At 70.7% G+C, this 229,903-nt stretch carries 196 protein-coding genes and 1 tRNA gene (2 of these 197 running past the window's edge); 101 read left to right on the top strand and 96 right to left on the bottom strand.

Going from position 1 to position 229,903, the window contains the following annotated elements:
• The 6 genes in view from ABFY20_RS19585 to ABFY20_RS19560 are tightly spaced (at most 17 nt apart) and all read right to left on the bottom strand, a layout consistent with a single transcriptional unit that may run on beyond the window.
• A protein-coding gene (locus ABFY20_RS19585; protein WP_368497881.1) for a serine/threonine-protein kinase crosses the window boundary here: on the bottom strand, positions 1-318 show its beginning. 1,476 nt of this gene lie to the left of the window's left edge; only the first 318 of its 1,794 coding nucleotides appear in the window; it begins with the start codon at positions 316-318; the stop codon falls past the left edge of the window.
• Positions 315-1,766, bottom strand: coding sequence for a peptidoglycan D,D-transpeptidase FtsI family protein (locus tag ABFY20_RS19580; protein ID WP_368497880.1), 1,452 nt, complete (start codon positions 1,764-1,766; stop codon positions 315-317). Before ABFY20_RS19580 ends, ABFY20_RS19585 begins: the two co-directional genes overlap by 4 nt.
• A 4-nt stretch (positions 1,767-1,770) precedes the next feature.
• Complete coding sequence (locus tag ABFY20_RS19575) at positions 1,771-3,153, bottom strand: FtsW/RodA/SpoVE family cell cycle protein (RefSeq protein ID WP_368499835.1); 1,383 nt, start codon at positions 3,151-3,153, stop codon at positions 1,771-1,773.
• 17 nt (positions 3,154-3,170) lie between these two features.
• Entirely contained in the window at positions 3,171-4,514 is a 1,344-nt protein-coding gene (locus tag ABFY20_RS19570; protein WP_368497879.1) for a PP2C family serine/threonine-protein phosphatase, read from the bottom strand.
• A 3-nt stretch (positions 4,515-4,517) separates the two neighbouring features.
• Complete coding sequence (locus ABFY20_RS19565; RefSeq protein WP_368497878.1) at positions 4,518-5,105, bottom strand: FHA domain-containing protein; 588 nt, start codon at positions 5,103-5,105, stop codon at positions 4,518-4,520.
• Positions 5,106-5,112: 7 nt separating this feature from the next.
• Positions 5,113-5,880: an FhaA domain-containing protein gene (locus tag ABFY20_RS19560; RefSeq protein WP_368499834.1), complete on the bottom strand. Its 768-nt coding sequence runs from the start codon at positions 5,878-5,880 to the stop codon at positions 5,113-5,115.
• A gap of 207 nt (positions 5,881-6,087) precedes the next feature.
• Here ABFY20_RS19560 and ABFY20_RS19555 point away from each other — a divergent pair.
• A tRNA-Leu gene (locus ABFY20_RS19555) sits at positions 6,088-6,171 on the top strand.
• Positions 6,172-6,248: 77 nt separating this feature from the next.
• Here ABFY20_RS19555 and ABFY20_RS19550 read toward each other — a convergent pair.
• The gene (locus ABFY20_RS19550; RefSeq protein ID WP_368497877.1) at positions 6,249-7,532 is read right to left on the bottom strand and encodes a hypothetical protein; all 1,284 of its coding nucleotides are present in this window, start codon (positions 7,530-7,532) and stop codon (positions 6,249-6,251) included.
• Between the two features lie 108 nt (positions 7,533-7,640).
• Between ABFY20_RS19550 and ABFY20_RS19545 the strand changes: the two genes are divergently transcribed.
• The gene (locus ABFY20_RS19545) at positions 7,641-8,795 is read left to right on the top strand and encodes a choice-of-anchor D domain-containing protein (protein ID WP_368497876.1); all 1,155 of its coding nucleotides are present in this window, start codon (positions 7,641-7,643) and stop codon (positions 8,793-8,795) included.
• 10 nt (positions 8,796-8,805) lie between these two features.
• On the opposite strand, the gene ABFY20_RS19540 is transcribed toward ABFY20_RS19545, so the two are convergent.
• Genes ABFY20_RS19540 through ABFY20_RS19530 form a run of 3 tightly spaced genes read right to left on the bottom strand, consistent with a single transcriptional unit; the run spans position 8,806 to position 10,933 of the window.
• Positions 8,806-9,606, bottom strand: a complete 801-nt coding sequence (locus ABFY20_RS19540; RefSeq protein WP_368497875.1) for an alpha/beta hydrolase — start codon at positions 9,604-9,606, stop codon at positions 8,806-8,808.
• Positions 9,599-10,234 carry a hypothetical protein gene (locus ABFY20_RS19535; protein ID WP_368497874.1) on the bottom strand — a complete coding sequence of 212 codons (636 nt, stop codon included), beginning with the start codon at positions 10,232-10,234 and terminating at the stop codon, positions 9,599-9,601. Before ABFY20_RS19535 ends, ABFY20_RS19540 begins: the two co-directional genes overlap by 8 nt.
• Before the next feature lie 18 nt (positions 10,235-10,252).
• The gene (locus tag ABFY20_RS19530) at positions 10,253-10,933 is read right to left on the bottom strand and encodes an HAD hydrolase-like protein (protein ID WP_368497873.1); all 681 of its coding nucleotides are present in this window, start codon (positions 10,931-10,933) and stop codon (positions 10,253-10,255) included.
• Between the two features lie 100 nt (positions 10,934-11,033).
• On the opposite strand from ABFY20_RS19530, the gene ABFY20_RS19525 reads away from it, so the two are divergent.
• Positions 11,034-12,206 (top strand): SLC13 family permease, encoded by a 1,173-nt coding sequence (locus tag ABFY20_RS19525; protein WP_368497872.1) that lies wholly within the window; start codon positions 11,034-11,036, stop codon positions 12,204-12,206.
• A gap of 209 nt (positions 12,207-12,415) precedes the next feature.
• Here ABFY20_RS19525 and ABFY20_RS19520 read toward each other — a convergent pair whose 3' ends face one another.
• Genes ABFY20_RS19520 through ABFY20_RS19510 form a run of 3 tightly spaced genes read right to left on the bottom strand, consistent with a single transcriptional unit; the run spans position 12,416 to position 14,951 of the window.
• Positions 12,416-12,817 carry an SseB family protein gene (locus tag ABFY20_RS19520; protein WP_368497871.1) on the bottom strand — a complete coding sequence of 134 codons (402 nt, stop codon included), beginning with the start codon at positions 12,815-12,817 and terminating at the stop codon, positions 12,416-12,418.
• Between the two features lie 47 nt (positions 12,818-12,864).
• Complete coding sequence (nucS, locus tag ABFY20_RS19515; RefSeq protein ID WP_368497870.1) at positions 12,865-13,560, bottom strand: endonuclease NucS; 696 nt, start codon at positions 13,558-13,560, stop codon at positions 12,865-12,867.
• A gap of 32 nt (positions 13,561-13,592) precedes the next feature.
• On the bottom strand, positions 13,593-14,951 hold the full coding sequence (locus ABFY20_RS19510) for an MFS transporter (RefSeq protein ID WP_368499833.1): 1,359 nt from the start codon (positions 14,949-14,951) through the stop codon (positions 13,593-13,595).
• A 32-nt stretch (positions 14,952-14,983) separates the two neighbouring features.
• On the opposite strand from ABFY20_RS19510, the gene ABFY20_RS19505 reads away from it, so the two are divergent.
• A complete protein-coding gene (locus ABFY20_RS19505) occupies positions 14,984-16,081 on the top strand; it encodes a LacI family DNA-binding transcriptional regulator (RefSeq protein WP_368497869.1) in 1,098 nt (365 codons plus the stop codon).
• A complete protein-coding gene (locus ABFY20_RS19500) occupies positions 16,078-16,872 on the top strand; it encodes an MBL fold metallo-hydrolase (protein ID WP_368497868.1) in 795 nt (264 codons plus the stop codon). Before ABFY20_RS19505 ends, ABFY20_RS19500 begins: the two co-directional genes overlap by 4 nt.
• A gap of 4 nt (positions 16,873-16,876) precedes the next feature.
• Here the strand turns inward: ABFY20_RS19500 and ABFY20_RS19495 are convergent, their stop codons facing one another.
• Positions 16,877-18,196 carry an MATE family efflux transporter gene (locus ABFY20_RS19495; protein WP_368497867.1) on the bottom strand — a complete coding sequence of 440 codons (1,320 nt, stop codon included), beginning with the start codon at positions 18,194-18,196 and terminating at the stop codon, positions 16,877-16,879.
• 114 nt (positions 18,197-18,310) lie between these two features.
• On the opposite strand from ABFY20_RS19495, the gene ABFY20_RS19490 reads away from it, so the two are divergent.
• The 4 genes from ABFY20_RS19490 to ABFY20_RS19475 all read left to right on the top strand — a co-directional run bounded on the left by ABFY20_RS19490 (position 18,311) and on the right by ABFY20_RS19475 (position 22,266).
• Positions 18,311-18,736 (top strand): DUF6325 family protein, encoded by a 426-nt coding sequence (locus ABFY20_RS19490; RefSeq protein WP_368497866.1) that lies wholly within the window; start codon positions 18,311-18,313, stop codon positions 18,734-18,736.
• 90 nt (positions 18,737-18,826) lie between these two features.
• On the top strand, positions 18,827-19,189 hold the full coding sequence (locus ABFY20_RS19485) for an SHOCT domain-containing protein (RefSeq protein WP_368497865.1): 363 nt from the start codon (positions 18,827-18,829) through the stop codon (positions 19,187-19,189).
• Positions 19,190-19,238: 49 nt separating this feature from the next.
• Positions 19,239-21,227 carry a M13 family metallopeptidase gene (locus ABFY20_RS19480; protein ID WP_368497864.1) on the top strand — a complete coding sequence of 663 codons (1,989 nt, stop codon included), beginning with the start codon at positions 19,239-19,241 and terminating at the stop codon, positions 21,225-21,227.
• Positions 21,228-21,267: 40 nt separating this feature from the next.
• Positions 21,268-22,266: a serine hydrolase gene (locus ABFY20_RS19475; RefSeq protein ID WP_368497863.1), complete on the top strand. Its 999-nt coding sequence runs from the start codon at positions 21,268-21,270 to the stop codon at positions 22,264-22,266.
• Here the strand turns inward: ABFY20_RS19475 and ABFY20_RS19470 are convergent.
• Positions 22,263-23,264: a LysR family transcriptional regulator gene (locus tag ABFY20_RS19470; RefSeq protein WP_368497862.1), complete on the bottom strand. Its 1,002-nt coding sequence runs from the start codon at positions 23,262-23,264 to the stop codon at positions 22,263-22,265. The genes ABFY20_RS19475 and ABFY20_RS19470 overlap by 4 nt on opposite strands.
• A 93-nt stretch (positions 23,265-23,357) precedes the next feature.
• On the opposite strand from ABFY20_RS19470, the gene ABFY20_RS19465 reads away from it, so the two are divergent.
• The gene (locus tag ABFY20_RS19465; protein ID WP_368497861.1) at positions 23,358-24,416 is read left to right on the top strand and encodes an aminotransferase class V-fold PLP-dependent enzyme; all 1,059 of its coding nucleotides are present in this window, start codon (positions 23,358-23,360) and stop codon (positions 24,414-24,416) included.
• Between the two features lie 37 nt (positions 24,417-24,453).
• Here ABFY20_RS19465 and ABFY20_RS19460 read toward each other — a convergent pair whose 3' ends face one another.
• Positions 24,454-25,812: a glutamyl-tRNA reductase gene (locus tag ABFY20_RS19460; protein ID WP_368497860.1), complete on the bottom strand. Its 1,359-nt coding sequence runs from the start codon at positions 25,810-25,812 to the stop codon at positions 24,454-24,456.
• Between the two features lie 38 nt (positions 25,813-25,850).
• Here ABFY20_RS19460 and hemE point away from each other — a divergent pair, with 38 nt between their 5' ends.
• The 9 genes from hemE to ABFY20_RS19415 all read left to right on the top strand — a co-directional run bounded on the left by hemE (position 25,851) and on the right by ABFY20_RS19415 (position 33,648).
• On the top strand, positions 25,851-26,933 hold the full coding sequence (gene hemE, locus ABFY20_RS19455; protein WP_368497859.1) for a uroporphyrinogen decarboxylase: 1,083 nt from the start codon (positions 25,851-25,853) through the stop codon (positions 26,931-26,933).
• Entirely contained in the window at positions 26,930-28,489 is a 1,560-nt protein-coding gene (locus tag ABFY20_RS19450; RefSeq protein ID WP_368497858.1) for an NAD(P)/FAD-dependent oxidoreductase, read from the top strand. The genes hemE and ABFY20_RS19450 overlap by 4 nt, the downstream gene beginning before the upstream one ends.
• Positions 28,490-28,585: 96 nt before the next feature.
• Positions 28,586-29,032 (top strand): YtxH domain-containing protein, encoded by a 447-nt coding sequence (locus ABFY20_RS19445; protein WP_368497857.1) that lies wholly within the window; start codon positions 28,586-28,588, stop codon positions 29,030-29,032.
• Between the two features lie 18 nt (positions 29,033-29,050).
• On the top strand, positions 29,051-29,455 hold the full coding sequence (locus tag ABFY20_RS19440; protein WP_368497856.1) for a phage holin family protein: 405 nt from the start codon (positions 29,051-29,053) through the stop codon (positions 29,453-29,455).
• The gene (locus ABFY20_RS19435; protein ID WP_368497855.1) at positions 29,455-29,754 is read left to right on the top strand and encodes a DUF3618 domain-containing protein; all 300 of its coding nucleotides are present in this window, start codon (positions 29,455-29,457) and stop codon (positions 29,752-29,754) included. The genes ABFY20_RS19440 and ABFY20_RS19435 overlap by 1 nt, the downstream gene beginning before the upstream one ends.
• A gap of 146 nt (positions 29,755-29,900) precedes the next feature.
• Positions 29,901-30,647: a hydrogen peroxide-dependent heme synthase gene (gene hemQ, locus ABFY20_RS19430; RefSeq protein WP_368497854.1), complete on the top strand. Its 747-nt coding sequence runs from the start codon at positions 29,901-29,903 to the stop codon at positions 30,645-30,647.
• Positions 30,644-31,834, top strand: coding sequence for a ferrochelatase (locus ABFY20_RS19425; RefSeq protein ID WP_368497853.1), 1,191 nt, complete (start codon positions 30,644-30,646; stop codon positions 31,832-31,834). The genes hemQ and ABFY20_RS19425 overlap by 4 nt, the downstream gene beginning before the upstream one ends.
• 108 nt (positions 31,835-31,942) lie before the next feature.
• Complete coding sequence (gene hemC, locus ABFY20_RS19420; protein ID WP_368497852.1) at positions 31,943-32,872, top strand: hydroxymethylbilane synthase; 930 nt, start codon at positions 31,943-31,945, stop codon at positions 32,870-32,872.
• Positions 32,869-33,648 (top strand): uroporphyrinogen-III synthase, encoded by a 780-nt coding sequence (locus ABFY20_RS19415; RefSeq protein ID WP_368497851.1) that lies wholly within the window; start codon positions 32,869-32,871, stop codon positions 33,646-33,648. The genes hemC and ABFY20_RS19415 overlap by 4 nt, the downstream gene beginning before the upstream one ends.
• Before the next feature lie 13 nt (positions 33,649-33,661).
• Here the strand turns inward: ABFY20_RS19415 and ABFY20_RS19410 are convergent, their stop codons facing one another.
• A complete protein-coding gene (locus tag ABFY20_RS19410; protein WP_368497850.1) occupies positions 33,662-34,294 on the bottom strand; it encodes an alpha-ketoglutarate-dependent dioxygenase AlkB in 633 nt (210 codons plus the stop codon).
• 79 nt (positions 34,295-34,373) lie between these two features.
• Between ABFY20_RS19410 and hemB the strand changes: the two genes are divergently transcribed.
• The 3 genes from hemB to ABFY20_RS19395 all read left to right on the top strand — a co-directional run bounded on the left by hemB (position 34,374) and on the right by ABFY20_RS19395 (position 37,224).
• Positions 34,374-35,369, top strand: coding sequence for a porphobilinogen synthase (gene hemB, locus ABFY20_RS19405; protein WP_368497849.1), 996 nt, complete (start codon positions 34,374-34,376; stop codon positions 35,367-35,369).
• A complete protein-coding gene (locus ABFY20_RS19400) occupies positions 35,369-36,751 on the top strand; it encodes a glutamate-1-semialdehyde 2,1-aminomutase (RefSeq protein WP_368497848.1) in 1,383 nt (460 codons plus the stop codon). The genes hemB and ABFY20_RS19400 overlap by 1 nt, the downstream gene beginning before the upstream one ends.
• Positions 36,752-36,846: 95 nt before the next feature.
• Positions 36,847-37,224, top strand: a complete 378-nt coding sequence (locus ABFY20_RS19395; RefSeq protein ID WP_368497846.1) for a hypothetical protein — start codon at positions 36,847-36,849, stop codon at positions 37,222-37,224.
• Between the two features lie 25 nt (positions 37,225-37,249).
• Here ABFY20_RS19395 and ABFY20_RS19390 read toward each other — a convergent pair whose 3' ends face one another.
• From ABFY20_RS19390 to ABFY20_RS19380, 3 genes are all read right to left on the bottom strand, one after another.
• Positions 37,250-38,245, bottom strand: a complete 996-nt coding sequence (locus ABFY20_RS19390; RefSeq protein ID WP_368497845.1) for an MDR family oxidoreductase — start codon at positions 38,243-38,245, stop codon at positions 37,250-37,252.
• Between the two features lie 180 nt (positions 38,246-38,425).
• Entirely contained in the window at positions 38,426-39,229 is an 804-nt protein-coding gene (locus ABFY20_RS19385) for an ABC transporter permease (RefSeq protein ID WP_368497844.1), read from the bottom strand.
• A complete protein-coding gene (locus tag ABFY20_RS19380) occupies positions 39,226-40,128 on the bottom strand; it encodes an ATP-binding cassette domain-containing protein (protein WP_368497843.1) in 903 nt (300 codons plus the stop codon). Before ABFY20_RS19380 ends, ABFY20_RS19385 begins: the two co-directional genes overlap by 4 nt.
• A 133-nt stretch (positions 40,129-40,261) precedes the next feature.
• On the opposite strand from ABFY20_RS19380, the gene ABFY20_RS19375 reads away from it, so the two are divergent.
• Positions 40,262-41,710 carry an LssY C-terminal domain-containing protein gene (locus tag ABFY20_RS19375; protein WP_368497842.1) on the top strand — a complete coding sequence of 483 codons (1,449 nt, stop codon included), beginning with the start codon at positions 40,262-40,264 and terminating at the stop codon, positions 41,708-41,710.
• 14 nt (positions 41,711-41,724) lie between these two features.
• Here the strand turns inward: ABFY20_RS19375 and ABFY20_RS19370 are convergent, their stop codons facing one another.
• A complete protein-coding gene (locus tag ABFY20_RS19370) occupies positions 41,725-42,594 on the bottom strand; it encodes an isocitrate lyase/phosphoenolpyruvate mutase family protein (RefSeq protein WP_368497841.1) in 870 nt (289 codons plus the stop codon).
• A gap of 9 nt (positions 42,595-42,603) precedes the next feature.
• Positions 42,604-43,542, bottom strand: coding sequence for a rhodanese-related sulfurtransferase (locus tag ABFY20_RS19365; RefSeq protein ID WP_368497840.1), 939 nt, complete (start codon positions 43,540-43,542; stop codon positions 42,604-42,606).
• A 111-nt stretch (positions 43,543-43,653) separates the two neighbouring features.
• On the opposite strand from ABFY20_RS19365, the gene ABFY20_RS19360 reads away from it, so the two are divergent.
• Entirely contained in the window at positions 43,654-44,202 is a 549-nt protein-coding gene (locus ABFY20_RS19360) for an acyl-CoA thioesterase (RefSeq protein WP_368497839.1), read from the top strand.
• 30 nt (positions 44,203-44,232) lie between these two features.
• Here the strand turns inward: ABFY20_RS19360 and ABFY20_RS19355 are convergent, their stop codons facing one another.
• Complete coding sequence (locus ABFY20_RS19355) at positions 44,233-45,858, bottom strand: phytoene desaturase family protein (RefSeq protein ID WP_368497838.1); 1,626 nt, start codon at positions 45,856-45,858, stop codon at positions 44,233-44,235.
• Between the two features lie 41 nt (positions 45,859-45,899).
• On the opposite strand from ABFY20_RS19355, the gene ABFY20_RS19350 reads away from it, so the two are divergent.
• Positions 45,900-49,514, top strand: coding sequence for a bifunctional proline dehydrogenase/L-glutamate gamma-semialdehyde dehydrogenase (locus tag ABFY20_RS19350; RefSeq protein WP_368497837.1), 3,615 nt, complete (start codon positions 45,900-45,902; stop codon positions 49,512-49,514).
• A gap of 102 nt (positions 49,515-49,616) precedes the next feature.
• Here the strand turns inward: ABFY20_RS19350 and ABFY20_RS19345 are convergent, their stop codons facing one another.
• Together ABFY20_RS19345 and ABFY20_RS19340 are read right to left on the bottom strand one after the other, a co-directional pair.
• Positions 49,617-50,075, bottom strand: coding sequence for a GntR family transcriptional regulator (locus ABFY20_RS19345; RefSeq protein ID WP_368497836.1), 459 nt, complete (start codon positions 50,073-50,075; stop codon positions 49,617-49,619).
• Positions 50,075-50,503 carry an Lrp/AsnC family transcriptional regulator gene (locus ABFY20_RS19340; RefSeq protein WP_368497835.1) on the bottom strand — a complete coding sequence of 143 codons (429 nt, stop codon included), beginning with the start codon at positions 50,501-50,503 and terminating at the stop codon, positions 50,075-50,077. The genes ABFY20_RS19345 and ABFY20_RS19340 overlap by 1 nt, the downstream gene beginning before the upstream one ends.
• A 101-nt stretch (positions 50,504-50,604) precedes the next feature.
• Here ABFY20_RS19340 and ABFY20_RS19335 point away from each other — a divergent pair, with 101 nt between their 5' ends.
• Positions 50,605-51,282, top strand: a complete 678-nt coding sequence (locus ABFY20_RS19335) for a GntR family transcriptional regulator (protein WP_368497834.1) — start codon at positions 50,605-50,607, stop codon at positions 51,280-51,282.
• Between the two features lie 7 nt (positions 51,283-51,289).
• On the opposite strand, the gene ABFY20_RS19330 is transcribed toward ABFY20_RS19335, so the two are convergent.
• Positions 51,290-52,171, bottom strand: coding sequence for a DUF3097 domain-containing protein (locus ABFY20_RS19330; RefSeq protein WP_368497833.1), 882 nt, complete (start codon positions 52,169-52,171; stop codon positions 51,290-51,292).
• 101 nt (positions 52,172-52,272) lie between these two features.
• On the opposite strand from ABFY20_RS19330, the gene ABFY20_RS19325 reads away from it, so the two are divergent.
• Positions 52,273-53,214: a carbohydrate kinase gene (locus ABFY20_RS19325; RefSeq protein WP_368497832.1), complete on the top strand. Its 942-nt coding sequence runs from the start codon at positions 52,273-52,275 to the stop codon at positions 53,212-53,214.
• Positions 53,215-53,260: 46 nt separating this feature from the next.
• Here ABFY20_RS19325 and ABFY20_RS19320 read toward each other — a convergent pair whose 3' ends face one another.
• Complete coding sequence (locus ABFY20_RS19320) at positions 53,261-54,133, bottom strand: LysR substrate-binding domain-containing protein (protein WP_368497831.1); 873 nt, start codon at positions 54,131-54,133, stop codon at positions 53,261-53,263.
• Positions 54,134-54,247: 114 nt separating this feature from the next.
• Between ABFY20_RS19320 and ABFY20_RS19315 the strand changes: the two genes are divergently transcribed.
• Positions 54,248-55,522: an MFS transporter gene (locus ABFY20_RS19315; RefSeq protein ID WP_368497830.1), complete on the top strand. Its 1,275-nt coding sequence runs from the start codon at positions 54,248-54,250 to the stop codon at positions 55,520-55,522.
• A 74-nt stretch (positions 55,523-55,596) separates the two neighbouring features.
• Positions 55,597-56,148 (top strand): DUF1707 domain-containing protein, encoded by a 552-nt coding sequence (locus tag ABFY20_RS19310; RefSeq protein ID WP_368497829.1) that lies wholly within the window; start codon positions 55,597-55,599, stop codon positions 56,146-56,148.
• 51 nt (positions 56,149-56,199) lie between these two features.
• Here ABFY20_RS19310 and ABFY20_RS19305 read toward each other — a convergent pair whose 3' ends face one another.
• The 7 genes from ABFY20_RS19305 to ABFY20_RS19275 all read right to left on the bottom strand — a co-directional run bounded on the left by ABFY20_RS19305 (position 56,200) and on the right by ABFY20_RS19275 (position 64,604).
• Positions 56,200-56,883 (bottom strand): endonuclease/exonuclease/phosphatase family protein, encoded by a 684-nt coding sequence (locus ABFY20_RS19305; RefSeq protein ID WP_368497828.1) that lies wholly within the window; start codon positions 56,881-56,883, stop codon positions 56,200-56,202.
• A gap of 259 nt (positions 56,884-57,142) precedes the next feature.
• Positions 57,143-58,027 carry a DMT family transporter gene (locus tag ABFY20_RS19300; RefSeq protein WP_368497827.1) on the bottom strand — a complete coding sequence of 295 codons (885 nt, stop codon included), beginning with the start codon at positions 58,025-58,027 and terminating at the stop codon, positions 57,143-57,145.
• 53 nt (positions 58,028-58,080) lie between these two features.
• Complete coding sequence (locus tag ABFY20_RS19295; RefSeq protein WP_368497826.1) at positions 58,081-58,938, bottom strand: DUF4097 family beta strand repeat-containing protein; 858 nt, start codon at positions 58,936-58,938, stop codon at positions 58,081-58,083.
• A 40-nt stretch (positions 58,939-58,978) separates the two neighbouring features.
• Positions 58,979-59,641, bottom strand: a complete 663-nt coding sequence (locus tag ABFY20_RS19290; protein ID WP_368497825.1) for a response regulator — start codon at positions 59,639-59,641, stop codon at positions 58,979-58,981.
• Positions 59,629-60,837, bottom strand: coding sequence for a histidine kinase (locus ABFY20_RS19285; RefSeq protein ID WP_368497824.1), 1,209 nt, complete (start codon positions 60,835-60,837; stop codon positions 59,629-59,631). The genes ABFY20_RS19290 and ABFY20_RS19285 overlap by 13 nt, the downstream gene beginning before the upstream one ends.
• A gap of 155 nt (positions 60,838-60,992) precedes the next feature.
• Entirely contained in the window at positions 60,993-63,179 is a 2,187-nt protein-coding gene (locus tag ABFY20_RS19280; protein WP_368497823.1) for a putative Ig domain-containing protein, read from the bottom strand.
• A gap of 78 nt (positions 63,180-63,257) precedes the next feature.
• The gene (locus ABFY20_RS19275; RefSeq protein WP_368497822.1) at positions 63,258-64,604 is read right to left on the bottom strand and encodes a putative Ig domain-containing protein; all 1,347 of its coding nucleotides are present in this window, start codon (positions 64,602-64,604) and stop codon (positions 63,258-63,260) included.
• Between the two features lie 104 nt (positions 64,605-64,708).
• Between ABFY20_RS19275 and ABFY20_RS19270 the strand changes: the two genes are divergently transcribed.
• The 6 genes from ABFY20_RS19270 (at position 64,709) to ABFY20_RS19245 (ending at position 70,991) form a co-directional block, all read left to right on the top strand.
• The gene (locus ABFY20_RS19270; RefSeq protein ID WP_368497821.1) at positions 64,709-66,424 is read left to right on the top strand and encodes a circularly permuted type 2 ATP-grasp protein; all 1,716 of its coding nucleotides are present in this window, start codon (positions 64,709-64,711) and stop codon (positions 66,422-66,424) included.
• Positions 66,425-66,429: 5 nt separating this feature from the next.
• The gene (locus ABFY20_RS19265) at positions 66,430-67,362 is read left to right on the top strand and encodes an alpha-E domain-containing protein (protein ID WP_368499832.1); all 933 of its coding nucleotides are present in this window, start codon (positions 66,430-66,432) and stop codon (positions 67,360-67,362) included.
• A complete protein-coding gene (locus ABFY20_RS19260; RefSeq protein ID WP_368497820.1) occupies positions 67,359-68,204 on the top strand; it encodes a transglutaminase N-terminal domain-containing protein in 846 nt (281 codons plus the stop codon). Before ABFY20_RS19265 ends, ABFY20_RS19260 begins: the two co-directional genes overlap by 4 nt.
• A 131-nt stretch (positions 68,205-68,335) precedes the next feature.
• Positions 68,336-68,617, top strand: a complete 282-nt coding sequence (locus ABFY20_RS19255; protein WP_368497819.1) for a hypothetical protein — start codon at positions 68,336-68,338, stop codon at positions 68,615-68,617.
• A 140-nt stretch (positions 68,618-68,757) separates the two neighbouring features.
• Positions 68,758-69,684, top strand: a complete 927-nt coding sequence (locus ABFY20_RS19250; RefSeq protein ID WP_368497818.1) for an alpha/beta hydrolase — start codon at positions 68,758-68,760, stop codon at positions 69,682-69,684.
• Positions 69,684-70,991: an alpha/beta hydrolase gene (locus ABFY20_RS19245; RefSeq protein ID WP_368497817.1), complete on the top strand. Its 1,308-nt coding sequence runs from the start codon at positions 69,684-69,686 to the stop codon at positions 70,989-70,991. Before ABFY20_RS19250 ends, ABFY20_RS19245 begins: the two co-directional genes overlap by 1 nt.
• A gap of 18 nt (positions 70,992-71,009) precedes the next feature.
• Here ABFY20_RS19245 and ABFY20_RS19240 read toward each other — a convergent pair whose 3' ends face one another.
• The 3 genes from ABFY20_RS19240 to ABFY20_RS19230 form a co-directional block, all read right to left on the bottom strand.
• A complete protein-coding gene (locus ABFY20_RS19240; RefSeq protein ID WP_368497816.1) occupies positions 71,010-73,640 on the bottom strand; it encodes a glycoside hydrolase family 65 protein in 2,631 nt (876 codons plus the stop codon).
• A gap of 133 nt (positions 73,641-73,773) precedes the next feature.
• Positions 73,774-74,520 carry an HAD family hydrolase gene (locus tag ABFY20_RS19235; protein WP_368497815.1) on the bottom strand — a complete coding sequence of 249 codons (747 nt, stop codon included), beginning with the start codon at positions 74,518-74,520 and terminating at the stop codon, positions 73,774-73,776.
• 135 nt (positions 74,521-74,655) lie between these two features.
• The gene (locus tag ABFY20_RS19230; protein ID WP_368497814.1) at positions 74,656-76,218 is read right to left on the bottom strand and encodes a CitMHS family transporter; all 1,563 of its coding nucleotides are present in this window, start codon (positions 76,216-76,218) and stop codon (positions 74,656-74,658) included.
• A 172-nt stretch (positions 76,219-76,390) separates the two neighbouring features.
• Here ABFY20_RS19230 and ABFY20_RS19225 point away from each other — a divergent pair, with 172 nt between their 5' ends.
• The 4 genes from ABFY20_RS19225 (at position 76,391) to ABFY20_RS19210 (ending at position 80,408) form a co-directional block, all read left to right on the top strand.
• A complete protein-coding gene (locus ABFY20_RS19225; RefSeq protein ID WP_368497813.1) occupies positions 76,391-78,142 on the top strand; it encodes an ATP-binding protein in 1,752 nt (583 codons plus the stop codon).
• On the top strand, positions 78,139-78,804 hold the full coding sequence (locus tag ABFY20_RS19220) for a response regulator (protein WP_368497812.1): 666 nt from the start codon (positions 78,139-78,141) through the stop codon (positions 78,802-78,804). Before ABFY20_RS19225 ends, ABFY20_RS19220 begins: the two co-directional genes overlap by 4 nt.
• A 63-nt stretch (positions 78,805-78,867) precedes the next feature.
• A complete protein-coding gene (locus ABFY20_RS19215; protein WP_368497811.1) occupies positions 78,868-79,917 on the top strand; it encodes a biotin/lipoate A/B protein ligase family protein in 1,050 nt (349 codons plus the stop codon).
• The gene (locus tag ABFY20_RS19210; RefSeq protein ID WP_368497810.1) at positions 79,914-80,408 is read left to right on the top strand and encodes a heme-binding protein; all 495 of its coding nucleotides are present in this window, start codon (positions 79,914-79,916) and stop codon (positions 80,406-80,408) included. Before ABFY20_RS19215 ends, ABFY20_RS19210 begins: the two co-directional genes overlap by 4 nt.
• Positions 80,409-80,423: 15 nt before the next feature.
• On the opposite strand, the gene ABFY20_RS19205 is transcribed toward ABFY20_RS19210, so the two are convergent.
• From ABFY20_RS19205 to ABFY20_RS19195, 3 genes are all read right to left on the bottom strand, one after another.
• Positions 80,424-82,691: a cell wall-binding repeat-containing protein gene (locus ABFY20_RS19205; protein WP_368497809.1), complete on the bottom strand. Its 2,268-nt coding sequence runs from the start codon at positions 82,689-82,691 to the stop codon at positions 80,424-80,426.
• Between the two features lie 63 nt (positions 82,692-82,754).
• A complete protein-coding gene (locus ABFY20_RS19200) occupies positions 82,755-83,903 on the bottom strand; it encodes a TIGR03617 family F420-dependent LLM class oxidoreductase (protein WP_368497808.1) in 1,149 nt (382 codons plus the stop codon).
• 58 nt (positions 83,904-83,961) lie between these two features.
• Entirely contained in the window at positions 83,962-84,252 is a 291-nt protein-coding gene (locus tag ABFY20_RS19195) for a GNAT family N-acetyltransferase (RefSeq protein ID WP_368497807.1), read from the bottom strand.
• A gap of 103 nt (positions 84,253-84,355) precedes the next feature.
• On the opposite strand from ABFY20_RS19195, the gene ABFY20_RS19190 reads away from it, so the two are divergent.
• The 3 genes from ABFY20_RS19190 (at position 84,356) to ABFY20_RS19180 (ending at position 86,996) form a co-directional block, all read left to right on the top strand.
• On the top strand, positions 84,356-85,240 hold the full coding sequence (locus ABFY20_RS19190) for a site-specific DNA-methyltransferase (protein ID WP_368499831.1): 885 nt from the start codon (positions 84,356-84,358) through the stop codon (positions 85,238-85,240).
• A 184-nt stretch (positions 85,241-85,424) separates the two neighbouring features.
• Positions 85,425-86,300, top strand: coding sequence for an aldo/keto reductase (locus tag ABFY20_RS19185; RefSeq protein ID WP_368497806.1), 876 nt, complete (start codon positions 85,425-85,427; stop codon positions 86,298-86,300).
• A gap of 165 nt (positions 86,301-86,465) precedes the next feature.
• A complete protein-coding gene (locus tag ABFY20_RS19180) occupies positions 86,466-86,996 on the top strand; it encodes a MarR family winged helix-turn-helix transcriptional regulator (RefSeq protein WP_368497805.1) in 531 nt (176 codons plus the stop codon).
• Positions 86,997-87,051: 55 nt separating this feature from the next.
• Here ABFY20_RS19180 and ABFY20_RS19175 read toward each other — a convergent pair whose 3' ends face one another.
• The 3 genes from ABFY20_RS19175 to ABFY20_RS19165 all read right to left on the bottom strand — a co-directional run bounded on the left by ABFY20_RS19175 (position 87,052) and on the right by ABFY20_RS19165 (position 90,044).
• Positions 87,052-87,408, bottom strand: a complete 357-nt coding sequence (locus ABFY20_RS19175) for a nuclear transport factor 2 family protein (RefSeq protein WP_368497804.1) — start codon at positions 87,406-87,408, stop codon at positions 87,052-87,054.
• Between the two features lie 92 nt (positions 87,409-87,500).
• Complete coding sequence (locus tag ABFY20_RS19170; RefSeq protein ID WP_368497803.1) at positions 87,501-88,529, bottom strand: LacI family DNA-binding transcriptional regulator; 1,029 nt, start codon at positions 88,527-88,529, stop codon at positions 87,501-87,503.
• 57 nt (positions 88,530-88,586) lie between these two features.
• On the bottom strand, positions 88,587-90,044 hold the full coding sequence (locus ABFY20_RS19165; protein WP_368497802.1) for a glycoside hydrolase family 1 protein: 1,458 nt from the start codon (positions 90,042-90,044) through the stop codon (positions 88,587-88,589).
• Positions 90,045-90,208: 164 nt separating this feature from the next.
• Between ABFY20_RS19165 and ABFY20_RS19160 the strand changes: the two genes are divergently transcribed.
• The gene (locus ABFY20_RS19160) at positions 90,209-91,720 is read left to right on the top strand and encodes an O-acetylhomoserine aminocarboxypropyltransferase/cysteine synthase family protein (protein ID WP_368497801.1); all 1,512 of its coding nucleotides are present in this window, start codon (positions 90,209-90,211) and stop codon (positions 91,718-91,720) included.
• 1 nt (position 91,721) lies between these two features.
• A complete protein-coding gene (locus tag ABFY20_RS19155) occupies positions 91,722-93,062 on the top strand; it encodes an LLM class flavin-dependent oxidoreductase (RefSeq protein WP_368497800.1) in 1,341 nt (446 codons plus the stop codon).
• Between the two features lie 204 nt (positions 93,063-93,266).
• Here ABFY20_RS19155 and ABFY20_RS19150 read toward each other — a convergent pair whose 3' ends face one another.
• The 15 genes from ABFY20_RS19150 to ABFY20_RS19080 form a co-directional block, all read right to left on the bottom strand.
• On the bottom strand, positions 93,267-95,060 hold the full coding sequence (locus ABFY20_RS19150) for an MDR family MFS transporter (protein ID WP_368499830.1): 1,794 nt from the start codon (positions 95,058-95,060) through the stop codon (positions 93,267-93,269).
• A 250-nt stretch (positions 95,061-95,310) separates the two neighbouring features.
• Entirely contained in the window at positions 95,311-95,805 is a 495-nt protein-coding gene (locus ABFY20_RS19145) for a hypothetical protein (RefSeq protein ID WP_368497799.1), read from the bottom strand.
• Between the two features lie 14 nt (positions 95,806-95,819).
• A complete protein-coding gene (locus tag ABFY20_RS19140; RefSeq protein ID WP_368497798.1) occupies positions 95,820-96,311 on the bottom strand; it encodes an LpqN/LpqT family lipoprotein in 492 nt (163 codons plus the stop codon).
• An 80-nt stretch (positions 96,312-96,391) separates the two neighbouring features.
• On the bottom strand, positions 96,392-97,447 hold the full coding sequence (locus ABFY20_RS19135) for a WXG100 family type VII secretion target (RefSeq protein ID WP_368497797.1): 1,056 nt from the start codon (positions 97,445-97,447) through the stop codon (positions 96,392-96,394).
• A gap of 72 nt (positions 97,448-97,519) precedes the next feature.
• Complete coding sequence (locus ABFY20_RS19130; RefSeq protein WP_368497796.1) at positions 97,520-97,786, bottom strand: WXG100 family type VII secretion target; 267 nt, start codon at positions 97,784-97,786, stop codon at positions 97,520-97,522.
• A 163-nt stretch (positions 97,787-97,949) separates the two neighbouring features.
• A complete protein-coding gene (locus ABFY20_RS19125; RefSeq protein ID WP_368497795.1) occupies positions 97,950-102,452 on the bottom strand; it encodes an FtsK/SpoIIIE domain-containing protein in 4,503 nt (1,500 codons plus the stop codon).
• Between the two features lie 116 nt (positions 102,453-102,568).
• Positions 102,569-103,357, bottom strand: coding sequence for a hypothetical protein (locus ABFY20_RS19120; protein ID WP_368497794.1), 789 nt, complete (start codon positions 103,355-103,357; stop codon positions 102,569-102,571).
• On the bottom strand, positions 103,354-105,060 hold the full coding sequence (locus tag ABFY20_RS19115) for a serine/threonine-protein kinase (protein ID WP_368497793.1): 1,707 nt from the start codon (positions 105,058-105,060) through the stop codon (positions 103,354-103,356). The genes ABFY20_RS19120 and ABFY20_RS19115 overlap by 4 nt, the downstream gene beginning before the upstream one ends.
• Positions 105,057-106,820, bottom strand: a complete 1,764-nt coding sequence (locus ABFY20_RS19110) for an FHA domain-containing protein (protein ID WP_368497792.1) — start codon at positions 106,818-106,820, stop codon at positions 105,057-105,059. The genes ABFY20_RS19115 and ABFY20_RS19110 overlap by 4 nt, the downstream gene beginning before the upstream one ends.
• Before the next feature lies 1 nt (position 106,821).
• Positions 106,822-107,763 carry a PP2C family serine/threonine-protein phosphatase gene (locus ABFY20_RS19105; RefSeq protein ID WP_368497791.1) on the bottom strand — a complete coding sequence of 314 codons (942 nt, stop codon included), beginning with the start codon at positions 107,761-107,763 and terminating at the stop codon, positions 106,822-106,824.
• The gene (locus tag ABFY20_RS19100; protein ID WP_368497790.1) at positions 107,760-109,265 is read right to left on the bottom strand and encodes an RDD family protein; all 1,506 of its coding nucleotides are present in this window, start codon (positions 109,263-109,265) and stop codon (positions 107,760-107,762) included. The genes ABFY20_RS19105 and ABFY20_RS19100 overlap by 4 nt, the downstream gene beginning before the upstream one ends.
• 2 nt (positions 109,266-109,267) lie before the next feature.
• A complete protein-coding gene (locus ABFY20_RS19095) occupies positions 109,268-111,760 on the bottom strand; it encodes a transglutaminaseTgpA domain-containing protein (protein ID WP_368497789.1) in 2,493 nt (830 codons plus the stop codon).
• A complete protein-coding gene (locus ABFY20_RS19090) occupies positions 111,760-113,028 on the bottom strand; it encodes a DUF58 domain-containing protein (RefSeq protein ID WP_368497788.1) in 1,269 nt (422 codons plus the stop codon). Before ABFY20_RS19090 ends, ABFY20_RS19095 begins: the two co-directional genes overlap by 1 nt.
• Positions 113,025-113,999, bottom strand: coding sequence for an AAA family ATPase (locus ABFY20_RS19085; RefSeq protein WP_368497787.1), 975 nt, complete (start codon positions 113,997-113,999; stop codon positions 113,025-113,027). The genes ABFY20_RS19090 and ABFY20_RS19085 overlap by 4 nt, the downstream gene beginning before the upstream one ends.
• A gap of 76 nt (positions 114,000-114,075) precedes the next feature.
• Positions 114,076-120,153: an Ig-like domain-containing protein gene (locus ABFY20_RS19080; protein WP_368497786.1), complete on the bottom strand. Its 6,078-nt coding sequence runs from the start codon at positions 120,151-120,153 to the stop codon at positions 114,076-114,078.
• A gap of 347 nt (positions 120,154-120,500) precedes the next feature.
• Here ABFY20_RS19080 and ABFY20_RS19075 point away from each other — a divergent pair, with 347 nt between their 5' ends.
• Positions 120,501-121,451, top strand: coding sequence for a D-alanyl-D-alanine carboxypeptidase family protein (locus ABFY20_RS19075; RefSeq protein ID WP_368497785.1), 951 nt, complete (start codon positions 120,501-120,503; stop codon positions 121,449-121,451).
• Positions 121,452-121,596: 145 nt separating this feature from the next.
• Here ABFY20_RS19075 and ABFY20_RS19070 read toward each other — a convergent pair whose 3' ends face one another.
• Positions 121,597-122,214 (bottom strand): hypothetical protein, encoded by a 618-nt coding sequence (locus ABFY20_RS19070; protein ID WP_368497784.1) that lies wholly within the window; start codon positions 122,212-122,214, stop codon positions 121,597-121,599.
• A gap of 145 nt (positions 122,215-122,359) precedes the next feature.
• Between ABFY20_RS19070 and ABFY20_RS19065 the strand changes: the two genes are divergently transcribed.
• A complete protein-coding gene (locus ABFY20_RS19065) occupies positions 122,360-123,262 on the top strand; it encodes an amidase domain-containing protein (protein ID WP_368497783.1) in 903 nt (300 codons plus the stop codon).
• Positions 123,263-123,389: 127 nt separating this feature from the next.
• Here the strand turns inward: ABFY20_RS19065 and ABFY20_RS19060 are convergent, their stop codons facing one another.
• From ABFY20_RS19060 to ABFY20_RS19035, 6 genes are all read right to left on the bottom strand, one after another.
• Positions 123,390-124,400 carry an ABC transporter substrate-binding protein gene (locus tag ABFY20_RS19060; protein ID WP_368497782.1) on the bottom strand — a complete coding sequence of 337 codons (1,011 nt, stop codon included), beginning with the start codon at positions 124,398-124,400 and terminating at the stop codon, positions 123,390-123,392.
• Positions 124,401-124,425: 25 nt separating this feature from the next.
• Positions 124,426-125,337 (bottom strand): ABC transporter ATP-binding protein, encoded by a 912-nt coding sequence (locus ABFY20_RS19055; RefSeq protein WP_368497781.1) that lies wholly within the window; start codon positions 125,335-125,337, stop codon positions 124,426-124,428.
• Positions 125,334-126,365: a FecCD family ABC transporter permease gene (locus tag ABFY20_RS19050; protein ID WP_368497780.1), complete on the bottom strand. Its 1,032-nt coding sequence runs from the start codon at positions 126,363-126,365 to the stop codon at positions 125,334-125,336. Before ABFY20_RS19050 ends, ABFY20_RS19055 begins: the two co-directional genes overlap by 4 nt.
• Entirely contained in the window at positions 126,362-127,423 is a 1,062-nt protein-coding gene (locus ABFY20_RS19045; RefSeq protein ID WP_368497779.1) for a FecCD family ABC transporter permease, read from the bottom strand. The genes ABFY20_RS19050 and ABFY20_RS19045 overlap by 4 nt, the downstream gene beginning before the upstream one ends.
• A gap of 573 nt (positions 127,424-127,996) precedes the next feature.
• Complete coding sequence (locus ABFY20_RS19040) at positions 127,997-128,752, bottom strand: SDR family NAD(P)-dependent oxidoreductase (protein WP_368497778.1); 756 nt, start codon at positions 128,750-128,752, stop codon at positions 127,997-127,999.
• Positions 128,753-128,783: 31 nt separating this feature from the next.
• On the bottom strand, positions 128,784-129,629 hold the full coding sequence (locus ABFY20_RS19035) for a fumarylacetoacetate hydrolase family protein (RefSeq protein WP_368497777.1): 846 nt from the start codon (positions 129,627-129,629) through the stop codon (positions 128,784-128,786).
• 151 nt (positions 129,630-129,780) lie between these two features.
• Here ABFY20_RS19035 and ABFY20_RS19030 point away from each other — a divergent pair, with 151 nt between their 5' ends.
• The 3 genes from ABFY20_RS19030 to ABFY20_RS19020 all read left to right on the top strand — a co-directional run bounded on the left by ABFY20_RS19030 (position 129,781) and on the right by ABFY20_RS19020 (position 132,254).
• Positions 129,781-131,070 (top strand): enolase C-terminal domain-like protein, encoded by a 1,290-nt coding sequence (locus tag ABFY20_RS19030; protein ID WP_368497776.1) that lies wholly within the window; start codon positions 129,781-129,783, stop codon positions 131,068-131,070.
• 2 nt (positions 131,071-131,072) lie between these two features.
• Positions 131,073-131,924, top strand: a complete 852-nt coding sequence (locus ABFY20_RS19025) for an amidohydrolase (RefSeq protein WP_368497775.1) — start codon at positions 131,073-131,075, stop codon at positions 131,922-131,924.
• 156 nt (positions 131,925-132,080) lie between these two features.
• On the top strand, positions 132,081-132,254 hold the full coding sequence (locus tag ABFY20_RS19020) for a CsbD family protein (protein ID WP_368497774.1): 174 nt from the start codon (positions 132,081-132,083) through the stop codon (positions 132,252-132,254).
• A gap of 105 nt (positions 132,255-132,359) precedes the next feature.
• Here the strand turns inward: ABFY20_RS19020 and ABFY20_RS19015 are convergent, their stop codons facing one another.
• From ABFY20_RS19015 to ABFY20_RS19000, 4 genes are read right to left on the bottom strand one after another with little or no spacing between them, the layout of a single operon-like run.
• A complete protein-coding gene (locus ABFY20_RS19015; protein WP_368497773.1) occupies positions 132,360-132,998 on the bottom strand; it encodes a response regulator in 639 nt (212 codons plus the stop codon).
• Positions 132,995-134,878, bottom strand: coding sequence for an ATP-binding protein (locus ABFY20_RS19010; RefSeq protein ID WP_368497772.1), 1,884 nt, complete (start codon positions 134,876-134,878; stop codon positions 132,995-132,997). Before ABFY20_RS19010 ends, ABFY20_RS19015 begins: the two co-directional genes overlap by 4 nt.
• A gap of 52 nt (positions 134,879-134,930) precedes the next feature.
• Positions 134,931-136,751: a hydantoinase B/oxoprolinase family protein gene (locus ABFY20_RS19005; protein WP_368497771.1), complete on the bottom strand. Its 1,821-nt coding sequence runs from the start codon at positions 136,749-136,751 to the stop codon at positions 134,931-134,933.
• Positions 136,748-138,871, bottom strand: coding sequence for a hydantoinase/oxoprolinase family protein (locus tag ABFY20_RS19000; RefSeq protein ID WP_368497770.1), 2,124 nt, complete (start codon positions 138,869-138,871; stop codon positions 136,748-136,750). The genes ABFY20_RS19005 and ABFY20_RS19000 overlap by 4 nt, the downstream gene beginning before the upstream one ends.
• Before the next feature lie 240 nt (positions 138,872-139,111).
• Between ABFY20_RS19000 and ABFY20_RS18995 the strand changes: the two genes are divergently transcribed.
• The 3 genes from ABFY20_RS18995 to ABFY20_RS18985 are packed head-to-tail and all read left to right on the top strand — an operon-like array spanning position 139,112 to position 142,775.
• Positions 139,112-140,245 carry a sugar ABC transporter substrate-binding protein gene (locus tag ABFY20_RS18995; RefSeq protein WP_368497769.1) on the top strand — a complete coding sequence of 378 codons (1,134 nt, stop codon included), beginning with the start codon at positions 139,112-139,114 and terminating at the stop codon, positions 140,243-140,245.
• Between the two features lie 14 nt (positions 140,246-140,259).
• Positions 140,260-141,231, top strand: a complete 972-nt coding sequence (locus ABFY20_RS18990) for an ABC transporter permease (RefSeq protein WP_368497768.1) — start codon at positions 140,260-140,262, stop codon at positions 141,229-141,231.
• A complete protein-coding gene (locus ABFY20_RS18985; protein WP_368497767.1) occupies positions 141,228-142,775 on the top strand; it encodes a sugar ABC transporter ATP-binding protein in 1,548 nt (515 codons plus the stop codon). Before ABFY20_RS18990 ends, ABFY20_RS18985 begins: the two co-directional genes overlap by 4 nt.
• Before the next feature lie 47 nt (positions 142,776-142,822).
• On the opposite strand, the gene ABFY20_RS18980 is transcribed toward ABFY20_RS18985, so the two are convergent.
• Positions 142,823-143,524, bottom strand: coding sequence for a FadR/GntR family transcriptional regulator (locus ABFY20_RS18980; RefSeq protein WP_368497766.1), 702 nt, complete (start codon positions 143,522-143,524; stop codon positions 142,823-142,825).
• Between the two features lie 104 nt (positions 143,525-143,628).
• Positions 143,629-143,775 (bottom strand): hypothetical protein, encoded by a 147-nt coding sequence (locus tag ABFY20_RS18975; protein ID WP_368497765.1) that lies wholly within the window; start codon positions 143,773-143,775, stop codon positions 143,629-143,631.
• Between the two features lie 74 nt (positions 143,776-143,849).
• On the opposite strand from ABFY20_RS18975, the gene ABFY20_RS18970 reads away from it, so the two are divergent.
• Together ABFY20_RS18970 and ABFY20_RS18965 are read left to right on the top strand one after the other, a co-directional pair.
• The gene (locus tag ABFY20_RS18970) at positions 143,850-145,445 is read left to right on the top strand and encodes a hypothetical protein (protein ID WP_368497764.1); all 1,596 of its coding nucleotides are present in this window, start codon (positions 143,850-143,852) and stop codon (positions 145,443-145,445) included.
• Positions 145,446-145,537: 92 nt separating this feature from the next.
• Positions 145,538-146,383: a MerR family transcriptional regulator gene (locus tag ABFY20_RS18965; RefSeq protein ID WP_368497763.1), complete on the top strand. Its 846-nt coding sequence runs from the start codon at positions 145,538-145,540 to the stop codon at positions 146,381-146,383.
• Positions 146,384-146,437: 54 nt separating this feature from the next.
• Here the strand turns inward: ABFY20_RS18965 and ABFY20_RS18960 are convergent, their stop codons facing one another.
• Positions 146,438-147,229: an SDR family NAD(P)-dependent oxidoreductase gene (locus tag ABFY20_RS18960; RefSeq protein WP_368497762.1), complete on the bottom strand. Its 792-nt coding sequence runs from the start codon at positions 147,227-147,229 to the stop codon at positions 146,438-146,440.
• A gap of 102 nt (positions 147,230-147,331) precedes the next feature.
• Between ABFY20_RS18960 and ABFY20_RS18955 the strand changes: the two genes are divergently transcribed.
• Positions 147,332-147,826, top strand: coding sequence for a MarR family winged helix-turn-helix transcriptional regulator (locus tag ABFY20_RS18955; protein WP_368497761.1), 495 nt, complete (start codon positions 147,332-147,334; stop codon positions 147,824-147,826).
• A gap of 48 nt (positions 147,827-147,874) precedes the next feature.
• Positions 147,875-148,492, top strand: coding sequence for a cytochrome C5 (locus ABFY20_RS18950; protein ID WP_368497760.1), 618 nt, complete (start codon positions 147,875-147,877; stop codon positions 148,490-148,492).
• A 48-nt stretch (positions 148,493-148,540) separates the two neighbouring features.
• On the opposite strand, the gene ABFY20_RS18945 is transcribed toward ABFY20_RS18950, so the two are convergent.
• Positions 148,541-149,962 (bottom strand): response regulator transcription factor, encoded by a 1,422-nt coding sequence (locus ABFY20_RS18945; protein ID WP_368497759.1) that lies wholly within the window; start codon positions 149,960-149,962, stop codon positions 148,541-148,543.
• Between the two features lie 171 nt (positions 149,963-150,133).
• Between ABFY20_RS18945 and ABFY20_RS18940 the strand changes: the two genes are divergently transcribed.
• The 7 genes from ABFY20_RS18940 (at position 150,134) to ABFY20_RS18910 (ending at position 160,115) form a co-directional block, all read left to right on the top strand.
• The gene (locus tag ABFY20_RS18940) at positions 150,134-151,153 is read left to right on the top strand and encodes a ketopantoate reductase family protein (protein WP_368497758.1); all 1,020 of its coding nucleotides are present in this window, start codon (positions 150,134-150,136) and stop codon (positions 151,151-151,153) included.
• 93 nt (positions 151,154-151,246) lie between these two features.
• The gene (locus ABFY20_RS18935) at positions 151,247-152,755 is read left to right on the top strand and encodes an amidohydrolase family protein (RefSeq protein ID WP_368497757.1); all 1,509 of its coding nucleotides are present in this window, start codon (positions 151,247-151,249) and stop codon (positions 152,753-152,755) included.
• A gap of 89 nt (positions 152,756-152,844) precedes the next feature.
• On the top strand, positions 152,845-154,233 hold the full coding sequence (locus ABFY20_RS18930; protein WP_368497756.1) for an amidohydrolase family protein: 1,389 nt from the start codon (positions 152,845-152,847) through the stop codon (positions 154,231-154,233).
• Positions 154,230-155,291: an ABC transporter permease gene (locus tag ABFY20_RS18925; RefSeq protein WP_368497755.1), complete on the top strand. Its 1,062-nt coding sequence runs from the start codon at positions 154,230-154,232 to the stop codon at positions 155,289-155,291. Before ABFY20_RS18930 ends, ABFY20_RS18925 begins: the two co-directional genes overlap by 4 nt.
• Before the next feature lie 116 nt (positions 155,292-155,407).
• Positions 155,408-156,595: a substrate-binding domain-containing protein gene (locus ABFY20_RS18920; RefSeq protein ID WP_368497754.1), complete on the top strand. Its 1,188-nt coding sequence runs from the start codon at positions 155,408-155,410 to the stop codon at positions 156,593-156,595.
• 2 nt (positions 156,596-156,597) lie between these two features.
• Positions 156,598-159,246, top strand: a complete 2,649-nt coding sequence (locus ABFY20_RS18915; RefSeq protein WP_368497753.1) for an ATP-binding cassette domain-containing protein — start codon at positions 156,598-156,600, stop codon at positions 159,244-159,246.
• A gap of 65 nt (positions 159,247-159,311) precedes the next feature.
• A complete protein-coding gene (locus tag ABFY20_RS18910; protein WP_368497752.1) occupies positions 159,312-160,115 on the top strand; it encodes a helix-turn-helix domain-containing protein in 804 nt (267 codons plus the stop codon).
• A gap of 100 nt (positions 160,116-160,215) precedes the next feature.
• On the opposite strand, the gene ABFY20_RS18905 is transcribed toward ABFY20_RS18910, so the two are convergent.
• The 3 genes from ABFY20_RS18905 to ABFY20_RS18895 are packed head-to-tail and all read right to left on the bottom strand — an operon-like array spanning position 160,216 to position 162,910.
• Positions 160,216-161,055, bottom strand: coding sequence for a Nif3-like dinuclear metal center hexameric protein (locus ABFY20_RS18905; RefSeq protein WP_368497751.1), 840 nt, complete (start codon positions 161,053-161,055; stop codon positions 160,216-160,218).
• Positions 161,052-162,008, bottom strand: coding sequence for a Nif3-like dinuclear metal center hexameric protein (locus ABFY20_RS18900; protein WP_368497750.1), 957 nt, complete (start codon positions 162,006-162,008; stop codon positions 161,052-161,054). Before ABFY20_RS18900 ends, ABFY20_RS18905 begins: the two co-directional genes overlap by 4 nt.
• Positions 162,005-162,910 carry a sugar phosphate isomerase/epimerase family protein gene (locus tag ABFY20_RS18895; protein WP_368497749.1) on the bottom strand — a complete coding sequence of 302 codons (906 nt, stop codon included), beginning with the start codon at positions 162,908-162,910 and terminating at the stop codon, positions 162,005-162,007. Before ABFY20_RS18895 ends, ABFY20_RS18900 begins: the two co-directional genes overlap by 4 nt.
• 91 nt (positions 162,911-163,001) lie before the next feature.
• Between ABFY20_RS18895 and ABFY20_RS18890 the strand changes: the two genes are divergently transcribed.
• Positions 163,002-164,150, top strand: coding sequence for an ROK family protein (locus tag ABFY20_RS18890; RefSeq protein WP_368497748.1), 1,149 nt, complete (start codon positions 163,002-163,004; stop codon positions 164,148-164,150).
• On the opposite strand, the gene ABFY20_RS18885 is transcribed toward ABFY20_RS18890, so the two are convergent.
• Positions 164,151-165,023: a LacI family DNA-binding transcriptional regulator gene (locus ABFY20_RS18885; RefSeq protein WP_368497747.1), complete on the bottom strand. Its 873-nt coding sequence runs from the start codon at positions 165,021-165,023 to the stop codon at positions 164,151-164,153.
• A 106-nt stretch (positions 165,024-165,129) separates the two neighbouring features.
• Here ABFY20_RS18885 and ABFY20_RS18880 point away from each other — a divergent pair, with 106 nt between their 5' ends.
• The 4 genes from ABFY20_RS18880 (at position 165,130) to ABFY20_RS18865 (ending at position 169,501) form a co-directional block, all read left to right on the top strand.
• A complete protein-coding gene (locus tag ABFY20_RS18880) occupies positions 165,130-166,293 on the top strand; it encodes a serine hydrolase domain-containing protein (protein ID WP_368497746.1) in 1,164 nt (387 codons plus the stop codon).
• A gap of 61 nt (positions 166,294-166,354) precedes the next feature.
• Complete coding sequence (locus ABFY20_RS18875; protein WP_368497745.1) at positions 166,355-167,683, top strand: ABC transporter substrate-binding protein; 1,329 nt, start codon at positions 166,355-166,357, stop codon at positions 167,681-167,683.
• Positions 167,684-167,690: 7 nt separating this feature from the next.
• Positions 167,691-168,623 carry a carbohydrate ABC transporter permease gene (locus ABFY20_RS18870; protein ID WP_368497744.1) on the top strand — a complete coding sequence of 311 codons (933 nt, stop codon included), beginning with the start codon at positions 167,691-167,693 and terminating at the stop codon, positions 168,621-168,623.
• Positions 168,620-169,501: a carbohydrate ABC transporter permease gene (locus tag ABFY20_RS18865; RefSeq protein WP_368497743.1), complete on the top strand. Its 882-nt coding sequence runs from the start codon at positions 168,620-168,622 to the stop codon at positions 169,499-169,501. The genes ABFY20_RS18870 and ABFY20_RS18865 overlap by 4 nt, the downstream gene beginning before the upstream one ends.
• A gap of 3 nt (positions 169,502-169,504) precedes the next feature.
• Here ABFY20_RS18865 and ABFY20_RS18860 read toward each other — a convergent pair whose 3' ends face one another.
• The gene (locus ABFY20_RS18860) at positions 169,505-170,905 is read right to left on the bottom strand and encodes an MFS transporter (protein WP_368497742.1); all 1,401 of its coding nucleotides are present in this window, start codon (positions 170,903-170,905) and stop codon (positions 169,505-169,507) included.
• 137 nt (positions 170,906-171,042) lie between these two features.
• Between ABFY20_RS18860 and ABFY20_RS18855 the strand changes: the two genes are divergently transcribed.
• Genes ABFY20_RS18855 through iolG form a run of 7 tightly spaced genes read left to right on the top strand, consistent with a single transcriptional unit; the run spans position 171,043 to position 179,075 of the window.
• Entirely contained in the window at positions 171,043-172,431 is a 1,389-nt protein-coding gene (locus ABFY20_RS18855; RefSeq protein WP_368497741.1) for a GH1 family beta-glucosidase, read from the top strand.
• Positions 172,421-173,371, top strand: a complete 951-nt coding sequence (gene iolC, locus ABFY20_RS18850) for a 5-dehydro-2-deoxygluconokinase (protein WP_368497739.1) — start codon at positions 172,421-172,423, stop codon at positions 173,369-173,371. Before ABFY20_RS18855 ends, iolC begins: the two co-directional genes overlap by 11 nt.
• Positions 173,368-174,297 (top strand): deoxyribose-phosphate aldolase, encoded by a 930-nt coding sequence (locus ABFY20_RS18845; protein ID WP_368497737.1) that lies wholly within the window; start codon positions 173,368-173,370, stop codon positions 174,295-174,297. The genes iolC and ABFY20_RS18845 overlap by 4 nt, the downstream gene beginning before the upstream one ends.
• Positions 174,294-175,220, top strand: a complete 927-nt coding sequence (gene iolB, locus ABFY20_RS18840; protein WP_368497736.1) for a 5-deoxy-glucuronate isomerase — start codon at positions 174,294-174,296, stop codon at positions 175,218-175,220. The genes ABFY20_RS18845 and iolB overlap by 4 nt, the downstream gene beginning before the upstream one ends.
• Positions 175,217-177,139, top strand: a complete 1,923-nt coding sequence (gene iolD / locus ABFY20_RS18835; RefSeq protein ID WP_368497735.1) for a 3D-(3,5/4)-trihydroxycyclohexane-1,2-dione acylhydrolase (decyclizing) — start codon at positions 175,217-175,219, stop codon at positions 177,137-177,139. Before iolB ends, iolD begins: the two co-directional genes overlap by 4 nt.
• 5 nt (positions 177,140-177,144) lie before the next feature.
• Positions 177,145-178,053: a sugar phosphate isomerase/epimerase family protein gene (locus ABFY20_RS18830; protein ID WP_368499829.1), complete on the top strand. Its 909-nt coding sequence runs from the start codon at positions 177,145-177,147 to the stop codon at positions 178,051-178,053.
• Positions 178,054-178,070: 17 nt separating this feature from the next.
• Positions 178,071-179,075 carry an inositol 2-dehydrogenase gene (iolG, locus tag ABFY20_RS18825; protein WP_368497734.1) on the top strand — a complete coding sequence of 335 codons (1,005 nt, stop codon included), beginning with the start codon at positions 178,071-178,073 and terminating at the stop codon, positions 179,073-179,075.
• Positions 179,076-179,393: 318 nt separating this feature from the next.
• Here iolG and ABFY20_RS18820 read toward each other — a convergent pair whose 3' ends face one another.
• Complete coding sequence (locus ABFY20_RS18820) at positions 179,394-180,449, bottom strand: LacI family DNA-binding transcriptional regulator (protein ID WP_368497733.1); 1,056 nt, start codon at positions 180,447-180,449, stop codon at positions 179,394-179,396.
• Complete coding sequence (locus ABFY20_RS18815) at positions 180,442-181,941, bottom strand: family 43 glycosylhydrolase (protein WP_368497732.1); 1,500 nt, start codon at positions 181,939-181,941, stop codon at positions 180,442-180,444. The genes ABFY20_RS18820 and ABFY20_RS18815 overlap by 8 nt, the downstream gene beginning before the upstream one ends.
• A 170-nt stretch (positions 181,942-182,111) precedes the next feature.
• On the opposite strand from ABFY20_RS18815, the gene ABFY20_RS18810 reads away from it, so the two are divergent.
• From ABFY20_RS18810 to ABFY20_RS18775, 8 genes are all read left to right on the top strand, one after another.
• A complete protein-coding gene (locus ABFY20_RS18810) occupies positions 182,112-183,833 on the top strand; it encodes an ABC transporter substrate-binding protein (protein ID WP_368497731.1) in 1,722 nt (573 codons plus the stop codon).
• Positions 183,834-183,889: 56 nt separating this feature from the next.
• Positions 183,890-184,867 (top strand): ABC transporter permease, encoded by a 978-nt coding sequence (locus ABFY20_RS18805; protein WP_368497730.1) that lies wholly within the window; start codon positions 183,890-183,892, stop codon positions 184,865-184,867.
• On the top strand, positions 184,864-185,817 hold the full coding sequence (locus ABFY20_RS18800; RefSeq protein WP_368497729.1) for an ABC transporter permease: 954 nt from the start codon (positions 184,864-184,866) through the stop codon (positions 185,815-185,817). Before ABFY20_RS18805 ends, ABFY20_RS18800 begins: the two co-directional genes overlap by 4 nt.
• Positions 185,810-186,769 (top strand): ABC transporter ATP-binding protein, encoded by a 960-nt coding sequence (locus tag ABFY20_RS18795; RefSeq protein ID WP_368497728.1) that lies wholly within the window; start codon positions 185,810-185,812, stop codon positions 186,767-186,769. The genes ABFY20_RS18800 and ABFY20_RS18795 overlap by 8 nt, the downstream gene beginning before the upstream one ends.
• Positions 186,766-187,797 carry an ABC transporter ATP-binding protein gene (locus tag ABFY20_RS18790; protein ID WP_368497727.1) on the top strand — a complete coding sequence of 344 codons (1,032 nt, stop codon included), beginning with the start codon at positions 186,766-186,768 and terminating at the stop codon, positions 187,795-187,797. Before ABFY20_RS18795 ends, ABFY20_RS18790 begins: the two co-directional genes overlap by 4 nt.
• Entirely contained in the window at positions 187,794-189,341 is a 1,548-nt protein-coding gene (locus ABFY20_RS18785) for a GH32 C-terminal domain-containing protein (protein WP_368497726.1), read from the top strand. The genes ABFY20_RS18790 and ABFY20_RS18785 overlap by 4 nt, the downstream gene beginning before the upstream one ends.
• 17 nt (positions 189,342-189,358) lie before the next feature.
• Positions 189,359-190,276, top strand: coding sequence for a phosphotransferase family protein (locus tag ABFY20_RS18780; RefSeq protein ID WP_368497725.1), 918 nt, complete (start codon positions 189,359-189,361; stop codon positions 190,274-190,276).
• A 97-nt stretch (positions 190,277-190,373) separates the two neighbouring features.
• Positions 190,374-191,771 carry a glycoside hydrolase family 32 protein gene (locus tag ABFY20_RS18775; protein WP_368497724.1) on the top strand — a complete coding sequence of 466 codons (1,398 nt, stop codon included), beginning with the start codon at positions 190,374-190,376 and terminating at the stop codon, positions 191,769-191,771.
• A 9-nt stretch (positions 191,772-191,780) separates the two neighbouring features.
• Here ABFY20_RS18775 and ABFY20_RS18770 read toward each other — a convergent pair whose 3' ends face one another.
• The 5 genes from ABFY20_RS18770 to ABFY20_RS18750 all read right to left on the bottom strand — a co-directional run bounded on the left by ABFY20_RS18770 (position 191,781) and on the right by ABFY20_RS18750 (position 197,236).
• A complete protein-coding gene (locus ABFY20_RS18770; RefSeq protein WP_368497722.1) occupies positions 191,781-193,025 on the bottom strand; it encodes a hypothetical protein in 1,245 nt (414 codons plus the stop codon).
• Positions 193,022-194,221, bottom strand: coding sequence for a hypothetical protein (locus ABFY20_RS18765; protein ID WP_368497721.1), 1,200 nt, complete (start codon positions 194,219-194,221; stop codon positions 193,022-193,024). Before ABFY20_RS18765 ends, ABFY20_RS18770 begins: the two co-directional genes overlap by 4 nt.
• The gene (locus ABFY20_RS18760) at positions 194,218-195,024 is read right to left on the bottom strand and encodes a heme ABC transporter ATP-binding protein (protein ID WP_368497720.1); all 807 of its coding nucleotides are present in this window, start codon (positions 195,022-195,024) and stop codon (positions 194,218-194,220) included. Before ABFY20_RS18760 ends, ABFY20_RS18765 begins: the two co-directional genes overlap by 4 nt.
• Positions 195,021-196,070 (bottom strand): FecCD family ABC transporter permease, encoded by a 1,050-nt coding sequence (locus tag ABFY20_RS18755; RefSeq protein ID WP_368499828.1) that lies wholly within the window; start codon positions 196,068-196,070, stop codon positions 195,021-195,023. Before ABFY20_RS18755 ends, ABFY20_RS18760 begins: the two co-directional genes overlap by 4 nt.
• Positions 196,071-196,144: 74 nt before the next feature.
• Positions 196,145-197,236: a hemin ABC transporter substrate-binding protein gene (locus ABFY20_RS18750; protein ID WP_368497719.1), complete on the bottom strand. Its 1,092-nt coding sequence runs from the start codon at positions 197,234-197,236 to the stop codon at positions 196,145-196,147.
• A 152-nt stretch (positions 197,237-197,388) separates the two neighbouring features.
• On the opposite strand from ABFY20_RS18750, the gene ABFY20_RS18745 reads away from it, so the two are divergent.
• Both ABFY20_RS18745 and ABFY20_RS18740 read left to right on the top strand, forming a co-directional pair.
• The gene (locus ABFY20_RS18745; RefSeq protein WP_368497718.1) at positions 197,389-199,200 is read left to right on the top strand and encodes a hypothetical protein; all 1,812 of its coding nucleotides are present in this window, start codon (positions 197,389-197,391) and stop codon (positions 199,198-199,200) included.
• A 67-nt stretch (positions 199,201-199,267) separates the two neighbouring features.
• Positions 199,268-200,293, top strand: coding sequence for a DUF916 domain-containing protein (locus ABFY20_RS18740; RefSeq protein ID WP_368497716.1), 1,026 nt, complete (start codon positions 199,268-199,270; stop codon positions 200,291-200,293).
• Here the strand turns inward: ABFY20_RS18740 and ABFY20_RS18735 are convergent.
• Positions 200,232-201,083, bottom strand: coding sequence for a serine hydrolase domain-containing protein (locus ABFY20_RS18735; RefSeq protein WP_368497715.1), 852 nt, complete (start codon positions 201,081-201,083; stop codon positions 200,232-200,234). The two genes, ABFY20_RS18740 and ABFY20_RS18735, sit on opposite strands and share 62 nt — an antisense overlap.
• A gap of 40 nt (positions 201,084-201,123) precedes the next feature.
• Between ABFY20_RS18735 and ABFY20_RS18730 the strand changes: the two genes are divergently transcribed.
• Both ABFY20_RS18730 and ABFY20_RS18725 read left to right on the top strand, forming a co-directional pair.
• A complete protein-coding gene (locus ABFY20_RS18730) occupies positions 201,124-201,420 on the top strand; it encodes a hypothetical protein (RefSeq protein WP_368497714.1) in 297 nt (98 codons plus the stop codon).
• Positions 201,417-202,505: a hypothetical protein gene (locus ABFY20_RS18725; RefSeq protein ID WP_368497713.1), complete on the top strand. Its 1,089-nt coding sequence runs from the start codon at positions 201,417-201,419 to the stop codon at positions 202,503-202,505. Before ABFY20_RS18730 ends, ABFY20_RS18725 begins: the two co-directional genes overlap by 4 nt.
• A gap of 6 nt (positions 202,506-202,511) precedes the next feature.
• Here the strand turns inward: ABFY20_RS18725 and ABFY20_RS18720 are convergent, their stop codons facing one another.
• On the bottom strand, positions 202,512-203,705 hold the full coding sequence (locus ABFY20_RS18720) for a DUF4185 domain-containing protein (protein WP_368497712.1): 1,194 nt from the start codon (positions 203,703-203,705) through the stop codon (positions 202,512-202,514).
• Between the two features lie 178 nt (positions 203,706-203,883).
• Between ABFY20_RS18720 and ABFY20_RS18715 the strand changes: the two genes are divergently transcribed.
• From ABFY20_RS18715 to ABFY20_RS18665, 11 genes are all read left to right on the top strand, one after another.
• On the top strand, positions 203,884-204,897 hold the full coding sequence (locus ABFY20_RS18715) for a LacI family DNA-binding transcriptional regulator (protein ID WP_368497711.1): 1,014 nt from the start codon (positions 203,884-203,886) through the stop codon (positions 204,895-204,897).
• A gap of 143 nt (positions 204,898-205,040) precedes the next feature.
• Positions 205,041-206,120: an ROK family protein gene (locus ABFY20_RS18710; protein ID WP_368497710.1), complete on the top strand. Its 1,080-nt coding sequence runs from the start codon at positions 205,041-205,043 to the stop codon at positions 206,118-206,120.
• Complete coding sequence (locus ABFY20_RS18705) at positions 206,120-207,967, top strand: class I mannose-6-phosphate isomerase (RefSeq protein ID WP_368497709.1); 1,848 nt, start codon at positions 206,120-206,122, stop codon at positions 207,965-207,967. The genes ABFY20_RS18710 and ABFY20_RS18705 overlap by 1 nt, the downstream gene beginning before the upstream one ends.
• Positions 207,964-209,244: an ABC transporter substrate-binding protein gene (locus ABFY20_RS18700; RefSeq protein ID WP_368497708.1), complete on the top strand. Its 1,281-nt coding sequence runs from the start codon at positions 207,964-207,966 to the stop codon at positions 209,242-209,244. Before ABFY20_RS18705 ends, ABFY20_RS18700 begins: the two co-directional genes overlap by 4 nt.
• 14 nt (positions 209,245-209,258) lie before the next feature.
• Entirely contained in the window at positions 209,259-210,140 is an 882-nt protein-coding gene (locus ABFY20_RS18695; protein WP_368497707.1) for a carbohydrate ABC transporter permease, read from the top strand.
• 9 nt (positions 210,141-210,149) lie between these two features.
• Entirely contained in the window at positions 210,150-210,962 is an 813-nt protein-coding gene (locus ABFY20_RS18690) for a carbohydrate ABC transporter permease (protein ID WP_368497706.1), read from the top strand.
• Positions 210,963-210,972: 10 nt separating this feature from the next.
• Complete coding sequence (locus tag ABFY20_RS18685; protein ID WP_368497705.1) at positions 210,973-213,141, top strand: hypothetical protein; 2,169 nt, start codon at positions 210,973-210,975, stop codon at positions 213,139-213,141.
• Positions 213,142-213,195: 54 nt separating this feature from the next.
• Positions 213,196-213,633, top strand: a complete 438-nt coding sequence (locus ABFY20_RS18680; protein ID WP_368497704.1) for a hypothetical protein — start codon at positions 213,196-213,198, stop codon at positions 213,631-213,633.
• Between the two features lie 30 nt (positions 213,634-213,663).
• Positions 213,664-214,353: a GntR family transcriptional regulator gene (locus ABFY20_RS18675; protein ID WP_368497703.1), complete on the top strand. Its 690-nt coding sequence runs from the start codon at positions 213,664-213,666 to the stop codon at positions 214,351-214,353.
• 60 nt (positions 214,354-214,413) lie between these two features.
• Positions 214,414-216,546, top strand: coding sequence for an LPXTG cell wall anchor domain-containing protein (locus tag ABFY20_RS18670; RefSeq protein WP_368497702.1), 2,133 nt, complete (start codon positions 214,414-214,416; stop codon positions 216,544-216,546).
• 90 nt (positions 216,547-216,636) lie between these two features.
• A complete protein-coding gene (locus ABFY20_RS18665) occupies positions 216,637-216,870 on the top strand; it encodes a hypothetical protein (RefSeq protein ID WP_368497701.1) in 234 nt (77 codons plus the stop codon).
• A 42-nt stretch (positions 216,871-216,912) separates the two neighbouring features.
• Here the strand turns inward: ABFY20_RS18665 and ABFY20_RS18660 are convergent, their stop codons facing one another.
• The 4 genes from ABFY20_RS18660 to ABFY20_RS18645 form a co-directional block, all read right to left on the bottom strand.
• A complete protein-coding gene (locus ABFY20_RS18660) occupies positions 216,913-217,395 on the bottom strand; it encodes a VOC family protein (RefSeq protein ID WP_368497700.1) in 483 nt (160 codons plus the stop codon).
• Positions 217,396-217,663: 268 nt separating this feature from the next.
• On the bottom strand, positions 217,664-218,218 hold the full coding sequence (locus tag ABFY20_RS18655) for an HPP family protein (protein ID WP_368497699.1): 555 nt from the start codon (positions 218,216-218,218) through the stop codon (positions 217,664-217,666).
• Complete coding sequence (locus ABFY20_RS18650; protein ID WP_368497698.1) at positions 218,215-218,676, bottom strand: hypothetical protein; 462 nt, start codon at positions 218,674-218,676, stop codon at positions 218,215-218,217. The genes ABFY20_RS18655 and ABFY20_RS18650 overlap by 4 nt, the downstream gene beginning before the upstream one ends.
• On the bottom strand, positions 218,676-221,186 hold the full coding sequence (locus ABFY20_RS18645) for a molybdopterin oxidoreductase family protein (protein WP_368497697.1): 2,511 nt from the start codon (positions 221,184-221,186) through the stop codon (positions 218,676-218,678). The genes ABFY20_RS18650 and ABFY20_RS18645 overlap by 1 nt, the downstream gene beginning before the upstream one ends.
• 234 nt (positions 221,187-221,420) lie before the next feature.
• On the opposite strand from ABFY20_RS18645, the gene ABFY20_RS18640 reads away from it, so the two are divergent.
• Positions 221,421-223,106, top strand: a complete 1,686-nt coding sequence (locus ABFY20_RS18640) for an endo-1,4-beta-xylanase (RefSeq protein ID WP_368497696.1) — start codon at positions 221,421-221,423, stop codon at positions 223,104-223,106.
• A gap of 87 nt (positions 223,107-223,193) precedes the next feature.
• Here the strand turns inward: ABFY20_RS18640 and ABFY20_RS18635 are convergent, their stop codons facing one another.
• Positions 223,194-223,766, bottom strand: a complete 573-nt coding sequence (locus ABFY20_RS18635) for a CGNR zinc finger domain-containing protein (protein WP_368497695.1) — start codon at positions 223,764-223,766, stop codon at positions 223,194-223,196.
• Positions 223,767-223,823: 57 nt separating this feature from the next.
• Here ABFY20_RS18635 and ABFY20_RS18630 point away from each other — a divergent pair, with 57 nt between their 5' ends.
• On the top strand, positions 223,824-225,116 hold the full coding sequence (locus ABFY20_RS18630) for an MFS transporter (protein WP_368497694.1): 1,293 nt from the start codon (positions 223,824-223,826) through the stop codon (positions 225,114-225,116).
• An 18-nt stretch (positions 225,117-225,134) separates the two neighbouring features.
• On the opposite strand, the gene ABFY20_RS18625 is transcribed toward ABFY20_RS18630, so the two are convergent.
• From ABFY20_RS18625 to ABFY20_RS18610, 4 genes are read right to left on the bottom strand one after another with little or no spacing between them, the layout of a single operon-like run.
• Positions 225,135-226,484 (bottom strand): L-serine ammonia-lyase, encoded by a 1,350-nt coding sequence (locus ABFY20_RS18625; protein ID WP_368499827.1) that lies wholly within the window; start codon positions 226,482-226,484, stop codon positions 225,135-225,137.
• A gap of 4 nt (positions 226,485-226,488) precedes the next feature.
• Positions 226,489-227,637, bottom strand: coding sequence for an N-acetylglucosamine-6-phosphate deacetylase (locus ABFY20_RS18620; RefSeq protein WP_368497693.1), 1,149 nt, complete (start codon positions 227,635-227,637; stop codon positions 226,489-226,491).
• Positions 227,634-228,404 carry an SIS domain-containing protein gene (locus tag ABFY20_RS18615; protein ID WP_368497692.1) on the bottom strand — a complete coding sequence of 257 codons (771 nt, stop codon included), beginning with the start codon at positions 228,402-228,404 and terminating at the stop codon, positions 227,634-227,636. Before ABFY20_RS18615 ends, ABFY20_RS18620 begins: the two co-directional genes overlap by 4 nt.
• Positions 228,401-229,150: a 6-phosphogluconolactonase gene (locus ABFY20_RS18610; RefSeq protein ID WP_368497691.1), complete on the bottom strand. Its 750-nt coding sequence runs from the start codon at positions 229,148-229,150 to the stop codon at positions 228,401-228,403. The genes ABFY20_RS18615 and ABFY20_RS18610 overlap by 4 nt, the downstream gene beginning before the upstream one ends.
• A gap of 78 nt (positions 229,151-229,228) precedes the next feature.
• Here ABFY20_RS18610 and ABFY20_RS18605 point away from each other — a divergent pair, with 78 nt between their 5' ends.
• A protein-coding gene (locus ABFY20_RS18605; protein WP_368497690.1) for a hypothetical protein crosses the window boundary here: on the top strand, positions 229,229-229,903 show its 5' portion. 168 nt of this gene lie beyond the right edge of the window; 675 of the gene's 843 nt are visible here — the first part of the coding sequence; it begins with the start codon at positions 229,229-229,231; its stop codon lies off the right edge, out of view.

Here is a 229,903-nt window from a genome sequence, read left to right as displayed (position 1 = left end):
GTGCTCGCGCTCGAGGATGGTGGAGAGCGCCTCGCCGGGAACGAGTTCCATGACGAGGTAGGCGCTGCCCTCCTCCTCGCCGTAGTCGAAGACGTTGGCGATGCCCTCGTGGTTGACGAGGGCGGCGTGACGGGCCTCGGCGCGGAAGCGCTCGAGGAAGCCCGGGTCGCCGAGGTACTCGTCTTTCAGGATCTTGATGGCGACGGTGCGCCCGATCACGAGATCGGTGGCCTGCCAGACCTCGCCCATGCCCCCGATCGCGATGCGATTGGACAGCTCGTACCGGCCCCCGAAGGTCACCCCTGCTGTGGGTCTCATTTACTCAAGCCCGCCTCTAGTACTCGTTTCGCGATCGGTGCGGCTAGTTCGTTCCCCGTACCGTCCTGGCCCATCCCGCCGCCGTCTTCGACGACGACTGCGACGGCGATCCGAGGATTGTCTGCAGGAGCGAATCCGGTGAACCACAGGGTGTAGGGATCGCCCTCCCCGTTCTCCGCGGTCCCGGTCTTACCGGCCACACTGACCCCGTCTATTCTTGCATTAGTCGCCGCGCCGCTCTCGACGGCCTCGACCATGAGCCCGGAAAGTGTCGAAGCTGTTACCGAAGTCAGCGGGGTGCCGAACTCCTTCGCCTCGAAGCCCTGGAGAAGACTGAGATCAGGCGCCCTGATCTCGTCGACGAGAGTCGGTGTCATCAGCTTTCCTCCGTTCGCCACCGCTGCCGAGAGCATCGCCACCTGGATGGGCGTAGCCACATCGCTGCCCTGCCCGAACGAGGCCAGCGCGAGCTGCGCGTCGTCGAGACCGCGCGGGAACACGCTGGTCGAGACATCCATCGGCACCGACAGCTCCGAGCCGAAGCCGAAGGCCTTCGCCATGTCGGCCAGGGCCGGCTCGCCCATCTCCATGCCGAGCTCGGCCACGGGGATGTTGCAGGAGAGCACGAAGGCGGTCTGGATGGTCACAGTGTCGCCCCCGCCGCAGGTGCCGCCGCCGGCGTTGGCGACGGTCGAGTCGGAGCCGGGCAGCTGCAGGCGCGCGAGGTTCGGCTCGGTGTGGTTCACGTCGAGGCCGGCGGTCTGCACGGCCGCCGAGGTGGTGACGATCTTGAACGTCGACCCGGGCGGGTTCAGGTCGTTGATGGTCTTGTTGATGAGCGGGTCGCCGGGGGCGGCGAGCAGCTGGTCGTAGGTGTCGAGCACCTGCTGGCTGTCGTGCACGGCGAGGGTGTTGGGGTCGTAGTCGGGCTTGGAGACCATCGCGAGGATGCGCCCGGTGGCCGGCTCGATCGCCACCACGGCGCCCTGGTAGCTGCCGAGCGCGTCGTAGGCGGCCTGCTGCAGCACGGGGTCGATGGTGAGCTCGACCGAGGCGCCCTGGGGGTTCTGGCCGGTGACCAGGCGGTTGAGGTAGTCGAGGAACTGCGAGTCGCTGGTTCCCGAGAGGTAGTCGTTCAGCGCCTGCTCGATCTGGCTCGACCCCTGGCCGAGCGTGTAGTAGCCCGTGACGGCGCTGTAGAGCGGGCCGTTCGGGTAGGTGCGCTGGTACTTGAACTCGTCGGTGGTGGGCACCGAGACGGCGATCGGCTGCCCGTCGACGAGGATGGGGCCGCGCTCGGTGTCGTAGCTGGCGTAGATGGTGCGGGCGTTCCTGGCGTCGCTCGAGAGATTGTCGGCTTGGAAGAACTGGATGATCGTCGTCGACACGAACAGGGTCGCGAACATGAGGAAGACGACCACGCTCACGCGTTTGAGTTCACGGGTCACGTCTCTAGATCACCAGCCTCGGCTGATTGCGCACTGTGTCCGACAGGCGCAGCAGCAGTCCGACGATGATCCAGTTCGCCACGAGCGAGGAGCCGCCCGCCGCCATGAACGGCGTGGTGAGACCGGTGAGGGGGATGACCCTCGTGACACCGCCGATGACGATGAAGCACTGCAGCGCGACCGTGAACGACAGCCCCACGCCGAGCAGACGGCCGAAGTCGTCCTGCCCGGCGAAGCTGATGCGGAAGCCGCGCGAGACGAACAGCAGCAGCAGCGCGAAGATCGCGAACAGGCCGGCGAGCCCGAGCTCCTCACCGAGCGAGGCGACGATGTAGTCGCTCTGCGCGAGCGGGGTGATGTCGGGCCGCCCCCGGCCGAGACCGGTGCCGATGAGTCCGCCGTTCGCGAGGCCGAACAGACCCTGCACCAACTGGTAGCTGCCCCCGACCTCGTCGTAGATGGCGGGGTTGAAGGCGTCGAGCCAGTTGGTGAACCTGTCGTTGACGTACACCAGCACCTGGCCGGCGACGACGGCTCCGACGAGGAACAGCCCGACGCCCAGCACGACCCAGCTGGCGCGCCCGGTGGCGACGTAGATCATCACGACGAACAGGCCGAAGTACAGGAGCGCCGTGCCGAGGTCGCGCTGGAAGATGATGATCGCCATCGACATCGCCCAGAGCACCAGGATGGGGCCGAGGTCGCGGGCGCGCGGGAAGCGCATGCCGAGCACCTTCGTGCCGACCATCGACAGGCTGTCGCGGCGCGAGACGAGGTAGCCGGCGAAGAACACCGCGAGGGCGATCTTCGCCACCTCACCGGGCTGGAACGAGAACGCACCGATGTGGATCCACACCCGCGCCCCGTAGATCTCCTGGCCGATCACCGGCAGCATCGGCAGCAGCAGGAGCACCGCGGCCACGAGCATCGCGAGGTAGGTGTAGCGCTGCAGCACCCGGTGGTTGCGGATGACGACGATGACGAGGAGCGCCAGCACGATCGCGATGCCGCTCCACACCACCTGGCGCACCGCGGTGCTCTCCCAGCCGGTGAGGTTCTCGGCGATGTCGATGCGGTAGATCATCGCGATGCCGACACCGTTCAGCAGCGTCGCGATGGGCAGGATGAACGGATCGGCGTTCGTCGCCACGAATCGCAGCGCGATGTGCAGCCCGAACACGAGCAGCGACAGCCCGGCACCCAGGGTCACCACGGTGCCGTCGGCGGCGCCGAGCGCACCGAACTGCACCAGCACGATGGCGAAGGCGTTGACCGCGCAGACGAACACGAGCAGGAACAGCTCGAGGTTGCGCAGCTTCTGCGGCACCCGGATGCGTCGCACCCCCTTGGTGGGAGGAGCGGCCGGGGCGGCGGGTGCCGTGCCCACCGGAGCTGTGGCGTCTGTCACGGTGCGGGGCTCCCGCTCGGGCTCGGGGTCGGCGTCGGCGTCGGCGTCGGCGTACCGCCGTCGGTCGACCCGCCCTCGCCCGATCCACTCTCGGAGCCCTCGGCCGCGGTGTCGCTCAGGCGCTTCACGATGTCGAGCGCCGCGGTGACCGAGTCGGCGCTGATGGTGTTCTCGACCTGGCGTTGCGTGTAACCGGGGAGAGCATCCGTCGGGATGTCGGTCTCCTGGAACACGTGCGAGAGCTGGATGGGGCCGACCCCTTGCTGCACACCCTGGAAGACGGCGACGTTGCCGTTCGACTCGCCCACGTAGTAGCGGGTCTGCGTCCAGCGGTAGCCGGCGTAGAGACCCAGGGCGATGAGCGCCACGGCGAGGAGTGCCGCGATCAGCCAGGTGATCTTGCGGCGACGGCTGCGCCGCCGGTCTTCTTCGATGAGCTCGTCGAGGTAATCCTCCGAGCCCGGTTCGAAGTGGCTCGGCTCGGTGGAGGCGGGGCCCCTCGGGTGCAGCCTGAGGCCAGGGATGCGCGAGGTGCGCCGACCCGACGACTGCTCGAACGCGATCGGCCGTGCCGCCGAGCCCACCAGAACCGGCTCCACCTCGGGGGTGTCGAGCGACTGGTGCACGTCGACCACGACGACGGTGACGTTGTCGGGGGCGCCGTGGTCCAGGCTCGACTTCACCAGCGCATCCGCGGCGTCTGCCGGGGCGATGGAGTCTTTCAGGATCGCCTCGATCTCGTCGTGCTCGACCACGCCGGAGAGGCCGTCGGAGCAGAGCATCCAGCGGTCGCCGGGCCGGGTGTCCATCACTTGCAGGTCGACCTCGGGCGCCGCGTCGACGTCGCCGAGCACGCGCATGAGCACCGAGCGCCTCGGGTGCGTCTTCGCCTCCTCGGGCGTGATGCGCCCGGAGTCGACGAGCCGCTGCACGAAGGTGTGGTCGACGGTGATCTGCGTGAGGGTGTCGTCGCGCAGGCGGTAGACCCGGGAGTCGCCGATGTGGGCGAGGGCGACACTGTGCCCGACGCGCACGAGTGCCGACAGCGTCGTGCCCATGCCGGTGAGCTCCGGATGCTCGTACACGGTCTCGGTGAGCACCGCGTTGGCCGCGACGATGGCTTCCTGCAGCGCGAACTCGGCATCGACGGCGGAGCTGTATTCGCCGTCGATCTCGGCGAGGCGCTTGAGCGCCAGGGCGCTCGCGACGTCTCCGCCGGCGTGCCCGCCCATGCCGTCGGCGACGGCGAAGAGGGTCTCGCCGGCGAAGCCGGAGTCCTGGTTGTTCGAGCGGATCTTGCCCACGTGGGACACGGCCGCGCTCACGGTCACGATGGCCATGGGCTACCGCCGGAGCTCGAAGCTCGTGGCACCGATGCGGATCGGCGTGTTCAGGGGCACGTGGACGGGAGCGGTCACCCGCACGCCGTCGAGGAAGGTGCCGTTCGTGGAATCGAGGTCTTGGATGACCCACTCGTCGCCCCAGATCATGAGGCGAGCGTGGTGGGTGGAGGTGTAGTCGTCGCGGATGACGACGCTGGAGTCGGAGGAGCGGCCGATGGTGAGCGGCTCCGACCCGAGGGCGATCTCGCTGCCCGACTTGGGGCCCGAGGTGATGACGAGTCGGCCGGCGTTGGTGGTGGTGGCGCGCGGCGGACCGCTCAGCTCGGTGCCGGCGACGGGCACGAAGGTGGGCACCTTCGGCGCGGGCGGGGGCGGTGCGGCGGGGGCTGCCGGGGCTGCCGCGGCTGCGTTCGCCGGGTTCGGTGCGGGGGGGTTCACGGGGGCACCTGCTGCGGCAGGAGCATCCTTCAGCTTGCGCACCCGCTGACCGAACAGGTCGGAGCGCATCGCGTAGACCACGATGAAGATGAACACCCACAGCAGCGCCAGGAACGCCAGCTGCAGGATGAGGAGGGTGAGTTCGCTCATGAGCCGCCTACCGCCAGAATCCGCCGGGATCGAGCGGGGGGCGGCCGGCGTCGTGGGAGGCGCGGCCCTCGGCGGGCCGGGCTCCCCTGCCCGCATCGGCACCGCGCACGGAGGTCTGCGGCACCACCCGGAAGACGATGTCGGTTCGGCCGATGCGGATGACCGAGTCGGGCTCGAGGTTGGCGCGCTGGAACGGCCGACCGTTCAGCTCGGAACCGTTCGTGGAGCCGAGGTCGCGGGCCTGGGCGTTCTGGCCGTCCCACACGATCTCGACGTGCTTGCGCGAGGTGCCGGTGTCGTCGACGGTGATGTCGGCGTCGCTGCCCCGGCCGACGATGGTGCGGGAGCGGGTGATGGGGTGGCGCACCCCGGCGACGTCGAGCACGGGAACCCAGCTCACCTCACCCTGCAGGTTCGCCGAGTCGATCTGCACGACACCCGTGGTGAGCTTCTCGTCGGGCACCAGTTCGATCATCACCGGGCCGGCGAACTGGAAGCCCTGCTGGGCGGCGTGCTGAACGACGATCTGGTCGAGGTCGTCGAGCAGGGCCTGGCCGATGCCCGCCATGCGCTGGTGGTCGGAGGAGGACAACCGCACCTGGAAGCTGTTCGGCACCAGGATGCGGTCGCGCGAGACCACCGCCGCCTTGGTGTCGAGTTCGCGCTTCAGCGCCGAGGAGATCTCGACCGGCTGGAGCCCCGAGCGGAAGGTCTTCGCGAAGGCGCCGTTCACGGCGCGCTCGAGACCCCTCTCGAAGTTGTCCAGTATTCCCACGTCTCTCCCGATCTTGTTTCCGCGTCTCCGTCGGCCCACCAGTCCGGTGGGATTCTCGGTGTCGGTGGCTGCCGCGCGCAGGAGGCGCACTGTCAAAGGCGTGAATGCTACGTCGATGTTACTTGTCTTGGGTGTTAATGCACTCTCAGGCCCCGTCAGGGCCCCGGTTCGCTCGCGCCGCCGCGGCGTGCTAACCTCTCCTAGTTCGCGCGAGTGGCGGAATTGGCAGACGCGCTGGCTTCAGGTGCCAGTGCCCGCAAGGGCGTGGGGGTTCAAGTCCCCCCTCGCGCACGGACATCGGGTGCCGGTCTTGTGACCGGCATTCGTGCTTTAAGGGGTAGCCCGCTCTGGGGGATGCCCGCTGGGGCTCAGCCGTGCAGGGCGTCGTAGTGGGCCAGGGCGTCGGCATCGGTGGCGAGGGTCGCTGCGCGGCGCGCCCCGTCGAGCGCGGCGATCGGGTCGGCCTCGAGGCGTGCCAGACCGAGTTCGCGTTCGGCCGAGGCCAGGCGGGTGCGCGCATCCGGCCCCACCCGGCCGCGGTTCGAGGCGATCGAGCGGCGGGCCGTGTCGAGGTGGCTCTCGGCGATCTGCAGGGCACCGGCGAGAGCCTCGCGGGCGGCGTCGAGCCGGCGCTGGGCGCTCCGCGCCGTGGCCACCGCCGTCTCGAGGGGGGCGCTCGCCGCGGCGAGGAGGTCGAGGTCGGCACTCGGATGCGGTGGTCGTCTCCGCGAGGCGGTGCCGACGGCGTCGGTGAGCCCGGTGAGGGCCACGGCGATCTCGGTCGCCGCCGACTGGTCGTCGACCTCGTCGCGCAGCCGCGCCGCCTCGACGAGGAGGTCGCGGGCGGCGGCGAGTGCCGCCTCGCGGGCTGCGGTGGCGCGGTCGAGAGCGGCGGGGAGCTCGCGCACGTCGGAGAGGATGTCGCGCGCGTCGGCGAGCTCCTCTCCTGCAGTGCGGACAAGACCCGCCACGGCGGCCAGCGGGTCGGACTCCAGGAGCGCCGCCGCCTCGTCGAGGCGCGAGGAGGCGCTGGCGAAGAGTCTCTCGGCACGGTCGGGCGCACTCGTGAGGCTGCCGAGCGCTTCGGGATCGAACGAGGCGGAGACGCGTTCGAGGGTGCGGCGCGCTTCCGGGACGTCGGCGCGCGCCTCGGCGAGACGGGCACGCACGAGGCGCAGTGACTCGGCGGCGGAGCTCTCGGCGCGGCGGCGGTCGTCGAACCCGCGGGTCTGCTCGTCGACCAGGGCGACGGCGGTGTCGCCGAGGGCCAGGATGCGCTTGTTCCAATCGCGCTGCTCCTGCTCGGTGTCGGGAACGCTGTCGTCGAGACGCTGCTTCAGGGCGAACGCCTCCGAGGCGCGGCGCTTCGCCGTGGCGACTGCGTCGGCGAAGGCCGTGGTGGCGGCGTCGCCGAACTCGGCGCGGGCGAACTCGAGCTCCTGCTCGGCGGAGCGCACGGCGTCGTCCATGCGCACGAGGGCGATGCCGGCGCGGCGGGAGAGGTCGGCGACGCTCTCGCGGGCCGGCGCGCGAGAGATGGCGGGTGCGGGGGAGCGCCGGGCCCGGCGCCGCAGCAGCACGACCGCCGAGACCACCGCCACGCCGACGGTGCCGAACACGATCACGCTCGGGAGGAGTGAGAGGGCGTCCATGTGCCCATCGTAGGGAGGCCCGGTGGGTGAGTACTGATTGCTCATAACGGGGTGGGGCGGTCGTCACGCACGCTGATTCCCACGTCTGAGAAGAAAGCGGGTACCCCCATGCCATCGAACTCCGTTCTGAAGCGCGCGTTGACGACGCTCGTCGTCGCGGGCATCGCTCTAGCGGGTGCGGCCTTCGCGCCGGGTCCGGCGATGGCGGCTCCGAGCGACCCCCTGTCGGTGATCATCGAGGGCAAGGACGGCAATTTCGGTCCCGTCAAGACAGGAACCGTCATCACCCGCACGATCACCATCCTCAACGAGGGTATGGACTCGGTCACGATCGACCCGGCGCCCCTCGGCACCCTGACCGCCCCGTTCGTTCTCACCGGCACGACGATCAAGGCCGGTGATGTGATCGCGACGGGGCAGCGGCGTACGCTCACCGTGCAGTACACAGCGCCGGCCGCCGGCACGGTCTCCAGCCAGACGGTGGCACTCACCGCCCTCGACGTCTCGGGTATTGGCTCGTTCACTCTCCCCGTCCGTTTCGACGCCCAGTCCCTCACCACCGATCGTGCCTCCTTCACGGCCACCCAGCCGGATGGCAGGGCTGCACTGGCCTTCGGCAGCGTGAAAACGGGGAGTCAGGCGACGGTGCGCCTCACGATCACGGTGGCGGGCATCGACCCCCTCCGTTTCACTGAGGGCGACGTCGTGGTGCGCGACAGTGCCGGCGCTGCGCTGTCGACCGTGAAGATCGCGTCGTCGTCGTTCGGTGCGGGCGCGACCCTCATGCCGCGCGACACGGGAACCGTCGATCTTCGATTCAGCCCCACGAAGGCGGGGAGTGTCACCGGCACGGTGACGATCGTCGGCCGCGTCATGAACGGCAATCCCGAGGCGCCGAGCGTCACGGTCATCCTGCCGCTGACCGCCGAGGCAGTGTCGGGGGTCGGGCCGACGCCCACTCCCACACCGACTCGGACTCCGACGCCCACCTCGACGGCGACGCCGAACCCGACGGCGACTCCCACTCCGAGCGCGACGGCGACCGCGGCGCCCGGTGGGTCGGGAACGGGTGGCGGTGCTTCGGGTAGCGGCGGTGCGGGTGCGGGCGAGGCCGCCGGCACCGCCGGCACGCGCGGCGCCGGGTCGTTGGCGCAGACCGGTGCCGAGGTGATTCCCGGTGTGGCCTTCGTGGCGCTCGCGCTCCTCGGCGGAACGCTCGCCGTCGTTCGGGTGAGGCAGGCAGGACGCCGGCAGGCACGCTGACGAATCGGTGTCAGCCGCCGCCCTCGGTGACGAAAGGAACCAGGGCGGCGGCGATGGCGGCGCGCACCTCGGGGTCGGTGGTGGTGGTGTCGCCGTCGCCGGGCTGGAGACCGTAGTCGCCGAACTGGGCGTGGGTGGCGCCCTCGAGCTCGACGAACTCGGTGCCCGCGGGCAGCTGGGCGCGGCTCGCCTCGATGTCGGTGGGCGTGCTCAGCCCGTCGTTCGAACCCCAGAGCGACAGCACGGGCACGTCGAGCGACGACTCATCGCCCGCGCAGTACGAGCCGAACAGCACCAGGCCCGCCACCCCGCCCCCGCTCGCGTACTGGCAGGCCTTCACACCGCCGAGCGAGTGCCCTCCCACGAACCAGGTGTCGACACCCGGAGCCGCCGAGGTGAACGCCTCGAGCGGCCGCGCGTCGAGGATGGCGAAGTTGAGCAGCGGCCGGGGGATCACTACGGTCACCCCCGCCTCGGCCAGCGGCGCGAGCTTGTAGATGTAGGCGAGCGGGTCGACCTTCGCCCCGGGAATGAACATCAGACCGGTCGTGCTCCCACCGGCGCTCGGCGTGAGCACCACCTGGTCGTAGCTCCACCGCACGTCGACCGCGCTGTCGGCGGCGACCTCCTGCACCGGCTCGAGCTCGGCGGCGAAGGTGGTCTTCGCCGAGATGACGAAGGCGACGACCAGTACCGCGAGCACCGCCAGCGCTGCGACGACGACGCCCGCGAACCGCCTCAGCACCGGGTGCCGTCTTGCTTCGACGACGCCGCCACCGTGACCGCCGACGCCGCCGTTGCGCTCAGCCATGCGGCCTCGGCGGGCTGTATCGCGTCGCGCCCCGCGACGACGAGACGGCCGACACCTTCGTGTCGGTGAACCCGCGCTCGCGCAGCGCCAGCCGCACCTCGTCGGCCCGGATCGCCGTCGTCGCACCCTTGCCGTGCACCACCCAGAGCGGCAGAGGCGTGGGGAGGGCTGCCCACTCAATGAGGGCCTGCTCCAGCTCGTCGCGGGTGTCGACCTCGGCGAGGGCGACGACCGCCGACGGCTGCGGCCCCTCGACTCTGCACCCGTCGAGTGCGGCGAGCAGCACCTCGTCGCCCGGGGCCCGCCCGAGAACGACGGCGGGATGCTCGGGCGAGACCCCGAGCTTCGAGGCGAGTGTGGGCGGCGGCGCCGAGGCCTTGGCAGCCCACCGCACCGCTGCCGTCTCCGACTCGAAGCGGAGGGCGAAGCGGTGCTCGTGGTCGTGGAACCGCAGCTCGGGCCCCGCTGTCTCCACCCCGTCGAGGGAGGTGAGCACGAAGGTGCGGCGCACCGGGGCGCGGAGGACGAGCTCGCCCGACTCCAGCACCGCCTTCACGCCGTCGGCGGTGAGGAGCACTTGGCCACGCGCATCCGTCACCGTCACCGTGACGAGCGCTTCAGACCCCATGAAGGGAGTATGGACCTGTCAGAGCAGCTTGTCGCGCAATTGCTCGACCGAGTGCACCACCGCGATGGCACCCACCGCCTCGGCGGGCGAGCCGTAGCCCCACTCGACCATGACCACGGGAACCCCGTGATGCCCGGCGCCCTCCACGTCGTGCTCGCGGTCGCCCACCATGACGAGGTTCGACAGGTCGACCCCCTGCTCCCTCAGGCGGCGCAACGCCTCTTCGACCACGTCCTTCTTGGCGCTCCTGGTCTCGTCTTCCGACGAGCCGCAGACGACGTCGAAGCAGTCGGCGATGCCGAGGTGCTCCAGCACGCGCTGCGCCTGCACCTCCGACTTCGAGGTGGCCAGCGCGAGCGGCACACCGGCCTCGTGGATGGCCTTCACCAGCCCGAGCATGCCGGGGTAGACGGTGGCGTCGCCCTGAGGGCCGTCGGTCGCCGCGAGCCCGCGGTACACCTGAAGCGCCTCGGCGGCCTCCTGCGGGTTCATGTCGGCGACGTCGCGGAACCCGTCGAGGATGGGCGGGCCGACGAAGGCGACCAGCTCGGCGGGCAGCGGCACCGGCCGGCCGAGGGCTTCGAGCGTGCGCGACAGACGGCCGATGATGCCGGGGGCGGAATCGGTGATGGTGCCGTCGAGGTCGAACAGGATGCACGACCAGGGTTTGGTGGGAGTCTGTCGAGTCACCCGAGACATCCTAGGTGGAGGGCGCTCAGGCCCCCCCAACCGAGCGGGCGCCGGGAGGTGTCCCCGACCGTCACCGGCGGCGACCCGAAGCGGAATAGACTCGCCGATCATGCTCGCCGCTGCAGGGCGCAGGATCGGAACGATCCTCACCGTCGCCCTCCTCCTCGCCGCCGCCCTCGTCGTCGCCGCCGGGTTCCTGCCCTGGAGCGACTTCGTCGCGCTCCTTGCGCGGGTGGCCCCGGTGCTCGCCTTCGTCGTCGGCATCACGATCGTCGCCGAACTCGCGAGCGAGGCGGGCGTGTTCACGGCGCTCGCCGAACGCCTCGCCGGCTGGGGTCGCGGGCGGGTGTGGCTGCTCTGGGCGCTCGTCATCGCGCTCGCCGTGGTGAGCACCGCCTTCCTCTCGCTCGACACCACCGCCGTGCTGGTGACACCGGTGGTGGTCGTTCTGGCGCAGCACGTCGGCATCCCGCCCCTGCCCTTCGCGCTGGCGACCGTGTGGCTCGCCAACACGGCGTCGCTGTTCCTGCCGGTCTCGAACCTCACCAACCTGCTCGCCGCCGACCGTCTCGGTGAGAGCCCCGCCTCCTTCCTCGCGGTGTCGTGGGCGCCCGGGCTGGTGGGCGTGGCGGCGACCGTGGCCATCCTCTCGCTCGTGCACCGCCGCAGCCTCCGCGGGTCGTTCACGCTGCCCGAGCGCACGCCGGTCGACGACCGCGTGCTGCTCGTGTTCAGCGCCGTCGTCGTGGCGGTGCTGCTGCCGATGCTCGTCTCGGGCATCGAGGTCGCGCTGGTGGCCGGGGCGGGCGCGGTGCTGCTGCTCGGCATGTTCCTCGTGCGGCGACGCTCGGCGATCAGGCCCTCGCTCATCCCGTGGCAGGCGCTCGGCATCGCCCTCGGGTTGTTCGTGCTGGTCGAAGCCGCTCAGGTGCGCGGACTCGAATCCGTTCTGACCCAGGTGACCGGCTCGGGCGACGACCCGCTCAGCCTGCTGCACCTCGCGGCGGTGGGCGCCCTCAGCGCGAACGTGCTGAACAACCTCCCCGCCTACCTCGTGCTCGAGCCGCACGCCGACAGCTCGGCGCGCATCATGGCGCTGCTCATCGGCACCAACCTCGGCCCGCTGGTCACCCCGTGGGCCTCGCTCGCGACCCTGCTCTGGCACCAGCGCCTGACGTCGCTCGGGGTGACCATCTCGTGGCCGCGCTTCATGGGGCTGGGGCTCATCGCGGTCGTGGTCATCGTGCCGCTCGCGACCGTGGTGCTCGCTCTCGTGGCCTAGGGTGTGTCTCTCAACCCGGCGGGCGCTGCGGCGCACCCGGGCGGCGCGCTCGCGGCGTTGTCTTCGGAGTCGATAGCGCCGCTATCGACTCCTCATCCGCCTTGCGATCACACCACCCGGGCACGTCCTCGCCGCCCCCCGGGTTGAGAGACACACCTAGGGGCTCCGTCGTTCGGCGCAGAGACTCCGGATGCGCGGCGCGCCCCCGCTCAGCCCGTGACGTAGTCGCGCTTGATGACCTGCCCGATGCTCCCCGGGTCGAACTGCACGGCGACGAAGTCGGCAGTCTCCACCAGCGCGAGCGCTTCGCGCGCGGGCAGGATCATCGCCTGAGCCTCGGCCCGAGCCTCCTCGGGAACAGCGAGCCTCAGCTCGGCGATCGAGGTGAACAGCGGAAGCACCGGCTCACCCTCGGTCGACAGCAGGGTGCGCAGCTGCGGGTCGGCAGCATCCGTCGTTCCGGTGATGTCGACGACGAGGCCTCCGGTGCGCATCGCAGCGAGCAGGGCGTCGAGCGTGGTGCGGTTGGGCAGGGCCGCGAACGTCTCGAGCGCCTTGCGGAGCTGCCGGTTCGAGTACGACTTCGGGAAGGCGGGAGCGCGACGTGCCACCCGCCCACCCTATCCGGGGCGCGGGGCGCGAACGGGTCGCGCGCCGCTCAGAACAGGCGGGAGTCGGCGTCGTCGAGTCCGCGCATGGCGTCGTAGTCGAGCACGAGGGTGCGGATGCCACGGTCGTGAGCGAGGGTGCGGGCCTGCGGCTTGATCTCCTGCGCGGCGAAGACGCCCTGCACGGGCGAGAGGTGCGGGTCGCGGTTCATCAGCTCGAGGTAGCGGGTGAGCTGCTCCACGCCGTCGATGTCGCCGCGGCGCTTGATCTCGACGGCGACGGCAGCACCGGCCGAGTCGCGGGCGAGGATGTCGACCGGGCCGATCGCCGTCATGTACTCCCGGCGCACCAGGGTGTGGCCGTCGCCGAGCAGCTCGATCTGCTCGGCGAGGAGCTTCTGCAGGTGCGCCTCGACGCCGTCTTTCACGAGCCCGGGGTCGATGCCGAGCTCGTGCGCCGAGTCGTGCTCCACCTCGTGGATCGACACGACCAGCACGTCGTCGGTCTTCTTCTGGGTGACCTTCCAGAGCTCGGTGATTCCCGCATCCGCCTGGTCGGCGTCGGGCTCGAGTACGGTGACGGTGCAGGGCGGGCTCATCCAGTTCAGCGGCTTGTAGGAGCCGCCGTCGGAGTGCACGAGCAGGCTCCCGTCGCTCTTCAGCATGAGCAGGCGCTTGGCGAGCGGCAGGTGCGCGCTGAGACGGCCCGCGTAGTCGACGGAACAGGTGGCAATGACGAGACGCACCCGACGAGCGTAACGCGGATGCGCGCGGCGGCTCAGGCCGAAGCGGCCGGCTTCACGGCGGGGCGGGGGTGGCGCTCGCGGGCGGCGGGCGAGGCGAGGCCGGCGAGCACCACGAGGGCGAGCACGAGCAGCAGGCCGTTGAGGATGCCGAACTCGTGACCGAGCAGGCCGATGACGGGCGGGCCCACCAGGAACGCCACGTACCCGATGATCGCCACGGCGCTCACCCGCGCCGCCGACACACGCGGGTCGTCGTTGTCGGCGGCGGCCGACATGCCGACCGGGAAGCCGAGCGAGCAGCCGAGGGCCCAGAACACGGTGCCGGCGTAGCCGATCCAGGGGGCCATCGGCGCGAGGGCGGGCGCGAAGATGAACACGGCCAGCCCGAGCGCGCCGAGCAGGGCGCTCACCCTCAGCACGGGAACGCGCCCGAAGCGGTCGAGCACCGGCCCCCCGAGCACGCGCCCCGCCGTCATCGACACGGTGAACAGGCCGAACACGACGGCGCCGGTGGTGTTCGACTGGTCGTAGCCGTCGACGACGGCAAGCGTCAGCCAGTCGTTTGCCGAGCCCTCGGCGAAGGCCATGCCGAGCATGATCACGCCGATGGCGAGCAGTCGCAGGTCTTTCCACACGACGAGGCTGCCGAGCAGACGCTCGCGGAAGCCCGCCCGGGGTGCTGCGGCGGCGGACGAGCCCGCTGCGTCGGCTTCGGTCGCGCCAGACGCTTCTGACGCCTCGGCCCCGCGCGGCACGAAGCGGATGGCCACGAGCGCCGCGACGGCGATGACCGCCGCGATCACGCTGAGGTGCACAGCGACGGGCACCGCGAACAGCGAGGCGAGGGCACCGAGGCCGGCGCCCGCCACCGTGCCGAAGCTGTAGAAGGCGTGCATGAGGGGCATGAGCGTCTTGCCGATGGCGCGCTCGGCTGCGGCGCCTTCGACGTTCATCATCACGTCGACGGCGCCGTTGCCGAAGCCGAACAGGGCGAGGCCCACCGCCACGACCGCGGCGGTGAAGAAGACGGAGGTGCCGAGCCCTATGAGCACGCAGCCGAGGGCGACGAGGCAGAGCGCCACCACCATGCCCGTGCGGGCACCGAGACGCAGCATGATGGGCGGCGCGGCCACGAGGCCGATCACGGAGCCTGCCGACATCGCGAAGATGAGGATGCCCACCTGCGCGGTGTCGAGGCCGAGGTTGTCGCGCACGGTGGGCAGCCGGGCGACCCAGCTGGCGAGCGAGATGCCCGACAGCGCGAAGACCACGAAGATCGCGTTGCGCCAGGCGGTGAGTTGCGGGCGCGAGAGCGTGGCGGTGGTCATGGTGCTCCTGGTCGGTGGTGCGCTGGTCGTGGAGGGTTCCGATGGGTGGGGGGTCGAAACGATTCGATCGAAACGATTCGACTAGGCTAGCAAGCATGTCGAGCGCCGAGCAACCACGGGTCACGCTCTCCCTCGTGGCCGAGCACGCGGGGGTGTCGGTGTCGACCGCATCCCTCGCCTTCAGCGGCGCGGGCCCGGTCTCCGACGCCACACGTGAGCGGGTGCTCGCCGCCGCTCGGGAGCTCGGCTACTCAGGGCCCGATCCGCGGGCGAGGTCGCTGCGTCAGGGGCGTTCCGGGGTCGTCGGCATCGTCTTCGACGAGAGTCTGCTCAACGCCTTCCGCGACCCGGTGAACGTCTCGACCCTCGACGGCATCGCCACGGGGCTCGGCTCCGACAGCAACGGCCTGCTGCTCATGACCGAATCGGGGGCGGTCGAGGGCGGCATCCGCGAGGCGGCGGTCGACGCGGCGGTCATCATGGGATGCAGCCCCGTCTTCGGCTCGGTGATCCCGGCCCTGCAGGCCCGCGGTGTGCCGGTGGTCACGATCGAGGGTGGAGCACAGAGCTACGCTGCCGGGGTCACCGACATCGGTCTCGACAACGCCGACGCGGCCGAGACGCTGGCGCGGCATCTCGCCGAACTCGGCCACCGGAAGGTCGCCGTCATCACCCTCGGCACCGACGAGCACCGCGAGACCGGCCCGCTCACGCCCGAGCGCCGACAGGCGATGACCACCGCCGTCGCCGCCGACCGGCTCGAGGGGGTGCTGCGCGTCTTCCCCGACGCGCCCGCCTGGTCGGCCGGGCACAACCTCGTCGAGGAGGGCGCCCTCGCCGCCCGCGCCCTGCTCGAGGTGCCCGAGCGCGAGCGGCCCACCGCGGTGCTCGCGCAGAGCGACCTGCTGGCCGTCGGCGTGCTGCAGGCGGCCCGCGACCTCGGCCTCGAGGTGCCTCGCGACCTCAGCGTCACGGGCTTCGACGGCGTGCGCATCGACGGGCTCGGCGACCGCGACCTCACCACCATGCGGCAGCCGGTGGCCGAGAAGGGGAAGGCGGCGGGAACCGCCGTGGTCGAGCTGCTCGCGGGCAGGCCGGCGGCCTCGGGTGTCTTCGTCTGCACCTTCCACCGCGGTGCCACCACGGCACCGCCCCATGACGGCGTGTCAGCGCCCGAGAGGAGGCCTGAGTGATCGTCACCGTGCTCGGCACAGCAACCCCCTACCCGCGGCCCGGCGACCCGTGCTCGGGCTACCTGCTGCAGGCGACCGACGACCCCGCCGGCACCGACTCCGCCGGCACCGACTCCGCGCGCCGCCCCACGAACGTCTGGGTCGACGCCGGCACCGGCACCCTCGCCGAGCTCCAGCGCCACATCGGTCTCGATGAGCTCGACGCCGTCTTCGTCTCGCACCGGCACGCCGATCACTCCGCCGACCTGCTGGTGGCCTACTACGCCCTGCGCTTCTCCGAACTCCGCCCCGCGCATCCGATTCCCCTCATCGCCCCCGACGGCCTCGTCGAGCGGCTCGTCGACTTCCTGGGGCCGAACGCCGTGCACGAGCTGCCGCGCGTGTTCACCCCGGTGACGATGAGTGGATGGGGGGAGCACCGCCTCGGCGACCTCACCCTGGAGTGGGGCCCGGTGCAGCACGGCGTTCCCGCCTTCGGGCTCGCGGCCAAGCACCGGGGCCGTCGCCTGGCGTACTCGGGCGACAGCGCACCCTGCACCTCCCTCGTCGAGCTCGGCGAAGGGGCTCATCTCCTGATCGTCGAGGCGGGCTACGACGGCGCACCCGCGGGCCCGCCCGTGCACCACACCCCCGACGACGCGGGTCGCACCGCGGCGGCCGCGGGTGCCGAGCGACTACTGCTCACGCACCTCGCCGAGACCGTTGCCGACGACGATGCGGTGCGCCGCGCATCCGCTGAGTTCGCGGGCGATGTTCGGGTCGCTCGGGTGGGCGACCGCATCGAGGTCTGACGCCTCAGGCGGGCGCGCCCGTGACGATCCACCGCGAGCCGCGTGCCCGGAGCCCCAGGGTGACGGCGCGCGCACCGATGTAGCCGAGGCCGAAGGCGAGCCACAACCACACCAGCCCTGCTGTGCCTTCCGGATGCACGACGACCAGGGCGGCGACCATCGGTGCGAAGACGGCGAGGTTCACCAGACCCGTCCAGGCGAGGTACCTGGCGTCGCCGGCGCCGATGAGCACCCCGTCGAGCACGAAGACGAAGCCGGCCAGCGGGATGCCGACGGCCATCGTGAGGAGGGCGGCGGTGACCGCCGAATGCACCTCGGGCAGCGGGCTGAACACCGGCCCGGCGAACGGGGCGAGCGCCGCGGTCAGCGCGCCGAGCCCCACCCCGGTGAGCACCCCCCAGCGCACCAGGCGTCTGGTGACGAGGTGCACCCGGTCGACCTCGGCGGCGCCGAGCCCGTGCCCGATCAGCGCCTGCCCGGCGATGGCCAGCGCGTCGAGGATGAACGCGAGCGTGGTGAAGATCGTCATCGCGATCTGGAAGGCGGCGAGCTCGGTGACGCCGAGGCCGGCGGCGACGGTGACGGCGGCGAGGATCGCGACCCGCAGGCTCGCCGTGCGCAGGAGCAGCCAGCCGCCCGAGAGCGCCGCTCCGCCCACGCCGTCCCGACCAGGGCGGAGCGCCACCCGATCGCGGCGCGCGGCTCGCACCGCGATCACCACGTAGACCGTGGCCATGGCCCACTGCGCCAGCACGGTGCCCGCCGCCGAGCCCGCGATGCCCCAGCCGAGCCCGTAGATGAGGAGGGCGTTCAGCCCGGCGTTCGCCGCGAAGCCGGCGACGGCGACGACGAGCGGGGTGCGGGTGTCTTGCAGGCCGCGCAGCAGCCCGGTGGCAGCGATGACGACGAGCATGCCCGGGATGCCGAGCAGCGAGACGGTGAGGTAGGTGACCGCGGCATCGCCCACCGCGGGCGTCGAGCCGAACAGGTCGACGACGGGCCGGGCCAGCGGCCACCCCGCCAGCGCCAGCACGACACCCACCCCGAGCGCGAGCCACATGCCGTCGATGCCCGCCTTGACCGCACCCGGGCGGTCGCCGGCTCCGAGCCGTCGCGCGACAGCGGGGGTGGTGGCGTAGGCGAGGAAGATGGTGAGCCCGACCACCGTCTGCAGCACCGCGCTCGCCACGCCGAGCCCGGCCAGCGGCACCTCGCCGAGGTGGCCCACCAGCGCGGTGTCGGTGAGCAGGAACAGGGGCTCGGCGACGAGGGCGCCGAGTGCCGGAACCGCAAGACGCAGGATGTCGCGGTCGATGGTGAGCACCTGTTCAGCCTAGATCGGTGGTGGCGCGCTCATCGGGGCTGGTAACGTGCCGAGGGTCGGGCCGACGGGCAGCAGCGCGCGCCGGCCACCGACCCCGACGACGAGAGGCCGACGATGGCTGAATTCACCTACGGTCCGGTCGAGCTCATCCTGGTGGGCTTCGAGGGCGAGCGCCCCGGCCCCGAGATCGTCTCCGCGTTCGAGGAGGTCGTCGACGCCGGCGCCGTGCGCCTGCTCGACCTGCTCTTCGTCACGAAGTCGCTCGAGGGCGACCTCACGGTGCTCGAGCTCGACGAGGCCGGAGACGAGATCGGCTTCGGCGACCTCGTGCTCGAGGCCACCGGGCTCGCCTCCATCGACGACGTGGAGGAGCTCGCCGCCGAGATCCCCGCCGGCTCCTCGGCGGCGCTGCTCGTCATCGAGCTGCTCTGGGCCAAGAACCTGGCCTCGAAGCTGGCCGGCAACGGCGGCACCGTCGTGTCGAGCGAGCGCATCCCGGCGCCCGTCGTCAACGAGGTCATGGCGGCGATCGCCGAGTAGCGGCGCGCCCTTCGTTCCGTCCCGGTTCGCCCGGGCCCCGCATCCGCAGCACCCCCGCACCCCGAACCAGCTCTCGACAGGAGACATGACATGCCCGGATTCAGAAGGATGGGCCGCCCCGGCCTCCTCGGCCTCGCCGCCCGCACCGCCGTCGTGGCGGGAACCGCCACCGCGGTCAGCGGCGGCATGCAGCGCCGCGCCCAGGCCAGGGCGCAAGACCAGCAGCAGCAGGCAGCCTGGCAGGCCCAGCAGCAGCAGGAGCAGATCGACGCCGCCGCGGCAGCCGCAGTGGCGGCCCAGCAGCCGGCCGCTCCGGCGGCGGCGCCCGCGCCCGCGCCCGCCGCGGGTGGTGTCGACCTGGTCGCCGAGCTGCAGAAGCTCGCCGCCCTGAAAGACGCCGGCATCCTCTCCGACGAGGAGTTCGCGGCCGCGAAGGCGAAGCTGCTGGCCTGACCCGAGGTCGACCCGGCATCCGGAAGCGCGTCATGCGTAGAGTTGTCGCGTGACTGCATCCGGAATCGACATCGACAGCCTCGACCCCACGGTCCGCGCGCAAGACGACCTCTTCCGCCACGTCAACGGCAGGTGGATCGAGCGCACCGAGATCCCCGACGACAAGGCGCGCTACGGCTCCTTCTACGTGCTCGCCGAAGAGGCCGAGAAGGCCGTGCGCGAGATCATCGAGGAGTCTCAGGGCGCCCCCGAGGGCACCGAGGCCCGCAAGATCGGCGACCTGTTCACCAGCTTCATGGACGAGGAGCGCATCGACGCCCTCGGGGCGACGCCGATCGCACCCCAGCTGGCGCTGGTCGACACCGTCGCCGACGTGCCGGGCCTCGTCACCACACTCGGCCGTCTCGAGCGCCAGGGCGTGTCCGGCCTGTTCAGGCTCTTCGTCGACAACGACCCCGGCAACCCCGAGCGCTACCTCGTCTTCGTGGAGCAGGGCGGCATCTCGCTGCCCGACGAGAGCTACTTCCGCGACGAGAAGTTCGCCTCGGTGCGGGAGGCGTACCTCGGCCACATCCAGCGCATGTTCGAGCTCGCCGGCATCGACGACGCTCCGCGTCGCGCGCAGCGGGTGTTCGACCTCGAGACGGCGATCGCCGCCACCCACTGGGACAACGTGCGCACCCGCGACGCCCAGGCCACCTACAACCTGCTCAGCTGGGCCGAGCTCGTCGACCTGGCCGGCACCGCCGGTGTCGTCGACGGCACCACCCTGCTCGAGCTCTGGCGTGACGCCCTCGGCGCCCCCCAGGGCGTGTTCGACGAGCTCGTGGTGCGTGAGCCCGGTTTCGTCGACGGCGTCGTGGCGGCCCTCACCGCCCAGCCGCTGGAGAGCTGGAAGGACTGGCTGCTCTGGAAGATCGTGCACGGCTGGGCGCCCTATCTCTCGGGCGACTTCGTCGAGGAGAACTTCGACTTCTACGCCCGCATCCTCACCGGCACCCCGAGCATGCGGGCGCGCTGGAAGCGGGGCGTCTCGTTCGTCGAGGGCGCGATGGGCGAGGCGGTCGGCAAGATCTACGTCGAGAAGCACTTCCCGCCCACCGCGAAGGCGGCGATGGACGTGCTCGTCGCCAACCTCATCGAGGCCTACCGCGAATCGATCTCGACACTGGAATGGATGAGCCCGGCCACCCGGGAGCGCGCGCTCGACAAGCTCGCCAAGTTCACCCCGAAGATCGGCTTCCCCGCCCGCTGGCGCGACTACTCGGGGCTCGAGGTCGACCCCACCGATCTCATCGCGAACGTGCGCGCCACCAGTGAGTTCGAGTTCCAGCGCGAGCTCGGCAAGATCGGCAAGCCGCTCGACCGCGACGAGTGGTTCATGACGCCGCAGACCATCAACGCCTACTACAACCCGGGTTTCAACGAGATCGTCTTCCCCGCCGCCATCCTGCAGTTCCCGTTCTTCGACGAGTCGAGGGACGCCGCGGCGAACTACGGGGCCATCGGCGCGGTGATCGGGCACGAGATCGGCCACGGCTTCGACGACCAGGGCTCGCGCTTCGACGGCGACGGCAGGCTCACCGACTGGTGGACGGAGGCCGACCGCGAGGCGTTCGAGAAGCGCACCTCCTCGCTCATCGCGCAGTACGACGCCCTCGCCCCCGCCCAGGTTCCCGACCACCACGTGAACGGCGCGCTCACCATCGGCGAGAACATCGGCGACCTCGGCGGTCTCGGCATCGCCTGGAAGGCCTATCTGCTGAGCCTCCGCGACGAGAACGGGCAGCAGGTCGAGCCGCCCGTTGTCGACGGGCTCTCGGGCGCGGAGCGCTTCTTCCTCTCCTGGGCTCAGGCCTGGCAGCAGAAGTCACGCGACGAGGAGGTCATCCGCCTGCTCTCGATCGACCCGCACTCCCCGAACGAGTTCCGGTGCAACCAGATCGTGCGCAACATCGACGAGTTCTACGAGGCCTTCGACGTCGATTCACACGATCGTCTCTGGTTGGACCCAGCTGAGCGTGTGACCATCTGGTAGGAGGCCGCGCGCGAGCGCGGGGCAGGGGAGGCGCCACAGCATGCCGGATTCGATCCGCCGTCGGGCACGTGCCGAGCGGGAGGAACAGGCTCCGCGCGGCCGCCGGTCGGATGCGGTCGACGACGGCATCGTCTTCCGCAAGGGGTTCGCCTCCCTCACCGAGCTCGCGCTCTCGGGCGTGCAGGTCACCGCCTGCGCGATCGACCTCGCCGACGGCACCGTGCTGTTCTCGGTCGACGACCACCTGTCGGTGCCCACCGCCTCCATCGGCAAGGTGCTCCTGCTCATCGAGGTCGCCGCGCGCATCTCGGCGCGCGACGGAGGGCGCGGCGGGCGCGATCCCTTGGGCGGCGTGGAGGCCGCAGGGCACGCGAACGCCCCTCGTTCGGCGCGCCCCGCTCCCGGGCCGGAGGCACTCAGCATCCTCAACCGCACGCCTCACGACTCGGTCGCCGACTCGGGCCTGTGGCGGCACCTCCAGGTTCCCGCCCTGCCCATCGCCGACCTGGCTGCGCTCGTCGGCGCCACGAGCGACAACCTCGCCACGAACGTGCTGCTGCGGCGCATCGGTCTCGACGCGGTGCGCACCCGCGCCGAGTCGCTCGGCCTCAAGCGCACCCTCCTCCTCGACATCGTGCGCGACGAGCGCGGCCCCGACGACGCTCCCCAGCTCTCCGTCGGCTCGGCGCGCGAGCTCGCGAGCCTGTTCCGTCGCCTCGAACGCGGTGAGATCGTCGACGAGGCCACCTCCCGGCTCGTGGTCGGCTGGCTCGGTCTCAACAGCGACCTCTCGATGGTGGCGGGAGCCTTCGGTCTCGACCCGCTCGCGCACCTCGACGCCGACCACGGGGTCGCCCTGTTCAACAAGACCGGCACCGACTCCGGTGTGCGCAGCGAAGCCGGGGTCGTCACCGGTCCCCGGGCCGGCGTCTCCTATGCCGTGACCATGCGCTTCAACGACAGCAGCATCTCGGCGCGCCTCGCCGTGCTCGACGCCATGCGCACCCTCGGCACCGACGTGCTGGAGTACATCTTCTAGCGCGCCGATCCGCGCGCGGTGGTCGACGGATGCGCGCGCAGCAGGCGGAGCGCCTCACCCACCGCGGGAACGTGGTCGGCACCCGGCCTCGTGACGGCGACGATCATCCGGTGGTCTCCTCCCGAGGTGGGGCGTGCCACGATGCCGGCGGGGAGAGGAGAGGCGGCGAGGGCGAGCGCGGGCAGCAGCGCGACGCCGAGGCCGGCCGCCACCATGCTCATCACCGCGACGGCGTTGTCGGTCTCGACCGAGACGGTGGGGGAGAAACCGCTGCGGGCGCAGCTGCCGATGAGGTGGGCGCGGCAGCGCGGGCATCCGGCGATCCACGACTCCTGCCTGAGGCGTGCGAGGTCGACGGGGGTGCCGTGGTCGACGGACGTGCCGGGGTCGGCGTCGAGTGCGGGGTGACCGTCGGGAACCAGCACCAGGATCTCGTCGCGGGCGAGCTCGTGCACCACGAGGGTCTCGACGGAGTCGAGGAACGGGTCGTCGCGGTCGGCGGGGTAGTGGAACGCGACGGCGAGATCGGTGTGGCCGTCGCGCACGGAGGCGACGGCCTCGGGCGGTTCGGCCTCGAGGTAGCTGAACTGCACTCCGGCGTGCTCGGCGGCCATGGTGCCGATGAGCTGCGGCACGATGGTGGAGGAGGCCGAGGGGAACGCGGTGAGGCGCACCCGGCCCGAGCGCAGCCCGGAGAGGTCGGAGAGCTCGCTCGCCGCGGAGTCGAGGGCCGCGAGCACGACGGCGGCGTGCCTCGCCACGACACCTCCGGCTTCGGTGAGTCGGATGCCGCGGCCCGAGCGCGTGACGAGGGGCATGCCGAGACGCGACTCCACCCGCTTGAGGTGCTGGCTCACGGCCGGCTGGCTGAACCCGAGCACCGAGGCTGCCCGGGTGATCGACCCGAACTCGGCGATCGCGGCGACGACCCGGAGGGTCTGGGAGTCGAGGTCGTACGCGCCCGAGGGGGGCGTCACCGGAATGCTCGAGAGCGTCATGGCGGCCAGGCTACCGCATGCATAATGCTCGGTTATCGATGGCATCCGACACTGGCGGTGGTGTGATGGAACCGGCTCCGGAACCATGGGGGCATGGCCGCACTCACCCTCGACGAACTCCGGTCGCACTTCTCGGTGCGACCCGGCTACCTCTCGGCGTGCATGGTGGGTGCGCCGCCTCGCGAGACCGTCGAGGCCCTGACCGGCGACCTCGGCGCCTGGGGCGAGGGCCACCGCGACCCCGCCCGGTACGGCGCGGCCGTCGAGCGGGCTCGCGGGGCCTTCGCGCGCCTGAACTCGGTGGAGACCGACCGGGTTGCCGTCGGATCGCAGGTCTCGGTGTTCGCCTCGGTCGTCGCCGGCTCGCTGCCCGAGGGTTCTGAGGTGCTGCTGGTGGAGGGCGACTTCAGCTCGATGGTGTTCCCGTTCCTGGTGCAGCAGCAACTCGGCCGGCTCACGGTTCGGTGCGTGCCGCTCGAGCGGCTCGCCGAAGCCGTCACACCCTCGACGACGCTGGTCTCGTTCTCACTCGTGCAGTCGGCGACCGGGCGCCTCGCCGATGCCGAGGCCGTCGTCGAGGCCGCGCAGCGGCACGGCGCGGCGACCTTCGTCGACACCACTCAGGCGGTGGGCTGGATGCCCGTCGACGCGAGCCGGTTCGACGCGACGGTGTGTCACGCCTACAAATGGCTCTGTGCGCCCCGAGGCACGACGTTCTTCACCGTCTCGGAGGAGTTCGCCGAACGCCTGCACCCGTTCACGGCGAACTGGTACTCGGGTGACGACGTGTGGGGCTCGTGCTACGGGCCCGAGATGCGGCTCGCATCGAGTGCGCGCCGTTTCGACGTGTCGCCGGCCTGGCAGGCGTGGTACGGAACAGCTCCGGCGGTCGAACTGTTCGCCTCGGCCGACATCGCCGCCGTGCAGCGGCACTGCGTTGGCCTCGCGAACGCGCTGCGGCGGCACCTCGGCGAGCCCGAGTCGGAGAGCGCGATCGTCACCTGGCCCGACCCCGACGGCAGCGTCATCGCGGCGCTCGCCGCAGCCGACATCGCCGGCTCGTCGCGCGCGGGGCGCGCCCGGGTGGCCTTCCACCTGTGGAACGACGAAGCCGACATCGATCGGGTGTGCGGGGCGCTCGGGCTCGCCTGAGGCACTCGGGCGCTCCGTGCGGCTCCTGTGCCGCGGCTCAGGCGCCGTGGCGGCGGTAGGCGTCGAGGGCGACCGGGGAGTCGGTGTCAGTATCGGATGCTGCGGCTGCGGCGTCGACAGAACGCTCCGCAGCCGCGCCCCCGAGCCCGAACAGCGTCTCGACCGCCGCGAACACCTCGTCGGCACGACCCTCTCGGGCGAGTTCGCGTGCCCGCACGGAGGGGGAGTGCAGAATGACTCCCACGAGGTGCCGGAGTGCCCGTTCGGTCTGCTCGCCGGGCGAGGAGGTCGCTGAAGCGCCGTGCGAGCGGGAGCGCTCGATCTCGGCGTCGAGCAGGTCGAACAGGTGCGAACGCAGAGCGACGACGGCGGGGGTGACCGCCGCCTCGGCCTTGCCCGCGCGGTACTCGGCGGCGGCCTGGTCGACGAGGGCCCGCGCATCCGATTCGGCGTTCAGCTCGTCGAGCGGGGCGTGCAGGCTGATGGTCTCGAGGTCGAGCAGCTCGGTGCCCCCGATGCCCGCCACTCCCGGGTCGACGTTGCGCGGCAGGCCGAGGTCGATGACGAGCCGGCGGGCCAGAGCGCCCGGCAGCGCGGAGGCGGCGACGAGGTGCGAGGCGTCGAGCACGACGGTCTCGGCGGTGCTGCAGGTGATGACGATGTCGGAGGCCGCGACGGCGGCGAGGTAGCCCTCGGCGGGCACGGGCACGAGGCCCTGCTTGGCAGCGAACACGGCGGCACGGCCGGAGGGCGAGTAGACGCTGATGTCGGTGACGCCACGCTCGCGCAGGTTGGCGAGCGTGACGCGGGCGTACTGGCCCGTGCCGACCAGCAGCACCCGGGTCGCCGCCCAGTCGGTGACGCGGCTCTCGGCGAGGTCGAGCGCGAGACGGGCGAGGGAGCGGCCGGCGCCGCCGAGGCCCGTCTTCGTCTTCACCCCGCGGGAGGTGTGCGAGGCGCGTTGGAAGAGGCGTTCGAGGTCTGACGAGGTGGTGCCGTCGATGCGGGCGGTGCTGAGTGCGCGCTTGACCTGCCCCGCGATCTCGTCTTCTCCGACGACGACGGACTCGAGGCCGGAGGAGACGGCGAAGAGGTGGTCGGCGACTCCGTCGCCGCAGAGCACGGTGAGACTGTCGCGCAGCTCGGCGACGTCGGTGCCGGAGGCCGAGCCGAAGGTCTCGGCGGCTTCCTCGACCGCCAGCGAGATGCCCGCGGTGAGCGGTTCGTCGATGTCGAGGTAGGCCTCGAAGCGGTTGCAGGTGGCCAGAACGACGGCCCCCTGCACGAAGTCGCTCTCGCTCACGAGCGTCTTGGCGACCTCCGCCGTGCCCACCGAGAGCTTCTCCAACATGTCGAAACTCGCGTTCCGGTGGTTGGCGGTGAGACAGATGAGCACCGACCAAGTCTAATCCAGCCGACGCGTAGGATGTTTCGGTGACTCTGCCCGCCTCGCATCCGCTCCTCGACGGCCGTAAGGGAGACTCCGCCCTGGTCTCCGCCTACACCGGAACGCGCGGCTCCACCGCCCCGGTCTGGTTCATGCGTCAGGCGGGCCGTTCGCTGCCCGAGTACCGCGAACTCCGGGTGGGAACACGGATGCTCGACGCCTGCCTCGACCCGTCGATGGCGAGCGAGATCACCCTCCAGCCGATCCGTCGCCACGGCGTCGACGCCGGCATCTTCTTCAGCGACATCGTCATACCGTTGCGGCTCGCCGGCGTCGACGTCGAGATCGTGCCGGGGCGCGGGCCCGTGCTGGCGGAGCCCGTGCGCACCGCCGCCGATGTCGTCGCCCTGCCCGACCCCGCCGGTGCCGACTTCTCGGCCATCGAGCAGGGTGTGGCACTCACCGTCGGCGAGCTCGGCAGCACGCCGCTCATCGGCTTCGCGGGCGCCCCGTTCACCCTCGCCGCCTATCTCGTCGAGGGCGGGCCGTCGAAAGACCACATCCGCGCCCGCACGCTCATGCACGCCGACCCGGGGGCCTGGGCGGGCCTGCTGAGCTGGGCGGCGGAGGTCACCGGCCGCTTCCTCCGTGCCCAGATCGTCGCCGGGGCGAGCGCCGGCCAGCTGTTCGACTCCTGGGTCGGCTCCCTCTCGAAGGCCGACTACGTCAGCCGGGTCGCACCGTTCTCGGCGGAGGCCCTCGAGCACGTGCGCGACCTGCCCGTGCCGCTCGTGCACTTCGGCGTCGGCAGCGGCGAGGTGCTGAAGCCGATGCACGAGATCGGAGTCGACACCGTGGGCGTCGACTGGAGGCTGCCGCTCGACGTGGCGTCGGAGCGGCTCGGCGGTGGTGTGCCCGTGCAGGGCAACATCGACCCGGCGCTGCTCGCCGCGCCCTGGCCCGTGCTCGAGGCCCACGTGCTCGACGTGCTGCGCCGTGGCCTCAGCGCTCCCGCGCACGTGGTGAACCTCGGCCACGGGGTTCCACCCGAGACCGACCCCGGCGTGCTCACCCGCATCGTCGAGCTCGTGCACGGCACCCCCCTCGACTCGCTGCGGGCCGAGCCGTGACCGAGGCGCCACCGCCCGCAGCCGGCACGGATGCCCGCCCCGAGCATCCGCCGACCGCCACCGATGTCGTCGTGGTCGGGGGAGGCGTCGCCGGCCTCGTCGTCGCGCGTCGGCTCGCCCGTCTGGGCAACAACGTCGTGCTGCTCGAGGAGCGCGCCGAGCTCGGCGGCTTCGTGGGAACCCACGACGTGGCAGGAGTCGAGCTCGACTCGGGCGCCGAGAGCTTCGCCACCCGCAAGGGCACCGTCGCCGCACTGGTCGGCGAACTGGGTCTCGGCGACGACATCGTCGTGCCCGACCGCAAGGGCGCGTGGGTGGCCTGGAGCGGGGGAGCGGCGCCGCTGCCCGCGGCAGGCGTGCTCGGCATCCCCGGCGTGCCGCTCGCCGACGACGTGCGCCGGGTGATCGGCTGGCGCGGCTCGCTGCGCGCCTACCTCGACCGGCTGATGCCGCTGCTTCGGGTGCGCACCGAGACCGACCTCGGCGACATCGTGCGCCGCCGCATGGGGCGCCTCGTGCTCGAGCGACTGGTCACGCCCGTGGTCGCGGGCGTGCACTCCGCCGACCCCTCCGTCGTCGACGTGCACACCGTCGCCCCCGGCCTCACCCAGGCCATGACCGTGCAGGGTTCGCTCTCGGGTGCCGTGATGGCCCTGCGCGAGCAGGCGCCGGCGGGATCGCAGGTGCAAGGCATCGTGGGTGGCATGTACCGGCTCATCGAGGCGCTGGAGGCCGACTGCCGGTTCTTCGGCGTCGAGATCCGTCGTGGTGCGCGCGTCTCGGGGCTCGACCGCCGCGACGACCCGGCGCACCGCTGGTGCGTGAGGGTCGAGGGCGAGGGCGGGGAGCAGGCCTTCTCCGCCCGCGCCGTCGTCGTCGCGACGGGGTTCCGCCCCGGCCTCGGCCTCCTCGACGAGGCCGGAGCCGGCCGGGCGTCACTCGGCGCGACCGCCGCTTTGCCGGGCATCGGCGACTGGCCGGCCCCCGCATCCGTCACCCTCGCCACGCTCGTCGTCGACGAACCCGCGCTCGACGTCGCACCCCGCGGCACGGGGGTGCTCGTCGCCGAGGGCACGCCGGGTGTCGGCGCGAAGGCGCTCACGCACTCGACGGCGAAGTGGCGCTGGCTCGCCGATGCGCTGCCGGCGCACCGCCACGTGCTGCGCCTGTCCTACGGGCGACGGGGCGCGCCGACGGATGCTCGTGCCGTGGGAGCGACCGATGCGCGAACCGGCATCGCGCCCGACGCATCCGCCGGGACAGCTCCCGAGCAGTCCGCGGTGCTCTCCGACGCCTCGACCCTCCTGGGGGTTCGGCTCGACCCGGCAGTGGTGCGGGGGTTCTCCGTCGTGCGGTGGGACGACTCGCTCGCATTCGCCACCGTGGGCCACAAGGCGCGCGTGCGGCAGACCCTCGCCGCCGTCAAGGAGGTGCCGGGGCTCGACGTGGTGGGCGCCTGGGTGTCGGGCACCGGCCTCGCCGCCACCGTCCAGCACGCGAACGAGACGGCGTCGGCGCTCGCCGCCGAACTGAGGGGCGATCGCAGGCTCGACTGACCGGCAGCTGCCGGGCTGCGATCGGGGGCCATGCGGGTGCGGTGCTTCCGGACTACTCTGAACGGGACCCCGCACTCACGATCGATCGGAGTTCACATGCGCGGAAAGATCATCTTCGTCGTCGGGCTGGCCACCGGCTACGTACTCGGCACACGGGCCGGCCGTGAGCGGTACGAGCAGATCAAGGCGGGTGCGGAGAAGGTCTGGAACACCCCGACCGTGCAGGCCGGGGTGCACACCGTGCAGGACTTCGCCGGCGCCCGCGTCGACGAGGTGAAGGCCACCCTCTCCCGCAAGGCCCGCAACGCGCTCGGCGCCCTCATCGGGCGCGAACCGCTGTCGTCGCCCCAGCGCGGCAGCTCGTCGGGGCCCGTCGCCCGCTCGGGAGGCGCTTCGGCTTCCGGCTCCCCGGCATCGGCCTCCTCCGCCTCCGGCGCACCGAAGCCCTCTGCCGCCGCGAAGACCACCGCCGCCAAGAAGCCCGCTCCCAAGCGGAGCGCGAACTCGTCGTCGGCCGCATCCGCATCCACCTCCGACGAGTGACCGAAAGGATTCACCGACGTGACTGAAGAGCGCGACAAGAAGGCACGCCGCTCGCTCGTGTCGCTGTTCGCCGAGCTGCCCACGCTGATCATCCAGCTGCTCAAAGACGAACTCGAGAACCTCAAGCGCGAACTCACCGGGCGGCTGGCGAAGCTCGGCATCGGCATCGGCCTGTTCGTGGCGGCGGGGCTGTTCGCCTTCTTCGCCCTCGCGGTGCTGATCGCAGCGGCCGTGCTCGGCATCGCCACGGTGCTGCCCGCGTGGCTCGCGGCGCTCATCGTCGCCGGCGGTCTTCTTCTGCTCGTCGCGATCCTGGTGCTCGTCGGGGTCGCATCGATCAAGAAGGGCGTTCCTCCGGTGCCCGAAGACGCCATCACGAGCATCAAGAAAGACATCAACGTCGTCAAGGGATTGGGCCAGTGATGAGTGACGCCAACGCCGTGAAGCCCGGTGCCGCCGACGCCTCGACCCCCCAACGGTCGAAGGCCGAGCTGCACGCCGACATCGAGAAGACCCGCGCGGAGCTCCGCGCCACGCTCGACGCCATCGAGTTCAAGCTGAACGTGCCGAAGCAGGCCCGTCACGCCGCGCACCGCCTGAAGAGCTCGCTCGCCCGCTATCGGCGCGACAACCCCATCGGCTTCGCCGCAGGTGTCGGTGCCGCCGTGGTGGCGGTCGGGGCCGCAGCCGTTCTCGGCTTCCGGTTCGCAGGGCGTCGCTGAGTCGACGAATCTCCCATCCAGGTCGCGTACCGTGGAGGTAGGGCGTGTTCCGGCAGGCCGACCACTCCGTCGACTCCGTGGAACGGCCCGCACCCGCGGTGGGCCTGCGTCGCCCCACCGGCCTCCTCGACAACGAAAGAGCTAGCATGACCGACCCGACAGCCGCCGTCGACCCTCACCCCGTCGCGCCCCGAGACGTCGAGGACTCGGAGGCGGTGCCCGTGGTGGGCTACACCCTCTGGGCGGTGTTCCGCCGCAACCCCGACGCCCCGCTCGCTGTCGACGGCTTCGACGTGCCCGCGGCGCTCGCCGAGCTCGACGAGGCCATCGCCTCCGTCATCGACGAAGACGTCATGCTGCGCGGTGTCTACGACGTGTCGGGCCTGCGCGCCGACGCCGACATCATGGTGTGGCTGCACGGCAGCGTTCCCGAGACGCTGCAGTGGGCGCTCCGCCAGATCCGCCGCACCCGCCTGTTCGCTCCGCTCCTGCCGACCTGGAACGCGATGGGCGTGCACCGTGACGCGGAGTTCTCGGCCAACCACCTGCCCGCCTTCATGCGCGGCAAGGAGCCAGCCGCCTGGCTCACGGTCTACCCGTTCGTGCGCTCGTACGAGTGGTACATCCTCCCCGAGGAGGAGCGCCGCGCCATGCTCGCCGACCACGGCCGCAAGGGTGCCGAGTACCGCTCCGTGCTCGCGAACACCGTCGCCTCGTTCGCGCTCGGCGACTACGAGTGGATCCTCGCTCTCGAAGACGACGAGCTGCTCAACCTGGTCGACCTCATGCGCCACCTCAGGGCGACGGATGCGCGCCTGCACGTGCGCGAAGAGGTTCCGTTCTTCACCGGCCGGCGCATCGACATCGCCGAGATCGTCGAGGTGCTCCAGTGAGCGACGCCGTCGCATCCGATCCCGCCGTCGTGCCCGGTGCCAGCGCCGCTGCCGCGAGCGGACCGGAGCACGTCGAGCAGCCGGTCGCCTACGACGCGATCCTGCTCGCCAGCTTCGGCGGGCCGGAGGGGCAGGACGACGTCATCCCCTTCCTCCGCAACGTCACGAGGGGCCGCGGCATCCCCGACGAGCGACTCGAGGAGGTGGCCCACCACTACCGGGCGTTCGGCGGCGTGAGCCCCATCAACGCCCAGAACCGCGCCCTCAAGGCGGCCCTCGAGGCCGAGCTCGCCACCCGCGGCATCGAGCTGCCCGTGCTCTGGGGCAACCGCAACTGGGATCCGTACCTGCGCGAAGCCCTCACCGAGGCGCACGAGCGCGGCTTCCGCTCGCTCATCGCCGTCGCCACGAGCGCCTACAGCTCGTACTCGAGCTGCCGTCAGTACCGCGAAGACTTCGCCATCGCCCTCGACGAGACCGGGCTCGCCGGTGAGATCACCATCGACAAGGTGCGGCAGTTCTTCGACCACCCCGGTTTCGTGCAGCCCTTCATCGACGGCGTCGCGGCGGCGATCGCGGGCATCCGGGAGCAGTTCCCCGACCTCGACCCCGCCCGCGAGATCGAGGTGCTGTTCAGCACGCACTCCATCCCGAGCGCCGACGCCGAGCGCTCCGGCCCGGCCGCGCGCGGGTTCGGCCCCGGTGGCGCCTATGCGGCCCAGCACCTCGCCGTGGCCGAGGCCGTGATGGCGACGGCGGCGGGGGCCGACGGCCTGCCCTGGCAGCTCGTCTACCAGTCCCGCTCGGGCCCGCCCAGCCAGCCCTGGCTCGAGCCCGACATCAACGACGCCATCGCCGAGCTGCCCGCCAAGGGCGTGAAGGCCGTCGTCATCGTGCCGCTCGGCTTCGTGAGCGACCACATGGAGGTCATGTGGGACCTCGACAACGAGGCGCTCGAGACCTGCGCCGAGCACGGGCTGCACGGCGTGCGCACCCCCACCCCCGGTGTCGACCCCGCGTACGTCTCGGGGCTCGTCGACCTCGTGCTCGAGCGCGTGTCGGGCACTCCGGCGAGCGAGCGGCCGGCGCGTACCGCGCTCGGTCCCTGGTACGACGTGTGCCGGCCCGGCTGTTGCGAGAACGTGCGTCTGGGCTTCAAGCCCGCACTGGCCGGTATCGCACCGTGACCTTGAATTCGACCAACTCCCGTGCGGGATGCGACAGAATCGAATGAGACCCCTCGTGCCCACCACCACGGCACGAGACCCGCAGCATCCTGGAACGACGAGCGCACCGTGACGAGAACACTCCGAGCCGCAACCCGAGGCAGTGCGCTGGCGCGCGCCCAGACGGGTCACGTCGTCGCTGCCCTCGAGGAGGCCTCCGGGGTGTCGATCGAGACCATCTTCATCACCTCGGAGGGCGACCGCTCGAAGGAGTCGCTGTCGAGCCTCGGGGGCACCGGTGTGTTCGCCAGCGCCCTGCGGGAGGCTCTCCTCGCCGGCGAGTGCGACTTCATCGTGCACTCCCTGAAAGACCTTCCCACCGCCAAGCACGACGGGCTCGTGCTCGGCGCCATACCGGTGCGCGAAGACGCTCGCGACGCCCTGTGCAGCCGAGACGGACTCACCCTCGACGAACTGCCTGAGGGCGCCAGGGTGGGCACGGGGTCACCGCGTCGCGTCGCCCAGCTGCTGAGCCTCCGACCCGATCTCGAGGTCGTCGACATCAGGGGCAACGTCGACACCAGACTGGCACGAGTCGCCGACGGCGATCTCGACGCCGTCGTGCTGGCGTCGGCAGGCCTGTCGCGGCTGGGTAGGCTAGAGGCAGCATCCGAACTCTTCGCACTCGAGCTGTGGCCCACCGCGCCCGGCCAGGGCGCGCTCGCGATCGAGACCCGAGAGGGAGACAGCATTCCCGAGCTCCTCACCATCGAGCACCCCCCGACGCGTACGGCCGTGCTGGCCGAACGCGCGGTGCTGGCCGCCCTCGAAGCCGGATGCGCGGCTCCCGTCGGTGCCACGGCCAGCGTGCGCGACGACGAGCTCACGCTCTCGGCGACCGTCTACGGCCCCGCCGGTGACGTCGAGCTCGGCTGCGAGCGATCGGCCCGCCTGCTCGGAGACGATCAATACGTCGCCGCCCTGCTCGGCGAAGCGGTAGCCACCCAGCTGCTCGACGACGGAGTCGCCGAGTTCGCCCCGGTCGGAGGTGACCGATGACCGCGTGGTCGCAGCGCCCGCTCGGCGGGTGGCGCATCCTCGTTCCCCGTGGCGGGCCCTGGGGCCACGGCGTCGCCGCCGATCTGCGCGCCGTCGGCGCCCAGCCCATCGTCGCGCCCATGATCAACTTCGCGCCCACCGAAGACGCCGAGACGCTCGACCGGGCGCTCGAGGCACTCGCCCAGGGCGCCTTCGACTGGCTCACCATGACGAGCGCGACCACTGTCGACGTGCTCGCCGCGCACCAGGCCGTGGTGCCTCCCGAGACGCACATCGCCGCGGTCGGCGAGACCACCGCCGCCGCCCTCACGGCGGCGGGCTACAAGGTCGACCTGGTGCCGCCGGAAGACAACTCGGCCAAGGGCCTGTTGCGCGAGCTCAAGCGCTTCGAGCAGTTCGGCCCCGAGCTCCGCGTTCTCACGCTGCGCAGCGACATCGCGAAGCCCGTGCTCACCGAGGGCCTCATCAAGAGGGGCCACACGGTGGAGTCGGTCGTCGCGTACCGCACCATCGGGGTCGAGGTCGACCCGCAGATCAGGGCCGATCTCGCCGCGGGGGCCATCGACGCCGTGTTCGTGACCTCGGGTTCGGTGGCGGAGCAGGTGCAGAAGCAGCTCGGGCCGGTGCCCGAATCGACGCTCGTCGCGGCCATCGGCCCGCGTACGGCCGAAGACGCGACGGCCTACGGGCTGCGCGTCGACGTGATCGCGAAGGGGCGTTCGGCCGAGTCGCTCATCAACGCGGTGATCGAGGTCGCGAACTCCCGACGGGGCTGAGACCGCGCCTTCGTCACCTCGGCCAGACGGGGCGGAACTGGACGCTGATGCGCGGGCCGACCGCCGTCTTGGTCTTCAGCACCGCGTGCTCGTAGGTGCGCTGACAGCTGCCGCCCATGACGATGAGATCGCCGTGGCCGACGGGGAACCTCAAGGTCTCGCCGCCTCCCTTCGGCCGCACCGACAGCGTGCGCGCCGCCCCCACCGAGAGGATGGCGACCATCGTGTCGCTGTGGATGGCGCGGCCGACGCGGTCGCCGTGCCAGGCGACGCTGTCGTCTCCGGTGCGGTAGAAGCACAGCCCGGCGGTCTCGAAGACCTGGCCGGGCGGCCTGCCGTAGTGGTCGTTCAGCGCGTCCTGCGCGCGGGCGAGGGTGAGATCAGGGTAGACGTCACCCGCGGCGAAGTGCGAGACCAGGCGCGGCACCTCGACGACCTTGTCGTACATCTCGCGGCGGTCGGCACGCCACGGCACGTCGAGGGCGAGCCGTTCGAAGAGCGCGTCGGAGTTCGACACCCAGCCCGGGCGGAGGTCGACCCAGGCGCCCTCCTCGAGCTGCGTGCGCACCACCGCGTCGCCGAGCGGCTCGAGGCCGGGCTCGGCGTCGAGGTCGTCGAAGAGCGAGGTCTGGAAGTCGAGGTTCATGTGCTCCACCGTACAGACTTTCGAATGAATGTTCGAGGGATCCGGCGCTTTCCGAGACAGCGGATCTAAGCTGGAGGCCATGACCTCAGGCTCCTTCCCCGCGGTACTGCCCCGCCGGCTGCGCTCCACCCCGGCGATGCGCCGGCTGGTCGCCGAGACCCGTCTCGACCCGGCGCAACTGGTGCTCCCGCTCTTCGTGCGCGACGACATCGTCGAGCCCGCGCCCCTGCAGTCGATGCCCGGGGTGGTGCAGCACACCTTCGACTCGCTGCGCGCTGCGGTCGCCGAAGCCGCCGAGGCCGGCCTCGGCGGGGTCATGCTGTTCGGCGTGCCGGCCGACTCCGCCAAAGACGCCTCGGGCAGCGCCGCCACCGACCCCGAGGGTGTGCTCAACGCGGCGACGCGGGTCGTCGCCGCCGAGGTGGGCGACGCGCTCGTGGTGCAGACCGATCTGTGTCTCGACGAGTTCACCGATCACGGGCACTGCGGAGTACTCGCCGCCGACGGCACGGTCGACAACGACGCCACGCTCGTGCGCTACCGCGACATGGCGGTCGAGCAGGCCAGAGCCGGCTCGCAGCTGCTCGGGCTCTCCGGCATGATGGACGGCCAGGTCGCCGCAGTGCGCGCCGCCCTCGACGCCGACGGCTTCGAGCAGGTCGCTGTGCTGGCCTACGCCGCGAAGTACGCCTCCGCGTTCTACGGCCCGTTCCGCGAGGCGGTGGGGTCGACGCTGCGCGGCGACCGCAAGACCTACCAGCTCGACCCGGCGAACCGGCGCGAGGGGCTCCGCGAGGCGGTCATCGACGTCGAGGAGGGGGCCGACATCGTCATGGTCAAGCCCGCCCTCAGCTACCTCGACCTCGTCGCCGACGTCTCCGCCGCGGTTCCGGTGCCGGTCTGGGCCTATCAGGTCTCCGGCGAGTACGCGATGATCGAGGCGGCCTCCGCCCAGGGGTGGATCGACCGCGACCGGGCCATCCTCGAGTCGCTCACGAGCATCCGTCGTGCCGGTGCCGAGGCCGTGCTCACCTACTGGGCGGTCGAGGTCGCCCGCACCCTGAGAGGACTGTGATGCCCGCCACCACCAACGCCACGGAGTTCGAGCGGGCACAGCAGTCGATGCCGGGCGGGGTCAACTCGCCGGTGCGCGCCTTTCGATCGGTGGGCGGCACCCCGCGCTTCCTGGTGTCGGCACGCGGCCCCTACGTCACCGACTCGGAGGGGGTCGAGTACGTCGACCTGGTGAGCTCGTGGGGGCCTGCAATCCTCGGCCACGCGCATCCCGAGGTGGTGGCCGCCGTGCAGCAGGCGGCGGCGCGCGGGCTCTCCTTCGGCGCCACGACACCGGCCGAGACCGACCTCGCCGAGCTTGTGCGTGAGCGGGTGACCGCGGGCGGGGTGAACCCGGTCGAGAAGCTCAGGCTGGTCTCCACCGGCACCGAGGCGACCATGACCGCCATCCGGCTCGCCCGCGGTTTCACCGGTCGTGAGCTGCTGGTGAAGTTCGCGGGGCACTACCACGGCCACTCCGACTCGCTCCTCGCCGAGGCGGGCTCGGGGCTCGCCACCTTGGCGCTGCCGGCGTCGGCGGGCGTGCCCGAGGCGGTCGCGGCCCTCACGGTCGTGCTCCCGTACAACGATCTCGACGCGGTGCGGCGACTCTTCGCTGAGCGCGGCCGAGAGATCGCCGCCGTCATCGTCGAGGCGGCGCCCGCGAACATGGGCGTGGTACCACCCGCGCCCGGCTTCAACGCTGCGCTCGCCGACATCGCCCACGCGAACGGGTCGCTCCTCATCCTCGACGAGGTGCTCACCGGCTTCCGGGTCGGCGCCGCCGGGTGGTGGGGGCTCGAGAACGGGGGCCGGCCCGTGGCCGAGGTGCATCAGGATGCCCCCGACGCCCACCACGTGCCGGCCTACGTTCCCGACCTGGTCACCTTCGGCAAGGTCGTCGGCGGTGGCATGCCCCTCGCCGCCCTCGGCGGGCGGGCCGAGGTCATGGACTCCCTGGCTCCGCTCGGGCCGGTCTACCAGGCCGGCACCCTGTCGGGGAACCCGGTCGCGGTGGCCGCGGGCATCACCACGCTGCGACTCGCCGACGGCTCGGTGTACGAGGCGCTCGACGCCACGGCGGCGACGATCTCCTCCGCGGTGTCGGAGGCGCTCGCCGACGCCGGGGTGGCCCACAGCGTGCAGCGCGCGGGCAACCTGTTCAGCTTCACCTTCGGCTCCGCCGTGCCCCCTCGCGACTACGCCGAGGTGCAGCGTCAGGAGGGGTACCGCTACGGCCCCTTCTTCCACGCGATGCTCGACGCCGGTGTCTCGCTCCCGCCCTCGGTGTACGAGGCCTGGTTCGTCTCGGCTGCGCACGACGAGGCGGCGGTCACCCGCATCCTCGACGCGCTCCCAGCCGCGGCGGCCGCAGCAGCGACGGCGACCCGGCCGCGGCAGTGACAGGTCATCGCCGGCACCGAGCGGGTTCACAATCGTTATGCAGCATCCCTGAGGAATCGTGCTGATCTTCAGGCAAGCCACGGCAGGATAGATCCATGGCCGTTCTCTTCGTCCACACCGATCGCCTCGAGATCAGGCTCACGCGTGCCGAGAAGATGCTGTCGTTCCGGCGCACCGACATCGTGGTGCCGCTCGAGAGCATCAAGTCGGCGGCCCTCACCGACGACCCATGGGTGTGGGTGCGCGGCATCAGAGCGCCAGGTGCCGCCATCCCGCTCACCCTGGCCGTCGGCACCTGGAAGTTCCACGACGGCAAAGACTTCCTCCTCGTGAAGGGCACCCGCACCTCTGTGGTCATCGACCTCGACGAGCAGGAGTTCTCCCGCATCATCGTCACCACCTCCCACTCCGTGCAGCTGCTCCGCGCCCTCCGCCTCCCGCCCGTCGAAGGCACCACCCGCATCACCGACTGAAGCGGGCGCGCTGCTGTGGGCGCGGCTACGAGGCGACGTCGACGACGGTGCGGCCGCGCACCTGGCCGGCGAGGATGCGTTCGGCGGTGTCGGCGACGGCGTCGAGACCGATGGTGGTGGTCATCGAGTCGAGGAGACCGAGGTCGAGCTCGTTCGCGAGGTCGGTCCAGGCGCGCTCGCGGAGCGCACGAGGGGCCTCGACCGAGTTCGCGCCGGTGAGCGTCACCCCGCGGAGGATGAACGGCATCACCGTGGTGGGCAGCTCGCTTCCCGCCGCGAGGCCGCAGGCCACGACGGTGCCGCCGTAGTTCGTCTGCGCGAGCACGTTCGCGAGGGTGGTGCTTCCGACGGAGTCGACGGCTCCCGCCCACTGCTGGGTCTGCAGCGGCTTGCCCGGCTCGCCCAGGGGCGAGCGGTCGACGACCCGGGCGGCACCCAAGGACCGCAGGTAGTCGCCCTGCGCCTCCACGCGGCCCGACGACGCGACGACGGTGTAGCCGCGGCCGGCCAGGAGGGAGATCGCCACCGAGCCGACACCGCCTGCCGCGCCCGTGACGAGCACCTCGCCGTCGTCGGGCGTGACCCCGGCGTCTTGCAGCGCCAGCACGGCCAGCATCGAGGTGAAGCCCGCGGTGCCGATCGCGGCTGCCCGCTCGGGTGAGATCGCCTCGGGGAGGTGCAGCAGCGCATCCGGTCGCACCCGCGCCTTCGTGGCGAAGCCGCCGTGACGGTTCTCGCCGATGCCGTCTCCGTTCAGCACCACGAGGTCGCCCGGTGCGAAGCGCGACGATCGGGAGCGCGTGACGCGGCCCACGATGTCGATGCCCGGGATGAGCGGCCATGCGCGCAGCACGCCCGGCCGGCCGGTGATCGCGAGGCCGTCCTTGAAGTTCACGCTCGAGAACAGCACGTCGAGGTCGACGGCCTCGTCGCCACCCGACCCCTCGAAGAACTCCTCGTCGTCGATCTCGAGCAGCCGCGCGGCCGCGCCCTTCTCCGTCGCCATCATCGCTCGGGCCATCGCTTCGCCTTCCGCTCGCCTCCCTCCACCCTGCCACGCACATCCTCCCGGCGGCGACCCACGTTCTCACGGACAAAGTCCGTCCGAACCGCAGTTTTCACGGACTTTGTCCGCGAAAAGTGGCTCGGGTGGGGAGGTGGAGCGGGTCGAAGGCGGATGCGCGGGGCGGCCAGGGCGGCGCTACGAGACGTCGCGGCGCCAAGAGGTGAAGAAGCCGATGACCGTGGCGACGGCGGCGTAGGCGGCGAGCACGAGCCCGCCCTGCCACCACTCGAGGCCGGCGCCGCCCCCGGACATGGCGGCGTAGACGCTCGCACCCACCAGGGAGTCGCTGGCCGCGCCCGGCAGGAACTGGGCCACCTGCGCCGACCAGTCGGTGAACCCCGCAGCCACCCTCAGCAGCGGCTCGACGAACTGGGTGAAGGCGAGCACGATGACGATGGCGGCGACCTGGCTGGGCACGAGGGCTCCGAGCCCCACCCCGAGCGCCGACCACAGCGCCATGGCGAGGATGCTGCGCCCCACGAACGCCCAGATCTCGGGTGTCGACAGCAGCGGGTCGACGCCGAACGCGGCGAGCAGACCCGCACCGACGCCCATCGACGCGATCAGTGCCAATACCCCGAACACGGCGCCGGCGAGCAGCAGCGCGATGACCTTGCCCGCCAGCACGAACCCGCGCCGCGGCACCGCGAGGAACGTCGGGGTGAGTGACTGGAACCGGAACTCGCTCGTCACCGCGAGCGCTCCGAACAGCACGGGGAACACGTAGCCCACCGAGGTCGCGAAGCTGTACACCAGCGAGGGCAGCTGGGCCGAGGGGATGGCGGGCCCGTTCGCCTGCGACCCCAGGCCGCCGAGGATGACGGCCATCCCGCCCGCGCACAGCGCGACGTAGCCCACCATGATGAGCGAGAGCACCCACCACAGGCGGGTGCTGGTGATCTTCGTGATCTCGGAGCGCACAGCGGAGAGGAGGTTCACAGCGCACCCTCCTCGCCCACGAGCGCGAGGAACGACTCCTCGAGACCGGTGCGCTTCTGCGACAACCCGGTGAGCGGTATTCCCGCGTCGAAGGCGAGCCGGCCGATCACCCCCGCCTCGGCGTTCTCGACGAGAACTCCCGAGCGCAGCTTCGACACCTCGTAGCCGGCGGCACGGATGATCTCGGCGAGCCGGTCGCGGTCGTCGGCGTTCACCTGCACCTGTTTCGAGTCGGAGGTGTCGAGGCTCGACAGCTCGCCGCGGTGCACGAGCGCTCCGTGCGAGATGATGACGACCTCGTCGACGGTCTGCTGCACTTCGCTCAGCAGGTGCGAGCTGATGAGCACGGTGCGCCCCTCGGCGGCCATGCCGCGCAGCAACAGGCGGATCCACTTGATGCCCTCCGGGTCGAGCCCGTTGATGGGCTCGTCGAGCACCAGCACTCCCGGGTCGCCGAGCAGTGCGAATGCGAGCCCGAGCCGCTGGCGCATGCCGAGCGAGTACCCGCCCACCCGCCGGTTGCCGTAGCCGGAGAGGCCCACCTTCTCGAGTGCCGCATCCGGAGCCGTCTTCGGGAGGCCCGCCGCCTGCGCGTAGACCGCGAGGTGGTTGCGGGCGGATCGGCCCGGGTGGAAGCTCGCCGCCTCGAGCGAGGCCCCGACGGTCGCGAGCGGGGAGTGCAGCTCGGCGTAGCGCGAGCCGCCGAACGTGGCAGCGCCGGAAGTCGGGCGCACGAGGCCGAGGAGCATGCGGAGGGTGGTCGTCTTGCCCGCTCCGTTCGGCCCGAGGAACCCCGTGACCTGCCCGGGTTCGACGGTGAGGGTGAGGTCGGAGACGGCGTTCACGGTGCCGAACGACTTCGTCAGATGTGCGAACTCGATGGGTACGCCGGTGGGCATCGATGGTTTCCTGTCGGTGTCCGGGGAAAGAACGCGCGGCGACGCCGCCATTCCAGCCTAGGGTGGCGGTCGGGCGTTGTCACAGCATTCCCACGAAGCTGGCACAATCGCACGGAACGAAAGGATGCTCCCGATGGCCGATCCGAGCGCCGAGGAGCTCGAAGACGCCGGTCTGGTCGAGCACATCAGACGCCGCACCCTGCGCGGATCGGTGGGGCTCGTCGTCGACAGCGCCTTCTTCCTGTTCGGAACGCTGGCGACGGCCTGGCTCGCCTTCCTGGTCGCCACCGAGTCGTTCGCCAGGGGCTGGCAGCAGCTGTGGTTCCTCGTCGTGTTCTGGCTCGTCGTGGCGTACCTGCTGCTGCCCCGGGTGCACAGCATCCTCACTCTGTTCTACGTTCCCGACTACTTCATCGGCCGCGCGAAGACCCGCGAGGGCTTGCTCGGCGACCCCGTGAACGTCGCCCTGCGGGGCACCGAGCAGCAGGTGCACGAGGCCATGGTGCGGGCTGGCTGGCACCAGGCCGACGACATGGGCCTCACCTCGGCGCTGCGCACGGTGCGGGCGACCCTGCTGCGGCGCAGCTACCCGGGTGCGCCGGTCTCGCGCCTGTTCCTGTTCGGCCAGCTGCAGGACTTCACCTACCAGCAGGAGGTGGAGGGCAATCCGGCCAAACGTCACCACGTGCGGTTCTGGCGCTGCCCCCCTGGGTGGCTGCTGCCCGGCGGGCACGAGGCCGACTGGATGGCCGCCGGCACCTACGACCGCAGCATCGGCCTGTCGTTCTTCACGCTGCAGATCACCCACCGCATCGACAAGGACACCGACCGCGAGCGCGACCACATCGTGAGCACCCTGGTGGAAGGGAATCCGGATGCGTCGGTGCAGCTGATCAAGAACTTCTCGACCGGCTACCACCACGTCAACGGCGGGGGTGACGCCATCGTCACCGACGGCGATCTGCCCGTCATCGACCTGCGCGAGGTGGCGGTGGGCGAGGATGCCGGAGGTGGCGGCACCGCAACCGCCGGCGCCTCCGAACGACCGGTCGCACCCACCCCGGCCGCCGTGTTCACGGAATCGCCGATCGCGAGCACTCGGCGACCCGCAGCGATCTATCTGGGTGTGCTGCTGATGGTGGCGCGCATCCTGTCGGCCCTCGGCGCCGTGGTGGTGGTCGCCTTCTCGCTCGGCGACGGTGAGATCGACTTCAGAACGCTGACCGGTGCGCTGACGCCCGCCGATGCGCGCTACCTGGCCTCGGTGGTGGCCGCGGTCTTCGTCACCGTCGCGCTGCTCGTCATTGCGCTGTACACGGTGCTGGCGTTCCTGATCTATCACGGGCACAACTGGGCCCGGTTCACGGGGATGGGCATCAGTGCCGCCGCCGTGGTGGTGACGGCGATCGACTTCGTGAAGGGTGGGCCGCAGATCACCCTGCAGACGAACCTGGTGGGGTTGTCGTTCGACGTGCTCGTGCTGCTCGCCCTGTCGGGAACGGAGGCCAGGCGGTTCTCGCACCGGCGGGCCGTGGAGCGGCGCCAGGCGCGCGCGGAGCGACGGCTCGACGGGGGGCGCTGACGCGTCTCAGGGGCCTAGGTGAGCACCGGGGTGTCGGCCGGCAGCACGCCGCCGGCGTAGAGCGAGCGCGCCGACTGCCGCAGGGCGGCCAGCGCGACCCGTTGCGGCCACGGGCCGTAGGAGATGCGGGCGATGCCGAGCTCCTGGTAGCGCTCGGGGGAGAGCGCGCCCGGTACGCCGATGACGCTCACCTTGAGGTGCCCGATGCCGTCGACCAGCCGCTCGGCGATCGCCTCGTCGACGAGCCCGGGCACGAACACGCACGCCGCACCCGCGTCGAGGTAGGCGCGACCGCGTTCGATGGCGTCGTCGATCGCCTCGTCGAGCGGGCGGTCGCCGCGCCGCAGCAGCGCGTCGGTGCGCGCGTTCAGCACGAACCGCACGCCCTCGGCCTCGGCGGCCTTCATCACCTCGGCGACGTTCTCGACGGACTCGATGTGGGGGCGCATCCGGTCTTCGATGTTGGCGCCGACCACGCCCACGCCGATGGCGCGCCTGACCGTCTCGCCCGTGTCGCCGTAGCCGCCCTCGAGGTCGGCCGAGACCGGCAACGAGGTCGAGAGCGCGATGCGCCCGACCGCTTCGATCATGAGATCGACCGGGATCTTCTCGCCGTCCTCGAAGCCGTAGGCGGCCGCGATGCCGTGGCTGGCCGTGGCGAGGGCCTTGGTCTCAGGCAGGTCGGCGATGACGGTGGCGCTGGCGACGTCCCAGACGTTCACCACGGTGAGGATCTCGGGAGCGTGATGCAGCGCGAGCAGAGCGTCGGCACGATCGTGGATGAGCTCGTGGCTCGGGTGGGCGAGCTGCGGGTCGTAGGAGTCGCGCGGAGCGCTCGAGCGGTGTGGGTCGGCGGCTGCGCTATGGGGGGAGGGAGAGCTCATGGGGCGAGCCTATTCCTGCGCTGCGTGCTCCCGGCAGCTCATGTCGTGGGCCGCGCTGCAGGCCTCGCACACCACGAGCCGTGAGCGGCAGGCGGGGTCGGAGCAGTTCTGCAGCCGCGCCGTGGGGGTGCCGCATCCGGCGCAGTGCGAGATCACCTCGACCTGGGGTGAGAAGGCGATCGACTCGCGGCCGTCGAAGACGGCGAGCGAACCGTGCCAGAGCCCCCCGTCGCCGTAGGCCTCGCCGTAGCGCACGATGCCGCCGTCGAGCTGGAAGACCCGCTCGAAACCCCGCGCGACCATGAGCGACGAGAGCACCTCGCATCGTATGCCGCCGGTGCAATACGTCACGACCGGGGATGACTTGAGGTGGTCGTACCGGCCGCTGTCGAGTTCGGCGACGAAGTCGCGGGTGGAGGCGACCTCGGGCACGACGGCGTTCTCGAACCGCCCGATCTCGGCCTCGAACGGGTTCCGGCCGTCGAAGAACACGACCTCCTCGCCGGCAGCGCGGCGCTCGTCGACGAGTTCGTGCACCTGCCCGGGCGTCAGCCGCACGCCGCCCCCCACCACCCCGTGCTCGTCGACCCGCAGCTCGTCCGGAGCACCGAAGCTCACGATCTCGTCGCGCACCTTCACGCTGAGACGCGGGAAGTCGGTGATCGCTCGGTAGGGGGTGTGCGGGCTCGCCGGGGCGTCTTCGAGCGCCGTGCCCTCGCTCCACTTCGCGTCGAGCTCGCGGAACGGGGCGAACTCGCGGGTCTTGCGGAGGTAGCGCTTCACCGCGTCGAGCTCGCCGCCCACGGTGCCGTTGATGCCGTGCGCGGAGATGAGGATGCGCCCACGCAGCCCGAGAGACTCGCCGAGGTCGCGCTGCCAGAGCCGTACCGCCTCCGGGTCGGCCACCGGTGCGAAGACGTAGTACAGGAGGATCTTCGGGATGGGCACCCGGCGATCCTAGTCGCCGGACTTCCAGCACGGGCCGCCCCGACCGGCTCGCGATTGTCGGAAACCTCAGTTGCTTTCGCGCATCCGCACCCCGAACCCTACGATCGGGCCGTGCACTTCCTGCTGCGAACCCTGCTCCAGTCCCTGCGCTCCCGCTTCAGGTCGCGGCTCGGCGTCTGGGAGGTCTCGAGCACGCCGTTCCGTGTGATCCCGACCGACCTCGACGTGCTGCGCCATATGAACAACGGCGTCTACCTGTCGCTACTCGACATCGCCCGCCTCGATCTCATGCAGCGCAGCGGCACCTGGTCGAAGCTCAGCGAGAGGGGCTGGTACCCGGTCGTCGTGGCCGAGACCATCAGCTTCCGGCGCTCGCTGCAGCTGTGGCAGCGATTCGAGGTGGAGAGCAGGGTGCTCGGCTTCGACGACCGGTCGGTGCTGATGGAGCAGCGGTTCGTCGTGCGCGGGGAGATCTATGCCCGTGCCTTCATCCGTGCCCGCTTCCTCAAGCGGTCAGGCGGCATCGTGCCGGTCGACGATCTGAAGGCCATCGTCGGGCCCGCCCCTGCGGGCGACCGCTTCCCCGAGTGGGCGGCGTCGTGGGCCGAGGCGACGAAGCTGCCGTCGACGAAGGCGCCGGCGGCGAGCGTCTGGGAGTAGGGCGGGCCCCAGCGTGCCGCGCGGAGCCCTTCAGGCGCCGTCGATGCCGTCTTCGAGCACGGCCATGGCGGCGCTGTAGCCGCCGAGGCCCGACACGGCGCCGCCTCGGCGCGACCCCGATCCGCAGAGCAGGATGCGCGGATGCCCGGTCGCCACGCCCCACCGCTCCGCCGCAGTGGTGAGGGGCGCGTCGTCGTCGACGAACGGCCAGCTGAGCGAGCCGTGGAAGATGTTGCCACCCGGCATGCCGAGAGCCGCCTCGAGGTCGGCCGTCGTCTTCACCTCGATGCAGGGCTCACCGTGGGCGTCGCGCAGGAGCAGCGGCTCGATCGGCTCGGCCAGCACGCTGTCGAGCGAGCTCAGCACCGCGGCGCCGAGCTCACGCGCATTCGTCACCCCGTCGGCGAGGAGCCGGTGCGGGGTGTGCAGGGCGAACACCGTGAGGGTCTGCGCACCCGCCTGCTGCAGCTCGGGCGACAGGATGCTCGGGTCGGTCAGCGAATGGCAGTAGATCTCGGCGGGCACCACGCGGGGCACGGCGCCCCCCTCCGCCTCGGCATGGGCGGCCTCGAGCTGGCTCAGCAGTTCGTTGATGTGGAAGGTGCCGCCGAAGGCCGCCTCGGGCGATACCTGGGCGTCGCGGAGGCGAGGAAGTCGGGAGAGGAGGAGGTTGACCTTCACCTGGGCGCCCTCGGGGGCGGGGGTGCCGGCTGCGGGGGTACCGGGTGTGGGGTCGCCGGGCGCGGGGACGCCGGGCGCGGGGTCGATCCCGAGCAGACGGTCGAGCAGCGCAGGCGCGACGTTCGCGAGCACCCGGCCGGCCTGCACCCGCCGAGTGGCGCCCGTCGACGCGTCAAGGTAGTCGACGGCTCCCTCCGGCGAGACGCTCACCACCTCGGCTCCGGTGCGCAGCTCGGCTCCGGCGGCGCGGGCCGCCCGCTCGAGCTCGCCCGTCACGGCGCCCATGCCGCCGACGGGGACGTCCCAGTCGCCGGTGCCGCCGCCGACGACGTGGTAGAGGAAGCACACGTTCTGGGCGAGGGTGGCCTCGTGAACCGAGGCGAAGGTGCCGATGAGCGCGTCGGTGGCGACGACGCCCCGCACCAGGTCTGAGGCGAACCTGCGCTCGATCTCGACGCCCACAGGCTCTTCGACGAAAGCGCGCCAGAGTTCATCATCGCCGAGGAGGGCGCGCAGCTCGCTGCGGGTGGGAAGCGGTTCGGTGAGGGTGGGCCAGACGGCCGCGGCGAGCCGGGCGAGATCGGCGCCGAAGCGCTCGAAGGCGTCGGCGTCGGCGGCCGCGCCCACCGATGCGAACGAGTCGCGGGTGGCGACCGGGTCGTCGTTGTCGATGAGGAGGCCGCGGTCGGTTCCGGGCTCCGGCGTGTAGGAGGAGTAGCGGCGACGTCGCAGCGTGACGTCGAGGCGGAGGTCGTCGACGATCTTCTGCGGGAGGAGGCTGACCAGGTAGGAGTAGCGGGAGAGGCGGGCATCCATTCCCTCGAAGGCATACGAGGAGACCGCCGCGCCGCCGAGGTGGTCGTCCCGCTCGAGCACGCAGACAGTCTGCCCGGCGGCGGCGAGATAGGCGGCGGCGACGAGGCCGTTGTGTCCTCCACCGACAACCACGACATCGAAGTTCTCCACAGCCTGCATGCCCTGAGCCTAATGGCGGGGCCACGACCTATCCTCGAAGAATGGCCGAGCCGCACACCCCCCAGCAGCCCCACGCCGACGTCGATCCGTCGCCCGGTGAGCCGGCTCATGGTGAGCCGGCACCCTCGGAGACGGTCGACGAGGTCGTGCCGGCCGAATCGCTCGGGCCGCTCGGGCTGGGGGAGAAGGCGGTGGCCCTGGCTCGGCACTGGCTCGATGCGAGCCGCGATGCTCCCGTCGACCCCGGGGCCGCGCGGCTCGCCGGAGTGCTGAAAGACCCCGACGGGCTCGATTTCACCCTCGGCTTCGTCGACGGGGTCGCCCGCCCGGAAGACGTCTTCGTCGCCGGAAAGCATCTTTCGGCGCTCGCCAAGCGCACTCCGCAGTTCCTCCCGCCTCATCTCCGCGCGGCCGTCACGGCCGGCGGCATGCTCGGCGAGGTCGTTCCGGGAGTCGTCGTGCCGATCGCCCGCAAGGTGCTGCGCGAGATGGTCGGCCACCTCGTCGTCGACGCCCGGCCCTCGAAGATCGGTGCCGCAGTGCAGGTGCTGCGCGCCAGGGAGAACGGCGGTGCCACCGCGGTGCGCCTCAACGTCAACCTGCTCGGCGAAGCCGTGCTGGGCGACTCCGAGGCCTCGAAGCGGCTCGAGGGCACGAAGGCCCTCATCCAGCGCCCCGACATCGACTACGTCTCGGTGAAGGTGTCCTCGGTGGCCGCCGGGGTCTCGATGTGGGCCTTCGACGCCACCGTCGAGCGCGTCGCGCAGAGCCTCATCCCCCTCTACCGGCTCGCGTCGAAGAAGGGCCTCGTCGGTTCGGAGTCGGGCGAGGGGCGCACGTTCATCAACCTCGACATGGAGGAGTACCGCGACCTCGATCTCACCATCGCCGTCTTCCAGCGTGTGCTCGACGAGCCCGACTTCCTCGACGTCGAGGCGGGAATCGTGCTGCAGGCCTACCTCCCCGATGCGCTGCCCGCGTTCCAGCGTCTGCATCACTGGGCCGCCGAGCGGCGTGCACGCGGCGGGGCCCCCGTGAAGGTGCGGGTCGTGAAGGGGGCGAACCTGGCGATGGAGCGCGTCGACGCGGTGCTCCACGACTGGCCGTCGGCCACCTTCGACCAGAAGCAGGAGACCGACACCAACTACAAGCGGGTGCTGGAATGGGCGCTGCGCCCCGAGAACGTCGACGCGGTCACCATCGGGGTGGCCGGCCACAACCTCTTCGACATCGCCTGGGCCTGGCTCCTCGCCGAGGAACGTGGGGTGACGGCATCCGTCGACATCGAGATGCTGCTCGGCATGGCGACGGCGCAGGCCGAAGAGGTGCGCAAGACGGTCGGCGGCCTGCTCCTCTACACCCCGGTCGTCGCTCCGGAGGAGTTCGACGTCGCAATCGGCTACCTTGTTCGTCGACTCGAGGAGAATGCCGACGAAGCCAACTTCATGTCGTCGGTCTTCGATCTGGCCACCGACACCGCGGCCTTCGAGCGGGAACGCGACCGCTTCCTCCGAGCGCTCGAAGCGCTCGACCCCGAGGCGGCGCCGCCCACGCCGCGGCGCACCCAGAACAGGCACGACGCCCAGCTCGAGCCGTCGCGCGAGGGGTTCCACAACACTCCCGACACCGACCCGTCGCTGCCGGCGAACCGGGCGTGGGGGTCGCGCATCCTGGGCAGGGTGGCCGGGTCGAATCTCGGCACCGACACCATCGCCGATGCGATGATCGCCGACGACGTGGCGCTCGAGGGGGTTATCAGGGCCGCGGTGGCCGCGGGCGAGAAGTGGGGCGCCCGCAGCGCAGAAGACCGGGCGGGCTTCGTGAGGCGGGCCGGTTACGCCCTGGAGGCCAACCGCGACAGGCTCATCGAGGTGATGGCGAGCGAGACCGGCAAGACCATCGACCAGGCCGACCCCGAGGTGAGCGAGGCCGTCGACTTCGCCGCCTATTACGCCCGCACCGCCCTCGAACTCGATCAGGTCGACGGGGCGGTCTTCGAACCTGTCGCTCTCACCGTCGTGGCACCGCCGTGGAACTTCCCGGTGGCCATCCCGGCAGGCTCGGTGCTGGCGGCGCTCGCCGCGGGCAGCGCCGTCGTCATCAAACCCGCTCCGCAGGCGAGACGGAGCGCCGCGGTGCTGGTGGAGGCGCTCTGGGAGTCGGGCATCCCCCACGAGGTGCTCTCCCTGGTCGACGTCGACGAAGGCGAGCTCGGGCGTCAGCTCATGTCAGACCCCCGCGTGGGCAGGCTCATCCTCACCGGGTCGTACGAGACGGCAGAGCTGTTCCGCGGGTGGCGGCACGATCTCCCGCTGCTGGCCGAGACCAGTGGCAAGAACGCGATCGTCGTCACCCCGAGCGCCGACCTCGATCTCGCGGTCGCCGACATCGTGAGGAGCGCCTTCGGCCACGCCGGCCAGAAGTGCTCGGCCGCGAGCCTCGTCATCCTCGTCGGCTCGACCGGGCGCTCCAAGCGCTTCGCGCGTCAGCTCGTCGACGCCGTGTCGTCGCTACGGGTGGGCTACCCGTCCGATCCCTCCGCTCAGATGGGCCCCCTGGTCGAACCCGCATCGGGCAAGCTCGCCGACGCGCTCACCACGCTCGGCCCGGGCGAGAAGTGGCTCGTCGCCCCGCAGAAGCTCGACGACACGGGGCGCCTGTGGTCGCCGGGCGTGAAAGACGGGGTGCTGCCCGGCACGCCCTTCCACCTCACGGAGTACTTCGGGCCCGTGCTCGGCATCATGCGCGCCGCCACCCTCGAGAAGGCGATCGAGCTGCAGAACGCCGTGCCCTTCGGGCTCACGGCGGGCATCCACTCGCTCGACCCCGCCGAGGTCGACACCTGGATGCACGCGGTGCAAGCCGGCAACCTCTACGTCAACCGCGGCATCACGGGGGCCATCGTGCGCCGCCAGCCGTTCGGCGGGTGGAAGCGATCGTCGGTGGGGGCAGGGGCCAAGGCGGGCGGCCCGAACTACCTCGTGCAGCTCGGCACGTGGCGCAACGATCCCGGGGCGCCGAGCGAGGGGCTCAACCTCGCGGGGCTCGACGAGCGGGTGGTCAGGCTCCTGGAGTCGTCGACAGCGGGGCTTGACTGGAGCGAGTTCGACGTAGCCCGTCGCGGTGCCCGCAGCGATCAGGAGGCGCTCGCAGCGCACTTCACGGCCCGCGACGTGTCGGGCCTCGGGGTCGAGGCGAACGTCTTGCGCTACCACCCGGTTCCGGTGGCAATCAGGCTCTCCGAAGGGCGCCCGCTGCACGAGCTCGTGCGCGTGCTGGCCGCTGCGACACTCGCCCGCTCGGCCGTCACCGTGAGCTCGGCGGCGAAACTGCCGAAGCCGCTGCGCCTGCACCTCAAGGAGCGGGGCATCCGGGTCGTCATCGAGAACGACGCCACCTGGCTGGCGCGAGCGGGCGACTACCTCGCCCAAGGCGACGTGCCGCGCGTCCGGCTCATCGGAGGCGACCCCGCGGCGCTCGCCGACGCCCTCGAGGGGTCGTGCGAGATCGCGGTGTACCCCGGCGAGGTCACGCGGGCGGGCCGCATCGAGCTGCTGCCCTTCCTCGTCGAACAGGCGGTCAGCGTCACCAACCACCGCTTCGGCAACCCCTCCTCGATGGCGCACGACGTGCTCGCGGGAGTGGAGGGCCTCTGAGGAGCCCGAGCTGGTCGCAGAAAGTGCTCACTCCCGCGCCTGTGTGCACCTTTTGCGCGACCAGCACTTGGCATCCTGTACCAAGGGCGCAGTGGCGACCTTTCAGTCGCGCGGGGCGTCGAGCGCCGCGGTCACCACGCTGAGGGCATCAGCCCGCGAGATGCCGAGTGCGGCGGCGCGGGCCGCATAGCCGCGGGCGGCCTGCTCCAGCTCGCGCCGGGCCGGGTCGTCGCTGAACGAGACGAACGACCCCGATCGTCCGCGGGTCTCGATGAGCTTGTCGGCCTCGAGCTCCTTGTAGGTGCGGGCGACCGTGTTCGCCGCGAGGCCGAGTTCGGAGGCGAGAGCCCGCACGGTGGGCAGGCGGGCGCCCGCGCTCAGTGTCCCCTCGGCGATCGCGTCGCGGATCTCCACCCGCAGCTGCTCGAACGGCGCCACGCCGCTCCGGGCGTCGATCTCCACGACGAAGCCGAGACCGCCGCCGACGCCGCCCCGCGCATCCGCACCGCCACCCGCAGCAGCACCGCCACCACCTGCGGCACCCCCACCTCTCCCCGCCATCAGCGACGGATGAGGTTCGACAGCACGATCGCGCTGCGTGTGTGGTCGACGTTCGGGGCGATGCGCACTCGCTCGAGAGCATCCTCGAGGCCCGGGATGTCGCGCGACCTGATGTGCACGATGGCGTCGGCGCTTCCGGTGACGGTTCCCGCGTCCACCACCTCCGGCACTCCCGAGAGGATGCGCTTCAGCTCGGCAGGCGCCACCGTGCCCCGGCAGAACAGTTCGACGTAGGCCTCGGTGACCGTGCCGTCGAGAGCGGGGTTGACCTGGATCGTGAACCCGGTGATCACGTTGTCGGCGACCAGCCTGTCGATGCGGCGCTTCACCGCCGAAGCCGAGAGCCCGATCACCTGGCCGATGTCGCCGTAGCCGCTGCGGGAATTGATCTTCAGCAGGTCGATGATGCGGTGATCCAAAGCGTCCATCTTCGGATTCTCGCAGCTTTCGTGCACCGATCCGCGGAGGACCCGACTCATACCAGCTTGTATTCAGCGCTGTGTAGACTTGAGGTGGAGGGCAGGTGATGATGGCGGTTTCATCTGAAGCAGGGAGTCGCGTCGACGACGCGTACGAGTGGTTGCTCGCCGAGATCACCGGTTTCCGGCTCAGGTCGGGGTCGCCGCTGTCGGAGAACCGACTGGCGAGCCAGCTCGGCATCTCCCGCACCCCGGTGCGCGAAGCGCTGCAGCGCCTCGAGAAGGAGGGGCTCGTCAAGCGCACCGACAATGCGCGATTCACGGTGTCGCAGCTCACCGCCACAGAGGTGAACGACGCCTGCGACCTGCTCGAACTCCTCGACACCTACATCTGCCGCAAGGCCTCCTCGACCCTCACCGACTCCGAGGCCAGGAAGCTCAAGGGCTACGTCGACGACATGTACGCGGCGGCCGCGAACGACGACCGTGCCGCCTGGGCGCTCGCCGACCAGCTCTTCCACCGCTACGCGAACGCGCTCTCGGGCAACGTGCTGGTCGCCGAGACCGTGCGCGAGACCCGCCGTCGCATCCAGCGGTTCTGGCTGCGCGCGGCATCGATGCAGAGCCGGCTGCGCTCCTGCGCCGAGGAGTACGACGAGCTGTACCAGGCGATGGTCGCGGGCGATGCCGCCGCCATCGAACCCGCCGTGAAGAAGCACATCGGGCACATGCGCGAGCGCATGCTCGAGATGATCGCCGCTGCCGCCATACTGCTCGGCGACGACTGACCCGCCCCTAGACAGGCTCCGTCACGAAGTCGATCAGCTGCTCCACCCGACCCAGCAGCACCGGTTCGAGATCGGTGTAGCTGTTGGCCCGCGACAGGATGCGCTTCCAGGCCCTGGCGATGTCGGCCTGGTCGGCGTGCGGCCAGCCGAAGGCCTCGCAGATGCCGTGCTTCCACTCCATCGTGCGCGGCACGGTGGGCCACGCCCTGATGCCGAGCGCCTTCGGCGTCACCGACTGCCAGATGTCGACGAACGGATGCCCCACCACGAGCACGTGGGCCCCGTACGGCCCGCGCGCCACGGCCTCGGCGATGCGGCTCTCCTTCGAGCCGGCGACGAGGTGGTCGACGAGCACGCCGATGCGCCGCTCGCGGCTCGGCGCGAACTCGCGCACGACCGCGTCGAGGTCGTCGACACCTTCGAGGTACTCGACGACGACGCCCTCGCCGCGCAGGTCGTCGCCCCAGATCTTCTCAACCAGCTCGGCGTCGTGCCGGCCCTCCACGTAGATGCGGCTCGCACGGGCGACCCGCGCCGGCTGCTCGGGCCCCGCGATCGACCCCGACGCCGTGCGCACGAGCTTGCCGGCCGCTGCCGCCTTCGCCGCGGCGGACTTCGGTGCCACGAGCTTCACCGGGGTGCCCTCGAACAGGTAACCCGCGCCGAGCGGGAAGGTACGGCGCTTGCCTCTCCGGTCTTCGAGCTCCACCAGGCGCCCGTCGACGCTCACGACGCTGCCGCAGAAGTCGCTCGCCACCTCCTCGACGACGAGGTCGAACTCGGCCTCCACCTCGGGAAGAGCGACGGGGGCCGGGCGGCGCTTGTAGTCGGCGAGCACATCCGCTCCGTAGCGGTCTGCGCCGAAACGAGCGGAGGGGTCTGAAGGCACCGATCAAGGCTAAGCCACCGTGCGGTCGATGGCCCGGCACCGCCGGGCCGCGCCACGAAATACACTGGGGCTGCCTTGTCTGCGCATCACGGAGGATACGGATGACCACCACCCTGCTGGCCATCGGCGAGTCGCTCGTCGACGTCGTCGAGCATCCCGATGACCGCGGCACAGCGGAGCACCCCGGTGGCTCCCCGCTCAACATCGCTTTCGGCGCCGCCCGTCTCGGCCTGCCCTCGACGCTCCTCACCGAGATCGGATCGGACGCGCGGGGTCGCGCCATCGTCGACCACCTCGCCACGGCGGGGGTGACCCTCGACCCGAGTTCACTGCGCGACGAGCCGACCTCCTCGGCCACCGCCGTGCTGCAGGCCGACGGGTCGGCCCGTTACGTGTTCGACCTGCGCTGGTCGCTGCCGGAGGGCGCTGCACTCCCGCCCGCCTCGATCGTGCACACCGGGTCGATCGCGGCGTTCCTCGAACCAGGGGGCTCGCAGATCGCCGAGCGGCTGCGAGTCGCGACCGCAGCGGCGACCTCGGCCGAACCCCCGGTCATCACCTTCGATCCGAACATGCGCCCGTCGATCATCACCGACCACGCTGCCGCGCTCGCCCGCTTCGGTGAGATCGCCGGGCTCGCAACTCTGGTGAAGCTCTCCGACGAAGACGCCGCGTGGCTGTACCCCGACGCCTCGTCTCTCGACGACGCGATCGACAGCATCCTCGCCCTCGGCCCCGCACTCGTGGTCGTCACCCGGGGTGGCGAGGGGGCGGTGCTCGCCACCGCCGCCGAACGCGTCGCCGTGCCGGGCCGACCGGTCGCTGTGGTCGACACGATCGGTGCCGGCGACTCGTTCATGAGCGCGCTCATCGTGCAGCTGGCCCGGATGCTCGACGCCGGCACCTCGCCGGGCCGCCTCCGCGACGGCTCGGCCTTCGACGCCGCGGCGCTCGTCGAACTCGGTGACTTCGCCGCCCGCTGCGCCGCCATCACGGTCTCGCGCGCCGGCGCCAACCCGCCCACCACCGCCGACCTGGCCTGAGGCGAGGGTGGGCGCAGCCGACGTCGCCCTCGGCGAACCACCACGCTCATGTCGTGCGGTTGAGCGCCCGCGCCATGATCGCCGACTTCAGCGCCTCCACCGCCTCCACCGGCGCCGAAGGGTTCGACAGAAGCGTGAAGTCGACCTCCCCGAGATCGGGCAGTGAGAAGCGGTTGCTCACCTTCACCAGGTCGTCGGGAATGAGCGTGTGCGGGTGCGGGGCGATGCCGATACCCGCACGCACCGCGGCCAGCAGCCCGTTCACCTCGCGGGTGTTGCAGGTGATGCGCCAGGTGCGCCCGGCGGCCTCCAGCGCCTCGATGGCGAGCGTGCGACTGATCGACGGCGCCTGGTAGGCGATGAGCGGCACCGGCTCGCCGGGCTCGAGCAAGGTGCGCTCCTCCGCCATCCACACGAGCGTGTCGCGGCGCACGATGGTGCCGGTCTCGGGAATGGCGCCGTCGTGCGCATCCGGGATCTGCTTGATGAAGATGAGATCGAGGTGCCCCGATTTCAGCCGCCGGTACAGCGGCACGCTCTGATTCACCGTGAGTTCGAGGTTAATCTGCGGGTGCAGCTGCCGGAAATGACGCAGGATGCGCGGGAGCTGCGTGGCCGCCAGGTCGTCGGCGGCGCCGAAGCGGAGCTTGCCGCGCATCGCCGAACCGGTGAAGTAGCTCGACGCCGCGGCGTTCGCGGCCAGGATGGTGCGCGCGAAACCAGCCATCGCGTCTCCGTTGTCGGTGAGCACCAGGTCGCGGGTGTCGCGACTGATGAGGATGCGCCCGGCTGCCGCCTCGAGCTTGCGCACCTGCTGACTCACGGTGGGCTGGCTGAGGCCGAGCTGCTCGGCGGCGCGGGTGAAGCTGTGCGTCTCGGCGACGGCGAGGAAGGTCGCGAGGAGCGTGGGGTCGAACATCCGCCTGCCTGACTATTCGATAATCCAATGGCACTTATAGCGACGATTACGTCACTCAATGCCCCGGAAAAGGTTAACGTCGAAGAAGAACTTCGACAACAGGACTTTTCATACGTGACCGCCATAGCCGCTCCCTCGCCCGCCACCGAACCCATCACCGTCCTCAGTGCCCCGCCACCCTGGAAGCACACGCTCCTCTCGCTCGGCGTCCGCAACTACCGCATCTTCGCCGGCACCTCGCTCGTCGCCCTCACCGCCCTGTGGATGCAGCGCATCGCCCAGGACTGGCTCGTGCTGCAGCTCTCGGGCAGCGTCGTCGCCGTCGGCATCACGACGGCCCTGCAGTTCGCGCCGATGCTCGTGCTCGGCCTCGTGGGCGGCCTGATCGTCGACCGCTACCCGAAGCGCACGCTGCTCATCATCACGCAGAGCGCCTCAGTGCTCACGAGCGGCGTGCTCGCGGTGCTCGCGCTCACCGGCACGATCGAGGTGTGGCACGTCTACCTGGTGGCGGTGGTGCTCGGGCTCATCACTGTCGTCGACAACCCGGCACGCCAGGTGTTCACGAACGAGCTCGTGGGGCCGAGCCTGCTGCGCAACGCGATCAGCCTGAACTCCTCCACCTTCCAGCTCGGCGCCCTCGTCGGGCCGGCCCTGAGCGGTGCACTGCTGGTCGCCGTCGGCGCGGGCTGGGCCTTCGGCATCAACGCCATCGCCTGTGCCCTCGTGGTCGTCGCACTCACCCGCCTGAACACGGCGGAGCTGCACCGCGCACCGCGGGCGGCGAGGGCGAAGGGGCAACTGCGCGAGGGCATCCGCTACGCCGTGCGCAAGCCCGCCATCCTGTGGACCCTCGTGCTCCTCGCTGTGCTCGCCGTCTTCGCGCAGAACCTCCCCGTGCTTCTCGCCGCCTACGCCGACACCGTGTTCGGCACGGGCGCCGGCGGATACGGCGTGTTCAACTCGCTGGTGGCGGTGGGTGCGCTCACCGGGGCGCTGCTGTCGACCCGGCGTCGCTCGGTGAGCCTCCGCACCGTCGTCGTCGCCACGGCCGCCTACGGAGCATTGCAGGCCATCGCCGGGCTGCTGCCCGGGCAGCTCGCGTTCTCGGCGTCGCTCGTGCTGGTGGGGTTCAGTTGGCTGCTGTTCATCACCGCCGCCAACACCCTGGTGCAGATGTCGACCAACATGGGGGTGCGCGGGCGCGTGATGGCGCTCTACATGCTGGTGCTGCTCGGCGGCCAGGCCATCGGAGGACCGCTGATGGGCGCCTTCGTCGAGCATGCGGGTGCGCAGCTCGGCATGGTGGTGTCGGGCGGGGTGCCCGTGCTGGTGGCCGGAGTCGTCGCCGCGGTGCTGTGGCGCAGGGGGCTGCTCCGCGCACCGTGAGCGGTCGCGTCGCCGCACGAACATCCTCCGATCTGCGGATGCGCGCGAGGCTCCGGATGCGGCAGAGTTAGAGCATGTCAGCCTACGACGATCCCGCCTCCGCCTCGATCCGCCTCAGCAACGCCGATCGCGACGCGGCGGTCGCCGCGCTCTCCGCAGCACAGGCCGATGGTCGCATCACCCCCGACGAGTACGGCGAGCGTTCGGCGGCGGCGCAGCGCGCGGTCACCCGGGGCGACCTCGCCCCGCTGTTCACCGACCTGCCGGAGTCGGCCCATCCGTCGACGGGAGCCGGCACGGCAGCACCCTCGGGGCCCCCGGCCTTCGCCCCCAGCGCCGCTCCCGCCGCCGGCTACGGCCAGGGTGGCTACGGCCAGGGAGGCTACGGCGGCGACCCGCAATCCGGCTACGCCGACGCTGCGCGTCGTCGGCAGCCGCTCGGCGGCACCGCCGGGGTGGTAGCGGTGAGCGTCATGCCCTTCATCGCCCTCGGCCTGTTCTTCGTCTGCGGCTACCTCATCCCCGACGGGTTCCGCTGGTCGTGGGTGTTCTTCGCCCTCATCCCCATCGCGGGCATCGTCGTCTACGGCGGCGGTGGCCGCCGCGGCTACTACGACCGCGACTAGCCCCAGCCTCCAGCGCTCGCTTCAGCCCCGGGCCGTCTGCGCGCCCGCGGCTCAGTCTTCGACGCCCGCGCGCACCAGGATGGGCAGGTGATCGCTCTCGCCCTGCGGGAGGGTGTCGATCGACTCGATGCGGGTGTGGGCGCTCGTGACGAAGTCGAAGTGCCCCTTGAAGTACTTGTAGCGGGCGTAGGTGGGCTTGTCGCTGAACGAGAGCAGGTAACCCGACTCCTCCATGCGCTCGCTGAGGTTGTTGCGGAACCACGGGTAGTTGTAGTCGCCGACCATCACCGTCGGCAGCCCGGGCCCCATGATGCGCAGAGCGCTGTGAGCCGCGGCGATCTGCTTGCGCCGCAGCGAGTTCGAGGCGGTGAGCGGCGCGGCGTGGAACGACCCCACCAGGATCTCCTTGCCGATCTCCTTGTCGAAGAGCTTCGCGGCGAGCAGGCGCTCGTGCGCAGGTGCCATCACACGGTCGTGCATCGACTTGCGCAGAGCGAAGACGCGGGTGGCGTGCAGCTCGAAGCGCGAGGTGCGGTAGTAGATGGCGAGGCCCAGGCGGTTCGTCTTCGTGGAGTCGGCGAGCTCCAGGTGCTTGATTTGCTGAGGCATGTCGCCGGTGTCGCACTCCTGGAGGCAGAGCACGTCGATGTCGTAGAGGGAACTCAGGTCGGCGAGCTCGCCGCTCGCGTGATGCTTGCGCAGGTTGTAGCTGACGATGTTCAGTTCTCGTCGCATGGTCGTCGGGACTCGTACCTTCTGTCGCGGGGCTGTGGGACGGTGTCGCAGAGCTCGTGTGTGGCTTCGCCATTGTGACATGACTCCGGCGCGTGCATCCTGAATCGTCCACCTGCGTTCACCCGGTGTTCGATGCCCGTGCTGGGGAGAACCGTCCCGCTCTTCGCCTGTGGATAACTCTGTGGGCAGGGCGCGGACATCCCCCGGATCCGTGTGCACAAGCTGTGCACTCGGCTGTGGAGAACATGGGGAGAAGGAATCACACCTGTGTGGTTCGGCGATCGCGCTGGGTCGCGATCGCCGTTCCGGCGGCGGTGCACACCAGCACGATGGCGATCACCTCGAGCACTGTGAAGCTCTCGTTCAGGATGAGCCAGCCGAACACCGCTGCCACCACCGGCCCGAACGCCGTGATGATGGCATAGAGCCGGGGGGTGATGCGTCGCAGGATGAACGTGTCGAGGCTGTAGGGGATCGCCGACGAGAGCAGACCCACCCCCACGAGGAGGGCAACGACCCGAAGGTCGACGACGGCCGTGTCGAAGGTGGCGACGGCGAACGGGAGCAGCAGTGCGAGGCTCACGATACCCGCGACGCTCAAGCCCTCGAGGCCGGGCAGTCGCGTGGCGACGCTCCTCGTGAGCACGATGTAGGCCGCCCACGCGGCTGCGGCGGTGAGGGCGAGTGCGACACCCAGCACGTCGACGTCGCCGCCCGGCCCGGTGAGAAGCACGACGCCTGCCCCGGCGGCGACGGCGCAGAGAACGTCGAGCAGGCGACGGCTCGCGACGAGGGCGAGGGTGAGCGGGCCGAGGAACTCGATGGTCGCGGCGATCCCCAGCCCCAGCAGGTGCACCGACTGGTAGAAGGCGAGGTTCATCACCGCGAGCGTGAACCCGAGGGCCACCGCCGGCCAGAGCCTCCGCCAGCGGAGCCCGGCGAGGGTGGGGCGGTAGAACGGGAGCACGACGGCGGCCATCACCACCTGCCGGGCGGCGACCACCACGAACGAGCCGACGATCGGGATGACGAGGCCGGCCAGCGCGGAACCGAGGTTGATCGTCACCTCGGTTCCGAGCTGCGTGGCCGCCCCGACGGTGCGGCGGCGGGCCGCGGTGGGGTCGTGCATCCGTTCGTTCGTCACCCCACGACACTACGGGTCGGGCGGTCGCCCGGCCTGCGGCCCGCGGGCCGCGCTCAGCGGGAGGCCTGCTCGAGCACCACGTCGCCCGCGCTGGTCTCGAAGCTGTAGACGCGCGAGGCGCCGGGAGTGCTGCGGAGACCCTGCGCGACCGAGCCCACGGCGGTGTCGGTGCGGATCTCGTACTCCCCGTCGGGCAGCGCCACTCGCACGTCTCCGGCCGCGGCTTCGACGTGCATCGACGAAGGGAGCGAGACGAAGCCGAGCGTCATGGTGCCCGCGGAGGTCTCGCTCGTGACGGGCCCGGTGACGTCGAGGTCGGTGCCGGTGATGGAACCGGCCGAGCTGCTGAGGTCGAGCGAGTCGGCGGAGCCGCTCAGGGTGACCGCACCGGCCGAACTGTCGACCCGCACGGCGGCGAAGTCGCCCGCCAGGTCGACCTCTCCGGCCGAGGTGCCGACCTCGAGCGCGACGGGCTCGAGCGACCCGGGGAGCACGACCTCGAGCCGCGGATGCGCGTTCAAGCCGATGACGCCTCCGAAGGGCCACCAGCCGCGCGACCTCACCGACACCTCGAGACGCTCGGCGTTCACGCGGTGCTCGAAGCGCAGCGGACTGCCGTCGGAGTCGAAATCGACGAGAGCGGTGTCGCGGGAGTCGTCGTAGCGCACCGACACGGTGACGGCGCTGGTGTCGACGACCACGGTGTCGAACGGGTCGGCGACGGTGAATGCGCCCGACTCGTCGTCTCCGGTGGAGGCCTGCGCGAACTGCACGACGCCGAGCACCAGCACCGCGGCGACGAGCGCCGAGCCGACCGCGAGGAGCGCGGTGCGGAGAGTGCGGTCGGGGCGGCCCTGCGGTGCGTTCACCGGCTGGGCCGCGACGGGGGGAGGAGTGGTGGGGACGGTCATGGTGTCCAACTTCCGGTAGGGCGATCAGTCAGGGTGCGGGTCAGGACGGGTTCGTGCCCGGCCCGCCGAGGTACTTCAGCACGGCGAGCACGCGCCGGTTGTCGCTGTCTTCGGGAGCGAGACCGAACTTCGTGAAGACGGCGGAGACGAACTTCTCGACGGAGCCCTCGGTCACGTGCATCCGCTCGGCGATGGAGCTGTTCGAACGCCCCTCCGCCATGAGCTGCAGGGCCTCGCGCTCGCGCGCGGTGAGCGCATCGAGCTCGCGGGCATGACGGGAACGGATGACGATCTGCGCCACCACCTCGGGGTCGAGCACGGTGCCTCCCGATCCCACGTCGGCGACGGCCGCGAGGAACTCCTCGACGTCGGCGACGCGGTCTTTGAGCAGGTAGCCGAGCCGGCCGGTGTTTCCGGCGATGAGCTCGGCGGCGTAACGCTCCTCCACGTACTGCGAGAGCACCAGCACCGCGAGTTCGGGCAGCTGCGCCCGCAGCAGGACGGCGGCTCGGATGCCCTCGTCGGTGAAGGTGGGAGGCATGCGCACGTCCACCACCACGAGCTCGGGCGACGCGGTGTGCGCCTCGCGCAGCAGGCCCTCCGCGGTGTCGACGGCACCCACCACCTCGTGCCCGGCGTCGGCGAGCAGGCGCTCGAGCCCGGCGCGCAGCAGCACGGAGTCTTCGGCGATCAGAATGCGCACGGTGCCTCCACGGTCAGAATGGTCGGCCCGCCAGCCGGCGAGTCGAGGGTGAGGGTGCCGCCTGCCGCTCGCACGCGGTCGGCGAGACCGGTGAGGCCCACACCGCCGCCGCGGCCGAGGGCGGCGCCGCCCACACCGTTGTCGAAGACGACGGCGCGCACGCCGGTGGGCGACTGGGTGACGCTCACCGAGCATCCGGATGCGCGCGAGTGCTTGCTCACGTTCGTGAGGGCCTCCGAGACGGCGAAGTAGAGCATGGCCTCGGTCTCCTTGGAGGGACGGGTGGGGAGGTCGACCCGCACACTCGTGGGCACGGAGCAGTGGGAGGCGACGGCCGAGAGGGCGGCGTCGAGGCCCCGGTCGGTGAGCACGGCGGGGTGGATGCCGCGGGCCAGGTGGCGGAGGTCGGTGATCGACTCCTTGGTCTCCTGGTGGGCCTCGTCGAGGAGCGCCTTCGCGCCGGCCGGATCGGACTCGAACTTCGAGCGGGCGAGCCCGAGGGTCATCGCCACCGACACCAGGCGCGGCTGCACGCCGTCGTGGAGGTCGCGTTCGATGCGCTGGCGTTCGGCCGCCGCGGCATCGACGGCGCCCTGGCGGGCGTCTTGCAGCACGTCGACCCGCTCTTCGAGGGCGGTGGTGCGGCTCGTGCCGAGGAGGGCCGCGGCAAGGCGGCGGTCGAGGAGTCCGGCGCCGACGACGTAGGCGACGACGACGGCGAGGGCGGCGAGTGCGATGAGGGCGGCGGCACCGGGGCCCTCGAACCCGCGAACCAGCTCGCCGCGGGAGACCAGGGCGGCGAGGTCGACGCCCTGGGTGAGCAGGAACCAGAACACGGAACCGAGCACCATCGTGGTGAAGTGGTGCAGCAGCCCCTTCCACGTCGCCGCCGAGAAGGTGTCGAGGAAGATCTGAGCGATCCAGCCGCCGAAGCCGCGCGCCGTGGTGCGGCGGCGCGGTGGGGGCGTGACGGTGATGCCGTACATCGCCTCTGCTCGTCGCCGCTCGACGAAGCGCAGGGCGCGCCCGACCGCCGCGGTCACCCACAGCACCGCGACGCCGATGCCGAGCGCCGGGATCGCCGAGATGCCCGTCGCCAGCAGCGACACCATCACGGTGAACCACACGGTGCCGAGGATGCCGTCGAGCGCCAGGTCGACCGTCGCCGCCCAGAGGAACGTCAGTTTCTGTCTCACGCCTCCACCGTAGAGCGCGCCCCCTCGCCCCCACGATGAGGCGAACCGCCCGATCGGTGTGGGGGATAACCCCCGCATGCGTGCGCTGTCGCCTCCGTTCCGACGGCGAAGGCCGACGCCGGCCTCGCGATGACGAGAGCCGGCGTCGGGGCGGGTCACTCCAGCCGGCGCCCGCGCACGAGTGATCCCGACGCGACGGCGAGGCCGCCGATCAGCACAGCGGCGAGCCCGAGAGTCACCGCAGCTGTCGCATCGGCGCCGGTGCTCGCGAGATGGCCGGAGCTGCCAGCGGGCGCGGGGCCGCCGGTCGTCGGGTTACCGAGCGCGCCGCCCGGGCCGCCGCCGCTGCCCGACCCGCCGCCGCCCGACCCGCCGCCGCCCGACGCGCCGCCGCCCGGGGTGGGCGAGACGGTCGGGGTCGGGGTGGGCGTCGGCGTGACGGTCGGAGTCGGAGTCGGCGTCGGCGTGGGGGTGGGCGTCGGCCCGGCGGCGTCGATCACCAGGATGTACTCCCGGCTGTCCTGGCCCGCAACGTTGATCGCCGTCACGGTGAAGCCGAAGCGGCCGGCCTTGGTCGGCGTTCCCGAGATCACGCCGCTGGTGGCGCCGAGGGTGAGGCCCGGGGGGAGGGTGCCATGGGTCACCGAGAACCGCGGGGCGGGCGAGCCCGTCGTGACGACGGTGAACCCGGGGTAGGTCGCGCCGACCGTACCCGCAGTCGGTGGGCCGGAGGTGATGGTGGGTGCGACCGCGGCGGGCGGCGCGATGACGACCGTGTAGTCGAGGCTGTCGGCGAGGCCCACGCCGTTGTCGGCGGCGACGGTGAAGTCATAGCGGCCGGCCGCCGTCGGGGTTCCGTGGATGGTGAACGCGCGTTCGTCGAACGTGAGCCCCGGCGGGAGCGATCCCCGGGTGATCGAGAACGTAGCGGACGGGCTGCCGCTGGCGGTCAGCTGATGCGTCGGGTAGACGACGCCGACAGTTCCGTTCGGCGGGGGCGGCGAGGTGATGACGGGTGCCGACGGCGAGCCCGCGGTGATCGTGATGGTGTAGACGGCCGATCCCGGCGTGGGAGAACCGTTCGACGCGGCGACGGTGAAGGAGTAGGTGCCGATCGCGGTCGGGGTGCCCGAGATCAGCCCTGCCGCCGAGAGGGTGAGGCCAGGGGGCAGGGTGCCGCCGGCGAGACTGTAGGTCATTGTGACGGGGAGTCCGACCGCCACCGCCGTGAGGCTGAACGGAGTTCCGACAGCGCCCGTCGAGGTGGTGAAGGACACGATGACGGGGCTCGCTTCGACCCAGAAGGTCGCGAGGTGTGCTGCCGACATCCCGGAACTCGTGGCGATCACCCTGTGGCTCGAGGGATCGACGGTCGCCGTGCTGAGGCCCGACGGAAGGGTGGTCGGGTCGCCCTCGGCGGCGAGGGTGTCGAGCCGGAGTGCGTAGAAGGTGTTGTTCGTGGTGACGACGTAATGGAGGTAGGCATCGCGGTCGCTCGACACCGAGGCCACCGGGGCGTCGAGAACGGCCGAGGTGTTCAGCCGGTTGAGGAGGGAGTCGTAGAGCTCGACCCGGGACTCGGAGCCGTCTGTGGTCGCGACGACGAGGCCACCGGCGCCCAGGGACAGAGAGACGGGGGTCGCGGCGGAGGCGACGGGTGTACCCACAACGCCCGCGCTCACGGGGACGATGAGGCGCGAGCCCGGACTCGACACGTAGGCGCGGTGATCGCCCGAGGAGACCACGACATCGTCGGGCTTCGCCCCCAGGGGCAGACGTGCCACCGCACGGGTCGACAGGTCGATGACGGAGAGGTCGCTCGAGTCTGTGTTCGCGACGTAGACGGTCTTGCTGCCCTCGTCGACGGCGATACCCTGCCCGCCCAGCCCGGTGGTCGAGAGCGTGTCGACAATCGTGTTCGCGGTCGGCGAGGCCGGGTGGCCGTCGACCACCGTGACCGTGTTGTCGGTGTGATCGGAGACGTAGACCAGGTGGGTATCGGCGTCGACCGCGAGATCGGCCGGATCGCTCCCGAGCGGCACCCGCGCGAGAGCCCTCGGAGACGACAGGGCGATGTCGTACACCACCAGTTCGTCGCTCGGCCGGTCGATCGCGTACGCCCTGCCGGTGACGGCATCGATCTGCAGCGGCGTCGGCCGCTTCGACGCCGAGTCGGCGAGCGAGCCGACCTGCGTCAGTACGATCGAGCGCAAACTTCCCGCCGCGGCGGCCGAATCGCCTGTGATCGTGAGCGAGGCGGCGACCCCGGCGACGACGAGTGAGGCGAGGGCGACGGTCGCTGCCAGCGACCTCGATGATAAACGATTATTCCTCGAAGACATGAGGTGAGGATAGATCATGAACGAGCGCGGTGGCAACGCTTCACGACCGCCTGAGGCCGCCCGGGCTGCCGCGCGGCCTCAGGGTGCCACGATGATCTTGAACCCGCGCGAGGCGGTCGTCGCGCTGCCGTTCGAGGCCGTCACCGAGAAGTCGTACGAACCCGCGACCCGAGGAGTTCCGCGCAGCTCGCCGGAGGAGCCGTCGAGCACGATGCCCGGGGGGAGGATGTCTCCCGGCCGGACGGCATAGGAGACGGACGCGGGTGAGGCGACGGCCACGACCTTCTCCCGGTAGGCCGCGCCCACGCGCGCGGCTGCCAGCGCGCCCCCGACGAATTCCGGTGAGGCGGCCACTCCGAACAACGTGAGCGTCGCCGTGCGACGGTCGGTCGTCACGACGACGAGGCGGTGGGTCGACTGCTGAACCGTCACCTGCCGCGGCTGCCCGCCTGTCAGGGGCGGTGGCGTGAGGCCGAGCTCGTCGAGGGCGTCGAACCCCAGGGTGCGCAATTCGCCCACCTCCGTGCGCACGAAGACGATGCGCAGCTGGGTGTCGACGGCCACACCGCTCGCCCGGGCCCCCAGGTTCACCGAGCCGCCAAGCTCCCGGAGGTCGCGGTCGTACGCCTGCACGCGGAAGACCCCTCCGCCCGGGCCGAGATCATCGGTGGCGACGAGGATGCGGTCTGCAGCGATGGTCAGGGAGCGCGGCGCCGAGCCGATGGACGACCGGATACCAGGGGTGTCGCCGACGATCGTGGAGATGCTCCGCCCGTCGGCCTCCGCCACGTAGGCGATGTGGGTCGAGGGGTCGACGGCGACGTCGGCCGGGGCGTCGCCGACCGGCACCCGGGTGGATGTGCCGCTGTCGAGGTGCAGCACCGTCACGTCGTCGGAGGCGAGGTTCGCCACGTAGACCGTCGCCGTCGCGCCGTCGACGGCGATCGCCTCGGCGTCGACCGAGCCGGTCGGGATGGTGGCGACCACCGAGGGGACCGCCGACCCTCCGTCGATCACGGAGACCGTGTCGGTGACGTCGTCGGACACGACCACCCTGTGTGCCGTCGTGTCGACGGCGACATCGGTCGGCGACGGGCCGAGGGCGACCGTCGCCGCGAGGGAGAGGAACGACGGGCCGATGTCGAAGACGAGCAGCCGGTCACGCAGCGTGTCGAGGCTGAAGCCCCTGCCGATGCCCTCGTCGAGCACCAGGGCGCCCGGCGCCGCCGGCCCTGTCGACGCGACACTGTCGAGGGCGGCGAGCGCGACCTGTCGTAGCGGTGCCGCCTCGGCTCCTGCTCCGGGCGCGACCCCGGCGGAGAAGAGCCCCGCGAGGGCGACGGATGCGGTGACGGCGACCCCGGTGCGCGACCGGCGCGGCGTGACGAGGCTACGACGGGCGAGGGGAGCGGATGGCTCGTGCATGAGCTGAGGATAACTCATGACAGAAACATGCGGCAACGGATTCGCCACACCGCCCCGCGCATCCGGAAACACCGACGCAACACCCGGGCAGTAGGCTCGCGCACATGGTTGACCTGTTCGACGGCTACGGCGCCACCCTCGCCCCGGCCAAGAGGCGCGGCAGCACATCGCCGTGGGACGAGATGTTCCCCGAGCCGAAGTCGCACGACCCGGTCGAGGCCCGTGCCGCCTACAAGGACATCTACAACGCACTCGCCCGCATGACCCAGGAGGAGCTGCGCGGTCGCACCGACGCGCTGGCCAGCTCCTACCTCGCCCAGGGCGTCACCTTCGACTTCGCCGGCGAGGAGCGGCCCTTCCCGCTCGACGCCGTTCCGCGGGTGATCGCGCAGAGCGAGTGGGTCGACGTCGAGGCCGGTGTCGCGCAGCGCGTGCGTGCGCTCGAGGCGTTCCTCGCCGACATCTACGGTGGTCAGGCCGCGGTGCGCGACGGGGTCATCCCGGCGGGGCTGATCAGCTCGTCGAGCCATTTCCACCGCGAGGCGGCGGGCATCGTGTCGCCGAACAACGTGCGCATCCAGGTGTCGGGAATCGACCTCATCCGCGACGAGAACGGCGAGTGGCGGGTGCTCGAAGACAACGTGCGGGTGCCCTCCGGCGTCTCCTACGTCATCTCGAACCGTCGCGTCATGGCGCAGACCCTCCCCGAGCTCTTCGTGTCGATGCGGGTGCGGCCCGTGGGCGACTACCCGAACAAGCTCCTGCAGGCCCTCCGCGCATCCGCCCCCAGCGGGGTCGACGACCCGACCGTGGTCGTGCTCACCCCCGGCGTCTACAACTCGGCGTACTTCGAGCACACGCTGCTCGCCCGCCTCATGGGCGTCGAGCTCGTCGAGGGCCGCGACCTGTTCTGCTCGGGCGGCAAGGTGTGGATGCGCACCACGGCGGGCCCCCAGCGCGTCGACGTCATCTACCGCAGGGTCGACGACGAGTTCATCGACCCGCTGCAGTTCCGCGCCGACTCGATGCTGGGGAGCCCAGGACTCCTCCTCGCCGCGCGCCTCGGCAACGTCACCATCGCGAACGCCGTCGGCAACGGCGTCGCCGACGACAAGCTCGTCTACACCTACATGCCCGACCTCATCGAGTACTACCTCGGCGAGAAGCCGATCATCAAGAACGTCGACACCTGGCGGCTCGAGGAGCCCGGCGCGCTCGAAGAGGTGCTCGACCGGCTCGACGAGCTCGTCGTGAAGCCCGTCGACGGCTCCGGCGGCAAGGGCCTCGTCGTCGGCCCCGACGCCTCGCCCAAAGAGCTCGAGACACTCCGCAACCGCCTCATCGCCGACCCCCGCGGCTGGATCGCCCAGCCGGTGGTGCAGCTGTCCACCATCCCCACCCTCGTCGAAGACGGCATGCGCCCCCGCCACGCCGACCTCCGCCCGTTCGCGGTGAACGACGGCACCGACATCTGGGTGCTCCCCGGCGGGCTCACTCGCGTCGCCCTGCCCGAGGGGCAGCTCGTCGTGAACAGCTCGCAGGGCGGCGGCTCGAAAGACACCTGGGTGGTGGGCACCGACCCGCTGTCCTCGTCGAGCGACGGCCACAACATCCAGGGCCTCGTCGCCGAGCAGGCGGCCAACACGCAGGCCATCCCCATCATCGGCCACGGGCACCAGCCCGATCATTCGCCCGAAGACGCGCCGCGCACCGACCAGTCGCAGCAGCAACAGCAGTCCCGTCAGGTTCCGGATGCGGTGCCCACGCCTGCTCAGAAGGCACCGGATGCGCGCCCCACTTCAGAAGGCGGGGTCGCCTGATGGCCATGCTCTCCCGCATCGCGGAGTCGCTGTTCTGGATCGGACGCTACATTGAGCGCTCCGACGGCACCGCGCGCATCCTCGACGTGCACCTGCAGCTCCTTCTGGAAGACCCGTGGATCGAGGAGAACCTCGCCTGCCGGTCGCTCCTCAGCGTCATGGGGTCCGACGTGCCCGACGACGAGCGCTCGCTCACCCGCGCCGACGTGCTGGCCATGCTCGCGGTCGACCGCACGCATCCGGCCTCCATCGCGTACTCGCTCGGCGCCGCGCGCGAGAACGCCCGCCGGGCGCGCGAGATCGTGTCGACCGAGCTCTGGGAGTGCCTCAACACCACGCGCGCCCGCATGCCGCGGCGCATCGCCAGCGAGAAGACCCACGAGTTCTTCGGCTGGGTTCGCGACCGCGCGGCGCTCGCCGTCGGAATCATGGAGTCGAGCGCGTCGCGCGACGAGGCCTGGCACTTCTTCACCCTCGGCCGTTCCATCGAGCGCGCCGACATGACCGCCCGTCTGCTCGCCACCCGCTCGCTCACCGAGGCGTCTGGCCCGTCGTGGACCACGATCCTGCGCTCCTGCGGCGCCTACGAGGCCTACCTCCGCACCTACCGCGGGGTGCCCTCCGCCCGCAACGCCGCCGAGTTCCTGCTGCTCGACCGCCTGTTCCCGCGCTCCATCCTCTACTCGGTCACGCGCGCCGAGCAGTGCCTGCGTGACCTCGGCCCGCGCAACGAGCGCATCGGGGTGAGCGACGACGCGCAACGACTGCTGGGGCGCATCCGGGCTCAGCTCGAGTACCGCCCGATCACCGACATCCTGCAAGAACTGCCGCGTCACATGGACGGCGTGCAGGAGGCCACGAGCGCCGCGTCGGAGGCCATCCGGCAGCGCTACTTCCCCACCAACGCCGCACCCAGCTGGATCGGAGAGAGCGCATGAACCGGCTGCGCATCCGGCACATCACCGGCTACCGCTACGAGGGCGAGGTGCAGGCGTCGTACAACGAGGCGCGCATGCTTCCGGTGTCGTCGGAGGGTCAGTTCGTGCTGCACTCCTCGCTCGACATCTCACCGGTGTCGTCGTCGCACCACTACGTCGACTACTGGGGCACCAGGGTGTCGTCGTTCGAGGTGCTCACGCCGCACAAGGAGCTCTCGCTCACGGCGACCTCGCTCGTGGAGGTGCGCGCGCGCGACCATGCAGCGCATCCGATCGACTGGGAGGGGCTCGCGGATGCGTCGGCCGCCTCGACCTCGTACGTCGAGCAGACGAAGCAGACGAAGCTCACCGCGCCTGCCGACGACCTCGCCGAGCTGGCGGCCTCGATCGCGGCACGGCACGCCTCGCCGTGCGATGCGGCGCTCGAGATCTGCGAGGAGATCGGGCGGCAGGTCGAGTACGTGCAGGGCGTCACCGGAGTGCAGTCGACGGCGCGCGAGTCGTGGCGAGGCAAGCGCGGGGTGTGCCAGGACATCACGCACATCGCGATCGGCGCGCTGCGCTCGGTCGGCATCCCGGCGCGCTACGTGTCGGGGTACCTGCACCCGAAGCCCGACGCCGCGATCGGTGAGACCATCGCCGGGGAGTCGCACGCCTGGGTGGAGTGGTTCTGCGGCGACTGGCGCGGCTACGACCCCACGAACCTCATCGACATCGGCGAGCGGCATGTCATCGTGGGCCGCGGGCGCGACTACAACGACATCGCCCCCCTCCGTGGCGTGTACGCGGGGCCGTTCGGTTCGCAGCTCTTCGTGAAGGTCGAGATCACTCGCGAGTCGTGACCCGCGCCTTCGGTGGGGGCGGATGCGGTGGTTGCCGGATGCGCGCATCCGGCGTTGGCTGAGATGACGGTCGCAGGGGCCATTCCTCGGTACCGACACCACGCGACATCGACGTCGAAGGAGACCACATCATGAGCGACGACACCACGAAGGACGGACTCGGCGAGCCGTTCGACCAGACCAATGGCCTCGCGGAGGGCCTCGGCGGAGATGACGACGGCACCCTCGACGGGGGCGCGACGGGCGAGGCCGGCGACAGCGACCGGGACGAGCCGGACGGTCTCCTCGGCGAGAACTTCCGCGGCATCGCCGACCCCGTCGATCCGATCGCCGACGCCGACCGCCACCCCGACGGAGCCACCCCCGAAGACCTCGACGAGGCCGTCACCCCCTACAGCGAGGAGGGCCGCTGAGCGGCCCCTGTCGATCCCGGCCGCTGAATCCCCGATCCGTCTCCGTGAGCCGTCCCGAACTCCATCCGGTTCGGGCGCGTGCCCAGGTTAGGGGGTCGGATGTTCGCGGTGACGGCCCGGCAAGCGTGCGAGGATGAGGCATGCCCGACGCCGACGCCGACGCCCGTGACCTGCATCCGGAGCCAGCGCGGCGGAGCGCGCACTTCACCGCGAGCTTCGTCGACGAGGTGGGTGTCGAGATCACCTACTACGCGTGGACCGTCGAGCACCCGAAGGCGGTGGTACAGATCGCGCACGGCCTCGGCGAGCACGGCCGACGCTACGAGGCGCTCGCCCGCGACCTGAACGCGGCGGGCTACAGCGTCTACGTCGCCGACCAACGCGGGCACGGGGCCACGGGCCTCGCCCAGCACGGCGGTGACCGCAGCCGGCTCGGGCGCCTCGGCGTCGGGGGTCTGCAGGCGACGGTCGACGACATCCGTCAGCTGGGCGTCGAGATCGCGCGCGAGCATCCCGAGGTGCCCCTCGTGCTGCTCGGGCACAGCTGGGGGTCGCTGATGGTGCAAATCCTCGTGAACTCACCCGCGCTCGTGCACTACGACGCGGTGGTGCTGAGCGGCACCGCCTACCGGATGCCCGGCCACATGGACGGCGGCGACCTCACCCGCAAGCACCGCCCGGCCGGTGCGCGCTCCGGTAACGGGTTCGAGTGGCTGAGCCGCGACGTCGAGGCGCAGCAGAGGGCCGCCTCCGACGAGCTCATGTTCCCCGCCGAGGTGCTGAAGCTGTTCGGCGTGCTCGACGGACTGCGCCTGTTCGGCCGTCCCGCGAAGCGTCTCGCCGCCGACCGCCCGCTGCTCATCCTGGCCGGCGACGACGACACCTTGGGCGGGCAGCGCAGCACGCTCAAGCTCGCCGAGGCCTACCGCCGCCGCTCACGCCTCAGTGACGTCACCGTGCGGGTGTATCCGGATGCGCGCCACGAGGTCTTCAACGAGACCAACCGCGACGAGGTGGTCGCCGACCTGGTGGCCTGGCTCGACGAGCGGGTGGGCGGCAGCGCCTGATGGACTCCCTGCTCGAGACCCGCATCGTCGACGGGCCCGTCATCTGGGTCGTGTTCACCCTGGCCGCCGCCGCGTTCGTGTACCTGCTCGTGCGGCCCCCGCGCATCCGGTGGGTGCTCACCGCACTGATCGGGATGCTCGCGGGCGCCCTCGTCGCGTTCGCCACCATCTGGGTGGTCGAGACGATGAACGTGTTCGGCGTGCCGCTCAGCGAGCAGACGGATGCGTGGGTCGTCGTCACCTTCGCCGCCATCGGGCTCGCGGTGGTGAACCTGTGGCGCTCCCGGTGGTGGCGCAAGCTCGTCGCGATCGTCGGGGTGGTGCTGTTCGCGCTCGCCGGCACGCTCGGCATCAACGCGTACTTCGGGTTGAAGCCCACGATCGCGTCGTTCCTCGGGATCGTGGTGGAGCATCCGATCGCCCTGCCGACGGCCTCGCCACGGCCCACCGACGATCCGGACGCGGGCAAGCCGCTCTACGAGACCTGGACGCCGCCCGCCGACATGCCCGCCACCGGGAAGACCGGCACGCAGGTCATCCCGGCGACCGCATCAGGGTTCACCTCGCGACCCGCAGGCCTTTACCTACCGCCCGCGGCGCAGGTGGCGAACCCGCCGGCGCTGCCGTTCATGATCCTCATGATGGGCCAGCCGGGCGACCCCGACCCGCAGTACGTGGCGAAGGTGCTCGACGAGTACGCGGCTCGCAACAATGGACTTGCGCCGATCGTGCTGGTCGCGGACCAATTGGGCGACGAGAGCATCGACCCTGTGTGCGCCGACACGGCTGCCCTCGGCAACGCCGAGACGTTCATCACCCAAGACGTGGTGTCGTGGGCGCGGGCGAACCTGCCGATCGAGCAAGACCCCGAGCACTGGGTGATCGCCGGGTACTCCAACGGCGGCGGATGCTCGTTCAAGTACGGCGCGAAGTACCCCGAGCTCTGGCAGAACGTGCTGTCGATCTCAGGCGAGGAGTACCCCGGTTCGGAAGACCCCGACACGGTCGTCGCCAAACTCTTCGGCGGAGACCAGGCGGCGTTCGACGCGGAGAAGCCCTCGTCGATCCTCGCCTCGGGGGCGCACGCCTACCCCGACACGGTCGGCATCTTCACGGTCGGCGGAGGCGACCCGGCCTTCATCCCGGCCGCCCAGGCGGCATCGGATGCCGCTGCCGCCGCGGGCTGGCACACCACCTTCTACGTCATCCCGGGCGCCGGCCACGTTCTCGACGCCCTCCAGGGCGGCTTCGAGAAGGGCTTCGAGATCCTCTATCCCCGCCTCGGCCTCTCCGCCCCGACGGGCTGAGGGGCGCGTCGCGGCTACTCAGTCCATGCCGACGAGGTGCTCGGGTTCGTCGAGGTCGGAGACGATGGTGGGCATGGAGGCGGTGATGACGGAGCCGTCGGCGCGGACGGTGCCCTCGATGTCGGAGGTGGTGGGGGCGCCCTCGATGGTGGGGCGGTCGTCTTTGAGGGGCACGCTCACCGACTCGCCGGGGGCGACGAGCACGCGCTCGCCACGCACCCACAGCTCGAGCGGCTGACCGACCCGCATGCCACCCGGCACGTCGGAGGCGACCGGCACCGGGTCTGAGCCGACGGCGGCACCCGCACCGTGACCGAAGGGCTCGCCCGCACCCGCCTGCTCGAGGATGGTGAACGTCATCGACGACTGCTCGAGCAGCACCTCGACCAACGAGCCGTGGATGGTGACGTGGAACAGCAGCGACTCCCACTCCTCGGGCAGGCGCGGGTCGAAGGTGAACTTCCCGAGGTAGTCGCGCATGCCGCCGAAGCCGAAGGCGAGACCGCTCCACACCCCACCGGTCGAGGCGACGTGGATGCCGTCTGCGGTGTTGTTGTGCAGGTCGCCGAGGTCGACGTAGAGCGCCGCCTGGAAGTAGCCGAGCGCGAGCTCGCGGTAGCCCACCTCCGCGGCGATGATCGACTGGGTCGACGCCGAGAGGGTGGAGTCGCCGGTGGTGAGCGCGTCGTAGTACTCGAAGTCGGCGCGCTTCTCCTCGGTGGTGAACTCGTCGCCCTGCAGGAGCAGCGCGAGCACCACGTCGGCCTGCTTGATGACCTGGAAGCGGTAGATCACGAGCGGGTGGAAGTGCAGCAGCAGGGGCCGCTTCGACGCGGGCGTGTTCTCCAGGTCCCACAGCTCCTTCTCGAGGAACTGTGCGTCTTGCGGATGGATGCCGAGGTCGGCGTCGTAGAGGATGTGCATCGCCTCGGCAGCCGTCGACCACTCCTCGATCTCGTCGTCGGCGAGATCGAGACGACGCACCATCGCTTCGTAGAGGGCGGGCTCCTCGCGCTTCAGCCGCCGGGTCTGCCGCACCGCCGCGCGCAGGTTGGCGCGAGCCATCACGTTCGTGAACAGGTTGTCGTTGACCACCGTGGTGTACTCGTCGGGCCCCGTCACACCGTGGATGTGGAAGGTCTCGCTCGACTTGCCCCGCGCCCGCCAGAAGCCGAGGTCGGCCCACATGCGGGCGGTCTCGACGAGGATGTCGATGGCCCCGCGGTCGAGGAAGTCGAAGTCGCCGGTGGCCGCCACGTACTGCGACAGGGCGTGGGAGATGTCGGCGTCGATGTGGTACTGCGCCGTGCCCGCGGCGTAGTAGGCCGACGACTCGAGCCCGTTGATGGTGCGCCAGGGGAACAGCGCGCCGCGCTGGTTCAACTCGACGGCGCGGTCGCGCGCGGCGTCGAGCATGCCGTGCCGGAACCGCAGCGCGTTCCGCGCCACCTGCGGCGAGGTGTAGGTGAGGAAGGGCAGCACGTAGATCTCGGTGTCCCAGAAGTAGTGCCCGCCGTAGCCGGAACCCGACACGCCCTTCGCCGCGATGCCGCCGCCGTCGGTGCGTGCCGTCGACTGGGCGAGCTGGAACAGGTTCCAGCGCACCGCCTGCTGCACCTCGGGCTGCCCGGCGATCACCACGTCGGAACGCTTCCAGAACGCCGCGAGCCACCGCTCCTGCTCGGCGAAGACATCGTCGATCGGCGCCTCGCCGATGCGGTCGAGCGTGCGATTGGTGCGGTCGGCGAGCTCGGTCGTGGGGACCGTCGACGAGGTGTGGTAGGCCAGTGTCTTCACCAGACGGATGCGCTGGCCGGCCTTCGCGCGCACCCGGTAGACGTGCTTGGCGATGTCGTCGTCGATCTGGGAGGTCTCGTCCCATTCGTTGTCGGTCTCGAGGTGGTGCTCGGCACCGCAGGCGATGGTCATGCCCGAGTTGGCGGTGCGGTAGCCGAGCACGTAACGGCCCTCGTGCGTCCACTTGAAACGGGGCAGCAGCACGCGGTCGGCGAAGCCCGACGCCTTGCGCGGGTCGGCGATGCCCCCGGCGGGCGAGCCCGACCCGGCACCCCCGGCCGCGGCGAACTCGTCGACCCGGTCTTGGCGGTTGAGGATCTGGCTCGAGATGAGGATCGACGCATCGGCGTCGAGCATGGTGACCTCGTAGTCGATGACCGCGAGGTGCCGGTCGGCGAACGACACCAGTCTGCGCGAGCGGATGAGCACCCGCTTGCCGGAGGGCGTGCGCCACTCGATGACCCGCTCGAGCACTCCGGTGCGGAAGTCGAGCCGGCGCGAGTACTCGATGGTGTCGGCGTCGGCGACCACGAACGGCTCGTCGTCGACGTACAGACGGATGACGCGGGCATCGGGCGCGTTGACGATGGTCTGCCCGACGCGGGCGAAGCCGTAGGCCTCCTCGGCGTGCCTGATCTGCCAGGTGTCGTGGAAGCCGTTGATGAAGGTGCCCTCGGCGTAGGCCTTGTGCCCCTCCTCGAAGTTGCCGCGGAGCCCCAGGTAGCCGTTGCCCACCGCGAACAGGGTCTCGGTGCGACCCTGCGTGGCGGTGTGGAACTCCGCTTCGGTGAGCGCCCACTCGTCGACGGGGAATTGCGTGCGGTCGAGCGGATCTGAGGTGATCGGGTTCATCGGGCGCTTTCTTTCACGAGGAGCCAGGGAGGTTCGCGTCGGTCGATGCTAGCGAAGGAGCGGCAGGTGTGCCGAGCATCCGTTCGCCTGGGGAGGGATGAGGTGCCGAGGTGCCGCTGTGCAGGAGCAGCTGTCAGCGCAGCGCGGATACCAGCTCGGCGAGATCGTCGACCACGATGTCGGCACCGGAGTCGAGCAGTTCCTGCGCTCCGACGCCCCGGTCGACCCCCACGACCAATCCGAAGTCGCCGTCGCGCCCGGCCTGGACGCCCGAGTGGGCATCTTCGATCACGACGCACTCGGCCGGCGTGAACCCGAGCCGCTCCGCAGCCCGTAGGTAGGTGTCGGGAGCGGGTTTGCCCGCGATGCCCTCGCGGGCGGCGACCACACCGTCGACGATCACCTCGAAGCGGTCGCGGATGCCGGCCGCCGTCAGCACGGCCTCGGCGTTGCGCGAGCTCGACACCACGGCGACCTCGTACCCGCCGGCGATGGCCGCGGTGAGGAACTCCAGCGAACCGGGGTAGGCGGCGACGCCGTTCTCGGCGAGCTCGGCGGCGACCGCGTCGTTCTTGCGGTTGCCGAGCGCCCACACGGTCGACTCGCCCGCCACGTCGTCGGGTGAACCGAACGGGAGGCTGAGACCCCTGGCCTCGAGCATCGAGCGCACGCCCTCGACCCGCGGCTTGCCGTCGATGTAGAGGTAGTAGTCGTCGTCGGTGTAGGGCTCGACGCCCTGCGCGGCGAGGTAGGGTGCGAACAATCGGGCCCAGGCCTTCATGTGCACGTCGACCGTCGGGGTGAGCACGCCGTCGAGGTCGAACAGGAGGGCGCGAGCGGTCGCGAGACGGCTCGCATCGCGGGTGACGGTGTCGGTCATGCCTCAACGCTACTTGCTCGTCGTGAACAGCGTGTTATCGCGTCGTTTCGTCCGGCCACCGGATGCGCGCGCGGCACCCCGGGACGGCCACCGGATGCACGCCCGTCACGGCCGGGGCGCGCATCCGGTCGCCTGCTATCCGATGCCGATCGCACCGACCAGCACCCCGACCGCGAGCATCACGATCGCCACCACGACGGCCCGCCACAGCACCCGCTTGTGGTGGTCGCCGAGGTTCACGCCGGCCAGCGAGACGAGCAGCAGGATGGCCGGCACCAGCGGGCTCTGCATGTGCACCACCTGCCCGGTGATGGAGGCGCGCGCCATCTCGACCGGGTCGATGCCGAAGGCTGCCGCGCTCTGCGAGAGCACCGGGAGGATGCCGAAGTAGAAGGCGTCGTTGGAGAGGAAGAAGGTCATCGGGATGCTGAGAAGCCCGGTGATGACCGCCGAGAACGCCCCGAGTCCGGAGGGGATCGATCCCGCCACCCAGACCGCCATGGCGTCGACCATCCCGGTGCCCTCCAGCACGCCGATGAGCACGCCTGCGGCCAGCACCATCGACACGACGCCGACGATCGAGGGGGCATGGGCGACGATGCGCTCGGCCTGGTCGGCGACGCGGGGGAAGTTGACGATGACGGCGACGGCGCTGGCCACCATGAACACGTACGCGAGCGGGAGCACGTCGGCGACGAGCAGAACCATGACGGCGACGGTCAGGGCCAGGTTGAACCAGAACAGCTTGGGCCGGAGCGTGGGGCGCTGGGGGTCGAGCATGGTGTCGGCCATCGCGGTGTCGGCGGGGTTCACCAGGGCGCGGAGCGCCCCGGTCGAGATGCGCTCGACCTGGGTGCGCGACCGGGTGGTCGTGCCCGATGCCGACGACCCGCCGCCCGCGCCGCCCGCGCCGGCAGTGCCCGGGCGGCTCACGCCGGTCGCGCTGCCGCCGGTGCCCGCACCGCTCCCCGTGGGCGCCGAGCCCCGGCGGAACAGCCGCGCGGTCACCCGGCCGAGCGTCCCCGCGTCGCCGGCCGTCGCATCCGCTTCGCCCTCGCGGCTGCCTTCGCCCGGCAGGTCGAGCCGGCCGAGGCGCTTGCGCTCCATCAGACCGAGGTGCCACGCGAACACGAAGATGACGGCGAGACCCGCGAGCATCGACGGGATCATGGGCACGAACACCTCGCTCGCCGACACGTCGAGCGCGGCGGCGGCCCGGGCGGTGGGCCCGCCCCAGGGCAGGATGTTCATGGTGCCGTTCGCGAGACCCGCCACCACGGTGAGCACCACGGGGCTGAGGCCGAGTCGCAGGTAGATCGGCAGCATGGCGCTCGTGACGACGATGAAGGTGGTCGAGCCGTCACCGTCGAGCGAGATGACCGCGGCCAGCAGCGCCGTGCCGACGACGACCTTCACGGGGTCGTGGCCGACGAGCCGCAGGATGCCCCGCACCAGCGGGTCGAACAATCCCACGTCGATCATCAGCCCGAAGTAGATGATGGCGAACATGAGCAGCGCCGCGGTGGGGGCGAGCCCGCCGATGGCCTCGAGCGCCATGTCGCCGACGCCGAGCCCGGCGCCCGCGAACAGCCCGAACACGGTGGGAACGATGATGAGGGCGAGCACGGGTGTCATGCGTCTTGTCATGATGAGCACCATGAAGACGGCGACCATTCCGAATCCGAGGAGGACGAGCACGGGAGACTCCTTCGTCTGAGGCCGGCACGACGGGGCCGGGCGGCTGTTCCGACACGATAGGAACGAGGGCGGATGCCGCGCGCGCTACTGCGCATTGACGGCGAATTCCGCATAGAACCCGTTCTGCGCATTCTGCTCACGCGCCCGTCGGAGGCGTGGGTAGCATCGGCTCATGACGACGGCGCGGCGACGGAGACCGGGCCGTTCGGTGCCCTTCACCCGCCAGGTCAACCGCTCCATTGTCGCCGCGATGGTCGCCGTCTCGGCCATCACCCTGTGCCTGTTCGCGGCGACCGGCGTGGCCCGCATCGTGCAGCAGACGCAGGAGTCGGCGCTGCGCCTCGCCCAGACCGTCGCCGAGACCCCGCAGGTGCGTGCGGCCGCGGAGGCGGAGTCCGACCGCGGCACCCCGTCGACCGACGCCGAGCTCGTCGCGGGAACGCTCGACGACTACGCGCGCGACATCGAGCGTCGCACCGGGGCGCTGTTCGTGGTGGTGACCGACGACACCGGGCGCCGGCTCGCGCATCCGAACCCCGACGAGATCGGCGACCAGGTGTCGACGAGTCCGGATGCGGCGCTCCGCGGCGAGGAGACCGTCAGCTGGGAGCGCGGCACCCTGGGCGACTCGGCGCGCGCGAAGGTGCCGATCTACGCGCTCGACGACCCCGGGCGGGTGGTGGGCGAGGTGAGCGTCGGGCTGCCGCCCTCGGAGGTGTGGGCGACGGCGCTCTCCGACGCGCTCGCCGTCGCCGTGGCGACGGCGCTGGCGCTCGCGGTGGGGTGGCTGCTCGCGGCCTTCATCACCCGGCGTCTCCGCCAGAAGACGCTGGGCCTCGAGCCCGAGGAGCTGCTCGAGCTGGTGCACGACCAGCAGGCGGTGCTGCAAGGGGTGGGCGACGGCGTGATCGGGCTGTCTCCCGACGGCGTCGTGACCGTGTGCAACGACCGAGCCGCCGAGCTGCTCGGTCTCGACCAGCCGGTGGGTAAGCCGGTGCGGGAGACGATCACGGATGCGGCGGTGCTCGCCTGCCTCGACGAACGGGGCACCTCACCGGGTGACGAACCGGGCACCGGACCTGACGACGAACCGCGCGCCGAACCTCGCGACGAGCCTCTCGTGGTGAACGGGCGGCTCGTCTACGTCGACGTGCACGTCGTGCGGCGCGACCGGCAGGAGCTCGGGCGGGTCGTCATCGTGCGCGACCTCACGGCGATCGACGACCTCACCAGGCGCCTGACGGCGGTCGGCACGCTCGCCAGCGCGCTGCGCGAACAGCGGCACGAGTTCGCGAACCGCATCCACGTGGTGACGGGGCTGGTGCGGGCGGGTGAGACGACCGAGGCACTCGCCTACCTCGAGCAGGTGGGCGAGCACGGGCCGGTGCGCTTCCCGATCGAGCGGGCCGAACTCATCGCCGAGCCCTACCTGCAGGCGTTTCTCGGGGCGAAGGCGCGCGAGGCGGAGCGGCGGGGCGTCACGCTGCGGGTGGGGCCGGATGCCGACGTCACCGGGTCGCTCCGCCACCCCGAAGACGTCACCACGATCCTCGGCAACCTCGTCGACAACGGCATCGATGCGGCGGCGGCCTCGGCGCGCGAACCGCGCTGGGTCGAGGTCGAGGCCCTGCGGCACGGCGACGAGCTGCACCTCTCGGTGATGGACTCGGGCGACGGCATCGGCGCAGCGACCGGGGGCATCGATCTCGTGGCGCCGGGTGACGCGGTGGTACCGCATCGCGCGGGCGAACCCGACGAGGGCCCCGAGCCCGCCCACGGCCACGGCATCGGCCTGCGGCTCTCGGCCGAGGTCGCCCGCCGCCACGGCGGGGAGCTGCGTCTCGCGAAGGGCCGCACCGAGCGGCACGGTGCGGTGTTCGTGGCGCGGCTCGAGCACCAGTTCGACGAGGAGGACGGCCGATGACCGCAGCGTTCCGGGTGCTCGTCGTCGACGACGACTTCCACGTCGCCCGGCTCCACTCCCGCATCGTCGACTCGGTCGACGGCTTCGAGGTCTCCGCCACGGCCGGCACCGTCGCCGAGGCGGTCGCCGCCATCGAGGCCGACCGCCCCGACGTCGTGCTCGCCGACATCTACCTGCCCGACGGCTCGGGCCTCGACCTCATCGCCCGCTACGACCTCGACTCGGTCGTGCTGTCGGCGGCGGTGACCTCGGCCGCCGTGCGCCGCGCCTTCCAGCGCGGAGCGTTCGGCTACCTCGTGAAGCCCTTCGGCGACGACCAGCTCGTCGCCCTGCTCCGCTCCTACCAGCGCTACCGCAACCTGCTCGACGCCCGCCCCGAGCTCGACCAGGAGACCATCGATCGGGCCCGGCGGGTGCTGAACGGTGGCGCACGTGACACCCCGGCGCGCCGTTCCCCCACCGAGACCGCCGTGCTCGAGGTGCTCGTGTCGGCCGAGGCGGCGCTCTCCGCTCCGGTCGTCGCCGAGCGCCTGGGCCTCTCGAGGGCGACCGCTCAACGGCACCTCTCCGCGCTGGCCCACCAGGGCGTGCTCGTCGTCGAGCTGCAGTACGGCAGCACCGGCCGGCCGGAACATCGCTACCGATCGGTCGCGCCCTCCTGACCCCGCGCATCCGGATGCGTTCTAGGCTTGACCCGGCCGGGGAACGGTGGACGGGAGCAGGAGATGCACGGAGAGTACAAGGTGCCGGGCGGCAAGCTCGTCGTCGTCGATCTCGACGAGATCGACGGGCGCATCCGCAACTTCAGGCTGGCGGGCGACTTCTTCCTCGAGCCCGACGACGCGCTGCCGCTCATCGATGCGGCGGTCGAGGGGCTGCCGAGCGACAGCGACGCGGCGACCATCGCGGCTGCCGTGCGTGCAGCGCTGCCCGAGGGCGCCGTGCTGCTCGGCTTCTCGCCCGAGGCCGTGGCCGTCGCCATCCGCCGCTCGCTCGCGAAGGCGACCAGCTGGGATGCGTACGAGTGGCAGCTCATCCACTCCGGCCCCGAGACCCCGCAGATGCAGCTCGCCCTCGACGAGGTGCTCACCAACGAGGTGGGGGAGGGGCGGAGGAAGCCCACGCTCCGCATCTGGGAGTGGAACCGGCCCGCCGTGGTGATCGGCAGCTTCCAGTCGCTGAAGAACGAGGTCGACCTCGAGAACGCCGAGAAGTACGGCTTCGAGGTGGTGCGGCGCATCTCGGGCGGAGGGGCCATGTTCATGGATGCGAACTCGGTCGTCACCTACTCCATCTACGCGCCTGCGGCGCTCGTGCAGGGCATGACCTTCGCCGACTCCTACGCCTTCCTCGACGAGTGGGTCATCCAGGCGCTCAAGTCGCTCGGCATCGAGGCGTTCTACCAGCCGCTCAACGACATCTCCTCGGCCAAGGGCAAGATCGGCGGGGCCGCCCAGAAGCGTCTCGGCAACGGCGCCGTGCTGCACCACGCCACCATGAGCTACGACATGGACGGCGAGAAGATGGTTCAGGTGCTGCGCATCGGCCGCGAGAAGATGAGCGACAAGGGCACCAAGTCGGCGGCCAAGCGCGTCGACCCGCTGCGCAGCCAGACCGGGCTGCCGCGCGACGAGGTGATCGACCGTCTCGTCGCGACCTTCACCGGGTTGTACGGCGCGCATCCGTCGACCATCACCGACGCCGAGCGTGCCGCTGCCGAAGACCTGGTGCGCACGAAGTTCGCGACACCCGAGTGGATCGGACGAGTTCCGTGAAGACACACCCCGAAGGCGCCCTCCCGGTGTTCACCGCGGAGGCGCTCGCCGAGGTGCCGCGACTCGAGCTGCCCGTGTTCACGAACGACGACGCGGTCGAGCTGGGGATGATCGCGGTCGGGCTCATCCGCGAGCGCGAGCTCGATCTCGCGGTCGACGTGGTGCTCGGCGACGACCTCGTGTTCCGCGCCCGGCTCGGTTCCACGGGGCCGGGCAACGACCCGTGGCTCGCGGGCAAGGCGGCGGTGGTACGGCACTTCGGCATCCCCTCGCTGCTCGTCAAGCGGCGCTTCGAAGACGCCGGCACGCCGTTCGAGCAGGCCACCGACCCCATGATCGACCACGAGGTGATGCGGGCGCACGGCGGCTCCATCCCGCTGTTCGCCGCGGGGGAGCTCGTCGGCACCCTCACCACCTCGGGCGAGCCCGACGTCGTCGACCACCAGGTCGCCGCCGACGCCGTCGAGGCCTTCCGCGCCCGGCGAGCGTAGGCCTCGCCAGCGCTCTCAGCGGGCGAGGTATTGCTCGAGCGATTCGTAGACGGTCTGTGAGACGGTGTTCAGTCCACCCAGAACCACGATTCGATTCGGATTGAGGCGATCGAGCTCAACGGCTGCTGCGGCAGGGATCGAGTTCTTGGTGACGAGTATCACGGGAGCGCCGTTCTTGATAGCAGAAGCGCCTCCTGAGAGGGCGTCAGGGAAGACTTCCCCGGACGCGACGAAGACTGTCTTGGCACCTGCTGCGAACACCGTTCGAGAAACGGCGGCAGCGCCTTCGTAGCGATCGGATCCGGCGATTCGCGTGGTCGGTGCGACGGCGCCGAGGGACGCCACCACGCCGTCGGACACGCTGGCCGGCCCTCCGAGCACCACGATCTTCGTGACTCCGAGCCGCAGTAGTTCCTCCTTCATCCCCGTGGGGAGGGAATCCTTCTGAGTGAGGAGCACGGGCGCCTTCTCGCGTCCCGCAGCTGCGGCGCCTGCTAGCGCATCGGGGAAGTTCTCGCCAGAGGCCACGTAAGCGACCGCGCTCGATGTGAAGGTTCGGCTCACCGCGATCGACCCGCTGAATCTGTCGGGCCCGGCGACGCGGTCGACCGAGGTGGAGAATGACTTGAGGTCGTTCTCCACCTGCGCGCTGATGCTATTAGGGCCGCCGAGCACGACGATGCGCCGTGGAGTCAATCGGGTGAGCTCCGCACGTAGATCGCCAGAGATCGTGTCCCTTCCCACCAGAAGGATCGGGCCCGTGTTGTATCCCGCAACTGCAGAACCGGGCAGCGCGTCAGCGAAACCCTCGCCGGAGGCCACATAGACGGTGGGCCCGACGATACCCTCGGGAGTGAAGGCGTCGGAGGACACGTTCGCCGACACGGTGTACCTGTCCGCCCCGGCGATCCGCTGGAGCGTCGGGGTCACGTGACCCCCAGAAACGAATGCCTGGGGCGACCCGAGCGAGGGGGCTGTGGCGGTGAGGTCGCTCGCCGCGGAGCGGAAGGCGACAAGGCTCCCGTCGCTGCTGAGCGTCGGAAGCTCTGAGCGGTCGTTTCCCGCCGTGGTGCCGGCCAGGTTGCGGCTTGCAACGACGACAGTTCCGGTGACGCGATCGCGCACGTAAACCTGCGAGAACGAACCCGGGAAGCCCGACCCCTCCGCCACGACGTCCTTCTGAGCGGAATCGAACGCCAGAAAGCGGCCGTCCTCTGACAGCGAGGGGTGCGCCGCTGAGGCGATACCGCTAGAACCCATGGCGGTGGGAGTACCGAGCGCAGTCGCTTTCGTGGTCAGGTCGCGCACGTAGATCGAGGTGCCCCCGGCTGCGGGATGGAGCGGGCTGATATCGGACGAATTGCTCGCGAATGCGACCGCGGTGCCGTTCGCCGAGACGGTGGGCGTGACCGACGAGCCGTCTCCCCCGGCGGTGCCGTCACTGTTGACGCTCACCAACTCGGTCGATCCAGACCGCAGCATCCGCGCGTAGACCTGTGGCCGTCCTCCGCCCGGCTGGCTGCTCAACGAGTCGGTCGAGGTGAAAACCACGACGGAGCCATCGCGCGAGATGGCGATTTCACGGTCAACGCCATGTGATCCTGAGGGCACCGTAGCGAGCGGATTCACGCTCACCATGGTCGTCGACGCGGATCGGAGGTTCCGCACGTAGACCTGGTAGGTGCCGAGAGGGTCTTCCAAGGTCAGTTTCGAGGCTGCGAGGAAGGCGACGGCCGTGCCATCGCCTGACACGCGGACCGAGGTCACGCCGACGGTGGCAGGGGCGGGGGAGGGGCCGTCTGTGAGACTCACCAACTGCGTTGTACCGGTGGCCCTGTCCCACACGAGCGCCTTGCTCCCCCGCGCCGGGGAGCCGCCTGCCAGGTTGTCGGCCAATGATGTGTAGGCGACGAACCGGCCGTCGTCAGAAACGGAGGGCTGCGTCGAGGGCATGTCGCCCGCCACCCCTGACCGCGCGCTCACCATCGTCAGAGCGCCTGTCTGCAAGTCACTCAGGTAGACCTGCTCGACGCCGTTCGCCAGGTCGCTCAGGTTCGTGGCACGGGTGGAGAAGGCTGCGTACTTGCCGTCGCCCGAGATCGCTACGGACTCGACGGGCTGATTGGCCGACGCCGGCGGAAGGGAGAGTGTCTGTGAGAGTTGACGAGTCGAACTCTCGTAGGGAGCCGCGGAGGAGGTGGCGGCGGGCAGCAACGCGAAGCAGGCGCCGATGAGGAGTACTAGGGCGACTCTGCCTTGAATGACGAGGCTCGGCTTGGACATGACAGGCTCCTAGGTCAGGCTCGGAAATCTGTCGAGAATATATCACTATAAGCCGAGAGTGTGTCATGTTGCGCGAAGTGCGGTGAGCAACTCCCTCCAAAGCTCGGGGGCGACGGGGTAGGGGGCGCTGAAGGAGAGGCGCTGCACGAGGCCGCTGTAGCGGGCGGTGAGGGCGGAGGCGACCTCGGCCGCGGAGCCCGCGACGGCGAAGGCGTCGAACATCTCGTCGGTGACGAGGTCGCCCATCGCATCCCACTCGCCGCGGAGCGAGCCGCGGTGCAGCTGCTCGTGCACCGACTCCCAGCCGTGGAGTTCGAGCACGGGCAGGTAGGTGGGGGTCGAGCCGTAGAAGGCAATCTGCTTCTTCACGGCGGTGCGCGCTGCGGCGACCTCGGCCTCGTCGCGGCCGATCGCGATGAAGGCAGGGAGGCTGACCTCGAAGGCGGGTCGAGCGCTCGGCGCGCCTGTGCCCGTGCCGCCCGCCGCGCCTGCGCCCGACCCCGCCGCAGCGCGCCCCCGCGCCACGGCGGGCAGGCTCACCTGCTCGAGATAGCGACGTGTCGTGAAGGGGTGTGCGAGCATCCCGTCGGCGACCTCGCCGGCCACCTCGGCCATGCCGGGCCCGACCGCAGCGAGGGTGATGCACGGCGCGCCGAACGGGTTCGGGCCGGGGCTGAACATGGGCGGCATGAGGGTGTGCGTGTAGAACTCGCCCGAGAACGACAGGCGCGACCCCGTCGCCCAGGACTCCTGGATGGCGTGCAGCGCCCGCACGTACTCGCGCATGCGCGCCGCCGGCCGCGACCACGGCATCGAGAACCGGCGCTCGATGTGCGGCCTCACCTGCGAGCCGAGGCCGAGCACGAAGCGTCCGCGCGAGATGAGCTGCAGGTCGTTCGCGAGCACCGCCGTGTTCATGGGGTTGCGGGCGAACGCCACGGCGATCGAGCTGGTGAGCCGGATGCGCTCCGTCGCCCGTGCCGCCAGCGCCAGCCCCACGAAGGGGTCGTGCTTCAGCTCGACGCCGAGCGCCCCGTCGAAGCCGGCGGCCTCGGCGGCGACCACGGCGGCCTCGAGCTGGAGCGGGTCGCTCGAGACGTCGCCGCCCCCGTCGATCGCGAACGGCGCGGGCTCGGGTGTCGGCGCGGGCCCGGGCTCGGGCGCCGGCTCGGAGTGGGACGGGTTCGCGGGCTGCTGCACGGCATCGGACATACCGTCATTCCACCGGCTGACCCGGCCCCGCGCATCCTGCCTGTGGGGTTCCCACACCTCAACCGCGGTCGACGAGCTCCTGATAGTCGGGGTGCTGGTCGATGAAGTGGGCGACGAAGCTGCACTGCGGAACGACGGTGAGGTCGCTCGAGGTGCGCACGTCGTCGAGCGCGAACTCGACGAGGCGCCCGGCCAGGCCGCCCTGGCGCTTGGCGGGGTCGACCTCAGTGCGGGTGAACACGATGCGGTGCCCCTCGAGGCGGTAGTCGGCAAAGCCGGCGACCTGGTCGTCGAGGGAGATGGTGTAGCGGTTCTGGCGGACGTCGTTGCTGATCGAGGTGCTCGTCACGAGGCCGAGGATACGCCTGTCGCCTCGGAACTGTCAGAATTGCACGGTGCCAGTCGCCGATCCGTCCTCCGCTGCCGCGGCGGGGTCCGATCCGCGTGACGGCATGGCGGCCGGGGCGCGCGGCGAGGGCTTGCTGTTCCATGCCGACAACCTCGACGTGCTCGCCCGTTTCGCCGACGCATCCTTCACCCTCGTGTACCTCGACCCACCGTTCAACACGGGGCGTCCGCAGGAGCGTCGGCCCACCACCTCGACGCGGGTGCTGCCCGCCGTCGGCGGGGAGACGGATGCGGCTGCCGCCGAACCGAGGCAGGGTCGCGTGACGGGGTTCAAGGGTCAGCGCTACGACCGCATCCGGGGCGACCTGCTGCGCTACGACGACCGCTTCGACGACTACTGGGGCTTTCTCGAACCGCGCATCGTGGAGGCGTGGCGGCTGCTCGCCGACGACGGAACGCTGTACCTGCACCTCGACTACCGGGAGGCGCACTACGCGAAGGTGCTGCTCGACGCGCTGTTCGGGCGGGAGTGCTTTCTCAACGAGATCATCTGGGCCTACGACTACGGGGCGAAGTCGAGGCGGCGGTGGCCGACGAAGCACGACACGATCCTGGTGTACGTGAAGAATCCGAAGGCGTACCACTTCGACTCGGAGGAGGTCGACCGCGAGCCCTACATGGCGCCGGGCCTCGTGACCGCCGAGCGGGCGGCGCGGGGCAAGCTGCCCACCGACGTGTGGTGGCACACCATCGTGTCGCCCACGGGGCGCGAGAAGACGGGGTATCCGACGCAGAAGCCGGAGGGCATCCTGCGGCGCATCGTGCAGGCGTCGAGCCGCGAGGGCGACTGGGTGCTCGACTTCTTCGCCGGCAGCGGCACGACGGGCGCGGTGGCGTCGGCGCTCGGGCGCAACTACGTGCTCGTCGACCACAGCGCCGACGCGGTGCGCGTGATGCGCGAGCGCCTGCCGGGGGCGCGCGCCCTGTAGCGTGAGCTGCCACGCGGGCGCAGGGCGCGTGCCCGGGTGGGGGCGCCGCAGCCGTATGAGAATCGTCGCCCCGAGGTCTCCTCGAGCTCGAGCGCGCGCTTCTCATACCGTTCGGTGACACGACTCGCGGGTACGGCACGGTCGAGCACGGAATGCGGCGCGCGGATGCCGCGTTGGGGAGCCCATGAGCACCGAGACCTCTCCCGCCACACCCGCTGCCGCATCGGGCACCTTCGCCATCGGGGGCGACCTGTCCGTGAACCGTCTGGGCTTCGGCACCATGCAGCTCACCGGCCCGGGCGTCTGGGGCGAACCAGCTGACCGCACCGGGGCCATCGCCGTGCTGCGACGCGCCGTCGAGCTCGGCGTGACACTCATCGACACCGCGGATGCCTACGGGCCGTTCGTGACCGACGGCCTGATCCGCGAGGCCCTCCACCCCTACGCCGACGACGTCACCATCGCCACGAAGGTCGGTTTCACCCGCCAGGGTCCGCACGCGTGGACCCCGCTCGGCCGCCCCGAGTACCTGCGCCAGCAGACCGAGCTGAACCTGCGCCATCTCGGCGTCGACCGCATCGACCTGCTGCAGCTGCACCGCATCGATCCGAAGGTGCCGCTCGACGACCAGATCGGCGAGCTCGCGGCGCTTCAGAGCGAGGGCAAGGTGCGGCACATCGGGCTTTCGGAGGTCACTGTCGACGAGGTCGAGGCAGCTCGCGCCGTCGCCCCGATCGCCTCGGTGCAGAACCTCTTCAATCTCTCGAACCGCCGTGCGTCGGAGCTCCTCGACTACTCGGGCGCGGAGGGCATCGCGTTCATTCCGTGGTTCCCGCTCGCCACCGGCGAGCTCGCGGGTGAGGGCTCGGCACTGGCCTCGCTCGCTGCCGCCCACGGATCGACACCGGGTCAGCTGGCCCTGGCCTGGTTGCTGCACCGTTCGCCCGTGATGCTGCCGATCCCGGGGACATCCTCGGTCGCGCACCTCGAGGAGAACGTGGCTGCTGCAGGCATCCGTCTCTCCGACGACGAGTTCGCAGCCCTCACCGCCCTCGACTGAGCAGTGGGGCGCCGCCGGCCGGCTGTGGTTCTCGCGTCAGACGGGGCCCAGGTCGTCGTCTCCACCTGCCTCAGGTACGAGGTCGGCGGTCGGCGAGGGCGAGACGCCGCACGTGGCCGTTCGGGATGCTGCGGTTGCTGTCGGCCCGGACAGTACACTCGCATCATGGACGACAACGCGAAGAGCCCCGGCCGTCGAGCGCTGCAGGCGGGCGACTTCCCCTATCGTTCCGAGCTGCTCGCGAACCTCAGTGCACTCATCCTGCTCTGGGACTCACCGGCCCTGCAGGGCGAGATCCTCGCCAAGACCGGCGAGAGCCTCGACCAGCAGTCCCACGCGACGCTCCGCCATCTGCTCGCCTGGGGACCGATGCGGCCGACGGCGCTCGCCGAGGTGCTCGACACCGGTGCGTCGCACATCAGCAAGATCGTGCGCCGGCTCGAGGGCGACGGGCTGGTGGAGCGCACGACCGACCCGTCCGACGGTCGCGCCACCCTCATCCGCCTCACCGACGCGGGGGAGGAGGCGGCGCGCGGCGTCTACGCGCTGGGCGACCGGATGATCAACGAGGTTCTGCAGGAGTGGTCGCCCGCCGATGTGCGCCGGTACACCGCTCTCACCGAGCGATTCGTCAAAGACGCGATCGAGTCGGCGACGCGGATGCTCGAACGAGGCCTGTTGCCGCCGAAGCCCTGACCTCGATCCTCGTGCCCGTGCCCGTGCCCGTGCCCGTGCCCGTCGGGCCGGGCACTCAGACGGCGGCCGGTGCGAAGACGAGATGCTCGATCAGACCGTCGTCGTCGAGCGTGAACTGATACTCCAGCTCGACCACTCCGCCCGGGAAGTCGCCCTCGAGGCGATACGTCGCGCCCACCATCTCGTCGACCTCGCGCCCGCGAAGGAAGGTGAGGGTCGTGGAGAAGAGGTGGATCGCCTTGTCGATCCAGTCTCGGATCTCCCCGCGCCCGCGGTAGGTGTGGCCCTCGTCGGACACGACTGCGTCCTCGACGAAGAGCGCCTCCACTGCGCGTTCGTCGCCGGCCTGCCAGCCCGCGACGAAGCCGCGCGCTGCTTCCGGGAGTTCGTCGTTCGCCAGGTGCTTGCTCATCATCCGATCCTCCGATCCGCGGTCTCCCGTCTGGAAACCGTCCTACAGGACAGTAACACAAGTACTGTCGTGCAGGACACTAAATGCGATGATCAAGCGGAGGCGCGCACCACCAGATGCGTCGGGATGAGCGTGTGACGGGGCGGGTTGCGCCCGGCGAGGCGTGCGACGAGCACCTCGGCCATGCGGGCGCCGAGGTCGGCGGAGGGCTGGTGCACCGTGGTGAGCGGCGGGGTGAGAGTGGAGGCGAACGTGTCGTCGTCGTAGCCGACGACGGCGACATCGCCCGGCACGGAGAGTCCGCGCTCGTGCAGCACGCGGATCGCGCCCGCCGCCATCTGGTCGTTCGCCACGAAGACGGCGTCGAACGCGAGAGGGCCGCCGGTTGCGCGATCGAGCAGGCGCTGCATCGCCACGGCCCCCGACTCCTGGGTGAAGTCGCCGAACTCGACGAGCTCGTCGGGTCTCGGTGCGGAGTCGCCCGTCACGACCGACCGCCACCCCGTGAGGCGGTCGATGCCGGCGGGCATGTCCTGACGGCCGGCGATGTGGGCGATGCGGTGCCGCCCGATGTCGACCAGATGGCTGGTGGCGAGACGCGCGCTCGCCTGGTTGTCGACGTCGACGTAGTGCGCATCGGCGAGCTCGGGGTTCACCGGGCGGCCGCCGAACACGATCGGCAACGAGTCGCCGAGCCCGACGTAGGAGTGGTCCTCGGCGTGGTGCGACACCACGAGCGCCCCGTCGACGTTGCCGCCGAGCAGGTAGCGGCGGGTCTTCTCGGGCCGGGCCTCCGACGCGATGAGCAGGTTGAGCGTGTAGTCGGTGTCGCTGAGCGCCCGCGCCACCCCGCGCACCACGGGCGCGAAGAACGGGTCGGCGAACACCGTCGAGGTCGACTCGGGAACGATCAGCGCGATGACATCGGTGCGCCGGCTCGCCAGCGACCGCGCCACCCGGTTCGGCACGTAGTTCAGCTCGGCGACCGCCGCGTGCACGGCCGCCGCGGCCTCGGGGGCGACGCTCGTCGACCCGTTCACGACCCGCGAGACCGTCGCCCTCGAGACCCCCGCGACGGCGGCGACCATCTCGAGCGTCGGCACGCCCCCCGTGTTCTTCATGAACCGGCGCGCGGGCGCCGGCCGCGAAGCCCGCGCACGCCCGACCCGGCCACCGCCTTACGAGACGGCATCGGTCGCGCCCGCCGCAGCATCCGCTCGGCTGATGACCTCCGCGTACGCCTTCGCGCTGTCTTTCGGCGTGCGCACGAGGGTGTCGTAGTCGACCCGCACGATGCCGAAGCGCTTGCCGTAGCCCCAGGCCCACTCGAAGTTGTCGAGCAGCGACCAGACGAAGTAGCCGCGCACGTCGGCGCCGTCGGCGATGGCTTCGGAGACCGCCTCGATGTGATCGCGGATGTATGCGGTGCGCTCGACATCGTGGATGGCGCCGTCGGCGGCCACCTCGTCGTCGTAGGCGGCGCCGTTCTCGGTGACGTAGAGCGGCGGCAGGGTGTCGTACTCGTGGCCGAGCCGCACGAGCAGGGTGCGGAGCCCGGCGGGGTGCACCTCCCAGCCCATGCCGGTGAGGGGGAGGCCGCGCAGCGGGAAGGTGAGGAACTCCGAGCCCACGAAGGGCGACTTCGCGGGCAGGCCCCCCGCGACCGCGTGGGGGTCGACCGGCACGACCGAGGGGTCTGCGGGCTGCTCGATCGGGTGGCCGCTCACCTGGTCGTCGTGGTAGTGGTTCACGCCCAGGAAGTCGAGGGGCTGCGCGATGATCTCAAGGTCGCCCTCCTGCACGAGCGGGCCGCCGGTGGAGAGGTCGATGCCGACCGCGGCGAGGTCGTCGACGACGTCGGCCGGGTACTCGCCGCGCAGCAGCGGGTCGAGGAAGATGCGGTTGTTGAGCGAGTCGAGCCGGCGCGCGGCGTCGAGGTCGACCGGGTCGTTCGGGTCGGCGGGAACGGCGTTGGTGAGATTCAGCGTGATGCCGAGGTTCTGCGCCCCGAGCTCGCGCAGGCGGGCGACGGCGAGGCCGTGCCCGAGGTGCTGGTGGTGCACCGCGGCGATCGCGGCGGCCGGCTCCTGCCGCCCGGGCGCGTGCACCCCCGAGGCGTAGCCGAGCAGCGACGAGCAGAACGGCTCGTTGAAGGTGGTCCAGTGCTCGACCCGGTCGCCGAGCGCGTCGTAGACGACCTCGGCGTACTCGGCGAAGCGGTGCGCGGTGTCGCGGTTCGCCCAGCCGCCCTGCTCCTCGAGCGCCTGCGGCAGGTCCCAGTGGTAGAGCGTGAGCCAGGGCAGGATGCCGGCGCCCAGCAGCTCGTCGACGAGCTTCGAGTAGAAGTCGAGGCCGGCCTGGTTGGTGTACCGGTCTGCGGGGCGGATGCGCGCCCAGCTGGTCGAGAACCGGTACGAGTGCAGACCCAGCGCCTTCATGAGCGCGACGTCTTCGGGAACCCGATGGTAGTGGTCGACGGCGACGTCGAGGGTGTCGCCGTTCAGCACCGCACCGGGCACGCGTGCGAACGTGTCCCACACCGAGGCCTCCTTGCCGTCTTCGAAGGCCGCGCCCTCGATCTGGGCGGCTGCGGTGGCGGATCCCCAGAGGAAACCAGGGGGGAATGCGGTGGTCATCGGACGACTCCTCGTGTGTGGTGCGCGATTCGGCTCTGAGAGCGCTCTCGCCAGCTTAGTCAGCGCATCCGTCCGGTGCATCCGTGGGGTCGCGGCCCCCGCGCCTCGTAACAGTACTTCGCATAAGGGCGTCGCCCCGGAGCGGCGTGCGACTCTGGTACATCATGACCGAGCACACCGCCATCCGACCCGCCGGGTTCGCCACGCGTCAGGTGCACGCCGGCCGCGCCCCGGGTGCGGGGGCGGGCACCGTGAACCCCCGCGCGACCCCCATCTACCTCACCGCCGGCTTCGAGTTCGACGACTTCGCGCAGGCCCGCGACCGCTTCGGCGGCGCCGAGGACGGCTTCACCTACACGCGCATCGGCAACCCCACCACCTCCTCGGCCGAGCGGCGCATCGCCGCACTGGAGGGCGGGATCGACGCCATCCTGGTGGGCAGCGGGCAGGCTGCGGTGGCCTCGGCGGTGCTCGGGCTGCTGCAGGCGGGCGACCACCTCGTCTCGGCGTCGAGCATCTACGAGGGCTCGCGCGGGCTGTTCCTCGACAACTTCGGGCGCCTCGGCATCGACACCTCGTTCGTCGTCGATGCGAACGACGCCGCCGAGTGGGAGCGGGCCATCCGGCCCACCACCCGGGCGCTCTTCGTGGAGTCGATCCCGAACCCGAAGAACGATCTCGTCGACATCGCCCTCGTGGCCGAGGTGGCGCACCGGCACGGCATCCCGCTCATCGTCGACAACACCTTCGCCACCCCCTACCTGCAGCGGCCGCTCGAGCACGGGGCCGACGTCGTCGTGCACTCGGCGAGCAAGTTCCTCGCCGGCCACGGCTCGGTGCTCGGCGGCGTGATCGTGTCGGGCTCGGCCTTCGACTGGGCGGTGACGGATGCGCGGGGCCCGCTCTTCCCGCATCTGGCCGAACCGGCGCACGCGCTGGGCGGGCGGAGCTATGTCGAGCGCTTCGGCGCGTCGGCCTTCATCACCTATGTGCGCGACGTCGTGGTGTCGCGGTTCGGGCCGACACCGTCGCCGCTCAACGCCTTCCTCATCGAGCAGGGCATCGAGACGCTCTCGCTGCGGGTCGACCGGCAGTCGCGGAGCGCGCTCGCCATCGCCCGCTGGCTCGAGCATCAGCCGGGCGTGGAGTCGGTCGACTACTCCGGACTCGAGTCGAGCCCCTTCCACGCGCTCGCCGAGCGGTACCTGCCCGACGGGCAGGGCTCGGTGTTCGCCTTCACCCTCGCCGGGGGCGCGGCGGCGGCCGAGGTGTTCTTCGACTCGGTCGAGCTGTTCACGCGCATGACGCACCTCGGCGACGTGCGCTCGCTCATCATCCACCCGGCCTCCACGACGCACGCCCACCGCACGGCCGAGCAGCTCGCCGAGGCGGGCATCGCGCCGGGGCTCGTGCGGCTGTCGATCGGGGTGGAAGACGTCGACGACCTCGTCGACGATCTCGCGCGGGGGCTGGCGGCCGTGCGGGGTGCGGGTCTGGTTCCGGATGCACGGGGCGTGGCCGCTGGTCCGGACGCGCGGGGTGCGGACGTCGCATCCGTCGATCTCACGGCGGAGAACCGCGGGGCCGGCGAGAACGACGACGCCCGCGCAGCCCATGACGGCGGCGGGGCCGACGAGGCCCGCGACGGCAGCGCGCTCGTGCACGAGGCGGCCTGAGGTGGCGCGGCCGCAGCACTTCGGCTGGTTCCTCTCGCGAGGGTTCGGGCCGCACGGGTGGGGGCATCCGTACCTCGACTGGGACTACCGCTGGGCCGGCCCCGAGCTCTACCAGCAGTCGGTGCGCACGCTCGAGCAGGCCGGGTTCGACCTCGTCATCATCGAAGACGCGCTCTCGCTCGGCAACGCGTCGACGCTCGACCTGCGCATCCGCAGCGCCTACGGCGGGCCGAAGCACGACCCGCTGCTGCTCGCGCCGTACCTGTTCGACGTCACCCAGCACATCGGCATTGCGCCCACGGTGAACCCGCTCGCCTACTCGCCCTATCAGGCGGCGCGGCAGTTCGCGACGCTGCAGCACCTCAGCGACAGCCGGTTCGGCATCAACGTCGTGACGGATGTGGGGTCGTCACGGCACTTCGGGGTCGACCCGCTCGACCATGACGGGGCGTACGACCGGGCCGAGGAGTGGCTCGGGGCGATCAAGCGTCTCTGGGGGAGCTGGGGTGCGGAGGGCCTGGTGGCGGATGCGTCGACCGGCCACTTCGCCGACGGGTCGAAGCTCGACGCCTTCTCGCACCGCGGGGAGCACTTCTCGTTCGACGGGCCGCTGAACGCGCTGCCGTTCGGGGGAGGCGGCTCGGAGGCGCTGTCGGGCGACCCGATCGTGGTGTCGCCCGGCGGGTCGCCGCGCGGGCTCGGGTTCGCGGGCGCGAACTCGCAGGTGCAGCTCGCGCTGGCCTCGCTCGACGTCGACACCGTGCGGGCCTACCGGGCCAAGGTGCTCGCAGCGGCCGCTGCTGCCGGCCGCGGGCCGGCCGACATCGACGTCCTGTTCGTGTTCAAGCCGATCGTGGTGTCGAGCACCGAAGAGGCGCAGCGCCTCGTCGACGCCTCCGAGCACCCGTCTGACGAGACGCTGCAGGCCATCGCGCTCGGACAGTCGAGCGACCTCGAGACCGACCTCACCGGCCTCGACCTCGACCGGCCGCTCGACCCTGCGATCTTCGGAGACCACGTCTCGCGCGGCACCATCAAGGGCCTGCTCGGCAGGTTCGAGAGCTTCGACGACGTGCCCCTCCGCGACCTCCTCACCGCCAAGGCCAAGCTCGGCCGCATCTCCTCCCGCGAGGGCTACGTGGGCACCGCCGACGAGATCGCCGACTTCATCGAGGAGATCGGAGACGACGCCGACAACGACGGCTTCATCTTCTCGGGCGACCTCCACCCCGTGACCGTGCACCGGATGCTCGACGAACTCGTGCCCGTGCTGCGGCGGCGCGGAATCCTCCGGCGGTCGTACGGTGGCGGCGGGCTGCGCGGGAACTTGCGGGACTTCTGAGTTTGTTGCCGCGCCGCCGCTTCTGCGGCGCGGGCGACATGTTCGCGTGCGGTCGTGGGGGCGCGGCCTGCGGTCGCGCCCCCACGGCCACGCGCTCACTCTGGGTCGTCGAGTAGGGCCTGTCGCGTTTGCCGCGCGGGGGCGCGGGGGCGGGCCGGCCGGTGGGGCGGGCGCGCGGGCGCGGATCGGCCGGGGGGGGGGGGGCTACTTGTCGGCGGGCTGCTGGGCGGGGGTGGAGGAGGTGTCGGGGAGCACGAGGGAGCCCATCTCCTCGGCGGCGAGCTGGGCCTGGATGGCGGGGGTATCGGCGTCGGCTTCTGCCGAACCCACGCCCGCTCCCGCAGCACCTGCACGCGCGGCGGCACCCGCCGCGGCGCCCTCGGCGTGTGCCTCCTCGAGGGCGGACTTGGCCCGGAGGGGGGTGGCCTTGAGGAAGAAGCTCAGCACGAAGGCGACGGCCACGACGCACAGGCACACCCAGAACACGGTGGAGGTGGCGTTCGCCCAGGCGTCGACGAAGGGCAGGGTGAGGCGGGAGTCGGCGCCGACGAGGAAGGAGGTGTCTCCGCTCAGGGCGTCGCCGATCGAGGCGGGGTTGCTCTGCGCATCCGTCAGGATCTTGAGGATCGCCGCGTTCGCCGGGTCGGACTGAACCGCCGGGTCGGTCGCTGCGGCCTGGGCCCCGGCGAGGATCGTCGGGTTGGTGAACGCTGCCGGCAGGGTCTGCCCGAGGCGCGAGAACAGCACCGAGAACACCACGGCCGTGCCGAGGGTTCCGCCGATGGAGCGGAAGAAGGTCGCCGCCGAGGTCGCCACACCGATGTCACGGGGGCCGACCGAGTTCTGCGACGCGATGGTGAGGGTCTGCATGAGCTGGCCGAGGCCGAGGCCCACCACGAGCATCCCGATCAGCACGTACCAGATCGGCTTGTCGGCCGAGAGGAAGGTGAGGTAGAAGAACGCGGCGACGAGGAGACCGGTGCCGAGGATGGGGAACATCTTGTAGCGACCGGTGCGCGAGATGAGCTGGCCCGAGACGATCGAGGAGATCATGAGGCCGAGCACCATCGGGATCATCATGAGGCCGGCCTCGGTGGGCGTGGCGCCGGCGGCGATCTGCAGGTAGTTCGGCAGGGTCATCATGGCGCCGAACATGCCGAAGCCGACGAGCACGCCGAGCACGGTCGCCATCGAGAAGGTCGACGAGCGGAAGAGCTTCAGCGGGATGATCGCGTCGTCGCCCATGCGGCGCTCGACGACGAGGAAGAGGATGAGGCCGAGCGGGGCGATGACGTAGCAGGCGATGGCGCCGAGCGAGCCCCAGCCCCACTCGCGGCCCTGTTCGGCAACGAGCAGGATGGGCACGACCGTCAGCACGATCGCCGCGACACCCCACCAGTCGATGCGCACCGCGCGCTTGGTGTGCGGGATGTGCAGGAACATCAGCACGATCACCATCGCGATGGCACCGATGGGGAGGTTGAGCAGGAAGATCCAGCGCCAGCCGGTGATGCCGAGGATCTCAGGGGCGCCGGAGAGGAGCCCGCCGAGCAGGGGGCCGATGACGCTCGAGATGCCGAAGGTGGCGAGGAAGTAGCCCTGGTACTTGGCGCGCTCGCGCGGGGCGAGGATGTCGCCCATCACGGTGAGGGCGAGCGACATGAGGCCACCGGCGCCGAGGCCCTGGATGGCACGGAAGATGGCGAGCTCGTACATGTTGGTCGCGATGCCGGCGAGGAGCGAGCCGACCAGGAAGATCGCGATGGCGATGATGTAGAGCGGGCGGCGGCCGAAGATGTCGGAGAGCTTGCCATAGAGCGGGGTGGAGATGGTCGACAGGATGAGGTAGCCGGTCGTCACCCAGGCCTGCAGGCTGATGCCGTCGAGGTCGTCGCCGATCGTGCGCATCGAGGTGCCGACGATGGTCTGGTCGAGCGAGGCGAGGAACATGCCCGCCATGAGCCCGAAGATGATGAACAGGATCTGACGGTGGGTCATCTTGCCGCCCGACTCGCGGAAGCCCTGCTCCCGGGCTTCGGCCGCTTGGGCCCGGCGGCTGGTTGACGACGTGGTGCGAGACATGGCGATCCTCGGGACGAGACGGAGTGGGACGCAGGCGCGCCACGGTGAGGCGGAGGGCGCGCGCAGAACTTTGCGCAGACTGCAAAGTTACACCCGCTGCACGATAGTTGACAACTCGCAAATACCCCCCTGGCGCCGCGTGCCGTCTGACGACGGTGGGCCGGGGTCAGGCGCCGAAGAGTTTGCCGAAGAGGCCCTTGCGGCGGGGTTCCCAGCCGGCGGCCTCGAGGGTGTCGATGACGGGCTGCTTGATCTCGTCGGTGTCGAAGGTGTAGCCGTACGTCTGGCCGACGTGGTCGCCCTGCCGGTCGGTGACCTTGGCGAGGATGGCCGCACCGAGGTTGAACGAGTACGACTTCTTGTGCCCGCGAAAAGTGGAACGCTCGTACGACAGCCCGATGCCGTCGCCGCCGGCCGACAGTCCGCTTCGCTCGACGGTCTCCCGTTCGTCGAACGAGAAGGTGCCGTTCGCCTCGTCGAGCAGCACCCAGAGGGTGTAGTCGGCGTCGATCGACTGGGCACCGAGCACGGCTGCCCACTTCTGGTTCGCGTAGTTCCAGCGCCCGACGACCCCCGCATCCGTCGGCTCGAAGACGAACGGCAGCTCGTCGTCGTTGAGTGCGAGGATGCTCGCCTGGGCCTCGTGGAACGTCGTCGCCATACCGCGGGCCCTGCTCAGGCCGTCGCGACGGTGTCGGTGGTGGCGGCGCTGTCTTGGATGGCGCGCACCTCGCCCCACAGCTCCTGCGCCTGAGCGCCCGTCGTGGTGGCGGTGATCTGCACCAGGTCGGCGGCGGAGCCGTGGTCGACGATGGCGATGCGCACCGCCTGCATGAGCACGCCGACGCGCGGGTCGGGGTAGCTGAACTCGATGCGGAAGCCCGGGCGACCGAGCACCTTGGTCTGCTCGCGGCCGAGCTCTGCGACACCGTCGATCTCCTCGACGCGGCGCACGACCGCCTCGATGGCGGTCTCGAGCGAGTAGCCCGCCCCGAAGCGGGATACGGCGACCACGACGTTCGGCCGGAACTGACCCTGCTCGACCGTCTTGCCGGCAGCGAGCACGGCGCCGGAGACGGAGAGGGCCTTCCAGTCGTCGGGAAGCTGCAGTTCGATGGGGGCGAAAGCGGGCGCGGCCTCGCTCGGGAAGGAAAGCGTGTGCGTCATGATGTGGCCTTTCTAACAGGATGCTGACGAAGCTGACGAGGAATCGGTGGGGATTCGCAGGGGGCCGGCGAGGAGGTACATCACCAGGGCCAGACCTGCTCGAGACCTTCGACGAACTGGCGCGGGCTGAACGAGAAGTCCATCGAGACGCTGCCGCCGACACCGAGGGCTGCTCCCGCGTCGAGGGAGAAACTGACCTCGTCGTAGGTGAGCTGCACGTCGGCCTCGGCCTTGGCGCCGACACCGGCCCAGACCTCGCCGCCGACGCCGACCCCGACGCCGCCGACCGAGAGGTCGACGTCGCCGCCTGCGCGGGCACCGGCGAAGCCGTCGATACCCGCGTTCACACCGACGCCGTTCGGGCCGATCGTTCCGCCGACCTCGGCGTCGACCTCGGCGCCCGCCATGGCATGCCCCTCGGCGCCGACACTGGCCATGCCGGTGTCGAGCGAGCCCGAGGCGTTCACCTCGGCGCCCACCAGGCCCTCGGCCGAGGCCGAGGCGTGGGCGTTGCCGCTCTCGTCGATGCCGGCTCCCGCGTCAGCGAGTCCCTCGACGCCGATGTAGCCGTCGATCGAACCCTCGCCCGAGATGTGGCCGGCCTCGAACCCGCCGTTCAGCTCGCCCCCCGCGCCCCATTGCCAGCCGGTCTCGGCGGTGTGCTCGACCGAGCCGTTCGGCCCGTAGACCGTCTCGGCGTTGCCGAAGCCCACCCCGCCGTAGAGCCCGCCGGAGATGTCGCCCCAGGCGTAGTCGCCGAGGCCGCCCCCGCCCCCGCCGCCCGAGCCGCTGCCCGAGCTGCCGTTGCCGGTGCTGCCACCACCCGTGCCGCCGGCGCCCCCGCCGCCTCCGAACGCGCCGCCGTCGGTCGACGCGGTGTTCTGCTCCTCGGCGTTCTTCACCAGATCGGCGCTGCCGGTGCGCAGCGCCTGCGCTGCGGCCTTCAGCTGCGCCGAGTGGGTCGCGTTCCAGTCGGAGCGGAAGCTCGTCGCATCCGGCCCCTGCCAGGCCTGCGCCTGGTTGACGCTCGACGAGAGCGTCGAGTCGATCGTGCCGAGTCGTTCGGCAGCCGTATCGAACTGCTTCGCGAGCCGGCGGAGCTCGTCGACATCGGCTCCATAGAAACCACCAGCCATGACACCCTCTCAAGCGTGCGGGTCGGACAGAGAAGACCGGCGGGAGCCACCAGGGCTCCCGCCGGAGACGCACTAGGCGTTGGAGGTGGCCTCCTGGTCGGAGGCGTTCTTCGCCGCCTTGTTCGACGCGTCTTCGAGAGCGGCGATGACCTGCTTCAGCGCAGCGGTGTGGGTGGAGTTCCACTCGTTGCGGAAGTTCTCCGCGTCGGGGCCCGTCCACTGCACGCTCTGCAGGGCGCTGGTGAGCGTGGTGAGGATCTGCTGCACCTGCTGCGACTGCGTGTTCAGCTGCTTGCTGAGCGACCGGACCTGCTCGACATCAAGACCCCAAACGGCCATTGTTCTCTCCTTACTCTCCGCGGCCCGGACGATCCGGTTCCGCTACTTCCTGTGAGGATCACCTCACGAGAAAGACACTACGGACGGTTGTCGATTTCGGCGATGGGGAGAAGTCCCCATGAGGTGATCGACGGCGCGCGAGCGCCTGTGCAGGACTCGCCCGTCACTCATCGCGCGTCGCCACCTGCAGCTTGACGACGCGGCCGCCCTGCACGAAGAACCCCCGGCCAGGCGGCAGATCGGCGCGCTTGAAGCGGCCGAGCGAGGTGCCGAGCAGCGAGTCCCCGTCGAGCTCTCCCGGCACCAGCAGCAGCCCGCGCTTCGAGTTCTTGAACGGCCCCGCGAGCGTCCACGCCGCCGACCAGGTCGACGACTCGCTCTCGCCCACCACCAACACCTCGTCGCGCAGCGCCCGCTTCACGAGGCGGTCGACGTCGTTCTCGGCGGGGGAGCCGTTCAGCTCCCCGACGTTCTCGACGAAGACCGCGAACTGCGTCGGCCGCAGCGTCTCGGCGTCGAGCTGCCCGATCATGTCGTCCGCGAAGGCGGCGATCTGGGCCGGGTCGTTCAACGACAGCGACCACAGCGGCAGGGTCGTGAGGTTCGTCTTGCGCGGCGACAGGTGCACCAGACGGATGCTCGGGTCGGCCCGCCGCAGAGCCGTCGCCATGGCTGCCAGGGCCGTCGAGCGCCCGCTGCCGGCCGATCCGGCGACGAGCAGCGCTCCGCGCGGCTCGAAGCCGAACGGCTCGAGTGTGTCGTCGCGCACGCCCAGCACGGGCTTGCCGCCGACGGTGGTGGCCGGCAGCGTGCTGAGCGGGATGGCGTCGCCGAGCGTGAGCACGGGCCGCGCGGGCGCCACGCCCTGACGAGCCATCGCCTCGGCGAGCTTCGCGATCTCGCGCGACTGCACGGCGACGTTGGAGTCGCCGCCGAGCACCGCGAGCTGCACCTCGTCGCCTTCGAGCACCCCCCGGCCGGGAGGCGACGCGGCGCTCAGTGTGTCTTTAGGTGCGCCGAGAAGCGAGTAGTCGTCGTCGTTCGCCAGGCGCAGCACGAGCCGCTTCTGCACGGTCGAGCCGAGCGAGGCCGGCACCGAGTTGGGCCGGTCGCCGGCGATGACGATGTGCACGCCCACCTGGCGCCCGTCGGTGGCGATCTGCGAGAAGGTGGTGAACCAGGCGGAGTGCCCGCCGAACTCGTACTGGTCGCGGAACGCCCCGATGCCGTCGACGAGCACCAGGATGCGCGGCTCCGCGGGCGCACCCGCGATGCGCCGGTACTCGCCGATGCTGCCGGCGTTCACGGCCGAGTACCGCAGCGACCTGTCGTCGACGAGGTCGCGCAGCATCCGGAGCAGGCGGATGACCCGCTCCTCGTCGTCACCCGAGATGATGGCGCCGACGTGAGGCAGCTGCTCGAGCATGCTGAGGCCGCTCGACCCGAAGTCGAGGCCGTAGACGTGCACCGGGCCGCCGCGTGGGGTGACCGCTGCCGCGACCGCGATCATGCGGAGCGTGGCGCTCTTGCCCGAACCACCGGTGCCGTAGACGGCCATGTTGCCGTCGCGGTCGGGTTCGTAGAACACCGTCGGCTGGCTCTGGTTCGCCGGGTCGTCGATGACGCCGAGCAGCAGGCGCTCGTCGGTGCGCGGGTTCGGCAGCAGTGAGAAGTCGTACACGGCGGCGAGCTCGTCGAGCCAGGGTTTCCGCGGTGCGGGGATCTCGGCCATCTTCGCGGCGGTGCGGATGCTCGACACCAGCCGTGCGATGTCGTTCGGGCCGGGGTCGGCGAGCACGGGCGCCTCCTCCTGCGGGATGTCCCAGGTGGAGCCCGAGCCGAAGCCCATCTCGACCAGGTCGATGCGGGGGCGGGGGATCTCGTTCGTGGTCCAGCCGCCGGCGTAGCCCGTCTGGAACGCGGCGATGCGGCCCGGCCCGGTCTTCGCGGCGCCGCGGCCCGGGATGCTCTGGTCGAAGTAGGCGGCCATCGGATCGCCCAGGATGTCGCTGGAATCGTCGGCGTCGGCCATCCGGAGCGCGATGCGCAGATTGGTGTTGGCCCTGAGGTTGTCTTTGATGACACCGGCGGGGCGCTGCGTGGCGAGGATGAGGTGGAGGCCGAGCGAGCGGCCGCGCTGGGCGACGTCGACGACGCCGTCGACGAACTCCGGCACCTCCTGCACGAGCGCCGCGAACTCGTCGACGACGATGAGCAGGCTCGGCGGGGTGTCGGGGTCGCCGGTCTTCTCGAGCGAGACGAGGTCTTTGGCCTTCTTCCGGTTGAGCAGGTGCTCGCGGAAGCGCAGCTCGGCGCGGAGGCTGGTGAGCGCGCGACGCACGAGGTGCGGTGAGAGGTCGGTGACGAGGCCGACGGTGTGCGGGAGGCCGACGCAGTCGGCGAAGGCCGCACCGCCCTTGTAGTCGACGAAGAGGAAGGTGGCACGGTCGGGGCTGTGCGCCGCCGCCATGCCGAGCACCCACGACTGGAGGAACTCCGATTTTCCGGCACCGGTCGTTCCGCCGACGAGCGCGTGCGGGCCCTGGCTCCGGATGTCGAGGTGGAACGGCTCCGTTCCCGAGTGCCCGACCAGAGCGCGGAGCGACCCCTCCTTCTTGCGCCGCACGGGCGGAGAGCCGTCGCGCACGGCGATCGAGTTGCTCTCGCGCCAGCGGTCGATGACGGCCTCCGGCACCTCGGCGAGCTCCGTGCCGACGAGGGAGAGGTAGGAGACCGAGCGCGGCAGGTCGGAGTCGTCGTCGATCGGCGCGCCCACGTCGACCACCGGTGAGAGACGCCTGGCGAGCCGGGTGGCGGTGTCGGCGTCGACCGTCTCGGCGTCGAGCGGGAAGGTGTGCTCGCCGAGCCGCACCTGCCCCGCGGTGGCCGCCTGGGCGGTGGTGCCGCCGTCGAGGCTCACGAAGCTGCGGCAGGCGGCGGGCAGGTCGCCGATGGAGGGTGCCGTCCAGATGACGTGCACGTTCGCATCCGCTCCCCGCTCGACGATGCGGGTGAGGCGGCCGCGGTCGGCGGGGGCGTCGTTCTCGATGACGAGCAGCACGGCGGGGGTGATGGGGCGCGGAAGCTCCTCGCGGTCGCCGTCGCTCGAGCTGCCGGCCGGGCCCTGGGGCTCCATCGGCCCGCGCGGGCGGGGCGCGCCCGCGGTGCGCTCGTCGATGAGCTCCTCGATGCGGGAGAGCAGGGCGGCGCCGCTGCCCGGGTTGTCGGCAAGGTGGTCGCCCGCGAGCGGGCTGTGCGGCGAGCTGGTGTGGGGCAGCCATTCGAGCCACTCCCAGGTGCCCCGTGAGGAGGGGGAGGCGAGACCGGTGACGACGAGCTCGGAGGGGGAGTGCAGCGCGATGAGCTGTGTCACGAGGGCGCGGGCGACCCCGGCGCGTTCGGCGGCCGGCCCGGCCACACCGAGCGCGCCGGAGCGCCGAAGCTCCACCACGATCGGCACGCCGTCGATGCGGCTGAACCGCTCGGCCGTCTCGAGCACCTGCGCGTAGTACTCGGGCAGCGCATCGTTCTCGTTCGGGGTCGACACGCGGTCGCGGCTGAACGCCGTTCCGATGCCCAGGCGCGCGGTGAGGAAGGCCGGATGCTCGGGCCGGTGGGTCCACATCAGTGGGCCGAGGCGCTCCACGGCGTCGATCGTCGCCGCCACCGCGGGCGCCTCGGTGACGCGCACGGCGCGCTGCACCCGCTGCCGCTCGTGCATGGCGGCGACGAAGGCGTCGAGCGAGGCGTTGAACTGCGTGATCGCGTCGCGGAGCTGCCGCCTGGTCTGCAGCTTGTGATCGGCCCAGGTGCCGATCATGATGAGCGGGCTCAGCGCGATGAAGATGAGGCTGAGCGGAGAGCCCGTGGCGAGGAAGAGGATGGGGCCCATGAGCAGCGGCGCGATGAGGGCGACGACCGGGAAGCGGATGGCTTGCGGCTGCTTCGGCGGGGTGGGCGCGGGGTACTCGTCGCCGGGGTAGCGGGCGACGACGCGGGGGGAGCGGTTGAACTCGATGACCGGGGTCGACGGTGCTGCTGCACCGCCGAGGCGCTGCAACGGCACGACGCTGATGGCGGTGTCGCCGAGCACGACGACATCGGCGGAGGAGAGCGTGGTGCGCGAGATCTGCTCGCCGCCCATGAGCAGGCCGTTCGCCGACCTCAAGTCGATGATCTCGACCTGCTCGCCGATGTTCACCCGGGCGTGGCGCTTCGAGACCAGGCCGTCGCTGAGGCGCACGTCGATGCCGCGCTCACGCCCGATGTAGCTGGAGCCGAAGGGGAGCGGGAACTCGGCCCCCGCATCCGGACCGCTCAGCACCCGGAGGGTCGCCGCGGCCGGGCCACCGCGGCCCGGGGCGGCGAAGCCGTCGCTGAAGGTGGTGAGCTCGAGGGTCGCGCCCGAGCGCACACCCGCGTCGAGGAGGTTCGAGGCGGGGTCGATGACGCGCTGGTCGCCCCCGAAGTCGGCGATCTTCAGCGTGAGGCCGGCGGGAGGGGGCGGAGCGGGCTGGGTCTGCCCGCCGCTCGCGGCGCCCGGGCGCTGGGGGTCGGCTGCGTGGATGGCGCGGGCGATGTCGCCGACGCTGGCTGTGGCGTCGGCGGTGATCTGGAGCTTGCTGGTGCTGCCGCCGGGGCGGACGAGGCTGGCTTTGATGCGCATCCGGTGCGGTTACCTGTCTGGGAGGGGCTCGTGGGTCGGCGGGAGGGGCGTCCGGCTGGGCCGGGGCGGCCGGGGGCTGGGGCGGGCGGGGCTGGGGCAGGCGGAGTCGTCGGCGGCTAGTCGGCCTCGTCGTGGGGTTGGTCGAGCAGGGGGAGGTCGGCCTTCGTGACCAGGCGGGAGAGCACGGCGTACTCGACCAGGCGCGCCCGGCGGTTGGTCGCGAGCGCGCCGACCCCGCCGCGCAGGCCCTCGACACCGCTGCGGCTGAGCTTGTCGCAGACGTTGTCGAGCTTGCGGTTGAAGCGGCTGAGCGCCCAGCCGAGCCTCTCGGCGGCGGCTTGCGAGGAGGGGATCTCGCTCGTGCCGGTGCCTTCGCGGCGCAGCATCGTCTCGGCGAGGGCCAGGATGAGCAGCTTCTGCGAGGCGGTGAAGGTGACGGCCCCGACAGTGGTGGCGCCAGACGCATCGGGCACCGGGGTGAGGTCGACGAAGGTGGGCGCCGAGGTGTGCACGGTGAACTCGTAGCTGGTGGGGCCCGCGGTGAAGACCACGGTGGTGAGGCCGAAGACGATAGGCATGCGCGCGCCGGGGGCGAGCCAGGCCTGCATGGTGCGCGAGGCGTCGGAGACCGTCGCGCTCAGCCGTGACCCCACGTTCGACAGCCACCACATGCCGTCGACGTTGGCGATCTGCAGGAAGCGGCGGTGCAGGTACTGGTTGTCGTCGATGTCGAGGTCGGCCTCGCGCCCGATCTCGAACGGCCTCGCGGGGTCGAGGGTGAACCACTCGCCGCAGAACTCGACGCTCGCGGTGGAACCGGGGGCCGGGGTGGTCGCCGAGAGGCCGGATGCGGGGGCCGGGGTGGGCGCGGCGGGCGCCTTGGTCTTCGGCTGGCTGTCGGTCATGGTGCGCACGTCCTCGTGGGGTCTGAGCTCTTGCCGTCGGCGCGCACGATGCTCACTTCGACGCAGACCGACCCGCCGTTCGACACGGGAAGCGTGAGGGTCGGCGACTCGGTGCGCTCGGCCTGCCCGGTCTCGGTGGAGGTGTACGTCGACCAGATGAACTCGTCGCCGTCGCGCGGGTCGGGGTTGCTCCAGCTGAAGGTGACGCTCGAGCCGTCGTCGGTGACCACGCCGGCGAGGTCGGCGGGGGCGGGGACAGCCGCATCGACCCCGATCTCGTCGACGGGGGCGCTCGTCTCGGTGACGCTCTGCTGCGCGGGCGACTCCGACCCGGCGTTGAGGGCGAAGACGAGCCCGCCGATGCCCGCGAGAACGACGACCGCCGCTGCCGCGACGACGTAGGGGAGAGCGCGGCGCTTCGGCGCGGCTTCGGCGTCGGGCCGGGCCGGGGCGGCGGGGCGGTGGAGGGTCTGCTCGAGGGGGAAGTCGTCGGCGGCCGTGGAAGTGCGGCCCGCGCCGGCGCCCTCGCCCGAACTCGATGGAGCGCCGCCCGAACTCGATGGGGCGCCGCGCGGACTCGGAGGAGTGCTGGGGGAGGGCGGGGCGAGGAGATCGTCGCGGAGTTGGGTGCGGCCGGTGGTGTCGTCGGCGGGAGAGACAGTGGGGGTTCGAGGCCCGACCGGGCCGGATGCGGGGGAGCGGCCGGCAGACGAGGGCCCTCGCCCCGGAGTGGTCGCCGGGGCGGGACCGGTGGGGTCGATGGTGACGATGCCGCGGATGCGGGTGTTGCCGTCGTCCTCCTCGTCGATCTCGTCGGTGGGCACGTGCTCGTCGAGCACGTCGGTGGGCGTCACCGACATGCTGAGCTCGAGTTGCACCTTCTGCAGGGCGCGGGCGAACTCGAGCGCCGTCGAATACCTGTCGGACTCGTTCTTCGCCATCGCCGTGGCGAGCACCTGCTCGAGCGAGGCCGGCACGTCGGCGCGGCCGGTCGGGGCGAGGCGGGCGGTCTGGATGCGCCCGATGAGGTCGAGCCCGCTGTTCGCCCCGCCCTGTACCTCGAACGGCGAGCGGCCGGCGAGGATCGTGTAGACGGTCGCGCCGAGCGAGTAGATGTCGGCGGCGGCACCGGAGGACGGGGTCGCGGCGAACACCTCGGGCGGCGACCACGGGATCGACATGCCCACCGACTCCAGCTCGTCGCCGCCGACCAGAGCGACCGAGATGCCGAAGTCGGTGAGGGCGGGACGGTTGTATTCCGTCACGAGAATATTGGCGGGCTTGATGTCGCGGTGCAGGATGCCGGCGCGGTGCGAGGTCTCCACGGCACCCGCCACCTGCACGCCGATGCGGAGTGCCTCGGCGACACTGATCTTCTCACGCCGGTACCGCGCGCCGAGGTTCGGCTTCGGGCAGTACTCCATGGCGAGGTACGGCCTGCCGTCTTCGGAGATGTCGGCCTGGTAGATCGTCACGATCGACGGATGCGTCGACAGCTGCGCCATGAGGTTCGCCTCGGCGTCGAAGCTCTCCCGCGCCCCGTCGGTGAGCGCCTCCCGCAGCAGCACCTTGATGGCGACACGACGTCGCGGCATCCGCTGTTCGTAGAGGAAGACGTCGGCGAAGCCGCCCGAGCCGAGCAGCTGCAGGTAGCTGAACCCCGGGATCTCGGGTGGAGCCGAGGGCGGCCGGCGGGCGTTCACGGGATCTCCTCGAACGAGACGGTGACGCCGTCGCCCAGGTCGACCAGGTCGCCGTCGAGCACCAGCACGGGTTCGTTCGGGCCGAGCCGCAGCGGCGGGGTGCCGGTGCGGTGCAGCACGGAGCCGTTGGTGGTGTCGAGGTCGACCACGAGCACGTGCCTGCCCTCGAGGCGGATCTCGAGGTGATTGCGCGAGATGTCCTGCTCGGGGCTCGGCACGGTGACGAGCACGGGCACCTGGTCGGCCTGCACGCGGTTCGCGCGCGGCCGGCGCCCGATGATGATGCCGCGGTCGAGCGCGTGCGTCTCGCCGGTGGAGAGCACGACCCGGCCGAGGGCGCCGGTGGCGGGCTGCGGTGCCTCGGAAGAGTTGGCCGCGTCGAGGCGGCGCATGGCCTCGAGTTCGGAGACGGTGACGGTGAGGCCGTCGTGGTCGTCGTCGATGCCCGAGGGGTGAGCGGGTGCGGCGGGCGCCGCCGTCGGCGCCGAGGGTGCGGGCGCGGCGGGTGGGACGGTGTGGGCGTCGAAACCCGCGCTCCCGGATGCGGCACCCACGTTCCCGAAATCGGGGATGCCGGAGATGAGCCCGCCGGCGGTCGGGGTGACCGGTGCCGCGGTGGTGGGGTTCGCGGTGGTGGGTGGGGCGAAGGAGTCGGGGGTGGGGCGCGCGCTCTCGGAGGTCTGCGCCGGCGTGGGGGCCGGGGCGGCGGAGGCCGGCGCAGAGCTCGCGGCTGCGGCCGGGCCGCCGGGGGAGGCCGAGTCGCTCGGGGCGTCGTCGGACTCGTCGTCGTCGAGCTCGCGCACGGCGGCCTGCTCGACCGACTTCACGACGGTCGCGCCCCAGAGGTGGTCGTAGGCGTCGTCGGGGAGCTCGCTCCGCGTGCTCTCCAGCTCGTCGTCGAGGGCGGCCGTGGCGGGAGCCGCGATGGTGCGCTCCGCGTCATCGGTGGGCGCGGTGGAACCGCCGGTCTCGGTGGAAGCGGAAGAAGCGCCGGACGCGGTGGGCGGGGGGTCGGCGATCTCGGACCCTCCGGTCGACGCCTCGGCAGGCTCCTCTATCGGCTCCTCGGCGGGCACCTCCTCCGGCAGCAGCGTCGTCTCAGGGATCTCCGTCGGTGCGGGCGCCTGAGGCTCAGCCGGTCCCGTGGCGGCGGCCGGTGCGGATGCCGCGGATTCTGCAGTTCCGGTGGCAGCGGTCTGGGTGCCCGGCGTGCTCGCGGGCTCAGCCTCCACCGGTGCGGATGATCCGGCGTCGACCACGCTCGCGGCGGGGGCGGGCACCTCGATGGTCGGTGCGGCCAGGTCGACCTCGACCGACGAGCTCAGCACCACTCCGCTGGCGATGCGCAGCCGAGCATCCGTGTCGGCACCGCCGGAGGCGCTGCCGCCCGTGGCCGACCGCACGACGAGCCGCTCGGCGGCGGGCACGACGCGCTCGCTCCAGGTGGTGACGTCGGCGCCCGAGACGGAGTAGCCCTCGACGGCACCGGCCTCGACCACGTCGATCGCGAGCTCGCCGCGCACGGCGAGGCGCACCTCGGATCCGTCGACGGTCGCGACAGCGAACGGGGGGATGGCTCGCAGGCTCGTGCCGAAGGCTCCGGTGAGCGACTCGAGCACGGCGCCGAGGCCGAGCCCCTCCGACAGTGAGACCCAGAGACGCTCGAGCATCTCGGCGCTCACGCCGGCGGGCAGCACCGCGACGCCGGCGGGGGCCACGATGGCGTGCCAGGTGCCCGGGGTGTAGTGGAATGCGGTCATCTCAGTTCCTCCCGAAGGCCCCGGCGCGGCCGCGCGGGATGGTGTCCTCGTCGTGCGAGGAGCCGCGCGGTCCCTCATCGTCCCCGTCGAAGGGCCGGCCGGAGTCGTTCGTGCTCCACGCATCGACGACGACGGCGGTCAGGTTGTCGCGCCCGCCGTGCAGCAGACCCTCGTGCACCAGGCGCACCGCGGCCTCCTGGGCGACGGGCTCCTCGCGCAGCACGCGGGCGATGACCTCGTCGTCGAGTTCGCTCGAGACCCCGTCGCTGCACACCAGCATCCGGTCGCCCGGTTCCATCGGCACCAGCCAGTAGTCGGCCTCCGACAGCCCGCCGCCACCGAGGGCGCGGGTGATCACATTGCGCCCTGGGTGGTTCGCGGCGGCGGCGCGGTCGAGCTCTCCGTCGTCCATGAGCTCCTGCACGACGGAATGGTCGACGCTGATCTGCTCGAGCGATCCGTCGCTGAAGCGGTAGGTGCGGGAGTCGCCGAGGTTGAACACCAGCCAGTACGCCTGCCCGTCGTTCTCGGCGACGGCCACGCCCGACACCGTGGTGCCGGCGCGGCGGCTGCCGCTGTGGGCGAGCCTGCCGATGGCGGCCCTGGCGCGGTCGAAGGCGTCACGGATGTCGGCGGGCTCGAGCGACCCCGCCCCCGTGAGCGCCGCGAACGCCTCGACGGCGAGCGCGCTCGCCACCTCGCCGGCCTCGTGCCCGCCCATGCCGTCGGCCACCAGGAACACCGGGTCGGAGGCCAGCAGCGAGTCTTCATTGCCCCGTCGCCTCAGCCCCGTGTGCGTCGAGCTGCCCACGCCCAGCCGCAGCTCGTCGCGTCGCACCCCGCCGCCCGTGCCCGCCCCCGCGCGCACGTCGCCCGCGCCCGCACGGGGTCGCCTGCCGGCCGCGGCGCCCGTGTGGCCCGCGCCGGACCCCAACCCCGTCACAGCGCCCCCTCCACCGTGAAGTACCGCGTGCCCACCCGCACCCGGTCGCCGTTCTCGAGCGTGATGCGCTCGCCGGGTTCGAGCTGCAGCTCGGCACCGTCGGCGCGCACGATCGCCGAACCGTTTGTGGAGCCGCGATCGCTCACCCACACCCCGCCGGGCTCGACGTCGAACTCGAGGTGCGTCTTCGACACCGAGAGGGTGTCGCCGGTGAGGGCGATGAGGATGTCGCGGGGGTCGTTCGACGGCGACACCGGGTCGCGCCCGAGCACGCCGTGCCGGGTGACCGGCACCACGGCGCCGCTGTCGAGCCGGAAGGCCGTCACCCCCGCGGCGCGCGCCGACACCGGCGGCTGCGACAGCCGGGTGTGCTCCGCGTCGTCGTGCTCCGCATCGGCGGGGGCGTCGGATGCGGGGAAGGCTGCGGCGAGCTCGGCCGGGGTCACGACGGGCGCGGGTGCGAAGCCCGGTACGACGTCGATCGGCTCCGCCGGCGCCCCGGGCGGAGGGGGCGGCACGGGCGACCCCGCTCCGCCGCCCGGCGTGTAGCCCGGCGCCGCGTACTGCGGTACGGGTCCAGGGGCGGGCGGAGCGGGCGGCGGCGGCGCGACCGGCACCCCCGACGGCTCCGCGACCGGCGTGCCCGGCGCCGGAGCCGCATCCTGCCCACCCCGGCCGTACCCCGCATCCTGAGCAGCCTGCGACGACGCGTTCCCCGGCGTGAACGCCCGCCCGCCCCCGAACCCGGCCGGCTCGGGCTGCAGCTCGGCAGCGCGCGGGGAGGCGTCGAGCACGAGCTGCCCGGGAGCCGCCTTGAGCGGGTTCGGCCCCGCCTTCACGTCGATCACCCAGGTGCGGGCGAGCCGGTCGTGCCAGCCGCGCCCGATCTTCTCGGAGTCCCAGAGCGGCGAGAGGTACACGACGTACTGGCCGATGAAGAACACCAGCGAGGCGGCGGCGACGAACACGTCGCGCAGCAGCATCCAGCCGAGACCGGGCCGACCGAGGCTGCCCACGTTCACGATGCGGAGGCCGAGCGCGAGCTTGCCCACGGAGAAGCCGAGGAACGACTGCATCAGCAGCTTCGCCAGCGGGTAGACCAGCGCGGGAACGATCAGCAGCACGGCGCTCAGCCCGCTCACCCCGATGCGGGTCTCGTCGGTCTGCACCTCGATCACCCCGAGGGCGATGAGCGGCATGGTGACCAGCAGCCAGAACGCGAGCCCGACCGCGCCGTCGAGGAGGAATGCCACGACCCGGCGGCCGTAGTTCGCCGGGAACAGGTCGCCGCGGCGGATGGGCGGTGCCGCGGGCGTCGGCTGCCACCCGTCGATGGGTCGCCCGTCGGCGCCCACCGTGGCGGGCGCCCCGGCGAGCGACTGCGCCCCGAGCGCCGAGGTCTGGCTGCGCGACGACACCGGGGTGCCGCACACCAGGCAGAACTGCGCGCTGCGGGGAACCGCAGACCCGCACTGGGCACAGGGGAAGGATGCGTCGGTCATCGCTACCGGTCACCTCTCGTCGTCGAGTCGCTCGAGCCGGCGGTGCCCGCGTCGCGCGCCGTCTTCGCGCCGCGCCGTTCGCTCGAGCCCCGCCTGCCGCGGTGGAAGAACGACCCCAGCGACCACCGGGCCGCGAACCGCTTCCACCACGACGCCGACTTCGCCATGTTCCGCACGACGAGGTCGACCTCCGTCCAATACTGCTCGATCTCGTCGGGAGTCGGGTCGCCTGGCCCGAAGACGCTGCCGTCGGCGCGCCGTGCGACCTCCACCACGGGCACCGACGGGTACGCACCCGCCAGCACCAGCGCGTTGTCGCGGCGGGTCGCCCCGGCCGGAACCCGTGTGCCCAGGTCGCCCGCGCGGTCGACGATCTCGTCCCAGCCCCCGCTCACCCGATCGGCCGGCCGCGGCGCCTGCCGACGTCGACGGCGCCTGGCGAGCTTGACCAGCACGATCACGAGCAGCGGCCCGAACACGATGATCAGCAGCCCCAGCACTCCACCGCCGACGAGGAGCACCGGGAGGAAGTCGAAGCCCTCCTCCTGCACCTCCTCCTGGGCGGTGTCCTCGGTGCGGATGTCCGGCGGCAACTCGGCCGGCTCCTGCGGCGGGGGCGGCGGCTGCAGCACCTGGGCCTTGGGGTCGCTCTTGGGCTTCGGGGCCTCCTCGAGCGGGATCTGGTCTTCGGGCGGCGTGGGGTCGAAGGTGATCCAGCCCGCACCGTCGAAGGGCACCTCGACCCAGGCGTGGAGCTCGTCGCCCGTGAAGTCCTGCACGGCGTCGGCGCCCTCGTACTGGTCGGGGTAGAAGCCCATCACCACGCGGGCCGGCATGCCGAGCGAGCGCACCATGAGGGCCATCGCCACGGCGTACTGCTCGTCGTCGCCGACCATCTGCTCGGCGTCGAGGAGGCTCGCGATGCGTTCGGCGCCGTGACCGGCGCGCGAGACGGCCTCGCCCTCGAGACCGTGGCTGAAGAAGCCGTCCTGGCTGAGCCCGTTGGCGATGTTGCGCACCTGCTGGATGGGCGTCTCGGCGTCACCGGCGTACTCCGAGGCGAGCGAGCTCACCACGTCGGGCACCCCGCTCGCCTTGGGCATGCCGATGTCGGAGACCTTCCGGCTCGACAGCTGCTCGTCGTTGAAGCTCGGCGGCAGCACCGTGTCGATGGTGTACGAGTCGCCCTCGCCGATGCCCGCGGTGTCGAGCGCGACGCCGGTCGCCCGGTTGTAGTGCAGGGCGCCCTCGAGCTGGGTGGCGCGCTCGCCGTCGAAGGTGAGCCCGTCGAGGTACCCGGTGTCGGGAAGCCACACGCCGGTGAGCCCCGTGATGCCGACCTCGAGGGTCGCCGGGTCGCCCTCGACGTCGTTGGCGATGTCGGGGCTCACCCGCACGAACGAGCCGGAACCGGTGGAGCCGTCGCCCGCCACGTTGTAGACGGTGCCGTCGTAGGTGTCGAGGGTGGCGAGACGGATGCGCGCCCCGTCGGGAAGGCCCTTCACGGTGAACAGGGAGTCGTCGACCTTGTCGCGCACGTAGCTGCGGAAGCCCACCAGCGGGCTCGCGTAGTCGTGAAGGTCGAGCGGGGGTTCGATCTGGTCGCGCAGCACCTCGCGGGCGGCCGCCGGGACGAGGAGGCCGCCGGTGGCGAAGCCGAGGCCGAGGGCGGCGACGACGAGACCCGCGGCGGTGGCGAGGCGGGTGCGGCGCAGCTTCGCGGCGGTCTGCGGGTCGGCGACCGACGCGGAGCCTGCAAGGGTGGTGGCCGACGAAGCCTCGGCGCGCGCCTCCTGCCGGCGCCACGCGGCCCAGGCGAGCGCGATGCCCACGAAGGCGAGACCCTGGGCGACAGGGAAGGCGCCCTCCCGGGTGCCGAACGCGATGGCGGTGATGAACAGCGCGACCATCGGCAGGAGCGCCCACGCCGAGCGCTTCAGCCGGAGGGCGAAGCTCGTGGCGAGCACGGCGGCAAGGAGCGAGGTCAGGAAGGGCACGATGAGCACCGACTCGAAGCCGCCGAGCGGTGTCACCAGGGTGAGCACGTCCTTCCACGAGAACACCACCCCGAGCACCAGCGTGCGGAAGGTGTCGAGGGTGGGGATGATTCCGAGGACGGTCGTGGTGGGGGCGGCGAGCGGGCCGCCGAAGACCAGGTAGACCACGATGGTGACGGCGGCGACGATGACGAGGTTCCAGCGCATCCGCCAGCCGGCGAGGCCGATGACGATGCCGAGCACGATGCCGCCGAGGCCGGCGACGAGGTAGCCGACGCCGCCGTAGGCGGGCCCGAAGCTCAGCACCGAGACGAGCAGCACCGCCGCCACGACGGCGCAGTCGAGGGCGATCGCCCAGGTGGGCCGGCCCGGGTTCGGGCGCGGAGGCAGCAGGGGGGTGCCGGCGCGGGCGGCCGCGCTGCCGGCCGGGGCGCCGGGCGCATCGGCAGCGGTGCCGGCAGCGCGCGCCGCGCGCCGCGAGGACTCTGGTTTCGTCATCAGCTGTTGGCCCTCCGGAGAGCGAGGGGGAAGTCGGTGAGTTCTCCCACCGAGAGCAGTGTGGTGTCGCCGATCTGGCGCAGCGACATCGCCGAGCCGGGTCGTGCCGCCACGGCGATCACGCGCACCCCGAGCGGGATGTGCACGCTCGCCGCCTGCAGCTGCGAGGGCGTGACCTGCCCGCCGAACAGCAGGAAGGCCACCGAGGCGTTCGGCACGGCCGTTCCGGTGGTCTTCGCCAGCTGCACGATCGACTCGCGCCGGTCGCTCTGCTGAACTCCCGAGAGGTCGTCGAGAAGGCGCCGCCCGGTCTCGGTGTGCAGTGTGTCCTTCTGGGTGAGTACGGTGAGGTCGCGCTCCTCGATGAGCGCCTGCACGCCGAGCGATCCGCAGATCGACACCGCGAGCTCGAACTCGTCGTCGTCGACGTAGTCGCTGCGGTTGGTCGAGAGCGCGACGGCGAGGTGCGAGCGCCTGGTCTCCTCGAACTGGCGCACCATGAGCTTGCCGGTGCGCGCCGAGGTCTTCCAGTGGATGTAGCGGCGGTCGTCGCCCGGCACGTACTCGCGCAGGGCGTGGAACGACACGTCGTTCTCGCTCAGCACCCGGCTCTCGATGCCCTCGAGGTCGCGCAGGAACCCCGAGGAGGAGCCGCCGAGCGAGATGGTCTTCGGATGCACGAACAGCTCACGCGGGTCGGTCCAGCGGATCTCGCGGCGCAGCAGCCCGAGCGGGTCTCCTCGCACGGAGCGCACCGGGCCGACGATGATGACCGCGCGACGGTGAGTGGGGATGCCGAACAGGTCGTCGTGCTCCGCCCCCGGAGCGAGTCGTGGCAGGTGGAACGAGGCGAACGACGAGCCGACCGGCAGTTCGATGCGGGCGGGCAGCAGTGAGCGCTGCGAGGTATTGGTCACGGCGATGCGGCCCACAGCCTTCTCACCCACCACCACGCGGTTGAGCGCGAGGTCGAGGGTGACGGCGTAGGCGGAGCGGCCGAGCGCGAATCCGACGGCGATGAGCAGGGCGGCGAGCAGCACGAAGCCCACCACGAGCAGCTCACGCCAGCCCAGCACCGCCCCCGCGACGAGGGCGGCGACGGTGCAGACGAGCACGCCCCAGCCGAACCCCGACACCGTCGAGAGCACCGGCCCGGCCACGCGCCAGACGGGGCGCCAGGCCGTGCCGAGGCACCCCGACACCGCCGACCATCCGGTGCCCCTCAGCCAGCCGAATGCCCGGCCGGTCGCCTCGCGAACCCTGTTCATGCAGCCGGTTGCCTCGACTGCGGTGCCGCGACGTCGGCGAGCACCCTGGTGAGCACGTCGGCGGCGGTGGCGCCCTGGAACTCGGCCTCGGCGTCGAGCACGAAGCGGTGCGTCCACACCGGCCCGGCGAGCTCGCGGATGTCGTCGGGCAGCACGTAGTGGCGCCCCTGCGTCGCCGCCCACACCTTGGCGGCACGGATGAGTGCCATCGCACCGCGCACCGAGACGCCGAGCCGCGACTCGGGAGCGAGCCGGGTCTCCTCGGCCAGCTGCGCGGTGTAGCGCAGGATGGCGGGGTCGACGTGCACCGTGGCGGCGAGGTCGGCCATGTCGGCGACGGCCGAGGTGGTGATGACCGGCGCCAGACGGGCGGACGGGTTGCGGTCGGAGGAGCCGGCGAGGATCTGCTCGGCCGAGGCCAGGTCGGGGTAGCCGATCGAGGTCTTGATGAGGAAGCGGTCGAGCTGGGCCTCGGGCAGCCGGTAGGTTCCGGCCTGCTCGATGGGGTTCTGCGTGGCGATCACGAGGAACGGGCGGCCCACCTCGTGGGTCACGCCATCGACCGAGACCCGCGACTCCTCCATCACCTCGAGCAGCGCCGACTGGGTCTTGGGCGACGCGCGGTTGATCTCGTCGGCCAGCACGATCGAGGCGAAGATCGGCCCCTTGTGGAAGTCGAACTTGTGCGTCTCCTGGTCGTAGATGGTGACACCGGTGACATCCGACGGCAGCAGGTCGGGCGTGAACTGGATGCGCTGGTGCGAACCCTGCACGGTCGCGGCGATGGCCTTCGCCAGGCTGGTCTTGCCGGTGCCGGGAGCGTCTTCGAGCAGCACGTGCCCCTCGGTGATCATGGCCATGAGCGTGAGCCGCACCACGTGCTCCTTGCCGAGCACGGCGATGCCGACGTTCTGCACCAGCTTGTCGAAGGTGCCGGCGAACCAGGTCGCCTGCTCGGGGGTCATCGTCATAGGAGGGGGAGTCCTTTCGGGGTGGGGGAGCTGATCGGATTCGGCGCCGTGCCCGAGGGCGCGGCGGGCAGAGAGGTCATCGTCTTGCCTGCACCTGCACGCCGTCGCACTGCATGCGCGAGGCCTGGTTCTCGAGCGAGTAGTTCCCGGTGTCCTGCGTGTACCACTGGGTCTGGCGCGAGCCGTTTCCGGCGCCGTCGACGGTGATGGTGGTCGAGCGCACCGGGGTGCCGTCCCACGTGCAGGTGACGGTGCCCTGGCCGAGGAAGTTCTCGACGCTCAGCTGCATGCGCACGCAGGGCGGGCCGTTCACGAGACCCTCGCCGTCGCACGACTGCCAGGCCGAGACGTAGGCGCGCTTCGGGGGCGCGTCGCCGCTCTGCGCCGATGCCGAGTTCTCGGAGGTCTGCCCCGCGGCGTCGGTGGCCACCACCCGGATGCTGTGGGCCTCGCTGTAGGCGTCGCCCACGGTCGCCGACCCGCTGCCGTCGCGGGAGTAGAGGTTGCCGTCGATGTAGACCTCGACGCCCGTGACCGCGCGCCCGTTGCCGGGAGGTGCGTTCCAGGAGAGGGTCACCGACTTCGCGTTGCCGGTCGCCGAGACGCTCGGCGCCTGCAGCGGCCCGAACGGGACCCCCGCGTTCGACGTCGCACTCGGCGGGCCCTCGTAGCTCTGACCGTCGAGGGGCGTCACGGCCCGCACCTGCACGGTGTAGGAGGTGCCGTTCGAGAGCCCGCCGACCGTGTAGCTCGAGGCGTTGCCCGGGATGTTCGTCCAGCCGCCGCCGTTCAGGCTGTACTGGTACACCAGCTCGCTTGCCGAGGCGCCGTTGCCGGCCGCGTCGGCGGGCTGGCTGAACGTGACGCTGCCGTCACCCTCCGCCGTGATGGTGGGCTGGCCGACCTGACCGGGAGGCGTGAAGGCGCGGCGCGGAGCGGACTGCGCCGAGGGGTCGCTCGTACCCGCCTTGTTCGTGGCGGTCACCTGGAAGGTGTAGTCGGTGGTCGACACGTCGAGCGGAACGGTCTGCTGCGTCGAGGTGCCGGCCGGGATGGTCTGCACGACGCTGCCGCCGCGCAGCACGCTCAGCGTGTACGACTTGATCGCGTCGCCGTTGGCCTTCGGCGGTTCCCAGCTCACCTGCATCTGCGCTCGGCTGCCGACCGGGTCGAGGCGGGTGGTCGAGGGTGCGGCAGGAGCATCCGGAGCCCTGGCCGGGATCTCCTCGGCCGAGAACGAGCTGAACTCGCTCGGCTCGGGTGCCCGGTTCACGGCCTGCACCCGCACCTGGTACGCGGTGCCGTTCTCGAGCCCCTCCCAGGTGAGCGTGTTTCCGGTGACGCCGTAGCGGGTCGCGGCGCCGCGCGCCGGGGCGGGCGAGATCTCGAGGTTGAACGACTGCACGGCCGAGCCGGGGGTGGGCGGGGTGACCCAGCTCACCTGGAGGCTCTCGTCGCCGAAGACCAGCGTGGGGGCCTGCGGCTGGTCGGGGCGGGCGTCGGGCCGGGCCACGGCCGATTGCGGCGACGGGTCGGAGGTGCCGACGGAGTTCGTCGCGGTGACGGTGAAGGTGTACTCCACGTCGTTCGTCAGGCCGTCGAGGGTGCACGTCGTGGACGCGCACTGCTTCGTGTAGCCCTGGTTGCTCGCGACGGTGTAGCCGGTGATCTCGGCGCCGTTGTTGATCGGCGGGTTCCACGACAGCACGACGGTGCGGTCCTGGATGCTCGTCACCGTCGGCGTGGCCGGCGCGTCGGGCCGCCCCTGCACGGTGATGCGGATGCGCCCGTCGGCCTGCCGCTCCGGGTCGCCGGTGGCATCGGCGATGCGGTAGCGCACCACCATGGTTCCCACGAAGTCGGCGGCGGGGGTGACGTCGACCGAGGAGCCCGCGGCCGCGGCGTTGCCCGAACCCGTCTCCACGGCGACCTGCACGATCTCGAGCGGGGTCTCCGGGAACGGGTTGAAGTCGTTCGAGAGCACCGGCACCGAAACGGTCTGGCCCTGGTTCGCCTGCGGCACCGTGTCGTCGACGGCGGAGGGCGGGGCCTTCGTGGTCGAGAGCACGTTCACCGTCATCGAACCGGTGACCGTGTTCTCGCCGTCGGAGACGTTGACGGTGAGCGGGGAGGAGCCCCGGGGCGCGTCGACCGCCGCGGTCACCCGCAGCACCGAGCCGTCGAGCGAGGCGTTGACGCCCTGGCCGGCATCGCCCGAGAGCTCGAAGGTGAGCTTCTCGAGGTCGCCCTCGTCGGGGTCCTGCGCGAGCGAGCGCAGGTCGAGGGTCGCCTCGCCGTCGCCGGCCGCCACGTCGATCGACGAGTTGGTGAACGTCGGCGGGGTGTTGATGTCGGAGATGACCTGCAGCGGGATGACGAGGGTCGCCTTCTTGCCCGCCGGGTCGTCGGGGCCGGTGCCGTCGGTGACCTCGAAGCTGATCGCATCCGGGCCGTCGTAGCGCGGGCGCGGCGTGTAGCGCAGCGTGTCCTCGTCGGCGACCAGGTTGTCGCCGTTCGAGTTCGCCGCCCGCACCTTCTCGGCCTCGGTGATGCGCACGCTCTTGCCCTCGGCCACCAGCACGTAGTCGGCGAGTTCGATGTCGACGGTCTCGCCGTCGTTCACCACGATCGGCTCGATGCCGGGTCGGAGCACCGGGGGAAGGGTGTCGAGGCCGGGCACCGACACGAAGGCCGAGGCCTGCAGCCCGTCCTGGTCGGTGACCGTGTACCGGATGATCTGGGTCGTCGGCAGCAGTTCGATACGCAGGTTCTGGGCGGCCGTGACGGATGCGGTGGGGTCGTCGGTCGACACCGTGAGCTCGTCGATGGTGCCGTCGGGGTCGTCGTCGTTCTCGCGCACGTCGATGTCGACGTAGGGGCGGTCGAGCACGTCGGAGACCGGCACCGTGTCGTCGCGGGCGATCGGCGCCTGCAGAGGGGCGTCTTCGCTCACCGTGAGCAGCAGGGTGCCGATGGCCGGGGCGCCCCAGCGGTCGACGATCGTGTACTGCAGCGTGTAGTCGCCCGGCTCCTGGGGGGCCGTGACCATCACGCGCCCGCCCTCGATCGAGGCGGTGACGCCCTCGGGGGCCTCGAGCCCGTTCTCGCGGATGGCGATCGGGTCGCCGTCGGGATCGGAGTCGTTCGCCATCACGTCGACGGCGAGGGTGCGACCGGGGCGCGCCTGCACGGTGTCCTTCAAGGCGTACGGCGGCTGGTTCGAGTCGCTCGCCGGAATGATGCCGACCTGGATGGTCGCGGTCGCGAGCCCTCCGAGGCGGTCTTGCACAGCGTAGGTGAAGGTGTCGGTGCCGACCGAGCTCGGGTAGGCCTCGTACACCAGCCAGCTCTCGCCGACCTCGGTGATGCGGCCCTTCGCCGGAGCAGAGGACTGGCCGATGAGCTCGACTGAGTCGCCGTCGGGATCGATGCCGTTCAGCGGGATCGGGATGCGCACGCTGGTGCCCTGGAGGGCGCGCACGGTCACGTCTTGCGGGCGGGGCGGCGAGTTGGTCTCGTTGTCGCCGACGATGCGGATGGTGATGTACCCCGCATCCTTCTGGCCCTGCGAGTCGACGACCTCGTAGGTGGCGTAGACGGTCTTCGGCTCGGGGCCGGCGCGGAAGCGCACCACGTCTTCTGAGACGAAGATCTGCCCGTCGGCCGGGGCGACCAGCGGCTCGATGAGGCTCTCGGAGAGGTGGATGGTGTCGCCGTCGGGGTGGTAGTCGTTCGCCAGCACCGGGATGGTGGCGACGTCGTTCACCCGCACGGTGACGGTGTCGTCGGTGGCCACCGGGGGCTGCAGGCGCTCGGGCGCGGCGATCGGGGCGATGAACACCTGGCCCTGCGCCGTCGCGACCCCGTTCGACACCGTGTACGTGATGGTGATGGGGGTCACGAGGCCGCGGTCGGTGACGCGGAGGATCTGGTGCTCGAGCACCTCGACCGAGATCGGGGCGTCGGCCGGCACCTGCACCGACTGCACGGCGAGGATGCCGCCGTTCGGGTCGGAGTCGTTCGCCAGTACGTTCACCAGGGTGTTGCGGCCGGTCGGCAGCATCGCGATGTCGCGCACGGCCGTCGGCGGCGCCTCGGAGTCGCTCGGCGGCACGACCGTGACGCGCACGAGACCCTCGGCAGTCTTCGGGCCGTCGGCCACGAGGTACTGCACGTAGAACGTGCCCTGTGCGGCGCCCACCACGTCAAAGGTGCCGGTGGTGTAGTCGGGGGTGATGGTGAGGCCGGGCGTCTCGTTCACCTTCGCCAGGCGCAGCGGGGCGCCCGACGGGCTGAGGTCGTTGTCGAGCGGGGCGACGGTGATGCGCTCGTTCTCGGTGGCGACGACGTAGTCGGGGGTGGTGACGGGCGCGAGGGTGCCGGTGTCGCGCACGATGAAGCGGATGGTGCCCTCGGTCTCGCTGCGACCGTCGGAGACCACGACCGTGACGTCTTTGGGCCCGGTGTTCGGGTCGATGCTGGTGAAGGTGACCTCGCCGTCGGGGCGGAACTGCACCTGGTCGCTCGTTCCCGTCGACGCGCTCACCACGTAGAGGTCGTCGCCGTCGGGGTCGATGAAGTCGGGGAGGATGTTGTGCTTCGTCGTGGCGCCGAGCTCGGTGAGCACGTCGGAGACGCGGTTCTGCTTCGGCGGGGTGTTCTGACCCTCGGGTCGCACGGTGAGCGAGACGGTGGCGGTGTCGGTGCCGCCCCGGCCGTCTTCGACCTGGTAGGTGAAGCGGGAGCTGCCCTCCGCATCCGGAGCCACGACGACCTGGAGCGCTGCACCGTTCAGGATCTGCTGCACCTCACCGGCCGAGGGCTGCGAGCCCTGCAGCGAGGCGGTGAGCACGTCGCCGTCGGGGTCGGTGTCGTTGTCGAGCACGGGGAGGATGACGGTGCGGCCCGCGCGCACGCCGAAGTCGTCGTCGACGGCGGTGGGCGGCGTGTTCTCCTCGGAGCGGTCGGGGAGAAGCACCTGGAGCTCCTCCTCCGTGCTGTCCTCCTCCTCGTCGGAGTCGCTCTCCTCGGGCGGCGGGGCGATGTCGTCCCAGTTGTCGACCTTCTTCATGTCCTGGTTCACCAGGTACACCACGCCGGTCGAGACGTCGTTCAGCACCACGACGTCGCGGTTCACGCGGAAGCGCAGCTCGGCGTTGGCGGCGAGGCCGTCGATCTCCTGCTGCTTGTCGTCGCCGTCGCCCGCACAGTCGCGCAGGTAGTTGCCCGAGCCCGCCCAGGCGGCGTAAGCGCATCCGTTGAGGAAGACCGGGGCGGCCGGCTCGCCCGGCTTGCTGTTGGCGACAGGCACGACGGTCGCCTCGCCGCCCGAGAGCGGCTGCCGGATGAGGGAGGTCTCGGTCGAGATGAGCAGGTCGTCAGATGCCGGGCCGGAACTCTGCACGATGCCGCCCGCCGCATCGGGGACCTCGACCTGGCCGCCGCCCGGGAGGTAGACGGTGCCGCTCGCGGCGTCGAAGACCGCTGCCTGGTCGCCCACGGTGGTGAGGGTGAGCTGCGCGCCCTGGTCGACGTCGGGGAAGTCGGCTGCCGCCGTGGGCTCCTCGGGGAAGACGCCCTGGTCGGTGCGCTCGATCGTGTACAGCTTGTTCTGGCCGGTGGAGAGGGCGTGGATGGTGCCCGAACTGTCGGCCACGGCCGCGGAGCCCGAGCCGAGCTCGTACATCGGCTTCTCCGGATCGGGCGTGAAGGAGCCGGCCTGGCTGGAATCGACGCCCCAGAGGGCACCGGTCTCGCGGTCGAGCAGGGTGACGGTGTCGCCGCCGAGGGTGATGGATGCCTCGGGGGGAAGGTTCACGGGCGACTCGAGAGCCACGGTCATCGGGTTCACGGGGGTGAGCGTGGCACCGGCCGAGTCGAGCAGGAAGACCGTGTCGCCGTTCTGCAGCACGTCGAAGTCGGTGGAGGAGGTGCGGAGGCCGCCGTCGATGACCTGGGCGGGGTGGTTGAGGTGGCCGAGCAGGAGACCGGTGGGCTTCGTCACCCACACGCCGCCGTCGTTGAGGTCGACGTCGGCGGTCTCCACGCCTTCGTACATGAACGCCATCGTCGTGATGGCGATGGAGAGCGCGGCGACGGTCGCGACGGAGGCACTCGTGGCCTTGTGTCGTCGGATGGCGTCGAACAGCCTCACACAGATCTCCGATTCGTCGGGGTGTTCACAACGGCGAGGTAAGACTGTGCGGGGTCGGCGGAACCTGCGGTTACTTCGACCTACGGCACGCCCTTTCGGGTCAGACGTGCCCCGTACTGGGGTAATTCAAGCATGGTTGCCGAATCGTCGCCAAAACGAGCGGATGGGGAGAAGTCCCCATCTCTCGGGGTGCTCATCGGGTGCTCATCGGGTGCTGTGAGGGGGTGCTCAGGGGTGCTCGGGGGAGTTCAGGGGTGCGAACGGTATGAGAATCGGCGTGCCGGGGCTGTATGCGGCTTGACAGCGTGATTCTCATACCGTTCGGGCGCGGCGGTTAGGCTGGGGCGGTGTCGACGGGGAGAGCGCGGGAGTCCGCGCCGGGCGCAGGGCGCCGCGGGTCGCGGGCGCAGCTGCGCGCCGCGCGGCGCAAGCGCAGCACGCGGCAGGCGTTGCTCGCGGCCGGTGCGACGGTCGCCGTGGGCGCCATCGTGACCGTCAGCGCGCTCGTCGCCGGGGGTGTCATCCGGTTCGGCGCCCCGCAGGCCACGCCCGACGCCGGGGTCGCGACCACGTCCATCCCGGCGCCCACCTTCAGTGAGGTGCCGACGCCCTCTTCTTCTGAGCCGGCCGCCACCCCCGACCCTGCCCCCGCATCCGCCGCGCCCGCGCCTGCCGCCTTCGACCGCTCGGCGAACTCGCTCGACGACCCGCTGAGCCCGTGGGTGGTGGTGAACAAGCAGCGGCCGCTCGCCGACGGTGCGGGGTACGTGCCGCCCGACCTGGTGCAGCTGGCGCCCGACATCCCGAACCCCAACGGGCACCTCCTGCGCGCCGACGCCGCGGCGGCCCTCGAGCAGATGTTCGCTGCCGCGCAGGCCGAGATCGGGGTGCAGCTGGTGGCGCAGAGCGGTTACCGCTCCTACGACTCGCAGGTCGCCGCGTACGACTACTACGTCAACCTGCTCGGCACGGAAGGTGCCGACCTCACCAGCGCCCGCCCCGGCTACAGCGAGCACCAGACCGGGATGGCCATGGACATCCTCGGCCGCGACTCCGGCTGCACCCTCGACGACGGGCCCTGCTTCGCGAGCGCCGGCTCGGGCCAGTGGCTCGCCGCCAACGCCTACCGCTTCGGCTGGGTGCTGCGCTACCCCGACGGCGGCACTCCCGTCACCGGGTACGAGTTCGAGCCCTGGCACTACCGCTGGGTCGGTGTGCCCCTCGCCACCGAGATGCACACCACCGGCATCACCACCCTCGAGGAGTTCTTCGGCCTCCCCCCGGCCCCGGGCTACTGACCCGCGCGGGCCCCCGTGCCGGCACCGAGCGTGCACGTACAGGCGCTCGCGCCCGCGCTCATGCCCCACCCTCGCTTGGTCGCGCAAACCGCTCCCATGTGCGCGCGAAGGAGCACTTTCTGCGACCAGGATGCGCGAACGCGGGTCAGCCCCGGGTGGGGGCGGCAGCGCAGGCGAGGGCGGGGGCGGGGAGGCTGCCGGGGTTCGGCAGGTCGGGGAGGTGGAGGGCGGGGGCTGAGGAGATCTGGGTGGTGGCGCCGCTGAGGGAGCGGAGGGTGCCGTCGAAGGTGTCTCGGGTGGGGTCGGTGGTGGTGGCCCAGGCGACCAGGCGAGGGTCGCTGGAGGTGCCGGTCGGGAGGGTGCCGACGAGCAGCCAGACGGCGTGCTCGGGGTCGGGGGCGGCGGTGAGGGAGAACATGGTGAAAGGGTCGCCCTCGGGGTGGTAGCTCGGGCGGGTCATCGTCGCGTTCACGGCGGCGAGGGTGGCGGATGAGGCGGGCTGGCAGTCGGGCGTGGCCGCGTCGACGCCGTCGAGGGCTGGGCGGCCGACATCCGGACCGGTGTCGCTGCTGGGCCCGGGCTGCGTGCCGGTGCCGGTGCCGGTGTCGGCCGGGGGAGCAGGCGACGCTGACGCAGTCGACCGAGTGGATGCCGCGGCCGGGGGTGCGTCGGAAGGCTGCGGCGTGCATCCGCTCAGTCCGACGGCCACGGTGGTGAGGACGATCGTGCACGCCGCCACGCTCATCCGGTGTGCTCTTCGCATGGTTCCCGCCACCCCTCCGCGCCCCCGAAGACGCTGGTGCGGGCAGGCTACCCCGTGAGGGGTGGGACACGCGTTCCCAAACCAGGTAGGGCGCCCCGTGTCCCCCTCATAGGGGACACAAATGTTGATGTGTTCGTATGGGGGGATGACGGCACAGCTCACCCGAAGGTCTTTGTTCACGGGCGCGCTCGCCGCGACGGCCTTCGCGCTGGCGGGGTGCGCGAACGACCCCGCAACCGGGTCGGCGCCCGCTGACAGAGGTGGGGTCGAGGCTGCCGCCGCGGGCGAACGGGTGTCGCTGGCGTCGGTCGCGCCGGCCGTCGGCGCGCTCGCCGGGTCGACCGAGGTGACCGTCTCCGGGGCGGGGTTCCAGGGCGACGCGGCCGTCGTGTCCGTTCAGTTCGGCACCGAGGCCGCGGCCGCGTTCACCGTGGTCGACGACACGACGATCACGCTCGTCACGCCCGCCGCCTACAACTTCGCCGTGGGCGCCGTGCCCGTCACCGTCACGCTCGACGACGGGTCGCAGGTGGTGGCGGATGCGGCCTACAGCTACGAGGTGCAGACCCCGGTCGACGCCCAGATGCAGTACGCCTTCACCTATTGGCAGCACTACAACCTCGCCGAGTGGGGCGAGTTCCCCGACAACGACTGCGGCAACTTCGTGAACCAGACCATGCTGCAGCGCGGCTGGGTGCAGAACGAGGACTGGTACAGCGACTACGTGGCCACGGGTGACTACAGCTACAGCTGGATCCGGGGCAACCAGATGAACGACTACTACGCCTCCCGTCCCGACACCACGCGCTTCGAGTTCGACGACCGCTCGCAGCTGAAGATTGGCGACGTCGTCATGTTCGACTGGGACCCCCAGAACGACAACGGTGTCGACCACACCATGATGATCTCGAAGGTGACGAACAACCCCGACGGCACCATCTCGATCGCCATGGTGGGCCACACCCTCGACGCCACCTACCGTGACCTCGACCACGCCGTCACCGTGGAGAAGCCCGGCGGCACCGCCCACTTCTGGAGCATCGCCTAGCCGCACAGGGCGCGACGGATGCTCGGGGCGGCGCCGTCGGGCGCCTCACGTCGTCGTCGCGACAGGGCTGGCCCCCGCCGCCCCCGCCCGGGCCCCCCATCCGGGCCCCCGCCCGGGCTCAGCGAGTTCAGCCGAGCGGCTTCGATTCGCGCAGGATGCCGGCCAGCTCGGTCATGTGCTGCGCCTGCGAGTGGTAGTCGAGCGCCGCGCCGACCCAGCCGTCGTGCACCTGCCCTGCGGCGATGGCCGGGTGGGAGGCGAAGGTGGGCTGCTTCAGCAGTTCGGCCTCCTGGAAACCCTCGTTGTTCACCAGGAGCACGTCGCCGGTCATCATCTGGCCCGCGTTCTCCCAGCTGTAGATGTCCCAGTAGTAGTACCCCTCGGGGTTGAGGTTCGTGAAGGTGACGCCGAGCTCGCTGTAGAGCTCGGTCTCCGGCTCGTCCTGCGGCTTGGTGACGTAGACGCCGTCGGCGTCGGCGTACATCTGGGTCACCTCGACGTCGCTCTCGGCCGCGGCTGCGGTGAGCTCGGCCGACGCGGCGTCGAACTCCTCCTTTGCGGCGGCGATCGTGGCGGGGTCTGCACCGAGGTCTTCGGCGAGGCCAACGAGCTCCTCGATCACGTCGAGGCCCTTCCCGCCCACCTCGATCGCCACGACGGGGGCGATCTTCTCCAGCTGCTCCTGCTGCTCGACGTCGGCGAACGCGTAGTACGGGCCGTCGGTGTTGAGGGTGCCCTCGCGGTCGGTGGGGTAGATGCCCGTGACGATGAGGTCGGGGGCGGCCTCGGCGAGTGCCTCGAGGTCGATCTCGCCATAGCTGTTGCCCACGATGGCGGCGTCGGAGATGTCGTACTCGTCGAAGCGGGTGTCGGAGGCCACGTCGAAGCGGCCGAACAGGGCGACGGGGTCGATGCCGTAGCTCAGGAGGCCGAGCGCGTAGTCGGTGCAGCTGGCGATGCGCTCGGGCGTGTGGTCGAGGGTGACCGTGGTGCCCGTGGCGTCGGTGTAGCTCCACTCGCCCTTGCCGGGGGCGGAGCTGTCGCTGGAGGCGGCGGATGCGCATCCGGCCAGCGTGGCGAGAACCACAGCGGGGGCGATGAGCAGAACGGATCGTCGGAGTGCGGTTGGTGTCTTCACATGACTTAGGTTAGCCGATCCTAAGTTACGAAACGGTATCGACCGCCGGGACGATGAGGGGGGTGCCCGACGCGGGGTCTTCGACGACCATCGCGTCGAGGACGAACGCGGCCTTCAGCACCTCGGGCGTGAGCACCTCCCAGGGCGACCCGTCGGCGATCACCCGCCCGCGCCCCACCACGACGAGCCGGTCGGAGAACCGCCCCGCGAGGCTCAGGTCGTGCAGCACCATCACGACGGTGGCGCCCCGCTCGCGGTTGACGGTGCGCACCAGCCGCAGCACGTCGAGCTGATGGCTGAGGTCGAGGAAGGTCGTGGGCTCGTCGAGCAGGATGATCGGGGCCTGCTGGGCGAGCACGAGGGCGATCCAGGCGCGCTGCAGCTGCCCGCCCGAGAGCGAGGCGGCGTCGCGGTCGGCGAGCTCGAGGAGTCCGGTGTCGGCGAGCGCGGTATCGGTGATGCGGGAGTCCTCCGGGGTCCAGGGCCGGAAGAGGCTCTGGTGCGGGTGGCGCCCGCGCGACACCAGGTCGCGCACGGAGGTCGCCGAGGGGGTGAGCGGCTTCTGCGGCAGGATCGCCAGGCGGCGGGCGACATCGCGGGCCGACCGCGTGCGCATCGGGGCGCCTTCGAGGTGCACGCTCCCGGAGGTGGGGGCGAGCAGGCGGCCGAACGCCTTCAGCAGGGTCGACTTGCCGCTGCCGTTGGCGCCGATGAGGGTCGTCACCTCGCCCTGGGCGATGCTGAGGTCGAGTCCCTCGAAGATGGGCGCGCGCTCGTAGGAGAGCGTGATGCCGCGGGCCTCTAGGGCGGGCGGCGCGGTGGCGGCTCGAGCCGGGGTGGCGGCTCGGGTCGTGGTGGCGCCTTGAGGCTCGGTGGCGCCTCGGGTCGTGGTGGGCGTCGTGGTCGCTCCGGATGCGGTGGTGATCGCTTCGGTCATGCCAGGTTCTCCCGGTTCTTGCGTCGGGTCAGGAGCCAGATGAGGTAGGGCGCTCCGATGACGGCTGTGACGATGCCGACGGGGGTCTCGCCGGGCAGCACGCCGCGTGCGAACGCGTCGCCGCCCGCGACGACGACGGCGCCCATGAGGGCAGACGCGACGAGCGGCGGCCGGCTCGACCCCGCCAGTCGCAGCGCGATCTGCGGGGCGGCGAAGGCGACGAAGCCGACCGGCCCGGCCGCCGACACCGCCGCGGCCGTGAGCAGAACCGCGCAGGCGATGACGAGCATCCGGTGCCGTTGGATGGCGACGCCGAGGCCCACCGCCATCTCCTCGCCGAGCTGGCCGACGTCGAGCTTCGACGACTGCAGCAGTGCGATCGGCACGGTCACGACGAGCGTCACCAGCACCGGCCAGACGCTCGCCCACGAGATTCCCGAGAGCGAACCCACCAGCCACTGCGAGGCGGCCTGGGCGTCGGTGATGCGGGCGCGCGAGATGAGGTAGTTGGTGACGCCCATGAGCGCGGCGGTCGCGCCGATGCCGATGAGCACGAGGCGGTAGCTGTCGACCCCGCCGCGCCAGGCCAGGCCGTAGACGATGGCGGCGGCGCCGATCGCGCCGAGCGCGGCCACGACTGGGAGGCCGAGGCTCAGGAGGCTCGCGCCCACCGCGTAGCTGCCGCCGCCCAGCACGATCGCCGCCACCGCGCCGAGCGCCGCACCCGAGGTGACCCCGAGGATGTCGGGGGTGGCGAGCGGGTTGCGCGCGAAGGTCTGAGTGAGGGCCCCTGCGAGACCGAGCGCCGCGCCGACCAGGAGGCCGCCGAGCACCCGCGGCATCCTGAGGTCGAACACCACGAGCTGCTGCCCGCTCGAGCCCCCGCCGAACAGGGTGACGACGACGTCGCCGACGGTGAGGGAGGAGGAGCCGACGACGATGCCGATGAGGCCCGCCGCGATCGCGGCGGCGAGGCACGCGAGGGTGACGACGACGACCCGCCCGCTCCAGAGTCTGCGGTCGATCACAGCGCGGCGATCCTTCCGCGACGCACGATGGCGATGAACACGATGCCGCCCACCACGGCGAGCACGACACCGACGGGAACCTCGGAGAGCCCGCCGATGAGTCGCCCGACGACGTCGCAGACGAGCAGCACGATGGCGCCGATGAGAGCGGATGCGGGCAGCAGCCAGTGGTGATCGCTGCCCACCAGACGGCGGGCGATGTGCGGGGCGGTGAGGCCGATGAAGCCGATGGGGCCGGTGACCGCCACGGCGCTCGCGGTGAGCAGCGTGATCGCGGCGAGCCCCACGAGCCGGGCGCGGAGGAGGTTCTCGCCCAGCCCGTGCGCGAGCTCGGTGCCGAGCGCGAGGCTGTTGAGCGAGCGCACGTTGGCGACGGCGAAGACGACGCCCACCAGGGCGAAGAGCGCGGCGATGCCCGCGCCGTCGAGGGTGCGGCCCGAGAGCGATCCGACCACCCAGATGCGGTAGGCGGCGAGGGTGGTCTCGTCGGAGAGCACGAGGTACGACGTCAGAGCGACGAGCAGCGCCGACACGGCGGTGCCCGCGATGGCGAGCGGCACGGGGCTCGCGAGCCCGCGGCCGAGGGCCGCCACCCCGAACACGACGACGCTCGCCACGAGGGCTCCCGCCAGGGCGAGCCAGAGGGTGACGAAGACGGATGCGGTGCCGAAGACGTAGACGCCGATCACCACCGCGAGGCTCGCCCCCGCCGAGACGCCGAAGATGCCCGGGTCGGCGAGCGGGTTGCGGGTCTGGCCCTGCATCACGGCGCCGGCGACGCCGAGGCACGCGCCCACCATGAGGCCGAGGACGGTGCGCGGCACGCGCGAGCCCCAGACCACGGCGCCGGGGTCGTCGGCGGGGTCGAGGAGTGCCCGCACCACGGCGCCGGCATCGATGAGGTTGCTGCCGAGCAGGAGGCTGAGGGCGATGGCCACGACGACCCCGAGCGCGAGTGCGACGAGCACCACGGGTCGCGACGCGCCGGCCCGCTGGCCAGGGCGGCCCGCGGCTGGGGTCGCTGTCGCGGTTCGGGGGAGCGTGTCGTGGCGCACCATGTAAGCGTAGCCTCACCTAAGCGACTTCTCACCCCCGCCGCCGCCCGAGCGGACCCCGCGCGGCGCCCACGAGGCGCCCGCGCGCCCGCCTCGCGCGTCGGGTGGTCGCACGAACTGCTGCTTCTCGCTCGCACGAGAGCACCCTTTGTGACCAACACCTAAGTGCAGCCACCTGCGCCACCACGCGCGCGCATCCTGGTCGCACGACGCGCTGCCTCCCGCGCACAGGGGAGCACCTTCTGCGACCAACATCGAGGGTGAAGGCGCGTGCGCACCCGGTGCGCGCATCCTGGTCGCGCGAAGTGCCCTCCCGCGCGCGGATGACAGCACTTTATGCGACCAAGAGGGCACAAGTGGTGGCGTGAAGTGGTCGGGCCAGCGCCCACGCGCATCGTGCGCGGAGCCAGGCGGGCGTGGGCGCGTTCGGGCGTGGGGCGGGGGCGTCCGCGGGAGGCGGGCTCGCGAGGTGTGGGCGCGTGAGCGCGGGTGCGCCGGCGCGGAGCCAGGCGCGCGGACGCAGGCCCAGGCGTGCGGGTGCGCGAGGCTGGCGCGGGCGGGGCGCGCAGAGGGGGGTCAGGTGCCGGCGGGGCGGAGCCTGAGGTTCTGCATGCCGCCGTCGACGGCGAGGGAGGTGCCCGTGGTGGAGCCCGAGCGCGGACTCGCCAGGTAGGCGACGGCGTCGGCGACCTCGGCCGCGCTCACGAGGCGCCCGTGGGGTTGACGGGCGTCGAGGGCGGCCCGCTCGGCGGCGGGGTCGTCGGAGGCGTCGAGCAGGCGGGCCACCCACGGGGTGTCGGCGGTGCCCGGGTTGACGCAGTTCACGCGCACGCCCTCGCGCAGGTGGTCGGCGGCCATCGCCCGGGTGAGCGAGAGCACGGCGCCCTTCGACGCCGAGTACAGCGCGCGTTGCGGCAGCCCGGCCGTCGCCGCGATCGAGCAGGTGTTCACGATGGCCGCCGAGGGCGACTCGCGCAAGAGCGGCAACGCCGCGCGGCTCACCCGCGCGAGGCCCACCACGTTCACGTCGAACACGCGGTGCCACTCGTCGTCGGGGTTGTCCTCGACCGACCCTGAGGCCCCGATGCCCGCGTTGTTCACCAGGATGTCGAGCCTGCCGAACCGCTCGGCCACCGCCTCGACGGCCCGCCGCACCGAGGCGTCGTCGGACACGTCGGCGGCCACGCCGAAGTGCTCGGGCGACGCAGCACTGATGTCGCGGTCGAGCACGGCGACGGATGCGCCCCCCTCGGCCAGGCGGTCGGCGATCGCCGCGCCGATTCCCGACGCCCCGCCGGTGACGATGGCGACCAGCCCCTCGAACTCCTGCATGCCGCTACCCCTCTTCCCTGCCCGCCACGCCTCAGGCGTCGACGAACTCCTGCCGCTGCGTGCCGAGACCCTCGATGGAGAGCTCGACCACGTCGCCGGCCGCGAGGTAGGGGAAGCGCCCCGACAGCGCCACGCCCTCCGGCGTGCCGGTGAGGATGACGTCGCCGGGCTCGAGCGTGAGGTACTGGCTGAGCTGCCACACGATGAACTCCACCCCGAAGATGAGGTCGGAGGTGCGCGAGTCTTGCCGAGGCTCGCCGTTGACGGTGCTGGTGAGCCGCAGGTCGCGGTGGTCGACCTCGTCGGGCGTGACCAGCCACGGCCCGAACGGCGTGAAGCCCGGCGCGCTCTTGCCCTTGCCCCACTGCCCGCCCGAGATCTCGAGCTGCCACTCCCGCTCGGAGAGGTCGTTCGCGACGGCGAACCCGGCGATGTGCGCGAGGCTCTCGTCGGGGGAGGAGAGGTAGGAGGCCCGGCGCCCGATGACGACCGCCAGCTCCACCTCCCAGTCGGTCTTGGTGCTCCCGCGCGGGATGCGGGCGACGTCGTTCGGCCCCACCACGGTGTTCGGCGTCTTGAAGAACAGGATGGGCACCTCGGGCGGCGCCGACCCCGACTCGGCGGCGTGCGCGGCGTAGTTCATGCCGATGCACAGCACGGCGCTCGGCCGGGCGATGGGGGCTCCGACGCGCAGGCCCTCGCCGTCGAACGCAGGCAGCTCGCCCGCCTCGAGGGCCTCGCGCACACGCGAGAGCCCGCCGCCTTCGAGGAACTCGCCCGTGATGTCGGGCGTGATGCCCGCCAGGTCGAGGTAGCCCTCGTCGGTCACCAGCACCGGATGCTCGGCACCCACTTCACCCAGTCGTGCGACGCGCACCTGGCCACCATCCCTTCGCCTTTGATCAGAAGTATCACCCCAGTATGAGCCATCGGAACACCCAGCGGGCACCATTGTGGAGAGAAACATCGGATGTCTAGACTGTGGAGAAGCCGCGATCCCCGGCGGTCCAAGCCCAGGAGGCCCGACGATGAGCCTGATCACCGCGCTCGAGACCAGCGACATCCGCTTCCCGACATCGCTTCTGCTCGACGGCTCCGACGCGATGAACCCCGACCCCGACTACTCGGCCGCGTACGTGCGCCTGGTCACCGACGCATCCGACGGCCTCGAGGGCCACGGCTTCGTCTTCACCATCGGCCGCGGCAACGACGTGCAGGTGGCGGCGATCGACGCGCTCGCCGATCACGTCGTCGGCCGCGACGTCGACGAGCTGCTCGGTGCGATGGGCCGCACCTGGCGCGAGCTCGTGCACGACTCCCAGCTGCGCTGGCTCGGCCCCGAGAAGGGCGTGATGCACATGGCCATCGGCGCCGTCGTCGACGCCCTGTGGGACCTCAAGGCCAAACGCGCCGGCCTCCCGCTCTGGCGGTTGCTCGCCGAGATGAGCCCCGAGCAGCTCGTCGAGCTCGTCGACTTCAGGTACCTCACCGACGATCTCACCGAAGCGGATGCGCTCCGCATCCTCCGCCGCGCCGAGCCCGGCCGTCGCGAGCGCACCGAGAGGCTGCTCGCCGAGGGGTACCCCGCCTACACCACGACCCCCGGCTGGCTCGGCTACGACGACGCCAAGCTCGCCCGGCTGAGTCGCGAGGCGGTCACCGAGGGCTTCGGGCAGATCAAGCTGAAGGTGGGCGCCGACCTCGACGACGACGTGCGCCGGCTGGGCATCGCGCGCGAGGCGGTGGGCCCCGGCATCCGCATCGCCGTCGACGCGAACCAGCGCTGGGATCGCGACGACGCCATCGCCTGGATCGAGCGACTCGCCCCCTTCGGCCTGGCCTGGGTGGAGGAGCCCACGAGCCCCGACGACGTGCTCGCCCACGCCGCCATCGCCCGCGCGATCGCGCCGGTGCCGGTGGCCACCGGCGAGCACATGGGCGGGCGGGTGATGGCGAAGCAGTTCCTGCAGGCCGACGCGCTCGGCGTGCTGCAGATCGACGCCACCCGGGTGGCCGGCGTCAACGAGAACCTCGCGATGCTGCTGCTCGCCGCGAAGCACGGCGTGCCCGTGTGCCCGCACGCCGGCGGGGTGGGCCTGTGCGAGCGCGTGCAGCACCTCTCCTACCTCGACTACATCGCGGTGAGCGGAGAGATCGACGGCCGGATGATCGAGTTCGTCGACCACCTGCACGAGCACTTCGTGACGCCGGTCGAGGTGACCGACGGCCGCTACCGGGCGCCCTCGTCGCCGGGCTCAGGGGCGGAGATGCGGGAGACGAGCCGCTCCGAGTACCGGTATCGGGGAACGGACGTCTAGCGATGACCGACGGCGCCCCCCTCATCGACTCCCACCTGCACCTCTGGGACATCACCTCGGGCGGCTACGCGTGGCTCACCCCCGCGGCCGGCGCGCTCTACGACACCTTCACCGCCGACGAGGCGCAGGCCGAGCTCGCAGCATCGGGGGTGACGGGCGCGGTGCTGGTGCAGGCCGACGACACGGATGCCGACACCGACTCGATGCTGCGGGTCGCCGCCGGGCACGCCTGGGTGAGCGGAATGGTGGGATGGGTGCCGCTCGAGCACCCCGCCGTGGCGGAGGCGCGTCTCGAGGAGCTCGCCGAGCATCCGGTGTTCTGCGGGGTGCGGCATCTCGTGCACGAGGATCCGCGCGACGGGTTCCTCGAGCTCGACGGCGTGCGCCGCTCGCTGGCCGCGCTGGCCCGACGGGGGCTCGCGTTCGACGTGCCGAACGCCTGGCCGCGCCACCTCGATGCGACCGCGCAGCTCGCCGCCGCCCTGCCCGAGCTGACGGTGGTGATCGACCACCTCGGCAAGCCCCCGCGCGGGCGCGATGACTTCGCGGCCTGGCGGGCGTCGTTCGAGGCCGCGTCGCGCCTGCCGAACACGGTGGCGAAGGTGTCGGGCCTCGACGCGCCGGGCCAGGGCAGCACCGCCGACGAGCTGCGCGAGGTGTGGTCGATCGCACTCGAGGCCTTCGGCCCGGCACGGATGCTGTGGGGCAGCGACTGGCCCGTCACCACCATCTCGGGCGGCTACGCCGAGACCTTCGGCACCCTCATGTCGCTCGTCGACGAGCTGAGCGCCGACGAGCGCACCGCGGTGCGCGGCGGCACCGCGACGCGGGTCTACCGACTCGGCCGTCGCTGAGCCGTCACGCGCGGGGCGCTCTGGAGCAGCGCCCCGTTCCTTCGAACTTCCTGGCCGATGCCGCCTGCGGTGTTGCCGAATCCGCGACCAGGAGTGGGATGGAGGTGACCGCGACGGGATCACCTGTCACGCCGACGACACGATGGGAATGCAGCAATGAGCGCAGGAGACAAGATCGAGAACGCCGCCCAGGACCTCGGTGGCAAGGCCAAGGAGGCCTTCGGCAAGGCGACGAACGACGACTCCAAGGTCGCCGAAGGCAAGAAGGACCAGGCCGCCGCCGACGTCAAGCAGGCCGGCGAGAACGTCAAAGACGCGTTCAAGCACTGACGGCGACCGGCCCGCAGCCAGTCGGGCCGACACCTCTACGACCGGGCACCCTCCGCCGAGCGGGGGCGTGCCCGGTCGTAGTTGAGGGGCGAGCCGGCTCGCGCCTCAGCTCAGCAGCCCCCGGCGGATGCCCTGCGCCACAGCCGACGCGCGGTCGGACACCCCGAGCTTCTCGTAGACGTGCTGGAGGTGCGTCTTCACCGTCGCCAGCGAGACGTGCAGCTCGTCGGCGATGCGCTGCGCCGAGTACCCGTCGGAGGCGAGCCGGAGGATTTCCAGCTCCCGGGCGGTGAGCGACGGGCGCTCCTCGTTCAGCTGGCGCACCCTGATCTCGTCGGCGAGCACCTCCTGCGCATAGGGCGAGATGACGGTGCCTCCCGCGCCGATCGCGAGCACCGCCGAGGTGATCTCGGCGAACGACGCCGACTTCTCGAGGAAGCCCTTCGCTCCCTTCGCGAAGGCGCGGTAGACCGTTGCCGAATCCATGAAGGCGGTGAGGACGAGGATGCCCGTCGGCGCCTTCTCTGCCGTGAGCACCTCGAGCACCTGCATGCCGTCGATCTCGGGCAGGCGCAGGTCGACGATCGCCACCTCGGGCCGTTCCTCGCGGATGACGGTGAGCGCGGCGACCCCGTCGGCGGCGACGCCGCTCACGGTGATGCGCGGGTCGCCCTCCCAGTTGCGGGCGAGACCCTCCCGGTAGACGGGGTGGTCGTCGGCGATCACGACGCGGACGGATCTCATCGCCGGTCGAGCACCCGCCGCACGGCGTCGACGAACAGGCGGATGTCGAGCGGCTTGGTGAGGTAGTCGGCGATTCCCATCGAGCGCAGATGGGCGATCCGGGTGGGGGTCGCGTCGGCGGAGAGGACGATCACGGGCGTGTCTTTCAGAACGGGATCGGCATGGAAGGCGGCGATGACATCGGCGCCCGTCATGTCGGACAGGTTGAGGTCGAGCAGGACGAGGTCGAGCTCCCGCCCCAGGCGCCGGGCGATGTCGATGCCGGTCGCGCCGCTCGTCGCCGGAACGAGCTCCAGCTTCTCATAGCGGCCGAGGATGTGCTCGACGAGTCTCAGGTTGGCATGGGTGTCCTCGATGTGGAGCACCGTGGCGGTGATCTCCTCGCCGTCGTCGTGGGGTTGGGCGGGCTCGGGTGCGGCGGTGACCGCGTCTGCTTCCGCCAGCACCAGCTCGACGTAGAAGGTCGTGCCCTCACCCACCGCGCTGTGTTCGATGCCGAGTTCTCCGCCCATCTCCTCCACCAGCCGGCGGGAGAGTGCGAGCCCGAGACCGGTCCCCTCGATGTCGGCCGACGAAGGCAGCCGGCCGAAGGCGGTGAACAGCAGCTCGCGCTCGTCGTCGCGGATGCCGCGGCCCGTGTCGGTGACCAGGAAGCGCAGCCGGTCGCCGTGCACGGCGCAGCTGACCTTGATGGCACCGTGCCTGCTGTTGAACTTCACGGCGTTGCTCAGCAGGTTGAGGAAGACCTGGCGAAGGCGCTGCGCGTCACCGACGACCGACCGGAACAGTGCGTGGTGCAGGTCGCTCGCGATCTCGATGTCGTCGCGGCGGGCGATGGGACGGATGAGCTGGAGTGCCTCGTGCAGGGGTTCCACCGCGGGGACGGTGGAGAGCACGAGGCCCGGGGCCCCCGCATCGATCCAGGTGATGTCGAGAACGTCGTTGACGAGGGAGAGGAGGTGCCTGCCGGCGTCGAGGATGTGCTGCGACCCCTCGAGCTGCGAGGGCGTGACCGAGCCGTCGTGCAGGAGCTGGGCGAAGCCGAGGATGGCGTTCAGCGGGGTGCGGAGCTCGTGACTGATGCGGGAGAGGAACTCGCTCTTGGACTGGTTGGCGCGCTCGGCCTCGTGCATCGCGATGCGGGCAGCCGATTCGGCGCGTTTGCGGTCGGTGATGTCGGTGGAGATGGCGCCGAGGGCATACGGGCGGCCGGAGGCGTCGAGCAGTGGGAACTTGATCGAGAGCCATCGGCGGTCGTCGTCGCCGTCGGTCTCTCCTCCGATCGGGGCGAACGGCTCCTCGACCTCGACCGAGATGCCCGACTCCACCACGTCGCGATCGTGCTCGCTGTAGACGTCGGCGCTGGAGAAGGGGAACAGGTCGTGGTCGCTCTTGCCCACGATCTCGGAGGGCTGCACCCCGAAACGCCGGGCGAAGTAGTCGTTGACGATCAGGTAGCGCCCGTCGAGGTCTTTGACGTACATGAGCGCTGTGGAGTTGTCGACGAGGTCTTGCAGCTGGTCGACGCGCGAGCGCAGGGCGAGCTCGTCGAAGAGCTGGCGCTCGGCGAACTCCACCACGACGGTTCCCGCCGGCTCGGCCATCCGGCTGGCACGGAGTCGCCCGCTGTACCCCGGGAGCGCGATGTTGCGCCACTGCGACTCGGCCAGCGCGAGGCCGAGCACACCGTCCAGACGGGCCGACAGCTCGCCGTCGTCGATGACGAAGGCGAGATCGACGTCGACGTGCTGCTCGAACGCCGCGTTCGTGGCCAGCAGCACGAGCGCGCCGTCGCGATCGCGGCCGAGGAGCGCGCAGGCGGCGGGAAGCGACTCGAACACGGAGAGATCGGGGACGCGTGATTCCTGTCCCTCCGCCATCGTCACATCCTTCCACGCCTCTGCGCGCACCCGGCCGGCGATCACCGCGGGGTCACCTCTCGCCGGCGCGCAGCAGAGCGGTGCCGGCGTCGTCGATCGACAGTGACGCCGACGGGCGGTCGCCCGTGAGCGCGACTCCGTAGACCTCGCGGGCGCGGTCGATCGACACGAACCCCATCCGCACGTCGTCGAGCACCCGTTCCGGTTCGCGCTCGAAGGGGTGGCCGTAGCCGCCACCCCCGGTGGAGTGCTGGCCGATCCGTTCTCCGGCCTGGAGGGTGATGGCGCCCAGCGAGTCGATCTCGCGCTCAGCACCCCCGGCGTCCCTGGCGAAGGCGACGTTGCGGGCGGCGGGGAGGCCGCCCTGGGTGCCCCGCGGCGGGAAGGAGACGCAGTCGGTCACGTAGGCGGCCTCCATCGGGTCCCACTTCGGCCCGAAGGCGACGGTGGCTCCCGGTGCCCCGCGTCGGCGGCCCGCGCCCTCCGAGTCGGTGCGGATGCGCAGCTCCTCCACGCGGAACGGATACTTGAGCTCCGAGAGCTCGATGCTGTCGCGGAACATCAGCCCGGCCGCGACGGCGAGCCCGTAGGTGACCCAGCCGTCGATCTCTGGGTGCGCCGGCCCGCCCTGCGAACCGAGGAAGACCTGGTTCACGTAGGGCTCGCCCCCGGTGCGGCGGTCGGTGCCCGAGACCACGGAGAAGCCGGGGCCGAGCCCGGTCGCGCCCTCCGCGGCGCCGAAACCGGCCCACGCGTCGGCGACGGCCTTCTGCGTGGTGACGGTGAGGCGATCGCCGACGTTGGTGGTGGCGACCGAGGTGGAGTGCGGAAACCGGGGCTTGCCGACGATGCAGTTCTCGCGCAGCAGCAGCTCGATGCGGCGGAACGATCCCGAGTTGGCCGGGATGCCCGTCTCGAGCGAGTTGAAGATGCCCGCCATCACGTTGCTGACGGTGCATGCCTCCGACTCGTTGACACCGGCGGGGATGCAGTCGATGTTGTCGCGCAGATCGACAGTGATGCGCCGTTCCGCGGTGTCGACGTCGAGCTTCACCGTGATCTCGATGCCGTCGGGGAGCACGCCGGGAATGGGGTCGTGCCGCCCGGTGCCCACGGTGCGGCCACCCGGCAGCTTCTCGATGGCCTGCGCCATCCGGTCTTCGGAGTAGTCCATCCAGTCGCGGATGAACGCCTTGAGCGTGTCGCGGCCGTAGCGCTCGCACAGCTCCTTCAGCCTCGCCTCGGCGACGCGCGCCGCTCCCACCATGGCGAGGTAGTCGCCGTACCACTGCTCGGGTACACGGATGCGGGCACGGCACATGCGGATGATGTCGTCGACGTCGCGGTAGTCCTGCTGGATGCGCACGCACGGGAAGATGAGCGCGCCCTCCTGGTAGACGTCTTTCGCGAACGGCATGTAGGTGGAGGGCTCGGAGTTGCCGATGTCGGCCTGGTGAGCCTTCGCCAGCGTGGTGAACATGTGCTCGCCCTCGAAGAACACCGGGATGAGGATGGTGTGGTCGGCGGCGTGCGAATTGCCCCGGTACGGGTCGTTGTGCAGGAAGGCGTCGCCTTCGGCGAGGTCGGGCTGGAGCTCGGTCATGGCCTCTGTCATGAGGTGCGCGCCGAAGATGTGGCAGGGGAGGCCCTCGGCCGAGGAGAGCAGCTCGTTCTCGCCCGTGGTGATGGCGCAGGAGAAGTCGCGCGCCATGTTGAGAACGCCGCTCCGCCCCGTGCGCAGCAGGGTGTTCTCCATCTCCCGCACGATCGAGTCGAGCCGGTTGGAGATGACGGCGAGGAGGATGGGGTCGGTCTTCGTCGGCGCGGCCGAGGAGGCCGGCGCGGTGTCGGTGTCGGTGTCGGTGGCGGTCATGCCAGGGCTCCTTCCCGGGCGGCGAACGAACCGAGGGTGTCGTTCGATCCCGTGCTGATGATGTAGTCGGAGGTGGGTGCCACGACGACGGTGGCGCCGGGGTCGACCACCAGGGTGGTGGTGGCCTCGAGGATGATGGCGGGGCCGTGCACAGTGCTTCCCGACCCGAGCCGGGCACCGTCGTAGACCGGCGTGTCGGGCGCATCCGCGAAGGCGAAGAGCACCGGGCGCACCCGCACCGGCTCAGGGTCGCCGGCCGCTGCCGGTGCCTGGCGCGGAGCGGGCTTGTCGAGTTCGGCCGTGACGCGCAGCTTCCAGATCAGGCACTCCACGTGCTGGCTCGGGTCGTTCACCTGAAACACCCGGAGGTGCTGCGCGTGGAACGCCGCCTCGAGGGCTTCCAGGTCGATCGAGCCGTCGTCAGTCACCTCGACGGGCGTCTCGAGCTCCCACACCTGACCGGGGTAGCGGGCGTCGACCGAGAGCTGCGTGCGCACGGCGACCGGGTTCAGCGAGGCGGTCTCGTCGATGAACTCCTGCGCCTGGGCCTCGAGGGCGGCGAGGGCCCCCGCCGCCGCCTCGACGTCGAACGACCGCGTGGTGGTGAAGGCGCTCGCCGTGAAGTCGGAGATGAGGTCGGCATTGAGCGCCCCTGCTGCCGAGAGAGCGCCCGCCGTCTTGGGCAGCACCACGGTCGCGACACCGAGCTCGCGCGCGATCTGCACGATGTTGACGCCCGAGGCGCCGCCGCCCGCGATGATCGAGAGGTCTCGCGGGTCGATGCCCTGCGAGATCGTCATCTCCCGCACCGCGGAGACGATGTTCTGGCTCGCGATGACGAGTGCACCACGAGCGGCCTGCTCGATGCTCGTGCCCAAGCGCTCGGCCACCGGCCGCAGGGCGTCTCGGGCGGCCTCGACGTCGAGGCTGAGCGTGCCGCCGATGAAGCCGATCGGGTCGAAGTAGCCCAGCACGAGTGCGGCGTCGGTGACCGTGGGGCGGGTTCCGCCGCGGCCGTAGCAGGCGGGGCCGGGGTCGGCTCCGGCGCTCTCGGGGCCCACCCGCACGAGGCCGGAGGAGTCGACGCTGATGATCGAGCCGCCGCCCGCCCCGATGGAGCGCACGTCGACCGACTTCGTGCCGGTGATGTGCCCGGTCCACTTCTGGCCGAGCCAGGTGTCGGCCGAGAAGTGGATGGTGCCGTCGCTGATGAGCCCCACGTCGAAGGTGGTTCCTCCGGTGTCGCAGACCAGCACGTTCGGGCGCTCCTCGCCGAGAGTCGTGCGGCCGGCGTGCAGCGCGGCGATCGGCGCCATCGACGGGCCGGAACCGACGCTGTAGATCGGGCGGTCGGCCATCCGCGACACCGGCCACGAACCGCCGTAGCTCGTGGAGATGAGGAGCCTGCCGGTGAACCCGGCCTCGACGAGGTCGTCGGAGAGCTGGGCGAGGAAGCTCTGCATGAGCGGCTTCAGGGAGGCGTCGATGACGGTCGACGAGGTTCGGCGGTACTCGCGCAGCACGGGGTTCAGACGGTGGCTCAGGGTGCGCGGCACCTCGGGGAGGTGCTCGGCGAGCAGCCGGTCGACGGCGAGCTCGTGGGCCGGGTTGACGGTCGACCAGAGCAGGCTCACGCCGATCGCCTCCACGCCGTGCTCACGGCACTGGCGGATGGCTTCGATCACCGTCTCCTCGTCGAGCTCGAGGTGCACCTCGCCGTCGCTGTCGATGCGCTCGGCGATCTCGAAGGTGAGGTAGCGCGGCACGTAGGGCGGTTCGAACTCGCGGGGCGAGAAGGCGCCGCCCAGTCGTCCGCCCTCGCGCAGCAGCAGGGTGTCGGGGAAACCCGCGGTCGTGAACAGCGCCGTGACCGCCGTCTTCTTCTCGACGATCGCGTTGGTGGAACGCGTGGTCCCGTAGGCGAAGTGCGAGGTGTCGGCGAGCAGCTCGCGCACACTGAGGCCGAGGCGCCCGGCCACCTGCTCCACCGCGGTCGAGACTCCGTCGAAGGCGCGCTGGTAGGTGGTGAGCGCCTTCCCGATGTGGATGCCGCCGTCGGCATCGGTGATGACGACGTCGGTGAAGGTGCCACCGGTGTCGACCGAGATCCTGAAAGCCATCTGTTCTCCGATTCGTGCTGAAGGGCGAAGCACCAGTGTGCGAAACCGGGGTGCCCGGGCACATCGCCCGATCGGTCAGCCGATAGGTCGAGATCCGCCTTAGCCGAAGGGATGATTTCCGGGCCGTTCCGGCAGATCGGCGTGAACAGCATGTTTCCCACCCTCATCCGTCGCCCGGCCTCGGCTACGTTTCGAGGCCATCAGCTCCATGGATCGCAAGCCCGAACAGCAGGAGGAAACATGAGAAGGACCACAGCGACCCTCGTCGGGATGGGGGTGCTCGCGTTCGCCCTCGCCGGATGCACGCCGGCCATCTCCTCGGAGGGCGGCAGCACCGCTGCAGCCCCGGCCGACGCCGCCGACGCCGACTGCGTCGCGGCGGTGACCCCCGCGGTCGAGGCGGCGATGGAGCCGAGCGAGCTCGTCGCGCCCGACGCGCCGCTCGACCTCTCCGCACTCGCCGGCAAGAGCATCTGGTACATCACCAACAGCCAGAACCAGTTCTCGACCGAGATGTCGACCGGAGTCGAGGAGGCGGGCAAGGCCGCCGGGGTCGACATCACCGTGTTCGACGGCCAGAACTCCACCAGCCGCTACAGCGAGGGCATCAATCAGGCCATCGCCCAGGGAGCCGACGGCATCATCCTCATGGCCGTGCAGCCCGCTGTGGTCAAAGAAGACCTCGCGGCGGCGTCGGCAGCCGGCATCAAGGTGCTCAGCACCCTGAACGGCGACCCCGACGAGCCGGTCGCCGACGGCACCTTCGGCAATCTGAGCGCCGACTACACCGCCGACGGGGAGCTCATGGGTCAGTGGGCCCTCTACGACTCCGGATGCGCGGCCGACGTCGTCGTGGTGCAGTCGAGCCCCGTGCACGTCTGGGACCTCGCGGCCAAGGGGATCGAGTCGGCGATCACCGGCTCGGGCTCGTCGAGCACGGTCAAGGTGCTCGACATCGACCCGGCGAAGATCGCCACCGACACGACGAGTCAACTGCAGACGGCCCTTCAGGTCGACCCCGATGTGAACTACGTCCTCCCCGTCTGGGACAGCGCGATGCCCTACATCTCGCCCGCGATCGCGTCGTCGGGTGGCAAGGCCAAGGTGCTCGCCCACGACGGCATCTCGGCGAGCCTCGAGTTGATCGCGGCCGGGAAAGACCAGCAGGGCACCGTGGCCATGCCCCCGCCCGGATGGATCGGCTGGGCGGCCTTCGACGAGGTGGCGCGCGCCGTGACCGGAGCAGCCGACCCCGGCTACGTCATCCCCACCCGCCTCGTCACCACCGAGAACGTCGGTGACGGTTCCGTCGCCGACGTCTCGCCGAACTACACCGACTACCAGTCGGCCTTCACCACGGCCTGGTCGAAGTAGTCCGGAGCGACCGCATGACCACCCTTCCCCCCACCCGCCGGAGCCTGTTCGGCTCCGGCGGGCCCCAGCGGTTCGCTCTGCTCGGCATCCTGGCGCTCATCCTCGTGCTGTGCCTGATCGCCATCCCGGAGTTCCGGTCCTGGCGGCTCATCGCCAGCATGATCAACTCGCAGTCGATCATCCTGCTGCTCGCTCTGGTCGCCACCGTGGTGCTGCGCACCGGCGGCTTCGACCTGTCGATCTCGCAGACCATGGTGGGCAGTGCCGCGCTCACCATCGTGCTCGTGAAGGCCGACGTCCCGCTCGCCGTGGCCGTGCCGCTCGCCATCGCCCTCGGCGCCCTGGTGGGAGCACTGAACGGCTATCTCGTTGTGGGGATCGGTGTCGACTCCTTCGTGACCACGCTCGGCAGCTACTCCGCCCTCGCGGGGTTCGCCTATCTCGTGACCAACTCGAGCATCGTGGCGGGAGTTCCCGACGAACTGGTGAACGCCGTGCGGTCTGAGGTGCTCGGCATCCCCCTCGTCACCTGGTACGCCTGGATCCTCGCCATCGTGCTGTGGTTCGTCTACCAGCGCACGCCGCTCGGCCGGTACATGCTGTTCGTGGGGGGCAACCCCGACGCGGCGAGGCTCGCGGGCATCCGGGTGAAGGCGGTGCGGTTCGGCGCCTACCTCGCCTCAGGGGTGCTCTCGGCGCTCGTCGGCCTCATCTTCCTCGGCTACTTCGGTGCCGTCGACCCGGGAGTCGGAGGCCAGTACATGCTGCAGCCGCTCGCCGCCGCCTTCCTCGGCACGACCGCCATCGTCATCGGCAGGTTCAACGCGCTCGGAACGGTGGTGGCCCTCTACCTGCTCATCGTCGGCATCACGGGCCTCCAGGTGCTGGGCGCGCAGACCTGGGTGACGAACGTGTTCTACGGCCTGGCGCTCATGATCGCGGTGGCCGCGTCGAAGCTGGCCGGCCGCAAGAAGGCGCTGCGATGACGGCCGCGTCCGTTCCGTCGACGCCCGACGCGCTGCGGGTCGACGGGTTGCGCAAGTCGTTCGGGGGAGTGCAGGCGCTCCGGGGCGTCGACCTCGCGGTGCGCCGGGGCGAGGTGCACGCGCTGCTCGGCCAGAACGGATGCGGCAAGAGCACGCTCGTCAAGATCCTCACGGGGGTGCACGCTCCGGATGCGGGCAGCGCGACCCTCTTCGGCGAGCAGCTCTCGCTGCCCGTGAACGATCCGGCGCATTCGGGCATCGCGGTGATCCATCAGGACATCGGGCTCGTCGACGCCATGACGGTGCTCGAGAACCTCGGGGCGACCGGCGGCTACGGCACACGGCTGCTCGGGAACGTGCGCACCGGGAGGCAGCGTGTCCGCTTCACCCGGTTGATGCAGGAGATCGGCTTCGTGGTGCCCCTCGACGTCCTGGTGGCCGACCTCGCTCCTGCCGAACGGGCGATGGTCGGCATCCTGCGCGCCATCGATCAGCTCGAGCAGGGCGGCGGAGGTGCGCGCAAGGTCCTCATCCTCGACGAGCCGACCGCGGCCCTCGGGCGGGAGGACTCGGAGCGTCTGCTGGGCCTCATCCGCACCGTCGCCGACACCGGCGCCGCCGTGGTGTTCATCAGTCACCGGCTCAACGAGGTGATGACGGCGTGCGACCGCTTCACCGTCATGCGCGACGGGGCGACCGTGCTGAGCGGTGAGGTGAGCCGGCTCGATCGGCACGCCATCATCGCCGCCATGCTGGGTCGCGAGCTCGAGGAGTTCTTCCCCGATCCGCCCGCGCAGACCGACGGGCGCGCGGTGCGGCTGCGCCTCGACCAGGTCACCGGTGCCGTGGTCGACGACTTCTCGCTCGAGGTGCGGGCCGGCGAGATCGTGGGTGTCACGGGACTGGCCGGAATGGGGCAGGACGAACTCCCGCAGCTGCTCGCCGGCGCGCGCCGCGTCGACTCGGGCGCGATCGAGGTCGATGGGAGCGCGCTCACCCTGCGTGAGCCCTCCGACGCGATCAGACGGGGCATGGTGGTGGTGCCGGGGAACCGGTTGAGAGACGGATGCTGGGCCGCGGCGACGGCTGCCGAGAACGTCACCCTCCCGGTGCTCCGCCGCTACGCGGGGGCTTTCGGCATCCGACGGCGTCAGGAATCGAGGGCCGCGCGCTCGGCGCTGGAGGAGGTGGGGCTGCATCCGCTCGCCCCCGACCGGCCGCTGGGGAGCTTCAGCGGTGGCAACCAGCAGAAGGCGGTGTTCGCGAAGTGGCTGCAGCTCGACCCAGGGGTGCTGGTCTTGCACGAACCCACCCAGGGCGTCGACGCGGGAGCCGCCAAGGAGCTGCTCGAGCAGGTCGTTCGACGTGCTGCCGACGGGGCGGCGGTGCTGATCGTGTCGGGCGATCACGAGCAGCTCGTCGAGGTGTGCCACCGTGTGGTCGTCGTCGGCCACGGTTCGGTGCTCGCCGACATCCCCCGGGCGCGGCTGACCGAGCAGGCCCTCCTCGCCGCGAGCGCCCAGGTCACGGAGGTGGTGGGCTGAGGCGGGGCGGGTGGAGTTCACGGCGCATCCGCCTCGACGCCCCTGCCTCAGTGCGGGGGCGTCGTGCTGTCGGCCCCGCTCCAGCGCCGCAGCCAGGTCTCGACGCCGGCGATGTGCGCGATGGCGAGCGCCTCGACGAGCACGGCGTCGCCAGCCTCGATCGCGTCGACCAGGGCTGCGTGCTCGCGTAGGGTTCGCTCGACCGCGTTCTCGTCGGTGAGCCCGCGCCAGAGGCGGGCCCGCGCGGTGCGGCCCGAGAGCGATTCGAGCAGGGTGGAGAGGTAGCCGTTGCCCGCCGCGCGCACGATGTCGGCGTGGAAGGCGAGGTCGTGGGCGACGAGCCGCTCCACGTCGGGGTCGGCCCCGGCCTCCTCGATCGAGGCGCGCAGGGCGGCGACCGCCGCCCGGTCGAGGTGCGGTGTCGCAAGCGCCGCCGCGGCGGGCTCCAGGATGCGGCGCACGGCGAAGAGCTCGAGCATCGACTCGTCGTCGCGCCGGGCGTCGACGACGAAGCTCATCGCCTCGAGCAGCAGCTCGGGCTCGAGGCTCGTCACGTAGGTGCCGTCGCCGCGGCGCACGTCGAGCACCCGCAGCACCTCGAGCGCCTTCACCGCCTCACGCATCGAGCTGCGGGAGAGCCCGAGCCGTTCGCTCAGCTCCTTCTCCGGCGGCAGCCGGTCGCCGGGCTGGAGCTCGCCCGAGAGGATCATCCCCTTGATCGTGAGGATCGCCTCGTCCGTGACCGTCATGGCCCCATCGTAGTTTCGCGGCAGACGTCGAAACGGTATGAGAATTGCGGCGCCGAGCCCGTGGGGAGCTCGGCAGCGCGATTCTCATACCGTTCGACCGGCGATCAGCCCGCGAGCAGCTCCCCGGCGCGGTGCAGCGACTCCAGCGGCGTCGTGGCGTGGGGGGAGAAGCGGATGCGGTCGTCACCGTGCGCCGTGACGGTCGCGCCGCCCGCAGCCCGTCCGCCGCGCATCCACTTCCGCGTACCCATGACGAGCACGGCGGCGCCGGTCGACGGGCGTGAACGTTCTTGATTTTCGCTCAGCTATCGCTGAGGATTGATCAATGACGTTCATCATCGCCCACGAGGTCGTCGCCGTGGCCACCCGGTTCGACGGCAGTGCGGGCGGAGGGTGGAGCCCGCGGCTCTCGCTGACGCTCGGCGGCCCGGTGCCCGCGGCGGCCGAGCTGGTGTGGAGGGTGCGGCGCGCCGACGGCTCGCCGTGGTTCGAGCACCGCGTCGAGGTGCCGGAGCGGGCGGCGGGCGCGCTGGCCACCGTCGACCTCCAGCGCTGGGGCGAGGGTGTCGACGTCGTCGACACGGGAATCATCCGCTTCTCGCTCGAGCTCGTGTCAGCGTTCGGCGGCGTCGTGGAGCTCCTGCACGACGGGATGCTCCGGGTCGAGCACCGGGAGGGTCTCGGCTACGTCATCGACGAGAGCGCCCGTCTCGACGGGGCGACCCTGGCCCTCGACGCCCTCGACGAGGCGGATGCGCCTCCGCTCCGTGTCGCGGCCTACCTCGACGGAGACGTCGAGCCCCACCGGGTGTCGGTGCACTGCTTCCATGCGGGCGAGCAGGTCGTCGAGGCCTCTCGGGTGTGGAGCGAGCAGGCGTTCACGTCCCACGAGGGGCGCGTCATCGGCCATCAGATCGTGGCGGTGTTCGCGGGCGTTCGCGGCTGGAACAACCTCGCCGCCTCGGGGTGGGGCGAGGGGTGGCACCTGCTCGACCGGCACGACGGCGACTACGAGCTGCGATTCGTGCTCGGCACCGAGGTGGTGCGTACCGTCGCCTTCTCGGTGCTCGGCGGTCGCGTCGTGGCGCAGGGTGCGCTCGAGGTCGACCGTGCCACCGGCTTCGCCCTCCTCGTCGGCGCCCCCGCCCCCGCGTCCTTCTACGGATGCGCACCCACCGCCCCGGGAACGGCCACCATCGCCGAGGTCTACGCGGCCCGGGCGTCAGCGCCGGCTTCCGATGCTCCTGTCGGTCCTGCCGCCGCACCGACCCAGGCCGAGGTCGACCCGGAGGCGCTCACCGCCTACGCGGAGAGGGCCGAGCGGCTCCTCCTGACCTGGGAGGCCGAGCTGCTCGGCGCGCGCCCGCCGTTCGAGCTGCAGCAGGTGCTCGAGGCCGAGGCGGTGCTGCGCGAGCGCCCCGGTTACGAGGAGCGTGCCGCCGCCGTGGCGCAGGCCCCCGACGCCTGCGAGCTCGCCCTGTCGGGCCGGCCCCACTCGCTCACCTCCGTACGAGAGCGGATGCGCGCCCTCTTCGCCGCCGCTGAGGCCCGCCTCCAGACCGCCGCGTCCGAGCACGACGACGCCCTCGCCCCCTACCGCGAGGTGCTCGCCGGCGACAAGCTCGCCCTGTTCGACGACCGGCCCGTCACCGACTTCGAGTACCGCACGGTGGGCCGCAGGCCCCTCTCGACGCCCGAAGAGCTTCGGGATGCCGAGTACTGGTTCTTCGAGGGCCCCGCCGAGCTCACCGCCACGGCGACGGTCGACGGCCAGACCGTGAAGGTCGCGACCGCCGGCTGGCGGGTGATCGGCTGGCGCTTCACCCCCGACGGCACCATCGCCGAGCGCTTCGAGCAGCAGGGCCAGGGCCACGACGCACCCCTCTCGGCCTACGGGCCTGGGCCCGCGCATCCATTGTGAGGTGCCGCTCGCGGCACGGGCTGACTCGCCCGCCGGCACTCGCCGCGACCGCCGTTTGACTCTCCTGCACGGGGAGACGGGATGCTGGACTCATGATGAAGATCGGAGAGTTCGCAGGGCTGACCGGGCTGAGTGTGAAGGCGCTCCGGCACTACGACGAGACGGGGGTGATCGTTCCGGCGGAGGTGGATCTGCGGTCGTCGTACCGCAGCTACGACGAGGGGCAGGTGCGCGCGGGCGTGCTCGTGCGCGCGCTGCGTGACGCGGGCGTTCCGCTCCCGGCCGTGGCGGCCGCGGTGGCCGGCTCGAGGCACTCCGGAGGAGCGGAAGAGGCTCTGGAGCGGTACCGTCGCGAGATGCTCGAGCAGCGTGAGCGCGAAGACCGGGCCTTCCGAGACGCCTCCGTCGTGCTGCGGGCGCTCACCGCACCCGTCTCCGTCACCGAGCGCTCGATGCCGGCCCAGCCCTACGTGGGGCAGGCGATCGCCGTGCCGCTCGACGGGGCGGAAGTGCGCACCGACGACGACGCGAACGAGGTCTTCGCAGCGCTCTACGCCCGCATCCAGCAGGCAGGACTCGGTCCCTCGGGCTCGTTCTGGACGGCACTGCGCCCCGGCGACGAGCGCGACACCGTCGAGATCGTGTGCTGCTGGCCGGTTCACGCCGCCTCCGTCGCGCATCCTGACGGTGGCCCGCTCGGCCCCGACGTGTTCGCGGCCGAGTTGCCGGCTCGCACCGAGCTCGTCGCCACCTGGCGGCCGACGAGCGGTGAGGAGCTGCCCGAGGGTGTGCTCCACCCCGCGGTCGTCGCCCTCTTCGACGCGGTCTCGGAGCGCGACGTCGTGCTGTCAGGCGGCTCGGAGGTGCGGCAGGCCGTGCTCGGGCACGGCGAGGACGACTTCGCCGTCGAGGTGTCGATCACGGTGCGGAGTGACTGAGGCCGACCCCCCGAACCATCCCGCGGCACCCACGGCGCACACCGGGCGCCGCGCTCAGAGCACCGTGGTGAGCGCCCCGCCGTCGGCGCGCAGCGCGGCGCCGTTGGTCGCCGAGGCCAGAGGGCTCGCCAGGAAGACGGCGAGATTCGCGATCTCGTCGGGCTCGAGGAAGCGGCGCAGCAGCGAGGTCGGGTGGCCCTCGGCGATCGAGGCCTTCAACGCCGACTCGTCGATGCCCTGGGCCGCGGCGATGCCGGCCACCGCGTCAGCGACGCCGTCGGAATAGGTGGGCCCGCCGAGGAGGGTGTTGACGGTCACCGCCGTGCCGCGTGTCAGCTTCGCGAGCCCGTTGGCGACCGCGATCGTCGCCGCCTTCGTGGCGCCGTAGTGCACCATGTCGGCCGGCACCGAGACGCCGGACTCGCTGCTGATGAACAGGATGCGGCCCCTGCCCTCGGCGAGCATGCCCGGCAAGAGGGCGCGGGCCAGCCGCACACCGCTCATCACGTTGACCTGGAAGTAGTCGAGCCACTCCTCGTCGGAGACGGTGGTGAATTCGGCGACGCCGAAGAGGCCGACGTTGTTGACCAGGACGTCGACGCTCCCGAGCAGGTCGACGAGCCGGGAGACCTCGTCGGCTCGTCTGAAATCGGCGGCGATGCCCGAGACCTGCGCGCCGGGGAACTCGCCCCGCAGCGTCTCCGCGACGGCGGCCACCCGTGCCTCGTCGCGGCCGTTCACCACCACCTCGGCGCCCTCACGAAGCAAACCCTTCGCTATGGCGAGGCCGATGCCCTGGGTCGATCCGCTGATGAACGCTCTGGCGCCCGCGAGTCCGGTCTCCATGTCTGTCGCCACCCCTTCGATGTAGTTGCTCAGGCAAGCAATCCTAGGCGCAAAATGCTTGCCGGAGCAAATACATATCGCGTGGCGCCGTATGCTCGGATCATGACTGAACCCTCCGCCGGCGCATCCCTCGACGGAGACGACCTCGCCACCTGGGCCGCGCTCGCGACCGTGCTCGAGTGGCTCCCTCCGGCGCTCGACGCGCCCCTCGTGCGCGAGTTCGAGCTCACCCACTTCGAGTACGGCGTGCTCTACGCCCTGGCGGCTGCCGACGGTCGGCAGCTGAGGGTGAGCACGCTGGCGGGCTACGCGAACAGCACGATCTCCCGGGTCTCGCGCGCCGTCTCGCGCTTGCAGCTGCGCCGACTCGTGGAACGCCGTCGCGATGCGCTCGACGGCAGGTCGATGCTCGTCGCGCTCACCGCGGAGGGCGCCGAGCTGTACGACCGGGCGACCCCGGTGCACGCGGAGTCGGTGCAGCACTTCGTGCTCGGCGCGCTCACCGCCGCGCAGCGCCGACAGCTCCGCGAGATCGCCGGGCGCATCCAGCGAGCGGTGCGACAGGACGACGGGTGGACGCCACCCGCCCCGGATTGAGCCGACCGCCCGCAGTCACGAGACGCGCCGACCTGCCAGAGTGGGGGTATGACTGCTGAGCTGCTCGACGACCTCCACCGCCTTCTCGCCGAGAGCGGCCTCCTGAGCGACCAGGCCGCGGAGAACGGAATCGTGCACGGCCGCGCCACGTTCGCCGCGGGCGGCGTCGAGGTCGCGGTCAACGTCGACCCGGAGCTCGACGACGAGCGCGACGAGCTCGGTGACGAGCCCGACGACGAGCGCGACGAGCGCGACGCCGACCCGGTCGGCGACCCCGATCCGGCGGCCCTCGTCGCCTCCCTCGCCCGCATTCTCGCCCTCGACCCCGCCGCCTGGCGGGCCCTGGTCGACGCCATCGCCGAAGAGATCGAAGAGGCTGTCGGCGACGACGACGTCGAGGAGCAGACCGACCTCCGCGACGACCTCACCGTCACGTCGATCGTCGTCTTCGCCGACGCGACGGTCTTCGCCTTCACGGCCCCACGCCAGTTCCCCACATCCCGCCTCCTCGCCCAGTTCGACGCCGACCTCGACATCGAGCACCTCGAGGTGCTGCCCCTCGACGACGACGCCGAACTCCCCGAGCACGACCCTTCCCTCGAGGTGCACTCCTTCGACACCCTCGAAGACCTCCTCACGCACATCTCGGCCCCCGAGGAGCCCTGAGAAGATCCCCCTGAGCTGAGGCAGGTGGGAGGGCAGGCGAGGCACCTCTCAGGGCAACTCGAAGAACCCCGAGCTCTGCAGCAGGTCGACCGCGTCGTGCTTGTTGGTGACCCCGAGTTTCGCGTACAGGTTGCGCAGGTGCACCTTCACGGTGTTGACGGAGACCGAGAGCTGGGCCGCCAGCTCGGCATGGGTGGTGGACGCGTAGAGGGCACGCGCCGTTGCTTCTTCGCGCTTCGTCAGCGTCGGGACGACCGGCCGTGCGCCGCTCGAGACGGGAACCAGGGCGAGACGCGTGAGCAGCACCTCCACCGCGGCCCGGTGTCCCTCGTGGGCCGCCGCGAAGCGATGGAGAAGGGCCAAAGTCTCGACCCGGGGGACGGTGAGCAGCGGCGTCAGCGACCCCGAACTCTGCACGAGGTGGAAGGCCTCGGCGAACTCGGAGTCGGCACGCTCGGGTCTGCCGAGACGCTCCCAGGCCACCGCGCGCCGAAGCAGCAGGGGCGGGATGGTGCGAAGACAGTGGCGATGACCGAGCCGGAGACATCCGTCGGTGGTGCGCAGCGCATCCCGGGGCCGGCCGAGTGCGAGCCACGCCGCCGCTCGTTGCATGTCGAAGCAGAGCGAGTGGTCGGGGGTCGACGGCTCGTCACGCAGCAACGCGAGGGCTTGGGGCGCGTCGCCGCGCAGGAGCAGGAGGTCGGCGTGGATTCCGCGGGCGAACCCCCTGATCATCATGAGCACCTCGCCCTCTGCCGTGCTCTGGCCGACCAGCCTCGACTTGGCGATGCCCGCTCCGACGTCGAACCGAACCAGGTCGGCCATCGCGTCGACGGCCAGCGCGGTCGACCTCCAGATGGCGCTCGATCCGCCGATGGCTCTGAACTGCTCAGCCAGCGAGCTCAGCGCCAGGGCGTCGAGTGCCGCCGAGGCGACGAGCACCCGAGCCAGTAGCAGGGGGAAGTCGGCGGCCGACGCCTCCCATCCGTGCTCGAGGCGCCGCTCGTCGGCGGCGGCGATGGTCGTCGTGGCCGAGGCGTACTCGCCGTTCAGCGCCGTCGCCAAGGCGCTCAGCCCTTGAGCGCGATACACGACCGCGGGCAGCGCGCCCTCCATCGCCGCCGCCTTGTCGGCGAACAGCGCGGTCTCCCGGCTCGCGCCTGCGGTCGCATGCGCCTCGGCCACGGCGACGAGCAGCTCTGCAGCACCCTCACGCGCCGGGTCGAGCGAACCGCCGACCGCCGTTCGCTCGAGCTCCCGGCGCGCGAGCTCGAGGGCGTCGTCGACCCGACCGACGGAGGTGCGGGCCGAGATCATCACGGCGCTCACGAGCAACCGCTGGTCTCGGTCGACCGAGACCAGCAACTCCGGAGAGAGCCAGGCGAGTGTCTCCCACTGCGTGCGGGTGAGGGGAGCGGCGCCGGGAAGGGTGGATCCGAGCACCACCCGGAATCGATCGATGTCGACCACGGCTCAGACCCGGTCGGCGATGGGAGGCCACATGCTGACATGATCGCACCCCGAGGATGCGCGAACCCACGACGGCGACTGCGCGCGTGAGCGGCTCTGGGACTCCCCACGGCGCGTGTGTACTATTACTTCACACACGTTGTGAACTAATAAGTGACAAGCGAGGATTCAATGGTGAAGATCGCCGTACTGGGAACGGGCGCGAACGGGGCGGGAATCGGGGCCGACATGGCCAGGGCGGGGCTCGACGTGACGTTCATCGAGCAGTGGCCGGCGCATGTCGACGCGATCCGTGAGCGCGGCATCGAGGTGCGCATGCCGAATCGCATCGAGGTCACCGAGGTTCCGGCGTACCACCTCTGCGAGGTCGCCACGCTGCGCGAGCCCTTCGACATCGTCTTCCTCGGCGTCAAGGCGTACGACACGCGCTGGGCCGCCGAGCTCATCAAGCCGCTGCTGAAGCCCGACAGCCTGGTGGTGGGCCTGCAGAACGGCATGTCGATCGACGACATCGCCGACGTGGTGGGTGTCGAGCGCACCATCGGCGCCGTCATCGAGCTGGCCTCGAACATGTGGGAGCCGGGCGTCACGACCCGCCAGAACCCGCCCGAGGAGACCTGGTTCGCCGTCGGCGGGCTCACTGCGTCGGCGCAGGCCCGTGCTCACGAGGTGGCCGAGGTTCTCGGTCATGCGGGCACGGTCGAGGTCTCCGACGACATCCGTTCGTCGAAGTGGATGAAGCTCGTCGTCAACGCCGCCGAGCTCGTGCCCTCGGCCATCCTGGGCCTCGAACTGAACACGGCGGCCGAGGTTCCCGGCATGTACGACTTCATGCTCGCCTGCGGCAAGGAAGCGGTGCGTGCGGCCGCAGCGAGCGGCAGCAGCATCCGCCCCATCTTCGGCATGACCGCTGAGAACGTGAACGACCCCGACGCCTTCGCCGAGCAGCTGTTCCACGTCGTGCTCACGACCTTCTCGCTGCCCGACACGAAGACCACCTCGCTGCAGGATTGGCTGAAGGGCCGGCGCAGCGAGGTCGCCGAGATCAACGGGCGCGTCGTCGCCGAACTCGAGGCCGTGGGCGCCGCCGCCCCGTTCAACCGGCTCGTCGTCGAGCTGGCCGCCCGTGTGGAGGGGGGCGAGCTGACACCCGCGCCGGAGAACATCGGCCTGCTGCTGCACCGCGTCTAAAGTCATACTGTATGACAATGTAAAGTAAGAGTTGACAACGCAAGTCGGACTTTACATACTGAAGACGTTCCGGTTACTCGACGAGGAGGAATCATGCCCGCAACCCCCGAGGTGTCGAGCCACGGCTCACGAATCCTCATCCGGGGCGCGGCTGTCGCGACGGTCGACCCCACCCTGGGAGACCTCGAGCGCGCCGACATCCTCATCGAGGGCGACCGCATCGTCGCGATCGAGGCGCTGTCGCGGGAGACCGGCGAGAGCATCCTGAACAGCGCAGGAACGGACGCGGGGGGAACCGCCGACGTCATCGACGCCACGGAGATGATCGCCATGCCCGGCATGGTCGACACGCACCGTCACACCTGGCAGGCGCAGCTGCGCGGCATCCTGGCCGACGGCACGATCCCCGACTACCTCCGCGGCATGCGCCTGCAGATGGCCATCCGCTACCGGCCGGAGGACATGTACGTCGGCAACTACGCCGGCGCCCTCGACGCCATCAACTCCGGTGTCACCTCGGTCGTCGACTACTGCCACAACATCCTCGACCCGGAGTGCGCCCACGGGGCGGTCACCGGCCTCCTCGACGCGGGCGTGCGCGGCCTCTACGGCCACGGCATGACACCGGTGACGTCGAACACCTGGTCGGAGAGCGCGGGCGGCCGCGAGGGCGTCGCCGACCCGGCCGCCTTCGAGCCCCGGGCGCGGCTGGCCCGCGAGATCCGCGAGCAGTACTTCCGCGACGAGACCCAGCCGCTGCGCTTCGGTATCGCCCCGCAGGAGCTGCCGATCGCTCCGGTCGCCGACGTAGCGGCAGAGTTCGCGCTCGCCCGTGAGCTCGGCGCCCGCATGACCATGCACGCCAACCAGCTCGCGGTGCGGCAGCTGTTCCAAGACGTGAAGGTGCTCGCCGCGCACGGGCTGCTCGGCCCCGACCTGCTGCTCGTGCACTGCAGCTTCAACACCCCCGAGGAGTGGGAGCTGCTGCGCGGCACCGGCACCACCGTGTCGATCTGCGCCGAGACCGAGATGCAGATGGGCATGGGCTTCCCCGCCATCCGTGAAGCCACGGAGTACACGCCGGGCCCTGGTCTCGGCATCGACTGCGTCAGCGGCGACTCCGGCGACCTGCTCTCGCACGCCCGGCTCGTGCTGCAGGCCACCCGCTGGCGCGACGACAGCGCCGGCTACGAGAAGCTCGTCGCCCCTCAGGAGATGCGGTGGACGACGAAGGATGCGCTCCGCTGGGTCACCCAGAACGGCGCTGTGGCCGCGGGCATCGGCGACGAGGTGGGCTCGCTCACCCCGGGCAAGCGCGCCGACGTCGTGCTGCTCGACATGAGCGGCATCAGCCAGGCGGGCTGGAACCGCCGCGACCCCACCGGCATGGCGATCGCGCAGGCCAACTCCGGCAACGTCGACACCGTGCTCATCGACGGTCGCGTCGTGAAGCGCCACGGCCGCCTCGTGCACGTCGACGTCGACGCTGCCCTCGCCCGCACCCGGGCCTCGCACGACTACCTCTACGAGCAGATGGACCGCCACGGCGGGTTCATCCCCCAGCCCCCCATCGACATCCCGCTCTACCGCGAGCGGGCCTGAATCACGGCGGCGCCGGCCCCGATCCGGCACCGCCACCCCCTCCGTCCCTTCGCTCACACCACCACCACCATGCAAAGGAGCATCCACCCATGACCGACTCGAGAGACATCCTCATCACCGGCGGCACCGTCATCACGGGCGTCGCCACCGACCCGGCTCTCACCGACGTCGACGTGCTCATCCGTGACGGCAAGATCGCCCAGATCGGCCCGCGCATCGACGCCCCGGGCGCCGAGGTCATCGACGCCTCCGGAAGCGTGGTGATGCCGGGCTTCGTCGACACCCACCGCCACACCTGGCAGGCCATCGTACGCAACATCGCCTCAGACTGGTCGCTCGACGAGTACATGGCGGGCCTGCACGTGGGCCTCAGCAAGCACTTCCGCCCCGAAGACACCTACGTCAGCAACTACCTCGGTGCACTCGAGGCGCTCGACTCCGGCATCACCACCCTCGTCGACTGGTCGCACAACCTGCGCACCACCGACCACGCGGATGCGGCGGTCAAGGCCCTCGAAGACACCGGCATGCGCGCGGTGTTCGCCCACGGTGGCGGCGCCGCGCAGTGGGGCGGCGTGATGCCCTCCCCGGTCGAGCACCCGCGCGACGACGCCACCCGGCTCCGCACCGAGCACTTCGCCTCGAACGACGGGCTGGTGACCATGGCGCTCGCCCTCCGCGGCCCGCAGTTCACCACCCGCGAGGTGAACCGCGCCGACTTCCAGCTCGCCAAAGACCTCGACCTGCGCGTGACCGTGCACGTGGGCGACGGCCATTGGGGCAAGATGCGCCCGATCATCATGCTGCAGGAAGACGGACTGCTCGCCGACACCATCACCTACGTGCACTGCACCACCCTCTCCGACGAGGAGCTGCGCATCATCGGCGACACCGGCGGCTCCGCCTCCGTCGCGCCCGACGTCGAGGCGCAGATGGGCCACGGCTACCCGGCGACCGGCCGACTGCTCGCCGCGGGTGTGCGCCCGTCGTTCTCGATCGATGTCTGCTCGTCGAACGGCGGCGACATGTTCGGCACCATGCGTACCGCCATCGGCCTGCAGCGTGCTGCCGACAACAAGGAGCTGGTGGATGCGGGGGCCGTCATCGAGCGCCTCAGCCTCAACTGCGCCGACGTCATCCAGTTCGCCACCCTCGACGGCGCGAACGCGGCGGGCCTCGGCGAGCAGACCGGTTCGCTCGAGGTGGGCAAGGCCGCCGACGTCATCGTGGTGAGCGGCAACTCGCTGGCGATGTCTCCTCTCAACAACCCGTTCGGCGGCGTCGTCTACAACGCGCATCCCGGCCTCGTCACCGACGTCGTCGTCGACGGCGTGGTGAAGAAGCGCGGCGGCCAGCTCGTCGGGGTCGACGTGAAGAAGCTGCGCGACGACGCCTCGAACGCTCGCGACTACATCCTGTCGCAGATGCCGGAGGCCTCGGTCGACGGCGCTTGGCACCCCGAAGTGGCTCACGCATGACCATCGGGTCGGAGCAGCGGCCGGCTGCCGGCGCAGCCCCCGCCGCGGGCGCGGTGGCCGAACGCCCCTCGATCAAGCCGATCAGCCCGCTCGCCCGGGTGGCCTCGTGGCCGGCGGCGCGAGCGCTCATCGCCGTGATCGTGCTGTTCGCCATCAGCCCGCTCATTGCGCCGGGGAGCATCTCGGCCACCGCCATGTCGTCGATGCTGCCGTTCGCGGCGCTCACGGCAGTGGTGGCGGTGGGGCAGACCCTCGTCATCATGCAGGGCGGGCTCGACCTGTCGGTGGCGGGCGCCATCACCCTCGGTGCCCTCATCGTGGCGAAGTTCGGCGGTCCCGACCAGCTCGGGCTCGGCGGCGCGATCGTGCTGGCCCTCGTCGTGCCGGCGCTGTTCGGCCTCATCAGCGGTCTGGTCATCGCGTTCTTCGGGCTGCCACCACTCGTGGTCACCATCGCGAGCAACGCGCTGATGGTGGGCACGGTGCAGGCGGTGTCGGGCGGCTACGGCGGACAGGTGGTCGACTCGCTGTCGCAGTTCTCGCTGTCGAGGTGGCTCGGCATCCCGGTGCTGGCCATCATCGCCACCATCGTGGTGCTGGTCGTGCACGTGCTGGTGAAGGCCATCAGGGTGGGTCGCCGCTTCGAGCTCGTGGGGGCCAACCCGCGGGCGGCCCGCAGCATCGGCCTCTCACCGAACGGCTACGTGGTGGGCGCGTACACGCTGTCGGCCCTGCTGGCCGCCACCTGTGGCGTGCTGCTCGCCGGCCTCCTGCGCTCGCCCACCCTCACCGCTGGCGACGCCTACCTGCTGCCCTCGATCGCCGCGGTCGTGCTCGGCGGCACCGCGCTCACGGGCGGCAAGGGCAGCATCGTCGGCACCGCGCTCGGCGCGCTGTTCCTCGGCCAGCTCGGCCAGCTGGTGCAGACGTTCACGCAGACCACCGCAGCGCAGAACATCATCCAGGCCGTCATCATCGCCGTCGGCATCGTCGTGCAGATCAAGCTCGGCGGCAACACCTCCCGCCTCAAGGCGATGTTCACGCGCTCGAAGACCTGAACCGCATCCGCGTCATCGCTCCGCCCGCGTCACCGCCGCATCCGCGTCATCCGTTCCACTCCCGAACCCACCGAAATCCACCACAGCACCACTGCACTCGAAGAGGAGTCATCCCGATGAAGAAACACCCCGCCCTCCGCACCCGCCCGGCACTCGCCGTCGGCAGCGCCGTCACGGTCGCCGCCCTCGCCGTGCTGCTCGGCGGATGCTCGTCGACCAACGCCGGCGGCACCGCCTCCACCGGCTCGGCCGCCGACATCGCCGTCGGCAAGACCGGCACCATGAGCGAGTTCGCCGACATCTCGAGCATCTGCCCCTCCGAGGGCGAGATCACCGTGGGCGTCGTCGACGGCTACGGCACCAACTCCTGGTCGAAGACCGTGCTCGCCGAGATCGAGGCCGAGGCCGCCAAGTGCCCCGCCATCACGAACGTCGAGTTCGCCGCCGGCCGCGGCGACCTGCAGGCCACCACTGCCGCCATCACGAGCATGGCGGCCAAGGGCACCGACCTGGTGCTCGTGATCCCGGATGCCGGGCCGGGCGAGGCGCACCTCTCCGCCCTGCGGAGCGCCGTGCAGACGGGCTCGACGGTCGTCGCGTTCGCGTCGGACCCCGAGGGCACCGCGGGCACCGACTACCTCGACTACACCGACTGGTCGCCGGAGTTCAGCGGCCGCACCTGGGCCCAGTGGGTCGTCGACCAGCTCGGCGACGCCGGCGGCAACGTGGTCTTCCTCGGCGGGCCGGCCGGTAGCGCCGTGTCGTCGCAGGAGCTCGAGGGCGTGAAGGCCGTGCTCGACGAGAACCCGCAGGTGAAGCTGCTCACCGCCGACCCCGTCACCACCAACTGGGACCCGGCTCAGGCCCAGCAGGCGATGAGCGGCCTGCTCTCGCAGTACCCGCAGATCGACGCGGTCATCTCCGACTACGGCGCGTCGACCGACGGCGTCATCCGCGCCTACGAAGCGGCCGGCATCACCCTCCCGATCATCGCCACGACCGACCAGAACAGCCTGAGCTGCGGGTTCGAGGCGCTGAAGGCCTCGAACCCGTCGTACGAGCTGGCCACCGTGTCGTCGCGCACCTGGGTGGGTCGCGTCGCGCTCCGCAAGGCGCTCGCCTCGTTCGCCGGCGTCTCCGACACCGAGCCCTCCATCTACGACCTGTCGCTGGCCGAGGACTCGACCGGCAAGACGGATGGCGCCAAGACGCCGTCCGAGGTCTGCTCCGAAGGCGCTCCCTCCGATGGTTCCCCCTCGTCGCTGCTCACGCCCGACGAGGTCGCCGCGACCTTCGCCAACTGATCATGACCGAGCCCACCACCGCATCCGTGTCATCGTCGATTCCTCCCGCATCCGTGCCGTCCGCCTCTGCGCCCACAGGGGCCGGGGTGGCGGCCGGGCCGGGCCGGGCATCCGGAGCCCTGCTGACCCTTTCGGGCATCGGCAAGCAGTACCCGGGGGTGCGCGCCCTCGATGACGTGAGCCTCGAGGTGCTGCCGGGCGAGGTGCACGCCGTGCTCGGCGAGAACGGCGCCGGCAAGTCGACGCTGGTGGGCATCGCCGCCGGGTCGGTCGTTCCCGATGACGGGACGATCGACCTGGGGGCCGGGCCCCGGCCCCGGATGTTCCCGCGCGAGGCGAGGGAGCAGGGGCTGGCGATCGTCTACCAGATCCCGGCGCTCGCGCCCTCGCTCACCGTCGTCGACGCAATGCTCCTGCTGCTGCCCGAGTCGGTGCGGCCCTCGCGCCGCGCTGCCACGCAGTGGACGGCGGAGCTGTTCGCGCGGCTAGGCCTCGAGATCGACGTGCGCCGCCGGGTGTCGGCGATCTCGCAGCGCGAGGCGCACCTCGTCGAGATCGCCGCGGCGCTCGCTTCCGACCCGAAGGTGCTCGTGCTCGACGAGCCCACCGAGGCTCTCGGAGCCGACGAGACCGCGTGGCTGTTCGCGCAGGTGCACGAGCTGCTCGCGAAGGGTTCGGGCGTCGTCTACATCACGCACCGCATCCCCGAGGTGATGGAGATCGCCGACCGCATGACGGTGCTGCGCGACGGCAAGGTGGTGGGTCGCGGTGACGTGGCCGGCTACTCGGCCGAGCAGATCGTCGAGCTCATCGTGGGCCGCTCGCTCGAGACGACGTTCCCCCACAAGGCCGGAGGCGCATCCGTCGATGCCGCCCCCGGCACCGAAGCCGCACCCGGTGCCGGGGCTGGTGGTGGCGCCGGCACCGAGGTGCTCTCCGTCACGCGATTCACGGGCCGCGCCTTCCGCGACGTCACGTTCGAGGCGCGCGGCGGGCAGATCGTCGGGCTCGCGGGCGTCGAGGGCAACGGCCAGCGCGAGTTCATGAAGGCGCTCGCCGGAGCCGTGCGCTCGAGCGGCGTGGTGAGGCTGAACGGCCGCGAGCTGCGCGCCCTCACCACCCGCCGTGCCACGGCCGAGGGCATCGTGTGGTTGCCGGGCGACCGGCTCGGCGAGGCCATGTTCGGGCAGCTCAGTGTGCGCGAGAACGTCATCGCGCCGAACCTCGCGGCGGCCATGCCCGCCGGGTTCACCGCGCCGCGCACCGAGGAGCGCCTCGTGCATCAGGCCATCGGCGGCCTCGCCGTGAAGACGCCTACCATCGAGACGCCCATCACCTCGCTCTCGGGCGGCAGCCAGCAGAAGGTGCTGCTCGCCAGGGCACGGCTCGGCAGCCCCGCCGTGCTGCTCGTCGAAGACCCCACCCAGGGCGTCGACGCGGGAGCGCGCGTCGAGATCTACAGCTTCTTGCGGGCGATGGCCGACGACGGGGTGGCCGTGGTCATCCTGTCGACCGACGCCGTCGAACTCGAGGGGCTCTGCGACCGGGTCGTCGTGTTCTCGCGCGGGCGGGTGCAGGCCGAACTCGCGGGTTCGCGGCTCACCGAGCGCGAGATCACGGGCGCCGCGGTGCTCGCCACCGAGACCTCCATCAGCGACGACACGGATGCGGCGGAGCTGACCTCGAAGAAGGGCCTCCCGCTGGTGCAGCGCGGCGAGGTGCAGACGGTGTCGCTCGTCGTCATCTCGATGGCGCTCGTCGCCGTCACCGCCGGTATCGCCCCGTCGTTCCTCAGCCCGCTCAGCATGGGTGCGCTGCTGGCGTCGGCGGCCATCCTCATCCTGGTCGGCCTCGCTCAGCTCGCCGTCGTCATCACCGGAGGCATCGACCTGTCGATCGGCTCCGTGGTGGCGCTCTCGGCGGTGATCATCTCGTTCTTCGGCGAGGGCGGGCCCGGGATGCTCGCTCTCGGCGTGGCCGTGGCGCTGGTCGCCGGGGTGGTGGTGGGTGTCGTCAACGGCATCCTCATCACGAGGCTCGGCATGCCGCCCGTCATCGCGACCCTGGTGTCGTCGATCGCGGTGCTCGGCGGGGCGCAGCTGCTGAGGCCCCAACCCGGCGGGCAGGCGAGTGCCGAGCTCATGACCGCGCTCGGCACGGCCATCGCGGGCGTTCCTCTGGTGCTGGTCGTGGCGATCGTCGTGGCGGTGCTGCTCTGGCTCGGCCTCAACAACACCGGGCTCGGGCGCGGCTTCCGGGCGGCGGGCTCCGACGCGCTGAAGGCAACGCGCATGGGTGTCGACGTGAACCGGATGCGGCTGCTCGCCACCATCGCCTCCAGCGTGCTGGCCGCCGTCGCCGGCGTCGTGCTGTACACGAAGACGGGCATCGGGGATGCGGGGGCCGCCCAGGCGTTCACCCTCACCTCGGTGACCGCGATCGTCATCGCGGGCGTGAGCATCTTCGGTGGATCGGGTTCGGCGCTCGCCGTGGCCGCCGCCGCGCTGCTGCTGCAGACGATCACGAGCGCGCTGCCGTTCCTCGGGGTGAACCTGTCGTGGCAGTACTGGATCCAGGGCATCTTCGTGCTGGTGGCCGCCGTGCTGCCGATGGCGGTGCGGCTGCGCAAACGGAGGAGCATCCCGGGATAGAGGTCGGCTGCGCGCCGCGGCCACCCACGGTCTACCCTTGAGGCATCGTCAACGAGGAGCCGCCCATGTCGCCGAGCACACCCCGCGATCCCGACGCCGACGCGGCGAAGCGGCTGGCCGCGCCCGGAGTGGGGGAGCGCATCCGTGAGGCCCGTCAGGCGGAGGGCATCTCGCTGCGCGAACTCGGCAGTCGGGTGGGGGTGTCGGCGAGCTTCCTGTCGCAGGTCGAGCTCGGGCGGGCGATGCCCTCGATGGGCACGCTGTGGACGATCGTGTCGGAGCTCGACCTGTCGTTCGATGCGCTGCTCGGCACGGTGGCGCCGGGGCCGGGGGTGCCTGCATCCGGTGCGGGGGCGGCAGGAGCATCCGGCGTCGACGGCGGCTCGTCGCCCTCGCTCGTGCCCTCGCCCGACTTCGAGCGCCTCACGACGGTCGGCCTCCCCGGCCTCCGCCGAGCGGGCACCTCGCCCGACATCCGGATCGGCGGCGTGCGCTGGGAGCGACTGACCCCGGGCGACGACCCCCTCGTCGAGTTCGTGCGCGTCACCTACTCACCGGGCAGCGAGTCGAGCCCGGCCGACAACATGATGCGGCACACCGGCCTCGAGTACATGCACGTGATGAGCGGGCAGATGGACATCCAGGTCGGCTTCGACAGCGACACCGTGCAGCCGGGCGACAGCCTCACCTTCGACGCCTCCATCCCGCACCGCATCGTGAACCCCTACGAGGTGCCCTGCGTCTCGATCTGGGCCGTCGTCGGCCGCCACGGCTTTGCGGCACCCCACGAGCTCGCGAAGCGCCTCGCCGAGTACGGCACCCCCGCCTCGACGATGCACTTCGGCGGCGGGCACCTCGCGGGGGAGTGAGTGCCGAGCTCGGCCCGCCCCGGCATCTTCTCCCCTACAAAGTCCGTGATGACCACGATCATCACGGACTTTGTGCGGGAGAACGGATGCGCGGTGCCCGTCACGAGCTGACGCGGGCGTCTCCCTCCGAACTGTCGGGGAGGTAGGCCATGAAGGGATCGCCGTTCGGAAGCCACTCCACCCGCGCCTCCGGCAACAACGGGCGCAGCAGCCGCGCGAAGGCGGCCATGCCCCACTCCTCAAGGCGCTCGTGGGCGATGCGGATGACCGCTTTTCGCATCCCCAATTGGTTGGCGTCACGGACGTATTCGAAGGTGTCGTACTCGGCGGTCTCGCCGAGGATGACGACGTCCGACGCTCGCAGCGCTGGCAACGCCGTCGGAAGGGTGTGGGCGCCGATCCCGATGCTCCGGACCGCCATCTCCGGGTCGCCGACGACGCTGATGTTCGTCGTTCCGAGCTTGGCGCCGAGCTCCTCGGCGAGGTCGTGAAGGGTGCGCTCGGGGATCGCGATGTGGGCGAAATCAGCCTCCGGCCCGAAGAAGGGCGTGAAGCCCAAGACCTCCATGAGCTCGGTGAAGACGGGTTCCGGCTGCATGCGGTGGAGGTGGTCGTGGATGCGCCACACGGCCATGCCGTGCTCCCGCGCGAACCGGGTCTTGGTGCGGGTCACGACGTCGCCACGCATCAGACCTAGGCTGTCGAAGCCGTACCAACTCGCCGCCTCGTGGCTGATCACCAGGTTGAGGTCGCGTTCGGCCGCCCTCTGCAGTGCCTCCAGCGTCGGCTCGAACACGACGGCGACGCCGCGGACCGGTACATCGGGATCGCCGAGCACGAAGCCGTCGGCGTTAGAGCGCTGCCAGTCGACCCCATCGGCGGCGAGCTTCGCCACGATGCGGTCGGCGAAAGCCCGGGCGGTGGGCGGTTCCCCCGTCATCGCTGCACCTCTCCCCGGGCGACTCCCGGCATCCACACCGGATCGCCCGACGGCCAGTACTCGACCTCGACGTCGGGCACGATTTCGGCGATCCACCGCGCCATCTCGCTCACGCCCGGCTCGTGAGAAGGCCCGAACCCGACGGCGATCAGGGTCATGCGGCGACCGGTCGCGCGCAGGTCGTTGAAGTACGACACCCCGCCGTCGACTTCGTCGAGGATTCCACCGGCGCCCGTGACGATGGCGTCGATCGTCGGATCGGAGAGAAGCTCGCTCAACGATTCGACCGGGTCGGTCTCGCCGGCGAGCACCGCGACCTTGCGCACGACGAGGTCGGGGTCACCCACCACCCGCGGCGTGCACACGAGCTCCTGGGCGGCCCAGCGTGCGAGATCGCGGGCGGTCGTCTCCCCGGCCGGCTCTCCCACCACCCCTCGTCGCCGACGCGCCTCTTGCTCGACGGGCACCGAGATGCCGAGCTTCCGCGCCAGAGCGGCCGACTGCGCGGCCGGCCTGAACGTGTCCCAGGCCGATGCCTGCCGGTACACCACGAGGCCGGCGTCGAAGATCAGCGCTCGCTTGGCGGCGACCACCTCGTCCCCATCGAGACTGCCGACGGGGATGAGGTCTCGATCTGTGCCGCCCGGGCCGAGCGCGAGTGCGGGATCGACCCGCACCAACCCCTCGGCGAGATAGGCGTGGTGCAGTCCGCCGTGCATATAGAAGGGATGCTCGCGAGAGATCACCAGGTTGCTCCCTCGCGCTGCGGCACGGCGGAGGATGCCCACCGTGGGCGCGTAGCAGACGACCACGCCGGTCACGGGCGACATCGGCTCGCCGACGCACAGCCCCTCCGACACGGCGATCGATGTCGGGCTCCCGAACGCAGCGTTCAGCATCATGTCTATCGAGCGCGCGAGCAGCGGACTGCGGTCGTCGGACGTCGTCGTCATGAGAGGTGCTCCCGGGTGCGTCGCGCGATCGGCAACGGGGCGTCGACCGAGCATCCGTACATGTCCTGCTCGACGATAGCGAACATGTCGGGTGTGATCCGGGCGGCGACGTCGAGTACTGCGAGAAGATCGGGCGTGCCTCCCGGCGGTTCGCACATCACCCCGATGGCGACCGCCGAGGCGAACGGAAGGTCGTGCTCCCTCACCTCGCGCAGCACCTCGTCGTCGACCTGCTTCAGGTGGAGGTAGCCGATGCGGTCGGGGCGCTCGGCCATGAGGGCCACGCTGTCACCGCCGTAGTAGGCGAAGTGCCCGGTGTCGAGGCAGAGGTTCAGATACCGGGGGTCGGTGCGATCGAGGAGCCGGAGCACCTCCTCGGTGGTGCCGACATGACTGTCGGCATGGGAGTGGAACTGCTGACTCACGCCGAACTCCTCCAGCAGGGCCCGCCCTAGCAGGTCGTGACCCTCGGCGAGAGACGACCACTGCTCGTCGTCGATCGTGCGCGGTTCGAGGAGTTCGCCGGTGCCGTCGCTTCTCCAGAGGTCGGGGATCACGACGAGGTGCTCGGCACCGAGCGACGTGATCAGACCGGCGATGCGCCTCGCCTGGCTGAGGGCTTCGCGCCAGCGCTCCTCTCCGCGGTGGAGGGCGGTGAAGACCGTTCCGGCCGACAGCCTGAGACCCCGGGAACCCAGCTCGTCCTCGAGCTGGTGCGGGTCGGTGGGCAGGTATCCGTATGGGCCCAGCTCGATCCAGGTGTACCCGGCGACGACGACCTCGTCGAGGAAGCGCGGCCACGGCACCTGCGCGGGGTCGTCGGCGAACCAGACACCCCACGAGTCGGGAGCCGTGCCGATGCGGAGTCGTGGTGATCGATCGTCGAGCTGAGCAGTCTCCATGGCGACCACCGTAGCGCATCTTACTTTATTCACTTAACAATCCTCGTCGAACGGATGCGCTACTTTAGCGTCTGAGGAAGGACGGATTCGCATGACCATGGAGCTCTCAGCCCTTGCGCATCCGAGTCACGGCCGCATTCTCGACATCATCCGGGCCGCCGGGCAGATCAGTCGCGTCGAGATCGCCCAGGAGTCGGGGATGACCGGCGCCTCCGTGACGAACATCGTGCGTCTCCTCCTCCAGGCCGGTCTCGTGCGCGAGATCGGCTACGCCGAGTCGACCGGCGGCAAGCGCCGCACGCTCCTCTCCATCGCGCCGGAGTCGCGGTACGCCGTCGGCGTGCACCTGCAGCACGAGAGCGTGACCTACACGGTCTCCGACCTCGCCGGCCGCCTCGTCGGCCGCCGGGCATCGCCGGCCGCCGAATCGCAGGAGCCCGAGCCGATGGCACGGAGACTCGCCGTCGATGTCGAAGCCGTGCTCGACGACCTCGACGTGCAGAAGAGCTCGGTCTACGGAGTCGGGATCGCCGGAAGCAGGACGCTCGACCACGACGCCCGCACCCGCATCGACCTCGTGCAGGCCCTCAGTCGCGGCTTGGCGCTCCCCGTCGTCGACGATCGGGAGGCAGTGGCCGCGGCCATCGGCGAGTTCTGGCAGGGCACGGCCGACCAGCCGTCGTCGTTCGCCGTGCTCTACATGGGGGAGGAGTTCGGCGTGGGCCTCGTGAACTCCGGATCGGTCTGGCGAGGCGCCACCGGCAACGCCGGTGACATCGGCCACATCGCGGTCGACCCGGGGGGCCCGGTCTGCGCCTGCGGCAGGAAGGGGTGCCTCCAGGCCGTCGCCTCTCCGGCGGCTGTCGTCGCGCAGGCGCGCCGGCAGGGCGTGCTCGCCGACTCGACCTCCTCGGCGGCAGACCGGTTCGACGCCGTGGCGCGCCGAGCCGTCAGGGGAGAGGAGGGCCCTCTGGCGCTCATCGCCGAGTCGGCACGGAAGGTCGCCGCCGTGGCGACGACGGCGGCGAGCATCATGGACATCGAGATGTACGTGCTCGCCGGCTCGGGCTTCGCCGTTCCCGGTGCGATCTACGCCGAGCACATCCGGCGGGCCCTCGATGAGCTCACCGGCGCGCTGTCGCTCCCCCGCGTCGCCGTCGAGCTGGCGCACAACCCCCGAGACGCAGCGGCCGTGGGGGCATCGGCACTCGTGCTTCAGGGAGCGCTCGCCCCTCGGTAGTCAGTCGTCGGTCGGCCGAGGTGCGGTCACGCTGCCTCGCAGCACGAGCGTCGGTGGTGGGGTCTCGTCTCGCACGGTCCGTCCTCGCTGGGCCTCGACGACCGCCGCCCCGAGCATCTCCCCGATCTGACGGACGTCGTGGCTCAGCGCCGCGAGGGGAGGGTCGCTGATCTGGCAGCGCACCGAGTCGTCCCAGGCGACGATCGAGAGATCGCCGGGCACGGCGCATCCGCTCTCCGTCGCGTGTGCGAGGCCTCCCACCGCCATGAGGTCGTTGTCGAAGATGATCGCCGTGGGCGGGTGCTCGCGGTCGAGCAGTTCGCGGGTGGCCGCAGCTCCCGACTGGCGCGAGTAGTCGCCTATGGCTTCGAGAGGGCGGATGCCGAGCTCCTTCGTCACCTCGACGAAGGCGGCCGATCGCGCGAGGGAGTGGCGGAACTGGGTCGGCCCCGACACCCGCGCGATCCTTCGATGGCCGAGGTCGTGGAGTGCCAAGACGGCCAGGCGCATGGCTCGGGAGTGATCGGTCCAGATCGCCGGGCGGTCGCCCGCCAGATCGAGGTCGCCTGAGACCACCACATCGAGCCCGAGCTCGCCGAGCAGTGCCAGACGGCCGTCCGTCACTGTGAGGTCTTCGATGATGACCGACCCGATGCGTGCCGTGGCCGCCCAGTGGCGATACGTCTCGAGCTCGCTCTCCTCGTCGCCGACGATCTTCACCAGGAACGACCCCCCGGCCGAGCTCATCGCTTCGTCGATGCCGGCGATGAGCTCTTGCGAGAAGGCCTCCGCCTGGGTGTCCCGCACCGGGCGCACCATGACCATCCCCAACGCGAGCCCCGCGTCGCCTGTGCGGGTGTCGCCGTCGACCATCTGCTTCTCCTCGGGTTTGACAACTGCGGTCAGTCTATTTCATGATGTGTCTAAGTTCAGGCAGTTAAGTAAGTTCGGACAGAGTCGTCAAGCGATAGGAGCCACCGTGAACCCGAACCACGACATCAGCGCAGAGAGCGCCTCGTCGGGTGCCGTCGCCCCGGGCTTCGAAGCGGTGCGCGACCGGCTCGACCGGTACCTCGCCGATGAGCCGCTCTACAGCGCTCAGCTCGCCGTCTTCTGGCGGGGGGAGCTGATCGTCGACCTGGTCGGTGGGCCCGACATGGCCGCCGACTCGCTGACCGGGGTGTTTTCCGTGTCGAAGGGCGCGGGTGCGGCTGCCATCTCGATCCTCGTCGAATCGGGGCAGCTCGATCTCGAGCAGCGAGTCGCCCACTACTGGCCCGAGTTCGCGAAGAGCGGGAAGGAGGGCGTTCTGGTGCGTCAACTGCTCTCGCACCAGGCGGGTCTCCTCGGCGTCGACGAGCGGATGAGTCTCGACGACTTCCTCGACTCGGAGGTGGCCGCCGCGAGGTTGGCTCGCGAGCGCCCGCTGTGGCGGCCGGGAAGTGCCTTCGGTTACCACGGACTCACGATCGGTGTGTTCATGGAAGAGCTCGTGCGCCGGATCACCGGCGAGAGCCTTCAGTCGCTCTACGAGCGCGAGGTGCGTGGCCCGCGCGACATCGACTTCTTCCTGGGGCTCCCCGAGAGCGAGGAACCCCGCTACCGCGACGTGCTCCCGATGGCGCCCACCGAGCAGCAGGCTGCCGAGCTCGCCGCACAACCGCGGCAGCCCGACGGCATGGCGATGCTGATGTTCAACTCGAGCAGGGGCATCGCCGGTGCCGACATCAGCCCCAACCAGCGGGTCGTCCGTGCCGCCGGCGCGTCGGCGTTCGGGGCCGTGGCCTCTGGCCGGGGGCTCGCCGAGCACTACGCCGCCGTGCTCGGGCACGTGGGAACCCCCTTCCTCTCTCCCGAGACGAACCGGATCATGTCGCAGCAGCAGAGCTGGGGCATCGACCGATGCTTCGGAGACGAGCACTGCTTCGCCACCGTCTATCAGTGCCCGTCGCACCGCGTGCCGTTCGGTAGCTACCGGGCCTTCGGGCACGATGGCGCGGGTGGCGCGCTCGGCTTCGCCGACCCGCTGCACGATCTCTCGTTCGGATACGTCCCAGCACGGATGGCCTATCCCGGGGGAGTCGACCCCAAGGCGGTCGAGCTCTCCCGCATCGTCCGCGCAGCACTCCCCGCCGAGGCCTAGCGGCGGCTTTCATCGCACCACCCAGCGCAGGCCCCGGGTCTGCATCTCAAAGAGGAGAATCATGTTCCATCGCACACGCACGATCGCCGGGGCAGCCGTCCTGGCGCTCACCATGGGTGGCCTCGCTGCCTGCGCGGCCCCCGCCTCGAACGGAGCGGGCTCCGACGAGTGCGCGCCCTCCGACGGCAAGGTGACACTGACCTACTGGTCGTGGATCCCCAACATCGAAGACGTCGTGGCCGAGTTCAACGCCTCGCACCCCGACATCCAGGTCGAGGCGAGCAGCATCGTCGGCGACGAGGCGTACCAGAACTACTTCAATGCGTTGAAGGCAGGCAAGGCGCCCGACGTGGGCCAGATGGAGTACGACCGCATCCCGGAGTTCCGTGCAGGCGACCACCTGCAGAACATCGTGAACTGCGAACCGGTCGCCGACCTCGCCGACAGGGTCGTGCCGTGGACCTACAATCAGGTCTCGCTCGGCACCGACTCGCTCTACGCGACCCCGACCGACATCGGCACACTGGGCCTCTATTACCGCACCGACATCTTCGAGCAGTACGGTCTCGGCACGCCGACGACATGGGACGAGTACATGGCCGCGGCAGAGAAGCTCAAGGCCGCCAACCCGTCCATCTCCATCACGAGCTTCGCGCCTCAGGACACCAGCACCCTGCAGGGGCTCGTCTGGCAGGCCGGCGCCACCCCTTACACCTACAGCGATGACTCCTTCGTGCTCGACATGAGGAGCGAGGCCATGAACAAGGTGGCGGACTACTGGCAGCAGATGATCGACAAGGGCTACGTCGACACTGCCGCGACTCCCTTCTCGCCGGCTCTCTACGCGGGCTGGAACGACGGCACGATCGCCAGCTACATCGGCCCGAGCTGGATGGACTTCCTCCTGCAGCCCAACGCGGCGAACACCGCGGGCAAGTGGGGTGTGCTCCCGCTCCCCGCCTGGGAGAAAGGACAGGCCTCGGGAGGTAACTGGGGCGGAGGTGGAACGGCGGTCTTCGCCGGCACCGAGCACCCCTACGAGGCCGCCGTCTTCGCCGACTGGCTGAGCACCAGCTCGGAGGCCAACGAGGCGATGTTCAGCACCGGGGGGCAGTCCGCCTCGCTCGCCTGGGCAGAGTCGGGTGCTTACGACAAGCCGATCCCGTTCTACAACGACCAGCCCATCTTCTCCGTCTTCGCGGAGTCGGCTGACGCCACCGACACCTCGTTCCAATGGGCACCCGATCAGACCAACCTGAACGGCTATCTGCAGGATGCGCTCTCCGGCGCCTTCGACGGATCGTCGACCATCAAGGACGCCTTCGCCACCACCCAGTCGAAGGTCGCAGCAGACCTCGAGAGTCTGTCGATCCCCGTCGAGGAGAAGTAGAGACACCGTGAATGCAACCGTCGCCCCCACGGCGTCGGCGGTCGGCCGGGGTGTGCGTGACTCGTCACGCCGCCCCGGCTTCGGCCGCCTCGGCGTCAGAGCCTTCTTCCTCGGCCCCTTCTACATCCTGTTCGCCCTTCTCTACGTGCTCCCGATCGGCTACGCCATCGTGCAGAGCCTGTTCGTGGTGGAGAGATCGGGCGGCGTCTTCGGCACGGTGTCCTCCCGCTTCGACGGGCTGACCCAGTACGGCCGGGTGCTCACCGACGCCGAGTTCCTGCAAGGACTCGGCCGCGTGGGGGTCTACGCCCTCATCCAGGTTCCGACCATGACCGCGCTCGCCGTGGCCATCGCCCTCCTGCTCGCAACCACGGCGCGGCGGGCCGCCGTGGTCATCCGTAGCATCGTCTTCCTCCCCTATGCGGTGCCCACGGTCATCGCCGGCATCATGTGGGCCTCGCTCTACCAGCCGGCGACGTCGCCGCTCGACCAGATGGGGATCCACATCCCGTGGCTCGGCGGCCAGATGATCCTCATCTCCATCGCCAACATCGGCCTGTGGGCCTGGACCGGGTTCAACGTTCTGGTGATGGTGTCGGCGCTCACCTCCATCCCGCCGGAGATCATCGAAGCCGCGCGCATCGACGGGGCCTCCGAGTTTCGCATCGCAATGTCGATCAAGCTCCCCCTGATCGTCCCCACGATCGTCATGACATCGCTGTTCACCATGATCGGAACCCTCCAACTTTTCAGCGAGCCGACGATCCTCAGATCCATCTCGACGGCCATCACCTCAGGGTTCACGCCGAACATGCTGGCCCTGTCGGCAGCCTCCGGGAACTCCTACAGCTACGCGGCGGCCATCTCGGTCACGCTCGCCGTCATCACCGTCCTGCTCTCCATCGGGCTCTTCCGCATCATCCGAAAGGTCGGTCAATGACCTCCCCCCGCCTCACCCTCCGATCGCAGCGCACCTCCCACCAGTCGCCGCCGTCGACCATCCTCCGCTACTTCCTCCTGATCGCCGCTGCGGCCTACTTCATCGGTCCTCTCCTCTGGCTGTTCATGGCGGCGTCCAAGTCGTCGGGGGCCGTGATCGGCACACCGGCGTGGTCGTTCGAGGGGTTCCAGCTGTTCCAGAACCTGCAGGAGCTGTTCAGCTACGACGGCGGGATCTTCTTCCGCTGGATCGCCAACAGTGCCCTGTACGCCATCGCCGGAGCTTTCGTCGGCACCCTCATCGCCGCCATGGGCGGCTATTACATCTCGATGTTCCGCTTCAGAGGGCGCGACGCCATCTTCGCGATCGTGCTGGGCGGAGTGCTCGTACCGGCCACCGCGCTCGCGCTGCCGCTGTTCCTGCTGTTCGCGCAGGTCAACCTCACCGACACCTTCTGGGCCGTCTTCCTCCCCAGTCTGGTGAGCCCCTTCGGCTTCTACCTGAGCCGGCTCACCGCCGATTCCGCGGTGCCGTTGGAGGTGGTCGAGTCGGCCCGGGTCGACGGCGCGGGCGAGATCCGCATCTTCTTCTCCATCGCTTCGCGCCTCATGCTGCCGGGGCTCGTGACGGTCTTCCTGGTGCAGTTCGTCGGAATCTGGAACAACTTCCTCCTGCCTGTCGTGATGCTCAACAACAGCGACCTCTACCCGCTCACCCTCGGTCTCTACATCTGGAACGGCCAGGTGCAGCAGGCGTCGATCCTGCAGACTCTGACCCTGACGGGCTCGCTGGTCTCGATCATCCCGTTGACGATCGCCTTCATCGCGCTTCAGCGCTTCTGGCAGAGCGGACTGAACGCCGGGGCCGTCAAGGCCTGATCCTTACGGGCGGCCGGGTACCGGAGTCGCCGGCATCGCCACCACTGCGCCGAGCGTCGCGACGCCCACCACGGCCACCGCCAGGAAGACGGCCGAGCCGCCTGAGATGATCGCCGCGGCCGGCACGTCGGCCTCGGAGCCGAAGGCTGCGTTCGCGATGGCTCCGAAGACGGCGGCTCCCACGGCGCTGCCGATGGCCCTGGCGAACTGGTTGGTGCCCGTGACCACGCCTCGGTCACCCCACTCGACGCTTGCCTGGGCGGCGATGAGCGTCGGCGTCGCCACGACTCCGAGACCCAGACCGATCACGAAGCAGGCGGTCGCGACGAGGGCGACCGAGGGGGCGGAGGCCGTGACCGCGAGCACGGTCGCTCCCACGAGTGCCACGGCGAGCCCCAGGAGGGCGGTGCTCTTGAAGCCGATGCGCAGGTAGAAGCGGCCCGCGAAGGCGCCGGAGATCGGCCAGCCGATAGTGAGGGCCGCCAGGGCGAGCCCCGCCGCGAGGGGCGGCACGCCGATCGAACCCTCCAGGTAGACCGGCACGTACGAGGTCAGGCCGATGAGTATCGCGCCGACCCCGAGCGAGATGAGCGTCGTGGTGAGCAACAGCCGGCGCGAGAACACCCAGAGCGGGAGCACCGGCTCCGCTGCACGCGTCTGCACCAGCACGAAGGCGGCGAGGAGCAGTCCGCCGATGGTGAACGACCCGATGCTCTGCCACGAGTCCCACGCCCACGAGACCCCGCCTTGGAGCACGCCCAGGATGAGGAGGCTCATCGACACGGTGAGCAGCGCGGCCCCGGCGTAGTCGATGCGATGGTCTCGCTTGTGCACCTTCTCCTTGAAGGAGCGGATGAGCATCCACGCCGCGAGGAGACAGAGTGGGATGTTGATGAAGAAGATGCCGCGCCACATCTCGAGCTGCGAGAAGATCCCGCCGAGGGTGGGGCCCACCACCGAGGAGATGCCCCAGACGGCGGCGAGATAGCCCTGGGCCTTGGCCCGCTCGGCGATGGTGTAGATGTCACCCGCGATGGTGATGGTCATGGGCATCACGGCTCCGGCACCGAGCCCCTGCAGTGCCCGGAAGACGATGAGGGCCGGCATGTTCCAGGCGAAGCCGCAGAGGATCGAACCCGCCAGGAAGAGCCCGATGCCCACCAGGATGATCGGCTTCCGCCCGAAGATGTCGGAGAGCTTCGCATAGATCGGCACCGTGACCGCCTGGGCCAGGAGGTAGACCGAGAACAGCCACGGGAACAATGCGAAGTCACCGAGGTCGCCCACGATCGTCGGAACGGCGGTGGCAAGCACGGTCGCCTCCACGGCGACCACGCCCATGGTGAGCATGAGCGCGATGAGGATGGGCCCGCGTTCTGAGCGGAAGCCGATGGCGGAGGTCATGAGGTGCGCCTCTCTCGATCTAAATTAACTGCCTGCAGGAAGTTAGCACGCGATCGCTCTCGTACCTTTGACATTATTAAATCAATAAAGTAACTTGATCGGCGTTCGCCCTTATGAAACGAGACACCGTGCCATCGATGCCACCGACCTCAGGTCTTCCCGCCGACTTCCTGTTCGGCGCCGCCACCGCCGCATACCAGATCGAGGGCGCTGTCGCCGTGGATGGGCGGGGCGCATCGATCTGGGACGTCTTCAGCCACACACCGGGGAAGACCCTGAACGGTGACACGGGTGATCGGGCCACCGATCACTACCACCGGTGGGCCGAAGACTTCGATCTCGTTGCCGGGCTCGGCCTCGATGCCTACCGCTTCTCGATCGCCTGGCCACGCATCCAGCCCGACGGGCGGGGCGCTGCGCGGCCGGAGGGGCTCGCGTTCTACGAACGACTCGTCGACGGTCTTCTCGACCGGGGTGTGCAACCCGTCGCCACGCTCTACCACTGGGATCTTCCGCAGGCGCTGCAGGAGGAGGGCGGTTGGCTCTCCCGTGAGACCGCGTCACGGTTCGCCGACTACGCAGTGCGGGTGGCCGACGTTCTGGGCGACCGCATCCGACTGTGGACCACCCTCAACGAGCCGTGGTGCTCGGCGTTCCTCGGTCACGGATCAGGCGAGATGGCTCCGGGCCTCCGCGACGGGGAGTCGGCGCTGCGGGCGGCCCACCATCTCAACCTCGCCCACGGCCTGGGCGTGCAGGCACTGCGGGCGTCTCGCCCCGACGCGGAGGTGTCGGTGACCCTGAACCTGCACACGGTGCGCGACGCGCCGGGGTCGAAGGTCGACGGCGCTCGGCGGGTGGACGCCGTGGGCAATCGCGTCTTCACCGGGCCGATGCTCCGCGGTGAGTACCCGGCCGATCTGCTGCGCGACACGGCCGCGATCACCGACTGGTCGTTCGTTCACGATGGTGATCTGGCGGTGATCGCGCAGCCGCTCGACTCACTCGGAGTGAACTACTACCACTCCGAACTCGTGGCGCCGGCACCGGCAGGCGAGTCGGCCGACCCGGACGCCATGGCCGCGTTCCCGGGATGCGCCGACCTCCGCTTCCTGCCCTACGAGCCACCGCTCACCGACATGGGCTGGAACATCGACCCGGATGCGCTCGAAGAGCTGCTCGTGGACCTCCACACGGAGTTCCCCGGCATCCCGCTCATGGTCACGGAGAACGGGGCCGCCTTCCCCGACGTGGTGACGGAGGGGCGCGTGCTCGATGACGACCGCATCGCCTATCTCTCGTCCCACATCGCCGCGACGGTGCGGGCTGTGAACCGGGGGGCCGACGTGCGCGGCTACTTCGCCTGGTCGCTGCTCGACAACTTCGAATGGGCCCTCGGGTACTCCAAACGGTTCGGTCTCGTCCGAGTCGACTACGACACCTTCGAGCGCACGGTCAAGGACAGCGGCATCTGGTACCGCGACCTCATCCGCACGGTCAAGGCGGGAGCCGACGATGAGGGCTGACGCCGTCGACGTGCTCGCCCTCGGCCGGCTGGGAGTCGACCTCTATCCGCTGCAGACCGGTCTCGGGCTCGAGGAGGTCGTCACCTTCGGCAAGTACCTCGGCGGCAGCGCGGCGAACGTCGCCGTGGCCGCCGCGCGCCACGGCCGGTCGAGTGCGCTCGTGTCGCGCGTGGGCGACGACCCGTTCGGCAGGTACCTGCTGGCCGAACTCGAACGGCTGGGCGTCGACAGCGGAGCGGTCTTCACCGACCCGGCTCTCGCGACGCCGGTGACCTTCTGCGAGATCTTCCCACCCGACGACTTCCCGCTCTACTTCTATCGTGAGCCGAAGGCGCCCGACCTGGCGCTGTCGCTCGAGCAGGTGCCCGACGAGCGGGTGCTCGGGGCGAGGATCGTCTGGGTCACCGCGACGGGCTTGAGCCAGGTGCCCAGTCGCAGCACGCACCTCGACGTGCTGCGTCGACGTGCCCGGGCCGGCCACGTCGTGCTCGACCTCGACTACCGGCCCATGTTCTGGGCCGACCCCGCCGAGGCGACACTGCAGGTCGGCCGTGCCCTGGACGGTGCGACGGTCGCCGTGGGCAACCGGGAGGAGTGCCTCGTCGCGGTGGGGGAGACCGACCCCATGCGTGCGGCCGATGCGCTGCTGGAGCGCGGGGTCGAGCTCGCCGTCGTCAAGCAGGGTCCCGATGGCGTGCTGGCGAAGACCCGCGACGAGACCGTCCAGGTGCCACCGCATCCGGTCGAGGTGGTCAACGGGCTCGGCGCCGGCGACGCCTTCGGGGGCGCGCTCTGCCACGGGCTCCTCGCAGGGTGGGGGCTGGAGCGCGTCCTCCGTTTCGCGAACGTCGCGGGCGCCATCGTCGCGTCGCGACTCGAATGCTCGACGGCCATGCCGACGAGCGCCGAGGTCGAGGCCGAGCTCGGGGTGCTGCGATGACACGGGAGCGCTTCCTCGACGCGTCGGCCTTCGCACGCCTCCGCGAGCTGCGTGTCGAGCATCCGGATTCGGTGCGTGCTGCCGCGGGTGCTCGGTCGCGCCGAGTCGGCGGGACGGGCGGGGGGCGGTTGCTGATCGTCGCGCTCGATCACCCCGCGCGCGGTTCCCTCGCGGTGGGATCGGATCCCCTGGCGATGGCCGACCGCTACGACACACTCGACCGGCTGGCCCTCGCTCTCAGCCGACCAGGAGTGGACGGGGTTCTCGGAACCCCCGACGTGATCGACGACCTGGCGGCCCTCGGCCTCCTCGACGACAAGATCGTGGTGGGCTCCATGAACCGTGGTGGTCTCCGCGGTTCGTCGTTCGAACTCGACGACCGGTTCGGCGCCTACGACGTGCCCGCCCTGCTCGACGCGGGGGCCGACTTCGCCAAGACGCTGCTGCGCATCGATCTGAGCGATCCTGCCACCGCGTCGACGCTCGAGGCGACCGCGGCGGCCGTCACCCGGGCCGCCGCGGCGGGCCTCCCCATCATGCTCGAGCCGTTCCTCAGCGCGCGAGTCGACGGTCGCGTCGTGAACGACCTCTCGCCCGATGCCGTCATCCTGTCGATCGCCATCGCGGCCGGCCTCGGTACCTCCAGCGCCTACACCTGGCTGAAGCTGCCGGTGGTCGCCGAGATGGACCGGGTGATGGCTGCGACGACGCTCCCCACCCTTCTCCTCGGCGGCGACACGGCCGGCGATCCCGAGGTGGCATTCGCCTCGTGGCAGGAGGCCCTCACCCTCCCCGGGGTGCGCGGCCTGACGGTCGGACGAACGCTCCTCTACCCGCCCGACGACGATGTGGCCGCCGCGGTCGACATCGCCGCGCGACTCGTGCACGGGTCCCGCCCCGGGGCCGGCGCAGGGGTGAGACGATGAGCCGCGATCGACCGACGGCGTCTGCCTGGTTCCATCGGCGCGGGGAGCTGGCTCGAGACGGGTGGGAGAGCGTCGTCGACCCGACCTCGACCGGCCTGGCCCACACCGGGCTCCGTATCGCCGAACTGAACCCGGGAGACGCGCTCACCCTGAGCGTTGAGGGCGAGGAGCGGCTCGTCGTGCCTCTCGCCGGCTCCTTCACGGTGAAGCACGCCGAGAACGGCATCTCGACCACGACCGAGCTGGCGGGCCGCGCGAGTGTCTTCGCCGGCCGAACCGATGCGCTGTACCTCTCCTGCGCGGCCGAGGCCGTGATCACGGGGTCGGGCCGCGTCGCCGTGGCGTCCTCGCCGACGACCGAGGTGCATCCCTCTCATCACCTCGCGGCAGCGGACGTACCCGTCGAACTGCGTGGCGGAGGGCCGGCGAGTCGTGAAGTGCACGATCTCTGCACGCCGGCGGTGCTGGCGGCGGCGAGGATGATCGTCTGCGAGGTGGTGACGCCCTCGGGCAACTGGTCGTCGTACCCGCCCCACAAGCACGACAGTCACCGGCCGGGAGCGGAGTCGCGCCTCGAGGAGATCTACTACTTCGAGGCGGCGCCGGTCGGCGGCGCGGAGCGGGTCGCCGGCACCGCCGCGTTCGGCTCGTTCGCGACGTACGCGTCGGATGAGCGGGACATCGCGATCGCCGAACTCGTGCGCAGCGGCGACATCGCACTCGTGCCGTACGGCTACCACGGTCCTGCCGCGGCGGCCCCCGGGTACGACCTCTACTACCTCAACGTCATGGCCGGTCCCGACCCCGAACGACGGTGGCTGATCGCCGACGACCCGGCCCACGAGTGGGTGCGCCGAACCTGGCCGTCGGCAGGGTTCGACCCACGCCTCCCCTTCACCTCGCTCGAGAAGGAGCAACGATGACGAGTACCACGAGACTGACCGCGGCCCAGGCGCTGGTGGAGTTTTTGGCGAACCAGTGGACCGTCGACGGCGACATCCGGGAACGCACCATCCCCGGGATGTTCGGCATCTTCGGGCATGGGAACGTCGCCGGACTGGGGCAGGCCCTGGCCCAGCTGCACGCCGAGAGCCCCGGCCGCATGCCCTACTTTCAGGCCCGCAACGAGCAAGCCATGGTGCACCAGTCGGTCGGCTTCGCGCGCATGCACCGCCGCCGCGCCACGCTGGCATCGGCCTCGTCGGTCGGGCCGGGCGCCACGAACATGCTGACGGGCGCCGCCCTCGCGACGACCAACCGCCTGCCGGTGCTCCTCCTGCCGAGCGACACGTTCTCGTCCCGCGTCGCCGACCCCGTCCTGCAGCAGCTCGAGCAGCCCCACGACACCGGTCTCACGGTGAACGACGCCTTCCGGCCGGTGTCGCGCTTCTTCGACCGCGTGCAGCGCCCCGAGCAGCTGTACTCGATCGCCCTCGCCGCCATGCGCGTGTTGACCGACCCGGTCGAGACGGGTGCGGTGACGATCGCGCTCCCTGAAGACGTGCAGGCCGAGGCGCTCGACGTGCCCCAGGAGTTCCTCCGACCCCGCGAGTGGCGCATCCGGCGGCCCCTGCCCGAGCGCCAGCCCCTTCTGCACGCGGCCACAAAGATTCGCAGCGCCCGCCGGCCACTCATCGTCGCCGGCGGCGGCGTGCTGTACTCGGGGGCCGAAGACTCCTTGCGCGAGCTCGTGGAGGCCACGGGCATCCCCGTCACCACCACGCAGGCGGGTGGCGGAGCGATGCTCTGGGATCATCCCCGGTATGTGGGGGGCATGGGCGCCACCGGATCCACCGCCGCCAACCGCCTGGCCGCCGAAGCCGACCTCGTCATCGGCATCGGCACCCGCTACAGCGACTTCACCACCGCGTCGCGCACGGCGTTCCAGGATGCGCAGGTGAGCTTCGTGAACATCAACGTCGCCGCCTTCGACGGCTACAAGCACGGCGTCCAGCTGCCCGTCATCGCCGACGCACGCGAGGCCCTCGTCGCGCTGCTCGCCGAACTCGACGGCTTCGAGGTGTCGCGCGAGTACTCCGAGCGGATCGTCCGCGAGAAGACGGAGTGGGATGCAGCCGTCGATGCTGCCTTCGCGCCGTCGGGGCGCATCCGACCCGGCCAGCCGGAGATCATCGGTGCCGTCCAGTCGGCGACCGACCCCGAGGATGTCGTGGTGCAGGCGGCGGGATCCCTTCCCGGAGACCTGCAGAAGCTCTGGCGGGTGCGAGACGCCCTCGGATACCACGTGGAGTACGCCTTCTCGACGATGGGTTACGAGATCCCCGGCGCCATCGGGGTGAAGCGCGGGCTCGAGGCGCTGGGCGATCGACGCGACGTGGTGGTGCTGGTCGGTGACGGGTCGTATCTCATGCTCAGCTCGGAGCTGGTGACTGCGGTCGCCGAGGGCATCAAGATCATCGTCGTGCTCGTGCAGAACCACGGGTACGCGTCCATCGGGCATCTCTCGGAGACGATCGGGTCGGAACGCTTCGGCACCCGGTACCGCGCGTGGGATCCCGCCGCCTGGGACTTCGAGGGTGACCAGCTGCTGCCTGTCGACCTCGCGATGAACGCCAGGAGCTACGGTCTCGATGTCATCGAGATCGCGAGTACGCCCTCCGCCGTGCGCGACCTGACCGCGGCGATGGCGGCGGCGAAGGCCTCGGAGCGCTCCACCGTCATCCACATCGAGAGCGACCCGCTCGTCTACGCACCGGGCGGTGAAGGGTGGTGGGACGTTCCCGTCGCCGAAGTGGCGACACTCGACTCCACTCGTCGCGCGCGCGCCGACTACGAGAGCCGGCGAACAGCGCAGCGACCGCTCCTGGGAGGCGCGTCGTGAAGGCGATGGTCGCGGGAGCGCCGGTGAGCTTCGGCGTCTTCGAGCTCACTCCGGCGGGGGCGCAGACGGTGACCGCCGACGAGATGACGGAGGCCCTCGCCGAGACGGGTTACGCCGGGATCGACCTCGGGCCCGCCGGGTTCCTCGGCGAGGGCGACGCGCTGCGGCAGCGCCTCGAGCGCTCGGGCCTGGAGCTGGCCGGCGGTTGGGTGCAGTTGCCGTTCAGCGACGACGAGGCGTTCGAGGCGGCGCTCGGCGGGCTCGACGAGGCGCTCGAGCTGTTCTCCGATGCGGCCGAGGCCGGCCCGTCCCGGCTGCCGCTGCCCACACTCGCCGATGACGGCTCAGGTGCCCGACGGGCGGCACCGGGCCGTGGCGACGTGGCCGACCCTTTGGGCGACGACGGCTGGCGTCGCCTGTACGCCAACGTCGCGCGGGCTGCCGCCCGGGTGCGCGCTGCGGGGTTCGAGCCGACGTTCCACCACCACGCGGGAACCTATGTCGAGTCGCCTGAAGAGGTCGATCGCTTTCTCGCCCACGTGGACGTGGGGCTCACGCTCGACACCGGGCATCTCATGATCGCCGGCGGCGACCCGCTCGACGCCGTGCGACGCTGGAGTGATCGCATCAACCATCTGCACCTCAAAGACGTCGACGGTGCCGAGCTCCGTCGTGTGCTCGCCGCGGGCGGCGAGATGCGCGAGGTCTGGTCGTCGACGTCGTTCGTGGCCTTCGGGCGGGGGGACATCGACCTGGCGGCCGTGATGACGGCGCTCGACGAGCGCGGGTACGAGGGGTGGATCGTCGTGGAACAAGACGTCCTCAACGGTCCCGACGTCTCGCTCGACCGCTTCCGTGCCGAGCGCATCGCCGACCAGCTGCACAATCGCGACGCTCTCCGCCCCTGGGCGTGACCGACAGGAGAACCATCATGACCACCTCCCCCCTCCGCTTCGGCCTCATCGGCGCCGGACGCATCGGCCGGGTGCACGCCGCCGGCATCACGGCCGACCCGGATGCCGTGTTGGCGTGGACAGCCGATCCGTTCGTCGACGGGGCGCGCGACATCGCGGCACGCTACGGCGGTGTCGCGACCGACAGTCCCGCCGAACTGGTGGCGTCGGGTGAGATCGACGCGGTGCTCGTGGCGTCGCCGACACCCACGCACGTCGACCTCATCGCGGCCTCGATCGACGCGGGGCTTCCGGTGCTCTGCGAGAAGCCCATCGACCTCGACATCACTCGTGTCGATGCCCTCGCGGCGAAGGTGGCCGTGGCCGGCGTGCCCGTGGCCATCGGCTTCAACCGCCGCTTCGACCCGAGCTTCGCCGCCGCCCGCGCGCGCGTGGCGGCGGGCGAGATCGGGGAGCTCGAGCAGCTCACGATCATCAGCCGCGACCCCGCCGCGCCCCCCGAGTCGTACCTCGCCGGGTCAGGGGGCATCTTCCGCGACATGACCATCCACGACTTCGACATGGCGCGCTTCTTCGCCTCCGACATCGTCGAGGTCTCCGCCACCGGCAGCACCCTCTTCGACGACGGGGCGAGGCGGCACGGCGACTTCGACACCGCGGTGACGACGCTGCGCACCCGCGGCGGAGCCCTCATCACGATCGTGAACTCGCGGCACAGCGCGACCGGGTACGACCAGCGCATCGAGGCCTTCGGCGAACGGGGGATGCTGCAGGTCGACAACCTGCACACCGACCTGGTGCGTTCGTCGACATCGACGGGAGCGGGCACGGCGTCGCCCTTCGAGCCGTTCTTCCTCACCCGCTACGCCCTGGCCTATGCGGCGGAACTGCGGGAGTTCGTGAAGCTCGCCCGCGGCCAGGCCTCCACGAGCCCTACCTTCGACGACGGCCGCGCCGCGCTGGTGCTCGCCGACGCGGCGGATCGCTCCGCCCGCGAGGGCCGGACGATCACCGTCGCCTGACTCGGGCGCGCACGCGATAGACGGCTGAGATAGACGGCTGAAAGGAGAACAACTCGGGAATTGCGTCAACGCGACTGACGGATCTACGTTGGCGGCAATCTGATGGTCTGGCTTCCGCTGCACCTTTGGGTCGCGGCTGTCCTCACCCGTTGCCGGCCGCATTCTTCGTGCTGACGACCTTCACCGGCTGCTGCGTCCGGTGCATCACGTCGGGACTGGTCGCACCGAGAAGTGGAACTAGCCCCTCGTCGGTTCGCTGAAGTCCGTCCTGAGAAGGCAATCGCCGTGACGCAACGCCCGGCGGGAGGGAGGGTAAGGCTAGTGAGTGACAGGGCCGCCGCCCCCGCGGGGAGAGGAGACGGAGGCGCGCTCGATCAGGTCGCACGCGACATACACCGTGCCGATCTCGTCGCCGGCGAGCAGCGAGTTCACAGCGACCCGTCCCATCTCCTCGTAGGGGAGTCGTACCGTCGTGAGCGGCGGGTGCATGAACTGCGTGATCTCTCGCTGGTCGTCGTAGCCGATCACCGAGATGTCGTCCGGTATGCGAAGGGAGAGGTTGCGCACCGCCTCGTAGACGCCGAGAGCTATCCGGTCGTTCCCGCAGATGAATGCGGTGGGAGGATGTGGCAGCTGCAGCATGTGGATCGCGGCGTCGTACCCGGTGTTGCCGTTCCAGTCCCCGTGCCAGACGAGGTGCTCGTCGTACTCGACGTCTGCCTCGGCCAATGCTTCGGCGTAGCCTTCGAGTCGATCGGAGGCGGGCTGCGTGCCGAGCTCGCCCATGATCAGCCCGATGCGCCGGTGTCCGTGATCGAGAGCGCACCTCGTGGCGGTACGCTCGCCGTTCCGATCATCGGGAAGGATCTGCGCGAGCGCGTCGGACTCCGAGAAGCAGTTGAGGAGAACCGTCGGGGATTCCGACGCCGAAGGCGGCAGAACGACCCGTCTCGTCATCACTGTGGCGTAGACGTTGCCGTCGGCCTGGCGGTCTTCCAGGATGGTCGGGTCGACGGCGGTGATGTCGCCGGGTATGCCTGAGTTCATCACCATGAGTGCGTGGGACTGGAGCGCTGCGGCGGCCTGGGCGCCGGCGATGAGGCCGCCGGCGAACGGGCCGGAGGCGATCTCGTCGCCGATGAAGGAGATGACCTGCGACTGCTGCGTGCGCAGTTGCAGAGCTGCTCGCGACGGGCGGAACCCCAGCTCCTCGGCGATCTGACGTACCCGCCGCTGCGTCTCGGGTGCGATGCGGGTCTCGTGATTGTTGAGGATGAGGGAGACGGAGGTGCGCGACACCCCTGCCCGCTCGGCGACGTCGCTCATCGTGGCGCGACGTCGCCGAGCGGGCGAGGGGTTCGAGGTCTCAGCCAAAGCGTCGCCACGAGATGTCGGAGACGCGCGCGTCTCCGTCGACGACGACGACGGCCGCATGGGTGGACTCGGCGCCCTTCGACCGGAAGGTCAGGCAGCAGGCCTCTCCGACGAATGCCTCCACCACATCTCCTCTGATCACGACCCGGAACTCCACCGGGCCTTCCAGTGGTCCGGTGAGATCATGCTCGGCGACGGGCGCATACTGCCCGAACATCGACTCGTACTCGGCCGTGACCTTGCCCGCCGGTGCCTTCATGTCGACGGCCCGGATGCTGTGGATACGAGGGTAATAGTAAATTCCCACGCCATGGTCGACCATCTCATTCGTGTGTACGACGACTCCGACCAGCTGGCTGTCGTCGACGTCGTCGAAGGTGGCGGAGAAGACGGATGCGGTGGATGCCTCTGCCGATTCGAAGACCCGTGTAGCGACTGTGCCGATCGCGTTCCCCTGAATTCCGCGACCGGCGATCGACGACCAGTTGTCGGTTCCCCCTGCTTCAGTAAGGGCGGTCGCAGATCCGATGGCGTGCTCCACCTCGACCGGCATGTGCATGGTGATCCGGCCCCGCTCGTCGAGTCGTAGCTCGCGGGGGAGGGCGAGGTCGCCCGCCCACAGCCATGGGTTCGCCGGGTCTCGGAGTTCGGGATCGTGATCGGGCACCCAGCCGAAGGCGATCCGTCGGCCGGTGGCGTCGCTCAGCCCTTTGGCCGCGTACCAGTTGGCCGCGTCGGGGCCCTCTGCACCGAAGCTCCGCCAGGGGCCGGAGAGGCTCTCCGACACGCGGTAGACGGTTCCCCGCCGGTCGGTGAAGCGCGAGTACCCGAGTACCCAGGAGTCTCCGAGACGGAACACCTCGGGGCATTCGGGCGCGTGGGTGAGGAAGGTGTCGTAGAAGATCTCGAACTCGCTCCACGCCGTCAGATCGGTCGACGTCGCGAACGCCACGACTCCACGGCTCGCCGCGTTCGCGAGCAGCGAGCGCGCGGTGATGAGCATCCAGTACCGCTGTTCCTCCGCATTCCAGAACACGAAGGGATCTCGCCAGTCGTTCGACTCGAACCGGCTCGGGTCGGGCCGCGAGATGGGGTTCGCCGGATCCTTCTCCCAGGTGATTCCATCGGGGCTCGTCGCGTGACAGATCGCCTGCAGGGAGTCGGACGCATGCGCGGTGTAGAAGATGTGGAACAGACCGTCGGCCTCGATGACCGATCCCGTCCAGATGCCGCCGCCATCTGCCTCCGCGGGGTCGCCGGGAGCGATGGCGGGCGGCAGCTCGGTCCAGTCGATCAAGTCCGTCGACGTGATGTGGCGCCAGGTGGTGAGCAGCCGCTCCGGGTAGTGCAGGGTGCTCGCGGGCGGCGTCAGGATGAACAGGTGATATGTGCCGTCATGCCAGAACGGGATGACATCACCCACCGGCAGTCCGTCCGCGAAGCGCGCGAAGGCCCGCGTCTGTGCGGGGGAAGTGGTGGTTGAGGGGCTCATGGTGTGTTCCTCCTTGGCCGCGTCGTCGCGGCGAACTCCGTGTTCTCAGATCGAGTTGACTCAGCATCAGCTCTGTGTCTACATTATGGTAACTCGAGTTAGCAGCGCAACACTGGCCACGAGGCGCCTACTCGACCTCTGTCCCAAGCACTCAATGAGGAGAACTGCCCATGAGGCATTTGTTCGGAGCGCGATCTGCGCTCCCCATCGCGGCGCTCGCCGCGCTGGGAATTCTGTTGTCAGGCTGCACCCCGGGCTCGTCGAACCCGACGGGCGAGACGACGGTGTCAGCTGCATCATCGAAATGTGTCGACAATTCGCTCGACGCCGGTTCGACCGACCCCAGCGGGGTCCTCACGATCGGGCGGGAGGGGAACACCTCCTTCTCGCGCAACTTCAACCCCTTCTCGCCCAATGCGCTGTACCCCACTGCGTTCGCCATGTACGAACCCCTGTTCGTGCAGAACCGCGGCTCCGGCGAACTCGATCCCAGGCTGGCGACGGAGTGGGCGACGTCGGACGACGGCCTCACGGTCACCTTCACGCTCCGAGACGGGGTCACCTGGTCGGACGGGCAGCCGTTCACCGCCGACGACGTGGTGTTCTCGATGGAACTCGCCAAGGCGAACCTCGGCTCGTTCGACTACGCGACAGCGATCACGGCGACGAGCCCCACGTCGGTGCAGATCACCCTCGAGGAGCCGAACTCCCAGGCTGTGTACCTCCTCGGCGCTCAGTTGATCGTTCCCCAGCACATCTGGAAGGACGTCCCCAACCCGCTCGAGTTCACCAACGAGAACCCGGTCGCCACCGGCCCCTTCACCGAGATCGCCCAATTCGACACGCAGGTGTACGAGGTCGACCGCAACCCGGACTACTGGGACGAGGGCAAGCCCTACATCCAGGGCGTACGGGTGCCCGCCTTCCCGAGCAACGACTCCGTCCAGCTGGCACTGGCGAACGGCGAGATCGACTGGGCCGACGTCTTCGTGCCCGACATCGCCAACACCTACGTCTCTCGTGCGCCGGAGACGAACTGCTACTGGTTCCCGCCGATCTGGGGCACGGCTCAGCTCTACCTCAACACGACCAAGGCGCCGTTCGACGACCCGAACGTGCGCAAGGCGATCAGCATGGCCATCAACCGCGAGCAGATCATCGACGTCGCCATGAACGGATACGCGTCGCTGCCCGACAGCACCGGCATCGGCCCGCGTTACGCGAGCTGGAAGGCCGACGACAGCACCGACTTCGGCGACTGGACCCAGCTCGACCTCGAAGCCGCGAAGAAGATGCTCGATGAGGCAGGCCTGAAGGCCGGCAGCGACGGAATGCGCACCCTGCCGGACGGCAGTGCCTTCGCCCCGACGATCATCGTCGGATCGGCGTCGACCGACTGGGTGGCCTCGTCTCAGGTGATCACCGAGAACCTCAAAGCGGTCGGCATCGACGCATCGGTGCAGGCCCAGGACTGGTCGGCGGTGATCGACGAGGCACAGCGCGGCGACTTCGACATGGCTCACATGTGGAGCAGCGAGGGAGCGACCCCTTACAACTTCTACCGGGGCGCCATGTCGACAGAGACTGTCGAACCGGTCGGGGAGGTCGCGAACGAGAACTTCGCCCGCTTCGGCAGCGACGAGGCAGACGCTCTTCTCGAGGAGTTCGCGTCGACGTCCGATAAAGCGGCGCAGAAGGAGGTCGTCGCGCAACTCGAGCAGCTGTTCGCCGTCGATGCGCCGTCGGTGCCGCTGTTCTACGGGCCGGAGTTCGGGGAGTTCAACACGAGCCGGTTCGTCGGTTTCCCCGATGAGGACAACCCCTACGCCGATCCCAACCTGCGCTCGCCCACGGCGGCGATCGTGCTCACCACGATCCAGCCCCGCAAATAGTCCGGATGCGGGGGCGGGCCCCACCCGCCCCCGCATCACCACTGATGGAGTCCTCCGTGCGCTTTCTCCTCCGACGGGCCGGTTTCTACCTCGTCGCCTTCTGGGTGTCGCTCACCCTCAACTTCTTCCTGCCCCGACTCATACCGGGCGACCCGGCATCTCGGTTGCTGTCCCGCATCCAGGACAGGCTGACACCCGACCAGATCGCATCGCTCAAAGGGGTCTTCGGCCTCAGCGACGACCCCTTGTGGATGCAGTACCTCACCTACCTCGGCAACGTCTTCCAGGGCAACCTCGGCCTCTCCATCTCGCGCTTTCCGGCGCCGGTGGTCGACGTGATCGCCGGCGGCCTCTGGTGGACCATCCTCCTGGGCGGTGTTGCGCTCATCGTGAGCTTCATCGTCGGCAACATCCTCGGCGTCATCGGAGCGTGGCGCCGAGGAGGCGCCGTCGATTCCTTCCTCCCTCCCGTGCTCGTCTTCTTCTCGGCCTTCCCCTACTTCTGGCTCGCGATGCTCGCCCTGTTCTTCCTCGGCTTCCAGCTGCACCTGTTCCCCATCCGCAACGCCTACGACGCCACCCTCACGCCGGCCTTCGACGCCGACTTCATCGGAAGCGTGCTGTACCACCTCGTGCTGCCCGCAGGAACCGTCGTCCTGGTCTCCGTGGGCGGTTGGATGCTCGGCATGCGCAACACGATGATCGGCACGCTGTCGGAGGACTACATCTCGATGGCCGAGGCGAAGGGCTTGTTCCGCCGCACGGTCATGTACCGGTACGCCGCCCGCAATGCCCTGTTGCCGGCGGTGACCTCCTTCGGCCTGTCGCTGGGCTTCATCATCAGCGGTGCGTTGCTCACCGAGATCGTGTTCACCTACCCCGGACTCGGATACCAGTTGCTCACCGCAGTGCAGAACCTCGACTATCCCCTCATCCAGGGCCTGCTGCTGATGATCACGTTCGCGGTGCTCATCGCCAACATGCTCGTCGACATCGCCTATGTACGGCTCGACCCCCGAGTGAGGACATCGTGAATCAGAACGGTCAGCTCCGACGTCTTCTGCGCAACCGCAAGGTGGTGCTGGGCCTCGGCATCCTGGCATTCTTCGCGCTCATGGCGATCTTCGGACCCCTCGTCATCCACGGCGACCCCAACGCCTTCCTCGGAACCCGCAATCAGCCGCCCTCCCCGCAGCATCCGCTCGGGACGACGGGTCAGGGTCAGGACGTGCTGCTGCAACTCGTGAACGGAGCCCGCACGAGTCTCGGCGTCGGCCTCGTCGTGGGCGTTCTCGCCACCGTGATCGGCACGCTCGTCGGCATCACCTCGGCCTACTTCGGAGGGCTGACCGACGAGGGACTCTCGCTCACGACGAACGTCTTCATCATCCTTCCCGGCCTCCCGCTTCTGGTGGCGCTCGCGGCTTTCCTCCCGCCGGGTGTCGGCACGATGATCTTCGTCCTCACGATCACGGGTTGGGCAGGCACGGCGCGTGTCATCCGATCACAAGCGCTGTCCATCAGAGCCCGAGACTTCGTGGCCGCAGCGACCGTGTCGGGCGAGAGACCTCTCCGCATCATGCTGCGCGAGATCATGCCCAACATGGCCTCGATCGTCGTGGGAGTGTTCGTCGGCTCCGTGACCTACGGCATCATCGCCCAAGCCGGGCTGGAATTCCTGGGCCTCGGCGACCTCAGCAGCGTCAGCTGGGGCACGATGCTCTACTGGGCGGGCAACAACGCAGCGCTTCTCCAGGGCACCTGGTGGACCTTCCTCCCACCCGGCCTCTGCATAGCCCTCGTCGGCTTCGCCCTCGCGCTCATGAACTACGGCGCCGACGAGATCACGAACCCCAGGCTCCGCGGCGGATCAGACGTCCGGAACGCCCGCAAGAAGCAATCGAAGCTGCTCGCACGACGTGCGAACCGGGCTGCGGTCATGGCGCCCGGCACCACTTCGGTCAAGGAGGCCACACGTGCTTGAGATCCGCGACCTCTGCGTCGACTACCACACGCCGGCGGGTGCGAAGCGCGCCGTCGATACAGTCTCGTTCGACATCGCCCCCGGCGAGGTGCTCGGTCTCGCCGGGGAGTCGGGCAGCGGAAAGTCGACCATTGCGCAAGCGATTCTGCGCATCCTCCGCCCACCGGGGGTCATCTCGAGCGGGCAGGTGCTGTGGGAGGGGCGCGACGTGCTCGGCATGAACGACTCCGCCCTCCGCAGGTTCCGTTGGGAGGAGATCGCGATGGTCTTCCAGAGCGCGATGAACGCGATGAACCCCGTGATGACGATCGGCGACCAGATCGCCGACACCCTTCGGGCTCACGGCGTCACCAGCAGGAGTGAGATCCGCGACCGCATCAGCGAGCTCCTGACCATCGTCGGCATCGACCGGGCTCGCGCGACGTCGTACCCCCACCAGCTCTCGGGCGGGATGCGGCAGCGAGCCGTCATCGCGATCGCCCTCGCGCTCAATCCGCGTCTTCTCATCATGGACGAGCCGACGACGGCTCTCGACGTCATCGTGCAGCGCTCGATCATGCAGAAGATCCGTGAGCTGAAGGAGCGACTCGGGTTCTCGATCCTCTTCATCACCCACGACATCTCGCTGATGGTCGAGTTCTCCGACCGCATGGCGATCATGTACGGCGGGAAGATCGTCGAGGAGGCTCCCTCGCGCCGCATTCTCGACCACCCGCAGCACCCCTACACGGCGGGTCTGATCGACTCCTTCCCCACCTTGACCGGCCCGCGCGCTCGGCTGACCGGCATACCGGGCAGCCCACCCGATCTGCTCGCACTTCCGAGCGGCTGCACCTTCAACCCGCGCTGCCCGCGGGCGTTCGACACGTGTGTCGTGCGAGAGCCGGCCCTTCTTCCCACGGAGCACGATCACGTGACCGCATGCCATCTCTACCACCAGGACAGCCGATGACCGCCACCACGCCTCACACCGGCGACGTATCCTCGACGCCCGCGCCCGTGCTCGACGTCGTGGGCCTCACGAAGACCTTCCGCGTCGGAGGCATCAGGAAGCGCGACGTGCACGCCGTGACCGACGCCCACTTCACCGTTGGCCAGGAGCGGATCGTGGCGCTCGTGGGGGAGTCGGGCAGCGGAAAGAGCACCATCGCGCGCATGATCGCCCGCTTGGAGAAGCCGAGCAGCGGCCGGATGATCGTGAACGGACGTGACGTGTTGCGCGAAGAGCCCCGTTCGGCCAGCCGGGCCTACCGCCGCACCGTTCAGATGATCTTCCAGGATCCCTTTGGCTCGCTCAATCCGGCTCACACCGTGGGGTACAGCGTCTCGCGCCCTATTCAGGTGCATTCGATCAGCGCTCAGGCGAGGTCCGAGGTCGAGGGACTACTCGAGACGGTCGGACTGAACCCGGGCCGAGACTATGCGGACAAGTACCCCCACGAGTTGTCGGGAGGCCAACGGCAGCGGGTGGCGATCGCGCGCGCCCTCGCCTCGCAGCCCTCCCTCATCCTCGCCGACGAGCCGACCTCGATGCTCGACGTGTCGATCCGCATGGGAGTCCTGAACCTCCTCGAGAGGCTGCGCGACGAGCGCCACCTCTCGTACCTCTACATCACTCACGACTTGGCGAGTGCACGCTACATCAGCGATGAGATCCTGGTGATGTACCGGGGTCATCTCGTGGAAGGCGGGGCGACGGAGGACGTGATCGCTGCGCCCGCCCACCCTTACACTCAACGCCTGTTGGCGGCCGTGCCGAACCCGGGGGCATCCGCGCATCCGCTCGTCGACGAGGCCGAAGCGATCGATCTGTTCGGTGCCTGTCCCTTCGCGATGGCGCAGGGCGACCGCGACATCTGTGCGCAGGAGCGCACGCCACGGCACCACCTCTCTCCTGGCCACTGGATTCGCTGTTCGATCTTCGGCTCAGGAACTGCGTCAGCGGGCTCGACACTCAACGATCAAGGAGGATCACGATGAAACGAACGACGTGGGCTGGACTCATCACGGTGGGGGCGAGCACGTTGGCTTGCCTGCTCGCTCTGCAACCGATGGCCGCTGGGGCGGCAGCCCAGGCGACGACGACTTTCGACCCCGATGACCTGCTCCACTACAAGCCCTCCGACGGGTATGTGGGCGACGTGCACCCCTACTACGAGAACGGGACCCACTACCTCTTCTCCCTCACCACCGACGGCAACTACGCACCAGAGCTCGCCACGTCGACCGACCTGGTGAACTGGACCGAAACCGGCATGACGCACACCGGGAGTGCTCCCGCCCAGTCCTACTACTCGCTGGGAGTCATCAAAGACGGCAGCACCTACCGGTCGTGGTACGGAAACGGGACGGAGATGAAGTCGTCCCAGAGTTCTGACCTCACCACCTGGTCGAACGCCTCGACGTCGTACGACATCGCCAACAACACGACCCTCTTCCCCGCCGGCGCTCGCGATCCCTACGTGTTCTGGGATCCCGATGTGTCGAGGTACCGAATGGTGAGCACCGCCTATCGCACGAACGAGAACTGGGGGATCGGCACGGGGATGGACGTCTCCATAGCCCTCACCACCTCGACCGGCAGCTCGCCGAACTCGTGGGGCGTGCAGGAAGAGCTCATCCGGTACCCGAACACCGGGGTACCCGCGGCCAACGGCGTCGAACCGGAGGTGACGCAGTTCTTCAAGATGGGTGACCGCTGGTACCTGATGACGAGCTTCGCGCGGCAGAGCATCCACTTCGTCGGCAGGGCGACCTACTTCGTCGGCGATGCAGGCGCCTCCATCGACGATGTCGACTGGGCGAGCAAGACGCCGCACTACCTCGACGGCGAGGACATCGCCGCGGCCCAGGTCTACAAGGCAGGTTCGCGAACACTGTTCCTCGGTTGGATCCCGCAGAACGCCACCGGCGACAACTGGGGCGGACACCTGAGCCTGCCGAGGGAGATCACGAGTCTCTCCGACGGTACCCTCAGCGTGAAACTCGCGACCGACGTCGGGTCGGCTCTTCGCGGAACCGAGCTGTGGCCCGGTAGCTCTGCCGCATCGATCACCGGGCAGAATCCCGGATGGACGGTGTCGGGTACCACCGCGTCGTTCTCCGGCACGGCTTTCGCGACGGCTGCGGTTCCGGCATCCACGACGAGCACGGACATGCGATTCACGGTGAACATGGCGACGGCGACTGATCGAGCCGGTCTGCTGATCGCCGAGAGCCAGGCAGGCCCCTACGGCGTCGAGGTGACTCTCGACAAACAGAACGGCCTGCTTCGTCTGCGGAGTGACCGCACCGGCATCGGCGGCTGGCAGGAATATGCGACCACGCCGGTGCGATCGGGCGACCTCTCGGGAGACGTCCCCGTCCGGGTCATCACCGAGGGTGACATGGTCGAACTCTTCGTCGGCGACCGCTACAGTCTCGCCGCCCGGGTGCCCTTCGACCTCGACGGTGGCAACATCCGACTGCTCACGACCGGCGACGCCACCTTCACGAACGTCGCCGCGTTCGAGCTGAACCGCTGAGGCAGGGGGATCGAAGAATGGACGGAGGAGCACGGGGCTGGCCAGACCTGCCCGACTCGGTGCGGAAGGAGCTTGCATCCGCGGGGATCGCCGGCGGCGACTCATTCTTCCCCGCCGCCGGCGGTTATACCGATGGAATCATAGGGCTCCTCGACGATGAGATCTTCGTCAAGGCGGTGCCGGAAGACGATCCCGCTGCCCGGGATTACCTCACCGAAGCGCGGGTGTCAGCAGCGCTCGGTTCGGGCATTCCGACGCCGTCGCTGCGCCTCGCCACTCAGAACGACGGCTGGGTGGCCCTTGCGTTCGAGATCGCGCGGGGGGATCATGCAGCCGAACCGTGGGAGGGTCGGCAGCTTCGACTCGTTCTCGACGCCGTCGATCAGATCGAGGATGCGCTGACCCCGAGCCCTGTGGATCAGCTTCCCACAGTGGCGGAGCGGATGAGGGGCCGGTGTTCGACCTGGGGGCGCCTGCGCGACGACGGGACTCACGGCGCCTTGACACGCGCATCCCTCAGCTCGTGGGAGGGCGCTCACCTCGATCAGCTGGCGGATCTCGAGTCTCGAGCGGAGACTCTTTTCGAGGGTGACACCCTGCTCCACTTCGACCTCAGGCACGACAACATCTTCATCGACGGCGATTCCGTCACCTTCGTCGACTGGGGCCGGGCGTGCACGGGGCCGGGTTGGGTCGATGTCGTGTGCATGCTCCTCGAATCCGAGGTCGCGGAGTCGCATCTCGACACCCTCTTCCTGAGCACCCGGCGCGGTACGTCGGCCGATCCAGAAGGCGTGGATGCCTTCTTGACGATCTTGGCGAGCTACTGGAGATACTCAGCAACTCTGCCGACGCCCGGAAGCCCCGGTCTGCAGGAACGGCGTGCCCGTTCCCGAGATGCCACGCTTCGGTGGCTGTCCCAACGCTGGGACTGACGCGGAGCCGACCCGTTCCTTCACCTCGGGGCGCGCGTGTTCCCGTCACTCCCGGGTGTCCCGAGTGCTCTTCGTGCCTCAGAAAGTGTCTCCATCCATGTTCGACACCCCACGGCTCCCCCAGCCGGTTCCCACATCCTGGCCGACGTTCCACCTCGCGCATCCCGGGCCGGGTTTCGCCCGACCCGGCGATCCCAATTGCGCGTTCTTCTGGAGCGGCTCGTACCACCTGCACTACATCTACCGCAGCGACGACGGGTACGCGTTCGCGCACGTCTCGAGCCCCGACATGGTCAGGTGGACGTGGCACCCGACGACACTGACGCCCTCCACGACCGGACACGGCATGTGGAGTGGAACGGGGTTCATCACCAAGGAAGGCCGACCGGCGATCGCCTACCACGGGGCTGGACCGGGGGACTACTACGGCTATGGGCCGTGGAAGAACTTCTCTGCCATCGCACTCGACGACGACCTCGAGACGTGGGCGACGCCGAGACCGATGACCGTGTCGGTTCGCCCTGGTCAGGATGTCAGCTCCATTTCGGAATGGGACCCGGACGTGTGGCTGGAAGGGGACACGTATTTCGCGATCTTCGGCGGGCATCCCGGCAGCGGGAAGCCGCCCACCCTTCTCAGTTCCGCCGATCTGGACCAGTGGGACTTCAGAGGGATCTTCCTCGAAGGCGATCTGCCGGACGTCGGCCCCGACGAAGACGTGTCCTGCCCGAACTTCTTCGCGCTCGGCGACAAGCACATGCTGCTCTGCATCAGCCACACGCGGGGCTGCCGCTACTATCTCGGTTCCTGGAACGGCGAGATGTTCGCGCCCGAGAGCCACGGGCGCATGAACTGGAGCGAAGGGACCTTCGACGCCGGACCCGAACTGACGTACTTCGCGCCGGAGAGCCTGCTGACGCCCGATGGCAGACGAGTGATGTGGGCCTGGTGCGTGTCACCGCTCCTGGAGCAGACGGGCGTGCAGTCCCTCCCTCGCGAGCTGACGCTCCTCGATGACGGGTCGCTCGGAATCGCCCCCTTGGCGGAACTCGAGACTCTGAGGTCGGGTGGGGCGTCGTCGGCCTCGTTCTTCGTGTCCGACGGTGAGAGGCGGATGCTGTCGGATGTCTGCTCCGACGCGTTCGAACTCCGACTCGAGCTCGCCAGGACAAGCTGCGGCAGCTTCGGGGTCGATGTCTATGCCGATCCCGATTCTGGGGTCGGCCACCCGGTGCGGGTCGACACCGCCACGGCGTCCATCTCCGTCTGTGCTGTGCACGCTCCTCTCGCGATCCGACCTGGTGACGCGTGCGTCCTCCGCGTCTTCGTCGACAAGAACATCATCGAAGTGTTCGTGAACGACCGCCAGGCGCTCGCGGCCGTGTGCCCGACGTGGAGCGGCCCCGGTCACGTGAGTCTGACGTCATCCGGCTCGGGCACCACCTTCGATCTGGTCGAGAGCTGGTCGCTCCGGTCGATCTACGAGACGGAGTGACCCGCCGCCTCACACCGGCGAGCCCGCACGCCTCGACCAGGGGAGGGCCCTCATCATGCTGAGCACGGCGATGATGGCGAGGCCGAGGGCCGACGCCGAGGCCAGCAGCGGGAGCACGAGCGGCGACATCGTGCCGGAGCCCTCGGGGACGAGCCCGATCGCTTGCGGCAGGAGCGTCTGGGGTGCGTTCAGCGCCACGAGCTCGCTGGCGAGTGCGTCGGCGGGCACGACGGCCGGGGCACGGACGACGGGGTTGTCGGGAGCGGGCGCCCCGGCGGCCGGCCCTCCCGCGGTCGCCGGCGGGGTGACGGGCGCGGAGGCGTCGTAGCTCACCGTGAGGGGGCTCGCGGGTTTCGCGGCGTCGCGCACGCCGCCGGTGGTCACCCAGTACCCCTGCTGGCCGGTGAGGCGGTGGAAGTCGACGAACGACTGCGGGAACGACCCCCAGTGCGCCTCGTTCGACGCGGAGCGCGCGACCTGCCCGCTCCCGGTGCTCGACACCCCGAGATACCGGGGCGTGACCGTGAAGCCGCCCCCCGTCGCCACCTGCGCGCCGCGGATGTCGGCGAGGGTGACCTTCACCGGGGCGAGGGCCTGCCACTTCGTCATGTCGTCCATCGAGGTGCCGTAGCCGCTGGCGAGCCCCGTCAGCTCGCCGTCGCCCGAGGCGTCGAGGGCGAGCTCGGGGTCGGTGACGCTCCAGTAGGTCATGCCCCCGTAGAACACCACGGTGAACGATCCCGTCCAACGGATGCGCACCCCGTCACCGTCTGACGACCCGGTTCCGCCGCGCATCACGACCTGGTTGCCGCTGGTGCTCGACGTCGACGACACCGACACCGCAGCTCCCTGCGGGTCGAGGCACCGGGTGCCCCACGTGGCTTCGGCCCACGTCCCGTCAGCGGTGGGCTTCTCGATGTGCACCGACCCGTCGCGAGAGCTGTAGAGGCCATCGGTCTCCCGCCACACGCGGGAGCCGCCGGCGTCACCGGCGCGGCCGGCGCTGAGGAAGTTGCATCCGCCTGCGAAGGCACCGGCGCCCGACTCGGCGTTCAGCCCCCACCTCAGCTCCGCGTCGGTGATGCTGCCCTCGGCACTCGGCGCGGGAGTGTGCTCGGGCACGGTGACGATGATGTCGTCGGCGTCGGGTGCAGCAGAGGCAGCGGATGCGGTGCCCAGACCCAGCACCGTCCCCAGCCCCAGCGCCAGGGCGAGAAGCGCGGCCGCGTGCCTCCCGCGGCGACAGGCGGTCATCGCAGCACCGCCTCGTCGGCAGCCGGGGGCGCAGCGGCCGGCTGCTGTGGCGCGCCCGCCCCCGCCCCCGCGACCGCGCCCGCCGCCGCGGCCGCGCCCGCCGCGCTCCCGTCCTCACCCGAGCGCTTCGCTCGTCGCGCGCGGCGGCGCGCCAGGGCCCGGGCGACGGCGGTGATGACGCTCGCCACGACCAGCACGAGCGCCAGCGCGATGCAGCCCAGCATGAGCACGATCGCCCACACGGGTGCGGCGGGCGCGCTGCTGCTCGCATCGGCAGAGGCGGCGACCCCGCCCGTGACCGTGACCTCCGTCTCGGCGACGCTGCCCGACCCCGCCCCGCGCAGCGTGACGAGGTGGGTGCCGTCGCGGATGTCGCGGGGCACGGGCAGCGCGGCAGCGATCTCGCCCTGCGTTCCTGCCGTGAGCGGACCCACGGCCGTCAGCCCTCCGTCGAGGGAGGCGACGACCTGCTCGCCGGGCGTGAAACCCTGCCCGGTGAACACGATCGACGATCCTGCAGCTACCGTCGCCGCATCCACCCCGACGCGCACCGCTCCTGCGGCGCTGGGCGCGGCGGCGGGCGCCTCCGCCGCCGGAGCGGCGGCCTCCGAGACGAACGACACCGGCGTGAAGGTCTCGTTGTTGGCGTTCTTCACACCGTGGGCGCCGATGGTGATGATGCCGCAGGTCACCTGCCGGCAGTCGACCTCGCTGATGTTCCCGTCCCGGTCCTGACTCTCGAAGGTGGCGCCGGGGGTGACCATCGACACCGTCCACGAGCCGTCTGCGGCGAGGGTGCCGTTGGCCGAGCTCTCCGTCTGGCTGCCGGGAAAGGCGAGGAAGCGCTGGAACCCGTTGTTGTCGGCCGACTCGGCATCGGGCACGTAGCGGTAGTCCTCGCCGACGATGCCGCCGGAGCTGGGTCGCCAGCTGCCGCTCGCGGCGTCATCGACCCAGCCGAAGAGCACGTAGATGCCGCCGAAGCCGTTCTGGATGGACTGGAAGCCGGTGCCACTCACCGTGATGTCGGTCGCGTAGTCCGCCGACACCGAGGCGCTCCCGTCGGGGCCTGTCACGGAGACGCTGCCGGCAGCCCAGGCCGGGGTCGCGGTGGTGACGAGCATCCCCGCGGTGAGCGCGACGGCGCCGGCGACGGCGGCGGCGGCGCTCGCGGTGAGGCGGAAGCGACGGTTCATGCTGATTCTTCTCCGATGTCCGAATGGTCGGTGGCGGACGGCTCGGCGATCACCCACAGCGAGTCCCCGACCCCGGATGCCACGTGGATGGGGTGCCGGTACACGCGCGTGAGCAGCGCGGAGCTGAGCACGGCACGAGGTGCGTCGACGGCGGCGAGGCGGCCGCGCTCGAGCAGCGCGATGCGATCGGCGTAGGCGGCGGCGAGGTTGAGGTCGTGCAGCACGACGACGGCCGCTCCACCTCGGCGCACGCGGTCGCGGGTGCGTGCGAGCACGCGATGCTGGTGACGGATGTCGAGGCTCGCGGTGGGTTCGTCGAGCAGGGCGATGCGGCACTGCTGGGCGAAGGAACGCGCGAACGCGGTGCGCGCCCGCTCCCCGCCCGAGAGCGCGGTCACCGCGCGCGACGCGAAGCCCTCGACCTCACCGGCCTCCATCGCGGCCGCGACCATCTCGTCATCCAGCGCGGCCTCGGGTCGATGCCGCCACGGCGCCCGCCCCATCCGCACCACCTCCTCGACCGCGAACGGGAAGGAGACGTCGTTGCTCTGCGTGAGCACCGAGCGCTTCCGCGCGCGCTCCGCCACGGGGTGGCTGTCGAGCAGCGCCCCGTCCAGCTCGACGACCCCGCTGGTGGGGGCGCGATCACCGGCGAGCACCGACAGCAGGGTGGACTTGCCGGCGCCGTTCGGCCCGACGAGCACCAGCAGCTCTCCGGCGTGAAGCTCCACGTCGACGCCGTCGAGGATGCGTCGCCCCCCGATGTCGACGGTGACCTCCCGCGCCCGCAGCACCGCGCTCATCCCCACCCTCCCGAGCGGCGCCGGGTGCGCCTCAGCAGCCAGAAGAAGAACGGACCACCGATCAGGGCCGTGAGCATCCCGATGGGGAGTTCGCTGCCCGGCACCGCGGTGCGCGCGACCAGGTCGGCGGCCAGCAGCAGCACCGCCCCGCCCAGGGCGCTCGCGGGCAGGAGCAGGCGATGGCCTGGGCCGAGCACCATGCGCATCAGGTGGGGCACGACGAGACCGACGAAGCCGATGATGCCGCAGAACGCGACGGCCGCGCAGGTGAGCAGCGCGATGACGACGATCGCGACGATCCGGAGCCGCTCGATCCGCACGCCGAGGTGCTCGGCCTGTCGCTCGCCGAGTGCCAGCAGATCGAGGTCGGGTGACAGGATGACGCACGCCGCGATGCCCACGACGGTGAGCGGGGCGACGATCGAGAGGTCGTCCCAGCGGGTTCCGTTGAGCGAGCCCAGCTGCCAGAACACGATCTGCTCCCGCTCCTGGGTCGACCCGAGATAGGTGAACAGGGCGATCGCGGCTCCACCGACGGCGTTCACCGCGATGCCGGTCAGCACCAGGGTGACGACCTCGGTGCGACCGTCAGCGCGTGCCGCGGCGTACACGACAGCGATCGCCACGAGGCCTCCGACGAACGCCAGAGCCGGAAGGGTCAGCGGCCCGAGGAATGCGAGGCCGAAGACGATGGAAGCGGATGCTCCGACGGCCGCGCCCGACGAGATGCCGATGACCCCCGGCTCGGCGAGCGGATTGCGGAACACCCCCTGCATGACGACCCCGGCCGACGCGAGCGCCGCGCCCACGAGCACCGCCATCAGCAGCCGCGGTGCGCGGATGAGCCACAGCGTCGCCTCCGCGTTGACGTGCGTCATCGGCGCGCCCGTGGGCAGGGAGAGGAATCCGAGCCCCAGCGACTGGACCGCCCCGTTCCACGCCCGCGACGCAGCTCCCACGACCTCGGCGGGCGGGATGTGCAGCTGCCCGCTGCCCGCCGAGACGATCGCGAGGACGAGCAGGGCGACGCCGAGGGCGGCGAACATCAGCGGTGCCCGCGCCACCCGGCGCGGGGACGTCGCGGTGACCTGGGCGAGAGGCCTCTGTTCCGTGGCCACGCTCATCCGGTGGCCCCGGGGGCGTAGACGGCGACCGCGAGCGCGTCGAGCACCTCGGCGGAGGCGGGTCCGAAGCTGAGCACGGTGGTGTCGGACATGTCGACGACGCGCCTGTTCCTCCCCGCATCCGTCTGGGCGATGGCGGGGAGGTGGTCGACGAGCCCGTCGACCCCTCCGACGGATTCGAGTCCCTTCGTCATCATGATCAGGAGGTCGGGGTTCGCATCCACGAGCGCTTCGTCGGTGACGGGCCGCATGCCCTTCCAGCCGATCTCGCCGGCGACGTCGACCCCACCGAGCGCGCGGATGAGGCTGTCGGCCCCCGACTCCTCGCCGAACAGGTAGTACACGCCCGACTGACCGCGCACGTAGAGGAACATCATCCGCAGTCTCTGCTCGGGGTCGGCCGGGGCCACCGCGGCGATCTGCGCGATCTTCTCCGCGACCGCGGCGTCGCTCCGCGCCGCGAGCGCCTCGGCGCGTTCTGGCACACCGAGCGCCGTACCCACCTGGCCGATGAGCGACCCGACCGACTCGAGCGAGCGATGCGAGTCGACGACGACCACCGGGATGCCCGCGTCGCGCAGCTGCAGGATCGTGTCCCACGGGCCGAGGCTCGTGTCGGTGAGGATGACCGTGGGCGCCGCCTCGAGGATGGCCTCGGCGTTCAGGTCGTGGCCGTTCTCGGTGACGACGGGGAGGGCTGCCGCCTCCGCGAACCCGCTCGAGGTGTCGCGGGCGACGACGGATGCGCCGAGACCGAGCTCGAACACGATGCGCGACAGGGAGCCGTAGATGTCGAGCGTGAGGATGCGGCTCGCGTCGGCCACCGTGACGGAGGTTCCCTGGGAATCCGTGACCGTCACCGGGAGCACCTGAGCTCCGTCGACGATGGGGTCGATGGCGGCCGATGCCGCGACCGCCGTGGACGGCCCCTCCCACTCCAGCGGATCGCCGAGCGGCGTGACCTCCGACAGTGGCGGGGTGGCGGGGGCGCCGGACGTGCCCGAGGGCGCGTCGGCACCGCAGGCGGTCAGGCCGAATGCCACCGCGAGCACGGTGACGGCAGCGACGAAGTGGCGTGCGCGCATCATGGGTAGAGCCTCCAATTTAGGTAAGCCTATCCTTAACATTGCGCCGGAACCCAGCGATCTGCTTAGGTAAGGCTAACCTGCCTTCCGCGCTCACCCGGGCGCAGCTGACGCGCGCGTCGGCCCGTTGGAGAAGGTCGAGAAGGGATGTACCCGTGGACTCCTCCACACCACGCCGGCGATTCAGACGCACCGCCCTGGCGGGGCTGACCGTCGCCGCTCTCACGCTGGGCGGTGTGCTCGCCGCCGCGCCCGCCCATGCCGCCGAGACCACCGTCGACGGCGCGGTCTTCCGCTGGGGCCTGAACGCCGAATCGAACGCCGCCGCCTTCGCGCCGGGGACGGTCAACCTCCTCTCCGCCGGTGTCGTCACTGCGACGTCGTCGGCCGACCGCGTCACGCAGAGCACCTGGAAGCAGAGCGAGGGGAACACCAAGATCCTCAAGCGGCAGGCGGATGGCAGCTACGCCGACGCGACCTTCGCGGGGCTCCGCACCGACGCCTCAGGCACCACCATCACGACCGGAAACGGCCTGAACTCGGGTCACGTCGCCGAGATCTCCGCGGGCACGGGCACCGTCGACGTCGACGCGAACACCGCCGTCATCCAGTGGACGGGCACCTTCACCTCCGCGTACTACTCCGGCATGACCCGCTCGTGGATCACCGACCCCACGCTCACCGTCGACTCCGACGGCACGGGAACCATCACCGCCACCCTCGGCGGCTACGGCACCTCCATGGACGACCCCGACAAGTTCGAGACCCTCGAGCCCGTCGAGGACGTGGTCGTCGCCACCCTCACCGGGGTCGACGTGACGCCGACCGGCTTCACCGTCACGCCCGACTACCTCGGACGCACCGTCACCACACCCGCGGATGGCGTCGCCCAGGTGACCTCAGGGGCCTACGCGGGCGCGTTCCCGCAGCCGTTCGTCGACTTCCAGAGCAGGACCGGGCAGGGTTCCTACTGGTACTCCTCGGGCGGAGCGGCCGACACGCGCAAGCCCGCCGGCGCGGTCTCCGTGGCCTACACCGCGGCTCCGGTCGCGTCGGTGCCGACGGTGACCGTGTCGAAGACCAGTGGTCTGACGCAGGGCGAGACCGTCACCGTGTCGGGCAGCGGGTTCCTGCCGTCGGGAACGGCGACGAACGGCACCCGTCCGCCGCTGGCGGGGCAGTTCAGCGGTACCTACGTCGTCTTCGGCAAGTTCGCCGAGGCGTGGAAGCCGTCGACCGGTGCGGCATCCTCCACACGATCGGTCATCGCCCAGAAGTGGGCGCTGCCCGCCGCGAGCATGTCGACGGTCGGCGGCGCGAACGCCGGAGCCATCGAGCTCAAGGCCGACGGCACCTTCTCCGTCGACCTCACCCTCACCACCACCGAGGCGCAGAACCTCGCGGCCGGGAACTTCGGAATCTACACCTATCCCGGAAGCGGCGCGAGCTACGCCCCCTTCGAGACGTACACGCCCCTCGCGTTCTCCGCAGCATCCGACGTCATCGTGGAGGTGCCCGACTGGGTCGACAACCCGACCGGGTCGTTCGGTTGGGCCTTCGAGGGCACCTCGCCCGCCAACCTCGGCACCGCGGTGCAGGACGGCGGCAACTTCGTCGCGGCCGGCTCGCTCACCAACATCGTCGTGACCGACACCCGCGCCGGCGGAACCGCACCGTTCACGTGGAGCATCTCCGGCCAGGCCGGCGACTTCGCCTCCACCGGGGGCGGCTCCTTCTCGGCGGGCTACCTCGGCTGGAAGCCGAAGGTGGTCGCCGGGGCCGTCACCGGGGGCGCCGAGGTCGCCTCGACCCGGCTCGGCGGCACCGGTCTCGGTTCCTCCCGTGTGCTCGCCTCATCCACCTCCGCGGTGAGCGCGACGGTGGGAGCCGAGCTGTCGCTCGTCATCCCCGGCACCACCACCGCGGGCGACTACACCAGCACCCTCACCATCACCGCACTGCAGTAAGACGCCGTGCACGGGGCCCCGGCATGACCCGGGGCCCCTCCCCGCGCCTCGACCAGAAGGAACCCCCGTGCCCACCACCCGTCGCACCCCCGTCTTCGCGCTGGCAGCACTCATCGCGCTCCTGCTCACCTCTGCCTCCGCCGCGCTGGCACCCGCAGCCCGCGCCGAGGACGGCGGTGTGGCCTGGACGGTGAAGACCGCCGACAACGCCAACGGTGCAGGGCGCGCGAACTTCACGTACGACGTCGAGCCGGGTGCCGTCATCTCCGACACGATGGTCGTGGTCAACACCGGCACCGAGCCACTTCCGCTCTCGGTCTACGCAGCGGATGCGTTCACCGCGTCGAGCGGCGAGATCGACGTGCTGGTCGACGGCAGCCCGTCGGTGGGTGCCGGCACCTGGGTGCGCGTCGACACCGGTGCGCTCGAGCTGTCGCCCGGTCAGACGGCCGACATCCCCTTCACCATCAGCGTGCCCGCCGACGCCCGCCCGGGCGACCACTCGGCCGGCATCGTCACCTCCCTCACCAGCACCGACGCATCCACGTCGCTCTCGGTCGACCGGCGCCTGGGCACCCGGATCAACCTGCGCGTGGCGGGTGAGCTCACCCCCGCCGCGCAGGTCGGCGAGGTGCACGCGGAGTACCTCCCGAGCTGGAACCCGTTCGCCCCCGGTTCCGTCACCATCCGTTACGAGCTCGCCAACACCGGCAACACCCGCCTCACCGGCACCGACACGGTGACGGCCTCGGGCGCGTTCGGCCTGCTCGACACCACGACGGCGCCCACTCAGCTCAGCGAGATCATCCCCGGCTCGGTGGTCGAGGTCGTGCGCGAGGTTCCCGTGCTGTCTCTCGGGTGGGTGCACGGATCGATGGCGGTCGCGCCCGAGGGGGTCGGTCTCGGGGCCGGGGCGACGGATGCCGTCGGAGAGGAGTTCGGGACCGTCGCGCTTCCGTGGAGTCTCTACGCCGTCATCGTGCTCATCGCCGGTGTCGCCGTCGCGAGCATCCTCGTGATCCGCCGTCGGGTCATGGCATCAGAAAGCCGAGGAGGCCGTCGGCCCCTTCGTGATCGTCGGCCGCGATCGTGATGACGGCGTCGGGGGTGAAGGCGATCATCTGGCCGTGGGCCCCGTGCAGGCGCCAGCCGGCGCCGGGCCCGTCCCAGCCGGCGAACGCGTAGCGCTCGTAACCCGGGCCGGTTCCGGCCGCCACCCAGTCCGAGTGCATCTTCGCGACACCCTCGGCGGAGACGAGCGTGCGTCCCTGCCAGCGACCGCGATCGCGGATGAGTCGCCCGACGCGGGCGAGCTCTTCGGTGCGGAGCGCCAGGCCGCCTCCCGCGGCCGGGTACCCCCGCGGGCAGCGCTCCCACGCCGCATCCGTGATGCCGAGCGGATGCAGCACCACCCGGTCGACGTAGTCCGCGGCGTCGCCGACGACCTGGGCGAGCACCCGCATCGCGGTGTAGGTGCTGGCGTTCGAGTACTGGAACACGCGCCCGCGGGAAGGGCGGCCGAGGAACTCGAGGGCGAGGTCGGGCCAGTCGGTCATGAGGGTGGGCGACCAGGGCAGGTCGATGCCGCTGGTCATCGTGAGGAGGTGGCGCAGCGTGATCGAATCCGACCCCTCGCCGAACTCGACGTTCGGGAGGTACCGCGACACCGGCGTCTCGAGCGAGAGCAGCCGCTCGTCGGCGGCGCGGAGGATGGCGAGCGCGCAGACGCCCTTCGCGACGGAGTGGATGTCTTCCCGCACGTCGGGCGCCCAGCGGTGCTCGGCGGTGTCGTCGCCGACGAGCACGTGCACGCCGTGCGCCCTGAACCCGCGTGTGTCGATCTCGCCCACGATCCGGTCGAGAGGGAGCTGCGCGGCGTTCACCTCTCCAGTCTGCCTCCTCGGCGGGTGGGAGACTCTTCTCGTGGAACGCGATCGGGAGTTGCAGGAGTCGCTGCGAGATCTGTCGGTGCTGCTGCGCGCCGTGGGTGAGACACCGTGGGCCGACCGGTGTGCACAAGCGGCCGAGCGGGTCGCAGCCGGAGGTGATCCGGCGGAGGTGAGGCGTCTGTTCGGCGGGATGGGGAGCCTGAACGACCTGGTCATCCACCCCGTCAACGGCCATGCCGTGGCGGATGGCCAGGTCGATCGCATCAATCGAGCGCTCGCCGGACTCCGGGAGCGGATCTACTCCGCGTCACACGTGACATGCGGCGAATGAGCGCACCGCTCGACGTCAGCCCGCTGACCGAACGGGTGAGCCGGCGCGAAGTGCGCCGCTCGTGGCGGGCACTCACCGAGGCGCATCCGGAAGCGCGCGACACCGTGGGCACGATCCGCCGCGTCATGCTCGGGGTGCCGACCGTCGTGATGGCGATGGTCGCGCTCGTGCTCGCCGGCATCCTGGTCGGAGAGGTGGTGCGGGGCGAGACCGAGGTGTCGACGGCCGTCATCGTGCAGGCCTCCCTCGGCGGGGTGCTGGCCCTGACGTGCCTGCTCACCGGCACGACCTGGCTCCGGCTGCTGCGACGGAGGCCGCGCCCGCGGGTGCACCACAGGCTGATGCGCTTCGCGGCGGCGAACGGCATGACCTACCGGCCGGGCCCCACGGGAGCCGAACGCGGGTCGCCGCTCAAGACCCGGGGCGGCTTGAACCTCACCCGCGTGCTCCGCACCGCAGGGGAGCGCCCGATCGAGTTCGCGAACTACGAGCTCGCGGCGCCAGTCTCGACGAGCACCTCGCCGCCGTTCGGCGGCTATGCGGCCCTCCGGCTTCCCGCCGAGCTGCCGAACATCCTCCTGCGATCGGAGGACGGGCCGCGGCGCTCGCTGCTCACACCCGCAGCGCTGCGCGGGTCGCAGGTGCTCTCGCTCGAAGGGGACTTCGACCGCTTCTTCCAGCTGTACTGCCCGGAAGGGTACGAGCGGGACGCGCTCTACCTCTTCACGCCGGATGTGATGGCCCGCCTGATCGACCACGTGCGCGGCCTCGACGTGGAGATCATCGACGACTGGATGTTCCTCGTGAGCTCCCATGACCTCGTCACCGACCGGGCCGACCGATGGGCGGCACTCACCGCCGCCGTCGATGCGCTCGACGACCGTGTCGAGCGGTGGGGCAGCTGGCGCGACGAGAGGGTTGCCCGCCCCGCCGCGGGCGCGGCCGGGGAGCCGACCGTCCGGGTGCGGGAGGTCGCGCGGCCGGGCCGACGACTCCGCACCATCTGGAGCCCCGGCACGATCGCCATCACGGTCGGAACCGCCCTGTGCTTCGGGGGACTCGTCGTCGCGCTCGTGCTGCGGTAGCGGGCGTCAGCTCGCGCAGGGCCCGAGATTCGCCGTGACGTCGATGTAGCGGGGCCGGTAGTTCGCGACATCGGCGTAGACGTCGGCGGTGTCGAAGCTGTTCACGTTGTAGGTGACCGTGATGGTTCGACCGTGGGTGAACTGCGGGTGGGCCTTCGCGTTGTACGTGAACACGTTCCCGCCCGTCTCCGGGGTGGAGTAGAGCAGCGTCTTGTGCCCGAACGGACCCTCGGGTGATGTCGCGGCGTAGCCCACGATCTTCGCACTCAGGGCCTCGGTGGCGTCGCCTGTGACGAGAAGGTAGGCACCGTGCACCTTCTGTACGCTGAACTCGTTCGAGACGCCCTCGAGCACCCGCTTCGAGGCCGTCGGGGTGGTCGCCCAACCACCGTCGGCGAGGTACCGCCACGCCGACGGATCCGTCAGCTGACCCGACGGCACCCGCGCGAGGTGCGCCCACTTCTGCGCCTGCTGGTCTTCGACGCCGTACACGTACGTGTAGCCGCCGTCCTCGAGGATCGCCGAGCCCCAGTGGATGCCCGACTCCGGCAGCGCAGTCGTCCCGGTGAGCGCCATGGTCGCGACGTCGAACGACGCGATCGCGCTGCCCGCGAACGCGAAGTCGAACACGCCCGTCCCCGTCTTCTTGAACTCGAGCAGCAGTACGCGCAGCGCCCCTCCCTCGACGGTGGCGTCTCCGAACCAGTACCAGTTCTGTGCCTCGTCGCCGCCCGGCACGGTCACGAGTGAGGCCGGAGCATCCGTCGTGCCTCCGGTGTACGTCGTGAGGGTGCCGCCGTCGTCGACGATGATCGAGTTGTGCACGAAGGGCGAGTCGGCCGGGCGCGAGTGGTCGGGGTTCACCTCGCCGAGGAACGTGTCGGAGTAGATCCAGGCGGTGCGGCCGCCGGGAAGCGGAACGCTGTACGAGGAGTCGGCGCCTGTCCAGCGACCGGCACTGTCGCCGTAGTCGTCGAACAAAGACGTGAGCTCGTCGTTCGTGCTGACGCTGGGCCGGATGCAGGGGAGGGCCTGATGCCCGGACGCCGGCCGTGCTGATCCACCGGCCAGCACATCCGTCGTTCCGGGCGCGGCGGCGCTCGCCGTCAGCGGTGCAGCACCCGCGGCGAGGGCGAGCGTCGTCAGTGCCGCCGCCATCGTCGCGAACCCGATCGGTCGACCTCGTCGTCGCATGCTCATCAGCGGGAAATCCTCTCGCGATCGGCAGACACCGCGGCCTCGACAGCTCTGTCTGCGCCTGTTAACGTTATCAAGCGGGAACGGTAGCACCTCGCCGGGCATCGCGCCAGTGGTCGTCCGGTCGGGCGGCATGCAGGTTGTAGCGTGGACGGGCGGCCTGCTCTCGAAGGGATGACACGTGAAGCGCTCCGAATCGCGACCGCCCACGGTCAAGGAGGTGGCGGCGCGGGCGGGTGTGAGTCCGATGACGGTGTCGCGGACACTCGGCGGGGGTGCGAACGTGCGCCCGGAGATCCAGGAGCGGGTGCTGGCCGCCGTCGAAGAGCTCGGCTACCGGCGCAATGAGAACGCACGCAGCCTCAGGCCGGGTCAGCCCAGCGGGCTGATCGGTGTCGCCATCACGAACCTCGCCAACCCCTACTACGGCAACTTCGCGCTCGGTGTGGAGGAGATCGCCACCCAGCACGGTCGCCGCATCCTGCTCGGCAACACCGGCGAGGCGATCGGCAGGGAGCGGCAGCTCGTCGCCGACTTCGTGGGCCGGCAGGTCGAGGGTCTCGTGCTCGTGCCCTCGGGCGGTGCGTACGACCACCTCAGCCGAGAGCGGCTCGGCGGCGCCCCGTTGGTCCTCGCCTCGCGCCGGGTCGACGGGCTGTACGCCGACGTCGTGGTGCTCGACGACGTCGGCGGTGCCTACAACGGCACCATGAAGCTCCTGCGCGAAGGGCACACCCGCATCGCCTATCTCGGCAACGTGCTCTCCGTCATCACGGGGCAGCGACGATTCGACGGCTTCCAGCGAGCGCTCGACGAGAAGGGCGTGTCGCTCGCGCCGGAGCTGGTCCGGCGCAGCCAGCAAGACGTCGAATCGGCCCGCATCGCGACCGAGGAGCTCTTCGACCTCGCCGAGCCGCCCACCGCGATCTTCTGCGCCAACAACCGCAATACCATCGGTGCGCTCCAGGAGATCGGCAGGCGCGCGATGGCGGGGCGTCGTGACTTCCCGAGCATCGTGAGCTTCGACGACTTCGAGCTCGCGGAACTGATGCCGGTGCCGGTGACCGTGCTGCACCACGACGCGCGGGAACTCGGTCGCGTGGCGGGCCGGCTGCTGTTCGAGCGCTTGGCCGGCGATGACGGGCCGGCGCGCACCATCGAGTTGCCCGTGTCATTGCGCGTCGCCAGGTCCTGAACCATGGTCTTCGGGACGATGGGTTGCGGGACCGGTCGCGGTCTGGCTATGGTAACGATACCAAGACGGCCTGCGGGGAAGCTCGGCTCACGATCCGAGCTTCCTCCCTGCCGGCCACCGCCCACATCAGAGAGGATGCGCCGATGACCGAGCTCTGCATCGACTTCGGCGGCTCAGCGATCAAGCTCGGCGTCTGCGACGACGGGCGCATCCTCGCCCATGCGGAACTGCCGGTTCGGGGCACACCCGACGACCTCACCCAGGCGGCTGGAGAGCTCCGTCGCCTGGCGCACACCCAGGTCGGGTCGGGAACGCCGTCGTGGGGAGGGGCCTCCGTCGTCTCCATCGCGGTGCCGGGAGTGGTCGACCGGCGGCGGTGCGCGCTCATCGCCGCCCACGACAAGTACGGCTACCTCGCGGGGCGTGATCTCGACGCGTGGTCCCGTGAGACGTTCGGTCTTCCGGCGGTGGTCGAGAACGACGCCAGGGCCGCGCTGCTCGGCGAGGCCCGCTACGGCGTCGCGGTCGGCGCGCAGAACGCCGTCATCGCGCTGTTCGGCACGGGCATCGGCACCGCCGCCCTGCTCGACGGCCGGTTGCTGCACGGCGGCCACGACCACGCCGGCATCCTCGGCGGCCACGTCACGGTCGACCTCGACGGCCCCGTCTGCAGTTGTGGCAACGTCGGGTGCGCCGAGGCACTCGCCAGCACCTGGGCCCTCGAGCGCTCACTCGCGGCGGTCGAGCTCCACGGGTTCGCCACGAACGGCGGCCCCTCGGCCGACTCCGAGCGTCGCGCCGGGCCAAGCGCTCCGGCGCCCGCCGAGGGCGGCGACCGCAGAACTCCGGGAGACCTCTCGTCGCTTCGCGAGCGGATCGACGCCGGCGCAGCCATCGGCATCGCCGACGTCGTCGAGACCCTCGACCACTCCGACTCCCGAACGCTCCTCGACCGCTACCTCCGTGTCTGGAGCGCGGCGATCGTGACCCTCTGCCACGCCTACGACCCCGATGTCGTGATCGTCTCGGGCGGGGTGATGCGCTCTGCGCCGCTGATCGTGCCTGCCCTGACCGAGCAGGTGCACGCGCACCTCTGGTCGTCGTCGTTCCGGCCGCCCCTCGTCGTGCCCGACCGGCCCGACGTCTCCGTCGTGCTCGGGCTCTCCGCCCTGGCACAGAGCGATGGTCGCGCGCCGTCCGCAACCGAAAGGCCCCGCACCTGATGAGTTCCCGTCCGTCGAGCTACGACAAGCAGCCCACCATCCCACTCCCCGCCGGCGCCACCGTGCTCCGCGGCGACGAAGCCTGGGGGGCGGTCGACGCCGCGGCGCGGGAGCGCAGCGGCCCTCGCGCCCCCGTCATCGCGATCGACACCTACCCCGGCGTCGATCTTCCCGCCTTCACGAAGGCCGTCGCCGCTGCTCTGCCGGGCTATCACGTCATCGACATCGAGGATGCCGCCGCGCTGCCCGTCGAGGCCATCGACCGCCTCATCGCGCCCAACCTCACCGACGACCGGGTGTTCGGGGTGCTCAGCCACCTCACCCTCCCCGCGTTCTACGACGCGGAGCGTCTCACCGCTGTACGGGGTCGCCTCACCGGCCGTGGCGGAGCCGAGGGCCCCACCGTCGTGATCGGCTGGGGCGCCGAACTCGCCGCCCCGAACGCCGACGCCCTCGTGCTGGTCGACCTCGCGCGCTGGGAACTGCAGCTGCGCCTGCGCGCCGGCGCCACCAACTGGCGCACGCCGAACTCCGCCGAGGAACCGCTCCGCAAGTACAAGCGCGGCTTCTTCGTGGAGTGGCGCATCGCCGACCGCCACAAGCGCCGCTTCTTCGACCACGTCGACTTCGTCGTCGACGGCGCCGCGCGCGACGCGACCGGCGGCATGGTGACGGGCGACGCCTTCCGGGGCGCGCTCGAACACGCCACCACCGGCCCGATGCGTGTCGTGCCGTTCTTCGATCCCGGCGTCTGGGGCGGCCACTGGATGCAGGACCGCCTCGATCTCGAACCCGCCGCCAACAACTACGCCTGGTGCTTCGACTGCGTGCCCGAGGAGAACTCGCTGCTGCTCGAGGGCCCCACCCCGGAGGGGGAACGCGCAGTCGTCGAGATCCCCGCCATCGACCTCGTGCTGCAGCAGCCGCGCGAACTCCTCGGAGCCAAGACCTTCGCCCGTTTCGGGGCCGAGTTCCCCATCCGCTTCGACTTCCTCGACACCATGGGCGGCGGCAACCTCTCCCTCCAGGTGCATCCGCTCACCGACTACATCCAGCAGACCTTCGGCATGCCGTACACGCAGGACGAGAGCTACTACCTGCTCGACGCCGGCGACGACGCGGTCGTCTACCTCGGCCTCAAGGAGGGGACCGACCCAGCGGAGATGATGGCTGCGCTCCAGGCGGCGACGGATGGGGAGCATCCGTTCGACGCCGACCGCTTCGTCAACTCCTACCCTGCCAAGAAGCACGACCACTTCGCCATCCCCGCCGGCACCGTGCACGCGTCGGGCGCGAACTCGATGGTGCTCGAGATCTCGGCGACGCCGTTCATCTTCACCTTCAAGCTCTGGGACTGGGGACGCCTCGGCCTCGACGGTGTTCCGCGCCCGGTGCACCTCGAGCACGGCGGCAACAACATCCAGTGGGACCGCACCACCGGATGGGTGGCCGAGAACCTGCTCGACCGGGTCGAGACGCTCGAGGAGCACCCGAACGGCGACCGCGAGGAGCGCACGGGGCTGCACGAGCTCGAATTCATCGAGGTGCGCCGCAACTGGTTCACCGACGAGGCCGCGCACGACACCGAGGGCACGGTCAACGTGCTGAACCTCGTGGAGGGCGACGAGGTCGAGGTGGTGAGCCCCACCGGCGCCTTCCCGCCCTACACCGTGCACTACGCCGAGACCTTCATCGTGCCGGCGGTGGTCGGGCCCTACGTCATCCGGCGCACCCCGAACTCGGAGAGCGAGCTATTCGCCACCGTCAAGGCCTCCGTGCGCGGCACGGAGATCCGCACGCACCACGCAGTACCGACGATCCACACAGAACGAGGGAGTTCACGATGAAATCGACGACACGGAGGGTCGGCCTCCTGGCCACCGTCTCGGTTGCCGCCCTGGCCCTGACCGCCTGCTCCGGCGGCGGAGGCGGCGCAAGCGACGGTGCCACCACCGGCACCCTGAACTTCTACACCGACAAAGCGGCCTGGGAGCCCGACTTCGACACGCTGAGTGAGACCTCGAGCTCCGACGTCGACATCGAGCTGAACACGACCGGGTACTCGGATGCGAACCAGTACGACGCGTTCATCCGCCAGTCGTTCCGCACCAACAAGAGCCCGGGCCTGTTCAGCTGGCACACCGGGTCGTCGCTCAAGGAGCTCGTCGACGAGAACCTCGTCGCCGAGACCACCGACATCTGGGACAAGGCGATCGCCGACGGCTACGTCAGCGAAGACCTGAAGAAGTACTACACGATCGACGGCAAGCAGTACTGCGTGCCGATGAACATCGCCTACTGGATCATGTACTACAACAAGACGATCTTCGACGAGAACGGCCTCGAGAAGCCCACCACCTGGGACGAGCTGATGCAGGATGCCGCGACCCTCAAGGCCAACGGTGTCACGCCGTTCTACCAGACCAGCGTGCTGTTCACCTTCCCCTGGTTCCAGCAGCTCGTCGCCGGCACCGACCCCGAGCTCTACAACGGACTCTCGACCGGCGAGGTGAAATACACCGACCCGCGCGTCGTCGACATCATGAACGTCTGGCTCGACCAGCAGAACAAGGGCTGGTTCAGCGACGCCGGCAGCACCACCGACCCGGCGGTGATGCTGAAGCAGGGCGACATGGCCATGATCAACTTCGGCAGCTTCTTCGGCGCGTCGCTGGATGCTGCGGGCATGACCCAGGGCACCGATTACGACTTCTTCGTCATCCCGGCCGTGAACTCCGACGTCGACCCCAACGCCGTCGCCGTGGAGACCGGCCCGCTCTGCACCGCTGAGAACTCTCCCCAGCGCGACCTCGGCATGGCGTTCGCCGAATGGTGGATGAGCCCGGATGCGCAGAGTGCGTGGAGCGAGGCCCGTGGGGACGTGCCGTTCAACCCGAAGGCCACGGTGGCCAATGAGGCCCTCAGCGAGCTCGGCACCTCGGTCGCGACCGACGACCAGCTCGTCGAGCGGTACTTCGAGGCGACGCCCACCCCCATCCTCACCGTGGCACTGGAGCAGTTCGGCGCGTTCAACGCGAACCCGGGCGACCCGCTGCCGTTCCTGCAGAAGATCCAGGACGCGGCCGACGCGTACTGGGCCGACCAGGGCGCCGACCAGAAGTAGGAACGGAAGCCTTCGTGTCTCGTCGTCGTGACTCGACCAGCTACCAGTGGTCCGCCCGGGGCTTCATCGCCCCGGGCGTGATCCTGGTGGCGGTGCTGCTGTACGCACCGCTACTCTGGACGACCTACCTCAGCTTCACCGAGTACAACGGTCTCGGCGACCCCGACTGGGTGGGCCTCGCCAACTACGGGGCGATGTTCGCCGACCCCGAGTTCTTCGGCTCGCTCGGCAACACGCTGCTGTGGGTGGCGGGCACGCTGATCGTGCCGGTGGGGCTCGGACTCGGCCTGGCCCTGCTCACCTTCGACCTGAAGGGAGGCATCTGGCTGCGGCTGCCCTTCCTCATCCCGTACGCCATCTCGGGCATCGGGGTGGGGCTGATCTGGTCGTTCATCCTGCAGAGCGACGGCGCGCTCGACCAGGCGCTCGCGCTCGTCGGCGTCGTCGATCCGCCCCGCTGGCTGCTGGATGCGCCCCTCAACACGGTCGTGATGATCCTCGCGTCGTCGTGGCAGGGGGTCGGCGTGAACGCGCTGCTGTTCACCATCGGGCTGCAGTCGATCCCGAAGGAACCCCTCGAGGCGGCCCGCCTCGACGGCGCCCGGGGAGCGCGGCTGTTCGGAAGCATCCTGTGGCCGATGCTCCGGCCGCTGACCGCGGTGGTGATCGGGCTCTCGATCGTGGCGAGCCTCAAGACCTTCGACATCGTGCAGGGCATGACGAAGGGCGGGCCGGGACGGGCATCCGAGACGCTCGCGCTCACCATGTACAAAGACACCTTCGTCAACAGCGACTACGGGCTGGGGTCGGCGATCGCGGTGTTCCTCACCATCGTCACGCTCGTGGCATCCGTGCTCTATCTCCGGCAGCAGCTGTCGAAGAAGAACGAGATCTAGGAGGGCTCGATGTCGAGATCCATCCGCACCGCCGTCTTGATCGTGGCCGGCATCATCTGGTTGCTGCCGGTCTACCTCCTCGTCATCAACGCCGCCAAGTCGCCCGCCGACTTCACCTCGAAGGAGGCGTGGCTGCCGAACGGCTTCGCGCTGTTCGAGAACATGTCGGATGCCCTGTCGCTCTCCGGCCTCGGCGACGCCGTCTTCAGCACCCTCATCTACTCGGTCGTCTCCCCGATCATCGCCGTGCTCGTCGGAGCCGCCGCCGGGTTCGCGATCGTCGCGCTGCGACTGAAGCACGGCTTCGCGTGGTTCGTCGTGATCTTCGGCGGCACCGTCTTCCCCCTGCAGATGGTGCTCATCCCGCTGTTCGACGGCTACTCCCGCGTCGGGCTCTTCGACACCCGGCTCGGCATGGTGCTCGTCTACACCGCGATCTCGGTACCGTTCTCGGCGTTCGTGATGCGCAACTTCTTCTCCGGCATCGCGCACAACGTGTTCGAGGCCGCGGTCGTCGACGGCGCGTCGACCCTGCGCATCTTTCTGCGCGTCTACATCCCGATGGCGATGAGCGCGCTGGTCGCGATCTTCATCCTGCAGGCCACGTTCGTGTGGAACGACCTGTTGCTCGGGCTCACGCTCAGTCAGTCAGACGACGTGCGGCCCATCGTCACGACGCTCAGCGGCATGCAGAGCACCTACGGGGGCGCGCAGCTGTCGACGGTGCTGGCGGCGGGCATCCTGGTGTCGCTGCCGACGGTCGTGCTGTTCCTGTTCACCCAGAAGTTCTTCGCCAAGGGCCTCGCCCTCGGTCAGTACTAGAGAGGCATCGATGCCGAATCCGCTCATCCCCACTGTCGACGACCTCGCCGCCCACCCGGTCACCCACCACTACGACGACATGATCGCGCCCGGCGGGCTCACCAACTTCCTGGGCACCGTGCGGGTCGAGCACGACCTCACGGCCGTCGGCGCGGTGACCTTCCCGCCCGTGGCGCAAGGCGCCGCCGTGACGGGGGTGCTGTTCGTCGACGGGCGGGTGTTCGAGTCGTACGGCGTGCCGGTGACGCACGAGTGGCGGGCGGACCGCGTGGTGCGTACGGCATCGGTGAACGGGCTGCGGATCGTCACCACGACGGTGTGCGTGCCGGGGGAGACGGCGGTGGCGGTGGACGTCACCGTGACTCCGCTCGTGCCGGCCTCGGCCGGTGGGCGGGCTTCGGCGACGCTGACACTCGCACTGAATGCGAGAGTGACGGATGCGCAGCGCGCGTGGCTCGACGCCGAGCCGCCGGATGCGACGAACAGCGTGTCGACAGGGACTGGCCGCCCGGCGGCGGCACTGGTGTTCAGCGATCCGGATGGCGGCGCCTGGAGTGTGCAAGGTGTCGACGTGCCGGCCGAGGCGCGGCTGAGCGGCATCCCGGTGGGGGAGACCGAGGGGTTCGAGATCGGGATCGGCGGGATGGGGCGCGGTGGCGAGGTGACGGTGGCACTCGACCTCGGCGACGGAGCCGCGCGGTTCGGGTTCGTGCAAGCCGTGGCGACCACGCGGGAGGTGGCCGAGGCCGTCTTCGCGCGGGTCGCAGGAGACGTGCCCGGCGCAGTGCGCGCATCCGAAGCCCTGTGGAACCGGCAGCTCGAGGCGATCTTCACGCCGGGCGACGCGGAGTACTCGGGGCATCTCCCCGTGCTCGACACCGCCTCCGACGATCTGCGGCGGCTGTACTGGTGGGGTGCGCTCGGTGTGATCTGGTTCCGGCGGGAGTTCGCGGGGAACGTGCTCGAGCGCTCCTACGACACCCTGATGCCCAACTACTGGGCGACGACCACGTTCATCTGGGACTACAGCTTGAGCTCGGTGTCGCACGCCCTGCTCGACCCCGCCGAGATGAGACGGCAGGTGACGCACTGGATAGACAGCGACATCCACACCCACTTCGGCACCTCGTCGCTCACCGGCGGCCCGGTGGGTCGCTGGTACTCCGTGAACGACTACGCCATGACCAGGCTGGTCAGCGACTACGTGCGCTACACCGGCGACCGCGGGTATCTCGACGAGGAGATGGCCGACGGGCGCACCGTTCGCGAGCACCTGCTCTCGTGGGCGCGGGCCTGGCAGGGGCTTCGGGGAGCGGGCCGGCTCGCCGACTACGGCGGGATCGACAACCTGCTCGAGTGCGTGAGCTCCTACACCCACGAGGTCGCGAGCCTCAATGCCGCGAACGTGTGGTGCCTGCGCACGGCCGCAGCTGTGGCGACCCTCACGGGTGACGAGGCGCTCGCCGCGTCACTGCAGGCCGACGCCGACACCCTCGTCGGCGACGTGCTCGACCTGTACGACCCCGGAACCGGTCACTTCGTCGCCCGTCAGCCCGACGGCAGCCGGCTCCCGGTGCGGCACTGCTACGACTTCAACGTCGTGGGTACGACGATCTCCGGCGACCTGCCGACGGAGCTGCGTGCGGAGATGGTGGAGTTCTTCCAGCGGGAGCTGCAGACGGAGAACTGGATGCGCGCCCTCTCGCCCTGGGATCCGGACGCCAGCTTCTCGGTGCGGCCCGACCATCAGTGGAACGGGGCCTATCCGGCGTGGCCCGCCGATGCGGCGCGGGCGCTGGTGGCTCTCGGTGCGCCCGCGGTGGCGACGGAGTGGGTCGGCGGGCTCGTGCGCTCGACCAACCAAGGCCCGACCGGGCAGGCGCATTTCGTCGAGGAGGCGCTCGCCGGAATCGACGGCGGGGCGCGCAAGGCGCCACCACAGCTGCCGTACATCACAGACTGGGCGTGCTCGTCATCGGGGGCGTGGGTGGCGCTCGTCATCGAGTCGTTGTTCGGGGTGTCGGTGGCGCTGGACGGTTCGGTGTCGCTCTCCCGGGAGGGCTCGTCGCCGGTCGCCGCGCTCGACCCCGACGCGGTGCTGCGCGGAGTGCGAGCGGGCGACCGGCACTACGAGGTGCATGCCGACGGTCGCGTCGTCGCGTCGCCGCGAGCCGGTTGACGCTGCAGCGAGGTCGACGGCCGCGCGGCGTCGGTAGGGGGCCAGAATGAGATGATGAGCGAGAGCGGGCCCGTCTTCAGCATCGACCGGATGGGCGTCGGCCCCGCCGACCTGCCCGCACAGCTTCCCGCGAGGGCACGGCTGCTCAGGGTGGTCGCGGGCCCTGACCGGCCCGACTACTGCCTCGCGGTGGTGGAGGAGCCCCTCCGGCACCGCACCTCGCTCGAGCAGCTCCGGGCCGCCGGAGTCGACCCGGCCGCGGCCGACCCGCAGATGATCCAGGTGAACGACGACGGATCTGTCGACCTCCTGGTGTTCGGCCTCGTGCTCGCGGCGCGGCTTCAGGGCGAGCAGCTCCATGCCGGGATGCGCGACCTCGCGGTCGGTCTCGCCTACGTCGTCGACAACACACTCCTGAGCGACGACACGCTCGACCTCGGCAAGGCCCTCTACGTGGCGGTCGTCGACGTCACCGACCGGTCGTCGGAGTAAGCCAGGGCCCGGTTCGACTAGGGTTCAGGCGTGGTCCTCAAGGCGATCGACTCGTTCCTGCCCCGCATCGAGGGCGTGGCGATCCCCCGCGGGGCCGCGGCCGACGTCGTGTTCGAAGCGATGTGCGCGGCGCTCGTCTCGGGCGAGCTGGGGCCGGGGATGACCGTTCACGACGGCACCATCGCGGAGCACCTCGGCATCTCGCGCACCCCGGTGCGCGAGGCGATCCAGAGGCTCCGGATGCTCGGTGTCATCGAATCGGCGGCCAACCGGCACACACGCATCGTCGACGTCTCGCCCGTGCGCACCGAGCAGGCTCTTCACACCTGGACGGGACTGTTCCAGGTGCTGTGCGAAGAGGTCATCCCGCTCGCCGACGACGCGGTCGTCGCAGCGCTCGTCGAGCAGCAGGCGGCCTTCGGAAGGGCGCGTGCGGCGGGAGACGACATCGGCATGGCGCGCACCAACTTCGCGTTCTACGCCGTGCCGCTCCCGCTGTCGCGCAACTCGGTGCTGGTCGACGCCCTCCGCCGGGTCGTGTTCATCATCAGGCTGGGCGGGCTGAGTCTTCCCGACCACATCGACGTCGACACGGTCGAGAAGGCGCAGCTCGGGGTGGTGGAGGGCTTCCGCCGGGGCGACCCGGCACCGGTGGCGGCGGCCATGGTGGCCTTGCGGCGGCTTCGGATCCCGCGCGAGGCGGCCCGTTCGGGGGCTTGACCCGCGGCTCGAGTCGACCAATATACTGGTGCTTCTTCCGGCCCCGACCTTGGAGCACCGATGCCCGCATCCGCCGTCACTGAATCGCGCATCCGGGGCGTCGCCCGTCTGCGGCCCCTGCTCGCTCTGGGAGCGACCGTCGCGCTCGTGGGCGTCGGGTTCGCCGTTCCGTCGTCGGCGTCGGCCGCCGAAGCCGCCGATGCAGTCGCCGACGCCGTCGCCGACGGATGCTCCTTCGAGACCGGGTTCTGCCAGGTCGAGGGGCAGCCGGGGTCGTCCTACGAGGTCGCCGTCCCCGCCGGAGTCAACCGCATCACGGCACTCGTCATCGGCGGGGCGGGGGGTGCCAACAGCTCGGGTCAACCCGGCGGGCAAGGCGGCCTGACGATGGCGACGTTCGAGGTGAGCGCGGGCCAGACGCTCGACATCGTCATCGGCGGCGCCGCCTCAGGAGCGACCGCGGGAATCGGATACACCTCAGGCGGGCAGGGCGGCCGGTCGGCGGGCACGCCCGACTTCATGCCGACGGGGGGCGGTGGCGGCGGGTCGAGCGCGGTTCTCGACGGGACCTCAGGCGACGTGATCGCGGTCGCGGGCGGCGGCGGCGGTGCCGGCGGCGACGCTCTCGGCGGAGGTGCGCCGGGCGGCTCCGGCGGTGACGGCGGACAGCCCGCCTCCTCCGGCGGCAACGGCTCGCCGACGGGTACCTCGAGCGAGGGCGCGCAGGGTGGCGACGGCGGAGGGGCGGGTCAGGCCGACGGTGAGAACAACACGACTGTCTCGATCGCCCCGACCCCAGGAGCGGGGGGAGGCGGGTACTCCGACGGTGGCAGCGGTGGAGGCGGATCGAGCGGCTTCACCGGCACACCGGACGGCACCGAGGACTACCCCTCTGCCGGCGGGGGAGGGGGCGGCCAGTCGTACGTGGCGCCCTCGGTGGTGACCTGGCGGTTCCTCGCCTCCGGGCCGTGGAACGATGCCGGCGACGGAACCGTGCTGCTCTACACCTCGTCCGGATCCGTCTTCACCTGCGCCACCGGCACTCAAGACGACGTGCTGCCCGATGCCGCCACCGGTGCGATGGTGGTCGCCGCCGGCGGCGCGGGCGAGTCGACCGAAGACAACGGGCAGGGTGGCGCCGGCGCGCTCGTGACGGGTCAGTTCGCGGTGCCGGGTGGCACCCAGCTGAAGGTGGTCGTCGGATGCGCGGGAGACCACGGCGGGTACGGATGGTCGTCGGGAGGGGTCGGCGGAAGCGCCCACGACCTGACCAAGGCCGGTGGGCAGGGCGGCGGTTCGTCGGCCGTGGTGCCGGGTGGCTCCGACCCGAGCATCGGAGCAGGGGGAGGCGGGGGTGCCGGCGGGCCCATCTTCGACGCGGTGTGCAACTGCTCGGGCGGCAACGGGGGCGCGGGCATCGGCACGCCGGTGGCCGGCGCGATCGGCGAGGCCGGCGCGGGCGGCGAAGGCGGTGGCCTGTTCGGCGGCGACGGTGGCGCCGGTGGCTTCGCGAATGGCGCCTCCGGTGACGACGGCGAGAACGGTGAGTTCCTCAAGGCTCCCGGCGGTGGGGGCGGAGGCGGCATCGTCAGCGGTGGCAGCTTCGGCCGTCGCGGCGGGGAGAGCTCAGCCGGTGGCGGCGGGGGAGCGGGGTCGTCGTACGCCGTCGACGGGGCGACGTTCCTGACGGGCGGCACCCTCGACCCGACGGTGTTCGACGACGGCGTGGTGCTCGTCATCCCGGTCGTGCCTCCGCAGCTCTCCGCGACGTTGACGATCGATCAGCCCGTCATCAACGCGACGGGTGCGAAGCCCGACGTGAGTGTCGGGGTGACCTGCACCGTGGCCGGTGACGTCGTCACCTCGGAGCAGTTGCGGTTCGTGGGGGAGGAGCGCACGCTCGCCGTGAGCGGGATCGCGCGCGGTGCCGAGTGCACGGCGCGCATCCTCGAGCCGGCGGATGCCGGGGCTGCCGACCCGGTGGTCACCGTCATGGACGCCGACAAGCGCATCTCGCTCGGCTATGACGCCGCGAAGGCGAACGGTGGGGGAGCGGGTGGCGGAGCCGGATCTTCACGCCTCGCCGACACGGGCGCCTCGCCGATGAACGCCGTGGGACTGCTCGCCCTGCTCCTGGCGGCGGGTGCAGGCGCGCTCGTCTGGCGGCGACGGCTCGGGCGAGCGGGCCGTTAGCCCGGAGGTGCGGCGGGCCGCGGCCCTACTCCCGTGAGCGGGCCCGGCAAGCCCCTTGCCGGTCGCGGCGAGCGGCTTAGCGTGGGGCGCATGGAGAAGACAGAGATCCGCTGGAACGACGAAGCGCGCGCGAAGATCCTCGGCGACGCCGACCGGGTGCTGCGTGAGGCCGTCGAGGCGACGGCCGCATCCCACACCGACGCCTCGTCGGACGAGGTGTACGCCGAGCTCAACCGGCACCTCAAAGACCGCTTCATCGACTACGAACCCGGCCCCGACGTGCGCAAGTACGCCGACGCCATCGTGGCCGGCGACATCGGCTGACCCGGTCGGTCGGACCGTCGGCGATTCCGTATCAGGGCCACGTCAGGCGTGACGGTCTCGCTCATCGTCGGTCAGAAACCCCGCTCGTGTCTGGCGCTCCTGCAGAGTCTCGAGTTCTTGGAAGAGCGTGACCTGCCAGCCTGCGGGGCCCTGCAGGCGGGCGTTCAGGGAACGGAAGGGAGTGCGCGTGGGCGGGGCGAGAACCGTCGCGTCGCCTGCGGTCGCGCGGGCGACCGCCGCGACGGTGTCCTCGACTTCGAGTGCGATGCGGAGGGAGGGCGCCGACCCGGCGGGCATGCCCTCGACCTCGTCGATGTTCTTCGCGTGGGTCGAAGTGGCGAGTTCGATGGTGGCTACGCCGGCGTGGAGGATAGCGACCCGGTCGTCGCCCTCTGTCGCGAAGGCGGCCTGCTCGGGCATGCCGAGGAGGTCTCGGTAGAAGTGCAGTGCCTCATCGAAGTCGTCGGTCTCGATGATCAAGCGCAGCTGCTTCGGTGTCGTGGGGTTCGAGTTCGCGTTCGTCATGATCCCCACTCTTCCCCCTCACGTGCGCGTGAGGGGGAAGCCCCCACCGAGCGCGAAGCCCGGCAAGGGCCTCCTCTTCGCGCTCGATCGCCCGCTTCTCGCCGGCAAGGCGCCCCTCGGCCGCATCGAAGGCGGCTCGCAGCCGGGCCTCCGACTCCTGCGGCGCACTCAGGGCCGGGAGCAGCGTGGCGATCACCGAGCTGCAGAACCCCGCGTCGAACAGCTCGCGGATGGTCCCGACGCACCCGCCGATTCGTGCAGGTCGCCCTCAGCGGCCGGTGGTCGTGCTCCGCCAGCGGCCCCGGGCGACGTTGAGGGCCCAGCCGGCGGCGACCACGAGGACGACAGCGCCCGTCATCACGAGCAGGTCGGGTGGTGTGCTGAGGATGCCGAGGCTCACGATGAGGGTCGTCGCTCCGGCGGGCGGATGCGGGAGCCTGATCAGCTGCAGCACGAGAGTCGTCACCGCGACCGACGTCGCACCCGCCGCGAGGTAGGCGGGCGTGAGCCCGCCGACCGGGGCCGACTGCATCCCGGTCAGCCCGAAGGTGACGAAGGCCGCGTAGCCCACCGCGAGAGCGACCAGGTGGCCGACGAGCGCGTTCACCGGCCGTGACGACTTCTCGGCGGGGGAGGCGAAGAACAGCATCACGGTGGGCCCGAGGCTGGGGAACAGCCACGGCTGCTTCAGCGCGAGTCCGATGGCGCCGGCCGCGGCGAGAACGATCAGGCAGAGCAGGGCGCCGACCACGGCATCCAGGCGGCCGCCGCCTTCCCGGCCCCAGGGGCGCCACCGTTCCGGGCTGCTCGTGCGCTCGCTCATGACGCGACGATCAGCGCCTGCGGCGCGGCCTGCTTCAACCGTGTGCGCAACCAGGAGAGCTGCGTCTCCGTCTCGGTGGAGCAGCGGTCGACCACCGCCAGCAGCTCCTCGTCGCGAAGGCCGAGCCCCGCCTGCCGCACCACCATCCAGGAGAGGTCGACGAGTGTGCCGATCAGGCACAGGTCTTGCAGATCGCGCAGCAGCCCGACCGGGCCCTCCCGGGTCGAGCTGAGCGCGTCGGCGTGCAACCGCTCGGGCTCGTCATCGGAGTCGACCTCGCCGTAGCGCTCCACCACGGGAGCGAGCGCGGCGGCGTGCTCGTCGCACTGCCCGGCCAGGGTGTGGCACAGGTGGAAGACGTCGGGCTCCTCGCCGTGGCCCTCCGCCACCTGCCGGAACGACTCCGCCAGTGCCGCCTCGGAGCGGTGGAGGAGCCCAAGGTAGACGGGCAGCTGCATCACGCACCCCTCTGGTCTTCGGCACGCGGAGGCTCCGCCACGCCGATGCGCTCCTCGGCCGTGGCGTCGTCGCCGCCGACCGTCGCCGGCACCGCACCCGCCGCGCCCGGCACCGCGCTCGCCGCGCCCAGCGCCGCGGCCGGCCGCGACGCTCCGGTGGTGGGCGCCGGCGCCGGCCCGTCACCCCCGCCGACCCTCTCGATCCGCACCGCGGCCACCTTGAACAGCGGCTGTTTCGACACCGGATCCCACTCCGTCGCCGTCAGCTCGTTCGCGGCCGTCGGCCGGTCGCCCGGGCCCGATCGTCCGTCGTCCCAGTAGCCGTAGTGGAAGGGCGCGAAGACGGTGCCCGCGCGGATGTCGCTCACCCGCGCCGGCACCACGATCTCGCCGCGGGGAGAGGTCACCCGCACGATGTCGCCCTCCGCGATGCCGTAGGTGCGAGCATCCGTCGTCGACAGCTCCACCCACGCGCGCGGTGCCGCCCTCTGCAGCTGCCGGGCGCGGCCGGTTCGAGTGCGGGTGTGGAACTGGTAGACCGTACGGCCCGTGGTGTAGCGCAGGGGGTAGTCGTCGCTCGGCTCCTCGTGCGGGGGTGCGTAAGGGGCCGCCTTGAGCACGGCTCGCCCGTCGATGCGCTTCGCCGAGTAGGCGGTCGGGCCGACCGTCGCTCCGGTGAGGAGGTCGTGCCCGTAGGTCTCGGCCTCGTCGAGCCCCGTGCGGAAGACGCCGTCGCCGTAGAGGCGCGTCGTGCCGTCGGGATGCTCGTCGTTGCAGGGCCAGGGAATGCCGCTCCCTGCGCGCAGACGCTCGTAGCTGAGGCCGGTGTAGTCGCAGAACCTCCCCCGCGTGCACTCCTGCCAGGCCCGGAACCCGTCTTCGGGCCCGGCCCAGTCGAGCAGCGGCGACCCGTCGTTGCGGCGGAAGTCCATGCGGCGGGCGTAGTCGAGGAAGATCTCGAGATCGCTCCTGGCCTCCCCCGGCGGTTCGATCGCCTTGTCGGCGAGGTGCACCGTACGGTTCACGTTGGTGAAGGCGCCCTGCTTCTCGCCCCAGCCGGCCGCGGGCAGCACGACGTCGGCGAGCATCGCTGTCTCGGTGAGGTAGAGGTCCTGCACCACGAGGAACAGCTCGTCGTTGCTCAGGATGCGGCGGATGCGCTCCGATTGCGGCATCGACACAGCGGGGTTGGTCGCCGACACCCAGAGCCACTGGATGCTGCCCTGCTCGGCGTAGCGGAAGATCTGCATCGCGTGGGTGGGCGGCGACCAGTGCGGGATGCGGTCGATGTCGACGCCCCAGAGCCCTGCGAGCTCGGCGATGTGGTCGGGGTTCTCCCAGTTGCGGAAGCCGGGGAGGTCGCCGTCGGCGCCGGTCTCGCGGGCGTTCTGCGCCGTGGGCTGGCCGTTCATCTGCAGCACGCCGCACCCGGGCCGGCCGAGCATCCCGCGCAAGAGGTGCAGGTTGTTCACCTGGCACGACGCGGCGGTGGCCTGCGAGGCTTGATAGAAGCCCTGGAGAACGGTGGAGAGCATCCGTTCGCTGGTGCCGATGATGCGCGCGGCGCGGCGCACGTCGTCGGCCGCCACCCCGCATGTCTCGGCGACCTCGTCGGGGGTGTAGGGCTCGACCGTGCGGCGGAGCTCGTCGACACCCACGGTGTGCGCGGTGACGTACTCCTCGTCGACCCAGCCGTTGACGAACAGCTCGCGCACCAGACCGTTCATCAGGGCGAGGTTCGTGCCCGGCCGCACAGGCAGGTGCACGTCGGCGACGCGGGCAACCTCCGTGTCGCGCGGGTCGACGCAGACCACGAGCGGCCGGTCGGGGCCGGCGAGGCGGTCGAGCACCCGCGCCCAGAGCACGGTCTGGGTCTCGGGCATGTTGTGGCCGTAGAGCACGATGGCGTCGCAGGAATCGATGTCCTCGTAGCTGCCCGGCTGGCCGTCGGAGCCGAAGCTCTCCTTCATGGCGGCCGCCGCGGTGGCCGTGCACAGGCGCGTGTTGCCGTCCATGTGCGGGGTGCCGAGGCCGGCCTTGCCGATGATCGCGAGAGCGTAGTACTCCTCGAGGTAGAGCTGCCCGCTGGTGTAGAACCCGTGCGAGAGCGGGCCCTTCTCGGCCAGGAGCTGCCGGCTGCGGTCGACGATGCGGCCCATCGCGGTGTCCCAGTCGGTCTCCACCAGCTCGCCGCCGACCCGCACGAGCGGCCGGGTGAGCCTGTCGCCGCCCTGCATGCCCTGCCAACTGCCGAAGAGGCCCTTCGGCCCGAGCCGGCCGTGGTTCACCAGGTCGACCGCCCGACCGCGTACCCCCACCATCCGGTCGCCCTGCACGGCGACGTCGCACGCGCATCCGTTGCTGCACAGTGTGCACGCCGACTGGACCCAGCGGTCGACGTCGGCCTCGGTGACACCGTCGGCGAGCTTCTGGTCGACGCGGACGGGCCACAGCCCGTCGCGCGGAAAGGGCGTTCGGCTGCCCCACACCTCGGCGATGCGATCCGTCACGATCGACCTCCTCACTGGCACCCTCTGGCGCGCGCCGTGGTGCTCATCCCTGTCTCGGTGTTGCCTCTTTCCATCAGCCCAGGAACGGCGGCGGGTCGCACGGTGCTTGACAAGCGGCGATGCGCCGGTTCGGGATGTGCCGGAGCGCCGCCTACGATACGAACTGACCGCAGCATCCTCTGAATCCAGGACGACCCCCATGACCGTCGGCAGTACGAGCCTCGGCGGTCGTCGATGCCTGCGCTGAGGCTTCGGCGGTCGTGCCGCGCGGTCGTGGCGGTGGTGCTCGCCCTGGCCGGCTGCACGTCGGCAGAGCCCGCGCCCGAGCCCGAGGCCGTCGACCTGCTGCAGCAGGACTGGGGGCATGTTCCCGGGGTCGTCGCCGACGCAGAGGGCCTGGAGGTGACCGCGACGGGGCGGCGCATCGTTGAGCAGGACGGCGGGGGAGGCCAGCCGGATCCTCCGGTCGACCTCGCGGGAACGCATCTGCTGACCGACGGGGACTTCGTGATCACGGCGTCGTTCGAGAACGCGACCGCCGATGCCACCCTGGCGGTGTACGACCGGCCACCGGTGATCGCCGACGAGTTCCGGATCGAGCCGGCCGGGCTGCACCTCACTCTCCGGGGCGACGAGCTTCGCATCGCCGTCTTCGACGGCACTCCTCAGCGGGATGTGACGGAACCGCAACCGGCGTATGACGATCAGGTCGCGGTCACCGATCCGGAGGCGGAGCTCTCGGTGCGCCGTTCCGGCGATCGACTCGAGATCGCCAGCGGTGGCGCGAAGGTGGCATCCCTTCCCGACGTCTTCGATTCCGGCGAGCTCTGGCTGGGGCTCTCGAGCGACGACGGGCGCTTCACGGTCAGCTCGCTCACCGCCGCCGCGACCGCCGGAGCGTCACTCTCGACGGCAGGAGCCGTCGCAGCGGATGCGGAGCGGTCGCCTGAGGGGCTCCAGGCTCTCGCCTCCCGTGCTCGCGCCGACTTCGTGATCGGCGCGGCGGTGGCACTCGGCCCGCTCGCCTCCGACGTCGACTACGCGAGCAACCTCGTGGGGAACTTCGTTGCGGTCACGCCGGAGAACGCGATGAAGCCGCAGGCGCTCTCCCCGCGGCAGGGTGAGTACAGGTTCGAGGAGGCCGACGCCCTGCTCGACATCGCCGAGAGCAAGGGAATCGCCGTACACGGCCACACCATCGCGTTCACCGAGGCGATGCCCCGCTGGATGCAGGATCTGCCGACAGGCATCGACGAGGAGCGCAGGGCCAGCGCGCAGGCCCTGCTCGACTACGTGACCACGGTCGTGTCGCACTTCAAGGGCCGGCTCCACTCCCTCGACGTCGTGAACGAACCGTTCGACGTCGACCAGGGAACGACCTTGCAGCAGAACATCTGGTACCGCGTCTTCGGGCCGGGCTACCCGGTGGTCGTCTCGCAAGCGGTTCACGACGCCGATCCGGGGGTGCGGCAGTTCATCAACGAGAACGGCGCGGATGTGCCTGGTCCCCGCCAGGACGCACTGCTCGAACTCGCCCTCGAGACGAACGAGCGGGGCGGGCACATCGACGGCGTCGGTCTTCAGGCACACGTCTACGACCTCGGTAGCGACGCCATCTCGGCCGACGATCTCACCGCCTCGCTCGAGACGTTCGGCCGGGCAGGGCTGTCCGTTCGCATCTCCGAGAACGACGTTCCCGACAGCGAGGGGCAGGAGGTTCAGGCGGAGCAGTACGCCACGGTTCTCGACACCTGCATCCGCTCGGCGACCTGCGTCTCCTACACGACCTGGGGGGTCGACGACCGGTACGACTGGTTCCTCGACGGCGATGGCGCCCCGCAGCAGGGCCGAGACCTTCTCTTCGACGACGGGGCCCCGACGCCTGCCTACGACGCTCTCCGCGAGGTGCTGGTCGGCTGACGGCCGCGCGGCGGCGGATGCGGCGGTGGGGTGACGGATGCGCGGCGACGGGCGGCGACGGGCGGCGACGGCCCGAGCGCGGCCGCTCTACGTCGCGCCCGCCTCGGTGCGGGCGCGGGTGCGGCGGTGCCGCGACTGCTTGGCGCGGTTGCCGCACACCGCCATCGAGCACCACTGGCCCGTGCGCGAGCGGGAGTGGTCGTAGAACGCCCAGCGACAGGTGTCGTTCGTGCAGGCCTTGAGGCGTGAGAAGGTGCCGTCGGCGAGCGCGGCGGCGACCGCGTCGAGCACCCGGGCGGTGACGGCGTCGAGGCCCACGGATGCGCCCGACAGGCCGAGGCCCGACGGTGTGAAGAGCGGCACGACGTGGGCTCGGCGGGCTGCGGCGGTCAGTGCATCCGCCGTCGACGGAGGGAGGGGAACGCGGTCGTGGTTGGCCTCGAGGGCGTCGCGGAGCGACTCGCGCAACCCACGGGCCGAGGCGAGCGCCGCGCGACTCGGCTCCCGGTCGCCCGTGTCGAGCTGCATCTCCGCCGCCCAGACCGCCCACGCCGTCGCATCCCGCAGGCGGTCGACGTCGTCTTCGATGTCGAGGGTGTTCACGAAGGCACGCACGAACTCGAGCTCGCCGGGAGCGTGAGGGGCAGCGACATCGTCCACTCCTCCATTCCAGCACATAACCGTCATTGCCGGAAAGATGGTTGCACAGTAACCTCCATGATCATGACGGCGGTTACAAGTGCGTGGCGCTCGAGAGGCTTCCGGCGGGTGTGGACCGCCGGAGCGGTCTCCGGCCTGGGGGCGGAGATCGGCGAGCTGGCGGTGCCCGTACTGGCACTCGTGACGCTGGGCGCATCCGCCACCGAGCTCTCGTTCGTGCGGGCCGCGCTGCTCGTTCCCTACCTCGTGCTGACCCTGGGCCTCGGCGTGCTGGTCGACCGCCGTCGCCGCAGGCCGCTGCTGGTCGCCGCCGACCTGGGGCGGGGCGTCCTGCTCGGAGCTGTCTGCACGCTCGCGCTGCTCGGCTGGCTCACCGTGCCTCTGCTCATCGCGGCGGCGGCCGCACTCGGCTCGCTCACCGTGCTGTACCTGCTCGCCGAGTTCTCGTTCGTGCCGCTCGTGGTCGAGGAGGAGCAGCTCATCGACGCCAACGCCCGCATCACCGCCGCGCAATCGGCGATCGGCGTCGCGGGCGCGGGGGCGGGCGGAGCCCTCGTGCAGCTTCTGACGGCACCGTTCGCCCTCGTCGCCAACGCTGTCGGCTACCTCGCGTCGGGGGCGCTGATCGCCTCCGTGAAGGTCGACGAGCCCCTACCCGACCGCGCGACGCGCACCTCGGCCCTTCGCGAGGCGCGCGCGGGAGTCGCGGTGATCGTGCGACACCGCGTGCTGCGCGGGCTCGTCGGCGAGGCGACGCTCTGGAACCTCGGCAACGAGGTGTTCATGCTCGCCCTCTCCCTGCTCGTGCTGCGCCTGCTCGACCTCGGCGCTGGAGCGCTCGGGCTCGTGCTCATGGCGGCCGGCGCCGGCGCCTTCCTCGGCGCCGCCCTGAGCCGCAGACTCACCGAGAGGTTCGGCTACGGCCGCTCGCTCATCGCCTCGATGCTCGTCGGGAACTCCGCCCCGCTGGTCGCGAGTGGGAGCGCCCTCGCCGTCGGCGCGGCGGGCCTTCCGGCGCTCGCCATCGTCGCGACGCTGACGGCCGGGATGCTCCTGTCGGGCATCGGATGCGGGGTCGCCAACTCGCAGGCGGTCAGCCTCCGCCAGCTCGCGGTCGAGCCCGCGCTGCGCGGCCGCGCCAACGCCGCCTACCGCCTCGTCTCCTGGGGCGCGCTCTCGATCGGTGCCCTCGCGGGCGGTGCACTCATCACCCTCATCGGTGAGTGGGGCGCCGCTGTCGCGGGCGCGGGGCTCATGGCGGCGGCGACGCTCCCCGTGCTGCTCTCCCCGGTGCGCCGCCTGCGCACCATCGAGGAGGTGCGCCCCGCCGCGGCCCTGCGGGTGGGGTGAGGCCGGCGTTCCTGCCCCTCAGCATTCGACGACGTTGATCGCCAGCCCGCCTTCGGAGGTCTCCTTGTAGCGTGACGACATGTCGCGCCCCGTCTGCCGCATCGTCTCGATGACCGTGTCGAGGCTGACCACGTGGGTGCCGTCGCCGAGCATGGCGATGCGCGCGGCGGTCTGAGCAGTCGATGCGGCCACAGCATTCCGCTCGATGCAGGGGATCTGCACCAGGCCGCCGACAGGGTCGCAGGTGAGACCGAGGTGATGCTCCATCGCGATCTCGGCGGCGTTCTCGACCTGGGCCACCGAGCCGCCCCGCACGGCGCAGAGCGCGGCAGCGGCCATCGCGCAGGCCGAACCGACCTCGCCCTGGCAGCCCGCCTCTGCGCCCGAGATGGAGGCGTTGGCCTTCACGATCGATCCGATCGCTGCGGCCGTGAGCAGGAAGGTGCGCACCTCGGCGATCGAGGCGCCCGTGCTGACCACGTGGTGGTTCAGCACGGCCGGGAGCACGCCGGCCGCGCCGTTCGTGGGAGCGGTGACCACCCGCCCGCCGGCGGCGTTCTCCTCGTTCACGGCCAGCGCGTAGAGCGAGAGCCGGTCGTCGGTGTGCGCTCCCCGCCCGGGCTCGGCGAGCTGGGCGGCCATGGCACTCGCTCGCCGGCGTACCTTCAGGGCTCCAGGGAGTACGCCCGTGGCCGTCATCCCGCGATCGATGCACGCGCGCATCACCGACCAGACGGCATCCAGACCTGCGACGGCCCGATCCTGTCCGTGCATCGCGATCTCGTCGGCGAGAGCCACCTCGGCGATGGTGCGGTCGGTGCCGCACTCGTCGATCAGCTCGCGTGCCGTGCGGTACCGGGAGACCGGAGGCGTCGTCGCGGCAGGACGAGGCCGGTCGCCCGCCCGCTCGATGAATCCGCCGCCGATCGACAGGTAGGTGATGGAGCGCAGCAGCTCGTCGCCTCGCCAGGCGAGCAGCGTCAAGGCGTTCGGATGCCCGTGCCGGCGCGAGAACGGCTCGAAGACGAAGTCGTCGCGCTCGAGTCGCACCCCGGCCGCGGTGCAGGATCCGCCGGCGGCGAGGAGCGCCCACTGGCCGTGCACGTCGGAGGGGTCGCAGCTCTCGGGCGCCATCCCGCGGAGCCCGGCGATGACCGCATCCGGAGTTCCGTGACCGATGCCGGTCGCCGCCAGCGACCCGTGCAGCCGGCACTCAAGACGGTCGGGCCGCGCAGCCGGGGCGGCGGCGGCCAGCGCCTCGAGCTCGCGGGCGAAGTCGGCCCCGGCCCGCATGGGCCCCACCGTGTGGGAACTCGAGGGGCCGATTCCGATCGAGAACATCTCGAGGGCGGAGACGTAGACGCCCACCATCTCAGCCGACCTGATCGCCGCCGACGACAACGTCGTCGACGCGCAGCTCGGCACCGTCGAGAAGCACCAGGTCGGCCGGAGCGCCGGGCTCCAGGCGGCCGAGCGCCGGCCGGGCGCCCGGGGTGATGCTCGCCGGATTCTCCGACGCCAGCCGGAGGCTCGTCCCGAGCCCGATCGAGGGAAGAGCCGCCAGTCTCCGGACTCCGTCGACGAGGGTCGCTGCGGCGCCGGCGAGCAGGTCGCTCCCGGCGTGGGAGAGCCGCAGATCGTCACCCAGCACGACCCGGCCGCCCACCGGGGTGGTGTGCACCCCTGCGGCGAGCCCCCCGATCGTTGTCAGGTCGGAGACGAGGAAGACGCCCCGATCGCCCTTGGCGCGGATCATGGCCACGAGGGTCTCGTCGGGGAGGTGGTGGCCGTCGGCGATCACCCCGGCTGTGATCCGTTCGTCGGCCAGCAGCGACCAGATCGCGTTGGGGTGGCGGGGCAGCATCGTCGGGATGCCGTTGCCCAGGTGCGTCGCGAGCCGGGCGCCGGCGTCGACGGCGGCGACGATGTGGGCGTGATCGGCCGAGGTGTGACCGATCGAGACGGTGACGCCCTCGGCGGTGATGCGTGCGATCTGCTCCTCCGAACGGTCGGCGTGGGGGGAGACGGTGACGATCCCCACCGGCCCGGCCCGGCGCCAGCGATCGACCTCGCCGGCGTCGAGCGGCCGGATCCACTCGAGATCGTGAACCCCTCGTGCCCCGTCGTCGGGTGAGATGAACGGGCCCTCGACGTGCGCGCACGGTATGGCGTCGTGCACCCGTGGGTCGATGGTGCGAGCTCGCCTGATGCAGTCGAGGGCGTGGAGGATGCGCTCCTCCGGGCCGGTGATGACGGTGGGTACCCAGGTGGTGACCCCGATCGCCCGCAGCCGCTCGGTCAGCGCGATGAGCGTCGACGGCGTCACGTCGTCGCCGTTGACGTCGAGACCCGCGTAGCCGTTGACCTGCGTGTCGACGAACCCAGGGGTGAGCACCGGGAGCGACTCGTCGCGGGAGGGTCGACGCGAGACGGCGCTGATCAGGCCGTCGGTGATCTCGACGCGCACCGCCTCCAGTGCGTCGGCCGAACGGCCCTCGAGGGCTCTCGTCACGATGCTCACAGGGCCTCCACCCGGTCACGATAGCGGGTGGCGACCTCGGCGTTGTGGGCGTCGCCGCCCGGCCGGTAGCTGGATGCCCACCGCGCCCCGGCGCCCGAGGCGCCGTCGTGCCCTCTCCGTGCGTCGAGGATCGCCCCGGCTTCGAGCAGTGTCCAGGTGAGGGCGAACGCGTTCGCCGACGTGGCGAGAGGCACCTCCCCCACCCCGGCGACCTCGGCCGTGTCGCCTGGTGGCACGAACGTGTCGATGTGGATGTCGACGAGGTGCGAGAGCGAGACTCCCGGTTCGCTGCGCGCGGGATGCCCCTCGGGGACGGCCTGCTCGGAGCGTACGGAGGAGTAGCCGACGACGACGGCCCCGCGGCTCCGGAGAGCACGAGCGAGGTCGATCACGGTCGCGTTCACCCCCGAGGCGTTCACGAGCAGCGCGACGTCGCCGTGAGCGATGTCGTACGGCGCCAGGATCTCGTTCGCCCGCCCCGGCGTGCGTTCCTGGGTCGTGGACCGGAAGGCGCCTTCGGTCAGCAGGGTCGCGCGGTCGATCACCGGGACGAGGCCGGCCGGCAGGCCGGGTCGGCAGAACACCTCCTGCACGGCGAGCTGCGAATGCGCGCCCGGGCCGGCGACGAACACCAGCCGATCCTCGGCGAGGCGGTCGGCCACGGTCGTCGCCGCCGCAGCGACGGAAGACGCGTTCCCGGTCAGGATGGCGCCGTGGAGCCCGGCGAGTGCGCCCGCGTAGGCAGCGCCGACAGAACCCGCCGTCACACCGGGGCCGATTCGACGTCGACGTGGAGGTGAACGCGGGGATGCCGGCGGAGTGCGGTTCCCGGATGCTCGCCACCGACGGGCTTCTCGAGCGAGTCGATCACCGCCTGCCGCTTCTGCGCACCAGGAACCGAGGCGATCACGACGCGGCTGTCGAGCAGCCGCGGGATGGTGACCGAGAGCGCCCGCGGTGGCACCGAGTCGAGGTCGGGGAAGTGACCCTCGTCGACCTGCTGCTGGCGGCTGACCGTGTCGAGCTCGACGACGCGTACCGCGCGGGGATCGTCGAGGTCGGCGGGCGGGTCGTTGAAGGCCAGGTGTCCGTTCACGCCGAGCCCGAGCAGCACCAGGTCGAACGGCTGGTCCCCCATGGCGACCGCATAGCGCCGGGCCTCGGTCTCGGGGTCGCCCTCGGGGCGCATCCGCTCGAAGACGAGACCCGGAGTCTTGTCCACGAAGTGGCGCTCGAGCCAATTGCCGAAGCCTTGGGGCGCGTCGGCGGGCAGTCCGAGGTAGTCGTCCATGTGGAAGGCGAGCACCCGGCCCCAGTCGATGCCTCCGGCTTCGGCGAGCGCGTGCAGGGTCGCCTCCTGACTGGGGGCGGCGGCGAGCATGATCCGCACCGTTCCGGGCTCGGCGAGCCGCTCGCGGAGGATGGCCGCCGCCTCGGCGGCGGCTCTCTCGCCGAGCACTGCTCGGTTCGGATGGGTCTGAACGCTCGGCGCGTATTCGGTCGCGGTGGGCACGGTGGAGAACCTCCAGAATGGATCAAGGCGTGTCAGTGCACGATAATGTCAAACGTTTGCACAAATCAAGGAGCTCTCATGAGAATCGCCCTGGCCGGGCTGGACAGCTCACGACCGGTGCGGATCGCCCGGCACCTCGCGACGCTCGGCCCCGCCGGCCACGGCCTCACCGCGATCGCGGCAGCGGGGCAGACGCCGTCGGCCGAGCTGCAGGCCGTCCTGCATCCTGACGTGCAGGTGGTGGACGGGGTCGGCGACCTGATCGGCCTCGCCGATGCGGTTCTGGAGTTCGGGCGGGCGGCGGGGGAGCGCGTCACTCGCGTTCTCCCCCTGCTGGACGCCTGTGTACCGGTGCTCGTCGACAAGCCATTGGCCCTGACTCGGGATGCCGCCGCGTTGATGGCCGACCGGGCGCAGCGGAGCGGCGTCGCCCTCCTCGCCGACTCGGGCTATCGCACGGCACCCGCCCTCGCGCCGCTGGTCCTAGAGGCGCAAGGCCCGGCCGGGTCGCAGCCGGTGCTCCGCATCAGCGGCCCCGCCGATCCCCGCTCGCCGTGGGGAGGGCTCGCCTTCTACGGCAGCCATCACGCCCAGATCCTGCAGGAGTTGCGCCCGGAGGCGCTCGCGACGACAGAAGCGCTCGACGTGCGGCGGGATCCCGCGGGGAACGGGGTGCAGGTGCAGGCGGGCTCGAGCGTGCAGCTGCGGTTCACCGAGCCGGAAGTCAGCGATGGCTTCACCGTCGCCATCGGT

It is taken from the genome of Herbiconiux sp. A18JL235, from assembly GCF_040939305.1.
Lineage (GTDB): Bacteria > Actinomycetota > Actinomycetes > Actinomycetales > Microbacteriaceae > Herbiconiux.
This window is presented reverse-complemented; position numbering and strand designations above follow the sequence as displayed.

What these genes read in the sequence shown, in the direction of transcription:
- ABFY20_RS19140 (WP_368497798.1), bottom strand. Translation starts at nt 96,311, where the DNA reads ATGACGCACACGCTTTCCTTCCCGAGCGAGGCCGCGCCCGCTTTCGCC.
- ABFY20_RS18855 (WP_368497741.1), top strand. Translation starts at nt 171,043, where the DNA reads ATGCCACCGACCTCAGGTCTTCCCGCCGACTTCCTGTTCGGCGCCGCC.
- ABFY20_RS18815 (WP_368497732.1), bottom strand. Translation starts at nt 181,941, where the DNA reads ATGAGCCCCTCAACCACCACTTCCCCCGCACAGACGCGGGCCTTCGCG.
- ABFY20_RS18925 (WP_368497755.1), top strand. Translation starts at nt 154,230, where the DNA reads ATGACCATCGGGTCGGAGCAGCGGCCGGCTGCCGGCGCAGCCCCCGCC.
- ABFY20_RS18830 (WP_368499829.1), top strand. Translation starts at nt 177,145, where the DNA reads ATGGTCGCGGGAGCGCCGGTGAGCTTCGGCGTCTTCGAGCTCACTCCG.
- ABFY20_RS18630 (WP_368497694.1), top strand. Translation starts at nt 223,824, where the DNA reads ATGATCATGACGGCGGTTACAAGTGCGTGGCGCTCGAGAGGCTTCCGG.
- ABFY20_RS18995 (WP_368497769.1), top strand. Translation starts at nt 139,112, where the DNA reads ATGAGAAGGACCACAGCGACCCTCGTCGGGATGGGGGTGCTCGCGTTC.
- ABFY20_RS19400 (WP_368497848.1), top strand. Translation starts at nt 35,369, where the DNA reads ATGCCCGCCACCACCAACGCCACGGAGTTCGAGCGGGCACAGCAGTCG.
- ABFY20_RS19355 (WP_368497838.1), bottom strand. Translation starts at nt 45,858, where the DNA reads ATGCAGGCTGTGGAGAACTTCGATGTCGTGGTTGTCGGTGGAGGACAC.
- ABFY20_RS18655 (WP_368497699.1), bottom strand. Translation starts at nt 218,218, where the DNA reads ATGAGCGAGCGCACGAGCAGCCCGGAACGGTGGCGCCCCTGGGGCCGG.
- ABFY20_RS19255 (WP_368497819.1), top strand. Translation starts at nt 68,336, where the DNA reads ATGAGCGACGACACCACGAAGGACGGACTCGGCGAGCCGTTCGACCAG.
- ABFY20_RS19010 (WP_368497772.1), bottom strand. Translation starts at nt 134,878, where the DNA reads ATGGCGGAGGGACAGGAATCACGCGTCCCCGATCTCTCCGTGTTCGAG.
- ABFY20_RS18910 (WP_368497752.1), top strand. Translation starts at nt 159,312, where the DNA reads ATGTCGCCGAGCACACCCCGCGATCCCGACGCCGACGCGGCGAAGCGG.
- ABFY20_RS18710 (WP_368497710.1), top strand. Translation starts at nt 205,041, where the DNA reads ATGACCGAGCTCTGCATCGACTTCGGCGGCTCAGCGATCAAGCTCGGC.
- ABFY20_RS18725 (WP_368497713.1), top strand. Translation starts at nt 201,417, where the DNA reads ATGAGCGCACCGCTCGACGTCAGCCCGCTGACCGAACGGGTGAGCCGG.
- ABFY20_RS19550 (WP_368497877.1), bottom strand. Translation starts at nt 7,532, where the DNA reads ATGGACGCCCTCTCACTCCTCCCGAGCGTGATCGTGTTCGGCACCGTC.
- ABFY20_RS19200 (WP_368497808.1), bottom strand. Translation starts at nt 83,903, where the DNA reads ATGTCCGATGCCGTGCAGCAGCCCGCGAACCCGTCCCACTCCGAGCCG.
- ABFY20_RS19310 (WP_368497829.1), top strand. Translation starts at nt 55,597, where the DNA reads ATGTCAGCCTACGACGATCCCGCCTCCGCCTCGATCCGCCTCAGCAAC.
- ABFY20_RS18890 (WP_368497748.1), top strand. Translation starts at nt 163,002, where the DNA reads ATGACCATGGAGCTCTCAGCCCTTGCGCATCCGAGTCACGGCCGCATT.
- ABFY20_RS19090 (WP_368497788.1), bottom strand. Translation starts at nt 113,028, where the DNA reads ATGAACAGGGTTCGCGAGGCGACCGGCCGGGCATTCGGCTGGCTGAGG.
- ABFY20_RS19175 (WP_368497804.1), bottom strand. Translation starts at nt 87,408, where the DNA reads ATGAGCAAGCACCTGGCGAACGACGAACTCCCGGAAGCAGCGCGCGGC.
- ABFY20_RS19250 (WP_368497818.1), top strand. Translation starts at nt 68,758, where the DNA reads ATGCCCGACGCCGACGCCGACGCCCGTGACCTGCATCCGGAGCCAGCG.
- ABFY20_RS19025 (WP_368497775.1), top strand. Translation starts at nt 131,073, where the DNA reads ATGACCGACGGCGCCCCCCTCATCGACTCCCACCTGCACCTCTGGGAC.
- ABFY20_RS19270 (WP_368497821.1), top strand. Translation starts at nt 64,709, where the DNA reads ATGGTTGACCTGTTCGACGGCTACGGCGCCACCCTCGCCCCGGCCAAG.
- ABFY20_RS19435 (WP_368497855.1), top strand. Translation starts at nt 29,455, where the DNA reads ATGAGTGACGCCAACGCCGTGAAGCCCGGTGCCGCCGACGCCTCGACC.
- ABFY20_RS19280 (WP_368497823.1), bottom strand. Translation starts at nt 63,179, where the DNA reads ATGTCTTCGAGGAATAATCGTTTATCATCGAGGTCGCTGGCAGCGACC.
- ABFY20_RS19185 (WP_368497806.1), top strand. Translation starts at nt 85,425, where the DNA reads ATGAGCACCGAGACCTCTCCCGCCACACCCGCTGCCGCATCGGGCACC.
- ABFY20_RS19505 (WP_368497869.1), top strand. Translation starts at nt 14,984, where the DNA reads ATGTCGAGCGCCGAGCAACCACGGGTCACGCTCTCCCTCGTGGCCGAG.
- ABFY20_RS18650 (WP_368497698.1), bottom strand. Translation starts at nt 218,676, where the DNA reads ATGCAGCTGCCCGTCTACCTTGGGCTCCTCCACCGCTCCGAGGCGGCA.
- ABFY20_RS18980 (WP_368497766.1), bottom strand. Translation starts at nt 143,524, where the DNA reads ATGACGGTCACGGACGAGGCGATCCTCACGATCAAGGGGATGATCCTC.
- ABFY20_RS18915 (WP_368497753.1), top strand. Translation starts at nt 156,598, where the DNA reads ATGACCGAGCCCACCACCGCATCCGTGTCATCGTCGATTCCTCCCGCA.
- ABFY20_RS19410 (WP_368497850.1), bottom strand. Translation starts at nt 34,294, where the DNA reads ATGAACCTCGACTTCCAGACCTCGCTCTTCGACGACCTCGACGCCGAG.
- ABFY20_RS19145 (WP_368497799.1), bottom strand. Translation starts at nt 95,805, where the DNA reads ATGGCGACGACGTTCCACGAGGCCCAGGCGAGCATCCTCGCACTCAAC.
- ABFY20_RS18960 (WP_368497762.1), bottom strand. Translation starts at nt 147,229, where the DNA reads ATGGAGACCGGACTCGCGGGCGCCAGAGCGTTCATCAGCGGATCGACC.
- ABFY20_RS19235 (WP_368497815.1), bottom strand. Translation starts at nt 74,520, where the DNA reads ATGACCGACACCGTCACCCGCGATGCGAGCCGTCTCGCGACCGCTCGC.
- ABFY20_RS19215 (WP_368497811.1), top strand. Translation starts at nt 78,868, where the DNA reads ATGCACGGAGAGTACAAGGTGCCGGGCGGCAAGCTCGTCGTCGTCGAT.
- ABFY20_RS18720 (WP_368497712.1), bottom strand. Translation starts at nt 203,705, where the DNA reads ATGAGCATGCGACGACGAGGTCGACCGATCGGGTTCGCGACGATGGCG.
- ABFY20_RS19245 (WP_368497817.1), top strand. Translation starts at nt 69,684, where the DNA reads ATGGACTCCCTGCTCGAGACCCGCATCGTCGACGGGCCCGTCATCTGG.
- ABFY20_RS19095 (WP_368497789.1), bottom strand. Translation starts at nt 111,760, where the DNA reads ATGACGAAACCAGAGTCCTCGCGGCGCGCGGCGCGCGCTGCCGGCACC.
- ABFY20_RS19540 (WP_368497875.1), bottom strand. Translation starts at nt 9,606, where the DNA reads ATGGCTGAGCGCAACGGCGGCGTCGGCGGTCACGGTGGCGGCGTCGTC.
- ABFY20_RS19445 (WP_368497857.1), top strand. Translation starts at nt 28,586, where the DNA reads ATGCGCGGAAAGATCATCTTCGTCGTCGGGCTGGCCACCGGCTACGTA.
- ABFY20_RS19070 (WP_368497784.1), bottom strand. Translation starts at nt 122,214, where the DNA reads ATGCGAAGAGCACACCGGATGAGCGTGGCGGCGTGCACGATCGTCCTC.
- iolG (WP_368497734.1), top strand. Translation starts at nt 178,071, where the DNA reads ATGACCACCTCCCCCCTCCGCTTCGGCCTCATCGGCGCCGGACGCATC.
- ABFY20_RS18785 (WP_368497726.1), top strand. Translation starts at nt 187,794, where the DNA reads ATGAAACGAACGACGTGGGCTGGACTCATCACGGTGGGGGCGAGCACG.
- ABFY20_RS19040 (WP_368497778.1), bottom strand. Translation starts at nt 128,752, where the DNA reads ATGCAGGAGTTCGAGGGGCTGGTCGCCATCGTCACCGGCGGGGCGTCG.
- iolB (WP_368497736.1), top strand. Translation starts at nt 174,294, where the DNA reads ATGAGCCGCGATCGACCGACGGCGTCTGCCTGGTTCCATCGGCGCGGG.
- ABFY20_RS18640 (WP_368497696.1), top strand. Translation starts at nt 221,421, where the DNA reads ATGCCTGCGCTGAGGCTTCGGCGGTCGTGCCGCGCGGTCGTGGCGGTG.
- ABFY20_RS19170 (WP_368497803.1), bottom strand. Translation starts at nt 88,529, where the DNA reads ATGAAGAACACGGGGGGCGTGCCGACGCTCGAGATGGTCGCCGCCGTC.
- ABFY20_RS18760 (WP_368497720.1), bottom strand. Translation starts at nt 195,024, where the DNA reads ATGAGCGCGGTGCTGCGGGCGCGGGAGGTCACCGTCGACATCGGGGGG.
- ABFY20_RS19150 (WP_368499830.1), bottom strand. Translation starts at nt 95,060, where the DNA reads ATGACCCACCGTCAGATCCTGTTCATCATCTTCGGGCTCATGGCGGGC.
- ABFY20_RS19005 (WP_368497771.1), bottom strand. Translation starts at nt 136,751, where the DNA reads ATGACCGCCACCGACACCGACACCGACACCGCGCCGGCCTCCTCGGCC.
- ABFY20_RS18950 (WP_368497760.1), top strand. Translation starts at nt 147,875, where the DNA reads ATGACTGCTGAGCTGCTCGACGACCTCCACCGCCTTCTCGCCGAGAGC.
- ABFY20_RS19375 (WP_368497842.1), top strand. Translation starts at nt 40,262, where the DNA reads ATGGCCGATCCGAGCGCCGAGGAGCTCGAAGACGCCGGTCTGGTCGAG.
- ABFY20_RS18790 (WP_368497727.1), top strand. Translation starts at nt 186,766, where the DNA reads ATGACCGCCACCACGCCTCACACCGGCGACGTATCCTCGACGCCCGCG.
- ABFY20_RS19485 (WP_368497865.1), top strand. Translation starts at nt 18,827, where the DNA reads ATGCCCGGATTCAGAAGGATGGGCCGCCCCGGCCTCCTCGGCCTCGCC.
- ABFY20_RS19165 (WP_368497802.1), bottom strand. Translation starts at nt 90,044, where the DNA reads ATGACCACCGCATTCCCCCCTGGTTTCCTCTGGGGATCCGCCACCGCA.
- ABFY20_RS19490 (WP_368497866.1), top strand. Translation starts at nt 18,311, where the DNA reads ATGGCTGAATTCACCTACGGTCCGGTCGAGCTCATCCTGGTGGGCTTC.
- ABFY20_RS18955 (WP_368497761.1), top strand. Translation starts at nt 147,332, where the DNA reads ATGACTGAACCCTCCGCCGGCGCATCCCTCGACGGAGACGACCTCGCC.
- ABFY20_RS18940 (WP_368497758.1), top strand. Translation starts at nt 150,134, where the DNA reads ATGGTGAAGATCGCCGTACTGGGAACGGGCGCGAACGGGGCGGGAATC.
- ABFY20_RS19350 (WP_368497837.1), top strand. Translation starts at nt 45,900, where the DNA reads ATGGCCGAGCCGCACACCCCCCAGCAGCCCCACGCCGACGTCGATCCG.
- ABFY20_RS18775 (WP_368497724.1), top strand. Translation starts at nt 190,374, where the DNA reads ATGTTCGACACCCCACGGCTCCCCCAGCCGGTTCCCACATCCTGGCCG.
- ABFY20_RS18865 (WP_368497743.1), top strand. Translation starts at nt 168,620, where the DNA reads ATGACCTCCCCCCGCCTCACCCTCCGATCGCAGCGCACCTCCCACCAG.
- ABFY20_RS18860 (WP_368497742.1), bottom strand. Translation starts at nt 170,905, where the DNA reads ATGACCTCCGCCATCGGCTTCCGCTCAGAACGCGGGCCCATCCTCATC.
- ABFY20_RS19390 (WP_368497845.1), bottom strand. Translation starts at nt 38,245, where the DNA reads ATGGCCCGAGCGATGATGGCGACGGAGAAGGGCGCGGCCGCGCGGCTG.
- ABFY20_RS18780 (WP_368497725.1), top strand. Translation starts at nt 189,359, where the DNA reads ATGGACGGAGGAGCACGGGGCTGGCCAGACCTGCCCGACTCGGTGCGG.
- ABFY20_RS19030 (WP_368497776.1), top strand. Translation starts at nt 129,781, where the DNA reads ATGAGCCTGATCACCGCGCTCGAGACCAGCGACATCCGCTTCCCGACA.
- ABFY20_RS18935 (WP_368497757.1), top strand. Translation starts at nt 151,247, where the DNA reads ATGCCCGCAACCCCCGAGGTGTCGAGCCACGGCTCACGAATCCTCATC.
- ABFY20_RS18965 (WP_368497763.1), top strand. Translation starts at nt 145,538, where the DNA reads ATGATGAAGATCGGAGAGTTCGCAGGGCTGACCGGGCTGAGTGTGAAG.
- ABFY20_RS19135 (WP_368497797.1), bottom strand. Translation starts at nt 97,447, where the DNA reads ATGGCTGGTGGTTTCTATGGAGCCGATGTCGACGAGCTCCGCCGGCTC.
- hemQ (WP_368497854.1), top strand. Translation starts at nt 29,901, where the DNA reads ATGACCGACCCGACAGCCGCCGTCGACCCTCACCCCGTCGCGCCCCGA.
- ABFY20_RS18705 (WP_368497709.1), top strand. Translation starts at nt 206,120, where the DNA reads ATGAGTTCCCGTCCGTCGAGCTACGACAAGCAGCCCACCATCCCACTC.
- ABFY20_RS19345 (WP_368497836.1), bottom strand. Translation starts at nt 50,075, where the DNA reads ATGGCGGGGAGAGGTGGGGGTGCCGCAGGTGGTGGCGGTGCTGCTGCG.
- ABFY20_RS19130 (WP_368497796.1), bottom strand. Translation starts at nt 97,786, where the DNA reads ATGGCCGTTTGGGGTCTTGATGTCGAGCAGGTCCGGTCGCTCAGCAAG.
- ABFY20_RS19415 (WP_368497851.1), top strand. Translation starts at nt 32,869, where the DNA reads ATGACCGCGTGGTCGCAGCGCCCGCTCGGCGGGTGGCGCATCCTCGTT.
- ABFY20_RS19205 (WP_368497809.1), bottom strand. Translation starts at nt 82,691, where the DNA reads ATGTCCAAGCCGAGCCTCGTCATTCAAGGCAGAGTCGCCCTAGTACTC.
- ABFY20_RS19085 (WP_368497787.1), bottom strand. Translation starts at nt 113,999, where the DNA reads ATGACGATGACCCCCGAGCAGGCGACCTGGTTCGCCGGCACCTTCGAC.
- ABFY20_RS18885 (WP_368497747.1), bottom strand. Translation starts at nt 165,023, where the DNA reads ATGGTCGACGGCGACACCCGCACAGGCGACGCGGGGCTCGCGTTGGGG.
- ABFY20_RS18905 (WP_368497751.1), bottom strand. Translation starts at nt 161,055, where the DNA reads ATGACGGGGGAACCGCCCACCGCCCGGGCTTTCGCCGACCGCATCGTG.
- ABFY20_RS18680 (WP_368497704.1), top strand. Translation starts at nt 213,196, where the DNA reads ATGAGCGAGAGCGGGCCCGTCTTCAGCATCGACCGGATGGGCGTCGGC.
- ABFY20_RS18975 (WP_368497765.1), bottom strand. Translation starts at nt 143,775, where the DNA reads ATGGGTACGCGGAAGTGGATGCGCGGCGGACGGGCTGCGGGCGGCGCG.
- ABFY20_RS19340 (WP_368497835.1), bottom strand. Translation starts at nt 50,503, where the DNA reads ATGGACGCTTTGGATCACCGCATCATCGACCTGCTGAAGATCAATTCC.
- ABFY20_RS19545 (WP_368497876.1), top strand. Translation starts at nt 7,641, where the DNA reads ATGCCATCGAACTCCGTTCTGAAGCGCGCGTTGACGACGCTCGTCGTC.
- ABFY20_RS18770 (WP_368497722.1), bottom strand. Translation starts at nt 193,025, where the DNA reads ATGACCGCCTGTCGCCGCGGGAGGCACGCGGCCGCGCTTCTCGCCCTG.
- ABFY20_RS19295 (WP_368497826.1), bottom strand. Translation starts at nt 58,938, where the DNA reads ATGACCGTCCCCACCACTCCTCCCCCCGTCGCGGCCCAGCCGGTGAAC.
- ABFY20_RS19020 (WP_368497774.1), top strand. Translation starts at nt 132,081, where the DNA reads ATGAGCGCAGGAGACAAGATCGAGAACGCCGCCCAGGACCTCGGTGGC.
- ABFY20_RS19305 (WP_368497828.1), bottom strand. Translation starts at nt 56,883, where the DNA reads ATGCGACGAGAACTGAACATCGTCAGCTACAACCTGCGCAAGCATCAC.
- ABFY20_RS18665 (WP_368497701.1), top strand. Translation starts at nt 216,637, where the DNA reads ATGGAGAAGACAGAGATCCGCTGGAACGACGAAGCGCGCGCGAAGATC.
- ABFY20_RS19260 (WP_368497820.1), top strand. Translation starts at nt 67,359, where the DNA reads ATGAACCGGCTGCGCATCCGGCACATCACCGGCTACCGCTACGAGGGC.
- ABFY20_RS19475 (WP_368497863.1), top strand. Translation starts at nt 21,268, where the DNA reads ATGCCGGATTCGATCCGCCGTCGGGCACGTGCCGAGCGGGAGGAACAG.
- ABFY20_RS19065 (WP_368497783.1), top strand. Translation starts at nt 122,360, where the DNA reads ATGACGGCACAGCTCACCCGAAGGTCTTTGTTCACGGGCGCGCTCGCC.
- ABFY20_RS19190 (WP_368499831.1), top strand. Translation starts at nt 84,356, where the DNA reads ATGGCGGCCGGGGCGCGCGGCGAGGGCTTGCTGTTCCATGCCGACAAC.
- ABFY20_RS18750 (WP_368497719.1), bottom strand. Translation starts at nt 197,236, where the DNA reads ATGATGCGCGCACGCCACTTCGTCGCTGCCGTCACCGTGCTCGCGGTG.
- ABFY20_RS18985 (WP_368497767.1), top strand. Translation starts at nt 141,228, where the DNA reads ATGACGGCCGCGTCCGTTCCGTCGACGCCCGACGCGCTGCGGGTCGAC.
- ABFY20_RS18660 (WP_368497700.1), bottom strand. Translation starts at nt 217,395, where the DNA reads ATGACGAACGCGAACTCGAACCCCACGACACCGAAGCAGCTGCGCTTG.
- ABFY20_RS19265 (WP_368499832.1), top strand. Translation starts at nt 66,430, where the DNA reads ATGCTCTCCCGCATCGCGGAGTCGCTGTTCTGGATCGGACGCTACATT.
- ABFY20_RS19160 (WP_368497801.1), top strand. Translation starts at nt 90,209, where the DNA reads ATGACCGAGCACACCGCCATCCGACCCGCCGGGTTCGCCACGCGTCAG.
- ABFY20_RS18670 (WP_368497702.1), top strand. Translation starts at nt 214,414, where the DNA reads ATGCCCGCATCCGCCGTCACTGAATCGCGCATCCGGGGCGTCGCCCGT.
- ABFY20_RS19000 (WP_368497770.1), bottom strand. Translation starts at nt 138,871, where the DNA reads ATGGCTTTCAGGATCTCGGTCGACACCGGTGGCACCTTCACCGACGTC.
- ABFY20_RS18970 (WP_368497764.1), top strand. Translation starts at nt 143,850, where the DNA reads ATGACGTTCATCATCGCCCACGAGGTCGTCGCCGTGGCCACCCGGTTC.
- ABFY20_RS18895 (WP_368497749.1), bottom strand. Translation starts at nt 162,910, where the DNA reads ATGGAGACTGCTCAGCTCGACGATCGATCACCACGACTCCGCATCGGC.
- iolD (WP_368497735.1), top strand. Translation starts at nt 175,217, where the DNA reads ATGACGAGTACCACGAGACTGACCGCGGCCCAGGCGCTGGTGGAGTTT.
- ABFY20_RS19240 (WP_368497816.1), bottom strand. Translation starts at nt 73,640, where the DNA reads ATGAACCCGATCACCTCAGATCCGCTCGACCGCACGCAATTCCCCGTC.
- ABFY20_RS19395 (WP_368497846.1), top strand. Translation starts at nt 36,847, where the DNA reads ATGGCCGTTCTCTTCGTCCACACCGATCGCCTCGAGATCAGGCTCACG.
- ABFY20_RS19530 (WP_368497873.1), bottom strand. Translation starts at nt 10,933, where the DNA reads ATGTCTCGGGTGACTCGACAGACTCCCACCAAACCCTGGTCGTGCATC.
- ABFY20_RS18990 (WP_368497768.1), top strand. Translation starts at nt 140,260, where the DNA reads ATGACCACCCTTCCCCCCACCCGCCGGAGCCTGTTCGGCTCCGGCGGG.
- ABFY20_RS18690 (WP_368497706.1), top strand. Translation starts at nt 210,150, where the DNA reads ATGTCGAGATCCATCCGCACCGCCGTCTTGATCGTGGCCGGCATCATC.
- ABFY20_RS18845 (WP_368497737.1), top strand. Translation starts at nt 173,368, where the DNA reads ATGACACGGGAGCGCTTCCTCGACGCGTCGGCCTTCGCACGCCTCCGC.
- ABFY20_RS18755 (WP_368499828.1), bottom strand. Translation starts at nt 196,070, where the DNA reads ATGTTCGCCGCCCTCGGCGTCGCCCTGCTCGTCCTCGCGATCGTCTCG.
- ABFY20_RS18765 (WP_368497721.1), bottom strand. Translation starts at nt 194,221, where the DNA reads ATGAACCGTCGCTTCCGCCTCACCGCGAGCGCCGCCGCCGCCGTCGCC.
- iolC (WP_368497739.1), top strand. Translation starts at nt 172,421, where the DNA reads ATGAGGGCTGACGCCGTCGACGTGCTCGCCCTCGGCCGGCTGGGAGTC.
- ABFY20_RS18875 (WP_368497745.1), top strand. Translation starts at nt 166,355, where the DNA reads ATGTTCCATCGCACACGCACGATCGCCGGGGCAGCCGTCCTGGCGCTC.
- ABFY20_RS19220 (WP_368497812.1), top strand. Translation starts at nt 78,139, where the DNA reads ATGACCGCAGCGTTCCGGGTGCTCGTCGTCGACGACGACTTCCACGTC.
- ABFY20_RS19180 (WP_368497805.1), top strand. Translation starts at nt 86,466, where the DNA reads ATGGACGACAACGCGAAGAGCCCCGGCCGTCGAGCGCTGCAGGCGGGC.
- ABFY20_RS18900 (WP_368497750.1), bottom strand. Translation starts at nt 162,008, where the DNA reads ATGACGACGACGTCCGACGACCGCAGTCCGCTGCTCGCGCGCTCGATA.
- ABFY20_RS19380 (WP_368497843.1), bottom strand. Translation starts at nt 40,128, where the DNA reads ATGCCCACCGGCGTACCCATCGAGTTCGCACATCTGACGAAGTCGTTC.
- ABFY20_RS19325 (WP_368497832.1), top strand. Translation starts at nt 52,273, where the DNA reads ATGACCACCACCCTGCTGGCCATCGGCGAGTCGCTCGTCGACGTCGTC.
- ABFY20_RS19275 (WP_368497822.1), bottom strand. Translation starts at nt 64,604, where the DNA reads ATGCACGAGCCATCCGCTCCCCTCGCCCGTCGTAGCCTCGTCACGCCG.
- ABFY20_RS19055 (WP_368497781.1), bottom strand. Translation starts at nt 125,337, where the DNA reads ATGACCGAAGCGATCACCACCGCATCCGGAGCGACCACGACGCCCACC.
- ABFY20_RS19110 (WP_368497792.1), bottom strand. Translation starts at nt 106,820, where the DNA reads ATGACCGCATTCCACTACACCCCGGGCACCTGGCACGCCATCGTGGCC.
- ABFY20_RS19570 (WP_368497879.1), bottom strand. Translation starts at nt 4,514, where the DNA reads ATGGCCATCGTGACCGTGAGCGCGGCCGTGTCCCACGTGGGCAAGATC.
- ABFY20_RS18930 (WP_368497756.1), top strand. Translation starts at nt 152,845, where the DNA reads ATGACCGACTCGAGAGACATCCTCATCACCGGCGGCACCGTCATCACG.
- ABFY20_RS19015 (WP_368497773.1), bottom strand. Translation starts at nt 132,998, where the DNA reads ATGAGATCCGTCCGCGTCGTGATCGCCGACGACCACCCCGTCTACCGG.
- ABFY20_RS19370 (WP_368497841.1), bottom strand. Translation starts at nt 42,594, where the DNA reads ATGAGCTCTCCCTCCCCCCATAGCGCAGCCGCCGACCCACACCGCTCG.
- ABFY20_RS19225 (WP_368497813.1), top strand. Translation starts at nt 76,391, where the DNA reads ATGACGACGGCGCGGCGACGGAGACCGGGCCGTTCGGTGCCCTTCACC.
- hemB (WP_368497849.1), top strand. Translation starts at nt 34,374, where the DNA reads ATGACCTCAGGCTCCTTCCCCGCGGTACTGCCCCGCCGGCTGCGCTCC.
- ABFY20_RS18685 (WP_368497705.1), top strand. Translation starts at nt 210,973, where the DNA reads ATGCCGAATCCGCTCATCCCCACTGTCGACGACCTCGCCGCCCACCCG.
- ABFY20_RS19335 (WP_368497834.1), top strand. Translation starts at nt 50,605, where the DNA reads ATGGCGGTTTCATCTGAAGCAGGGAGTCGCGTCGACGACGCGTACGAG.
- ABFY20_RS19100 (WP_368497790.1), bottom strand. Translation starts at nt 109,265, where the DNA reads ATGACCGACGCATCCTTCCCCTGTGCCCAGTGCGGGTCTGCGGTTCCC.
- ABFY20_RS19045 (WP_368497779.1), bottom strand. Translation starts at nt 127,423, where the DNA reads ATGGTGCGCCACGACACGCTCCCCCGAACCGCGACAGCGACCCCAGCC.
- ABFY20_RS19535 (WP_368497874.1), bottom strand. Translation starts at nt 10,234, where the DNA reads ATGGGGTCTGAAGCGCTCGTCACGGTGACGGTGACGGATGCGCGTGGC.
- ABFY20_RS18700 (WP_368497708.1), top strand. Translation starts at nt 207,964, where the DNA reads ATGAAATCGACGACACGGAGGGTCGGCCTCCTGGCCACCGTCTCGGTT.
- ABFY20_RS19465 (WP_368497861.1), top strand. Translation starts at nt 23,358, where the DNA reads ATGGCCGCACTCACCCTCGACGAACTCCGGTCGCACTTCTCGGTGCGA.
- ABFY20_RS19525 (WP_368497872.1), top strand. Translation starts at nt 11,034, where the DNA reads ATGCTCGCCGCTGCAGGGCGCAGGATCGGAACGATCCTCACCGTCGCC.
- ABFY20_RS19470 (WP_368497862.1), bottom strand. Translation starts at nt 23,264, where the DNA reads ATGACGCTCTCGAGCATTCCGGTGACGCCCCCCTCGGGCGCGTACGAC.
- ABFY20_RS19125 (WP_368497795.1), bottom strand. Translation starts at nt 102,452, where the DNA reads ATGCGCATCAAAGCCAGCCTCGTCCGCCCCGGCGGCAGCACCAGCAAG.
- ABFY20_RS19120 (WP_368497794.1), bottom strand. Translation starts at nt 103,357, where the DNA reads ATGACCGACAGCCAGCCGAAGACCAAGGCGCCCGCCGCGCCCACCCCG.
- ABFY20_RS18810 (WP_368497731.1), top strand. Translation starts at nt 182,112, where the DNA reads ATGAGGCATTTGTTCGGAGCGCGATCTGCGCTCCCCATCGCGGCGCTC.
- ABFY20_RS19320 (WP_368497831.1), bottom strand. Translation starts at nt 54,133, where the DNA reads ATGTTCGACCCCACGCTCCTCGCGACCTTCCTCGCCGTCGCCGAGACG.
- ABFY20_RS19565 (WP_368497878.1), bottom strand. Translation starts at nt 5,105, where the DNA reads ATGAGCGAACTCACCCTCCTCATCCTGCAGCTGGCGTTCCTGGCGCTG.
- ABFY20_RS18920 (WP_368497754.1), top strand. Translation starts at nt 155,408, where the DNA reads ATGAAGAAACACCCCGCCCTCCGCACCCGCCCGGCACTCGCCGTCGGC.